The 230,686-nt window shown below is 29.0% G+C and carries 211 protein-coding genes, 4 tRNA genes and 2 pseudogenes (1 of these 217 cut by a window edge); 154 read left to right on the forward strand and 63 right to left on the reverse strand.

What is annotated here, in order from left to right:
* Nucleotides 1-425 (forward strand): AraC family transcriptional regulator (locus CRV02_RS02200; protein WP_164968950.1); only part of this gene is annotated, 425 nt, incomplete at its 5' end.
* Between the two features lie 24 nt (nucleotides 426-449).
* Here CRV02_RS02200 and mreC read toward each other — a convergent pair.
* From mreC to CRV02_RS02235, 7 genes are read right to left on the reverse strand one after another with little or no spacing between them, the layout of a single operon-like run.
* Complete coding sequence (gene mreC, locus CRV02_RS02205; RefSeq protein ID WP_129084232.1) at nucleotides 450-1,268, reverse strand: rod shape-determining protein MreC; 819 nt, start codon at nucleotides 1,266-1,268, stop codon at nucleotides 450-452.
* Nucleotides 1,261-2,292: a rod shape-determining protein gene (locus CRV02_RS02210; protein WP_114840292.1), complete on the reverse strand. Its 1,032-nt coding sequence runs from the start codon at nucleotides 2,290-2,292 to the stop codon at nucleotides 1,261-1,263. The genes mreC and CRV02_RS02210 overlap by 8 nt, the downstream gene beginning before the upstream one ends.
* A gap of 15 nt (nucleotides 2,293-2,307) precedes the next feature.
* Nucleotides 2,308-3,537: an ATP-dependent Clp protease ATP-binding subunit ClpX gene (gene clpX, locus CRV02_RS02215; RefSeq protein ID WP_129088981.1), complete on the reverse strand. Its 1,230-nt coding sequence runs from the start codon at nucleotides 3,535-3,537 to the stop codon at nucleotides 2,308-2,310.
* 3 nt (nucleotides 3,538-3,540) lie between these two features.
* Entirely contained in the window at nucleotides 3,541-4,332 is a 792-nt protein-coding gene (gene lpxA / locus CRV02_RS02220; RefSeq protein WP_129088982.1) for an acyl-ACP--UDP-N-acetylglucosamine O-acyltransferase, read from the reverse strand.
* Nucleotides 4,333-4,344: 12 nt separating this feature from the next.
* Entirely contained in the window at nucleotides 4,345-4,788 is a 444-nt protein-coding gene (gene fabZ / locus CRV02_RS02225) for a 3-hydroxyacyl-ACP dehydratase FabZ (protein WP_129088983.1), read from the reverse strand.
* 55 nt (nucleotides 4,789-4,843) lie between these two features.
* Nucleotides 4,844-5,887, reverse strand: coding sequence for a lipid-A-disaccharide synthase (gene lpxB, locus CRV02_RS02230; protein ID WP_129088984.1), 1,044 nt, complete (start codon nucleotides 5,885-5,887; stop codon nucleotides 4,844-4,846).
* Nucleotides 5,884-6,957 carry an epoxyqueuosine reductase QueH gene (locus CRV02_RS02235; protein ID WP_129088985.1) on the reverse strand — a complete coding sequence of 358 codons (1,074 nt, stop codon included), beginning with the start codon at nucleotides 6,955-6,957 and terminating at the stop codon, nucleotides 5,884-5,886. The genes lpxB and CRV02_RS02235 overlap by 4 nt, the downstream gene beginning before the upstream one ends.
* A 29-nt stretch (nucleotides 6,958-6,986) precedes the next feature.
* Here CRV02_RS02235 and CRV02_RS02240 point away from each other — a divergent pair, with 29 nt between their 5' ends.
* On the forward strand, nucleotides 6,987-7,409 hold the full coding sequence (locus tag CRV02_RS02240; protein WP_258239022.1) for a hypothetical protein: 423 nt from the start codon (nucleotides 6,987-6,989) through the stop codon (nucleotides 7,407-7,409).
* A 43-nt stretch (nucleotides 7,410-7,452) separates the two neighbouring features.
* Nucleotides 7,453-8,298 (forward strand): deoxyribonuclease IV, encoded by an 846-nt coding sequence (nfo, locus tag CRV02_RS02245; RefSeq protein ID WP_129088986.1) that lies wholly within the window; start codon nucleotides 7,453-7,455, stop codon nucleotides 8,296-8,298.
* A 12-nt stretch (nucleotides 8,299-8,310) separates the two neighbouring features.
* Here the strand turns inward: nfo and CRV02_RS02250 are convergent, their stop codons facing one another.
* Nucleotides 8,311-8,553 carry a hypothetical protein gene (locus CRV02_RS02250; protein ID WP_129088987.1) on the reverse strand — a complete coding sequence of 81 codons (243 nt, stop codon included), beginning with the start codon at nucleotides 8,551-8,553 and terminating at the stop codon, nucleotides 8,311-8,313.
* A 132-nt stretch (nucleotides 8,554-8,685) separates the two neighbouring features.
* On the opposite strand from CRV02_RS02250, the gene CRV02_RS02255 reads away from it, so the two are divergent.
* From CRV02_RS02255 to CRV02_RS02265, 3 genes are all read left to right on the forward strand, one after another.
* Complete coding sequence (locus CRV02_RS02255; protein ID WP_258239209.1) at nucleotides 8,686-8,940, forward strand: helix-turn-helix domain-containing protein; 255 nt, start codon at nucleotides 8,686-8,688, stop codon at nucleotides 8,938-8,940.
* Between the two features lie 121 nt (nucleotides 8,941-9,061).
* Nucleotides 9,062-9,571, forward strand: coding sequence for an NADPH-dependent FMN reductase (locus CRV02_RS02260; RefSeq protein ID WP_129088988.1), 510 nt, complete (start codon nucleotides 9,062-9,064; stop codon nucleotides 9,569-9,571).
* A 66-nt stretch (nucleotides 9,572-9,637) separates the two neighbouring features.
* A complete protein-coding gene (locus tag CRV02_RS02265; RefSeq protein WP_129088989.1) occupies nucleotides 9,638-10,564 on the forward strand; it encodes an AEC family transporter in 927 nt (308 codons plus the stop codon).
* 9 nt (nucleotides 10,565-10,573) lie between these two features.
* Here CRV02_RS02265 and CRV02_RS02270 read toward each other — a convergent pair whose 3' ends face one another.
* The gene (locus CRV02_RS02270; RefSeq protein WP_164968951.1) at nucleotides 10,574-12,985 is read right to left on the reverse strand and encodes a tetratricopeptide repeat protein; all 2,412 of its coding nucleotides are present in this window, start codon (nucleotides 12,983-12,985) and stop codon (nucleotides 10,574-10,576) included.
* Between the two features lie 149 nt (nucleotides 12,986-13,134).
* Between CRV02_RS02270 and CRV02_RS02275 the strand changes: the two genes are divergently transcribed.
* The 16 genes from CRV02_RS02275 (at nucleotide 13,135) to nuoN (ending at nucleotide 29,348) form a co-directional block, all read left to right on the forward strand.
* A complete protein-coding gene (locus CRV02_RS02275) occupies nucleotides 13,135-13,485 on the forward strand; it encodes a hypothetical protein (RefSeq protein ID WP_129084244.1) in 351 nt (116 codons plus the stop codon).
* Nucleotides 13,486-15,216 carry an ATP-binding protein gene (locus tag CRV02_RS02280; RefSeq protein ID WP_129088991.1) on the forward strand — a complete coding sequence of 577 codons (1,731 nt, stop codon included), beginning with the start codon at nucleotides 13,486-13,488 and terminating at the stop codon, nucleotides 15,214-15,216.
* 124 nt (nucleotides 15,217-15,340) lie between these two features.
* On the forward strand, nucleotides 15,341-15,730 hold the full coding sequence (locus CRV02_RS02285) for an NAD(P)H-quinone oxidoreductase subunit 3 (protein WP_129084246.1): 390 nt from the start codon (nucleotides 15,341-15,343) through the stop codon (nucleotides 15,728-15,730).
* Nucleotides 15,712-16,221: an NADH-quinone oxidoreductase subunit B family protein gene (locus CRV02_RS02290; protein ID WP_129007803.1), complete on the forward strand. Its 510-nt coding sequence runs from the start codon at nucleotides 15,712-15,714 to the stop codon at nucleotides 16,219-16,221. Before CRV02_RS02285 ends, CRV02_RS02290 begins: the two co-directional genes overlap by 19 nt.
* On the forward strand, nucleotides 16,221-17,030 hold the full coding sequence (locus CRV02_RS02295; protein ID WP_129088992.1) for an NADH-quinone oxidoreductase subunit C: 810 nt from the start codon (nucleotides 16,221-16,223) through the stop codon (nucleotides 17,028-17,030). Before CRV02_RS02290 ends, CRV02_RS02295 begins: the two co-directional genes overlap by 1 nt.
* A gap of 10 nt (nucleotides 17,031-17,040) precedes the next feature.
* On the forward strand, nucleotides 17,041-18,270 hold the full coding sequence (nuoD, locus tag CRV02_RS02300; RefSeq protein WP_129088993.1) for an NADH dehydrogenase (quinone) subunit D: 1,230 nt from the start codon (nucleotides 17,041-17,043) through the stop codon (nucleotides 18,268-18,270).
* A gap of 10 nt (nucleotides 18,271-18,280) precedes the next feature.
* Nucleotides 18,281-18,562, forward strand: a complete 282-nt coding sequence (locus CRV02_RS02305) for an NADH-ubiquinone oxidoreductase subunit E family protein (protein WP_129088994.1) — start codon at nucleotides 18,281-18,283, stop codon at nucleotides 18,560-18,562.
* On the forward strand, nucleotides 18,562-19,371 hold the full coding sequence (locus CRV02_RS02310) for a hypothetical protein (RefSeq protein WP_129088995.1): 810 nt from the start codon (nucleotides 18,562-18,564) through the stop codon (nucleotides 19,369-19,371). Before CRV02_RS02305 ends, CRV02_RS02310 begins: the two co-directional genes overlap by 1 nt.
* A gap of 2 nt (nucleotides 19,372-19,373) precedes the next feature.
* Nucleotides 19,374-21,854, forward strand: coding sequence for an NADH-quinone oxidoreductase subunit G (locus CRV02_RS02315; protein ID WP_129088996.1), 2,481 nt, complete (start codon nucleotides 19,374-19,376; stop codon nucleotides 21,852-21,854).
* Between the two features lies 1 nt (nucleotide 21,855).
* Nucleotides 21,856-22,848 (forward strand): NADH-quinone oxidoreductase subunit NuoH, encoded by a 993-nt coding sequence (gene nuoH, locus CRV02_RS02320; RefSeq protein WP_129088997.1) that lies wholly within the window; start codon nucleotides 21,856-21,858, stop codon nucleotides 22,846-22,848.
* A gap of 9 nt (nucleotides 22,849-22,857) precedes the next feature.
* Nucleotides 22,858-23,481 carry an NADH-quinone oxidoreductase subunit NuoI gene (gene nuoI, locus CRV02_RS02325; RefSeq protein WP_129084253.1) on the forward strand — a complete coding sequence of 208 codons (624 nt, stop codon included), beginning with the start codon at nucleotides 22,858-22,860 and terminating at the stop codon, nucleotides 23,479-23,481.
* 9 nt (nucleotides 23,482-23,490) lie between these two features.
* Nucleotides 23,491-24,075 (forward strand): NADH-quinone oxidoreductase subunit J, encoded by a 585-nt coding sequence (locus tag CRV02_RS02330; RefSeq protein ID WP_129088998.1) that lies wholly within the window; start codon nucleotides 23,491-23,493, stop codon nucleotides 24,073-24,075.
* Nucleotides 24,076-24,375 carry an NADH-quinone oxidoreductase subunit NuoK gene (gene nuoK / locus CRV02_RS02335; protein WP_129084255.1) on the forward strand — a complete coding sequence of 100 codons (300 nt, stop codon included), beginning with the start codon at nucleotides 24,076-24,078 and terminating at the stop codon, nucleotides 24,373-24,375.
* A gap of 11 nt (nucleotides 24,376-24,386) precedes the next feature.
* Complete coding sequence (nuoL, locus tag CRV02_RS02340; protein ID WP_129088999.1) at nucleotides 24,387-26,330, forward strand: NADH-quinone oxidoreductase subunit L; 1,944 nt, start codon at nucleotides 24,387-24,389, stop codon at nucleotides 26,328-26,330.
* 1 nt (nucleotide 26,331) lies between these two features.
* A complete protein-coding gene (locus tag CRV02_RS02345; protein ID WP_129089000.1) occupies nucleotides 26,332-27,858 on the forward strand; it encodes an NADH-quinone oxidoreductase subunit M in 1,527 nt (508 codons plus the stop codon).
* Entirely contained in the window at nucleotides 27,858-29,348 is a 1,491-nt protein-coding gene (gene nuoN, locus CRV02_RS02350; protein ID WP_129089001.1) for an NADH-quinone oxidoreductase subunit NuoN, read from the forward strand. The genes CRV02_RS02345 and nuoN overlap by 1 nt, the downstream gene beginning before the upstream one ends.
* Before the next feature lie 24 nt (nucleotides 29,349-29,372).
* On the opposite strand, the gene CRV02_RS02355 is transcribed toward nuoN, so the two are convergent.
* Nucleotides 29,373-30,536, reverse strand: coding sequence for an Opr family porin (locus tag CRV02_RS02355; protein ID WP_129089002.1), 1,164 nt, complete (start codon nucleotides 30,534-30,536; stop codon nucleotides 29,373-29,375).
* Nucleotides 30,537-30,740: 204 nt separating this feature from the next.
* On the opposite strand from CRV02_RS02355, the gene CRV02_RS02360 reads away from it, so the two are divergent.
* The gene (locus CRV02_RS02360; RefSeq protein ID WP_129089003.1) at nucleotides 30,741-31,874 is read left to right on the forward strand and encodes an iron-containing alcohol dehydrogenase; all 1,134 of its coding nucleotides are present in this window, start codon (nucleotides 30,741-30,743) and stop codon (nucleotides 31,872-31,874) included.
* A gap of 2 nt (nucleotides 31,875-31,876) precedes the next feature.
* On the opposite strand, the gene CRV02_RS02365 is transcribed toward CRV02_RS02360, so the two are convergent.
* Nucleotides 31,877-32,737, reverse strand: coding sequence for an AraC family transcriptional regulator (locus CRV02_RS02365; RefSeq protein WP_129089004.1), 861 nt, complete (start codon nucleotides 32,735-32,737; stop codon nucleotides 31,877-31,879).
* A 152-nt stretch (nucleotides 32,738-32,889) separates the two neighbouring features.
* Between CRV02_RS02365 and CRV02_RS02370 the strand changes: the two genes are divergently transcribed.
* From CRV02_RS02370 to CRV02_RS02420, 11 genes are all read left to right on the forward strand, one after another.
* Complete coding sequence (locus tag CRV02_RS02370; protein WP_129089005.1) at nucleotides 32,890-35,325, forward strand: molybdopterin-dependent oxidoreductase; 2,436 nt, start codon at nucleotides 32,890-32,892, stop codon at nucleotides 35,323-35,325.
* A gap of 1 nt (nucleotide 35,326) precedes the next feature.
* Nucleotides 35,327-35,884, forward strand: coding sequence for a hypothetical protein (locus CRV02_RS02375; RefSeq protein WP_129089006.1), 558 nt, complete (start codon nucleotides 35,327-35,329; stop codon nucleotides 35,882-35,884).
* A gap of 32 nt (nucleotides 35,885-35,916) precedes the next feature.
* The gene (locus tag CRV02_RS02380; RefSeq protein ID WP_129089007.1) at nucleotides 35,917-36,603 is read left to right on the forward strand and encodes a response regulator transcription factor; all 687 of its coding nucleotides are present in this window, start codon (nucleotides 35,917-35,919) and stop codon (nucleotides 36,601-36,603) included.
* Nucleotides 36,596-38,245 (forward strand): ABC transporter substrate-binding protein, encoded by a 1,650-nt coding sequence (locus tag CRV02_RS02385; protein WP_164968952.1) that lies wholly within the window; start codon nucleotides 36,596-36,598, stop codon nucleotides 38,243-38,245. The genes CRV02_RS02380 and CRV02_RS02385 overlap by 8 nt, the downstream gene beginning before the upstream one ends.
* 4 nt (nucleotides 38,246-38,249) lie before the next feature.
* Nucleotides 38,250-39,923: an ATP-binding protein gene (locus CRV02_RS02390; RefSeq protein ID WP_129089009.1), complete on the forward strand. Its 1,674-nt coding sequence runs from the start codon at nucleotides 38,250-38,252 to the stop codon at nucleotides 39,921-39,923.
* Nucleotides 39,924-40,014: 91 nt separating this feature from the next.
* The gene (locus CRV02_RS02395; RefSeq protein WP_129089010.1) at nucleotides 40,015-40,878 is read left to right on the forward strand and encodes a menaquinone biosynthesis family protein; all 864 of its coding nucleotides are present in this window, start codon (nucleotides 40,015-40,017) and stop codon (nucleotides 40,876-40,878) included.
* Complete coding sequence (locus CRV02_RS02400) at nucleotides 40,878-41,678, forward strand: UDP-N-acetylmuramate dehydrogenase (protein WP_129089011.1); 801 nt, start codon at nucleotides 40,878-40,880, stop codon at nucleotides 41,676-41,678. The genes CRV02_RS02395 and CRV02_RS02400 overlap by 1 nt, the downstream gene beginning before the upstream one ends.
* A 67-nt stretch (nucleotides 41,679-41,745) precedes the next feature.
* Nucleotides 41,746-44,130: a type I DNA topoisomerase gene (topA, locus tag CRV02_RS02405; protein ID WP_129089012.1), complete on the forward strand. Its 2,385-nt coding sequence runs from the start codon at nucleotides 41,746-41,748 to the stop codon at nucleotides 44,128-44,130.
* Entirely contained in the window at nucleotides 44,131-44,649 is a 519-nt protein-coding gene (locus tag CRV02_RS02410) for a metallophosphoesterase (protein ID WP_129084269.1), read from the forward strand.
* Nucleotides 44,636-45,496, forward strand: a complete 861-nt coding sequence (locus CRV02_RS02415; protein WP_129089013.1) for a biotin synthase — start codon at nucleotides 44,636-44,638, stop codon at nucleotides 45,494-45,496. The genes CRV02_RS02410 and CRV02_RS02415 overlap by 14 nt, the downstream gene beginning before the upstream one ends.
* Before the next feature lie 12 nt (nucleotides 45,497-45,508).
* Nucleotides 45,509-46,675, forward strand: a complete 1,167-nt coding sequence (locus CRV02_RS02420; protein ID WP_129089014.1) for a cation:proton antiporter — start codon at nucleotides 45,509-45,511, stop codon at nucleotides 46,673-46,675.
* A gap of 5 nt (nucleotides 46,676-46,680) precedes the next feature.
* On the opposite strand, the gene CRV02_RS02425 is transcribed toward CRV02_RS02420, so the two are convergent.
* The 4 genes from CRV02_RS02425 to recA all read right to left on the reverse strand — a co-directional run bounded on the left by CRV02_RS02425 (nucleotide 46,681) and on the right by recA (nucleotide 50,088).
* A complete protein-coding gene (locus tag CRV02_RS02425; protein ID WP_129089015.1) occupies nucleotides 46,681-47,385 on the reverse strand; it encodes an AMIN domain-containing protein in 705 nt (234 codons plus the stop codon).
* A complete protein-coding gene (locus CRV02_RS02430) occupies nucleotides 47,382-47,624 on the reverse strand; it encodes a septum formation initiator (RefSeq protein ID WP_129084273.1) in 243 nt (80 codons plus the stop codon). The genes CRV02_RS02425 and CRV02_RS02430 overlap by 4 nt, the downstream gene beginning before the upstream one ends.
* Nucleotides 47,625-47,627: 3 nt before the next feature.
* Complete coding sequence (eno, locus tag CRV02_RS02435) at nucleotides 47,628-48,905, reverse strand: phosphopyruvate hydratase (RefSeq protein WP_129089016.1); 1,278 nt, start codon at nucleotides 48,903-48,905, stop codon at nucleotides 47,628-47,630.
* Between the two features lie 151 nt (nucleotides 48,906-49,056).
* Entirely contained in the window at nucleotides 49,057-50,088 is a 1,032-nt protein-coding gene (gene recA, locus CRV02_RS02440; protein WP_129089017.1) for a recombinase RecA, read from the reverse strand.
* Nucleotides 50,089-50,258: 170 nt separating this feature from the next.
* On the opposite strand from recA, the gene pseB reads away from it, so the two are divergent.
* The 16 genes from pseB (at nucleotide 50,259) to CRV02_RS02520 (ending at nucleotide 68,872) form a co-directional block, all read left to right on the forward strand.
* Nucleotides 50,259-51,251 (forward strand): UDP-N-acetylglucosamine 4,6-dehydratase (inverting), encoded by a 993-nt coding sequence (gene pseB, locus CRV02_RS02445; protein WP_129089018.1) that lies wholly within the window; start codon nucleotides 50,259-50,261, stop codon nucleotides 51,249-51,251.
* Nucleotides 51,252-51,253: 2 nt separating this feature from the next.
* Entirely contained in the window at nucleotides 51,254-52,381 is a 1,128-nt protein-coding gene (gene pseC, locus CRV02_RS02450) for a UDP-4-amino-4,6-dideoxy-N-acetyl-beta-L-altrosamine transaminase (RefSeq protein ID WP_129089019.1), read from the forward strand.
* Nucleotides 52,374-53,306 carry a class I SAM-dependent methyltransferase gene (locus tag CRV02_RS02455; protein WP_258239210.1) on the forward strand — a complete coding sequence of 311 codons (933 nt, stop codon included), beginning with the start codon at nucleotides 52,374-52,376 and terminating at the stop codon, nucleotides 53,304-53,306. The genes pseC and CRV02_RS02455 overlap by 8 nt, the downstream gene beginning before the upstream one ends.
* Entirely contained in the window at nucleotides 53,294-54,208 is a 915-nt protein-coding gene (locus tag CRV02_RS02460; protein WP_129089020.1) for an aldo/keto reductase, read from the forward strand. The genes CRV02_RS02455 and CRV02_RS02460 overlap by 13 nt, the downstream gene beginning before the upstream one ends.
* A 10-nt stretch (nucleotides 54,209-54,218) precedes the next feature.
* Entirely contained in the window at nucleotides 54,219-55,523 is a 1,305-nt protein-coding gene (locus CRV02_RS02465; protein ID WP_129089021.1) for an aminotransferase class III-fold pyridoxal phosphate-dependent enzyme, read from the forward strand.
* A 10-nt stretch (nucleotides 55,524-55,533) separates the two neighbouring features.
* Nucleotides 55,534-56,298 (forward strand): cytidylyltransferase domain-containing protein, encoded by a 765-nt coding sequence (locus tag CRV02_RS02470; RefSeq protein ID WP_129089022.1) that lies wholly within the window; start codon nucleotides 55,534-55,536, stop codon nucleotides 56,296-56,298.
* Nucleotides 56,295-57,353 (forward strand): pseudaminic acid synthase, encoded by a 1,059-nt coding sequence (gene pseI, locus CRV02_RS02475; protein ID WP_258239211.1) that lies wholly within the window; start codon nucleotides 56,295-56,297, stop codon nucleotides 57,351-57,353. The genes CRV02_RS02470 and pseI overlap by 4 nt, the downstream gene beginning before the upstream one ends.
* Complete coding sequence (locus CRV02_RS02480) at nucleotides 57,346-58,290, forward strand: hypothetical protein (RefSeq protein WP_129089023.1); 945 nt, start codon at nucleotides 57,346-57,348, stop codon at nucleotides 58,288-58,290. Before pseI ends, CRV02_RS02480 begins: the two co-directional genes overlap by 8 nt.
* Complete coding sequence (locus tag CRV02_RS02485) at nucleotides 58,287-59,456, forward strand: acetyl-CoA carboxylase biotin carboxylase subunit family protein (RefSeq protein WP_129089024.1); 1,170 nt, start codon at nucleotides 58,287-58,289, stop codon at nucleotides 59,454-59,456. Before CRV02_RS02480 ends, CRV02_RS02485 begins: the two co-directional genes overlap by 4 nt.
* Entirely contained in the window at nucleotides 59,446-61,779 is a 2,334-nt protein-coding gene (locus CRV02_RS02490) for a glycosyltransferase (protein WP_129089025.1), read from the forward strand. Before CRV02_RS02485 ends, CRV02_RS02490 begins: the two co-directional genes overlap by 11 nt.
* 148 nt (nucleotides 61,780-61,927) lie before the next feature.
* On the forward strand, nucleotides 61,928-63,022 hold the full coding sequence (locus CRV02_RS02495) for a Gfo/Idh/MocA family protein (protein ID WP_129089026.1): 1,095 nt from the start codon (nucleotides 61,928-61,930) through the stop codon (nucleotides 63,020-63,022).
* 32 nt (nucleotides 63,023-63,054) lie between these two features.
* Nucleotides 63,055-64,116, forward strand: a complete 1,062-nt coding sequence (locus CRV02_RS02500) for a hypothetical protein (protein WP_129089027.1) — start codon at nucleotides 63,055-63,057, stop codon at nucleotides 64,114-64,116.
* On the forward strand, nucleotides 64,109-65,242 hold the full coding sequence (locus tag CRV02_RS02505; RefSeq protein ID WP_129089028.1) for a hypothetical protein: 1,134 nt from the start codon (nucleotides 64,109-64,111) through the stop codon (nucleotides 65,240-65,242). Before CRV02_RS02500 ends, CRV02_RS02505 begins: the two co-directional genes overlap by 8 nt.
* A gap of 3 nt (nucleotides 65,243-65,245) precedes the next feature.
* Nucleotides 65,246-65,956 (forward strand): methyltransferase, encoded by a 711-nt coding sequence (locus CRV02_RS02510; RefSeq protein ID WP_129089029.1) that lies wholly within the window; start codon nucleotides 65,246-65,248, stop codon nucleotides 65,954-65,956.
* A 2-nt stretch (nucleotides 65,957-65,958) separates the two neighbouring features.
* A complete protein-coding gene (locus tag CRV02_RS02515) occupies nucleotides 65,959-66,861 on the forward strand; it encodes a hypothetical protein (protein WP_129089030.1) in 903 nt (300 codons plus the stop codon).
* A 1-nt stretch (nucleotide 66,862) separates the two neighbouring features.
* Nucleotides 66,863-68,872: a 6-hydroxymethylpterin diphosphokinase MptE-like protein gene (locus CRV02_RS02520; RefSeq protein WP_129089031.1), complete on the forward strand. Its 2,010-nt coding sequence runs from the start codon at nucleotides 66,863-66,865 to the stop codon at nucleotides 68,870-68,872.
* Between the two features lie 85 nt (nucleotides 68,873-68,957).
* Here the strand turns inward: CRV02_RS02520 and CRV02_RS15010 are convergent, their stop codons facing one another.
* From CRV02_RS15010 to trmA, 3 genes are all read right to left on the reverse strand, one after another.
* Nucleotides 68,958-71,138, reverse strand: a complete 2,181-nt coding sequence (locus CRV02_RS15010) for a flagellin (RefSeq protein ID WP_258239212.1) — start codon at nucleotides 71,136-71,138, stop codon at nucleotides 68,958-68,960.
* A 165-nt stretch (nucleotides 71,139-71,303) separates the two neighbouring features.
* Entirely contained in the window at nucleotides 71,304-71,504 is a 201-nt protein-coding gene (locus CRV02_RS02535; RefSeq protein ID WP_129089032.1) for a hypothetical protein, read from the reverse strand.
* Nucleotides 71,505-71,527: 23 nt separating this feature from the next.
* Nucleotides 71,528-72,649, reverse strand: a complete 1,122-nt coding sequence (gene trmA / locus CRV02_RS02540) for a tRNA (uridine(54)-C5)-methyltransferase TrmA (protein ID WP_129089033.1) — start codon at nucleotides 72,647-72,649, stop codon at nucleotides 71,528-71,530.
* A gap of 85 nt (nucleotides 72,650-72,734) precedes the next feature.
* Between trmA and CRV02_RS02545 the strand changes: the two genes are divergently transcribed.
* From CRV02_RS02545 to CRV02_RS02590, 10 genes are all read left to right on the forward strand, one after another.
* Nucleotides 72,735-74,294 (forward strand): helicase-related protein, encoded by a 1,560-nt coding sequence (locus CRV02_RS02545; protein WP_129089034.1) that lies wholly within the window; start codon nucleotides 72,735-72,737, stop codon nucleotides 74,292-74,294.
* A 61-nt stretch (nucleotides 74,295-74,355) separates the two neighbouring features.
* Nucleotides 74,356-76,296 carry an ankyrin repeat domain-containing protein gene (locus CRV02_RS02550; protein ID WP_258239213.1) on the forward strand — a complete coding sequence of 647 codons (1,941 nt, stop codon included), beginning with the start codon at nucleotides 74,356-74,358 and terminating at the stop codon, nucleotides 76,294-76,296.
* A 6-nt stretch (nucleotides 76,297-76,302) separates the two neighbouring features.
* Nucleotides 76,303-77,607, forward strand: a complete 1,305-nt coding sequence (gene glmU / locus CRV02_RS02555) for a bifunctional UDP-N-acetylglucosamine diphosphorylase/glucosamine-1-phosphate N-acetyltransferase GlmU (protein WP_129089035.1) — start codon at nucleotides 76,303-76,305, stop codon at nucleotides 77,605-77,607.
* A gap of 4 nt (nucleotides 77,608-77,611) precedes the next feature.
* Entirely contained in the window at nucleotides 77,612-78,850 is a 1,239-nt protein-coding gene (gene coaBC, locus CRV02_RS02560) for a bifunctional phosphopantothenoylcysteine decarboxylase/phosphopantothenate--cysteine ligase CoaBC (RefSeq protein ID WP_129089036.1), read from the forward strand.
* Nucleotides 78,843-79,535, forward strand: a complete 693-nt coding sequence (locus CRV02_RS02565) for a di-trans,poly-cis-decaprenylcistransferase (RefSeq protein WP_129089037.1) — start codon at nucleotides 78,843-78,845, stop codon at nucleotides 79,533-79,535. Before coaBC ends, CRV02_RS02565 begins: the two co-directional genes overlap by 8 nt.
* Nucleotides 79,522-80,280, forward strand: a complete 759-nt coding sequence (locus CRV02_RS02570) for an A24 family peptidase (protein ID WP_129089038.1) — start codon at nucleotides 79,522-79,524, stop codon at nucleotides 80,278-80,280. Before CRV02_RS02565 ends, CRV02_RS02570 begins: the two co-directional genes overlap by 14 nt.
* Nucleotides 80,277-81,293: an LptF/LptG family permease gene (locus CRV02_RS02575; RefSeq protein ID WP_129089039.1), complete on the forward strand. Its 1,017-nt coding sequence runs from the start codon at nucleotides 80,277-80,279 to the stop codon at nucleotides 81,291-81,293. The genes CRV02_RS02570 and CRV02_RS02575 overlap by 4 nt, the downstream gene beginning before the upstream one ends.
* Before the next feature lies 1 nt (nucleotide 81,294).
* Nucleotides 81,295-82,017 carry a tRNA pseudouridine(38-40) synthase TruA gene (truA, locus tag CRV02_RS02580; protein ID WP_129089040.1) on the forward strand — a complete coding sequence of 241 codons (723 nt, stop codon included), beginning with the start codon at nucleotides 81,295-81,297 and terminating at the stop codon, nucleotides 82,015-82,017.
* The gene (locus tag CRV02_RS02585) at nucleotides 82,017-84,596 is read left to right on the forward strand and encodes a PAS domain-containing sensor histidine kinase (protein WP_129089041.1); all 2,580 of its coding nucleotides are present in this window, start codon (nucleotides 82,017-82,019) and stop codon (nucleotides 84,594-84,596) included. Before truA ends, CRV02_RS02585 begins: the two co-directional genes overlap by 1 nt.
* A gap of 37 nt (nucleotides 84,597-84,633) precedes the next feature.
* Nucleotides 84,634-85,353 (forward strand): response regulator transcription factor, encoded by a 720-nt coding sequence (locus CRV02_RS02590; protein ID WP_129084314.1) that lies wholly within the window; start codon nucleotides 84,634-84,636, stop codon nucleotides 85,351-85,353.
* Nucleotides 85,354-85,362: 9 nt separating this feature from the next.
* On the opposite strand, the gene CRV02_RS02595 is transcribed toward CRV02_RS02590, so the two are convergent.
* Nucleotides 85,363-86,313: a TAXI family TRAP transporter solute-binding subunit gene (locus tag CRV02_RS02595; protein WP_129089042.1), complete on the reverse strand. Its 951-nt coding sequence runs from the start codon at nucleotides 86,311-86,313 to the stop codon at nucleotides 85,363-85,365.
* A gap of 194 nt (nucleotides 86,314-86,507) precedes the next feature.
* Between CRV02_RS02595 and CRV02_RS02600 the strand changes: the two genes are divergently transcribed.
* The 5 genes from CRV02_RS02600 (at nucleotide 86,508) to CRV02_RS02620 (ending at nucleotide 91,600) form a co-directional block, all read left to right on the forward strand.
* Complete coding sequence (locus CRV02_RS02600) at nucleotides 86,508-87,299, forward strand: heat-shock protein (RefSeq protein ID WP_129084316.1); 792 nt, start codon at nucleotides 86,508-86,510, stop codon at nucleotides 87,297-87,299.
* Nucleotides 87,300-87,309: 10 nt separating this feature from the next.
* Nucleotides 87,310-87,912, forward strand: coding sequence for a nucleotide exchange factor GrpE (gene grpE, locus CRV02_RS02605; RefSeq protein WP_129089043.1), 603 nt, complete (start codon nucleotides 87,310-87,312; stop codon nucleotides 87,910-87,912).
* Nucleotides 87,913-88,214: 302 nt separating this feature from the next.
* Entirely contained in the window at nucleotides 88,215-90,107 is a 1,893-nt protein-coding gene (gene dnaK / locus CRV02_RS02610; RefSeq protein ID WP_129089044.1) for a molecular chaperone DnaK, read from the forward strand.
* A gap of 10 nt (nucleotides 90,108-90,117) precedes the next feature.
* Entirely contained in the window at nucleotides 90,118-90,420 is a 303-nt protein-coding gene (locus CRV02_RS02615) for a hypothetical protein (protein WP_129084319.1), read from the forward strand.
* 55 nt (nucleotides 90,421-90,475) lie between these two features.
* A complete protein-coding gene (locus CRV02_RS02620) occupies nucleotides 90,476-91,600 on the forward strand; it encodes a murein transglycosylase A (protein ID WP_129089045.1) in 1,125 nt (374 codons plus the stop codon).
* Between the two features lie 14 nt (nucleotides 91,601-91,614).
* Here the strand turns inward: CRV02_RS02620 and CRV02_RS02625 are convergent, their stop codons facing one another.
* On the reverse strand, nucleotides 91,615-91,854 hold the full coding sequence (locus CRV02_RS02625) for a hypothetical protein (RefSeq protein WP_129084321.1): 240 nt from the start codon (nucleotides 91,852-91,854) through the stop codon (nucleotides 91,615-91,617).
* A gap of 143 nt (nucleotides 91,855-91,997) precedes the next feature.
* Between CRV02_RS02625 and CRV02_RS02630 the strand changes: the two genes are divergently transcribed.
* The 3 genes from CRV02_RS02630 to CRV02_RS02640 are packed head-to-tail and all read left to right on the forward strand — an operon-like array spanning nucleotide 91,998 to nucleotide 95,636.
* On the forward strand, nucleotides 91,998-92,804 hold the full coding sequence (locus CRV02_RS02630; RefSeq protein ID WP_129089046.1) for a phosphatidylserine decarboxylase: 807 nt from the start codon (nucleotides 91,998-92,000) through the stop codon (nucleotides 92,802-92,804).
* Nucleotides 92,805-92,843: 39 nt separating this feature from the next.
* A complete protein-coding gene (locus tag CRV02_RS02635) occupies nucleotides 92,844-95,348 on the forward strand; it encodes an EAL domain-containing protein (protein WP_129089047.1) in 2,505 nt (834 codons plus the stop codon).
* Nucleotides 95,349-95,402: 54 nt separating this feature from the next.
* Nucleotides 95,403-95,636 carry a hypothetical protein gene (locus CRV02_RS02640; RefSeq protein ID WP_129084324.1) on the forward strand — a complete coding sequence of 78 codons (234 nt, stop codon included), beginning with the start codon at nucleotides 95,403-95,405 and terminating at the stop codon, nucleotides 95,634-95,636.
* A gap of 19 nt (nucleotides 95,637-95,655) precedes the next feature.
* On the opposite strand, the gene CRV02_RS02645 is transcribed toward CRV02_RS02640, so the two are convergent.
* The gene (locus tag CRV02_RS02645; protein WP_129089048.1) at nucleotides 95,656-96,012 is read right to left on the reverse strand and encodes a rhodanese-like domain-containing protein; all 357 of its coding nucleotides are present in this window, start codon (nucleotides 96,010-96,012) and stop codon (nucleotides 95,656-95,658) included.
* A gap of 170 nt (nucleotides 96,013-96,182) precedes the next feature.
* On the opposite strand from CRV02_RS02645, the gene dsbD reads away from it, so the two are divergent.
* From dsbD to CRV02_RS02680, 7 genes are read left to right on the forward strand one after another with little or no spacing between them, the layout of a single operon-like run.
* On the forward strand, nucleotides 96,183-97,943 hold the full coding sequence (gene dsbD / locus CRV02_RS02650; RefSeq protein ID WP_129089049.1) for a protein-disulfide reductase DsbD: 1,761 nt from the start codon (nucleotides 96,183-96,185) through the stop codon (nucleotides 97,941-97,943).
* A gap of 59 nt (nucleotides 97,944-98,002) precedes the next feature.
* The gene (locus CRV02_RS02655) at nucleotides 98,003-98,602 is read left to right on the forward strand and encodes a MarC family protein (RefSeq protein ID WP_129089050.1); all 600 of its coding nucleotides are present in this window, start codon (nucleotides 98,003-98,005) and stop codon (nucleotides 98,600-98,602) included.
* A complete protein-coding gene (locus tag CRV02_RS02660; RefSeq protein WP_129089051.1) occupies nucleotides 98,603-99,541 on the forward strand; it encodes an aminotransferase class I/II-fold pyridoxal phosphate-dependent enzyme in 939 nt (312 codons plus the stop codon).
* Complete coding sequence (locus CRV02_RS02665; protein ID WP_129089052.1) at nucleotides 99,531-100,136, forward strand: hypothetical protein; 606 nt, start codon at nucleotides 99,531-99,533, stop codon at nucleotides 100,134-100,136. Before CRV02_RS02660 ends, CRV02_RS02665 begins: the two co-directional genes overlap by 11 nt.
* A 9-nt stretch (nucleotides 100,137-100,145) precedes the next feature.
* Nucleotides 100,146-101,360, forward strand: a complete 1,215-nt coding sequence (locus tag CRV02_RS02670; protein ID WP_129089053.1) for a P-loop NTPase fold protein — start codon at nucleotides 100,146-100,148, stop codon at nucleotides 101,358-101,360.
* Entirely contained in the window at nucleotides 101,357-101,806 is a 450-nt protein-coding gene (dtd, locus tag CRV02_RS02675; protein WP_129084330.1) for a D-aminoacyl-tRNA deacylase, read from the forward strand. The genes CRV02_RS02670 and dtd overlap by 4 nt, the downstream gene beginning before the upstream one ends.
* Before the next feature lie 11 nt (nucleotides 101,807-101,817).
* Nucleotides 101,818-102,243: a hypothetical protein gene (locus CRV02_RS02680; RefSeq protein ID WP_129089054.1), complete on the forward strand. Its 426-nt coding sequence runs from the start codon at nucleotides 101,818-101,820 to the stop codon at nucleotides 102,241-102,243.
* Here the strand turns inward: CRV02_RS02680 and CRV02_RS02685 are convergent.
* The 4 genes from CRV02_RS02685 to ilvD form a co-directional block, all read right to left on the reverse strand.
* Nucleotides 102,227-103,447 carry an ArsS family sensor histidine kinase gene (locus CRV02_RS02685; RefSeq protein WP_129089055.1) on the reverse strand — a complete coding sequence of 407 codons (1,221 nt, stop codon included), beginning with the start codon at nucleotides 103,445-103,447 and terminating at the stop codon, nucleotides 102,227-102,229. The genes CRV02_RS02680 and CRV02_RS02685 overlap by 17 nt on opposite strands.
* Nucleotides 103,444-104,118: a response regulator transcription factor gene (locus CRV02_RS02690; protein WP_258239024.1), complete on the reverse strand. Its 675-nt coding sequence runs from the start codon at nucleotides 104,116-104,118 to the stop codon at nucleotides 103,444-103,446. Before CRV02_RS02690 ends, CRV02_RS02685 begins: the two co-directional genes overlap by 4 nt.
* A gap of 10 nt (nucleotides 104,119-104,128) precedes the next feature.
* A complete protein-coding gene (locus tag CRV02_RS02695) occupies nucleotides 104,129-105,547 on the reverse strand; it encodes a Do family serine endopeptidase (protein ID WP_129084334.1) in 1,419 nt (472 codons plus the stop codon).
* 147 nt (nucleotides 105,548-105,694) lie between these two features.
* Nucleotides 105,695-107,383, reverse strand: a complete 1,689-nt coding sequence (gene ilvD / locus CRV02_RS02700) for a dihydroxy-acid dehydratase (RefSeq protein WP_129089056.1) — start codon at nucleotides 107,381-107,383, stop codon at nucleotides 105,695-105,697.
* 191 nt (nucleotides 107,384-107,574) lie between these two features.
* Between ilvD and CRV02_RS02705 the strand changes: the two genes are divergently transcribed.
* The 8 genes from CRV02_RS02705 to CRV02_RS02740 all read left to right on the forward strand — a co-directional run bounded on the left by CRV02_RS02705 (nucleotide 107,575) and on the right by CRV02_RS02740 (nucleotide 113,439).
* Nucleotides 107,575-107,661, forward strand: a tRNA-Leu gene (locus CRV02_RS02705).
* Nucleotides 107,662-107,675: 14 nt separating this feature from the next.
* Nucleotides 107,676-107,764, forward strand: a tRNA-Ser gene (locus CRV02_RS02710).
* Between the two features lie 159 nt (nucleotides 107,765-107,923).
* Entirely contained in the window at nucleotides 107,924-108,421 is a 498-nt protein-coding gene (locus CRV02_RS02715) for a DsrE family protein (protein WP_129084337.1), read from the forward strand.
* Between the two features lie 48 nt (nucleotides 108,422-108,469).
* Nucleotides 108,470-109,324 carry a DMT family transporter gene (locus tag CRV02_RS02720; RefSeq protein ID WP_129089057.1) on the forward strand — a complete coding sequence of 285 codons (855 nt, stop codon included), beginning with the start codon at nucleotides 108,470-108,472 and terminating at the stop codon, nucleotides 109,322-109,324.
* A gap of 43 nt (nucleotides 109,325-109,367) precedes the next feature.
* Nucleotides 109,368-109,443 (forward strand) — tRNA-Cys (locus CRV02_RS02725).
* A gap of 13 nt (nucleotides 109,444-109,456) precedes the next feature.
* Nucleotides 109,457-109,543 (forward strand) — tRNA-Leu (locus CRV02_RS02730).
* 160 nt (nucleotides 109,544-109,703) lie between these two features.
* A complete protein-coding gene (locus CRV02_RS02735) occupies nucleotides 109,704-111,764 on the forward strand; it encodes an EAL domain-containing protein (RefSeq protein ID WP_129089058.1) in 2,061 nt (686 codons plus the stop codon).
* 502 nt (nucleotides 111,765-112,266) lie between these two features.
* On the forward strand, nucleotides 112,267-113,439 hold the full coding sequence (locus CRV02_RS02740) for a sensor histidine kinase (protein WP_164968953.1): 1,173 nt from the start codon (nucleotides 112,267-112,269) through the stop codon (nucleotides 113,437-113,439).
* Here CRV02_RS02740 and CRV02_RS02745 read toward each other — a convergent pair.
* The 4 genes from CRV02_RS02745 to CRV02_RS02760 all read right to left on the reverse strand — a co-directional run bounded on the left by CRV02_RS02745 (nucleotide 113,423) and on the right by CRV02_RS02760 (nucleotide 117,628).
* Nucleotides 113,423-114,553, reverse strand: a complete 1,131-nt coding sequence (locus tag CRV02_RS02745; protein ID WP_129089060.1) for a hybrid sensor histidine kinase/response regulator — start codon at nucleotides 114,551-114,553, stop codon at nucleotides 113,423-113,425. The two genes, CRV02_RS02740 and CRV02_RS02745, sit on opposite strands and share 17 nt — an antisense overlap.
* Nucleotides 114,554-114,560: 7 nt before the next feature.
* Nucleotides 114,561-115,094, reverse strand: coding sequence for a hypothetical protein (locus CRV02_RS02750; RefSeq protein WP_129089061.1), 534 nt, complete (start codon nucleotides 115,092-115,094; stop codon nucleotides 114,561-114,563).
* 236 nt (nucleotides 115,095-115,330) lie between these two features.
* Entirely contained in the window at nucleotides 115,331-115,639 is a 309-nt protein-coding gene (locus CRV02_RS02755) for a hypothetical protein (RefSeq protein ID WP_129089062.1), read from the reverse strand.
* Nucleotides 115,640-115,645: 6 nt separating this feature from the next.
* Nucleotides 115,646-117,628: a transporter substrate-binding domain-containing protein gene (locus CRV02_RS02760; protein ID WP_129089063.1), complete on the reverse strand. Its 1,983-nt coding sequence runs from the start codon at nucleotides 117,626-117,628 to the stop codon at nucleotides 115,646-115,648.
* Nucleotides 117,629-117,800: 172 nt separating this feature from the next.
* On the opposite strand from CRV02_RS02760, the gene CRV02_RS02765 reads away from it, so the two are divergent.
* Nucleotides 117,801-120,344 carry a PAS domain-containing protein gene (locus CRV02_RS02765; protein WP_164968954.1) on the forward strand — a complete coding sequence of 848 codons (2,544 nt, stop codon included), beginning with the start codon at nucleotides 117,801-117,803 and terminating at the stop codon, nucleotides 120,342-120,344.
* Nucleotides 120,337-121,437, forward strand: a complete 1,101-nt coding sequence (locus tag CRV02_RS02770) for a response regulator (RefSeq protein ID WP_129089065.1) — start codon at nucleotides 120,337-120,339, stop codon at nucleotides 121,435-121,437. The genes CRV02_RS02765 and CRV02_RS02770 overlap by 8 nt, the downstream gene beginning before the upstream one ends.
* On the opposite strand, the gene CRV02_RS02775 is transcribed toward CRV02_RS02770, so the two are convergent.
* Complete coding sequence (locus CRV02_RS02775; protein ID WP_129089066.1) at nucleotides 121,434-122,153, reverse strand: response regulator transcription factor; 720 nt, start codon at nucleotides 122,151-122,153, stop codon at nucleotides 121,434-121,436. The two genes, CRV02_RS02770 and CRV02_RS02775, sit on opposite strands and share 4 nt — an antisense overlap.
* A gap of 88 nt (nucleotides 122,154-122,241) precedes the next feature.
* Between CRV02_RS02775 and CRV02_RS02780 the strand changes: the two genes are divergently transcribed.
* The 7 genes from CRV02_RS02780 to tkt all read left to right on the forward strand — a co-directional run bounded on the left by CRV02_RS02780 (nucleotide 122,242) and on the right by tkt (nucleotide 138,611).
* On the forward strand, nucleotides 122,242-124,053 hold the full coding sequence (locus tag CRV02_RS02780) for a TolC family protein (protein WP_129089067.1): 1,812 nt from the start codon (nucleotides 122,242-122,244) through the stop codon (nucleotides 124,051-124,053).
* Between the two features lie 18 nt (nucleotides 124,054-124,071).
* Nucleotides 124,072-126,228 (forward strand): type I secretion system permease/ATPase, encoded by a 2,157-nt coding sequence (locus CRV02_RS02785; protein WP_129089068.1) that lies wholly within the window; start codon nucleotides 124,072-124,074, stop codon nucleotides 126,226-126,228.
* Nucleotides 126,225-127,607, forward strand: coding sequence for an HlyD family type I secretion periplasmic adaptor subunit (locus CRV02_RS02790; RefSeq protein WP_129089069.1), 1,383 nt, complete (start codon nucleotides 126,225-126,227; stop codon nucleotides 127,605-127,607). Before CRV02_RS02785 ends, CRV02_RS02790 begins: the two co-directional genes overlap by 4 nt.
* A gap of 8 nt (nucleotides 127,608-127,615) precedes the next feature.
* Nucleotides 127,616-128,881: an ankyrin repeat domain-containing protein gene (locus CRV02_RS02795; protein WP_129089070.1), complete on the forward strand. Its 1,266-nt coding sequence runs from the start codon at nucleotides 127,616-127,618 to the stop codon at nucleotides 128,879-128,881.
* A 10-nt stretch (nucleotides 128,882-128,891) separates the two neighbouring features.
* Nucleotides 128,892-129,692 (forward strand): sensor histidine kinase, encoded by an 801-nt coding sequence (locus tag CRV02_RS02800; protein ID WP_129089071.1) that lies wholly within the window; start codon nucleotides 128,892-128,894, stop codon nucleotides 129,690-129,692.
* Nucleotides 129,693-129,798: 106 nt separating this feature from the next.
* Entirely contained in the window at nucleotides 129,799-136,572 is a 6,774-nt protein-coding gene (locus CRV02_RS02805) for an immunoglobulin-like domain-containing protein (RefSeq protein WP_129089072.1), read from the forward strand.
* A 128-nt stretch (nucleotides 136,573-136,700) separates the two neighbouring features.
* Nucleotides 136,701-138,611, forward strand: a complete 1,911-nt coding sequence (gene tkt / locus CRV02_RS02810; RefSeq protein ID WP_129089073.1) for a transketolase — start codon at nucleotides 136,701-136,703, stop codon at nucleotides 138,609-138,611.
* A 101-nt stretch (nucleotides 138,612-138,712) separates the two neighbouring features.
* Here the strand turns inward: tkt and CRV02_RS15015 are convergent, their stop codons facing one another.
* Together CRV02_RS15015 and CRV02_RS02815 are read right to left on the reverse strand one after the other, a co-directional pair.
* Nucleotides 138,713-138,835, reverse strand: a complete 123-nt coding sequence (locus CRV02_RS15015; RefSeq protein WP_258239214.1) for a hypothetical protein — start codon at nucleotides 138,833-138,835, stop codon at nucleotides 138,713-138,715.
* Between the two features lie 3 nt (nucleotides 138,836-138,838).
* Nucleotides 138,839-139,387: a pyridoxamine 5'-phosphate oxidase family protein gene (locus tag CRV02_RS02815; RefSeq protein ID WP_129089074.1), complete on the reverse strand. Its 549-nt coding sequence runs from the start codon at nucleotides 139,385-139,387 to the stop codon at nucleotides 138,839-138,841.
* Nucleotides 139,388-139,495: 108 nt separating this feature from the next.
* On the opposite strand from CRV02_RS02815, the gene CRV02_RS02820 reads away from it, so the two are divergent.
* The 9 genes from CRV02_RS02820 (at nucleotide 139,496) to CRV02_RS02860 (ending at nucleotide 148,654) form a co-directional block, all read left to right on the forward strand.
* Nucleotides 139,496-140,176: an MOSC domain-containing protein gene (locus CRV02_RS02820; RefSeq protein WP_129089075.1), complete on the forward strand. Its 681-nt coding sequence runs from the start codon at nucleotides 139,496-139,498 to the stop codon at nucleotides 140,174-140,176.
* A 97-nt stretch (nucleotides 140,177-140,273) separates the two neighbouring features.
* Entirely contained in the window at nucleotides 140,274-140,582 is a 309-nt protein-coding gene (locus tag CRV02_RS02825; protein ID WP_129089076.1) for a metalloregulator ArsR/SmtB family transcription factor, read from the forward strand.
* On the forward strand, nucleotides 140,582-140,938 hold the full coding sequence (locus CRV02_RS02830) for a gamma-glutamylcyclotransferase (protein ID WP_129084991.1): 357 nt from the start codon (nucleotides 140,582-140,584) through the stop codon (nucleotides 140,936-140,938). The genes CRV02_RS02825 and CRV02_RS02830 overlap by 1 nt, the downstream gene beginning before the upstream one ends.
* A 66-nt stretch (nucleotides 140,939-141,004) precedes the next feature.
* Nucleotides 141,005-142,258 carry an arsenic transporter gene (locus CRV02_RS02835; protein ID WP_129089077.1) on the forward strand — a complete coding sequence of 418 codons (1,254 nt, stop codon included), beginning with the start codon at nucleotides 141,005-141,007 and terminating at the stop codon, nucleotides 142,256-142,258.
* A gap of 242 nt (nucleotides 142,259-142,500) precedes the next feature.
* Nucleotides 142,501-142,902, forward strand: a complete 402-nt coding sequence (locus CRV02_RS02840; protein ID WP_258239215.1) for an arsenate reductase ArsC — start codon at nucleotides 142,501-142,503, stop codon at nucleotides 142,900-142,902.
* 1 nt (nucleotide 142,903) lies between these two features.
* Complete coding sequence (locus tag CRV02_RS02845; RefSeq protein ID WP_129089079.1) at nucleotides 142,904-143,866, forward strand: permease; 963 nt, start codon at nucleotides 142,904-142,906, stop codon at nucleotides 143,864-143,866.
* A gap of 89 nt (nucleotides 143,867-143,955) precedes the next feature.
* Nucleotides 143,956-144,186, forward strand: a complete 231-nt coding sequence (locus tag CRV02_RS02850) for a thioredoxin family protein (RefSeq protein ID WP_129089080.1) — start codon at nucleotides 143,956-143,958, stop codon at nucleotides 144,184-144,186.
* A gap of 59 nt (nucleotides 144,187-144,245) precedes the next feature.
* Nucleotides 144,246-145,142 (forward strand): EamA family transporter RarD, encoded by an 897-nt coding sequence (rarD, locus tag CRV02_RS02855; RefSeq protein ID WP_129089081.1) that lies wholly within the window; start codon nucleotides 144,246-144,248, stop codon nucleotides 145,140-145,142.
* A gap of 5 nt (nucleotides 145,143-145,147) precedes the next feature.
* Nucleotides 145,148-148,654 (forward strand): acyl-[ACP]--phospholipid O-acyltransferase, encoded by a 3,507-nt coding sequence (locus tag CRV02_RS02860; RefSeq protein ID WP_258239216.1) that lies wholly within the window; start codon nucleotides 145,148-145,150, stop codon nucleotides 148,652-148,654.
* Nucleotides 148,655-148,662: 8 nt separating this feature from the next.
* On the opposite strand, the gene CRV02_RS02865 is transcribed toward CRV02_RS02860, so the two are convergent.
* From CRV02_RS02865 to CRV02_RS02875, 3 genes are read right to left on the reverse strand one after another with little or no spacing between them, the layout of a single operon-like run.
* Complete coding sequence (locus tag CRV02_RS02865) at nucleotides 148,663-151,203, reverse strand: HD domain-containing protein (RefSeq protein WP_129089082.1); 2,541 nt, start codon at nucleotides 151,201-151,203, stop codon at nucleotides 148,663-148,665.
* Nucleotides 151,196-151,954, reverse strand: coding sequence for a sigma 54-interacting transcriptional regulator (locus CRV02_RS02870; RefSeq protein ID WP_129089083.1), 759 nt, complete (start codon nucleotides 151,952-151,954; stop codon nucleotides 151,196-151,198). The genes CRV02_RS02865 and CRV02_RS02870 overlap by 8 nt, the downstream gene beginning before the upstream one ends.
* A 9-nt stretch (nucleotides 151,955-151,963) precedes the next feature.
* The gene (locus CRV02_RS02875; RefSeq protein WP_129089084.1) at nucleotides 151,964-152,827 is read right to left on the reverse strand and encodes a hypothetical protein; all 864 of its coding nucleotides are present in this window, start codon (nucleotides 152,825-152,827) and stop codon (nucleotides 151,964-151,966) included.
* Between the two features lie 278 nt (nucleotides 152,828-153,105).
* Between CRV02_RS02875 and amt the strand changes: the two genes are divergently transcribed.
* The 5 genes from amt (at nucleotide 153,106) to pyrC (ending at nucleotide 157,431) form a co-directional block, all read left to right on the forward strand.
* Nucleotides 153,106-154,320: an ammonium transporter gene (amt, locus tag CRV02_RS02880; RefSeq protein ID WP_129089085.1), complete on the forward strand. Its 1,215-nt coding sequence runs from the start codon at nucleotides 153,106-153,108 to the stop codon at nucleotides 154,318-154,320.
* 19 nt (nucleotides 154,321-154,339) lie between these two features.
* Nucleotides 154,340-154,678: a P-II family nitrogen regulator gene (locus CRV02_RS02885; RefSeq protein ID WP_129084981.1), complete on the forward strand. Its 339-nt coding sequence runs from the start codon at nucleotides 154,340-154,342 to the stop codon at nucleotides 154,676-154,678.
* 138 nt (nucleotides 154,679-154,816) lie between these two features.
* On the forward strand, nucleotides 154,817-156,004 hold the full coding sequence (locus CRV02_RS02890; protein WP_129089086.1) for an ammonium transporter: 1,188 nt from the start codon (nucleotides 154,817-154,819) through the stop codon (nucleotides 156,002-156,004).
* 61 nt (nucleotides 156,005-156,065) lie between these two features.
* Entirely contained in the window at nucleotides 156,066-156,404 is a 339-nt protein-coding gene (locus CRV02_RS02895; protein WP_129084979.1) for a P-II family nitrogen regulator, read from the forward strand.
* 1 nt (nucleotide 156,405) lies between these two features.
* The gene (pyrC, locus tag CRV02_RS02900) at nucleotides 156,406-157,431 is read left to right on the forward strand and encodes a dihydroorotase (protein ID WP_129089087.1); all 1,026 of its coding nucleotides are present in this window, start codon (nucleotides 156,406-156,408) and stop codon (nucleotides 157,429-157,431) included.
* A 3-nt stretch (nucleotides 157,432-157,434) separates the two neighbouring features.
* Here pyrC and fliM read toward each other — a convergent pair whose 3' ends face one another.
* Together fliM and CRV02_RS02910 are read right to left on the reverse strand one after the other, a co-directional pair.
* Nucleotides 157,435-158,532 carry a flagellar motor switch protein FliM gene (fliM, locus tag CRV02_RS02905; protein ID WP_129084977.1) on the reverse strand — a complete coding sequence of 366 codons (1,098 nt, stop codon included), beginning with the start codon at nucleotides 158,530-158,532 and terminating at the stop codon, nucleotides 157,435-157,437.
* 1 nt (nucleotide 158,533) lies between these two features.
* Nucleotides 158,534-159,589, reverse strand: a complete 1,056-nt coding sequence (locus CRV02_RS02910) for a flagellar basal body P-ring protein FlgI (RefSeq protein WP_258239057.1) — start codon at nucleotides 159,587-159,589, stop codon at nucleotides 158,534-158,536.
* Nucleotides 159,590-159,678: 89 nt separating this feature from the next.
* Here CRV02_RS02910 and CRV02_RS02915 point away from each other — a divergent pair, with 89 nt between their 5' ends.
* The 11 genes from CRV02_RS02915 to CRV02_RS02965 are packed head-to-tail and all read left to right on the forward strand — an operon-like array spanning nucleotide 159,679 to nucleotide 168,916.
* Nucleotides 159,679-160,869, forward strand: a complete 1,191-nt coding sequence (locus tag CRV02_RS02915; RefSeq protein WP_129089088.1) for a hypothetical protein — start codon at nucleotides 159,679-159,681, stop codon at nucleotides 160,867-160,869.
* 1 nt (nucleotide 160,870) lies between these two features.
* Nucleotides 160,871-161,131, forward strand: coding sequence for a flagellar biosynthetic protein FliQ (locus CRV02_RS02920; protein WP_129089089.1), 261 nt, complete (start codon nucleotides 160,871-160,873; stop codon nucleotides 161,129-161,131).
* A gap of 3 nt (nucleotides 161,132-161,134) precedes the next feature.
* Complete coding sequence (locus CRV02_RS02925) at nucleotides 161,135-161,539, forward strand: hypothetical protein (RefSeq protein ID WP_129089090.1); 405 nt, start codon at nucleotides 161,135-161,137, stop codon at nucleotides 161,537-161,539.
* Nucleotides 161,540-161,548: 9 nt separating this feature from the next.
* Entirely contained in the window at nucleotides 161,549-162,046 is a 498-nt protein-coding gene (locus CRV02_RS02930) for a MotE family protein (protein WP_129089091.1), read from the forward strand.
* Between the two features lie 2 nt (nucleotides 162,047-162,048).
* Nucleotides 162,049-162,573, forward strand: a complete 525-nt coding sequence (fliL, locus tag CRV02_RS02935) for a flagellar basal body-associated protein FliL (RefSeq protein ID WP_129089092.1) — start codon at nucleotides 162,049-162,051, stop codon at nucleotides 162,571-162,573.
* A 2-nt stretch (nucleotides 162,574-162,575) separates the two neighbouring features.
* The gene (locus tag CRV02_RS02940) at nucleotides 162,576-163,007 is read left to right on the forward strand and encodes a hypothetical protein (RefSeq protein ID WP_129089093.1); all 432 of its coding nucleotides are present in this window, start codon (nucleotides 162,576-162,578) and stop codon (nucleotides 163,005-163,007) included.
* On the forward strand, nucleotides 162,994-163,704 hold the full coding sequence (locus CRV02_RS02945) for a flagellar basal body L-ring protein FlgH (RefSeq protein ID WP_129089094.1): 711 nt from the start codon (nucleotides 162,994-162,996) through the stop codon (nucleotides 163,702-163,704). The genes CRV02_RS02940 and CRV02_RS02945 overlap by 14 nt, the downstream gene beginning before the upstream one ends.
* 58 nt (nucleotides 163,705-163,762) lie before the next feature.
* Nucleotides 163,763-166,378: a flagellar basal body rod C-terminal domain-containing protein gene (locus CRV02_RS02950; protein ID WP_129089187.1), complete on the forward strand. Its 2,616-nt coding sequence runs from the start codon at nucleotides 163,763-163,765 to the stop codon at nucleotides 166,376-166,378.
* Nucleotides 166,379-166,389: 11 nt separating this feature from the next.
* Nucleotides 166,390-168,258 carry a flagellar filament capping protein FliD gene (gene fliD / locus CRV02_RS02955; protein ID WP_129089095.1) on the forward strand — a complete coding sequence of 623 codons (1,869 nt, stop codon included), beginning with the start codon at nucleotides 166,390-166,392 and terminating at the stop codon, nucleotides 168,256-168,258.
* Between the two features lie 59 nt (nucleotides 168,259-168,317).
* Nucleotides 168,318-168,677: a flagellar export chaperone FliS gene (gene fliS / locus CRV02_RS02960; RefSeq protein WP_129089096.1), complete on the forward strand. Its 360-nt coding sequence runs from the start codon at nucleotides 168,318-168,320 to the stop codon at nucleotides 168,675-168,677.
* Nucleotides 168,653-168,916, forward strand: a complete 264-nt coding sequence (locus CRV02_RS02965) for a hypothetical protein (protein WP_129089097.1) — start codon at nucleotides 168,653-168,655, stop codon at nucleotides 168,914-168,916. The genes fliS and CRV02_RS02965 overlap by 25 nt, the downstream gene beginning before the upstream one ends.
* Here the strand turns inward: CRV02_RS02965 and tilS are convergent.
* Both tilS and rimO read right to left on the reverse strand, forming a co-directional pair.
* The gene (gene tilS, locus CRV02_RS02970; RefSeq protein WP_129089098.1) at nucleotides 168,913-169,905 is read right to left on the reverse strand and encodes a tRNA lysidine(34) synthetase TilS; all 993 of its coding nucleotides are present in this window, start codon (nucleotides 169,903-169,905) and stop codon (nucleotides 168,913-168,915) included. The two genes, CRV02_RS02965 and tilS, sit on opposite strands and share 4 nt — an antisense overlap.
* Complete coding sequence (gene rimO / locus CRV02_RS02975) at nucleotides 169,895-171,259, reverse strand: 30S ribosomal protein S12 methylthiotransferase RimO (protein ID WP_129089099.1); 1,365 nt, start codon at nucleotides 171,257-171,259, stop codon at nucleotides 169,895-169,897. Before rimO ends, tilS begins: the two co-directional genes overlap by 11 nt.
* Nucleotides 171,260-171,413: 154 nt before the next feature.
* On the opposite strand from rimO, the gene CRV02_RS02980 reads away from it, so the two are divergent.
* Nucleotides 171,414-171,851, forward strand: a complete 438-nt coding sequence (locus CRV02_RS02980; protein ID WP_129089100.1) for an META domain-containing protein — start codon at nucleotides 171,414-171,416, stop codon at nucleotides 171,849-171,851.
* Between the two features lie 18 nt (nucleotides 171,852-171,869).
* On the opposite strand, the gene panC is transcribed toward CRV02_RS02980, so the two are convergent.
* Nucleotides 171,870-172,691, reverse strand: coding sequence for a pantoate--beta-alanine ligase (panC, locus tag CRV02_RS02985; protein WP_129089101.1), 822 nt, complete (start codon nucleotides 172,689-172,691; stop codon nucleotides 171,870-171,872).
* A gap of 68 nt (nucleotides 172,692-172,759) precedes the next feature.
* The gene (locus CRV02_RS02990) at nucleotides 172,760-173,719 is read right to left on the reverse strand and encodes an ABC transporter permease (protein ID WP_129089102.1); all 960 of its coding nucleotides are present in this window, start codon (nucleotides 173,717-173,719) and stop codon (nucleotides 172,760-172,762) included.
* A 29-nt stretch (nucleotides 173,720-173,748) separates the two neighbouring features.
* On the opposite strand from CRV02_RS02990, the gene acpS reads away from it, so the two are divergent.
* A complete protein-coding gene (gene acpS / locus CRV02_RS02995) occupies nucleotides 173,749-174,099 on the forward strand; it encodes a holo-ACP synthase (RefSeq protein WP_129089103.1) in 351 nt (116 codons plus the stop codon).
* 5 nt (nucleotides 174,100-174,104) lie between these two features.
* On the opposite strand, the gene ruvX is transcribed toward acpS, so the two are convergent.
* Nucleotides 174,105-174,485, reverse strand: coding sequence for a Holliday junction resolvase RuvX (gene ruvX / locus CRV02_RS03000; RefSeq protein ID WP_129089104.1), 381 nt, complete (start codon nucleotides 174,483-174,485; stop codon nucleotides 174,105-174,107).
* A gap of 66 nt (nucleotides 174,486-174,551) precedes the next feature.
* On the opposite strand from ruvX, the gene serB reads away from it, so the two are divergent.
* From serB to CRV02_RS03015, 3 genes are all read left to right on the forward strand, one after another.
* Nucleotides 174,552-175,172 carry a phosphoserine phosphatase SerB gene (gene serB, locus CRV02_RS03005; protein ID WP_129089105.1) on the forward strand — a complete coding sequence of 207 codons (621 nt, stop codon included), beginning with the start codon at nucleotides 174,552-174,554 and terminating at the stop codon, nucleotides 175,170-175,172.
* Between the two features lie 40 nt (nucleotides 175,173-175,212).
* Nucleotides 175,213-176,214, forward strand: a complete 1,002-nt coding sequence (locus CRV02_RS03010) for a transaldolase (protein ID WP_129089106.1) — start codon at nucleotides 175,213-175,215, stop codon at nucleotides 176,212-176,214.
* Nucleotides 176,215-176,307: 93 nt separating this feature from the next.
* The gene (locus CRV02_RS03015) at nucleotides 176,308-177,663 is read left to right on the forward strand and encodes a class II 3-deoxy-7-phosphoheptulonate synthase (RefSeq protein WP_375137082.1); all 1,356 of its coding nucleotides are present in this window, start codon (nucleotides 176,308-176,310) and stop codon (nucleotides 177,661-177,663) included.
* Nucleotides 177,664-177,680: 17 nt separating this feature from the next.
* Here the strand turns inward: CRV02_RS03015 and CRV02_RS03020 are convergent.
* From CRV02_RS03020 to tgt, 3 genes and pseudogenes are all read right to left on the reverse strand, one after another.
* Nucleotides 177,681-177,974 (reverse strand): annotated as a pseudogene (locus CRV02_RS03020) (arsenate reductase family protein); the annotation flags it as partial.
* Between the two features lie 56 nt (nucleotides 177,975-178,030).
* Complete coding sequence (gatC, locus tag CRV02_RS03025; protein WP_129084953.1) at nucleotides 178,031-178,321, reverse strand: Asp-tRNA(Asn)/Glu-tRNA(Gln) amidotransferase subunit GatC; 291 nt, start codon at nucleotides 178,319-178,321, stop codon at nucleotides 178,031-178,033.
* A 324-nt stretch (nucleotides 178,322-178,645) separates the two neighbouring features.
* A complete protein-coding gene (tgt, locus tag CRV02_RS03030) occupies nucleotides 178,646-179,770 on the reverse strand; it encodes a tRNA guanosine(34) transglycosylase Tgt (RefSeq protein ID WP_129084942.1) in 1,125 nt (374 codons plus the stop codon).
* An 83-nt stretch (nucleotides 179,771-179,853) separates the two neighbouring features.
* Between tgt and CRV02_RS03035 the strand changes: the two genes are divergently transcribed.
* The 6 genes from CRV02_RS03035 to CRV02_RS03060 all read left to right on the forward strand — a co-directional run bounded on the left by CRV02_RS03035 (nucleotide 179,854) and on the right by CRV02_RS03060 (nucleotide 186,573).
* Complete coding sequence (locus CRV02_RS03035) at nucleotides 179,854-181,281, forward strand: COG3400 family protein (RefSeq protein WP_129089109.1); 1,428 nt, start codon at nucleotides 179,854-179,856, stop codon at nucleotides 181,279-181,281.
* Between the two features lie 8 nt (nucleotides 181,282-181,289).
* A complete protein-coding gene (locus CRV02_RS03040; RefSeq protein ID WP_129089110.1) occupies nucleotides 181,290-182,420 on the forward strand; it encodes a succinyldiaminopimelate transaminase in 1,131 nt (376 codons plus the stop codon).
* Complete coding sequence (locus tag CRV02_RS03045) at nucleotides 182,413-182,994, forward strand: hypothetical protein (RefSeq protein ID WP_129089111.1); 582 nt, start codon at nucleotides 182,413-182,415, stop codon at nucleotides 182,992-182,994. Before CRV02_RS03040 ends, CRV02_RS03045 begins: the two co-directional genes overlap by 8 nt.
* On the forward strand, nucleotides 182,994-184,301 hold the full coding sequence (murC, locus tag CRV02_RS03050; protein WP_129089112.1) for a UDP-N-acetylmuramate--L-alanine ligase: 1,308 nt from the start codon (nucleotides 182,994-182,996) through the stop codon (nucleotides 184,299-184,301). The genes CRV02_RS03045 and murC overlap by 1 nt, the downstream gene beginning before the upstream one ends.
* A gap of 85 nt (nucleotides 184,302-184,386) precedes the next feature.
* Nucleotides 184,387-185,574 (forward strand): Na+/H+ antiporter NhaA, encoded by a 1,188-nt coding sequence (gene nhaA, locus CRV02_RS03055; RefSeq protein ID WP_129089113.1) that lies wholly within the window; start codon nucleotides 184,387-184,389, stop codon nucleotides 185,572-185,574.
* 87 nt (nucleotides 185,575-185,661) lie between these two features.
* Nucleotides 185,662-186,573, forward strand: coding sequence for a hypothetical protein (locus tag CRV02_RS03060; protein WP_129089114.1), 912 nt, complete (start codon nucleotides 185,662-185,664; stop codon nucleotides 186,571-186,573).
* 5 nt (nucleotides 186,574-186,578) lie between these two features.
* Here CRV02_RS03060 and CRV02_RS03065 read toward each other — a convergent pair whose 3' ends face one another.
* From CRV02_RS03065 to CRV02_RS03085, 5 genes are all read right to left on the reverse strand, one after another.
* Nucleotides 186,579-187,349 (reverse strand): DNA-processing protein DprA, encoded by a 771-nt coding sequence (locus CRV02_RS03065; RefSeq protein ID WP_129089115.1) that lies wholly within the window; start codon nucleotides 187,347-187,349, stop codon nucleotides 186,579-186,581.
* 61 nt (nucleotides 187,350-187,410) lie between these two features.
* Entirely contained in the window at nucleotides 187,411-188,517 is a 1,107-nt protein-coding gene (locus CRV02_RS03070) for a divergent polysaccharide deacetylase family protein (protein ID WP_129089116.1), read from the reverse strand.
* A 43-nt stretch (nucleotides 188,518-188,560) separates the two neighbouring features.
* The gene (ilvC, locus tag CRV02_RS03075) at nucleotides 188,561-189,583 is read right to left on the reverse strand and encodes a ketol-acid reductoisomerase (RefSeq protein WP_129084933.1); all 1,023 of its coding nucleotides are present in this window, start codon (nucleotides 189,581-189,583) and stop codon (nucleotides 188,561-188,563) included.
* Between the two features lie 48 nt (nucleotides 189,584-189,631).
* Nucleotides 189,632-191,653, reverse strand: a complete 2,022-nt coding sequence (locus CRV02_RS03080) for a sensor histidine kinase (RefSeq protein ID WP_129089117.1) — start codon at nucleotides 191,651-191,653, stop codon at nucleotides 189,632-189,634.
* Nucleotides 191,654-191,661: 8 nt separating this feature from the next.
* Nucleotides 191,662-192,420 (reverse strand): substrate-binding domain-containing protein, encoded by a 759-nt coding sequence (locus tag CRV02_RS03085; protein ID WP_129089118.1) that lies wholly within the window; start codon nucleotides 192,418-192,420, stop codon nucleotides 191,662-191,664.
* 75 nt (nucleotides 192,421-192,495) lie between these two features.
* Here CRV02_RS03085 and CRV02_RS03090 point away from each other — a divergent pair, with 75 nt between their 5' ends.
* The gene (locus CRV02_RS03090; protein ID WP_129089119.1) at nucleotides 192,496-194,352 is read left to right on the forward strand and encodes a ribonuclease R family protein; all 1,857 of its coding nucleotides are present in this window, start codon (nucleotides 192,496-192,498) and stop codon (nucleotides 194,350-194,352) included.
* Nucleotides 194,352-194,954 carry a class I SAM-dependent methyltransferase gene (locus CRV02_RS03095; protein WP_129089120.1) on the forward strand — a complete coding sequence of 201 codons (603 nt, stop codon included), beginning with the start codon at nucleotides 194,352-194,354 and terminating at the stop codon, nucleotides 194,952-194,954. The genes CRV02_RS03090 and CRV02_RS03095 overlap by 1 nt, the downstream gene beginning before the upstream one ends.
* Here CRV02_RS03095 and CRV02_RS03100 read toward each other — a convergent pair.
* Both CRV02_RS03100 and CRV02_RS03105 read right to left on the reverse strand, forming a co-directional pair.
* Nucleotides 194,951-195,289 (reverse strand): DsrE family protein, encoded by a 339-nt coding sequence (locus CRV02_RS03100; RefSeq protein WP_129089121.1) that lies wholly within the window; start codon nucleotides 195,287-195,289, stop codon nucleotides 194,951-194,953. The two genes, CRV02_RS03095 and CRV02_RS03100, sit on opposite strands and share 4 nt — an antisense overlap.
* Before the next feature lie 19 nt (nucleotides 195,290-195,308).
* Complete coding sequence (locus CRV02_RS03105; RefSeq protein WP_129089122.1) at nucleotides 195,309-195,707, reverse strand: DUF2721 domain-containing protein; 399 nt, start codon at nucleotides 195,705-195,707, stop codon at nucleotides 195,309-195,311.
* 91 nt (nucleotides 195,708-195,798) lie between these two features.
* Between CRV02_RS03105 and holA the strand changes: the two genes are divergently transcribed.
* The 7 genes and pseudogenes from holA (at nucleotide 195,799) to CRV02_RS03140 (ending at nucleotide 201,811) form a co-directional block, all read left to right on the forward strand.
* Nucleotides 195,799-196,779: a DNA polymerase III subunit delta gene (gene holA, locus CRV02_RS03110; protein ID WP_129089123.1), complete on the forward strand. Its 981-nt coding sequence runs from the start codon at nucleotides 195,799-195,801 to the stop codon at nucleotides 196,777-196,779.
* Nucleotides 196,780-196,853: 74 nt separating this feature from the next.
* Nucleotides 196,854-197,198, forward strand: a pseudogene (rpsF, locus tag CRV02_RS03115) (30S ribosomal protein S6); the annotation flags it as partial.
* Between the two features lie 31 nt (nucleotides 197,199-197,229).
* Nucleotides 197,230-197,763, forward strand: a complete 534-nt coding sequence (locus CRV02_RS03120; protein ID WP_129089125.1) for a single-stranded DNA-binding protein — start codon at nucleotides 197,230-197,232, stop codon at nucleotides 197,761-197,763.
* Between the two features lie 15 nt (nucleotides 197,764-197,778).
* Complete coding sequence (rpsR, locus tag CRV02_RS03125) at nucleotides 197,779-198,036, forward strand: 30S ribosomal protein S18 (RefSeq protein ID WP_129089126.1); 258 nt, start codon at nucleotides 197,779-197,781, stop codon at nucleotides 198,034-198,036.
* 159 nt (nucleotides 198,037-198,195) lie between these two features.
* On the forward strand, nucleotides 198,196-199,203 hold the full coding sequence (locus CRV02_RS03130; protein ID WP_129089127.1) for a Fe(3+) ABC transporter substrate-binding protein: 1,008 nt from the start codon (nucleotides 198,196-198,198) through the stop codon (nucleotides 199,201-199,203).
* A 16-nt stretch (nucleotides 199,204-199,219) separates the two neighbouring features.
* On the forward strand, nucleotides 199,220-200,800 hold the full coding sequence (locus CRV02_RS03135; protein ID WP_129089128.1) for an iron ABC transporter permease: 1,581 nt from the start codon (nucleotides 199,220-199,222) through the stop codon (nucleotides 200,798-200,800).
* 6 nt (nucleotides 200,801-200,806) lie between these two features.
* Entirely contained in the window at nucleotides 200,807-201,811 is a 1,005-nt protein-coding gene (locus CRV02_RS03140) for an ABC transporter ATP-binding protein (RefSeq protein WP_129089129.1), read from the forward strand.
* A gap of 49 nt (nucleotides 201,812-201,860) precedes the next feature.
* Here the strand turns inward: CRV02_RS03140 and CRV02_RS03145 are convergent, their stop codons facing one another.
* The 3 genes from CRV02_RS03145 to nusA all read right to left on the reverse strand — a co-directional run bounded on the left by CRV02_RS03145 (nucleotide 201,861) and on the right by nusA (nucleotide 206,259).
* Nucleotides 201,861-203,552: an L-lactate permease gene (locus tag CRV02_RS03145; RefSeq protein WP_129084920.1), complete on the reverse strand. Its 1,692-nt coding sequence runs from the start codon at nucleotides 203,550-203,552 to the stop codon at nucleotides 201,861-201,863.
* Nucleotides 203,553-203,692: 140 nt separating this feature from the next.
* Complete coding sequence (cysS, locus tag CRV02_RS03150) at nucleotides 203,693-205,093, reverse strand: cysteine--tRNA ligase (RefSeq protein ID WP_129089130.1); 1,401 nt, start codon at nucleotides 205,091-205,093, stop codon at nucleotides 203,693-203,695.
* Nucleotides 205,093-206,259: a transcription termination factor NusA gene (gene nusA, locus CRV02_RS03155; protein ID WP_129084918.1), complete on the reverse strand. Its 1,167-nt coding sequence runs from the start codon at nucleotides 206,257-206,259 to the stop codon at nucleotides 205,093-205,095. Before nusA ends, cysS begins: the two co-directional genes overlap by 1 nt.
* A gap of 150 nt (nucleotides 206,260-206,409) precedes the next feature.
* On the opposite strand from nusA, the gene CRV02_RS03160 reads away from it, so the two are divergent.
* The 4 genes from CRV02_RS03160 to CRV02_RS03175 are packed head-to-tail and all read left to right on the forward strand — an operon-like array spanning nucleotide 206,410 to nucleotide 210,221.
* The gene (locus CRV02_RS03160; protein WP_129084917.1) at nucleotides 206,410-206,652 is read left to right on the forward strand and encodes an HP0268 family nuclease; all 243 of its coding nucleotides are present in this window, start codon (nucleotides 206,410-206,412) and stop codon (nucleotides 206,650-206,652) included.
* A gap of 21 nt (nucleotides 206,653-206,673) precedes the next feature.
* Nucleotides 206,674-207,987 (forward strand): tRNA (N6-isopentenyl adenosine(37)-C2)-methylthiotransferase MiaB, encoded by a 1,314-nt coding sequence (miaB, locus tag CRV02_RS03165; protein WP_129089131.1) that lies wholly within the window; start codon nucleotides 206,674-206,676, stop codon nucleotides 207,985-207,987.
* Nucleotides 207,987-208,610, forward strand: coding sequence for a lysophospholipid acyltransferase family protein (locus CRV02_RS03170; protein ID WP_129089132.1), 624 nt, complete (start codon nucleotides 207,987-207,989; stop codon nucleotides 208,608-208,610). Before miaB ends, CRV02_RS03170 begins: the two co-directional genes overlap by 1 nt.
* 15 nt (nucleotides 208,611-208,625) lie before the next feature.
* Nucleotides 208,626-210,221, forward strand: coding sequence for a hypothetical protein (locus tag CRV02_RS03175; RefSeq protein WP_129089133.1), 1,596 nt, complete (start codon nucleotides 208,626-208,628; stop codon nucleotides 210,219-210,221).
* A 4-nt stretch (nucleotides 210,222-210,225) separates the two neighbouring features.
* Here the strand turns inward: CRV02_RS03175 and CRV02_RS03180 are convergent, their stop codons facing one another.
* On the reverse strand, nucleotides 210,226-211,329 hold the full coding sequence (locus CRV02_RS03180) for a response regulator (protein ID WP_129089134.1): 1,104 nt from the start codon (nucleotides 211,327-211,329) through the stop codon (nucleotides 210,226-210,228).
* 126 nt (nucleotides 211,330-211,455) lie between these two features.
* Between CRV02_RS03180 and CRV02_RS03185 the strand changes: the two genes are divergently transcribed.
* Both CRV02_RS03185 and CRV02_RS03190 read left to right on the forward strand, forming a co-directional pair.
* A complete protein-coding gene (locus CRV02_RS03185; RefSeq protein ID WP_129089135.1) occupies nucleotides 211,456-213,321 on the forward strand; it encodes a HAMP domain-containing sensor histidine kinase in 1,866 nt (621 codons plus the stop codon).
* Between the two features lie 23 nt (nucleotides 213,322-213,344).
* Nucleotides 213,345-214,622, forward strand: a complete 1,278-nt coding sequence (locus CRV02_RS03190; RefSeq protein ID WP_129089136.1) for a response regulator — start codon at nucleotides 213,345-213,347, stop codon at nucleotides 214,620-214,622.
* 11 nt (nucleotides 214,623-214,633) lie between these two features.
* On the opposite strand, the gene mqnE is transcribed toward CRV02_RS03190, so the two are convergent.
* The 6 genes from mqnE to CRV02_RS03220 form a co-directional block, all read right to left on the reverse strand.
* Complete coding sequence (gene mqnE, locus CRV02_RS03195; RefSeq protein WP_129089137.1) at nucleotides 214,634-215,695, reverse strand: aminofutalosine synthase MqnE; 1,062 nt, start codon at nucleotides 215,693-215,695, stop codon at nucleotides 214,634-214,636.
* 20 nt (nucleotides 215,696-215,715) lie between these two features.
* Nucleotides 215,716-216,039, reverse strand: coding sequence for a hypothetical protein (locus CRV02_RS03200; protein WP_129089138.1), 324 nt, complete (start codon nucleotides 216,037-216,039; stop codon nucleotides 215,716-215,718).
* A complete protein-coding gene (locus CRV02_RS03205; protein WP_129084908.1) occupies nucleotides 216,029-216,679 on the reverse strand; it encodes a carbonic anhydrase in 651 nt (216 codons plus the stop codon). The genes CRV02_RS03200 and CRV02_RS03205 overlap by 11 nt, the downstream gene beginning before the upstream one ends.
* Nucleotide 216,680: 1 nt before the next feature.
* Nucleotides 216,681-216,923: a fibronectin type III domain-containing protein gene (locus CRV02_RS03210; protein WP_129084907.1), complete on the reverse strand. Its 243-nt coding sequence runs from the start codon at nucleotides 216,921-216,923 to the stop codon at nucleotides 216,681-216,683.
* The gene (locus tag CRV02_RS03215) at nucleotides 216,920-218,014 is read right to left on the reverse strand and encodes a pyridoxal phosphate-dependent aminotransferase family protein (protein ID WP_129089139.1); all 1,095 of its coding nucleotides are present in this window, start codon (nucleotides 218,012-218,014) and stop codon (nucleotides 216,920-216,922) included. Before CRV02_RS03215 ends, CRV02_RS03210 begins: the two co-directional genes overlap by 4 nt.
* Before the next feature lie 192 nt (nucleotides 218,015-218,206).
* On the reverse strand, nucleotides 218,207-219,814 hold the full coding sequence (locus CRV02_RS03220) for a cation:proton antiporter (protein ID WP_129089140.1): 1,608 nt from the start codon (nucleotides 219,812-219,814) through the stop codon (nucleotides 218,207-218,209).
* 162 nt (nucleotides 219,815-219,976) lie between these two features.
* On the opposite strand from CRV02_RS03220, the gene CRV02_RS03225 reads away from it, so the two are divergent.
* From CRV02_RS03225 to CRV02_RS03275, 11 genes are all read left to right on the forward strand, one after another.
* The gene (locus CRV02_RS03225) at nucleotides 219,977-220,654 is read left to right on the forward strand and encodes a DUF502 domain-containing protein (RefSeq protein WP_129089141.1); all 678 of its coding nucleotides are present in this window, start codon (nucleotides 219,977-219,979) and stop codon (nucleotides 220,652-220,654) included.
* Nucleotide 220,655: 1 nt separating this feature from the next.
* A complete protein-coding gene (locus CRV02_RS03230; protein WP_129089142.1) occupies nucleotides 220,656-221,693 on the forward strand; it encodes an AI-2E family transporter in 1,038 nt (345 codons plus the stop codon).
* 2 nt (nucleotides 221,694-221,695) lie between these two features.
* Nucleotides 221,696-222,673, forward strand: a complete 978-nt coding sequence (locus tag CRV02_RS03235) for a 6-phosphofructokinase (RefSeq protein ID WP_129089143.1) — start codon at nucleotides 221,696-221,698, stop codon at nucleotides 222,671-222,673.
* Nucleotides 222,674-222,746: 73 nt separating this feature from the next.
* On the forward strand, nucleotides 222,747-223,589 hold the full coding sequence (locus tag CRV02_RS03240) for a class 1 fructose-bisphosphatase (protein ID WP_129089144.1): 843 nt from the start codon (nucleotides 222,747-222,749) through the stop codon (nucleotides 223,587-223,589).
* Between the two features lie 143 nt (nucleotides 223,590-223,732).
* On the forward strand, nucleotides 223,733-224,515 hold the full coding sequence (locus tag CRV02_RS03245; RefSeq protein ID WP_129089145.1) for a TOBE domain-containing protein: 783 nt from the start codon (nucleotides 223,733-223,735) through the stop codon (nucleotides 224,513-224,515).
* Between the two features lies 1 nt (nucleotide 224,516).
* Nucleotides 224,517-225,263, forward strand: coding sequence for a molybdate ABC transporter substrate-binding protein (gene modA / locus CRV02_RS03250; protein WP_129089146.1), 747 nt, complete (start codon nucleotides 224,517-224,519; stop codon nucleotides 225,261-225,263).
* The gene (locus tag CRV02_RS03255) at nucleotides 225,260-225,661 is read left to right on the forward strand and encodes a molybdopterin-binding protein (RefSeq protein ID WP_129089147.1); all 402 of its coding nucleotides are present in this window, start codon (nucleotides 225,260-225,262) and stop codon (nucleotides 225,659-225,661) included. Before modA ends, CRV02_RS03255 begins: the two co-directional genes overlap by 4 nt.
* Nucleotides 225,654-226,355: a molybdate ABC transporter permease subunit gene (gene modB / locus CRV02_RS03260; RefSeq protein ID WP_129084897.1), complete on the forward strand. Its 702-nt coding sequence runs from the start codon at nucleotides 225,654-225,656 to the stop codon at nucleotides 226,353-226,355. The genes CRV02_RS03255 and modB overlap by 8 nt, the downstream gene beginning before the upstream one ends.
* Nucleotides 226,352-227,200 (forward strand): ABC transporter ATP-binding protein, encoded by an 849-nt coding sequence (locus tag CRV02_RS03265; RefSeq protein ID WP_129089148.1) that lies wholly within the window; start codon nucleotides 226,352-226,354, stop codon nucleotides 227,198-227,200. Before modB ends, CRV02_RS03265 begins: the two co-directional genes overlap by 4 nt.
* Before the next feature lie 98 nt (nucleotides 227,201-227,298).
* Complete coding sequence (locus CRV02_RS03270; RefSeq protein WP_129084894.1) at nucleotides 227,299-227,655, forward strand: DUF2237 family protein; 357 nt, start codon at nucleotides 227,299-227,301, stop codon at nucleotides 227,653-227,655.
* 16 nt (nucleotides 227,656-227,671) lie between these two features.
* Nucleotides 227,672-230,455, forward strand: a complete 2,784-nt coding sequence (locus CRV02_RS03275; RefSeq protein WP_129089149.1) for a DUF3427 domain-containing protein — start codon at nucleotides 227,672-227,674, stop codon at nucleotides 230,453-230,455.
* An 8-nt stretch (nucleotides 230,456-230,463) separates the two neighbouring features.
* Here CRV02_RS03275 and CRV02_RS03280 read toward each other — a convergent pair whose 3' ends face one another.
* Nucleotides 230,464-230,686, reverse strand: the end of a protein-coding gene (locus CRV02_RS03280) for a sensor histidine kinase (RefSeq protein WP_129089150.1). The gene runs 1,415 nt beyond the window's last position; only the last 223 of its 1,638 coding nucleotides appear in the window; its start codon lies off the right edge, out of view — the gene reads right to left on this strand; the stop codon is at nucleotides 230,464-230,466.

The raw sequence follows: 230,686 nt of genomic DNA on the forward strand, positions 1-230,686 counted from the left end.
TTGAATTAGAAACATACTGTATCGATGCCTTGTCTTATTTAATTAAAAATTATACAGTAGTTGGAAAACAGTTAGATAGTCACTTCAACAATAATATAGTTATTTCTAAAAGTATAGAATTGATAAATGATACTTTATACAACTCCCCAAGTTTAGATGAACTATCAACTAATATAGGATTGAGTAAATATCATTTTATACGAATATTTAAAGAAGAGATTGGATTAACTCCTCATCAATATATAATAAATAAAAAAGTTGAAAATGCAAGAAAGCTAATTGAGAAAGGGTACAGTATAATTGAGGCATCAATTGAGTCTGGATTTAATGACCAGTCTCACTTTAATAGAAACTTCAAACGAATCTTTGATTTTTCTCCTACATGGATAAACAAAAACCGCAATTTTATATTATATAATAATTAGTGATAATAGATAAGATAGATTCGATTATGGCTTCTTATTAGAAGCTTTCTCTTCTACTTTTTTATCTTCTTCTTGGCTTTGTATTTCTAGTTGTTTTTTCTTATAAACAAAGAAATATTTTTGAGTTAGAACTTTTGCATAAGGTTCTATTTGAACTTCTTGCATATCTTGCATTTTTTTGATACCAACAACTTTCCCTACTTTTAAACCTTCAAAGAAAATATTATCCATACCAGAAGTTACAACTTCATCTCCAACTCTGATTTTATACCAAATAGGAATATATTTTGCTACAAGATTATGTCTATTTTTTGATTTATGAATAATCCCAGGAGCTTTTGTTTCTCCTACAAAAATAGAGTAGTTACATTTATCATTACCATTTAATAAAGCTTTAGACCTTCCATCTTGATTTACTACAATTCCAGCTGCATAGCCATTTGAGATAACACCTAAGATAGAGTCATCTTCTTTTTTATAGTCAATCCAAACCTTTGTAAAATCATCAAATTTTACATAAGATAAAACTTTAGTAAATTTAATATCATCTCTTGTATTTTTTGTTGTATCAATTGATTCTAATACTGAATGTAGTTCATTATTTGAAGCTAGGTATAACTCTTTGTAGTTTTTTAGTGTTGCATTTTCCTCTTGCAGTTTAGCTATTGTAGCTGCTTGATTAAAATATTTTTCAATATTGCTTTGTAGTTTTACAGCATTATTTACATACACTTTTTTAAGTGTTGTAAGAGGATTAAAATTTCTAGCAATTAGCTGGTCTATCTCGAAGATATAACCTAAGCTAACTGCTATAAAAAGAAGAAAGAATAGAAATTTATTCATTAGTTATTAGTTTTAATAATGCAGCCTGATCTAATACATTGCTTGTACCATAAGCAACAGCTAATAATGGCTCTTCCGCAACTTTTACTGGAAGTTTAATAATATCAGCTAGATATTTATCTAAACCTCTAATTAGTGCTCCACCACCTGTTAAAATAACACCATTATCAACAACGTCACCAGCTAAATCAGGTGGCATGTCCTCTAATACAGATCTTACAGCAGATACGATTTCTCTTAGAGGTTCTTTTATAGCAGTGCGTACACCTTCACTACCTAATTCAATAGTAGATAAAAGACCTGAGTTATCTCTACCTTTTACTTTGATTTTTAGTTCGCTATCAAGTTTAATAGCTGTACCAATCTCAATTTTGATATTTTCTGCAGTTCTTTCACCAATATAAAGGTTGTAGTTTTGTCTAACATAATCAATAATAGATTTATCAAACTTATCACCAGCTACTTTAATTGATTTAGAAAGTACTAATCCACCTAATGATGTTACACCAATCTCAGTAGTACCACCACCGATATCAACAACTACATATCCAGATGGGTCAGAAACAGGAATACCAGCACCAATTGCAGCTGCCATTGGCTCTTCTACTAGGAATACTTCTCTAGCTCCTGCACTTAAAGCTGACTCTTTTACGGCTTTTCTCTCAACCTGTGTAATTCCATATGGAATACAAATAATGATTCTTGGTCTGATAAATGATTTTCTAGCATGAGCTTTTTCAATGAAATATCTAATCATTCTTTCAGTCATTTCAAAATCAGCAATAACACCATCTTTCATCGGTCTAACCGCTTGAATATTTAATGGTGTTTTACCAATCATTTGTTTAGCTTCTTGACCAACTGCAAGAATCTTATCTTTTCCGAATCTATCGTTTTGTACTGCAACAACTGAAGGCTCATTAATAATGATACCTTTTCCTTTTACAGAAACAATTGTATTGGCAGTACCAAGGTCAATTGCCATGTCACTTGAAAACAGACCTATTAGTTTATCTAATAACATACTCTTCCTTCTTTCTTAAGCTATTTTTGGTTCTTTTTTACTTGTTACTACATCTTTAGTTATAGTAACTGTTTTATTTTCGTACTCAGGTAAATCATACATGATATCAAGCATGATATCTTCTAAAATTGATCTAAGTCCTCTTGCTCCTGTTTTTCTTTCAATAGCAAGTTTAGCAACTTCTTTTAAAGCAGCTTTTTCAAACTCTAACTTAACATTGTCAAGTTCAAATAGTTTGATATATTGTTTGATAAGTGCATTTTTTGGCTCAGTTAAGATATGAACCATATCATCTTCAGAGATTTCATTTAAAGTTGCAATCATGTGAAGTCTTCCGATTAATTCTGGAATAAGACCATATTTTACTAAGTCGTGAGCTTCTACATTTGAGATTAAATCTTTCTCTTCTTTATTTCCACTTTTCTTTTGGTTAAAGCCAAGTACATTTGCACCTTGTTTTTTCTTTACAATCTCTTCAAGACCATCAAAAGCTCCACCACAAATGAAAAGGATATTTGTAGTATCAACTTGAACTGCATCTTGACCAGGGTGTTTTCTTCCACCTTTTGGTGGAACATTTACAACTGAACCTTCTACGATTTTTAATAAAGCTTGTTGAACACCTTCACCAGATACATCTCTTGTAATTGATCTGTTTTCACTCATACGTGCAACTTTATCAACTTCATCGATAAAGATAATTCCAGTTTCAGCTTTTTTTACATCTCCATTTGCAGATTGTAAAAGTCTTGTGATTACATTTTCAACATCATCACCAACATAACCAGCTTCAGTAAGTGAAGTAGCATCAGCAATTGCTAAAGGTACATCTAGATATTTTGCAATTGTTTGTGCAAGTAAAGTTTTACCAGAACCAGTAGGTCCTATTAATAAAACATTTGATTTGTTGATTTCTGTATCATCACCAATTTCATCTTTTCTAAAGATTCTTTTATAGTGGTTATAAACTGCAACAGATAAAACTTTTTTAGCTCTGTTTTGACCAATGATATAATCATCTAAAATCTCTTTAAGTTGAGCAGGAGTTCTTAGTTTGATTTCTTCTTCAACTGAAACTTCTTCAGTGTAGTTATCATTTTCATCATTTGCAGGAGCATTTCCAGTCATTATTTCATGAGCTGCTGTTACGCAAGCCTTACAAATAAATGCGTTGTCTCCAGCTATTACAGGATTTGTTTCGCTATCTTTTGAACCACAAAAGTCGCATATAATCTCTTTACTCATTAATTACTCTCCTGTCTTTCTATCAAAAGGAATTCCTCTTGTTGTATTTAAAACAAAGTCACACATAACTTTTGCATGCTCATTGTTTGACTCTTCTAAGAACTCTTTTGCAGAGTCTTTTAACGCGTTTGAACTTCTAAATAAAGCTTTATATGCTTTTTTGATTTCGTTGATATCTTCTTTATTTTCAAATCTTCTTCTAAGACCTGTAAGGTTAAGACCTTTTAGCTTAGCTCTATTACCTTCAGCTAAACAATAAGGAGGAATATCTTGAGTTACAACAGAACCCCCAGCAATCATAGAGCCTGTTCCTACTTTACAAAACTGGTGAATTGGAGTCATTCCCCCAACTACAACAAAATCGTCAATCTCAACATGACCTGCTAGAGTTGCGCAGTTAGCAAAAATACAATTACTTCCAATGATACAATCATGTGCAACGTGAACATAACCCATAAATAAGTTATTACTTCCAATTACAGTTTTTGAACCACCACCTTCAGTTCCTGGGTTAAATAGAGTGTATTCTCTAATTTTATTGTTATCCCCAATTATTAATTCTACATCTTCCCCATCAAACTTTAAATCTTGAGGAATTGTTCCTATTGAAGCGTGAGAAAAGATATGATTATTATTACCAATTGTCGTTTTACCTTCAATAAGCGTATGTGAATCAACAACTGTGCCATCCCCAATCTTTACGTCTTTACCAATAATTGTATATGCACCAATAGTTACATTTTTACCTAGTTGTGCACCTTCTTCAATTATTGCTGTTTTGTGAATATTATTCATTTAAATTCCCAACTATTTATCAACTACCATTGCTTTTAATTCTGCTTGAGCAACTAGCTTGTCATCTACGTAAGCTTTTCCATCAAGTACAATTAAAGTACCTTTTAATTTAATAATATCAATTTTATAAACTAATTGATCACCTGGTTTAACAGGACTTCTAAATTTTGCTTTGTCAATACTCATAAAGTAGATTACTTTATTTTTTAATTCTTCATTTGAAAGGTCATTACTCTTAAGTGCAAGTACTCCACCTGCTTGAGCCATACCTTCTAAGATTAATACTCCTGGGTAGATTGGATGTCCAGGAAAGTGACCCATAAATGCAGGCTCACTAATAGAAATATTTTTAAACCCTTCTATGCTTTTACCTTTTTCCATCTCTGTAATTCTGTCTACAAGTAAAAAAGGATATCTGTGTGGTAATATTTCTTGTATTTCGTTTATATCTAGCATTCTTATTCCTATAATTCAAGTTTTTTAAAAATCATTCATTTTATCTAAAAAAATATTAGCTTTGAATTATGTCAGCTACATTTTTAGAACTTCCATGTTTCAAATATTCTCTTAGTACTTTAGAGGTCTCTAAAAAATCATTTTTATTTATATTTTTATATTCATTATAAAGGTTTTGAAAAGTTACTTCATCTTGGAAAAACTCTTTATGAATAGCATCTTTCCCTGATTTGTATAAAAAGATATTTGCTAAACCTATATATGGAAGTTTTACAAATAGTCTTCCTAAAAAGTAGTCAACTTTTTTTGCAACATAACTCATTACAAAAGGTGTTCCAATAAGTGCTGCTTCAAGTGTAGCTGTTCCACTACAAATAAAACCAAATTCTGCTTGTCTTAACTCTTTGTGGGAGTCATTTGAAACAGTAAATAGTGAAATGTCTCCATAATATTTTTTAATAAACTCTTCATCAAACTTTTTTGGAATGATTAAAATGTGTTCTTTATCTTTTATTTTTGAAGCAAGTTGTCTATATACGTTCATATGATTTACAATTTCTGTTTTTCTACTTCCTGGCATATAGATGATTTTATTTGTATTTGTTAGCTCTTCTTTAAATTCATGAATCTCATCAAGTAAAGGGTGACCTACATAAGTTATTTTTTCTTTTTCAGTGTACATTTGAGACTCAAAAGGAATGATAGAACAAAGTTTAGTACAAAACTTTTGTAGTTTGAAAACTCTTTTTTTCTTCCAAGCCCAAGCTTGAGGTAAGATATAGTAAATAATCTCTTTGTTTGGATATCTCTCTTTTAGTTTTTTTGCCAAGGGAAGGTTAAATCCAGAGCTATCCATAAGTAAAACTTTATCACACTCACTTGCAAGTTCAACTAACTCATCACGAAGGCGAAAAAAGAATCTAAGTTTTTTAATGGCATCTGTAAAACCCATGATAGCAAGTGATGTTAAATCATATAAAGGGTTTCCTAAGGAGTTGTCAAAAACTCCTTTTAATTCTACATTGTCATTTAGGTGTTTTTTTAACTCTTTTAAGTGAATATTTGATGAAGCTTCCATTGCACAAACTAGAAGTTTCATATAAGTACTTCCTTCACATCCTCATAAATAACAGAATCAATTTCAATTTCATATTTCCCATCTATTACTTCATCTATAACAACAATAGTAGAAAGCCCATAAGGATTTTGAGTAATAGCATTTCTAATATTTAGTTCTGATTCAAATGTTGGTGGATTGAACATAAGTTTTTGAACATTTCTATAGGTACTATTTCCTATAGAGTTGAACATATCAATACTTAGAACTTTTACTTCATCTCTATTTAAATAAGCTATTTCATCTTTTTCGTAAGCAATTCGTCCATTCATTCTTTTTCTATTTAAAGTTGAATAACATAAAAAGTAAGAAGGTACTACTTTTTTATCAATTTTAACTTTTCCACTTAGAAGTCTGTAGTTTAAAAATCTTTGTTTGATGATTTGATATGGAATACCTTGTTCTTCCATTTCATCTCTTTTTTTATAAAGTTCAAGTCTACTTTCGATTGATTCTGGAAGGATTTGGTGAGAAAGAGGAGAGAACATTTCATCCATAATTTTCTTTTGTTGTTCTCTTTGAGCAGTTAATCCAAATAAACAACCACAATAGTTTTGTCTATATAGGCTATTCTCTTTTACAACTTCACCTTGAATTTGAGTACCATTTCCACTTCTATAGTCTTTGAAAATAAATTCACAACCAAGTTCTTGGGTAAGTTTAGCTCCAATTTTTTCTAGTTTATCTTGAGATTTTTTAGGAGAGATAAGAAGTGAAGTAGTAAATTTATCATGCCCTAACTCTAAAGCTTTTTTTGCACTAACTTCTAATCTATCATCATAACAAACTGTGCATCTATCACCTTTTTCAGGTTCATTTTCTAAACCTTTTACTTTTTTTAGCCACTCTTCTAAGTTATAAGGACCTTCAAGAAGTTCAATACCTAGCTTTTTACATGAGTATTCAACATCAAGATATCGAAGTCTATATTCATTATATGGGTGAATATTGGGGTCATAAAAAAAGCCTACAAGTTTTTCATCTGGAAAATCTTCTTGTAATCTTTCTAAAAAATAGTGTGAATCTACTGCGCAACAAATATGTACTAACAAGGATAACCTTTGATTAATTATAGTTTTTTTTGTATTATAGTGGAAACTTTTATAATAAAGGATTAGGAATTAAAAAGTTATCTTTTCTTATTTTCTTCATAATATTTTTTACAGGATGCTCTTTTAATCAGCCAAAAATTGTTTCAAGTGCCACTATACTTATAAAAACACCAAAACTAAAATTTTATGATAAAGGATTTATTTCTAAATTTCAAAACTTTACTAGAGTTGAGGTATTTTCAGCAGGTGTTACTGTTTTACGCTTAGATATTTATGATAACCAAATTTGTAAAGATACTTTCAAATGCCAAAAAAGCAAGAACTTCAATAATGAATTTTTGCATAGTTCTTATGAAAAAAGTTTTTTAAAAAATCTATTTGAAAAAGATGAAAAAAATATTATTCATAGAGATAAACAAAACTCAATCTTAATAAAAATCAAAAAAGATTAATAGTACAATCCCAAAAAAATGAGACACGTTAAAAGGAATCAAAATGAAATATGTTGGAGCACATGTTAGTGCTAGTGGAGGAGTTTATAATGCTCCAATTAACGCTAGAGAGATAGGTTGTAAAGCTTTTGCACTGTTTGTAAAAAATCAAAGACAATGGAGAGCAAAAGATTTTGAACCAAAGGTTTTAGACAAGTGGTTTGAAGAGATGGAGAAAACAGGTATTGAAGCAAAGCATATCTTACCCCATGACTCATACTTAATTAATTTAGGACACCCAGAAGAAGATAAAAGACAAAAATCTTTAGATGGATTTTTACATGAAATTGAAAGATGTGAGATACTAAAGCTTGATAGACTGAACTTTCACCCAGGAAGTCACTTAAGAAAAATCACTGAAGAAGAGTGTTTAGATAGAATCGCACTATCACTTAATCAAGCGATTGATGCAACAAATGATGTAAAGCTTGTAATTGAAAACACAGCAGGTCAAGGTTCTAACTTAGGATATAAGTTTGAGCATTTAGCTTATTTAATTGATAAAGTTGAAGATAAATCAAGAATTGGTGTATGTATTGATACCTGTCACATGTTTACAGCTGGTTATGATATAAGAACACGTGAAGCATATGATAAAACTTGGAAAGAGTTTGATGAGGTAGTAGGACGAGAATATCTTATGGGTATGCACCTAAATGACTCAAAACCAGAACTTGGAAGTAGAGTAGATAGACACCATTCTTTAGGTATGGGACAAATTGGTTGGGATGCCTTTAAATTTATCATGAATGATGATAGAATGGATGATATCCCAATGGTTCTAGAAACTATTGATGAAACTATCTGGCCTGAAGAGATTCAAGCCTTATATGATTTAGTAGAGAAGTAAAATACTTCTTTGCTAATTTTTTAATAATAACTTTTCTATACATATATCTCCATTCTCAAAAACAGTGAAATTGATATCTTTTTCTTTTGCAAATATTTGATAAAGAGTAATCATCTCTTTTGTTTGAATTGAAGATGAGAACATCTTTTGGGAGTTTTTTATAAGTATGGAGTTCTCTTTTCTTTCATATGTCTTGTAGCATAAATATCTCGACATAAGTTTCTCATTCTCTAACCTAGAGATTATATTGTTCATAATAATAATGCCTTTTAGTACTAAAAACTTTTTGAATTATCCAAAATAAAACTATAAAATATTCCCTATAGGGAGTATTTTAATAATTCTATCTATTATAAACTTACAAAAAACTTCACTATAGGGAACATGTTGTTATTGCATTTAGATATTGATGAGCAAGAAATATTAGATTTTCACAAGATAATTGCAGGAAATGTAAAAAAAATAAGAAAAAAGAAAAAAGTATCTCAAACAGATTTAGCCTTAAGTATAGGGCATAAGTCAGTTAGTATAGTAAGTAAAATAGAAGCAGGGCTAGAAAGTAAACACTACAATATAGAACAGCTATATAAAATATCAAAGGTATTAGAAGTTGATATTAAAGAGTTTTTTAACTTTGAATAAATAATAGTAGGATTAAATTTATATATTTAGCTTTTCAATCTATTCAAAATCCTTAAAGAAATACTAATATTAAAGTTATAGAATTTCATAAAAATTGTAATATTAACTATGAAGGATTAAAATGTCAAAGATAGGAATTCTAGTTGCAAGTGCAAATAACAACCTAAAATTAGGTGAAAGATTAGTAGAACTTGCAGGTGAGTTAAATGTTGAAGCAGCACTTATCAACTTAGTAGATTTAAACTTACCACTATATAGTACAGTTGAAGAAGAAAAAAATGGTCTTCCTGAAACTGTAAAAGAATTAGCTAATAAAATTTTAGGATTAAAAGCATTTATTGTTGTAGCACCTGAATATAATGGAGTTATGCCTCCTGTATTAAACAACGCTATGGCTTGGACTTCAAGAAGTACAAAAGATTGGAGAGATGCATTTAATGAAAAAGTTGTAGGATTAGCAACTCACTCTGGTGGAGGAGGTCAAAAAGGTCTTCAAGCTATGAGAATTCAGTTCCAACACTTAGGAGCAAATATTTTAGCAAGAGAGATTTTAACAAGTTATGATAAACCTCTAAATGAAGATACTGCTAAAAATATGATTCAACAACTGGACAAACTTTCAAGGGTATAATAAACCCTTGAAAAATAATATTTTCTAAACTTTTTGCATAAAAGCAAAAGAAGAGTATAATCTCTTATGCAAAATATTATTGAAGCCTTATTACCAATCTTTTTCCTTATTATTTTAGGATACTTTTTTAAAAGAATTAAATTCCCAAACGAAGAGTTCTGGGCAAGTTCAGATAAATTTACTTACTATGTACTTTTTCCCGCACTATTAATATACAAACTTTCAACTGCCTCTTTAGAAGGAATTGATGGATTTAATTTTATTCTTTCAGCCTTTTTAACAATGATTGTTTTAACCTTAGCTCTTATGCTTTTTAACCGTTTTGTTAAGAAGTTTAAAGGGGATGCTTTTACTTCTATTTATCAAGGTGCAATTAGATTTAATACCTATGTTTTTTTAGCCCTTGTTGATGCTATTTTTGGAGATAGTGGATTAGTATTAGCTGCACTTTTAATGACTTTTATGATTCCACTTATAAATATTTTTTGTATCTCTATTTTCTCTATTTATGCAGCAAGCAATAAAATAACTGTAAAGTCATTTATGCTTTCAATTGTAAAAAACCCACTTATTATGGGATGTGTTGTTGGTGGATTATTAAACTTTTTTGGAATAACTCTTTTTACTCCATTAGAGAAAACACTTGGTATTTTAAGTTCAGCAGCACTTCCTTTAGGACTTTTATCAGTTGGAGTTGGTCTTCATTTATCTCATATAAAAGAAGCAAAATTAGAGTTGATTTTAGCAATTATTGTTAAGCTTATTGTTTATCCTTTAGCTATATATTTTATAGGTCAAGCTTTAGGTATAACTGGTCTTGCGCTTTTAGTCCTTGTAGTTTTTGGTTCTATGCCGACTGCTTCGTCAGCTTATATCTTAGCAAGGCAACTTGGGGGAGATTTAAAGCTAATGTCTGCAACGATTACTATGCAGACACTGCTTTCGATTTTATCTATATCAGTGATTTTGATGTTAATTCAAAATCATATTTAAAGAAGAAACTTACTTCTTCTTAGGTTTTTCTATTTTATAAAACTCAGTTTTAGCTTTATCATGGTTTGATTTTAAGTACCAAGATTTAGCTTTTTTAAGGTCTTTTTTTATGTCACCTTTTCCATAGTGATAGATAAGTCCTATATTATATGCTGCAACATCTTTTTGTGATTTATCTCTATAGTTTTGATATGCATCTTTATAGTAACCTAATGCTTTTCTAACATCTTTTTTAGTTCCTAGTCCTTTTTCATAAAGTACTCCAAGTTCTACTTGAGCTGCTGCATCACCTTTATTTCTAGCATAGCCAAAATATTTAATTGCATTTTCATAATCTTTTTTATCTCTGTAGTATTTTGCAAGATGATTAGCTGCATACTTATCATATAAAGCTGCTTTTTCAAATAGTCTTATGGCTTTCTTCATATCTTTCTTTACACCAAGACCATCTTTATAGAAAACTCCTAATAGATTTATACTAGGATAATTAAAGTGTTTAGCTCCAAGTTCTAAATACTCTTTTGCTTTTTTATAGTCAATTCTAATGATATTTTTATCTTTATTGTCATCATTTCTATAATATAACCAAGCTAAGTTATAGTATGCAGATGTATATCCCTTTTGTGCTGCTTGAAGATAGTATTCTTCTGCTTTTTTAAGGTCTGCTTCAACTCCTTCTCCATAAGCATAAGCCCATCCCATAGATGCATAATCCCTTGGACTTTTTCTTATCTCATAAAGCTTTTTCATATAATAAAAACCAGTTTTTTTATCTCTTTTAGGGTCTTTATTACAAGAGTAACACAAGTGATAAGTAACTAACTCTTGAATAGCTTTTAAATCATTCTTTTTAGCTAAGTCTTCATAAATAGCTAAAGCTTTTTTATCTTCAGGTTTTTTATTTAAAGAGTAAGGTGGATATAGATATAAATGAGCCAGTTTATATGCAGCTTTTTTATCACCTTTGTCTATTAGTGTTTGTAAAACTTCCACTGCTTTATCATATTTATTTACTTTTTTATTTGTATAAAGACTTACAAGTTCAAGAGAACTTTTGATATCTCCTGCATTTGAAGCTTTTTCATACATTTTAATTGCTAAGTCAATATTTGAGTATCTATTTTTATTGGCGTATTTTCTTAGCGTTAAGATATTATCAGATTCTAAAATATCTTGCTCAAGTTTTTTAATAACTTCCGGGAAGGCTTTTTTATAAGTATAGTTTTCTATCACTTCTTTGGTAAATGCATTTTTTAACTTAGTATTAGTACTTGAAAGAATGAACTCTTGCCATTTTTTTGCACTTATATACTCTTCTGGATAGAAGTAGTATCTTGATGGAGTTTTTAAAGCAAGTTCTAAAATCGCTTCATGGTTCTCTTCTTCTGCGAGTTTTTCAAATAGTTCCCTTGCTTTTTCTTTATATCTTTTTTTATTGTAGTAGTTTGCTAAAGCTAAAGTACCTTCATTTGAAGAGATAAGTCTATTTTTTAACTCTAAATACTTATCTAAAGTATCTATACTTCTTCCATAGTTTTCAAGAAGTTTTACAGATGCCTCAATATGATTTAGTGAAGCTGCTTTTTGTAAGTACTCTTGAGATTTTTCTTTATCTTTATTTAGTTTTTGTCTATAGTGACCTTTATCATAGATTATTGATAAACTATAGTAAACATCAGCATTTTTGTCATCTAACTTTATATACTCATTATATAAAGTTAATGATTCTTGATATCTATACTTCTTTTTAAATAGCTCTGCTAGTTCAAGAATCTTTTCACTATCTTTAGAAGCAATAGTTTTTTCTATAAACTTTTCAACTTTTTCTTTAGCACTTGTTCTATACATTGTAGATTTAATATCTTGTAGCTGTAGTTTATATGGAAGGTCTGCACCTCTTTCTGCTAAATATGAGGCAACTTTCTCAGCTTGGTCTCTTTTATATTTATCCATATAAATTGTATAAAGCTTTTGTAACTGTTCAACTGATAGCTTTTCAATAATTTCACTTTCAATCTTTTGGGCTTCATATATTTTGTGATAAGTTATATGGTGTTTGATTAAAGATACTTTTGCATCAAGGCTTCCTTTTTTTGAAGCTTCATTTAAAAGTGTTAAGGCTTTTGTTTCTCCATCTAAAAACATATCACTATAGTCATAATATATATCACCAATAAGTGCTAATTCTTTAGGGTCTTTATTTTTGTCGATATTTTTATACCATTTATCAAAATATTTTAAACCTTCAATTGTTTGAGGAAAATCATAATATTTAGATAGTGCAAGCATGGCATTTATATCACCATTGTTTGCTTTATTGATTAAAGTTTCTTTTGAATATTTACTACCATTTGGAAGATTGTTTGTTGCACAACCTGTTAAAAAGAGAAATACTAAAAGAGCAGACAATATTTGTTTCATTTTTGCTCCTAGAATCATTTATAAATTATAATAAAGTTGCAATCTTATAAAAATAATCTTAATATAGATTTAATAACAAAAATTATGGTTCATAAGTGGTTAAGAGATTTTAATGTAATATGATTAATAAAACATATAATTGGAACAAAATGATTTTTATAATTTTCTTTGGAATTTTAGCCTTAATTTTCATTGGCTTAAACATTTATGACAATTCTAATTTACAAAAAATTGAAAATTATTACTTAAAGAAAAAATGCTTAAATGTCGTCTACTCAAAGGGGGAATACAAGGGATTTTGTCAAGATTCCATAGTAAAAATACCTAACAGTTTTAGTCCAGATTTGCAAAAAGACAAGGAAATTGTAAAATTTAGTGAAATAAATGAAGTAAAAAAAGAAAATTTAATGATAATTATAAATAAAAATTATAAAATACGGTTTCAAAACAAAGAGAACCTCGAAAAATTTTATAATGTAATAGAGGGAAGAAAAAAATAGATGAATGAGATAATAGAATTTATAAAGTCAAAAGATGTTGAGAAGTCAGCATTTTTTAAACAACTAAAATGCTCAAAAGAAGAAGCACAAATTTTACAATACATCACAAGACAATATATCCAAGGAAGAGATACTTCTATGGTTATAGATATTCTAAGTGAATTTTATGATGTAAAAACATACGAGCACTTAAATAAAATTCAATTAATTAAATCATTATTAGAGTTTGGATGGCTTGTTCAAAGTGGCTTTGATCAACTAAAACTTAGTGAAATGTCACAATTAGAACTTTTAAACTCAATGATTACTCTATCTCCTGCATTTTTAAAACTTTTAGAAAAAGGTTCATTAGAGTTTGTTTTACCAGAAGTTAAAAAATATGAAGACCATTTAGAATATTTACAAGACCAGTTTTTTAGAATAGATTTAGCACAACAGTTAAATCTTGTAAAAAACAATTTTGATGAAAACTCACCTAATATAAATAGATTAAGGTCAAAATTAACGCTTCTTGAAAATAGAATCAAAGAGAGAATCAAAGAGACTGATGGTTCTATTATGATGGAAGACTTCTTCAAGCAATATGCTTTAAATGAGCAAGAGCAACTATTGTTTTTAGCTCTTTTAAAAGAGGAGTATTCAGGTGGTGATGGAACTTTAAGAGATATGAACTCTTTAATCACGCTAATTTCAAGTGATGATTATGAGAAAATAAAATATAGGTCACTACTTGAAGAAGGTTCAAAACTTGTTTCAAGCTCATTAGTTGATTATGATGAGGTTTTAACTCCATTTGGGGGAATAAATAGAAACTTCTATATTCCTGATGATATTTTATATAAAATTTCTCATCCAACAAAAAAGACAAGTAGAAGTACAAAGATGAAGCTTGACTCTTTGATAAAAGAGCAAGAGACATTTGAACTTATTACTACAAATAAAACTTTAGAGGATGTTGTTTTAAATGACAAAACAAGAGAAGTTTTAGATTCACTTTTAAAGCAAATGGATAAAAAAGTATTCAATAGACTTAAAGAGTGGGGAATAAAACATAAAAGAAATATCGAAGCAAGAATTATCTTTTATGGATTTGCAGGAACAGGTAAAACTTTAACAGCACTTGCTTTTGCAAAGACTTTAAAAAGACAGGTTCTAAGTTTTGATTGTTCAAAGATTCTTTCTATGTATGTTGGAGAGAGTGAAAAAAATGTTCGAGCAATATTTGACAAATATTATGAACTAAGGGACAAAAGTAAGTCTGAGCCGATTTTATTATTAAATGAAGCAGACCAATTTTTAAGTTCAAGAACAACTTCTAGTGCTAGTGGAAGTGAGAAAATGCATAATCAAATGCAAAATATTTTTTTAGAGCAAATTGAAAGATTTGATGGAGTTTTAATAGCAACAACAAACCTTTTAGAGTCTTTAGATAAAGCATTTTCAAGAAGATTCAATTACAAAATAGAGTTTAAAAAACCAAATTATGAGCAAAGAGTAGAGTTATGGAAAAAGTTACTTCCAGCAACTTTACCTTTAGATAAAGATTTTGATATTGAAGAGCTAGCAAAACATGAATTAACAGGTGGTCAAATAGAGATGGTTATAAAAAATACTGCGTTTAAAATAGCAGTTGATGAGGAACCATTATTTACTAATAAATCTTTTGAAGAACAAATCTCAAAAGAACTAAAAGGTAATTTTGACTCTGAAAATAAAGTCGGTTTTTTCTAAACTAGACTTTATAAATAAAAATTAACTATAATTAATAACTAAAGAAAAAGTATTACTCAATCTTATAGATTAGAGAAAATTAAGAACAAGTTATTATAAAAACTAATAATTTTAAGGATAAAACATGACACATATGGAGTTTGCACATCCGTATTTTGGCGTTTTTGTTATGTTTGTTTTGAGTTTTGGTGTTTTCCTTACAGTAGTTTATATTGCAAGGGTTATTGGTAGAAAAATTGCAAGATTGAATACTGAAAAACTAAAGACTACACTTTATGAGTGTGGACCAGAAGTTACAAAGCAACCAAGTAGTGTATCTGTACAATTTTATTTAATGGCACTACTTTTTATTTTATTTGATATTGAAATTATCTTTATGTTTCCATGGGCTATAAACTTTCAAGTTTTAGGGTGGTTTGGATTTGTTGAAATGATTTTATTTATTTTATTACTTACAATCGGATTTATTTATGCATGGAGAAAAGGAGCTTTAGAATGGCACAGCATAAAGTAGACTATTTTAAAGATGGTGGAGCTCCAATTGCATTAACTACAGTTGATAAGTTAGTAAATTGGGGTAGGTCAAACTCTCTTTGGCCTTTAACATATGGATTAGCATGTTGTGCTATTGAGATGATGGCAACTGGTGCTTCAAGATATGACTTTGATAGATTTGGAACAATTTTTAGAGCAAGTCCAAGACAAGCAGATGTTATTGTAATTGCGGGAACTCTTACAAAAAAACATGCAGAGTTTATGAGAAGACTGTATGACCAAATGCCAGAACCAAAATGGGTTATCTCTATGGGGTCTTGTGCGAATACAGGTGGAATGTTTAATACTTACGCAACTGTTCAAGGTGCAGATAGAATTGTACCAGTTGATATTTATCTTCCAGGTTGTGCTCCTAGACCAGAGACTTTACAGTATGCACTTATGATGCTTCAAAAGAAAATTAGAAAAGAGTCTATTTTTAGAAAAATCAAGAAAAAGAGGCTTGTATAATGAGAAAATATACACCTAAAAATGATGTACAAAAGAAATCATACTTTAGCGATAGATTCTATATTGCCCCTGAAACTTCAAAAAAAGAAGTAACTAGTGATGAAATATATGCTTATGATGTAGAGCTTCTAAGTGGTAAGTTTGAGGTTTTAAATTCATATATTGAAATAGATGAGTTAGTGGTTTTTATAAAGGCTGAAGACAATGTAAATGTACTTACTTTTTTTAAAGAAGCTTTAGACTATGAAATGCTAATGGAACTTTCTGCAATTGATTATATTGCACAAAGAGGTGGCTTTGAGATTTTCTATGAAATGCTTTCATTAACAAAAAGAAAAAGAGTAAGAATTAAAACTTTCATCAAAGAAAAACAAGAGTTAAATTCTGTTTATGAAGTATTTAAAATGGCAAACTGGTCTGAGAGAGAAATGTATGATATGTACGGTGTAAGAGTTGTAAACCATCCAAACTTAAAAAGAATCATTATGCCTGATGATTGGTATGACCATCCATTAAGAAAAACATATCCTTTACAAGGTGATGAAGCTGCATCTTGGTATGAAGTTGACAAAATCTTTGGTAAAGAAGCAAGGGAAGAGATAGGGGCTGAAATAAGAGACTCAGCAGCTATTGATAGATATGACACAAAAAGATTTGCAAGATTAGGGCATGAGGTTCCATATGGAGTTGATATCACAAATGGAAAAGAGCCAGAACACACACCTTTACAGTATCAAGAAGAAGGTGGAGTTCCTATTATCAAAAAATTTGATGAAAACAAAAGTGTTACACTTAAAAAAAGAAGATAAGAGAAGATAAATGCGACAAACAGCAAATAGATTAAAACCTTTCTTTGAAAATATTAACTTTGAGCGTGAAGATAATACTATGATGGTAAACTTTGGGCCTCAACACCCATCTGCCCATGGTCAAATGAGACTTATGCTTGAACTTCAAGGCGAAGAGGTAGTAAAAGCAACACCTGGAATTGGATACCTTCATAGAGGTATGGAAAAGATGGGTGAGAATATGATTTATAATGAATTCTTGCCTACAACAGACAGAATGGATTATATTGCCTCTACTTCAAATAACTATGGCTTTGCCCTTGCAGTTGAGAAGTTATTAGGAATTGAAGCCCCTAGACGTGCAGAAGTTATTAGAACTATGCTTTTAGAACTAAATAGAGTGATGTCTCACCTTTTTTGGCTTGCTACTCACGCACTTGACGTTGGAGCTATGTCAGTATTTTTATATGCCTTTAGAGAAAGAGAATACGCAATGGACTTGATAGAAGATTATTGTGGTGCAAGACTTACTCATAGTGCAGTTAGAATTGGTGGTGTTCCTTTAGATTTACCACAAAGCTGGTGTGAAGACTTAGAAAAATTTATCACTAACTTTGAAAAAGAGATTGATAGATACGAAGGTTTACTTACCGAAAATAGAATCTGGAAAATGAGACTTGAAAATGTAGGTGTGATAAATGAAGAACTTGCAAAATCTTGGGGATGCTCTGGAATTGTTTTAAGAGCAGCTGGAGTGAAATGGGATTTAAGAAAAGAGATGCCTTATGGCCTTTATCCAGAATTAGATTTTAACGTACCAATTGCAAGTACTGGCGATGCTTATGGAAGATATAAATGTTATATCCAAGAGATGAGAGAATCAGCAAAGATTTTAAGACAATTAATTCCTATGTATAAAAGTAGTGACAGCCAATTAATGGCCCATGCTCCTGAATATATCTCAGCACCTAAAGAAGATATTATGACTCAAAACTACTCTTTAATGCAACACTTTGTCCTTGTAACTCAAGGAATGAGACCACCAAAGGGTGAGATTTATGTAGCTACTGAATCACCAAAGGGTGAATTAGGATATATGATAGTTAGTGATGGTAGCCCATATGCATATAAAATGAAATTAAGAGGACCATCTTTTTGGCATACAGGAGTTTTAGAGGACTTGTTACCTGGACATCAATTAGCAGATGTTGTAACTATAATTGGTAACTTAAATGTTGTATTTGGTGAAATAGACAGGTAAGGCAAAGGGTATGAAAAGATTTGATTTAAGACCATTAAAAGAGAATTTTTATGACAGAATGTTAGAGCTTATGGATAAAGATATTTCAAAAGGTGAAAATGCAATTTTTCTTTTTGAAATAGGTGACTTCTCATGTGTTCAAAAAAGTGCTGATGTTATAAAAGATGCAGGATATACACTTATGAATTCAATTAAATTCAATGAAGTTGATTGGACTATTGTTGTGAAAAAAGAGAAGCCTTTAGTTGAAGTAAAAATAGAAGAGAATAAAGAAGAAGATAAAGAGGACTAATGAATACTAAAATAGAAAAAATTTTAAATAGCGATTATATTATCTCATTTGGGTCGTTTTTAGCCCAAGATAATGAGCAGGTTAAAGAAGCAATTATAGAAACTATTGCACAAAAAAATGCAGAGTTTATCTATATGCATCCTATTGATAATGTTGATTTAAAAGTTTATTATTCACAGTTAATTAAGTATGAAGTAGGAAGTGAAGAGGGGATTGCTTCAATGTTACTTGATACTTTTGTAAATGATGCAAGTGAAAAAATCAAAGATTATCTAAATGACTTAGATATGGGATATATTTCTGCTGAGAGTTCTGCTGGTGAAGAAGAGTTTGAAGAAGCATGTGAGAAAGCAGAAGATAAAACTTCAAAAGTTTTATTAGTGGGAAGAGATATTACAACTCATGAAAGAGTAAGAAATATTGTAAAAATCTTAAGTGCTATAAATAAATACTCTGATTTAGATGTAATTTGCCTAGATGAAAAAACACAAGAGCAAGTTGAGTCTTGCAATGATGAAGATATTGAAGAAGTAGAAGAGTTAGACTCATATAATGGAACAGTGGTTTATTCTATTTTTGATGAGCAAGATTGCCAAAAATTAGTAGGAAGCCAATCTTTTGCAAGAATTGCTAAGGTTCAAGATAAAGATGAGGTTTATTTAAATTACAATGGTCAAAAGGTGAAAAAGCAGTTTATTATAAATGATGACCTTTATGGGACAGTTGCATTATGTCCTATTTTAGATAGTAATATTAGCTTTTTAACTGAAAACTATAGATACAAACAAGTTAAGGTAGAGAAGGCTTAATAATGAGTGATACAATCAGCTTAACAATTAACGGAAAAGTTGTTGAAGCTAAAAGTGATGAGACTGTATTAAACACAGCAAGGGCAAATGATATTTTTATCCCTGCTTTATGTTATCTAACAAGATGTTCTCCTACACTAGCTTGTAGACTTTGTCTAGTAGAAGCAGATGGAAAACAAATCTATGCTTGTAATGCTAAAGTAAAAGAGGGGATGAATGTAACAACTTCAACTCCTAATATTGAAAAAGAAAGACGTGCAATAATGGAGGTTTACGATGTAAACCATCCTTTACAGTGTGGAGTTTGTGACCAAAGTGGAGAGTGTGAATTACAAAACTATACTCTTTATATGAAACTTGATTCTCAAAGCTATTCTATCAAAGATGTACCAAGACCAACGCAACACTGGGGAGTTATGAATTATGACCCAGGTCTTTGTATTGTTTGTGAAAAGTGTGTAACTGTTTGTAAAGATATGATTGGTTCAAATGCTTTAAGTACTGTAAAAAGAGGTTCTGAAGCAATTGATAAGATATTCAAAGATGAGATGCCAAAAGATGCATACTCTATGTGGAACAAACTAAACAAATCACTTATTGGTTTTGAAGAAGATAACTGTACTGATTGTGGTGAGTGTATTTCTGTTTGTCCCGTTGGAGCTTTAGTTTCAAATGATTTCCAATATAAATCAAATGCTTGGGAGCTAACAAGAGTTCCAGCTGCAAATCCTCACTCTAGTGATTGTGCCTTTATGTATTATGAAACAAAACACACATCTGTGGATGATGCAAGTTGCAAAATCTATAGAGTTACAAATGAACATCACTATTCAACACTGAATGGTGCGGCAAGATTTGCCTATGATTTTGAAAATAAAACTCAAGGGAAAGATGAAAAAGCATTTAATGAAGCAATAGAAGCTTTCAAAAAAGCTGACTCTATAAAGTTTAATTCATATATTACAAATGAAGAGGCTTTAATCTTACAAAAGCTTGCTTTAAAAACAGGAGCAAAACTAGTAAATAAAGATGCTTTTAGATTTAAAAGATTTATGCAAAATTATAGTTTAACTTCTGGAAAATCTCTTTACTCTTCAAGCTTAAAAGATGTGCATAATTCAAACTTTGTGGTATCTGTTGGAGCATATTTAAAATCTGATTTACCAAGTGCAAGGTATGCCTTTAATAACTCAGTTATTATGAATAAAGGTGCGGGATTATACTTTCATCCTGTGCAAGACCCAGTTATGGAAAAAGTTGGGAAAAAAGGTAAAACAACAGAGTTTATCTATCATAAACCAAATGTTGAAAGCTCAATTTTATATCTTATCTTACATCTATTTGCAAATGACTTACCTCTTGAAGTTCAAGAATTTATTGACTCTAAAAAAGAAACAAGAACTAAGACAGTTGTTGAGTCTAAAAAAGAGCAAGTTATTGAACTTATAAAAGATGAAGAGACAGGTGAAGAAAAAGAGGTAAAAAAACTTGTTACTAAAAAAGAAGAAAAACAAGTAGAGTTTGAATATACAAAGTTTTTAGATGATATCCAAAAAGATGAAACATTCTTGGACTTAATAGATTCAATGCTTGCTAAAAAAGATAAGTTTTCACTAATAGTTGGTGAAGATTTAATTCATAATGAAAACTATGAAGAATTAGCAAAACTTTGTGGTCTGATTGAAAAGTACACCTCTTTTGATGTAGTTGTAATTCCATCTCAAACAAACACTTTAGGTGTTAGTCTTATTTGTGATGAACTAGTGGAAGAAGAAAGAGGTTTTGTTATCGGATACAATGAAAAAGCAGACTTTGAATTAAGTGCTTTAGGAGATGGAAACCTTGATATGCCAGCACTTAATCAACAAGAGGGAACTTTTACGAATATTGATAAGAAAATCATTCCTACAAATGTAGCAATTGATTATAAGGGTTATGTATTAAATGACCTTGCAAATGAGATTTTAGGGTGTGATGTTGATCATACAATAGAATATACAAGTAAACTTCCAGAAGATAAAGGTTATTGTGGTTTAGAGTTTGATGACCTGCCTAATTACTTTGGAAACAACAGAGCTGAGTATAGAGGTTATGATTTAAAAGCCAATGATATTGAAGTAAGTGAAAAGCTTGGTTTAAAAGCTTTAACTCCTTTAGCTTTAGTAACAGAAGAAAATGAAATAGTTATTTATAAAGCAAACCCTATTAATCAGTTTAATGAATTTACAGCAATTGCTCACGAGTTTAAAGATGAGCTTCAAAGTGGGATTTTCTTCTCAAAAGCTTTATTTGAAAAACTTGAACTAGAAGAGAATCAAGAAGTTAATGTTCAAGTAGGTGAAGTGCAAAGAACTTTAAAAGCTTATTGTGAAAATCAAATTGATGGAGAAATTGCTTTAGTTTCTACTTTTGAAAAAGATTTAGATACTAAGGTGTTTTTTGAAGATTCAAGATATGCAGTAGCAAAAGTTATGAAGGTATAAAATGGAAACTTCAATCTTAATAGAAACAGTTGTTAAAGCGGTAGTTGTACTTTCTGTATTTGCAGCACTTGCAGGTTTTACAACATATATTGAAAGAAAGATACTAGCTTTTATGCAAAGAAGACTAGGTCCTACTAATGTAGGTCCTTATGGTCTTTTACAACTTGCAGCAGATGGAATAAAACTTTTTACAAAAGAGGACTTTATCCCTGCAAATGCAGCAAAGCCAGTATTTATGATAGCTCCAATTATTACTGCTTCAACTGCTTTTATAGCAATGACAGCCGTTCCATTTTTCCCAGAGTTTGAACTATTTGGTTATACAGTAAGACCGATTATTGCAGATATAAATGTAGGTGTGTTATTTGTACTTGGAGTAGCTTCTGTAGGTCTTTATGGACCACTATTAGCAGGAATGAGTTCTTCAAATAAGTGGGCACTTTTAGGGGGAGCTAGAACAGCTATTCAACTTTTATCTTATGAAGTTGTTTCAGGACTTGCATTACTTGCACCTTTAATGTTAGTAGGAAGTTTATCTTTAATAGATATAAACAACTACCAAGCAGGTGGTTTTACTGATTGGATTATTTGGTCTCAACCTTTAGCTTTTATTTTGTTTGTAATTGCAGGTTTTGCTGAAACAAATAGAACACCTTTTGACCTTTTAGAGCATGAAGCTGAGATTGTAGCAGGATATGCAACTGAGTATTCAGGACTTAGATGGGGAATGTTTTTTATAGGTGAGTATGCAAACCTATTTACGGTTTGTTTTTTAATTTCACTTATTTTCCTTGGTGGGTTTAATGACCTTTGGTTTATTCCAGGTGGTTTAGCAATTGTACTAAAAGTAATGATGTTAATTTTCTTCTTCCTTTGGACAAGAGCTTCATGGCCTCATATTAGACCAGACCAACTTATGTGGCTTTGCTGGAAAGTTTTAATGCCATTAGCAGTGATAAATATTTTAATCACTGGTTTTGTATTGATGTTTTAGGATTAAATGATGAGTTTAGAAAAACTAAAAAACAGAGACGTTAGCGTTGATGATTATATAAATATATTTGAAGACAATTATCCAAAAACTTCATGGGGACAGTTTAAACAAGTAGTAAAAAGGTCACTAAAGGGTGAACTTTTCAAAGGACTTGGAATTGTTCTAAATATCATGAGACAAGCACTTTTTAAAGGTGAAATGCAAACAGTTCAATATCCCGCTGAAAAGCTTCCAATAGGGCCTAGATATAGAGCAGTACATAAACTACTTGCTCTTTTAGAATCAGGTGAAAATAGATGTATTGGTTGTGGTCTTTGTGAAAAGATTTGTATCGCTGATTGTATTAGAATGGATACTAGAATTGATGAAAATTCTAGAAAAGAAGTACTTGAATATACAATTAACATGGGTAGATGTATCTTTTGTGGTTATTGTGCAGAAGTTTGCCCAGAACTTGCAATTGTTCATGGTGGAAGATATGAAAATGCAAGTGAACAAAGAGCGCATTTTGCTTTAAAAGAGGATTTATTAACACCTCTTGATAAACTATTAGAGCAAAAAGAGTACCCAGGTTTTGGTGCTGTATCTCCTGATGCAGATGAAAAAATTAAAAAAACACCACTTTCATATTAAGGAGTTTGAATGTTTGAAATTGTAGCTTTTTATCTTTTCGCATTTTTAACTGTAACGATGTTTTCAATTACAGTTTTTACAAATAACTCTTTATATGCATTAAGCTCACTAGCAGCTGGAATGATTTTTATTTCAGCCTTCTTTTTCCTTTTAGGAGCAGAGTTTTTAGGTGCTGTACAAATTGTTGTTTATACAGGTGCTGTAATGGCTTTATATGCCTTTGGTATGATGTTCTTTGACTCTTTATCAACAGTAAAAGAGAAAATTAAAAACCCAAGGTTGGTATTTTTATTAATAGGTATTTCTGCTTTAGTTGTAGTTTTAATTTTTACAGCTCCAATTGTAGCAACAAATATCGAAGCACACTATCCAATAAATAGTGAATGGGGAAATTCACAACAAGTGGGAATCGTACTTTTTACTAAATATTTAGTTCCCTTTGAAGTTGCAGCTGTAATGCTTTTAGTTGCTATGATTGGTGGAATTATTTTAGCTGGTAAAAAAATGGATGTATCATATACTGAACTTAGTGAAGAGCAAATTGATGAATTTGAGAAAGAGCAAAAAGAACAAAAAGAAAAGGAGACTAAGTAAATGACTTTAAATGCATACTTAATTTTATCAGCAGTACTTTTCTTTATAGGTATGATTGGAGTATTAAGAAGAAAAAATCTTCTTATGCTTTTTTTCTCAACAGAGATTATGTTAAATGCAGTAAATGTTGGACTTGCTGCTGTATCAAAATTTCATGAAGATATCACAGGTCAGATGTTTGCCTTTTTTATTATTGCAATTGCCGCAAGTGAAGTTGCTATTGGACTTGGACTTCTTATTCTTTGGTACAAGAAAAAAGGTTCAATCAATCTTGATACTCTACAAAGTATGAAAGGCTAAGGGGAATGTTTATGGAAAACTATTTATATATTGCCCTTTTTGCTCCACTTGTAGGCTCACTAATAGCAGCACTATTTGCAAATAGCCCGAAACAGAATTTTATCGGAGTATTAACAACACTTTTAATTGCTGTTTCAATGTTTGCTTCTTTGAAACTTTTATATTTTGTGTATTCAACTGATGTAGTAGTTTCAACAAAACTTTTCTCTTGGATAGAAATAGGTAATTTATCTATTCCTTTTGGTTTTGTAGTTGACCAAGTAAGTGTTGTGATGATGGTTGTTGTAACAGTTGTTTCAACTATGGTTCATATTCACTCAATTGGGTATATGGAGCATGATAAAAGTTTTAATAGATTTTTTGCATGGTTATCAGCCTTTGTATTTTCGATGATGATACTTGTTATGAGTGATAACTTTGCAGGATTGTTTATTGGATGGGAAGGTGTTGGACTTTGTTCTTGGGGATTAATTGGCTTTTGGTATCACAAAAAAGACCAAGAGTTATCAAATGATATTAAGAAATCACCGTTTTCAACGCTTTCACCGTTTTCTTCTATTTCACCTGCCTTTGCAGCAAATGAAGCATTTATTACAAATAGAATTGCAGACTTAGCAATGCTTATAGGAATGTTCTTGATTTTTTGGAACCTTGGAAGTTTACAATATGATGTGGTTTTTGCAAATATAATTACACTAGATAATAGTTTAATTGTAGCTATTGCAGTACTTCTATTTATAGGAGCAATGGGAAAATCAGCACAATTTCCTTTTAATCAATGGCTTGCAAATGCAATGGAAGGACCAACTCCTGTTTCAGCACTAATTCATGCTGCAACAATGGTAACAGCAGGGGTTTACTTAGTAATAAGAGCAAATGAAATTTTTGTAGCAGTTCCAAGTGTAGGAAACTTTATTGCTGCCCTTGGTGCTTTTGTAGCAATTGGGGCTGCACTTATGGCACTAGTAGCTACTAATATTAAAAAAATCATTGCCTTTTCTACTTTATCACAGCTTGGATATATGTTTGTAGCAGCTGGTCTTGGAGCTTATTGGGTAGCACTATTTCATCTTGCAACTCATGCTTTCTTTAAATCAGTTCTATTTTTAGGAGCTGGAAATGTAATGCATGCTCTAAATGATGAAATAAACATCAAAAATATGGGTGGATTATATAAGCATATGAAAGGCACAGCAATTATTATGATAATTGCTTCTTTAGCTCTTGCTGGAATTTTCCCATTAGCAGGTTTCTTCTCAAAAGATCTGATTTTAGAAGTTGCCTTTGGAAGCCATAGTTTTATTATCTGGGCAGTACTATTTGTAACAGCAGGGCTTACGGCATTTTATTCATTTAGACTTATTATGTATGTATTTTTTGGAAAAGAGAACTTCAAAGAGTTTAATTACCATCCTCACGAAGCAAAGAGTTTTGTAATAGCTTCAATGTCTATTTTAGCTCTTCTTTCAATAGTTGCAGGGTGGTTTAAACCTTTATTTGTAGAGTTTGTAACTAAAAAACTTCCAGTTTTAAATGTGCACTTGGATTATTCAACTATTTATTTATTAATAGTTGCTACAAGTGCTATCGTTTTAATCTCTATAGCCTTTGCAGTGTTTAGATTTAGAAAAAAACAAACTTATTTCTCTTCTTCTTTAGAAGGTAAGTTTTTCTATAAACTGTTAGCAAATCAGTTCTATATTCCACATTTTATAGAGAGTATTGTGAATAAGTCATATCTAATTCTTTCAATAATTGCTTTTAGAGTTTTTGATATGAAGATAATAGATTTTATAGTTGATGGAATTGCAAAAGTGATTTATAAAAGTGGTGATAAAGCAAGAGTTTCTCAAAATGGAAACTTATCAAGTTCATTAAGACTAATGGTTTTAGGAATAGTTTTCCTTTTAGTCTCAGGTATTGTTTTAGCAGTAGCAAGTCAAGGGGTTTATTAAGATGGAATATATTTTATCAATATTAATATTTTTTCCAGCATTTGCAGCAATAGTAGGGTTTTTAGTAAAACAAGACTCTATAAAAGCTTATGGAATATGTGTTACTGCTATGCAGTTTGTTTTATCACTTGTTCTTTGGATGAACTTTGATGTAAATGAAGGGCAAATGCAGTTTACACATATAATTCCTATTATTAGTTCATATGGAATAAATTATCATGTGGGAGTTGATGGTATTTCACTATTTTTAGTGATTATGACAACTTTTATGACGATGATTGCTCTTATTGGACTTAGTGAAAAAAGAGATTTAAAGAATCTAGTTATTACTGTACTATTTTTAGAAATGACTATGGTAGGAGTATTTTTAGCCCTTGATGCAATTATTTTCTATGCTTTCTGGGAGTTATCATTAGTACCTATGCTTTATATTATTGGAGCATGGGGTGGAAAGTTAAGAATCTACGCTTCTATAAAGTTCTTCTTATATACTTTCTTAGGTTCTTTAATCATGCTTGTGGGAATGCTTTATTTATCTTATGTTTATTATATAACAACAGGAACTTACAGCTTTAGTTTACAAGATTGGAATATGATGATACTTCCATTTGATATGCAATTTTGGTTATTTATTGCATTCTTTTGTGGTTTTGCTGTTAAGGTTCCAATGTTCCCATTCCATACTTGGCTTCCTTATGCACACGGACAGGCACCAACAATTGGTTCAGTAATTCTTGCAGCTGTTTTACTTAAAATGGGAACATATGGTTTTGTGAGATTCTCATTACCACTTTTCCCTGATGCAAGTGTTTACTTTACAATTCCAATGGCTATCTTAGCTTTAATTGCAATTGTTTATACAGCAATGGTAGCTTATGCTCAAGAAGATATGAAACAGGTTATTGCTTACTCTTCTGTTTCTCATATGGGTGTGATTATCTTAGGAATTTTTGCACTAAATGTTGAAGGAATTGGTGGAGCAATTTTTCTTATGATTTCCCATGGTATTGTTTCAGGAGCTCTGTTTATGTTAGTTGGGGTTGTTTATGATAGAACCCACACTAAGATGATAAAAGATTATGGTGGAATAGCAAGAGTTATGCCAAAGTATGCAACTATATTTGCAATTATGCTTATGGCATCAATTGGACTTCCTCTAACTATAGGATTTGTAGGTGAGTTTTTATCCCTTCTTGGATTCTTTAAAGTAAGTGCAACTTTAACTTTAATAGCTGGACTTACTATTATTTTTGGAGCAGTTTATATGTTAACAATGTATAAAAAAGTTTTCTTTGGTCCAATAAAAAATGAAAAAAACAATGAGTTAAAAGATTTAAATAAAAGAGAGTTAAGTGCTCTAATTCCACTAGTTGCTTTAGTTGTGATTTTAGGTGTTTATCCAAAACCTATTTTAAAGCCTGTAGAAACTTCTGTGAATCATGTAGTTGAGGTTATGAAAATAAAAGCTTTAGAAGATAATACAAGAGTTGAAATATTAAATAGAAACTCAATTGAAGGAGCTAGATAATGAATAGTATCCCACCAATTGCAATTGAGTTTGCAAGTTTAAATTTCCCAACAATTGTTCCTATGATTATAGCTATTGTTGGAGCATTGGTTATTTTAATAATTGATTTAATAAATAAAAACCTTGATAAATCACTTTATGTGATGATTGCAGTTTTATTTTTAATTGTTGATTTAGGGGTAATTATTGGTTTTACTTCCGATGTAAGAGGTTTCTTTGACCTTTTATTAGTTGATGGAATTGCCATATTATCTCAAGGAATTATTGTACTTGCCTCGCTATTTTTTGTTCTTACAGCTATGGGGAAACTAAGATTCCAAGAGTATAGATACCCTGAATACTTTGCATTGTATTTATTTATGGTAGCAGGGTTCCAGTTTATGGTAAGTTCTGATTCTCTTATCTTAATCCTTGTGGGACTTGAAACAGCATCTATGGCACTTTATACAATTATTGCAATGCACAATAGAACAAATGCTTTAGAAGCTGCAATAAAATACTTTACAATGGGTGCTTTATCAACTGCATTTTTTGCCTTTGGTTCATTGATTTTTTATGCTGTAACAGGAACAGTAGAGCTTGGAAAAGTATCTGAAGTTTTAGTTGCTTCAAACTATGAAAACTATCCATTAGTTCTTTTAGGTGTAATATTTATGCTTGGGGCTTTAGGATTTAAATTATCATTGGTTCCTTACCATACTTGGGTAGCTGATGTTTATGAAGGTTCAACGGCAGCTCTTGCAGGTTTTTTATCTATTGTTCCAAAGATGGCTGCTTTTGTAGTAGCTTTAAGATTCTTTGAAATATTTATAGCAAGTGGTGACCCATTTGTTGAGGTGATTTTATATGTAACGGTTGTATTAACAATCACTATTCCAAATATAATTGCCCTTTTACAAAATGATATAAGTAGAATGCTTGCATATTCGTCTATTTCAAATGCAGGTTTTGCAATGACAGCTATTTTAATTGGAAGTACACAAGCAACACAGGCTCTGTTTTTATACTGGCTAATGTTCTTAATTACTAACCTTGGAGCATTTTCAATGTTATGGATAAATAGAAGTAAAGATAGTAGTAGTTTCTCTTCTGACCATGCTATGGAAAAATACTCAGGTCTTATAAAAAAAGAGCCATTTTCTGCTCTTATGATGGGATTATTTTTATTCTCTCTTGCGGGAATACCTCCCTTTGCACTATTTTGGGGAAAACTATATTTAATTGGAAGTGCTGTAAATGGTGGATATTTAATTTTAGCCTTAATTATGGTTTTAAACTCTGCTATTGCAGGTTATTATTACTTAAAGCCAATTGTATTTATGTTCTTAAAAGATGCAAATGAAGAAGTGGAAGTTAAGTTTTTAGCAAACTCAACACCTGTAATAAAAGCAGTTATAGGTCTTTGTGCGGTTTTAGTAGTATTTTCAATTCTTTTAATAGAACCACTATTAGAAATAATCTCTTATTATGTTCAAATCTCAGGATACTAGGAAAATTCCTAGTATCTAAAGCTTTTAAAAAGAGTAAGTTAACGTAAGGTTTACTTGGTCTTGATCTGTTTCATTTAAATCATTACTATCTACATTTACATGAGTAAGCCCAAGGTTTGCATTTAATTCACTTGTTAATTTATATCCAAGCCATAAAGTAGTTTCATCTTGTTCATAAGACTCATCTGCTTTGTCATACTCAGTATTTCCATAAAGCAGTGTAGCACTTAAATCTCCAAAAGATTTACTAAGACCTAAGTAGTAAGTCTTCGCATCTTTTAAATAGATTTGATCTCCTTCTTCAAAAGGATTGATAATCTCTCCTGCAAGGTGAGTAAAACCTTGGTCTTTATCAATTTGGATATATCCTACATAAGGTGTAAATCCAGCAATAGAAGTGCTAATCATTAAGTCAATAATACTTGAATCCTCTTCATTAGAATCATCTGGTTTATTTACAGCATAGTGTGCTCTAAATGAAGTATCACCATATTTTAAATTCACTTTTCCACCAATAATATCTCTGTTATCAGGAGCAATGAAATCATAAGCAGTTGCAGAGATATTTTCATTAAATTTTTGAGTTAAAGCTATTTTATAAACCCCTTTATTTTCATTCATTTTAGTCATAGGTCTATAATCTCTTGAATAGATTCTACCGTGTCTTTGAGACCAAATAGCTTCAATAGAAGTATTATCAAAGTTTGCATCAATTCTTAGGGCATCTTGAGTTTTATTCATCCAATCTGTTGAGATAAACTGTCTACCAGCTTTAACTGAAATTGCTTCATAATTATATGCTAAGAATAACTCTTCTAAATCTACACTTCTTCTACTTCCATCTTTGTACCAGAATCTTTCAGCTGCGTCACCTTTTCCTTGGTAATGGAACTCATCTTCTCCACCTTCAAAGATTGTTTTATAAGCTCTTACTTTTGAAGTTAGACTTAGGTTATTCCAAACGCCACTTTCATATTTTAATGCAAAAGAACCAACAGAGTAATCTGTATCATTATAGTAGTTACCCCATTTTGCTAGTTCATTGTCCATATCTCTTTGTTCATATGTAACTGCAAACTCACCACTTATTTTTCCACTTGTTAATGCTTCTTGTAAAGATGAAGCACTCGAAATAGAAGGAATACCAATTGCTAAGATAGCAATAAGACTTAATTTTGTAGCTTTCATTTTCTTGCCTTTATTTAATATTTTAAATAAAACTAAAAATTATAATCTAGTTTTATTTTTTATGTTTTGGAAGTATAAATAAAAAATGTAGATAAAAAATCGAATAAGTAAATTTGTAGAAAAATAGATACAATTTGTAGGATTTGATATTTGCAAATAGTTTTTATATCTATATAATAATAGAAAAATTTGAAAGGATAATTTATGACATATACATATCATAACCCTACTGTTATTGAGTTTGGACAAAATAAAATAGAGTCAATCACAAATTATATTCCAAAAGATTCAAAGGTATTATTTGTTTATGGTGGTGGTTCTATTAAGAAAAATAGTGTTTATGAACAAGTTGTTAAAGCATTGAATGAGCATACATTTTTAGAGTTTAGTGGAGTTGAACCAAATCCCACAGTTGAGACTATGAATAAAGCAGTTAAACTTGTAAAAGAAGAGAAAATAGATTTTGTTTTAGCAGTTGGTGGAGGTTCTGTAATTGATGGGTGTAAATATCTAGTTGCAGCATCTTTATATGATGGTGATACTTGGGATTTCCTAGATGGAAGTGCTGAACCTAAAGAAGCTTTACCTTTAGGAGCAATTTTGACTCTTCCTGCAACAGGTAGTGAATCAAATAGTGGAACAGTAGTTTCAAGAAAAGAGACAAACGAAAAAAGATTTTTCTTTTCTCCATTTATTTTTCCTAAATTTGCAGTTCTTGACCCAAGTGTAATGAGCTCATTAGATGATAGACAACTTGCAAATGGATTAGTTGATGCTTTTGTTCATACATGTGAACAATATATTACTTGTCCAAATGAGTCATTATTACATGATGGATATAGTGAAACTATTTTAAAAGGTTTAGTTTCTCTTGCAAAAGATTGGGATAAAAGAGAAACTTATAATTGGCAAGAAAATTTAATGCTTTTAGCAAACCAAGCTTTAAATGGATTTATTGGTTCAGGTGTCGCACAAGATTGGGCAACACATATGATAGGACATGAATTAACTGCCTTTTATGGGCTTGACCATGGAAGAAGTTTAGCTGTAGTTCAACCACAACTTTTAAGAGTGATGTTTGAAGATAAAAAAGAGAAACTACTTCAAATGGGACAAAATGTATTTAATATAAATGATGCACAGGAGACTATTATAAAAATTGAAGAGTTATACCACTCTCTTGGTGTATCAACAAATTTAAGTGATTATGGAATTGATGATAAAGTTGTATCAAATGTTACAAGTGCTTTAGAAAAACATGGAATGACTGCCATTGGTGAAAATCAAAATATCACACTTGATAAAGTAAAAGAGATTCTTAACTTAACAATAAAATAGACTTAAAGAGGTTTAGCCTCTTTAGGTGGAAAGCCAAAATAGTTTTTAAAATCCTTGCTAAACTGTGAACTGTTTTCATATCCTACTTCATAAGCACAATCATTTACTAAGTAGTTATTGTTCATTAAAAGCTCTTTAGCTTTATTTAAACGAATACTTTTTATATATTGTAAAGGTGTAAAAGAAGTTGCTTTTTTAAAGTGAGAGTGGAAAGATGCAACACTCATGTCAACTGTTTTTGCAAGCTCTGAAATATCTATTTTATCATGGTAATTATTGTGAATAAATCTAATACTTCTTGCTATCTTTGCTTCAGTTTTATTATTTAAAAACATTTTATATAAGAAGTGAGCATTTTCTGATTTAGCAACTCTATAAAAAAGCTCTTTCAATAAACTTTTTCCTAAGATTTCTGACTCTTCTTTATCTTGTAAAACCTTTAGTAATCTAAAAGTTATATCTTCAATCTCTTCTGTAACCTTATCACTAAAAACTGCTAATTTAGAGTCTGAATAGGGTTTTGGTTCTTTACTTATTAAATCAATCACTTCATACATCAACTCTTTATTGATAGAAATTAGCATGCAAATATAAGGTTCTTCCTTTGAAGCAATAGTTTCACACTCAAAAGGAAGTGTTGTGGGAACTACTAGGTACTCTTTATTGTTGTATTCAAATCTATTTTGATTTAGATAGCCAATTTTTGTTCCTTGAAGAACAAGCACTAAACAAACATCATATATTAAAGGACCTCTAGAACAAAAGCTTTCAGTCTTATAAAGTTTGATGTCTTTTATGTTTGTATTTAATGCTCCATCTTCTTTGATTAGTTTATTTACTTCATTTAAAATTTTTCTATTCATAAATTAATTATATCAATAATATTTTGCTTTTTATATGTTAAATCCTTTAAAAAGCTTGTTTGTTTCTATAAATTCGGAAATATATGTATATTCGATTTTTTTTCGATTTTTTTTTCTTACAATTCTTTTATAAATCAAAAAAAGGATTGAAGATGAACAATTCAAGAAGAGACTTTCTTAAAGTAGGAGCAGCAACTTCAGCTGTGTTAGCAGGAAGTGGAACATTAAGTGGTGCAGTTGCAAAAGAGTTTGCAAATAGAACTAAGAAAATTCCAAGTGCATCTCACTTTGGTGCTTTTTATGCTCACGTAAGAGATGACAAAATTGTTGATATTACTTCACAATTAGATTCTGATGCTAATCCAACAGTGATGGTTAAAGCTTTAGCAGATAGAAACAGTTCTGACTCAAGGGTTAAATATCCAGTGGTTAGAAAAAGTTACCTTGAAGGAAAAGGAAGAGGTGATTTAAGAGGAAAAGAAGAGTTTGTTAGAGTTTCTTGGGATACAGCTATTGATTTAGTTGCAAAAGCTATTCAAAAAGCACAAGAAAAAGGTGGAAATGAAGCACTTTATAATGCCTCTTATGGTGGTTGGGCTCATCCAGGAGCATTTAAACCAAATGCATTAGCTGGAAGATTCTTTAATCAAATTGGTGGAGCTGTTAGAACATCAGGTGAGTATTCAAATGGTGCAGCAGGACAAGTAAACCCATCAATTGTTGGAGATATGGAAGTTTATTCTATTCAAACTGCCCATGAGCAAATCATTGAAAATACAGAAGTGATGGTTTTATGGGGAGCTGATTTATATAAAACAAATAGAGCAGGGTACTCTGTTCATAATCACAGATGTTTTGATGCTTATGAAGAGTATAAAAAAGCAGGAATCAAAGTAATCTCTATTGACCCAATTTATACAATGTCAGCTCAAGAGTTCAAAGCTGATTGGATTAAAATTAGACCAGGCTCTGATGTTGCCTTAATGTTAGGAATGATGAACTACTTATATAAAAGTGGTAAATATGACAAAGAGTTTATTGAAAAATATACTTACGGTTTTGATAAATTCTTACCATACCTTTTAGGAAAAGAAGATGGTGTTGAGAAAACACCTGAGTGGGCAGAAAAATTAACAGAAATTCCAGCTAAAACAATTAGACAATTAGCTGATATTATGATTTCAAAAAGAACATTTATAGCTGGTAACTGGGCTATGCAAAGAGCTCATCATGGTGAGCAAGTTGACTGGTCTATTATTACTTTAGCTTCAATGTTAGGACAAGTTGGATTACCAGGTGGTGGTTTTGGATTCTCTATGCACTATGAAGGTGGAGGAGATGCAAACTCTGGTAAAAATACTGTTGGTGGAATGAGTCAAGGTGGAGGAGATAAAGTAAAAATTGCTATTCCTGCATCAAGAATGAGTGACTTAATTAATAAACCAGGTGAGACTGTAACTTACAAAGGTAAAGTTATTAAATATCCAAAAGTAGAGTTTATGTTAAGTGCAGGTGGTTCACCAATTGGCCACCAACCAGATGTAAATGAACTTATTGAAGCAATGAGAAAACTAGATACTGTAGTAGTTGTTGAGCCATGGTGGACACCAACTGCAAAAATGGCAGATATTGTTTTACCTGCAACAACAACTATGGAAAGAGATGATGTAGCAGGAGCTATGTCTTACTCAGCAGATAGAATCTATGCAATGAAAAAAATTGTTGAGCCAAGATATGAATCAAAAGATGATTATGAAATCTTTACAATGCTTGCAGATAAATTTGGAAAAGGAAGAAGATTCTCAAGAGGAAGAACAGTTCAACAATGGTTAGAAAGACTTTATAAAAGATCTTCAGCTAAAAGAGAAATGGGAATTTCATTTGAAGAGTTCTGGAAAATGGGTGTTATTAAATACGATATTCCAAAAAGTGCAACAAAATTTGTTAGACATGAAGCCTTTAGAAAAGACCCTGTAAACAATGCACTTAAAACAGAAACTGGAAAAATTCAAATCTTCTCAGATAAGTTTGCATCTTATGGATATGAAGACTTTAAAGGTCACGTAATGTGGTTTGAACCAGCAGAGTGGTTAGGTAATGAAGAGTTAGTGAAAAAATATCCACTACACTTAGTGTCTCCTCACCCAACATATAGAATTCACTCACAGTTAGATAATACTTGGGTGCAAAATGTACATAAAGTACAAGGTAGAGAACCTATTAGAATCTCTCCAAATGATGCGAAAAAATTTGGAGTAAAAGATGGTGAGATTGTAGAAGTTTACAATGATAGAGGAAGTTTACTTGCTGGTGTTGTTGTGACAAATACAATTAGAGATGGTGTTGTAGCAATTGAAGAGGGTGCTTGGTACTCTCCTGAAGATGCTGAAGCGGGTGATTCTTTCTTCGGAAATGACCAAAGAAAAGTAAGATGTAATTCTGGTCAAGTGAATGTTTTAACATCATCAAGACCAACATCACAAATGGCGCAAGCAACTACAGCAAATACTGTGCTTGTAAGTATTAAAAAAGCTGGAACTGTAAGTCCAAATGTAGCTTACAACCCACCAAAAATTATAGGAGCATAAGATGAAAACAATTATTAGAAATACAATAGTACTATTAGCTTTACTTGGAGCCTTCTTCCAAGTAAATGCAGAGCAAAACTTTATCTATCAAGATTCTGTTTTAAAAGGTGATAATGGAAAAACTGCAAAGATTTTTGTAGGTGTTCCTGTAACTATCAAAGAAGAGATGGGAAAAAATGTAAAAGTTTCAATTAAAGGTGTTATGTTTGGAGATGAGGTTTACTCTTCTAAAACAAAAGAGCTTTTAGTTGCAAAAGTAGAAAAAGGTTTTGAAGTAAATCAAAAAGATGAAAATGAAGTTGAGTTAGTTGGAACACTAGCTAAAGAGTTAACTTCAAATGACCCACTTGATGTATGGGGTGAACATGAAGAGTTTTATTTTGAAATGTGTACACAATGTCATGCAGGTCCAGAAGTAAATCACCACTCTATGATGGAATGGGAAGCAATCTTTGGAACAATGAAAGGTTTTGCAAAACTTGATGAAGAAGAAGCATCTTATCTTCTTAGATATTTAAAAGCTAATTCATCTGATGGATTTGTTAAAACAGAGCACTAAATTTGTTATAATGTAAATAAAAAGGAGTCTTCATGCAAAAGGAGTTTTTAGAGAAATTAAAGAGTTTAACTGTTCTTTATGCAGAAGACGAAGTGGGCATTAGAGAGAATATCGCTGATAGTCTAGGATATTATGTGAAAGAGGTTTTTCAAGCCTCTAATGGAGCTGAAGCATTAGCGGTTTATGAAGATAAGAACCCTGATATTATCCTAAGTGATATTCATATGCCAGTTTTAAATGGTATTGAGTTTGTAAAAAAAGTTCGCGAGACAAATAGAACAATTCCTATTGTTATGATTACAGCTCATACAGATAAAAAATATTTGCTTGAAGCAGTTGAGCTTCATATGGAAAAATATATCATAAAACCAGTGGAACTAGAGGCTTTATTTGAGGTTTTAGAGAAATGTGTCTCTCTTCTTGAAATTAATAAAAAAGTTTTTCTAAAAGTAGATGAAGACTATAGTTTTGATTATGATAAAAAAGAGTTAAAATACAAAGATGAGGTTATATTTCTAAACAAAAAAGAGATGATGTTCTTTGGGGTTCTCATCTCTAACCAAAACAGAATAACTACATATGAAGAGCTTCAAGATAAGGTTTGGCAAGATGATGTTATGACCGATAGTGCCTTAAGGTCACTAGTTAGGAATTTAAGAAAGAAACTTCCTACGGACATCATCTATAACCTATCAGGAACAGGATATCGTTTTGTTTAAAGTAATAGTTCTAATAAGTTTGATTTCTTGCTCTTTATTTTCTTCTTCACACCTTGTAAAAAAGTTAGAGTTTAGAGAAGATACAAGCTCTTTAAATAAAGCACAAAGATTAGACCCAAACTCTCATATAAATATATTTCTTCCTTCAATTCCTTATTCATATATTGCAAAAGCTACAAATGCAGGACTTATTCGTTCATATGATAATAAAAGAGGTTGGATTTATGACCTTGCAAAATCCCATGAAAGAGTAGATGAGTATACATATATTTTTACTTTAAGGGATAAACTAAAATTTCAAGATGGGAAAGCTTTTACTATAGATGATGTGATTTATAATCTAGAGTATTTTAAAAAAAAGCCATTTTTATATACAAACATAGATAAAGTAGATTTTGACATTATAAAACTTGATAAAAAAAGAATCAAAATTGTTTTAAAACAAAAGTATGAGATGTTTTTAACTGACCTTGCAAGAATCTATTTTTATACAAAAGAGTATATACAAAAATATAATCCTGTAGGAAAAGAGACAGGAACAGCAAATAAAATAGCTGGTGCTTTTGGTATGGGACCATATATTTTACAAGAAGGTTTTGCTTTAGGAAGTGAACAAACAGAGAAGTTAGAACTTGTAGCTAATCCATATTATTGGAATAAAGAGTTTCCTAAAATAAAAAGAATAACGGTATATACACAACTTAATGTAAATGAAGCTATCGAAGATATCACTAAAAAAGAAGGCAAGCTAGACTTAATGCCAATACCTTTTAATAAAAAGTTTGAAGTGATTTTATCAAAATACTCAAAGCTTATTATCTCTAAATCAACGGATAACTTTGTAATATTTTTTAATTTGATAAATGGAAATAAAAAGCTTTTAAGTGATGAAGTTAGAGTTGCTTTAAATCAAGCCCTTGACCAAGAAAGACTATTAAATTTTGTATATAAAAAAGAGGGTAAGGTCTCTCCTTTTACTACCTCAATAAATTATGATATCGTCGAGCAAGTTGCAAAAGAGTTTAAAATTGAAGAAAAAAAGTACTCTAAAAAAGAGTTAACGACTTTATTAAGTGGCTTGGAGTTAAATGTTTTCACCCAAGATAGATTTATGTTTTTATTTAAAGGAATAGAGTTCCAGCTAAAAAAATATGGAGTGAAACTAAACTATACAATAACAAGTAGTGAAAAAGATATCTATAAAGAGTTATTAACAACAAGCTCAAATAAAAATGAAAAAGAGTGGGATCTTTTAATTTGGGGTGATGATGACTGGTATTATCAAAACCCTTGGACGGTATTTTTCATTTATGAAATAGGAAGTGTCTGGTCAACTATTCCAAAAGATGAGCAAATGCAATCTTATATTGAACAGTATTTTCTTACAAACCCTTCTTCAATAGAGTATAAAAAGGTCGTTAAAAATATTTTACATAGGGCACGACAAAAGGCATATACTTTAAGAGTTCCTTCTTTAAATAAAGTTATTGCAGTAAATAAAGAGGTGATATATAAACCCTATGAAGGTGGAATTATACCTTTATGGGAAATAGAAATAAGTAAAAACCACTGGTCTGTTAGAGGAAAAAAAGAGTATAAAAAAGAGCTAGAAGAAGCAATCAAGCCAAAAAGAATAAAGTAATACTATGAAACTAATAAAAAATATGAATATCAAATCAAAGTTAGGGATACTGTTTTTAATTCTTTGTATCTCTATTGCAGTTTTAGGTTATAAGTCAGTACAAGTTAGTGAAGATAATAAAGATACTTTAAAAATAGTACATAGTAAATCCCAAGCGGTATTAGCTTTACAAAATAAAATTATTACTCCTTTATATAGTTTAAGACAGTTAAATCAATCTTTAGTAATGGCTCCTAATAAAGAGATTAGAAGTGAGATAAATAAAGATTTAGTAGAGATTTTTAAAAGATTAGATAAAGATTTTCAAAATGTGAAAATGTATAGTCCTGAGCTTTATGAAATGTGGGAGAGTTATAAAGGACATATTCTTCAAACAAAAGAGTATTTAAATGAAGGCTTTGAAGAGGGTGCATATATAAATGTTACAACTGTTAGTAAAAAGCAATTTGATATCTTAGTTGAGAAACTATTCTCTTTACAAAAAGAGTCTTTAAGTAATGCAACTATTGCATATAGTCAAGCTTCAAAAAAATCTACTGAAGTTAAGATTGAAGTTATAACAAGTATTGCTTTAACTCTATTTTTTGCAATAATTATTGGCTGGTTTATCACTAATAATATTTTAAAATCAATATATAAAGTACAAAATGGTTTAAATGATTTCTTCAAGTATTTAAATGATAAAAAGACAAAAGTGAATAGAATTGATATAGATGGAAAAGATGAGTTTAGGCAAATGGCTAATATCATTAATAAAAATGTATCGTATATTAGAACTAATGTAGACCAAAATGAAGCCTTAATCAAAAATGCAACGAAGGTTTTAGAAAATATTGAAAGTGGGAACTTAGGAACAAGACTTACTCAAAATACAAATAATACTTCACTAAATGAACTTAAAAATATGATTAATAGTGTGATTGGAAACTTAGAAGATAAAATACAAAAAGAGATAAGACAAAGACTTCAACAAGAGCAAATTCTTATTCAACAAAGTAAACTAGCAGCAATGGGTGAGATGATAGGAAATATTGCCCACCAATGGAGACAACCCTTAGCTCAAATCTCTGCAATACATATGAATATGAAGGTGACTTTTGATTTTGAAAAATTTAATAAAGAGTATTTAGATTTAAAAATTAAAGAAGCAAATAAGTTAACTTCATATATGTCTCAAACAATTGATGACTTTCAAAATTTCTTCAAACCTCAAGGTGAAAAAGAGTTATTCTCTGTTGAGAAAGCTTGTAAAGATGCATATTTTATTGTGGAGTCTTCATTAAAATACCATGGTATAGAACTAAGTTTCGATGTAAAAGAAGATAGTGAAGTCTTAGGTTATAAAAATGAATTCTCACAGGTTGTTTTAAATTTAATCAGTAATGCAAAAGATATTCTTCTTGAAAGAAAGGTAGAAGAACCACAAATTAATATAGAGATAAAAGGTGGTGAAAGTTACGCTGTTGTAAAAGTTGAAGATAATGCCGGAGGCGTAAGAGAAGAGATATTAGATAAGATTTTTGACCCATATTTTACTACTAGACATAAAACTCAAGGAACAGGAATAGGTCTATATATGGCAAAAAATATTATTGAAAGAAATATGCATGGATTTATAAATGTTAGAAACAATGACCACGGAGCTATTTTTACAGTGAAGGTTTTAAAAACAGTTTAGTAGAATTTTCTTTCAAACTTTATATTAAATGAAAAAGTAATCCATAACTTGCTACAATCCCCATAGAAAATGAAATAAAGAAGGAATAGTCTTGAAAGAAATAAGTGTTGCACACTCTCCTGATGCTGATGATATTTTTATGTATTATGCGATTAAATTTGGTTGGGTTACTCCAAAAGATGCAAAGTTTACGAATATTGCAGCTGATATTGAAACATTAAACCAAGCAACTTTAAAAGGTGAGTATGACATTTGTGCTATCTCTTTTGCTCTTTATCCTTTTGTTAAAGATGATTATGCACTTTTAAAAACAGCTGTGTCTTTTGGCGAAGGTTATGGTCCTAAGTTAGTAAAGAAAAAAGATGTAAAGTTAAAAAGAAACTTCAAAGTAGCGCTTAGTGGAGAGTATACAACTAATGCATTACTTTTTAAAATAGCTTATCCAGAAGCTAGAATTACATATATGAACTTCTTAGATATCGAACAAGCAGTATTAGATGGAACTGTTGATGCTGGTGTATTAATCCATGAATCAATTCTTACTTTTGATGAGAATTTAGAAGTTGAACGTGAGATGTGGGATATTTGGGAAGAGTTAAGTGGGGGAGGTCTGCCATTACCTCTTGGAGGAATGTGTTTAAGAAGATCACTTCCTTTAACTAATGCAATTGATTATGAAAACACTTTAATCAAAGCTGTTGATGTTGCAAATAAAAATAGAAATGTATTAGCTCCAATGTTACTTGAGAAAGGTCTTATTAGAGTTGATGCTGATACTTTGGATAACTATTTAGACCTTTATGCAAATGATAACTCTGTTCAGTTAAGTGATATCCAATATGAAGCTTTAGATAAGCTATATGAACTAGGATATAAGCATGGTTTTTATAATAGCTTAGTAAAAGCAAAAGAGTTTTTAATTCCAAGTGAATATGAGGAACTAAGAGCTAATTAATGTCAAAAGATAAAGAAGAGTATAAAAACTATTTTAAAGAGATTGATTTCTCAAAATATTCATCAATACATATTGGACCAAAAGCTGAGGTTCTAGTTATAAATGAGATGGGTGATTATAGTAACTATGTTATTTTAGGAAGAGCAAATAATGTTCTTATTTCAAATACTCATCCAAATTTTGCAGTTTTAGGTGAAGCCTTTGATTATATAAGAAAAGAAGATAATCTTTTATATGTAGGCTGTGCTACAAAATCTGGAAAGCTACTTTCATATGCAAAAAAGAATGACTTAGCAAATTTAGAGTTTTTAGGAAAACTTCCAGGAAGTCTAGGTGGCTTAGTGAAAATGAATGCAGGGCTAAAAGAATGGGAAATTTTTAATTATATTCACTCTATTAAAACAAAAGATGGGTATATTAAAAAAGAAGATATAGAGTACTCATATAGAGAAACTAAAATTGATACAATAGTTTATGAAGTTGTATTTAATATAGAGTATGGTTTCTCAAAAGAACAAGCAGAACTTTTTAAACAAATGCGAGATAATCAACCACAAATTCCAAGTGCAGGGAGCTGTTTTAAAAACCCAAAAGGTGATTTTGCAGGAAGATTGATAGAAGCAGTTGGATTAAAAGGTTTTAAAAAAGGTGAGATGGGCTTTAGTGAAAAGCATTCAAACTTTTTAGTTAACTATGGCAAAGGTAGTTTTGAGGATGCACTCTCTTTAATAAACCTAGCAAAACAGAGAATAAATGATGAGTTTAACGTAGAAATAGAAGAAGAAATAATTATATATTAAGCTTAATAGAGTTTTCATTTTTTTATGTTAGAATTCAAAGCTTAAAATTAGTGTAAGGTATGATTTGGTGAAAAATTTAGTAATAGTAGAGTCTCCCGCAAAAGCAAAAACGATATCAAAGTTTTTAGGAAAAGATTTCAAAGTAATGGCTTCAATGGGGCATGTTAGAGATCTTCCAAAGTCAAAGTTAGGATTTGATCCTGAGAATAATTTTGAACCAAAGTATTTGGTTTCAACTGATAAGAAAAAAGTTATTAGTGACTTAAAAAAAGAGATTACTAAAGATACAACAATCTACTTAGCAGCCGATGAAGATAGAGAGGGAGAAGCTATCGCATGGCACTTAATTCCTGCACTAAAAATTGAAAAAAACCCATTAAAAAGAATTGTTTTTCACGAGATTACAAAAGATGCTATTTTAGAAGCTATCAATAATCCAAGGGAAGTAAACCAACACCTTGTAGATGCTCAACAAGCAAGAAGAATCCTTGATAGAGCAGTTGGTTATGAATTATCTCCATTACTTTGGAAAAAAGTAAGATATGGTTTAAGTGCTGGTAGAGTTCAATCAGTTGCAGTAAGAATTATCGTTGATAGAGAGAATGAAATTAGAGCCTTCGAGCCAGAAGAGTTTTGGAAAATAAAGTCAAATTTTGCAAATCCAGAGTTAAAAGCTGAACTTGCAAAAGTTGATGGAAAAGCCAAAAAAATAAGAAATGAACAAGAAGCAAAAGAGATTGAAGCTTCTGCCTTAGCTTCTAACTTCAAATTAGCAGATATTGAAGAGAAAGAATCAAAAAGAAACCCAGCAGCTCCATTTACTACTTCAACACTGCAACAAGAAGCAAGTAGAAAAATAGGACTTTCTGTTAAACAAACAATGGTTATTGCTCAACAGTTATATGAAGGAAATGTTGGAAATATTCCAAATCATACAGGTGGTTTAATCACTTATATGAGAACAGACTCATTAAACCTTTCAAAAGTTGCTACAAGTGCAGCAAAAGAAGTTATTGAAGCTGAATATGGAAAAGAGTATTCATTAGCTAAACCAAGAGCTTATAAGTCAAAAGCTAAAGGAGCACAAGAGGCTCACGAAGCTATCAGACCTGTTAATATGGCTTTAAAACCAAGTGACATCAAAGCATATGTAGAGCCAAGTCAATTTAGACTTTACTCTTTAATTTGGAAAAGAACTCTTGCAACACAAATGGCTCCGGCTGTTATTGCAAATACTACATATAAAATTGAAGCTGGAAAAGATAAAGAGTTAGAGTTCCAAGCAAAGGGACAAAGAATTGTATTTGCTGGATTTATGAAAGCTTATACTGAAGGAAGTGATAATCCAGAAAGTGCTTTAGATAGTAGTGAAAAAATCTTACCAACAATCAAAAAAGACACGATTTTAGATTTAGAAAAATTAGATTTAGAGCAAAACTTTACAAAACCACCTGCAAGGTATACAGAAGCCTCTTTAGTTAAAAAGTTAGAGAGTGAAGGAATTGGAAGACCATCTACTTATGCTCCAACAATTTCAACTATTCAAGCAAGAGAGTATGTAGTTAAAACAGAAGATAAAAAATTAGCACCTACTCCAACTGGTGAAATTGTAAATAGCTTTTTAGTTGACCATTTCCCTGGAATTGTAGATTTAGGTTTTACTGCACGTGTAGAAGAAGAGTTTGATGATATTGCAGAAGGAAAAATTGCTTGGCAACAAGTAATGAATGAGTTCTATGGTGGATTTAAAAAGACTATTGATGAAAAAGAAGAGAGTGTAAATAAAGAAGATTATTTACAAATTAGAGAAATAGGAACTGACCCAGAGTCTGGAAAACCTATTAGTGCGAGAGTTGGAAGATATGGTCCATTTGTTCAAATAGGAACAAAAGATGATGAAGAAAAACCAAAGTTTGTTGCTATTCCTGATCATTTAAATATGGATACAATTACACTTGAAGAAGCACTATTTTTATTTACTCTTCCAAGAGTTGTGGGACAAACAGATGAGGGTGAAGATATTAAAGCAAATATTGGAAGATTTGGTCCATATTTACAAGTTAAGTCAACGTATTACTCACTAAAAGAAGATGACCCTTATACTATTGAAGAAGCAAGAGCTAAAGAGGTTATAAAAGAGATTTCAGAAGCAAAAGCAAAAGCTTTAATTAAAGATTTCCCAGAAGAAAAAATTCAAGTTTTAACTGGAAGATATGGTCCTTATATTAAAAAAGGAAGAAAGAACTTTAAAATTCCAAAGGGTGTTGAAGCTGAAGATTTAACTTTAGAGCAAGTATTAGAGATAATAGAAAAAGACCCTAAATCTAAAACTGCTGCAAAAAAGACAACAGCTAAAAAAGCACCAGCAAAGAAAACAACAACTAGAAAAAAAAGTACAACTACAAAAACAACAGCTAAGAAAACTACGGCAGCTAAAAAAACAACTAAATAGATGAAAATAGGTATATTATCGGATAGTCACCATAAGAGTGACTATACCCAAGAAGTGATTGAGCACCTAAAAGAAAAAGGGTGTGAATATCTTGTTCATGCAGGAGACTTATGTATTGAAGAAAACTTGAAACATCTTCAAGATTCAAACCTTAAATATATATCAGTTTTTGGAAATAATGATTCCTCTTTATTGTCATATGCTAATAAATATAATATAAAACAAGAGCCATATCTTTTTAAGATAAAAGATATAAAGTTCAAGCTAATGCATTTGCCTTTTTATTTAAATGCAGGTGATAGTGATGTGGTGATTTTTGGACATACACATATTTTTGAGTGCCAATATACAAATGGAACTCTTTTCCTAAATCCAGGGGAAGTCTGCGCTAGGGAGAAACCCTTGATAGAGTGTGTGATGTTAGAAATTAATGAAAATGAGTATATAATCAAGTATTACTCAAGAAATATAAATGAAAATAGTTTTTTAGAAAAAGAGATAAAATATGAGCGTAACTAATAAATCAAAAGAGATTTTTTTATGTGCCATTTGTAATATAGAAAGTGGTACATGTAATGAAGATTGTAAGTTTTGTACACAAAGTGTAAAGTATAAAGCTGATATTCAAAGATATAAGAAAAAAGCCATTGAACAAATTGCTGAAGAAGCAAAAAGAGCAAGAGCAAATGGAGCAAATGGTTTTTGTCTTGTAACAGCAGGAAAAGGTTTAAACGACAAAAGATTAGCTTTTGTTTGTGAGGCAGCACGTGCCGTTAAAAAAGAGGAGTTAGGACTTATCCTAATTGCATGTAATGGTACAGCTTCGGTTGAGCAACTACAGACTTTAAAAGAAGCTGGTGTTGATGCATATAACCATAATCTTGAAACAGCAAGAGACTTTTACCCAGAGATTGTTACAACTCATACTTGGGATGAAAGATATCAAACATGTAAAAATGTAAAAGAAGTAGGTCTTAGACTTGTTTGTGGTGGTATTTTTGGTTTAGGTGAAACTCAAGAACAAAGAGTTTCTATGCTTGAATCTATTGCATCATTAGAGCCTATGAATGTACCTTTAAACTTCTTCCATCCAAATGAAGCTTTACCATTAGTAGAAAATACAGTTTCAAGAGAAGAGGCTTTTGAATTAATTGCATTAGCTAGAAAAATGGTTCCAAATGCAATGAAGATAATGGTTGCTGGTGGAAGAGAGTTAATGTTTGGTGATGAACAGTATAAAATCTTTGAAAAAGGTGCAAATGCATTTGTTATTGGTGATTATTTAACAACTGCTGGAAGAACACCTGCTGATGATATTGCTGAGCTTGAAAAGCAAGGTATTAAAGTTATTAGAGAAAGAAACTAATTAGGTAAATTAATGGGTGAAGAAATTTTAATCATAATATCAATCTCTTTGATAATCTTTACTTCACCTTTAATTTCAAAGGTTGTAAAGCTTCCAACTATTACAGTTGAGATAATACTTGGAGCTTTAGCTGCATATTTTGCATTTATTGTTGAGCACTCTATTTTAGAGCTTGTTGCACAACTTGGTTTTCTTTATTTAATGTTCCTAGCCGGACTTGAAGTTGATTTAAAGAAGATTATAAACATCTCTGGAAATCTCTTAAGAAAATCAATTTTTTATAATGTCATTTTATTCTCCCTTGCTGCAATTGGGACGATCTACCTTGAAATAGGCTATATCTTTATTGTAATACTTCCTTTAATCTCTATTGGACTATTAGCTGCACTTAAAAAAGAGTATGGGGATGTTGAGTGGATTAGGTTAGCTATTACTGTTGGTCTAATTGGAGAGATTATTTCTATCTTTGCGCTTACAACTGTAACGGCGGCTTTAGAGTTTGGAATAAACTTTGACTTTTATAGAACAATGACACTATTTGTTCTTTTCCTTATTTTTATGGTTGTTATTTATAAGTTCTTCCATAATTTAATTTGGTGGTATCCAGAAATCAAAGCGGTACTTATGCCAGAGAATGACCATCAAGAACAAGATATTAGACTATCTATGGGGATATTCTTTCTTATGATTGCTGTTATGATGTTATTGAATTTAAAAGTTGCCTTTGGGGCATTTATTGCGGGAACTTTTATTACTACATTTTTTGAAGAACACAATAAACAACTTCCTCATAAATTAGAGCACTTTGGTTTTGGTTGGCTAGTTCCTATTTTCTTTATTTATGTAGGGTCATCTTTTGAGTTAGAGTCTTTATTTGAAGATGGTTTAGTAGAAAAAGCATTCTATATTACACTATCAATGATTGCTATTAGATTTATTGCTTCAATGTTATTTGTTAATGAAATGGGGTGGAATAGATTCTATATGGTAGGTCTTTCTCACTCAATGCCTATCACGCTTTTAATTGCGGTTGCTACAATTGCTTATAATAATCATTCGATTACACAGTTTTATTATTATGCGTTTATTTTAGCTGCTATTATGGAAGTATTGATTGTGATGGTTGCTATTAGGATTTTATCTAATTTTATAAAGCCACCTGAGAAAGTGGCTAAATAAAAGTTTTAGTTTTCGTATAATCTAACGATAGTAACTCTATTATCGTTATATGATACTTCGTAGTTTTCTGGTAATTGTGCTAGTTCAACAACAATTCTAAAGTAACCATCTTTTTTATGGTTTCCTACTGCTACTTTTAAGAAGTTAGTTGATTCTAATTTTTCTCTTACTGTATAGAAGTTTTTCTTAGCAGTATAGTCTAAGATAATTTTCTTTTTCCCTGGAAGTGTTAGTTTTTTAGAAACTTTATAGTCTGAGTGAATATCAATTTTATCATTGTCATATTCAACTTTAACAAAAGGAAGAATCTCTTTTTCATAAGTAACATCAAGTCTTGGTTTTACATATACAACTTGTTCAATCTCTTTTGGCTTTTCATCAACAGCTTTTTTTACAATCTCTTTTGTTTTTTGTTCTGTCTCTTTTTTAGCTTTTTCGATTAGCTTTTTAACTTCTTCTTTTGTTAAAGCTGGTTTTTTTGGCTCTTTTTTCTCTGCTTTCTTTTCTTCAGCAGGGTTATTCATCTTCTCATATACTTCATTTATATAGTGTTGTTCTGCTTGAAATTCAACAGCATAGTTCTCATCCATCTCATTTAATTCAATCATTCTTGCTTGTTCTTCTTCATAAGCAGTAGTTGGTTGAAAAGGATTTTCCCTAGCTATTATCGTTAGGGGTAAAAGTAGTAACAGTGTAAATAAAGTTTTCATTCTTCCGGCTCCAAATTTTTTAGTTCAAAATACTCTTTTTGTAAGTGAGCATTCTCAAGCTGTAATCTTTTAATTTCGCTTTGAAGATACTCTTTTTTATCTTTTAAAGAAGTATATACTTCTAAAGAGTTATCTCCAAAAAGAATATTAGCAACATGATAACTAAGAAGCATCGTAATAGCAATAGAACCTATTGCTATTAACGAAAACTTTTTTAGCTCATGAAGGTTTTCTCTCATGAATTACTTTTTCGAAAAAGGTTGCTTTCCTAAGTATTCAGCATAACCAATTTCTGCACCAATCTCTAATAATCTATTATATTTAGCGATTCTATCAGATCTAGCTGTAGAACCAGTTTTGATTTGACCACAATTTAATGCAACTGCAAAATCAGCGATAAATGCATCTTCTGATTCACCAGATCTGTGAGACATAACGCAGTTGTAGTTATTTCTTTGTGCTAATCTAATAGTTAACATAGTTTCAGATACAGAACCAATTTGGTTTGGCTTAATTAAAATTGCGTTACCAATTCCTTTTTGGATTCCTTCTGCTAAGATATTTGCATTTGTAACGAATAAATCATCACCTACTAATTGAACTTTGTCTCCAATTTTTTCAGTTAAGATTTTCCATCCATCCCAATCATCTTCAGATAAACCATCTTCGATAGATACGATTGGATATTTGTTACAAAGGTCTGCATAGTAGTTTACTAACTCTTCTGAAGTTAATTCTCTATTTTCACCTTTTAAAACATATTTACCATCATCATTGATAAGCTCAGAAGCTGCAACATCTAGTGCGATAGCAATTTGCTCACCAGCTTTATATCCAGCTTTTTCAATAGCTTCCATTATAACTGTAATAGGTTCTTCGTTTGATTTTAAGTTTGGTGCAAAACCACCTTCATCACCAACTGCTGTTGATTCACCCATACCATCAATAACTTTTTTTAAGTGTTGGTAGATTTCAGCAACTGCTCTTAACCCTTCGTTAAAGTCATCAAATCCAACTGGCATAACCATATACTCTTGGAAATCAACAGAGTTATTTGCATGCTCTCCACCATTGATGATATTGAACATTGGAACAGGCATAGTCATTGCATTTGCTCCACCTAAGTATCTGTATAAAGGAATATCTAAAGAAGCTGCTGCTGCTCTTGCAACTGCCATAGATACACCAAGTACTGCATTTGCACCTAGTTTTTCATAGTTGTGTGTACCATCAATATCTTTCATAGTAGCATCAACTTCTGCTTGGTTATATGGACTTAATCCCATTAACTCATCAGCAATAACAGTGTTAACATTATCTACAGCTTTAAGAACGCCTTTTCCTAAAAATCTATCATCACCATCTCTTAATTCTAAGGCTTCTCTTTTACCTGTACTTGCTCCACTTGGAACGATAGCACTTTGCTTAGTACCATCACTTAATACAACTGTTGCTCTTACAGTTGGATTACCTCTTGAGTCTAAAACTTCATCTGCATAAACATTATCAATAAATACCATTTAGGTCTCCTAAATTCATTAAATCTAAATATTATACAAAAAAATTTATTTTGAGTTGCTTTGATAAATAAAAATGATAAAAAAATGTATTTTGTGAGGGGTTGTGTAGAGTAGGGAATGTACTTCAAAAAGTTTTGAAGTACATATTTGATTAATCTTCTTCTGGCTCTGGTTCACCTTGAATGATTTCATCGTTTACACCCATTGCAGTAAGAATCTTACCTTCAATTTCATTTGCAATTTCTGGGTTATCTTTTAAGAATACTTTTGAGTTCTCTTTACCTTGGCCAATTTTTGTATTGTCATAAGAGAACCAAGCTCCTGCTTTATCAACAATATCAAGTTTTACACCATAGTCAATTAGTTCACCTGTTTTAGAGATACCTTCTCCAAACATAATATCAAACTCTGCTTGTTTAAATGGAGGTGCAACTTTATTTTTAACAACTTTTACTTTTACTCTGTTTCCAATAGAGTTTTCTGCTTGTTTAAGTGTTGCAATTCTTCTAATATCTAGTCTTACTGAAGAGTAGAATTTAAGTGCGTTTCCACCAGTAGTTGTTTCTGGGCTTCCATAACCTGTCATACCAATTTTCATTCTAATTTGGTTAATAAAGATTACCGTACAGTGCATTTTATTTAATAAACCAGTGATTTTTCTAAGAGCTTTTGACATAAGTCTAGCTTGAACACCAACTTGTTGGTCATCCATATCTCCATCAATTTCTACTTTTGGAGTAAGTGCAGCAACTGAGTCAACTACTACTAAATCAACAGCACCAGATCTAATAACTGTCTCTAAAATTTCAAGTGCTTGCTCACCATAATCAGGTTGAGAAACAAGTAAGTTATCAATATCAACCCCAAGATTTCTTGCATAAACAGTATCTAAAGCGTGTTCTGCATCAATAAAGGCACAAACTCCACCTGCTTTTTGGCACTCTGCAATTGCGTGAAGAGTAAGAGTTGTTTTACCTGAAGACTCAGGTCCATAAATTTCAATAACTCTACCCTTTGGAAGTCCTCCTACACCTAAAGCTAAATCTAGTCCTAAAGAACCTGTAGAGATAGCTTCAACTGGAACTACTTCTTTGTCCCCAAGTCTGATTAGTGTACCTTTACCAAATGTTTTGTCAATTTGTTTAATTGCTAAATCAAGTGATTTTTTTTGATTTTCATCCATTTTATTTCCTAAATTATTGGTGTGTTTTTTAATTATGTTGGAATTTTAGCACAATTTTTTTAAAGTACTAAATTTTATTGCATTTTGTAATTAAATTTTATTGATATTTAGTTTTAAAACTTAATTAGATAATATTATAAATTAATAAAATTAAGTAAAGGGCATAACTTATGTTCAATAATAAAAGCATTCTAATAACTGGTGGTACAGGAAGTTTCGGTAAAAAATATACTGAAATTATATTAAAAAAGTATAAGCCTTCAAGAATTATAATATTTTCAAGAGATGAATTAAAACAGTATGAAATGGCACAAGAATATACAGATAAATGTATGAGATATTTTATTGGTGATGTAAGAGATTTCCAAAGACTTAAAAAGGCTATGAAAGATGTGGATTATGTAATCCATGCTGCTGCATTAAAGCATGTACCAATAGCTGAATACAATCCGATGGAGTGTATAAAAACAAATATTAATGGAGCTCAAAATGTTATTGATGCTGCAATAGAAAATAAAGTTAAAAAAGTAATTGCTTTATCTACAGACAAAGCTGCAAATCCTGTAAATCTTTATGGAGCAACAAAATTAGCAAGTGATAAACTATTTGTAGCAGCAAATAATCTTGTAGGAAGTCAAGATATACAATTCTCTGTTGTAAGGTATGGAAATGTAGTAGGAAGTAGAGGTTCAGTAATTCCATATTTTAAAAAGCTAATAAAAGAAGGGGCAAAAGAACTGCCAATTACAGATAGAAAAATGACAAGATTTTTTATTACGTTAGAAGATGGTGTTAATTTTGTATTGAAAAACTTTGAAAGAATGCAAGGTGGTGAAATTTTTGTTCCTAAAATACCATCTATGAAAATTACAGATATGGCAAAGGCTTTAGCGCCAAAATTATCTCATAAAATTATTGGTATAAGGCCAGGAGAAAAACTTCATGAAATAATGTGTCCAGCAGATGACAGTCATTTAACTATTGAGTTTGAAGATCACTATGTTATTCAGCCTACTATTGTTTTTGCAGGAAAAAGAAATTTTTTTATTAATAATTTAAAGGAAAAAGGTGTTGCAGTTAAACAAGGTTTTGAATATAATTCTGGTTCTAATATCGAATGGCTTACTGAAGAATTGTTTTTAAATAAATGTGAGTATATATAAAGATGAACTTTATTCCTTATGGAAAACAAACAATTAGTCAAGAGGATATAGATTCTGTTATAAATACATTAAAATCAGATTTTTTAACAACAGGTCCTAAAGTTAAAGAGTTTGAAGATGAATTCTGTAAAAAAATAGGAGTAGAGTATTGTGTTGCTGTATCAAATGGAACAGCTGCACTTCATTTAGCTTCTTTATGCCTTTTGAAAAAAAATGATAAAGTCTTGACAACTCCAAACTCTTTTTTAGCAACTTCAAATTCTATTATTTATGTAGGAGCTAAACCTATTTTTGTAGATATCTGTGAAGATGGAAATATTGATTTAGATGCTTGTGAAAAGATGATAAAAGAAGACTCTTCTATTAAGGCAATATATGCAGTTCATTTTTCAGGAAAGCCTGTAAATCAAGAGAAGTTAAAAGCTTTAAAAGAAAAATATAAAATAAAAATTCTTGAAGATTGTGCACATAGTATTGGTGCAAGCTTCAATGGAACTAATGCAGGTTCTTGTGAAAATAGTGATTGTTCAATTTTTTCTTTTCATCCTGTAAAACATATGACGACAGGTGAGGGTGGAGCTATTACTACTAACTCAAAAGAAATATTTGAAAAGCTTCTTTCTTTGAGAAATCATGGCATGATTAAAAATTCTTCAATGAAGCCTTGGGAATATGAAATGCAAGAGTTAGGATTTAATTATAGAATTACGGATATTGCATGTGCTTTAGGTCTATCTCAATTAAAAAAATTAGATAGTTTTGTAACTAGAAGAAAAGAACTTGCAAAAAACTATGAGAAAGCTTTTTTTAATACAAAAATTAAGCCTTTATACCCTTTTGATGAGAATTCTTCTTATCATTTATATGTAGTACGAGTAGATTTTGAAAGTTTAAATATATCAAAAGAAGAACTGTTTTTAAAAATGAGAGAAAAAAACATTGGATTACAGTATCACTATATACCAATAAATAAACAGCCTTATTATAAACAACTAGGCTATGGAAATGAAATTATTCCTATGATGGATAAATACTATGATGAGACACTTTCTCTTCCTTTATATCCAAGTTTAAGCAATGAGGAACAAGTTTATATTATCAAAACAATTAAGGAAGTATTAAGTGAATAAGTCTGCAAAATATTGGTATGAAAAGTATAAAAATGGAGAAAATATTTCTCAGAATATGAGAAAAGAAAGTAATTCAAAATATAACTCTAGTGAAATAATAGAAATGTCATATGAATTACAAGCTAGTACATATATTGAAAGCATGAAAGATAAGAAGGCTAGAGAGGAAAAAGTAAAGTACTGTAATAGTCTTTATAACACTATAATAGAACTTTGTAACCCAAAGTCTATACTAGAGGCAGGAATTGGGGAGGGAACAACTTTATTAGAATTAATAAGGTGTTTTTCAGAGAATATTTCATCTTATGGTTTTGATTTAAGTTTGTCAAGAGTTGCATATGCAAATAGATTGCTACACCAACAAGGTATTAAAAATTTTAATTTGTGTACTGGTAACTTACTAGATATTCCATTTTTAGAAAATTCAATTGATATAGTTTATACCTCTCATTCAATAGAACCAAATAGAGGAAAGGAAAAAGAGATATTACAAGAACTATATAGAGTTACTAAGAAGTATCTTATTTTACTAGAACCAGCATATGAGTTAACAAATCAAGAAAATAGAAAAAGAATGGATTATCATGGATATTGTAGAAACCTTAAGGCTTCCGCTGAAGAATTAGGTTATTCTGTGATTAAATATGAACTTTTTAAATATTGTTCTAATGAAGTAAATCCAACAGCACTTATTATTATTGAAAAAAATAAAAATAAAGAAGATTATATTAATAGAGAAGTTTTTGCTGATCCTATACATAAAACAAAATTACAAAGAAGTGATACCTGTTTTTACAGTTCTGAGTCGATGAGTGTTTTTCCAATAGTAAATAATATTCCTTGTTTGAGAATAGAAAATAAGATACTTGCAGTTAAGTTTGAAGAACTTAATAAAAATAATGAGTTATTTGAATGGAATATATAAAATATAATAAAAATATTCTATCCAAGTTATCATTGGGGACAGTACAATTTGGACTTAACTATGGTATTTCTAATAAGACAGGTAAGCCTGCTCAAGAAGAAGTAAATGAGATAATTAACTTTTTAGAGATTAATGGCATTAATTCTTTTGATACAGCAAAAGGTTACGGAGATAGTGAAATAGTTTTAGGCAACTATTTTAAAAATAAACAAAATATACAAAAATATATAGTATCAAAATTTGAATCACAACATTTGCAATTAGAAGAAAAAGATTTTCTAATCTTTATTAAGGATTCATTAAAAAAATTGAATATTAATTCTCTCTTTGGTTTATTAATGCACAATAGTGACTTTTTAGACAAATGGGAAAAATATTATTCTTGTAAGGTATCAGTCTTAAAAGATCAAGGAATAATTAAATATTTTGGAGTATCAATTTATTCAAACAAAGAATTTGAACTGGCATTAAACAATAAAGATATAGATATTATACAAGTTCCTTTTAATATAATGGATCAGCGTGCTCATTCTAGAAGTTGGCTAAAAAAGGCCAAAGAAAACAATAAATTAATATTTATAAGAAGTATATACTTACAAGGTTTATTATTAATGAATATTGAGGATATTCCAAAAAAATTAGAAGATGCAAAAGAGGATATTAAATATATTGATAATATTGCAAACTCATTGGGAATTTCACGAAATGAATTATGTTTATCTTTTGTTAATACAATAGCTAGAGATGCAGTTATTCTTTTTGGATGTGAAACTTTAGAGCAAGCAAAAGAAAATATAAAAGTTTTTAATAGTATTAAAAAGTTAGATAAGAATATAATTGATAAGTTGATTAATAGATTTATTGATTTAGATGAAAAAATATATAATCCAACAAAATGGTAAGGAATTAAAAATGGGAAAGTCACAGAAATTATATAAAGAAGCAAAAAAAATAATCCCAGGGGGAAATCAACTTTTATCAAAGAGGCCAGAGATGTTTTTACCAGATCTGTGGCCTTCCTATTATTCTAAATCAAAAGGTTGTGAAGTATGGGATTTAGATAATAAACATTATTATGATATGGGGATTATGGGAATTGGTACTTCTGTTCTTGGCTATGCAAACCCAAAAATAAATAAGGCTGTAAAAAAAGCAATTGATAATGGTAATATGTCAACTTTAAATGCACCAGAAGAAGTCTTACTCACTAAAAAATTGCTTAAATTACACCCCTGGGCTGATATGGCTAGATATGGAAGAACAGGAGGGGAGTCTAATGCAATTGCAATTAGAATTGCAAGAGCGTATGCAAAAAAAGATAAAATAGCATTTTGTGGTTATCATGGTTGGCATGATTGGTATTTATCTGCAAATTTAAATGATGCGTCAAATTTAGATAATCAACTACTCCCAGGGCTTAGTACAAAAGGTGTTCCTAATGCTTTAAAAAATACAGTATTTCCTTTTGAATATGGAAACATAGAACAATTTAAAAAGATAGTAAAAGCAAATAGTGGTGAGCTAGGTGTTATTATTATGGAGGTTCAAAGAAGTGAAAGAATAGATATTCCTTTTTTAAAAGAGATTAAAAAAATTGCTAAAAAGATTAATGCAGTTTTAATTTTTGATGAAATATCATCTGGGTTTAGGCAAAATATAGGTGGAGTCCATCTTTTACATGATATTACACCAGATATAGTTGTTTATGGAAAAGCATTAAGCAATGGTTTCCCAATTGGGGCAGTTCTTGGTAAAGCAAAAATAATGCAATTCGCTCAAGATACTTTTATAAGTAGTAGTTATTGGACTGAGAGAACAGGTTATGTATCAGCATTGGAAACTTTAAATTATTATGAAAAGTATAATGTAGTGGAAAAAATTTCTAAAAAAGGAAAATATCTTCAAAAAAATTTGAATAAGCTTTTTAAAAAGTATAACTTAAAAATAAAAGCTGCTGGTATACCGTCCGTTATTACTTTTAATATACTTGAAGATAATCCTCAATTATTAAAAACAATTTATATTCAAGAGTTACTAAAAAGAGGCTTTTTAACAACAACATTAATTTACGTATCAATTGCGCATACTAAAAAAATAATTAATCATTATTTAGAAAATGTAGAAGAAGTTTTATCTTTAATTTCAAAGAATAAATATAATTTAGAAAGAATTCTAGATAATGAAGTTTGTCATTCAGGTTTTTATAGGTTAACATAAAGGATATTTTATGATAGTTGCTATCATCCAAGCAAGAATGGGGTCAACAAGATTACCAAATAAAGTAATGAAAAAGATTTTAGGTAAACCACTAATTAGTTATTTATTAGATAATGTTAAAAAATCAAAATTTGTAGATAAAATTATTTTAGCAACAACAACAAATAAAGAAGATGACGAGTTAGTAAAATACGTACATGACTTAGGATATGATGTTTATAGAGGTAGTGAAAATGATGTACTTTGTAGGTACTACGAAGCATTTAAAGACTTAGAAGATATAGAACAGATAAATGGTATAGTTAGACTTACTGGTGATTGTCCATTATTACAATCAAAGTTAATTGATAAAGTAATAGATACTTTTTTAAACAGTGATTATGATCATGTTTGTTTAAGTCCCCATTATGCAGAAGGCCTTGATACTGAAATATTTAAACCAAAACTATTAGTTGATGCATATAATAATGCAATAAAAGCTTCTCAAAGAGAACATGTAATGTTATATATTACAGATAATAGAGATAAATACAATATGTTTCAATTGGAAAATTCAAGCGATGATAGTAAATATAGAATAACAGTAGATGAGGAAAAAGACTTTGAATTGGTTAAGATAATTATTGAAGAGTTTGAAAAATCAAAAAAAGAACTGAATATCAAAAATATTAAAAAGTTTTTGGATCAAAATCAAAATATATTTTCTTTAAATTCCAATATTCTAAGAAACGAAGGTTTGCTTAAATCTTTAAAAAATGATAAGGATATAAAATGATCACTTTTAATAAAAGTTTTGAAATAGATGGAAGAATGATTGGTGATGAATATGAACCTTATATAATAGCTGAAATGTCAGCAAATCATGGTAATAATTTAGAAAAAGCATGTAATATTGTAAGAAAAGCTAAAGAGTGTGGTGCGGATGCTTTAAAAATACAAACTTATACGGCAGATACATTAACTTTAGATTCTAAAGAAGGGCATTTTGAAGCAATAGGCGCATGGGAAGGTCAAAGTTTGTATACTTTGTATGAAAATGCATCAATGCCTTGGGAATGGACTCCTAAACTTCAAGAAGTAGCACAAGAAGTTGGTATTACTCTTTTTTCTTCTCCTTTTGATTTTTCATCAATTGAATTTTTAGAAAAACTTAATATGCCAGCTTATAAAATTGCTTCTCCTGAAATAGTGGATCTTCCTTTTGTTAGAAGGGTAGCTCAAACAAAAAAGCCAATTATATTATCGACTGGTAATGCCACTATTTCTCAAATAAATGATGCAATTGAGGTTTTAATTGAAGAAAAAGTAACAGATTTAGCAATTTTAAAGTGTACTAGTGAATATCCAGCAAGTCCTAAAGATATAAATTTAAAAAGTATAGAGTATCTAAAAGAACTATATAATTGTCCTGTTGGTTTATCTGATCATACCTTAGGTAGTGCTATTCCGATTGGATCAGTTGCTTTGGGCTCTAGTATTATAGAAAAACATTTTATAGTAGATAAAACAGATACTACTGCAGATAGTTTTTTTTCTGCAACTCCAGATGAATTAAAAGCAATAGTTGAAGGGACTAAACTTGTTCATCAGGCTATAGGAAAAGTGTCTTTCCCTTTACAAAAAAAGAAAGATCAAAGAAGTTTAATTGCAATAAAAGACATTAAAAAAGGAGAGGTCTTTGTTAGAGATAAAAACTTTAAAAGTTTAAGACCAGGAGGAGGAATTGAATCAAAATTCTTAGATAAAGTGGATAAAAGACTTGCTTCTAAAGATATAAAAAGAGGAAGTTTACTATCTTGGGAGATGCTTGGTAAACTATCTAATGAATAAATTAAAAATTGCTTTTTTTACAGAAGCAGGTTCTAAGAGAGGAATGGGTCATTTAGTTAGATGTTATACCCTTTTTCAAAAATTAAAGAAAAATAATACGAGGGTAAGATTTTTTTTAGATAGTGATATAAATTTTGATTATAAATTTAAAAACTTAGAATATTTTGTATGGGATAATTTTATTTTAACTGAAGATTATGATGTGATAATTATTGATAGCTATGAGGCACCATTAAAAATTTATGAAGAGGCTACAAAAAAGTCTAAATTAGCAGTTTATATTGATGATTTTTCAAGAATAAATTATCCTAAAGGACTAATAATAAATTTTCTTCCTGAGTCAAAAAAACAACTAGCAAACCAAAAAAACAAAGATGAACATGTATACTTATTAGGTTTAGATTATGTTTTAATTAGAGAAGAGTTTTTATCTTGTAAAATAAAAAAAGATAAACAGATATTTGTAATGTTAGGTGGTGCAGATACAGCAAACTTGTCATATGAAATTTTAGATGCTTTGGAGGATATAAACATAAAAAAAGTTATTGTCTTAAATAATAAAGGTATGATAGAAAAAATTCAGCTATTTAAGAATGTTAAAGTTTTATATAAACCAAGTGATAAAGAACTTATTGAAAATATGGCTAAGTCTTTTATTTCTATTTCAACTGCAAGTATGACATTGTATGAGTTATCCTTCTTAAAAGTCTCTTCTATAGTTATAGCAGTAAGTCAGAACCAAATAATTGGTGCAAAACAGTTTATTTCAAATAAAATAGCTAATAACTATATTGATATAGAAAATATAAATTGGAAAGAAAAACTAAAAAAGGCAGTAAGCATTTTAGAAGATATAAGTTTAGAAAATAAGAGTATTATAGATGGAAAAGGTACTATAAGAATAATAGAAAAAATTTTAGAATTGGTAGAATTATGAAAAAAATATTAATACTAGGAGGTAGCCATAGAGACATTCCATTAATAAAGGCATCGCAAAATTTAGGCTTTTATGTAATTACACTTGGAAATAAAGATTATTATTTAGGACATAGGTATTCAGACAAAGCTTATAAAATAAATTTTAATGATTTATCTGAAGTGAGAAGAATAATCATTAAAGAAAAAGTAAACTTTTTACTTCCTGGTTGTGGAGAAGAATCTTATTTAAATACAGTTACCTTATCAAACGAATTGAAAATTGGTAATTTTGATAGTTTAGAGGTTGCGAAATTAATTCATAATAAATGGAGATTTAAAGAATTTTGTTTAAAACATAATATTTCAACGCCAAAAGGTTTCTTTTATGATAAAAATGCAAAATTAGATATTTTGAAATTTCCGATAGTTGTAAAGCCAACAAATTTATCAGGTGGAAGGGGAGTAGAAGTTGTAAGCTCTTTTAAAGATTTAACTAAGGCTTTGGAAGAAGCAAAATCTTTGTCAAATGAGATTTTTTTAGAAGAGTTTATTGATGGAAAGCTAATCGCTTATTCTATTTTTATCGAAAATCAAAAAGTAAAATATGAGTTTTTTGCTGAAGATAAAGTTTATTTAAATAAATATTTGATTTCAACAGCATATCCTACTGATGTTTCAGCGGCTGTTAAAAATAGATTAAAAAGTGATTTAGAAAAGTTAGCAAGTGAACTAAAATTAGTAAATGGGATGTTTCATTTACAAGTCTTGATAAAAGATAATATTCCTTATATTATTGATGTAACAAGGAGAATTCCAGGAGACTTATTTCCATATTTAATACAGTTTAATGATAATGTTGATTATTCAAAAGCAGTTGTAAATGCTTATACTATAGGGAATATTACAGACGAGTTTCAAGACATTAAAAGAGATTCTTTTGTAATAAGACATTGTGTGATGCCTAATAAAAATGGAGTTTATCAAGATTTATATTTTGATCCAATGTTAAAAGATAAAATTATAAATAGATTTGATTTAGTTAAGGAAGGGTATATTATAGAGGATTTTTTACATACACAAGTATCTATAGTGTTTATAAAACTTGAAAAACATGATAATATGGTGTTGAATAATATAAATGAATTAATATTCCCAATAATTAAAGAGAGTTTAGATGCAAAATAAAAAAAGAGAACAAATAAAATTTTCAATAATTATTCCAGTATATAATAATTTAAAATATATTGAAAAATGTATTCAAAGTATCATTAAACAAGAAAATAGTTTTTATACTTATGAAATATTAATTATTGATGATTGCTCTACTGATGAAACATTTAAGTTACTAAAAAAATTATCATCTACATTTAAAAAAATAAAATTATTTCAGACGTCAGTAAATAGTGGCCCTGGTGCTGCAAGAAATATAGGTATTAAAAATTCTACAGGAGAGTGGCTACTTTTTTTAGATTCAGATGATAGTCTTGCACATAATGCTTTAGAAATTTTATCTCTTCATATAAATAAAAATGATACAAGTGATATTGTTTCATACAATTGGACTTATGATAAAGAATCTACTGCCTCAGCGAATAAGTTAGGGGGTAGATATGATTTATATATGTTATCTAATAATAAAATGCAAATAATATATGATTATTTATCTTTAGGAATGGATGGCTCAGTTATATATACATTAATTAAAAGAGAATTGTTAACAAAGAATAGTATCTATTTTTCTGATGGCTATCACGAAGATGTTGATTTTATTTTTAAAGTATATTTTACAAGTAAAAAAAATTCTATTCTTGATAAGGCTATTTATATAAAAAATAATCGTAAAGATTCTATTGTAAATACAATATCGAGAAAACATATAAAAGGTTTTTTCCGTGCATATCAGGAAATATTTAGTTTTTTAGAAAAAAATAATAAAATAAATAACAAAACTTTAGAAAGACTTTATATTGGTATAGTTGGTATTGTTGCTAGTAGATTAAGAGAAATTTGGTTTCATAAAAATAGCAATGAGTATAAAAAAGACTTATATAAAGTCCTTAATAAAGAACTATTACTGTATCAAAAAGCTTATTTAAATGATACAAAAATACCAGATTTAAATACTAGATTTTTTATAATATTTAATTATTTTACATCTTTAATGAAAGGAAAAACAAATAGTTTAGTAGAAAAAATGGATGAATTTCTTTCCAGTATTACGAAAAAAAGTTGGAGTTGTTATGATATTCATAATTCAATATTTCTAGGTCCTAGTGAAATTAGGGCTTGTTGTAAAAGATTTTTTGATGATGGAAAAATTAAAGGAGATGTAGTTCTTTTAAAGAAGGATTTTAGTATTAAAAATATTTTAAAAGCAAAAAAAGATTTATATACAAGTATTAATAAAGGTCAGTCTGAAGAATGTAGAAATTGTCCATTTTTAGAGTTTAAAGAATGGGGATATATAGATAATCTAAAGATAGAACACATTTCCTTTGAGTATCATTCTCTTTGTAATATGAGATGTATTTATTGTAGTGAAAAGTATTTTGGAGGAAAAAGGCCTTCTTATAATGTACCTTTATTGATAGATGAACTTATCAATAATTCTTGTTTAGATGAATGTAAATCAATTGTTTGGGGTGGAGGAGAGCCTACAATTGAAAAAGATTTTACTTTATTACTTGAAAAAACAGCAAATAACTTTCCACATATAAAACAAAGGGTTATAACAAACTCTGTAATATTTCAAGAAAAAGTTTATCAATATATAAATGAAGATAAAGTTACTATTACTACAAGTCTTGACGCAGGAACAGAAGATACTTTTTCTCTTGTTCGAAATAATAAAAAATTTATAGAAGTTTTTAGTAATTTAAAAAAATATTCTTTAAAAAAACCTGAAAATGTAACCTTGAAGTATATTTTTATGGATGAGAATAAAAGTATAAATGAGATAAAAAACTTTGTAAAATTAGTAAAAGAATATAACCTTTCCTCTTGTAATTTTCAGATCAGTTTTGATTTCAAGAAAGATGCTATAGATGTGAGTTCTGCTGTATCTATGGTAGTTCTTTATGGTTTATTAAATGAAATTGATGCAAGGTTGATTTTCTTTGATGATTTACTTCTTCAAAGATTAAATGATATTTCAAAAAAAGATTATGAATTAATTTGTAAAAAATTGGATCTTTTAGGCTATAGCTCATTTTTAATTAACAAAGACACTTATAAAAAGTTAGTTATTTGGGGTGCAGGGCATCAAACAAGACAGCTTTTAGAAACCTCAAGGGCTTTAAAAGAAATAGATATTATGTACCTTGTAGATAATGATAAGGTCAAGATAAATAATTTATTTAATGACTATATGGTTTATAACCCCACAATATTGAAAAATGACAATTACCCAATCTATATTTCAGCTGTTCAAAATAGTCCTAAAATATTAGAACAATATGAAAAATTAGGATTGGATAAAGATCGATTAATAAAAGGGTTATTACTATAATATAGTTTTAAATTAAGGAAAAATAGTGTTGCTCAAATAAATTATTTTACAAAAATAGTTTATATGTTTCTAATTAAAGTTCTTATAAAATATTAATATATTTTTAAGAATTGGTTAATAAAAATGTAAATATTCATAAGGAGATATTATGTATAAACTAGCTTTTATAGGAGGTAGTATAGACTCTATTGCAGGCTACCCCCATTTTATAGCTTCTCAAATGGATAAAAAGTTTAAAGTAGTAACTGGTGTTTTCAGTACAAATCCAGATATTAATAAAAAAACAGCAACTACATGGAATGTAAATAAATACTATGATGATATAGAAAAAATGTTAGAAGTTGAGAAGAATAACATAGATGCTGTTGTAGTATTAGTTCCCACACCTTTACATTTTGAGGTGATTAAGAAGTTAATAAATTTAAAAATACCTATTATTTGTGAAAAGCCAGTAGTTTCTTCTTATGAAGATGCTTTATTCCTCAAGGATATAGTTAAAGATAATTTTTTGGTAGTTACTAATAATTATAGTGGTTATCCAATGTTAAGAGAATTAAAAGAGAAAATAAAGAGAAAAGAGTTAGGAGATATTTTACATATAAGATTAAAAATGCCTCAAGAAAGTTTTCTAAGACCACCAAAGAGTGTTAAGTATCCTCAAAAATGGAGACTTAATGACATGTATATTCCTATGATAAGTTTGGATTTAGGCTCTCATCTACATCACCTCGCAAATTTTCTAATTGATGAAGAACCTTCCGATATATTTGCGACTTATGATAGCTTTTCAAAGTATGGTGTAATTGATGATGTGAATATGTCTTTAAAATATAAGAGTGGAATTAGAGGAAATATGTGGCTAAGTAAAACAGCACTTGGAAATAGAAATGGTTTACATCTGGAAGTATATGGAAGTATTGGAAGTGCTTCTTGGCATCAAGAAAATCCTGAAAAGTTAGAGTTTTCATTTAATACAGGACAAAAAACTATAATTGATAGAGGTAGTGATATTGAAATGTTACCAAACTCTTTGTATAATAGAATGACTCCTGGACATCCTGCTGGTTTTATTGAGGCTTTTGCAAACCTTTATAATGATATTGCAAATTGTTTAGAACAATATAAACAAAATAAGAAAATAAGTAGTACATATGTTTTTGGTCTGGATCATGCACTTAGTGGATTAAAGTTACTTTATAAAGCAAGTCAGTCAAATGAAGAAATGAAATGGAAGAGCTTATAACGTGAAAAATAATATTTGAAAATGGCTTAGTAATGGAAATACTTTATAAAAAAAAAGATTCACAACGCTTTTTTAAATATTGGAAGTCTTATTTAGATTCTTACTTGTCAAGTTATAAATATCTATTATTAAATATAGATTATTTTTTATTATATTCAAAGTATTTAATTGATGATAAAAGCTTTGTTGTCTTAGAAAATCAAAAGTGTGTAGGTATTTGCTTTTTACCTATAGAGGAAATAAATGATATTCGTTCAATTTCTATCTCCAATGGATATGTTTTTTCACCACTTTCAATATCTAATCGAATTGAAAAAATTATTTTTAGAGAAATAGACATAATAAGTTCAAGACTAAATGTTCAAAAGATTAATTTTGCAATAGATCCATTAATTTTAGAATATAAAGAGAAGTTTAATAATTTATTAAAATATGGATATATAGATACCTCTACTAGTGACTGTTTGGTAGATTTAAAAGTTCCAAAGGCCGAACTATGGAAGAATCTTCAGAAAAGTTATAAATCATTGATTAACAAGGTACTAAAGGATAACGCTTTTGATATAGTTATAATAGATGCTAGTAATCCAGAGTATATAACTCATGAAAAATATAGAGAACTACATCACAAATGTGCTGGTATGGTAACAAGAAATAAGAAAACTTTTGATAAACAATTTGAAATGTTAGAAAATGATTGTGCAAGTCTAATAGGTCTTAAGTATAATGATGAATTCATTGGTTTTAATTATTTTTTTCATTTTCAGAAAACAGTTATTTATGCTAGTGGCTCAGATGATCCAGAATATGAAAAGTCTAAAATACCAATCTATCATGTAATACTTTGGAATGCAATTAAATATTACAAAAGAAGAAATTTTGAATTCATCCAGTTTTCTCAACCTTGTGGATACAGTAAAGTACAAGGATTTAATGATTACTTAGATAAAAAACAATTAAATATAAGTCATTTTAAGCGAGGAATGGGAGCTAAGATGGTTACCTCATATAGAGGTATAAAATATATTAATAAAGATTTATTATTAGAAGATATAGAACTTTTTAAAAAGTTTGGAGAAGATGAATATGAATGAGTTTTACGATGTTGTATCTATAGGAAGTAGTCCTAAAATCTTTATGAAGCTTTTTGAATATGCTAAAGAAGGTAAGAAAATATTAATTCTAGATAGTGATTCAAACTTAGGAGGAAATTGGAAAACAACAGACTTTGCATCTTGTAAAGGTGTTGAGTACGGTTGTTTTGTTATCCCTAACAATAAAGTAGATTATGATTTTCTAATAAACGAAATGAAAATTGATATGCCTATTTCAGAATATCAACCTTTTACTTTCTATAGAAATAAGAAGTATCCTTTAAATAGTGAATTACTTTATGCCTTATTGGATTACAGAAAGAATAAAAGCTTTAAAAATTCATTCAATATCTTTATATCCTATTTTAAAGAAAAATATAAATCTTATAAAGGGGATTATGTAACAAGATATTTCAAGAAAGGTATTCCTGGCTTAATTGAAAAGTATAATGAAATTATTAAAGATTATAATATTGATGTATATTATAAAGAGAAAGTAAATAATATATTTGTAAATTTTAAAGAAGAAATTGTATATTTAGAATCTGAAAAATTTAAAATTAAAACACCTCAAGTATTAATTGGTTCTGGAATTAATATTGAAAAAATACAAAGTGATAAATTTGACTTTTTTATTTCTAGAAATCAGAATGTACTTAACCTTTTTACTTTTGTTCATTTAAAGATTAAATCAAATAAAAAAGCAGAATATTCATATGTAGATTTAACTCATATATATGGGAATGAGTTAGAAGGTAAACTTTTAGAGAAAGTTGATTTTTTTCAGGAAACAAGAACAAGCTATGATAAGTTTAAAGTAATTTGGAGATTAACAAATATTTCTGATTTTGCAACAAATCTTAAAGAAGATGAGATCTTACTCTCAGTAGATACAAATGGCTGGTTACCAAAAAAGGACCAAGAGATCGAGATGGTGAACATTATACTTGATATTTTAAAGAAGCAGGGCTTATTATTAAGTGATGTGGAATTATTAGAGTTTAACTGGAATAAAAATGAAGCAAGAACTATAGGGGGACTTGAAAAACTTATAACAGATTATTATAGCCCTTATTTACTATCAACAAACTCTTTATTTTTTACAAGAAATCCGAGGGGGAAATAACTTATGGGACAATTTGAAACTTATGAAGAATTAGCAAAAAGTAATAAAAGTACTACTGAAATTGTTGGAAGATACAAAGAACAAGAAAAGGCAGAAAAGTTTATCTTCCCTGATTTACTTAATAAATTAAATAATTTATCAAAAGAAGGTGTCTCTATTTGTGACATTGGATGTGGATGTGGATCTTTAGTAGATAATCTAATAGCTCATGCAGAGAAAAAAAGTAGTAGTTTATTATTAATTGATAGTCAGAGTATGTTAGATAGAATAACAGATAAACCTTTTATTAACAAGGTTTCAGGGAAATTTCCCAGTAATATCAGTAATGTAGATAAAAAGTTTGATGTTATTATTGTTTATAGTGTTTTACAATGTGTTTTCTTAGATGGCAATGTTTTTAATTTTCTAGATAATTGTGTAGATTTGCTTGAAAAAGGAGGGGAACTACTTATTGGTGATATCCCTAATGCTTCAAAAAAGAAAAGATTTTTAAAAACAGAATTTGGATTAAATCTTCATAAAAAAACTTCTACGGTTCCTGTAGATAGGTTAATAAAAGATGACTTTAATAAAATGGCCTTAGATGATAGTTTTCTTCTTATGATTTTGTCTAGATATAGAAATATGGGGTTTGAAACATATATTTTATCCCAAGATAAAGACTTACCATTCTCTTTTACTAGAGAAGATATTCTAATTAGAAAAAATACTTAACTATGAAAAAATATTTTTTATGGAATGAACCAAACTTTTCTAATGTAATATTGACAGATAGCTCTTCTTATATAGAGGACTTTTTCTCAGATATCTTTTATCCTTTTAAAGTAATTTATTTATCACGAGCAAGACATTTTATTCCTTTACTTTTGGATGTAAATAATTTGGGACGAAATAATATAGTATTTACTCAGCCTTACTCTTCACATTGCGTATTATCAAATATTTCTTTACAGTCCACTCCTAGTATTATAAATGGTGATTTTGTAAATGCAAGTATTATATACCATCAGTATGGATACAAAACAGTAGTAAATGAAAAGAATAAATATAATAATATATTATTTGAAGATGCTGTAGATACGATATTTTTAGATACAACTGAAAAAGAGTTATTTCCAAATAATGGTCTTATTTCTATTATTTCATTACCAAAAATAATGAAAATACCTTTTGGTTCAATAGGAGTATTTAAAGATGAAGAAATATATAAAAAAGTTAAATTAAGAATTGAATCAAATGTAAATGATAGTTTTTTAACGAATAGTTTTTATGAGAAGGCTTTAAAAAACCCTTCACATAGAGAAGTATTGCTTAGCCAATATAAGATTCTTTCTCCAAGAGTTGATAATATTGAAAGTTTGTATATTTCCTCAATTAATAGAGTTAAAGAAAATGTAAATTTAATTAAAGATTATTTCTCTATAGAAGAAGACTTTTCTAAAAGGCTGCCATCAAATATCATAATGGATAATCCTTGTCAAGAACAAAGAATCAGTAAATTAATAGACGAACCTTTTCGGAATATATATAATTATAACACTGGTGAAATAATAAAGAAACAACTAATTCCTGTACACTGTGGAGTAGACTGGAAGTTACATTTAAATAAAAGAAGGTAGTATGCAAGAAGTACAAAATAAAGCGATTAAAACATATAATACAAATATGGACTTTTTTAAAACTCATAATCCTGAGTTATATGAACAGATTAAGTTATTTGATTTAGCTTTAAATCTAGAAGAAATAAAGAGTAATTTAGAATTAGAGTATAAAGATAATAAATATTTTGATATTTTGGATGTAAATAATAGTGAATATTTTTATAATGAAAATTCAATTGAATATTCTAAAAGAATTATCAAGAATACTAATAATGACTTAACGATAAGTAGTTTTAAGTCATTTATGGAGTATTCTTTTAGTCAAGATATTGTGGAAAAATCAAAACTATATTCTCCTTTATCTTCTCCATTATTATATAACTCTTCAATAATAAATTATGTAGATGAGAACAGTCCTAAAGATAGATTTTGTAAAGATATTTATTGTTATATGATATTTGGTGTAGGATTGGGATTACATATACCTTTAATAGCTAATAAGCTAAAACCAAAGTTATTATATATAGTTGAACCTTCTTTAGAAACCTTTAGATTATCATTATTTGTAACAGAATATTTTAAGTTAAATGATAATTGTAGGTTAATATTTTCTATTGCTGAGAATAAAAAAATATTTTATGAGAAATTTGCAAGTTTTTTTAGACAAGCTTATATGTATAATCATTATCTAAAATTCTTTTTATTTTCAAATAATTGTAATGTCTATTTAGAGAGTATACAAGTTGCATTAACTTCACAGCCTCATATGTTATTTACCTATGATAGAAAGCTTAAGAGTTTTATGAGAACAATAACGTATTTAAAACAAAATTACAAGTTTTTTGATGTTAAGGAAAATTATCAAAAATCATCATTAGAAGATAAACCTGTACTTATATTAGCAGCGGGTCCTTCTTTGCATAAGAATTTAAACTTTATAAGAGAAAATCAAGGTAAGTTTATTATTATGGCATTATTCTCAATGTGTCCTATGCTTGAAAAGGAAGGAATTGCTCCTGACATCATTACTAACTATGATGAAGCAAGAGATGTTTTTATTAATACTTATAATGAAATAAAAGATAAAAAATATTTTGATAATAAAATTCTTCTTTTTGGTTCTCATGTAAACGAAGAATTAGTTTCTTTACTACCTAAAGATAATGTATATTTCTTTCAAGCAATGTCAGAAATAAAAAAAGGATATAGTTTCTTGTCTTCTCCCTCAATCGGAGAAATGACTTATGCTTTAGCTTTGATTTTTAATCCCAAAGAAATTTATTTGATTGGTTTAGATTTTGCATTTGATCAAGATACAGGGAAGTCTCACTCAGAAGGTTATTTTGACTCTGGACAATTTGAAGCAGATAAAGAGGCTAGTTTAGAAAAGTTTTCTTTTAGAAAAAATGTAATAAAAGTAAAGGGCAACTTTAGAGAGATAGTCGAAACAATGCCAGTATTTAATATTTCAATTAAAGCCTTTAATGGTTTGACAAAAACATTTAATAAAGATAATCATATTCCTGTATATAACTTATCAGATGGAGCTTATTTTGAAAATACTACACCCATAAATGGAAAAGATGTAGATGTTAAATCATTGGTGGATATTAATAAATCTTTTATTTCTCAATATTTAAAAGACTTTCTGAAAAGTCACTCTTCGAGTAGTCTTGATTCTTATGATACAGATATATTAGCAAAAGAGCTTGAAAGCTGCAAAGTATTAAAAGAAGATTTAACTCAACTTCTTTCTAATCAAAAACATTCTTCAGTTGTTAAATATCATCAATCAATTAATCAATATAATATTACATTATCTTTAACTAAATATGAATGTAAGGATTTAATAAAAATTCTTTTTGATTATAATCGATATACATTACCTTATATAATCTATTTATTGAATATGAAAGGTTTAAATAATCCGAAAGCTCATATCAAAAAACTGAACAAGCTATTTGTTGAAAAAGTTATTAAAATAATAGATTTATACTCTACTCAACTAGAAGAACTACTTAAAAAATAAAAAAGGAACAAGGGTTTCTTGTTCCTTTACATTAATGTTTAGAAAGTAAAGTAGTGATTTAAATCACTACTTTACTGATTACTTATTATTGAAGTAATCTAAGAACATTTTGTTGAGTTGCGTTAGCTTGACTCATTGCATATGAACCAGCTTGCGAGATAATATTTTGTTTGTTGAAGTTTGCAGATTCTTGTGCATAATCAACATCTCTAATAATAGACTCAGCAGCTTTTACATTTGTAGCTTGTGTCATTAAGTTTCTAACGGCAGATTCAACTTGGTTTTGAGTCGAACCGATGTCCCCTCTATATCCATTCAGGTCAGTAATTGCATCATCAACTACTTTTTGGAAATCATCAGCTAATTGTTTTGTTAATTCACCTTCTTTTAAGTCAGCAAGTGCACTTAATTGAAGTTCTCCATTAGTAATTCCAGTTCCTTCTATAGAAAGTTTATTACCAGCAGTAGTATCATTATTTGTTACATCAACTTTTCCACCAGTAGTGAAAGTAATATCTGCATCAGCACTTCCTGCTCCTGTTTCTGTAGTACTTCCATTTCCTGTAACAGTAGTTTCAGTACCTGAACCAAATCTTTTTTCTACTGTTAATGAATCTCCTCCAGTAAGGTGTAAATCAACACTTTCTGTAGCTTGGTATTTGTCTCCACCTAAGTATAAGAATTTACCACTCTCTAGAATATCTCTTGACAGTTCATTTGCTGTAGCTCCGTCAGCTGCATCAGCATCACTAAATGTGATAATATCATCTTTTGCAACATTGAATACACCTGTTGCATTTGCAGCAACATCAAATGTTAAAACTGAATCTGGGCCAGCAAAAACATCACTACCACTACCTGCTGCAACTACTTCTTCTGGTGCTCCAGTTGATGCAATTACACTTACACCTCCTATTGTTCCATTAGAAATAGTGAAGTCTCCAGAAGTTAAGTTTGTAGTAGTAAAGTTTGGAGTAGTACCTTCTGTTATCTTAATTGATTCATCATCCATTAAAATAAGGTTACCTGCAGTAAAGTCAGCTTTAACTGAGTATGTACCATCACCATTATCGTTAAACATAGCACTATTATTTAATGCATTGTCTAGCATACTACCTGTAGTAACATTTACAGCTTCAATTGTGTCACCAGCTTCAAAAGCAAGTCCTGTACCACCAGCAACATCTTTAGGTGTTTCAGTAATTTTTACAGAATCTCCTGTATCAATAGCTAAATCTGAGATTGATGTATTTGCAACATAGATTCCAGAACCAGTAGATGTTTCTGTAAATTTACTTGCATCTTTTAATGCTGTATCTAAATCACTACCGTTTGTAACACCTGCTGTAGTATTAGTATCAATTATTTGCCCTGAAGTAATATCAAATGTAGTACCACCATTCCCTGATGTTGAAATTTCAACTGTAGCTGATACATCATCTACACTTGATAAATCTAAAGATTGATTTCTACCTGCATCAGTTACTGTATATGTTCCTGATGCTTCAGTTAAGTTACCAGCAGTAACTGCAGCATCTAAAACTGCTTTAGTATCAGCATTTGCTCCAGAAATAGTCATACCTGCAGTTAATGTTAATGAATCAACATCTCCAGATAGAGTTACATTTTCAATACTATTTGCATCAGCTGAATCAGTACCTTTTAAAGTAATTGCACTTGAAGAAGTAAGTGTAGCTGTTTCACCTTGAGCAAGTTCTGAACCATTTTCATATGTAATTTGAGAACCTAAACCATCAGTATTAGATTGTACTGCTGTATTTGAAATGATATCTCTTTTAGACTCTCCAATTTGGAAAGAAAGTTCACTTGAAACTCCAGTATCTTCTGCACTTTTTTGTAAAAGTACATTACCATTATAGTTAGTTTGCTCAGCAATGTTATCTAATTGCTCAAGTAACTTAACAATATCTTTTCTAATTGATTCTCTACCATCAGCTGATGTAGTATCAGTATTAGCTTGAATTAGTTTAGATTTTACAGTATCAAGAATATTTGATTGCTCTGCCATTGATTTATCAGCAATTTGAAGTAAAGTAACTGCTGAATTACCATTTGCAACACCTTGATTAATAGAAGTAGCTTGAGTTCTTAATTTATCAGCAATTGCAAGACCAGATGCATCATCTGAAGCTTTGTTGATTCTAAGACCTGAAGATAATTTTTCTAATGAATTTTTGATGTTTTTACCAGTATTAACTGCAGATTCTTGTGCAGTAATAGATGATACGTTAGTATTAATTCTCATAATAAATCCTTTTAATTATGACACATTGTAAAATAAGTATTTTACAGCCTTATGTACATTCTTGGATAAACAAGCATAGGATTGAGTCCTTTGGAATCCATTGATCCCTATATAACTTATGGTAAAATTATCACATACCAATTCTTAAAATTAGATTAAAAAATGTTAAGACTTTGATTTTTTCTCAATTTTTTTAATCGCTTCTATAGTTTTGATATTACTAAGAACTCTTTTTTTCATAGCATGCTTTTTTAGATGCTTATTAAGTATCTTTGTATATTTGATATAGTTTCTAGAACCTTTTTCATAACAACAAAGTTTTTTTTGAATTTTTATAATATCTTTTGGTATTGAATTATTTTCCATATTAAATTTTATCCTTTGGCATTTTAAAGCCTCTTTAAGATAACACCACTTTCAATGTGTTCTGTGTATGAAAACTGGTCAAAAAGTGCGAAATTAATTATTTTATGTGTTTTTGTTAACTCTTCCAAGTCACGGTGTAGTGTTTCAGGATTACATGAAATATAAATAATAGTATCAAACTCTTTACTTAAAGCTCTCGTTGTATCATCAAGACCTGCTCTTGGAGGATCAACAAATATTGTTTCAAAATTATATGATTTTAAATCAATATCTTTAAGTCTATTAAACTCTCTTTTTTCTTCTAAGGCTTCAACAAACTCTTCAGCACTCATTCTTATGAAGTCAATATTTGAGATACTGTTTAAAGAACAGTTTGTAAGAGCAGATTTTATAGAGGTTTTTGAAATCTCTGTTGCAAGTACTTTATTAAACTTTTGACTTAAAGGAATTGTGAAGTTTCCACCGCCACAGTATAGTTCACAAAGGTCTTTATCACTTTTTTCAATTTGCCCTAAAACCCACTCAATCATTTTAATATTTACTTTTGTATTTGGTTGAGTAAAGCCACCTTCTTTATATTGGAAGCGAAACTTTTTTTCTTCTATTTCTAAAGTCTCTTCTATAAAGTCTTTACTTAAAATCTCTTTTTGTTTTCTACTTCTTCCAATGATTTTAATTCCAAACTCTTTTTCTATGCTCTTAGCTTTCTCTATCCAATTCTCTTCAAGTTTTCTATGATAGATTAAAGTTACAAGCATATCATTTGTAGTTGAGTTTAAAAATTCACAGGCAAAAAGTTTGAATTTTAGTTCTTCATCATTTTGTATTTTTTCTAAAAGTTTAGGCATTAAACAGGCAATGTCTTTTGAAACAATTTGACAAGATTCTATTTCTAAAGCATTTTTATTAAAGTCATTCATTGCATATGAAATAGTTGGATTATTTTCATTATCAAAGTTTTTCCAGATTCTAAACTCTGCTCTTGTACGGAAGTTTTGTTCTTCACTTTTTATAATATCTATATTTGGAATATCAAATTGTGAAAACTTTTGTTTTTCTCTTTGAACTTTATACTCTAGTTGTTCTTCATAGTTTTTATCATAAAGCGTACAGCTTCCACATTTTCCAAAATATTCACAATTCATTTGTTGTTCTACCTATTTTTAAATTTAATTTATACTATTTTATTTTTTTAATCTGATATTATATTCTATTTACTATAATACGCCCATGAAAGAAACTTTCCAACAACAATTACAAACACTTTTAAAGTGTGATTTAAAACAGCTTTTTCCCCTTGCAAGATCTATGAATAGAAAACTAAAGTTTTTTGTAGGACCAACAAATTCAGGGAAAACATATAATGCAATGAAAGAGTTAAAAGAAGCTAATTCAGGTCTTTATTTAGCTCCTTTAAGGCTACTTGCCCTAGAAGGCCACGAAGAGCTAAAAGAAGCAGGAATTGAAAACTCACTTATAACAGGTGAAGAACAACAAATAAACGAAGATGCAGCTCATGTTTGTTCAACTATTGAGATGCTTGATTTTAATCTTGACGTAGATGTAGCAATTATCGATGAAGTTCAGATGTTAGATGATATAGATAGAGGTTGGGCTTGGGTAAATGCAATCATTGGATGTCCAGCAAAAACTGTTATTATGACAGGATCTGTAAATGCTTTAGATGCTGTTAAAAAAATAGCTTCTTATTTAGGAGAAGAGCTTGAAATTGTAAAGCACAAAAGAAAAACTCCACTACAAGTTATGGAAAGGCACACTTCTTTAGATAACCTAGAACCTGCAACTGCTCTTATTGCATTTTCAAGAATGGATGTTTTAAAACTAAAACAAAAATTACAAAAGAAATACAGAGTTTCTGTTATCTATGGAAATTTATCACCAGAAGTTAGACGGGATGAAGCAAGAAGATTTAGAGAAAGAAAAAGTGATATTTTAATTGCAACAGATGCAATTGCGATGGGATTAAATCTTCCAATTAAAAATATACTTTTTACTACTGATACAAAGTTTGATGGAGTAAGTAGAAGAAAAATATCTGTAAATGAGATAGTTCAAATAGCAGGTCGTGCAGGAAGATATAAACTTTTTGATGCAGGTTTTTTAGGGGCTACTAGAAGAGATGTTTTGTCTTATATCAAAGAAGAGTTTGAGCAACCAGTTGCAACAATTAAACCTCCTTATAAAGTTAAAATTTCAACGGAACAATTACTAGAATTAAGTAATCATATAAAAACAAAATCATTGGTTAAAATTTTAAAGTTTTTTAAAACAAATATGAAATTTGATGGTCCTTTTATAGCTTCAAATATTTCATCTTTGATTGAGGCTTCAACTATTGTAGATAAAAGAGAAAAATTAGATTTGGAAGAGAAGTATTTATTAGCACAAGCTCCTATTACAACTAAGTCAAATATTATTCTACAAGCCTATGAAGCTTATATCGCAGCAGTTATTAAAAACAAAATTTGTAGGTACAAACCTTCTATTACATTACCTAAGAAAGCAATAACTCAAAAAGATTTACTACTTGTAGAAGATGAAGTAAAAAAGATATCTTTATACCTTTGGCTTTCTTATAAGTTCCCAAATATTTTTGTTGACTACGAAAAAGCTTTAATTTTAAGAAACTCTTTTAATTCATTTATTGAAAAATCATTAAAAAGTAACCTAAAAGTAGAAAGAAGGGATGATAAGAAAAAGTTCTTCAATCCACGAAGAGATAATCAAAAAAAACCACGTAGAAATTCACGAAGAGAAAGAAGAAGATAATTAATAAATTTTTTGGTAAAATAAATCCTTTAGGTAAAAGGCAAAACTTGAGGAAACTTATATGTTAGGTATGTTCAAAGGTGACAATACAGAAGCACTCCATAAGGAGCTTCTTAAGAACTATATTGATGAAAAGAAAGTACAATCTTTAATAAATAGTGGCGTAGATATCAATAAAAAAGATGCGAAAGGTAGAACTTTATTATTTGAATTAGCTGCAAAAAGAAGAATTGAATCAATAAAAATATTAATCAAAAATGGTATAGATATTAATGCTGAAGATAATTATGGAAAAACAGTATTAAGTGAAGCTGCTGATAAGATGGATGGAATGATGATTAGATTCCTTCTTGATAATGGATCTTCTGTAAACCATATAAATTCATCAGGAAGAACTGTACTACAAGATGCTGCCTTAGAAGAGAATGATAAAGTATTTAAAATTTTGATGGCTCACGAACCGGATCTTTCTTTAACTGACCATTATGGAAGAACTGTTCTTTTTGATGCGGTTGAAGGTGGAAACCTAGAGATTATAAAAGAAGTTGTAAATAATATAGATGATATAAATATTACAGATAATAACGGACAAACAGTACTTTTTCACTCTGTATTAAAAGATAATGATAAAATCACAAAATACTTAATCTCAAACGAAATAGATGTAAATGTTTTAGATAAAAAAAGACAAAATGCTTTATTTAATGCAATAGTTTTAGGTTCTCAAGCTATTTCTACAATTGAAGCTTTACTTGAAGCTGGTGTAAAACTTAATATTAAAGACCATGCTGATAAAACTCTTTTAGATGAAATTTTAAAAATACTTGCAATCTCAAAACTTGATGATATCAAAGTTGAAGGTAAATATAGATTTGTATCTGCTGATAGAAACTATTTAAAACTAACAGGGTTTTTAATTGATAATGGACTTGCTATTAATAGAACAGATTCAGAAGGAAAAACTGTTTTATACAAAGAGGTTGAAAGAGAAAATTATGATACTATAGATTTCCTTTTAGCTTCAGGAGCTGATATTAATGCTCAAGATAATGAAGGAAGAACTGTTCTTTTTGATGCTGTTTTAAAAGGTCCTTCAAATATGAATATGATTGATCATTTAATAGAAAATGGAGTAGATATTGATCATAGAGATTATTCAGAAAGAACTATTATTGATGATTTATGTGAAGCAATTTTAATCACTCAAAGTAATAAAAAGCCTACTTTAAAAAGATTTTTAGAATTAAAAGAAACAGAAGACTATTTTGTTTTACTAAAGAAAATGCTTTTATTTAAACCAAAAATAAATCAACCAAAAGCAAATGGTAGAACACTTATTTTTGAATTAGTAAATGAAAATAACTTAGAACTTATTAAACTAATAGTTAATGCAGGAGCTGATTTAAATGTTGAAGATTATGATGGGGCAACACCTTTATCATATATGATTGACAATGGTCTTAAAATCACAAGACAAAGAGAAAAAGAGCTATTTTTAGAAAGACTTGTTTTTTTACTTAAGTTTAGAGTAGAAATAAATACTGTTGATAAAGATGGAAGAACTATTTTCCATAAAGCAGTAATGGCTGATGATATTGAAGTAGTAGAAAAACTATTAAGTAAAAAAACAAATCTTGATATTAGAGATAAGCAAGGAAGAACAGCACTTCATCATACGCAATGGAAAGGTAATTATAAAATTGCAAGACTATTGATTTCTGCGGGAGCTGATATAAATGCAGCAGATTATGCAGGTTTTACAATTCTTAATTATGCTGCAATTTTAGGACACACAAGATTAGTTGTAGTATTGATTGCCTCTGGTATTTTAATGTATAACCATAGAAAAAAGAGTAAATCAGTAGCTAAGTTCTTTAAAGAAAGAGAAGCAAATTTAGATAAATTAATCAATGCAAATTTAACTGATGAAAAGATGAAAAGAGCTTTACAAGAAGTTGTAGATAATCTAAAAAAAGAAATTAACGACGCATTAGAGGGATAATAATAAATGTCAAATAAATCAATTATAATTTTAGCAGCTGGAGCTGGAACTAGAATGAAATCAACAACACCAAAGGTTTTACATAAAATCTCTGGTAAACCTATGTTATATTATTCGATAAAAGAGGCTTTAACAATTAGTGATGATGTGACAGTTGTACTTTACCACCAAGCACAAAGAGTACAAGAAGAGATGGAAAAGTATTTTACAAATATTAATTTTGTAATTCAAGACCATGAAAACTATCCAGGTACTGGTGGAGCAGTTATGAATATAACTCCTAAGTATGAACAAACACTAGTTTTAAATGGAGATATGCCTTTAATTCAAGCTAGCGAATTAGAAAAATTTGATATAGATGCAACTATTGTTATGTCAGTACTTGAGTTAGAAGATGCAAATGGATATGGTAGAGTTGTAATTGAAAATGATAGTGTTCAAAAAATAGTTGAACAAAAAGATGCAAATGAAGCTGAACTTAAAATTACAACAGCAAATGCGGGAATTTACCAATTTGATACAAAGTTTTTATTAGAAAATCTACCAAAACTTTCAAATGATAATGCTCAAAAAGAGTACTATATTACTGATTTAATAGAAATGGCAATCTCTCAAGGAAAAGTTTTAAAACCAATTGTAGTAAGCGAAGAGAACTTTAAAGGGGTTAACTCTAAAGTTGAATTAGCTGATGCAGAAGTAATTCACCAAAATAGAATAAAAAAAGCTTTTATGGCCCAAGGTGTGATTATGAGATTGCCTGATACTATTTATATAGAAGAGGGTGTTCAAATTGAAGGTGAATCTATCTTGGAAAATGGAGTTACTCTTCTTGGAAACTCTAAAATTGTAAATTCTCATATTAAAACAAATACAGTAATTGAAGACTCTATTTTAGTAGATTCTGATGCTGGACCAATGGCAAGAATTAGACCAGGAAGTGAACTTGATTCAACTCATATTGGAAATTTTGTAGAGACAAAAAAAGCAAAATTAAATGGTGTAAAAGCAGGACACTTAGCATATCTTGGTGATTGTGAAATTGATGAGGGTACAAATATAGGTTGTGGAACAATTACTTGTAATTATGATGGCATCAATAAGTATAAAACAATTATTGGTAAAAATGTATTTGTAGGAAGTGATACACAATTTGTAGCTCCAATAACTGTAGAAGATGATGTTCTTATTGGTGCTGGAAGTACTGTAACAAGTGATTTAAAAAAAGGACAACTTTATACAACTAGAGCTAAAAAAAGAGTTGTAGAAAGTTATTTTTATAAACATTTTAATCAAGAAAAGACAGAAAAGTAGAGCCATGCTTTTAAAAAATAAAAACATTTTACTTTGTATTACAGGTTCTATTGCTGTATATAAAGCTTTAGAGTTAGTAAGACTTTATATAAAAAGTGGTGCAAATGTAAAAGTTCTTATGACTGAAGCTTCTCAAAGATTTGTAACAAAACTATCTTTTGAAGCAATCTCTCAAAACAAAGTTTTAGATGAATCTTCTGAGTCATGGGAGAAAAATCAAGACTATAATCATATTGATATTGGAAAGTGGGCTGATATTTTAGTAGTAGCTCCTTGTAGTGCAAATACAATAAATAAATTAGCAAATGGAATCGCTGATAATCTATTAACACAAACTGTTCTAGCATATAAGGGCAAAAAAGTTATAGCCCCAGCAGCAAATACAAATATGATTGAAAATCAAATTACAGTAAAAAGTATAAAAAAGCTAAGAAAATTTGGCTTTGAGCTTATAAACTCACAAGTAAAAGAGTTAGCTTGTAAAGATGTGGGAAATGGAGCTTTAGCAGAGCCTGAGACTATTTTTTATAAAACAGCAAGAGAACTTTTAAAAGAAAAGTATTGGCAAAGTAGATCTGTTATTTTAAGTGGTGGTGGAACTGTTGAAAAGATTGATGATGTAAGGTATATCTCAAACTATTCATCTGGAAAGATGGCTTCTTCATTAGCCCTTGCTTTATATTTAAAGGGTGCAGATGTAAATCTAGTTACTACAAGAGGTCATGAAAACTTACAAAATCTTAATACAGAGATTAATACTCTTGCAGTTCAAAGCTCATATCAAATGTATGAAGATTTAGAAATCTTAATAAAAAAAGCAAAAAAAGATAATAAAAAAGCTAAAAAACCATATCTTTTTATGGTTGCAGCAGTAAGTGATTATGTACCAAGTGAAGACTTTGAGGGTAAACTAAAAAAAGAGATGGTAGGACAAGCTTGGAATTTGAAGCTAAAACAAAATATTGATATCTTAAACTCTTTAGATAAAAAAGCTTTAATTTCAATTGGTTTTAAAGCAGAAATGGATGAAGTTGTAGCAAATGAAAATGCAATAAAAATGCTTGAAAAGAAAAACCTTGATGCTGTTTGCCTAAATATTTTAAAAGATAAGAACTCTTTTGGAACAAGTGATAATGCAATAGAGCTTATATTTGAGAATGAAAGCTTCTCTTATGAAGGTCAAAAAGATGAAATCTCATTTGATATAATAGAAAAGTTAGCCCAAAAGTTTGCCAATGAGTAAATCAAAAAAACAAAATCCTGTACATATTGCTATGATAATGGATGGTAATGGTAGATGGGCAGAAGAAAAAGGCTTAAAAAGAACAGCTGGACATGAAGAAGGTGCAAAAACAGTTAGAAGAATAACTAAGCATTGTTCAGAACTTGGAGTAAAGTATTTAACTCTTTATGCTTTTTCCACTGAAAATTGGGCTAGACCAAAACTTGAAGTTGAATTTTTAATGAAGCTTTTAGAGAAGTATTTAAAAAGTGAACTTCAAGTTTATTTAGAAAATTCTATTAGATTTAAAGCAATTGGAGACTTATCAAAGTTTTCAAAATCTTTACAAAAGATTATTAAGCAAACAGAAGAAAAAACGGCAAATGGAAAAAATCTTACTCAAGTTTTAGCCCTAAATTATGGTTCTCAAGATGAAATCTTAAGAGCAATAAAGAAGTTAAATGAAAAGCAATTAGAAGTTACAAAAGAGAATTTTGAATCTTGCCTTGATACAGCTAATATTCCAGATGTAGATATGCTAATTCGTACAAGTGGTGAAATTAGATTATCTAACTACCTTCTTTGGCAAAATGCCTATGCTGAACTATTTTTTACAAATACATATTGGCCAGAGTTTTCAACGTCAGAATTAGATGATATGGTAAGTGATTTTGTAAATAGAGAACGAAGATTTGGAGCTATTTAGTTTTATAATTGGAGCTATATTTGGCTCTTTTTTAAATGTTCTTATATTAAGGTTACCACAAGGACAATCCTTACTTACAAGAAGTACTTGCCCAAACTGTAATGAAAAAATTGCTTGGTATAATAATATTCCTATAATATCTTTTTTAATGCTAAAAGCAAAAAGCTCATGTTGTAATAAAAAAATATCTTTTCAGTATTTTACGGTAGAAGTTTTAACTGCATTAATAACTTTTGCTCTTTTTATAAAATTTGATTTTACTTTGGAGCTATTTTTCGCTGCTATCTTTTTTTATACATTAATTGTTTTATCTTTTATAGATTTTAAATACAAAGCAGTTCCTGATTACTTATTAATTATCTTATTTATTTTTTCTTTTTTTATAAAAGAGGGAAGTTTCATTGATGCTTTAAAAGCTGCATGTATTTTAAGTGGAGCTTTTGTTTTATTAAATTTTTTAGTGACTTTTTATATTCAAAATATAAAAGCAAGACTTTTTAAAGATGATTCACTAAAAATACAAGAGGCGTTAGGAGAAGGAGATATTCCTGTGATTGCTAGTTTTGCAATTATTCTTGGAACTTTAGGTTCCTTTGTTGCTATATTTTTTGCTTCAATTTTTGCTATAATAGCAAGTTTATATTATAGGTACAAAAATAAAGAGTTAGAAATACCATTTATACCATTTTTATCATTAGGCTTTTTATTTGAATACTTTTTTGAGATTACAAAGGTTATTTTTTGAAATTAAAACACTATTTACTTAATCAATTTGCACATACTTTTTTACCTATTTTTTTAGGTCTTTATTTTATTACATCAATTATTTTCTTAGTGAAAATTGCTGCTTTAACATCAGTAATTACAATGAATGTCTTAGAACTACTTAGATTATACATGTATGTTATTCCAACGATTATTTTTTATACTCTTCCTATATCATTTTTTGTTTCTTTAGTTATTACTCTAGGAAAACTATCTAGTGAGTATGAACTTATTGTTATTACTTCTTTTGGACTAAATCCATTGAGAATTTTAAGAATATTTTTACCAATAACATTAATTCTATCTATTTCTTTAATATTTGTTTCTGTTGGTCTTATTCCTAAAGCGAAGTTTTTAAATGAAAGATTTCTAGACCAAAAACAAAAAGAAGCAAACTTTAATATCAAAGCTTCAGAGTTTGGGCAGAAATTTGGTAACTGGTTAATTTATATTGATGAAAAAAATGATAAAACATATAAAGAAGTAAAACTATTTAAAACTGAAAATAATAAAGACCAATTTATTATTTCAAAAAGTGCGAAGCTTGTAAATGAAGAGGGTGAACTTAGTTTTAAACTTTATAATGGAAAATCATTTTTAATTGATCAAGAAGAGTTAAATCAAATTGATTATAAAAGGCTTGATATTAATGATTCAGTTTCAAAAAACAATCAAAGTTTTTTTACTGATAGTTATAATTTCTGGGTTAAAGAACTTAATGCAAATGAGCAAGAAGATAAGTTCTCTTTTTATATTCTAACTTCTCTTTTCCCTTTAATGTCACTATTTTTAGTTGTTGCTTTTGGGTATTTTAATCCAAGGTATGATAAGAATAAAGCTGTATCTTATGCAATGGTTTCTGTTGTAGTTTTTTATATTCTTTTAGAACTTTTAACAGATAAATTTTTATTAAATTCACTATTTATATTACCAATAATTTGGATTATAGGTACGTATTTAGTATATACAAGAACAGTAAAACAACAATATTAAAATGAATGCGAAATTTGTAATATCCTATGATGGAACAAAGTTTCAAGGAAGTCAAACTCAACCAAATGGATTAAGTGTAGAAGATGCACTACTAAAAGCTTTTAAGCAAATAAATATAGAAACAAAAATTGTTCTTAGTGGTAGAACTGATAAAGATGTTCATGCTACAGGACAAGTTTTTAATTGTAATATTCCATCTTTTTGGTTTGATTTAAAAAAGCTAAAAAAAGTACTTAATCATCAGCTTCCTTCTTCTATTTCTATAAAGTCTATTCATCAAACAAGTGAAGAGTTTCACTCAAGGTTTCATGCTAAAAAAAGAGTTTACAGATATTTAGTTACAACAAAAAAACCTACAGTTTTTAGTGCTGATTATATCTCTTACCATAAAAATATTGATGAAGGAAAAATAAAAGAGGCTATCAAACTTTTTGAAGGAGTTCATGACTTTGAATACTTTCATAAAAAGGGAAGTGATAAGGATAATACAGTAAGAGAAGTATTTTCTACAAAGTTTTATAAATATAAAGATATTTATGTTTTTAATTTTTGTGCAAACTCTTATTTAAGGTCTCAAATTAGACTTATGGTTGGCATACTTCTTAAAATATCTGATGGGAAACTCACCCTTGAAGATTTAAAAAAACAACTTGATAAAAAACAACACAAGTTTAAAACTCCTGCTAGTCCATATGGACTCTATTTAGCTAAGGTATACTACTAATGCTTACTAAAAGGAAGTTTTATACCCTTAGTGATATAAAAAAACACCTTGTATATACTCCTTTAATTTTTGTATTTGTTACAGCTATTATCTCAATGGTAGTTATTGTTTCTGTTTTAGAAGTAAAACAAAAAAATGAAGAGAAACTACTAACTCAAAAAGAACAATTTGAAAAAAGAAATATTTTAAATCAGTATATAAATGACATAAAATTTAAAGCAAACTCCTCTTTTGATGGAGAAGAAGTTGCTCTAAATGATGCGGTTACTTCTTTAAGTGGGTTTCTAAAGTATTCAAAAAATCAAGCTGGATTAAATGATATTAAAAGTTTTATTCAAGACCTTGAAAAAAACAGTAACTTTGAGTTTGTAATTTTTGATAAAAAGAAATTAAATATTATCTATGGAGAAGATGTAATTAACTATCTGCAAGTTATTACTGATTCTAAGATTGAGATAACAAGATTCCAAAAACATATGTTAGAAAATATCCTTTATATTGGAGATGATAATCTAATTTATTGGATTGATAAAACTAACCATAAGATTAGACTTAGTTATTTTAAAGATATAGAAAATAAAAACTGGTATCTTGGAGCTTTTTCAAAAATAGATGATATGGAAGACTCTATTAGAAAAGTTATTATTAACTCAATAGTTCAAAAAAGTAAATACTATTCAGATAGCTACTTTTGGTTTTATGATTATAATCAAGGTTATGTATATAACTACTATAATAAGGGACAAAAATTAAATGCTAAGTATATTTTAGAGCAAGATAGATTTGATAGTTCAAGTCAGATTTTAAGAAAATATATAACTGACAATGAAGTAAATAAAAGCCACAAAACATATAATTTTACAAAATATAATTTTTTAGTTTCTATTAAAAGTTATACTCTTCCAAGTAAACTATCAAACTTAGATTATAAATACAATTCTAAACTATCTGTCTCAATTGCCATTGTTATTTTAATATCACTTTTTTTAATTTTAGCATCAACTGTATTTACAAAGTTTATTAACTCTATTTTCCACAGATACAATAAAAGATTAGAGACTAGAAATAAGATGTATAAAAAATGGAAAGATAGATATGAGCTTGCTATTATTGCATCAAATGATGGTCTTTGGGATATTGATTTAGAGACTGATAATATCTTCTTCTCTAAAAAATGGCTTGAGATGTTTGGTTATAAGAAAGGTGAAATAAAAAGTTTACAAGAGTGGCTAAACATAATTCATCAAGAAGATAGACCAATTGTTGAAAATAGATTAAAAACTCATTTAGATGGTAAAACAGAGCATTTTATTAGTGAGTATAGAATCAAAAACAAGTGGAATGAATATAAATGGGTACTAGTTAGAGGTAAAGCCTTTAGGGATAAAGAGAAGAACCCAAAACGTATGCTTATGATGTCAATGGATATAGAAAGAAGAAAAAGACTTTCTAAAGAGCTTCAATATGTTGATTTATTAGTTGAGTATGGAAGAATTGTAATCTTTAAATGGAAAAATGATGATTTCTTAACTCCTGAATATGTATCTAAATCAATTAGTTCCTTTGGATATTCAACAAAAGGCTTTGAAAATAAAAAAGATAGCTTCTTAAATTTTGTTCATAAAGATGATGCAAAAGAGTTAAAAGTAGAGTTAAAAGAGGCTATAAAAAAAGATTCAAAATCTTTTACCAAAGTCTTTAGGGTGATTGAGAAAGATGGAACTATACGATGGGTATTTAATAGAACTATCTTCTTAAAAGATGACTTTGGAAATGTAACTCACCTTTATGGATATATCACTGATATTACACAAATGAAGTTAACAGAAGAAGAGCTAAAATCTAAAGTTGAAGAAGAGTTAGCTAAAAATATAGAAAAGGATAGGTTATTAGTTCATCAAAGTAAATTAGCAGCCATGGGTGAGATGCTTGGAAATATTGCTCATCAGTGGAGACAGCCTTTAAATAATATTAATTTATTAACTCACTTTATTAGAGATAACTTTGAAAATCTAAAAAAAGAAGATATTGAAGACATTACATCAGATACAAAACTACAAATTGATTATATGTCTCAAACAATTGATGACTTTAGAAACTTCTATCAACCAACAAAAGATAAGGCTAGTTTTAATATAAAAGAGTCAATAAACTCTTGTGTAAAGATAGTTGAAACTCAACTAGAAAAAACAGATATGAAAGTTGAAGTTTTAGGTGAAAGTATAGATATTATAAGTTATAAAAATGAGTTCCAACAAGTTATTTTAAATATTCTAAATAATGCAAATGATGCAGCAGAGATAAAAAATAGTGAAGAAAAATTTTTAGCAAAAACAAAAATTGAAATAATAAAAGAAAAAAATAATGTAAAGATTTTATTAGAAAATAACTGCGGTGAAGTTCAAGAAGAGATTATGGAGAGAATGTTTGAACCATATTTTACTACTAAGTTTGAAGACCAAGGAACGGGGATAGGTCTATATATGGCAAAGACAATTATTGAAAAGAATATGAATGGTAGCATTACTGCTAAAAATATTGAAGGTGGAGTAGTATTTACTATTATTTTACCACTTTAAGGATATAATAAAATAATTAATTGCGGTGGGAAGAGTAATGAAAGATTATAAAACAAGAGTGTTATTAGTAGAAGATGAAGATGTAGCAAGAAAAACCTTATCTTTTTATCTTAATACTATTTTTGATGAGGTTGTTGTTGCCTGTGATGGACAAGAAGCAAGTAAAGTTTTCAAAAAAGACTTTGATGAAGATAGAACTTTTGATTTAGTTTTAACTGATTTAAAAATGCCTAATAAAGATGGAATCTCTATGATTGATGATATCAGAGAGTTAGTTCCAAACCAAAGATTTATTATAGTAAGTGCACACAAAAATGAAGATGACTTACTAAAGTTAATCAACCTAAGAGTTCTAGGATATTTTGTAAAACCATTAAATATTGATAATATGATGGAAATGCTAAAAAAAGCGAAAGAAGAAGTTTTAGCAGATAATGCAGTTACTGATGTTCAAGAAACACTAATTACTTTAAATAGAAGATATACATATGATATAAAAACAGATAAACTATATAATCAAGAGTCAATAGTAAAACTTTCTAAAAAAGAGTTAGATATCTTAAAAGTTTTAATTGATAATCTAGGTGAAGTAGTTCCTGTTGAGAAGTTCAAGCAAGATGTTTGGAATGATATAAATACAAATGACTCTGCTTTTAGAACAGTAATGAAAAGATTAAAAGATAAAGTTAAAGAAGATGACTTTATTATCTCTCATAAAGGTTATGGATACATAATCGAAAAACAACTAAAAAAATAGAAGAATAACTTATTTAATAAAGTTATTCTCTTTATAATACTTAACTGCTCCGTCATGTAATGGAGCACTTAGGCCTTCAAGTAAAGACTCTTTTGTTATATATTTATATACAGGATGAAGATTCTTAAACTTTTCAAAGTTTTCTAATATTGCTTTAACTAAAGTATAAACAGCTTTATTACTTACATCAGAGCTTGTTATTAAAACTGCCTTTGAACCAAAAGTAGGAGTTGCTGAAGGAACTCCATTATATATTGCAGCTGGAATTTCACCTTTTACATAAAAAGGATTCTTTTCAATAAATTTATCAATCTCTTTTCCAGATATAGGAACAAGCTTTATATTAGAAGAGCTTGATGCATCTTTGATATTTGCAGTTGGATGACCTACCATATAAAAATAGCCATCAATTTTGTCTTCTCTTAGTGCGTCAGGAGCTTCTCCTACTTTTAACTTTCCCACATATCCTAAGTCAGATTTTTTGATATTTAAATGATTTAATAAATAAGAAACAGTGGTTTCATTTCCACTTCCTAAATTTCCTATATTAATTCTTTTATCTTTTATATCATAGATAGAGTCTATATTTGAATCAGTTTTTACAACTAAAGAAAGAAGCTCAGGATAAATAGACATCACTGATCTTAGTTTTTTCATAGGATTCTTTTTAAAACTCTTTTTGCCATTGATTGCATGATAAACAGCATCTGATTGAGCAATACCAAAATCTAAATCACCCATACTGATTGCATTGATATTGTAAACTGAACCACCAGTTGATTCAACAGAACATCTAATTCTAGTCTCTTTTTTATATTTATTTACTAATCTACAAATTGCACCACCTGTTGGATAATATGTTCCTGTTACACTTCCTGTTCCAATAGTTACAAATTCTGCAGCAGCAAATAGTGATACTTTCACTGATAAAAGGGCAAAGATAGCAATTAATTTCTTCATTCAAACTCTTTAAATATATTTTATTTATTATAGTTACTTTCTCATTATATCAAACTAAAGCACTAAAAAAAGGGCTTTGTATAAAAATTAGCACTTTTATGAATCTTTTGCTAAAAAGAACTTGACATTTACTCACTCATATAGTATAATATTTTTAGCAGTTTGAGAATTCAAGTGCTAAAAGTGAGTAAATTATGATTGATAAAAAAGAGTATTTATTACATTCCATAATCAAAGCATATATTGAACACTTAGAACCTATTGGTTCTACACAACTAAAATCAATGTATGATATTGCTTACTCTCCTGCAACTATTAGAGGGTACTTTAAAAAGTTAGGAGAAGAAGGCTTTTTAGCTCAAGAGCATGTGAGTTCAGGTAGAACTCCTACAACTGAAGCTTTAAAACAGTATTGGAGTAATAAATTAAATTTTAAACTTGATTTTGTAGACGAAAAAGCTATAGAGTATTTTTCTAAAGAGCTTGGAGTTGCAGTATTTGTTCAAGAGCAAAAGTCAGATACTCTAAATGACATTTTAAATGTTGAAAATAGATATATGATTTTAGAGTTTAGCTCTTTTGCAATTACAGTTAAATATTCTGACGCGCTTTATAGATTTTTAAATGATATGCAAGGTTTAGAGTTAGTTCACATTGTGAATATCTCAAAACAAGTTGGTGCTTATGAAATCTATGAAAAAGTAAGTCAGCATTTACAAAACAAAAATTTTCATATTTATAATACTAAAGAGTTTTTTTCTTTAGCATTGAAATACAACTATGATGAAAAAAGCATTAATGGGTTTTTAAAAGGAAGAATTCTTGATTCATTAGAAGAGGGAATTTATTTTGAAAACATTATTCCAGAAGGTTATATAGCTATTTGCCATAATTGTAAAATTGAAAATAAAAATATAAAAATGCTAGTAGTTGGTGAATTATCAAAGGACTACGAATATTTCTATAATAAAATAAATATGAGTTAGGAGATATATTTTGAGTGAAAATAAAGAAGAATTAAACCAAGAACAAATAAACCAAGAACAAATAAATCAAGAAGAAGTTGAGCAAACTGTTGAAGAACAAGCTTGTGAAAACAATGAAGAGTCTTGTGAAACAAAAGAGTTAACAGCAGAAGAAAAAATTGCTGAACTAGAAGCAAAATTAAAAGAATCAGAAGATAAATATTTTAGAGTTCACGCAGATTTTGAAAATATTAAGAAAAGATTAGAAAAAGAGAAATATCAAGCAATTGATTATGCATCTGAAAAGTTTGCAAAAGATTTATTAATGCCAATTGATACTTTAGAAATGGCATTAGCAGCAGAAGAAGCAGCAAATGAGCTTTCTGCAGAAGAATTACTTGCAAAATTAAAAGAGGGTGTAGAGTTAACAATTAAAAACTTCTATACAGCATTTGAAAAGCATGATATTTCAATAATTGAAACAGATGGTGAGTTTGATCCAAACTTCCATGATGCAGTGATGCAAGTAGATAGTGAAAACCATAAAACAGGTGAAATTGTTCAAGTGATGCAAAAAGGTTATAAGTTTAAAGATAGACTTCTAAGAGCATCAATGGTTTCAATCGCAAATTAGTCATATTTTGACTATTTTGTTGTTCGACTACGAAATTTCAAAGAGTCACTTACAGAAGTAAGCTCCTCCTTAAAATTTCTTGTCTGCCTATAACTAGTCTAAAATCTGACTAATTTAGGTAATGACCGTAATGTCTCTAAACTAAAAGATAAATTAGATAAAAGATAAAAAATTTTGAAGGAAACCAAAGCAAACTTCAGTTTGCTCTTTAGATTGGTTCTTAGCTTGAATTTATTTCAAGCGCTAAAGAACATCAAAAGATTAGGTTCCTTCATTTTATAAAATAAAATTAAGGATTTAATATGAGTAAAGTAATTGGTATTGACTTAGGTACAACAAACTCTTGTATGGCAGTTTATGAAGGTGGTGAAGCTAAAGTTATTCCTAATAAAGAAGGAAAAAATACAACTCCATCAATTGTTGCATTCACTGATAAAGGTGAAGTATTAGTTGGTGACCCAGCAAAAAGACAAGCTATTACAAACCCGGAAAAGACTATCTATTCTGTAAAAAGAATTATGGGTCTTATGATGGACGAAGAAAATGCTAAAGAAGCACAAGAAAAAGTAGGATATAAAATCGTTAATAGAAACGGTGCAGCAGCAGTTGAAATTGCTGATAAAGTTTATACTCCTCAAGAAATTTCTGCAAAAATTTTAGGAAAATTAAAAGCAGACGCTGAAGAGTATTTAGGTGCTCCTGTAACTGACGCAGTTATTACAGTTCCTGCATACTTCAATGATGCACAAAGAAAAGCAACTCAAGAAGCTGGTACTATTGCTGGTCTTAACGTATTAAGAATTATCAATGAGCCAACAGCTGCTTCATTAGCATATGGACTTGATAAAAAAGGTGAAGAGAAAGTATTAGTATACGATTTAGGTGGTGGTACATTTGACGTTACTGTTCTTGAAATTGGTGATGGAACATTTGAAGTACTTTCAACAGATGGTAATGCATTCTTAGGTGGAGATGACTTTGATAACGCAATTATTGATTGGTTAGCAAAAGAGTTCGAAGCTGAAAATGGTTTTGATATTAAAAATGACAAAATGGCATTACAAAGATTAAAAGATGCTGCTGAAAATGCTAAGAAAGAGTTATCTTCTGCTGAATCAACAGAGATTAACTTACCATTTATCTCTATGGGTAACGCAGGACCAGTTCACTTAGTTAAATCATTAACAAGAGCTAAATTTGAGTCTATGACTGAGCATTTAATCTCTGAAACTTTAGAGCACATCAAAGTTGCTATGAGAGATGCTGGATTAGATAAAGATGAAATCGAAGAAGTAATCATGGTTGGTGGTTCAACAAGATTACCAAAAGCTAACCAAGTAGTTAAAGATTACTTTGGAAAAGATTTAAATAAAGGTGTTAACCCTGATGAAGTAGTTGCTGCTGGTGCTGCTGTTCAAGCTGGTGTATTAAGAGGTGATGTTAAAGATGTATTATTATTAGACGTTACTCCATTATCACTTGGAATTGAAACTCTTGGTGGAGTTATGACTAAACTGATTGAAAAAGGAACTACAATTCCTGTTAAAAAATCACAAGTATTCTCTACAGCAGAAGACAATCAACCAGCTGTATCAATTCACGTTGGTCAAGGTGAAAGAGAATTTGCAAAAGATAACAAATCTTTAGGTATGTTTGAATTATCTGACATTCCAGCAGCTCCAAGAGGTGTTCCTCAAATTGAAGTAACATTTGACATTGATGCAAATGGTGTTTTAAATGTATCCGCTAAAGATAAAGGTACTGGAAAAGAGAATAAGATTACTATTTCTGGTTCGTCTGGATTATCTGATGAAGAAATCGAAAAAATGGTAAATGAAGCAGAAGCAAATAAAGAAGCTGATGAAAAAAGAAAAGAAGTAATCGAAGTAAGAAACCAAGCAGACGCTTTATTACACTCAACTAAGAAAACATTAGAAGAGAATGAAGATGCAGTTTCTGAAGAAGAAAAAACTAAAATCGTAGACGCAGCTGCAGCTTTAGAGGAAACTTTAAAAGATGAAAATGCTACTAAAGAGCAAATTGAAGAAAAAGTAAAAGCTTTAACTGAAGTTTCTCACAAGTTAGCAGAAGCTATGTATAAAAAAGAAGGTGGTGACCAAGCAGGTGCTGGTGCACAACCAAACCAAAAAGCTAAAAAAGACGATGACGATGTTATCGATGCTGAAGTAGAGTAATCTCTACTTCATGCAAACTCTAATCTTCTTACTATTAACTTTTTTAATAGTAATCTTTTCTATTCTACTTTATGTTAAAAATAAACACTCACGAGTTGATAAACTAAATAAAGGCATTTGTCCTTCATGTGGAGACAAAGCTAAAACTTTTTATGATGATAGAACACGAAGTACGTTTAAAGTAGATGTTATTTCTGCAAGAGTATTAAAAAATCATGGTTGCTCTGGACTAAATGATATTGAGTACACTTGTAAAACTTGTGGTTTAAAAGAGGTCTATTCTCAAAGCGGTTCATCTAATTGTTCTGTGTAATCTTTTATTAACTTTTAGATGTTAGAATTCCAAAAACTAAGAAGGACTTCTACTCATGAAAACTTTACTACTTTCTATTACTTTCCTAATTCTTTTTTTTACTGGATGTTCTCAAAAAGAGCCTTTACAACTTGAAAAATTAAATAAAATATCTAAAGCTAAGGTTTTAAAAGTAAACCTAAATACTATTGAAGGTTTTTATGAAGATGATTTAAATTATGCCTTGGATGTATTTAAAAAAGATTGTAAAAGAGCAAAAAGATATGAGCTATTTAAAGAGGCTTGTTCTAAAGCAAATGATTATGATAATGGCTCAAAATTCTTTACTGAAAACTTTGTTGCCTATGAATTATATAATAACAATAAAACAAATACAGGTGTGATTACAGGTTATTATGAACCTTTATTAAGAGGTAGTCTAACAAAAAGTGAAAAATACAAGTATCCAATTTATAAAACACCAAAAGATATGTATATCGTTGACTTATCATCTGTTTACCCAGAACTTAAAAAATATAGACTAAGAGGTAAGCTAAAAGGTAATAAAATCATTCCTTATGATGATAGAGAAGCTATTAATGAAAGAGATGATTTAGAAGCAATCTGTTATGTTGATGATAGGTTTGATTTATTCTTTTTACATATTCAAGGTTCTGGAAAAGTTCAATTAGAGACTGGTGAAGTTCTAAATGTAGGTTATGCAAACCAAAATGGGCATAAATACAAAGGAATAGGTGGTATGCTATTACAAGAGGGTGTATTGCAAGGTTATGGAGCTTCAATGCAAGGTATTAAAGCTTACTTACAAGATAACCCTGAAAGAGTAGATGAAATATTACATGCAAATGAAAGCTATATTTTCTTCTCAAAAAGAAGCCAAGGTGCAACAGGTGCTTTAGGAACAGAATTAACTGCTGGAAGAAACTTAGCAGTAGATAGAAGATATATTCCTCTAGGAATGCCAGTATTTATAAATACAAAAAATTCAGTAACACAAGAAAAAATAAATAGACTTATGGTTGCAGCTGATGTTGGTGGAGCAATTAAAGGTGAAATAAGAGCAGACTTCTTCTATGGAAACGGAAAAGATGCTGAATTGCATGCAGGTGGAATGAAAGAACAAGGAAAGCTTACAATCCTTGTTCCTAAAGAGTTTGTGCCAAGTAGTAATAAAAACTAATTACAGCTCTTGGCCTAGCTACAGCATCCTGTTCCACAACATGAAGATGGAGCTTCTTGTCTGAAATCAATAACAAAATTGTTTCCATGTTCTACTAAATCAAATTCATGTTTTTTACAGAATTCTAAGTTCATTTGATTTTTCATTTGAATTGCTTTACTTAAAGCGTCATCTTTTGAGTTAAATTCTAGATTATTTTGTAAATCACTTCTTCTAAAACAACCACACTCTGTTTCTACTATAACTTTATGCATTAAAAGTTCTCCTATAATAATTTTTTTCGAAGATTATCAAAAAAAAATTTAAATAGACTTATAATAATAATTTATGAAATTGCTTTAAAAAAATCAAGTAAAATTTAGATAAAATATCTATATTACACTAAACAAGGGCAAAAATGCATATTACAAATATTATCTCTCAATACTTTGGAAAATTCGCTAAAACTGAGTTTCCATCATTTATTCAAAAGATTATAAATAAAGTATATGTAAAAAGTATGAAGTTAGACATGAGTGAATTTAGAAACGAAAAGTTTTATAAATCACTAAATGATCTTTTTACAAGAGAATTAGCAATTGCAAGACAAATCAATGAAGATGAAAAGGTATTTATTTCTCCAACAGATAGTTTAATTACACAAGCAGGAGATGTAAAGGGTGATTTAGCTTTACAAATCAAAGGGATGGAATACTCTTTTGAAGAGCTATTAACTTACAATTGTGCAAATAACTTTGAAAAGTTAGTAGATGGTAAATATATGAACTTTTACCTTTCTCCAAGGGATTATCATAGATATCACTCTCCTTGTGATTTTGAAGTAAAAAGATTACTACATGTTCCAGGGAAACTTTATCCAGTAAATTTAAAATATCTAAATAAACAAATTGATTTATTTGCTGAGAATGAAAGAGTTATTTTAGAGTGTGTTCATGAAGATAAACTATTTTACATGGTATTTGTTGGAGCATTAAATGTTGGTCAAATGGTATTTGAGTTTGAGCCAAAAGTTGAAACAAATACAGATGTTAGATATATTCAAATTTATGAATATGAAGATAAAAAAGTTAAAAAAGGTGACTGTTTAGGTTACTTTAAAATGGGTTCTACTGTTGTAATGTTCTGGGAAAAAGGATTTGTTGAACTTGAAGAGTTAACAGGTCAATCAGTGAAATATGGACAAAGTATTTGCCAAAAAAGTTAAGCATAAATACAAGAGTCTTTAAAAGCAGGTTTAATAAATATGAAAAATAAAATCTTTTTAAAGATAGGAGCAATTTTTGTTTTTATTGTTTCTGCATATTTATTTTTCATAATATTTATTATTTCTCCAAAGATTACTAAATATTTTATTGATTTTGAAACAAACCAAGTAAAACTACAACTTGAAAAGATATCTCATATAGTTGACTCAAAAAAAGAGCAAATAAATGAGTTTGAAACCTTCAAAGAAAAAGAGTATAGACAAAAGATAAGAGAGACCTCTTATCTTGCATATAATACTCTTCAAAGCTACTATAAAGAGTATGAAAAAGGAAATTACACTAAAGATGAAGCTGTAAAAAAAGCTTTAGTGATTATTTCAAATATTACATATAATGACAAAGGCTATTTGTATCTTATAGATACAAAAGGAAATACTTTATATCACCCTACAAAAACTAATATCGGAAGAAATATCTATGATTTAAAAGATGCAAAGGGTAAAGTCTTTGCTCCAACAATTATTAAAGATGTGATAGAACAAAAAGAGACTTATAGTTCATACTTTTGGAAAAAGTTAAACTCAAATACTGTATCAAAAAAGCTTGTTCATAGTATTTATTTTGAGCCTTTTGATATTATTGTATCTTCTACAACTTATGAATCAAATATTCAAGTAGAAATTGATGCCCAAAAAGAAAAAGCTATCCAAAAACTAATGCCTTTGATTGATACTCTTTTTTCAAAGGAACATGGGCATATTTTTATTTTAGATGAAGAGTTTAGGATTATTGCCCACCCTTCAAAATCTCTTATGGGGGAATCTTTAGCCATAGGAAAATATAGTAAATACGTTGATGTGCTTTCTTTATCAAAGGAGCTTATTGACTCTTCTTCGAACCAAAAAATGTTAAAGTATATTTGGAACACAAAAGAAGACCCTGAAAACTTTACATATGAAAAATTTGCTTGGGTTGAATACAATGACTTCTTTGGCTGGTATATAATCTCATCTATCTATAAAAAAGATTTAGAAAAGAAAGTAGAAGAGATTGATTCTATGTTGATAAATCTTTCTATCATTCTTCTTTTAGTTTTAATGTTTATAGCAATTTTATTTGTTCAAAAACTTTTAAAACCTATTCAAGACTTATCTGAAAATGCAAGATTGGTTGAAGCTGGAAACTTAGAAGTAAGAACAATAGTTGAAAGTAATGATGAATTAGGTGTTCTAGCAAATCATTTTAATAAAATGCTAGATGCAATTCAAGAAAACACAAAGAACTTAGAAGAAAAAATCCAAGAAAGAACTTTAGAGATAAGAAAGAAACTTTATTATGATGAGTTAACAGGCTTAGAAAATAGAGAATCTCTAATTGAAAGTATCAAAGAAGAAGAGTTTGTTGCAGTAAACTTTATTGATATAAATAACTTCGATGATATAAATGAACTTTATGGTTTCCAAATAGGAAATGAATTATTAATCAAAATAACTAAAAGACTACAAGAGTTTTCAGATGAGCATGACTTAAAGCTTTATAGAGTAAATGGAGATATATTTGCTTTAAAAGATACAAATATTGTAAGATTTTTAGCCTATGAAAAAATGATAGATAAAATCCATGAGCTTTTTGTAAAAGAGTTTAAAATAGAAGGTCTAGGAGTTGATTTATACTTATCTGTTACTGTAGGTTCATCAATCTCTCAAAACCAACCTGTAAAGTGTGCAAATACTGCTTTAAATAAAGCAAAACATACGTCTCAAAGAACAGTTGTTTATAATAAAAATATTGATGTAAAAGAGAACATCAAAAAAATGATGCATTGGAAAGATAAGATTAAAAATGCAATAGAAAATGATAACGTAGTTCCATTTTTCCAACCAATTTTTGATAAAGATGAGAAGCTTATTAAATATGAAACCCTAATGAGAATAAAAGATAATGTAGATGGAAAAGAACACTTCTTATCTCCTGGAAATTTCTTTGATGTTGCAATTAAAACAAAACAGTATTTTAAACTAAATCAAATAGTTATAAAAAAAGCCTTTGATAATATTGATAAAATAGGAAAAATGGTATCAGTGAATATCAGTTTTTCAGATATTTTGAACTTAGACTTTATGGAGTTTATAGAAAAAGAAGTAAAACTTCTAAGTAAAGAACAAAGAGAAAAAGTTGTTTTTGAAATCCTTGAGAGTGATTTTATTTCTGACCACAAAGTATTAGATGACTTTATCTTAACATACCGAGAAAAAGGCATTAAGTTTGCAATTGATGACTTTGGAACAGGTTATTCAAACTTTACTCACGTTTTAAATATAAAACCAGAATATATAAAAATTGATGGTTCATTAATTAAAGATATAGATAAAGACCAAACAGCATTTGAGATGGTAAAATCTATTATTGATTTTTCTAAATCATTAAAAATAATTGTTGTTGTAGAGTTTATTCATAATGAAACAGTATATAAAATACTTCAAGATTTAGGTGCTGATGAGTATCAAGGCTTTTATTTAGGTGAGCCTGCACCTCTTTTTTAACTAAATAAAAGTTATTTTTAGTAAAATTTATACAAACTAAAAAAAGGATTACACATGGCAACTACAGAATTAGGAACACTTCCTTTAAACGGAACAAAAAAAGGTATTATCTCTGTTTCAAATGTTTCAGAACCATATGGTAAAGGAACGCCAGATGTTGTAAGTATTGGAATTTCATTAAATGGAAAAGATATTGAGTGGAAGTCACACATTCCATATGCAAACTTAGATGATGTAATTGCAATTTTACAAGAAGCAAGTGCAAAGAAAAAAGAAGAGCAAGAATAAGCTCTTCTTTAGGCAAACTTTAGTTAAAAAGGGTTTCTCTACCTTCATCTAGCCAGTTTGCTATACCACCTTCAAGATGTGCGATATTAGTATATCCATGGTTTTGAATTAAGAAGTCTGCAATAGTTCTTGTTCTATTTGCATGGGCACAAATTAAAACAATAAGTTGGTCTTTTGACTTTACAAGCTTTTCAAATTTTGATAACCATGTTGGTACATCACAGTTTCCAAACATATCAAAGAAAGTCATCTTATGAGAATTTTTGATGATTCCTGTGTGTTTAAATTCATCTTCTCTTCGAACATCAATCATTACAACATCATCATTTATTAATTTTTCAACTTCACTTGGTGATAAATCGACAACTTTACTCATTAGTTACCCTTATAATTAATTATATGAAATAATAACTAAATTTTATCAATTTTTTTATAACTATTAATTATAATTCTGAAATCTAAGAAATTTATAATTCTTATATAAACAAAGACTTCACATAAATTGATTATAATGTCAATAATATTTTAAATAAGGTAATACTATAGATGAAAAAAATACTATTATTAATGCTTATGGTTGTATATGCTTTTTCTATTCAAAGGTCATTTTTAGAGCCACATGAAGCATTTCAAGCAAAACTAGAACAACAAGAAGATAAGATTGTTGCAAGTATTAAACTTGGTAAAGATATTTATCTTTATGATAAACAACTTAAAATTTTAATTACAAAACCAGAAAAAAAAGAGATTACTTCAAAACTTTTAATGCCAAAACCAGAACAATATGATGAATTTATTGTTCACTTTAATGAAGTTTCAATAGATATTCCATTCTCTTTATTAAAAGAAGAAGTAAACTCAGATAGCTACGAAGTTCAATTACTTTTCCAAGGGTGTTCAAAAGCAGGACTTTGCTATGCACCTATGAGCGAGACAATCTCTGTAAATCTAGCTTCAAACTTAGAAGCTTCAAAAGCTACTGAAACTAAAAAAGAAGTAACTACAAATGAAACAGTAGCTAGTGAAAATATTTCAGAGAGTGATTCAATTGTAAATACTCTTAAAGACAAAAGTGCAATCTTAGTATTAGCAACTTTCTTTGGCTTCGGACTTTTATTATCTTTAACTCCATGTGTTTTCCCTATGATTCCAATTCTTTCATCTATTATTGTAAAAGCAGGAGATAATGAAAAGCTAACAGCTTCAAAAGGTTTCTTTTTATCTTTAGTTTATGTTTTAGCAATGGCTTTAGCATATACAATAGCAGGAGTTATTGCAGGATTATTTGGAGCTAATTTACAAGTAGCTTTACAAAATCCATATGTATTAGTGACCTTTGCATTTATCTTTGTAGTATTGGCTTTCTCTATGTTTGGATACTTTAAATTAGAGTTACCACAAAGTCTACAAACAAAACTAAACAAAACAACAGAAGGAAAAGAGAAACAAGGTGTATTTGGAGTTGCTGTAATGGGATTCCTATCAGCACTTGTTGTTGGTCCTTGTGTTGCACCACCACTTGCAGGAGCTTTAGTTTATATTGGACAAACAGGTGATGCAGTATTAGGTGGAGCAGCATTATTTGTGATGAGTTTAGGCATGGGTGTTCCTTTACTTCTTATTGGACTTGGTGCTGGTAAATTTATGCCAAAACCTGGTGGTTGGATGGAGCAAGTTACAAAAGTATTTGGTATTGTGATGCTTGCAATTGCAGTTTGGATGTTAGATAGAGTATTAGACCCTACCTTAATCATGTATTTATGGGCTTTATTATTCTTAGGAGCTGGACTGTTTATCAAAAACTTTGAAAATATTTTAGTAAAACTTCTTGCAACAGTTCTTTTAATCTATGGAACAGCAACATTTATTGGAGCTATAAGTGGAGCAACAAATGTACTAAAACCACTTGAAAAGTTCACTTCTTCAAAAGTTGTATCTACAAGCTCTAGTGATGTAAAGTTTATAAAGGTTAAAAATCTTGAAGAGTTAGACCAAGCAATTAAAACTTCAACTAAACCTGTTATGCTTGATTTTTGGGCTGAGTGGTGTGTGTCTTGTAAAGAGTTAGATAATATTACTTTCCAAGATGAGGAAGTAAAAAAAGTACTTGAAAAGTTCACTTTAATCAAAGCTGATGTTACAAAAAATACAGATGATGACAAAGCTTTAATGAAAAAATTCCAAGTATTTGGACCACCAGCTTTAATCTTCTTTGACGAAAACAATCAAGAAATGAAAGCAGCTAAAATAATTGGATATAAAAATCCACAAGAGTTTTTAGAAGTTATAAATAAAAACTTTAAATAATTCTAAAATAAATAAAACTATATTTTGTTATACTTCCTTAATAATTTTTAGGAAGTATAATGGAATTATTCTTTTCGACATTTTTAAAAATGTTCTTCATCATGACACCCTTTTTCGTGTTATCAGTTTTTTTAACAGTTACAAGTGATGCTACTCCAGCTCAAAAAAGAGCATTGGCTATAAAAGTAACTACTTCAGTGATTGTGATTAGTTTGATATTACTATATTTTGGAAAGCATATTTTTGCAGTATTTGGTATAACTTTAGATGCCTTTAGAATTGGAGCAGGGGCTTTATTATTTCTTTCAGCAGTTGAGTTAATCAAAGGAAATAAAGACACTCAAAAAGTAGAGCAAAAAGATATTTCAGAACTTGCTGTTGTACCTCTTTCTATTCCTATTACAATAGGCCCTGGTACTATTGGGGTTTTACTTGTAATGGGTGCAGGTTTTGATTCAAATGGTTCTATGGTTTTAGGAAGTTTAGCTCTTGTATGTGCAATTGTAGTGATTGGTATTATGCTTTACTCTTCTTCTATTATTGAAAGATTAGTAGGAAAACAAGGACTACTTGTAATCTCAAAAATCACGGGACTTTTTTTAGCAGCTTTATCTGCTCAAATTGTATTTACGGGAATAAAAAACTTTTTAGGTCTGTAGATGTTTGATTTTAGAAGTGAGGTTAACTTTTTAAAGCCAGATATACAAATTGATTTTAATGAAGTATGTGATGAAAGTACTTGTTATCAATCTCTTTTATCACAACTTGAACAACGATACAAAATCAAACAAACAAATATCGAGCTTTTTAATGGTTTCTCTTCTTCTATTTATTCACTTCTAAAATATTTAAACTCTAAATTTTGTTATATCTATTCTCCATGTAATTTGGAGTATAAACAAGCTTCAAATAACTTAGGTTATGAAACAAGACTAATCAATAGATTTGAAAATATATTTTTACCAATCAAAGATGATAGTGTTGTGGTTTTTATGAACCCTTCTTTTTTAGATGGTACTTTTTATGAGCTTGATAAACTTTTTGAGTATTGGGCAAGTAAAAATGCAAAAGTTATTATAGATGAAACACTAATTGATTTTTGTGGAAAAACTTCATGTATAAAATACCTAACAGCGTATGAAAACTTATTTATCGTAAAAGATTTAAGTAAATTCTACGCAAGAAAAAATCTAAATATCGCAACAGTTTTTGCTAGTGAAAAGAGTATAAAGAGTTTACGAAAATATGAACCCCAAAACAAGATATCAAGTTTTGAGATAAAGTATTTAGAAGAGGCTTTAAAGGACAAAAAATTCTCAACTATTACAAACTCAATATATATCAAAAATAGAATAGAACTAGAAAAAATACTTCAAGAACACAAGTTTGTAGATTCTATGTTTCAAAGTAATTCTAACTCACTTTTAATCCGGCTTAAAAATATTGACTCAAATGAGTTTAAAAAGAAGCTTTCAAAAAATGGTGTTATTATAAACACTTGTTTAGAGTATGATTTCATAGATGAGTATTTTGTGAGTTTCTATGTGGGTTCATTAAACAATATAAAGGGGCTAAAAAAGGCTTTAAATGCTTTTTGACAGCAAGATAGTAAATAGAATTGCACTTACTGTTACAGTGGTGTTTTTTGCTATTTTGATAACCTTTTTATTTAAATCATTTTTTATCGTTAAAAATCAGTTTATAAATATAGATGGTGCAACTTATGTGAATCAAGTTAGACAAGATTACTATACACAAAGACTTTCAAATTTTCTTACAAAAAATTGTATTGGAAATGAGCTTTGTGAAGTACAATCAATGCTTGATTTTGTTACAAGAATTCCATATAAAGTAAATAAAAGTGTTGCAAGAAGTCCAAAACACGTAGTAGAGCAAAACTTTGGTGACTGTGATGATAAGTCAAACTTACTTATCTCTCTACTTAAAACAAAAGGGTATGAGGCATATTTTGTATTTGTGCCTAAGCATGTTTTTGTGATAGTAAAATTAAAAGAAAAGCTAGCAAATAAAAAAGCTCTTTATGTAAATGGACAAGCTTATTATAAACTAGAAAGTACAGCAAAGAACTCTAGGATAGGTTTTCCTTTGAAGTATAAGTTAGAAGAGATAGAAGCAATAATTGACCCATTTAAAAATAAGAAGTTAATAGTTGAGAGTTTAGAATACAAATAAAGAGTATATATGGCAAATCAAAAAGTTTTAAAAGAGTATTTAGTAGGTAGTGAGAATAGTTATTTAAGAAGTGATGATAACAATGGCAAGGTAATCATGCTATCAGGAAAGTGGGGAAGTGGTAAAACTCATTTTTGGCAAGATAAAATTGCAACTGATGAATTAAAAGAAGAGTTAAAGAAAGAAGAAAAGTGTTACTCTTATGTAAGTCTTTATGGAAAAAGCTCAATTGAAGAGATTGAGAATGATATTTTTTCACAAGTTTATTTTGACTCTGTAGGTGGTGAAAATTTAGTTACTAAAACAGCTTCTACTTTTACAAAACTTACAAAAAGGTATGGAAAGTTTTCATCTTTATTAGATTTTTCTAAACTTGCAGAAGCGAGTGAAGAACAAAAAGATGAGTTCATAGAAAATAGTGCAACTAAAAGATTGGAAAAAGGTGGAATAATCTGTTTTGATGATTTTGAAAGAAAATCAAAAGAGATAGACCTAAATGACCTTTTTGGTTTTATCACACAATTATCTTTAAACTTTGAGTGCAAAATAGTGATAATACTAAATGACGATGTATTTGAAGGAAAAGAGAAAAATATATTCTCAAATGTAAAAGAAAAGACAGTATCTAAATACTTGTATTATAAGCCAAGTATAAGAGAACTATTTGATTTGATATTTGATGACGAAAAATATAAGAGATTAGAAAGTCATAAAGAATTAATACTTAAAACAATAGAGGAAACAGAAGAGTTAAATGCAAGAATATACATACAAGTATTAGATAATCTTTTAGAATGGATAGAAAATACAAATGAAGATGGGCATAGTGATGAAGTGTTAAGATGTTTAATTTTGGTTAATATAAATTTTATTTTATATCATACAATATCAGAAAAAAAAGAAGAATATTATATTGCTAGAGGGTTTTATAATCATGGTTTTGATTATAACTCTAATAGACTGGCAGGAATTTCAGGATATGAAAACTTTAGTAATTTTGAAGAGTATATAAATTTTGCAATTGCGAACATAGTAAGTGATGGAAAATCTCAATCAGAATTTAGAAAGAAATATCAAGACTTTATTGAAGAAAATATTAATATGTTTAAAAGTGAATTTTTTATTAATAAATGGGATGTTTCTAGAGGAATATATACTGACACTTTAGATAAAGTTAACAACTTCATAGAAACAGGTATTTTAATCAAGGATGAAAACAAATGATAGCAGTTATTCAAAGAGTAAAATCTTCATCAGTAAAAGTAGATAGTAAGATAGTAGGACAAATAGGACAAGGTCTAAACATCTTACTTGGTGTTAAAAAAGGTGATACAAAAGAGGATATTCAAAAGTTAGTAAACAAAATAGTAAATCTTAGAATCTTTCAAGATGAAAATGACAAGATGAATCTATCTCTTATAGATGTAGGAGGGGAGGCTTTGATTATCTCACAATTTACCCTTGCTGGAAATATCAAAAAAGGAAGACGTCCTAGTTTTGATGCAAGTGAAAACCCTCAAATAGCAAATGAGTATTATGAAGAGTTTAAAGCTTTTGTAGCAAGTCATGATATTCATGTTCAAAGTGGAGTATTTGGAGCACATATGGAAGTAGATATTCAAAATGATGGTCCAGTTACTTTTATAGTAGATAGTAAAGAATTAAATTAAAAAGAAGAGTTATGTCGTATATAAAATGGTATGAAGCCCACGGAAAAAAACACGCAAAGATAATGGAAAAACTAAAAGACAAAAGTGATGCTGAGGTTATAGAGTATTTTAGGTTTGATAATATGGTAGAAAAAGAGCCTGACTTTTGTCCTTTATATGAAGAGAACAAAAAGTGCCATGATTATGAAGAGTTAAACTGCTACTTCTGTGCCTGTCCAAACTTTAGGTTTGATGATGATGGTGTAAAAAAACAAGATGATAAGACTCTTTATTCTTATTGTAGTATTGACTCAAAAGATGGAGCACAATTTGAAGGGGAAGATTATATTCACCAAAACTGTGCAGGGTGTTTAGTCCCACACAAAGAGAGATATATTAAAAAGCATTTTAATAGAAATTGGTTTGAGGCAATGAAAAACGTTAATCTATCAAAATAGAGAAGATGTTTTTGCCTTTGTTGTGATTGTAAACTAGTTTAAATCCATGAAGATTTGCAATAGTTTTTACAATATATAAACCTAAACCAAAACCATCACTTCTTTTCTCTTCTTGAGAGAAGGGTTCTGTGTAGTATTCAAGATTTTCTTTTAGTGGCTCACCTTCTGAGATAATATCTATTCTATGTTTGTTTGCATTTAAAATTGCATGTGAGTTTGGTGAAAATTTTATTGCATTGTCTATCAGGTTTTTAAGTGCCACAGAAAGCATTGCTGTATCTGCATTTAGATTAAAGTCTTTTATCTTTGAACTTATCTTATCTGGACTTAAAAGAGCTATATCTAAAGTCTTTGTATAGATTTTGAAAAATGAAGTTAGTTCTTTATAAACAAAAGTGTTGCTTGAAGTTAGTTTTTCAACCATTGCAAGCTCTTTGATAATATCATCCATACGATGAAAAGCTTTTTGAAGCATATCTCTTTTTTTCTCATCATCTAAAGTCTCAGCAATAAACATCGCCTTTGTAATAGGTGTTTTTAGTTCATGCATCATATTACGCATGAATAAATCTTTTGATTTTCTTTGATTGTTTATATGTGTTAAGGCTTCATCAAAAGTTTTTGCAATAGTTCCTATTTCATCTGTACTATTTGATTTGATTTTTACGTTGAAGTCACCTTCTGAGAACTTTTTAATCTCTTTGTTTAGTTGTCTAAGAGGTTTTAGTTTTCTTTTTAAAATATAGTATAGTGAGAAAAGTACCCCAAGGGAAATAGCAATAGCAAGGGATATAATCATAAGATTGTGGGTATAACTTTGAGTATCTTTTAACATCAGGTTATAACCGTCTCTTTGCACATAGATATATAAAATATCATCTAAGATGATAATTCTATATACACCATCAAGAGTATCTCTTAAAATTAGTGGTTTACCATTGCTTATGATTTGTAGTTTCTGCTCTTGTTTATCAACTTGAATCATTTTAAACTGGTCAACTATAAACTTTACTCCGGCGTTATTAGGTTTACTTTCCAGTGATTTAAGTATGTTTTCGGCTACAAGTTCATACTTTTTTTGCATAGTGATATTGTATCTTTGCTTATCAAGCTTTATAAAAATTGCAAAGGTAATAGAAACAGCAATTAAAGCTAAAATAAAAATAGTATTAATAAAAGCAGAGATAGAAATATTACGAATCATACTAGTTGATAACCAATCCCACGTACTGATTTTATGTATGTTTTTTCATTGTCTATTTTAGATATTTTTGTTCTTATTCTTGAAATCATTACATCGATATTTTTTAAACTACTATCATCTTCGATGTGGTCACTTGCATAGATAAAGTCTTCTCTAGCTATAACTGCACCATTTCTTTGGATAAGTAGTTTTAAAATATCATATTCAGCTAGAGTTAGGTTAAGTGTTTCCCCTTTAAAGATGATTTGCATATCATCTTCTTTTAGAATGAAATCACTCTTTTTCTCTTCCTCTTTTTTCTTTTCACTTCCACCAGTTCTTTTTAAAATAGCTTTGATTCTAGCTTGAAGTTCTCTAGGGTTGTATGGTTTAGGAAGGTAGTCATCAGCACCTCTTTCAAGTCCCATAACTTTGTCAAGAATATCATCTCTTGCACTTGAAATAATAATAGGGATATCTGATTTTTCTCTGATTTTAGGAATAACTTCAAGACCATCTATCTCAGGTAGAGTAAGGTCTAGAATTACCAGTTCATATTTTTTTAGGTTTAGCATTGATAGCCCATTGTATGGGCTATCTGTATTTGTTACTTCAATATCTTGTGAGGCTAAATACTCTGTGATGATTTGAGCTAATTCTAAATCATCTTCTATCATTAATACTTGTATTATAGGAGATCCTTTATTTTATAGCTAGAATGATTGTTTGACCATATCTATTTATATAAATTCTTTTTAGTTTATTATTATACTTTCTAATTGCTTGTTGCATATCAGGGAAGCTTTTTACTTCAATATCTTCTATTTGAATAATAACATCTCCTGGTTCAAATCCAACTTTTTCTGCATCAGAATTTGGCTCAACATTTACTACTAAAACACCTTTTGTATTTGAGCTTAGTCTAAATCTTTTGATAACTTTTGAGTTAAGTTCTGATAATAAAAGTCCACCTAAGAACTTTCCATTATTTGCATCAGAAGTTACAAGTCCAGCTCTATTTCCTAGAGTTACATTGATTTTTACATCTTTTTTATTTCTTTCAAGTTTTACAGAAATCGTTTGATTTGGTTTAAATGATGCAATAACATTTTGTAAATCTTTTCTATCTTTGATTGGAATATTATTGATAGAGTAGATTAGGTCACCTCTTGTTAATCCTGCTTTTGAAGCTGGTGTATCACTTGCTACATCTAAAATAAGTGCACCACTTGATCTTTTATATAGTTTTGAAACTCTTTGGTCAAGCTCTCCAATAACAACTCCAAGGTATCCTCTTGTAACTTTTCCATCTTCAATAAGTTTTTTAACAACATCTTTTACCATAGAAACAGGAATTGCAAAACCAATACCGTTGTTACCACCAGATTTAGAGATAATTGCACTATTAATACCAATTAAAGCACCTCTACTATCAACTAAAGCACCACCAGAGTTTCCTGGGTTAATAGAAGCATCTGTTTGAATAAAGTTTTCATATCTATTGATACCTACATGGTCTTTATTTAGTGCTGAGATAATACCTTGAGTTACTGTTGTACCTATACCAAATGGGTTACCAATAGCAAAGATTAAATCACCAACTTGTAGGTTTTCAGAGTATCCAAATTTAACTGCATTGAAGTTGTTTCCTTCAATTTTAATAACTGCTAAGTCACTATCTGAATCTTTTCCTATAACTCTTGCATTGTACTCTTTAGGATTGTCTGCAATAGTAATGATAATCTCATCTGCATTTTCAATAACATGATTGTTTGTTACGATATATCCATCTTTTGAGATGATAACACCAGAACCAAGTGATCTTTGAATTCTATTTTGTCCAAATTGTTCATTAAATTGGTCACCAAAAAATCTTCTTAAAAATGGGTCATTAAACATTTGAAATGGAATATTTCCTGCATTTGAAGATACTCTTCTTTTCGCTGCAATATTTACGACCGATTTCATTGGGTCTTTGATGCTCTCATTAAATGATAAAATTTGATTTGGGTTACTTGGAGCTACTCTTTTTATGTCTTTGTCTGCCATTTGAAAGTCAACTGACTGAGCAAATGAACATGTAGCTATAAATATTACTGTGAAAAATAGTTTCTTTAACATTTTCATTTATCCTTTTAATATTATTTATTAAAGAATTATAATAGCAAAATGTAAACTATTTTTGAATAAATTGTAAATAAAAGATTAATACAAAGTGTAGAAATTGTGAAAATAAAGTATGAGAATTCTCATACTTTATTTAGTAGATTAAAGGTCAGTTTTAAGAACTGCACCAGAACTTGCATTTGTTACAAGTGCTCTATATTGTCCTAACCAAGAAGAGTTAAGAGGTTTTTTAAGAGGTGTGAACTCTGCTTTTCTTTTTGCAATCTCTTCATCTGTTAAGTTTACAGATAAGATATATTGGTCAACATCAATGTGAATTTCGTCACCATCTTTTAATAAACCAATCATACCACCTTCTGCTGCTTCAGGCGATACGTGACCAATACTTGCACCTCTTGTAGCTCCTGAGAATCTACCATCAGTGATTAAAGCAACTTTATCTCCAAGTCCCATTCCCATGATAAGTGAAGTAGGTGCTAACATCTCTTGCATACCTGGACCACCTTTTGGACCTTCATATCTAATAACAACTACGTTACCAGCTTGAACTTTACCTTCTACAATACCTTTTATTGCTTCTGGTTGCCCATCAAAACATACAGCTTTCCCTGTGAAAACTCTATCTCCTGTGATACCAGCAGTTTTGATAACAGCACCTTGTTCTGCTAAGTTACCATAAAGAATCGCTAATCCACCAACTTCTGAATAAGGATTATCAATAGTGTGAATAATATTTGTATCTTTAATCTCAGCATCTTTGATTTTTTCTAAAGTTGAAATTCCACCAATAGTTGGATTATCAATTAAAATATCATCACCTCTTTTTGACATCTCTTTCATAACTGCATTTACACCACCAGCTTTGTTGATGTCTTCCATATGTACAGTAGATAAAGATGGAGAAATCTTAGCAATATGAGAAACTCTTTTAGAAATAGAGTTAATATCTTCTAAGTTGAAGTTAACACCAGCTTCTTTTGCAATTGCTAACATATGTAATACCGTATTTGAGCTTCCACCCATAGCCATATCAACAGCAAAGGCATTTCTTACAGCATTTTCATTTAAGATATTTCTTAATTTGTAATATTCTCTTGCTTTTTCATCTTTTGCAATTTCACAGATTCTTCTTGCTGCTTGTCTATATAACTCTTCTCTTTCAGGAGTAAGGGCTAAGATTGTACCATTTCCTGGAAGTGCAATTCCCATAGCTTCCATTAAAGTATTCATTGAGTTAGCTGTAAACATACCAGAGCATGAACCACCACTTGGACAGGCATTACACTCGATATCTTTTAACTCTTCTTCATTCATGTCACCTTTTTCAAACTTACCTACAGCTTCAAATGCAGTTGCTAAATCAATAGGATCACCATCTTTAGTATGACCTTTTTGCATTGGTCCACCAGAAACAAATACAGTTGGAACATCAACTCTTAATGCACCCATAATCATACCTGGAACGATTTTATCACAGTTTGGAATAGCAATCATTGCATCTAGTTTGTGTGCATTCATTACTGTTTCAATAGAGTTTGCAATTAATTCTCTTGATGGAAGTGAGAATAACATCCCATCATGTCCCATTGCAATACCATCATCAACACCAATTGTATTAAACTCAAAAGGAACACACCCATTTGCTTTAATCTCTTCTTTTATGATTGCTGAAACTTTATCTAAAAAGAAATGTCCTGGAATAAGTTCAATGAAAGAGTTTGCTACTCCAATAAATGGTTTATCAAAATCTTCGTCTTTTAGTCCCGTAGCTCTTAATAGTGACCTATGAGGCGTTCTGTCGTACCCTTTTTTTATCTCATTACTTCTCAATTAATATCCTTTAATAGCGCTATTATTATATGTCGGATATTATACTTTTTTTGCTGTTCAAAAATGATTAAATAATTAAATTTTGAAATTTTTTCAACTTTTTTTGAAAAACTCTTGACAAATAAAAAAAAAGCTATTATAATTCCAGTCCAATTTAAGAAACAACATGTTTTTTAAATCTACCAATAAGTGCGAGTGTGGCGGAATAGGTAGACGCGTGGGACTTAAAATCCCATTCCGGTTTCGGAGTGTGAGTTCGATTCTCACCATTCGCACCACTTATTAATGTTGTAGTGAGTTGACTGAGTTGGTCGAAAGTACCGGTTTTGAAAACCGGCGAGGTTCACGCCTCCGAGGGTTCGAATCCCTCACTCACTGCCACTTTTCTATTATCAATTATCCGTTATTTTTTACTATAAATAATAAATATGTTTCATTTATAAACTTCAAAATCTAATATTAACTTTTCTCTATCTCAATAAGAACTTTTTTCATAAATAAATATTATAGTTAAAATAAATACTTTAATAAGGAATAGTTATGAAAAATAGATTTAAAATCATAGCCTTACTATTGACTTTTTTCTGTGCAGTTAGTTTTGTAAATGCAAAAGAGATAAATGATAGTGTTGCTCTAAATGGAGTAAAAGAGACAAAAAGTGTATTCTTAATAGACTTTACAAACGTAAATAAAACAGCTTTTTATTTACAAATAATCGAAGGTACACATAAAGGACTAGTTTCTCAAGGTGTAAAACCAAATATGGTTTTAGTATTTATTGGTGAAACAGTGAAGTTTTTAAGTACAAAACAAGATGAAGCTTTTGAGATGGAAAATGAAGAGAAACTTCAAGAGATTCAAGATTCAATTAAAAGGTTAGCAAAACTTGGTGTTAGAATGGAAGTATGTGCTGTTGCTACAAAGGTTTTTAAAGTAGATAACAGTAGTATTCCAAAAGAAATGCATATCATTGCTGATGGCTTTATATCACTTATTGGATGGCAAACACAAGGACATAAGTTAGTTCCAATATTTTAACAGGAGAATATTATTTTAAATAGTGCTAGAAAGGATACTCAAAAAGGAATGATTTTAATGCTTCTTGCAGTGTTGATTATTCCTTTTTCTGATGCAATAGGTAAGTGGCTTTCTAGTACCTATTCTCCAATGCAAATTACTTTTTTCAGATTTTTATTACAAGCAATCTTGATATATTTTGTGGCAAGAGTTTTACGAAAAAAAATTGGAGCTTTTAAAACTATATATTTGTATTTGGCCTTTTTTATCTCTTCTTGTATGTTTTTACTCTTTTGGGGCTTGATGTATTTGCCTTTAGCAAATAATATTGCACTATTTTTTATAGAACCTTTAGTTTTAACTGTTTTATCAATAGTCTTTTTAAAAGAGAAAGTTACAAGAGCTTTACTTATTGTATTATTTGTTGGGCTACTTGGGACAATGATTATTATAAGACCTAATTGGTCAGCTTATGGAACAGCTGCAATACTGCCTATTCTTGCAGCAATTTTTTATGCTCTTTATCTTATGACAATACGAGTATCAAAAGATATAAAAGATGTTTTAACCATGCAGTTTTGGATAGGAATTATAGCTTCAGTTTTTACTTCTATACTTTTTTTAATAGCTCAGCCTTTTGATTTAGAGGTTTTATCTTTTAATAAAATAGACCACTCTTTATGGTGGTTGGTTTTTCTTTTAGCTGTAGTTACTATAGTAAGTCAGTTGTTGATTTCAAATGCCTTATATTATGCAAATGCAAGTTTACTAGCCTCTTTTCAGTATTTAGAGATAATAAGTGCAACTTTATTAGGGTGGATTATTTTTAATGATATCCCAGATAGATTGACCATGTTAGGGGCTATTATAGTGATTTTTTCTGGTGTTTATTTAATAAAGGTAGAAAGAAACTCTAAAGATTAAAAAAAAATTAAGGTAGTTTTGATATAATTTCGTTCCAATTTGTGGAGGTATAGCAAAGTTGGTAATGCCCGGGATTGCAAATCCTGTATGCGCTGGTTCGAGTCCGGCTACCTCCTCCATTTTTTAACATGTGCGAGTGTGGCGGAATAGGTAGACGCGTGGGACTTAAAATCCCATTCCGGTTTCGGAGTGTGAGTTCGATTCTCACCATTCGCACCACTGTTACTTTCTAAATTTAAATCAAAATAATCACTAAGTACAATTTAAAAATTATTAAAACCTTACATTAATTAAATTAAATATTTAATCAATACTTTAATGATAGCCTGATAATATATAATAATTATATTATTTATTCTCTCTAAAAGGAATATCATTTATGTCTAGTGTTAAGCAAACAAATATAAAATTATTATATATAGAAGATGACTTGACTGTACAAGAATCTGTTTGTAATATTTTAAGTATGGTAGTAGAAAATATTTTTTTAGCTTCTAATGGGGAGGAAGCTTTAAATATTTTAGAAAAAGAAAATTATCTCATAGATATTATTATTACAGATATAAGAATGCCTAAATTAAATGGATTAGAATTAGTTGAAATAATAAGAGAAAAAAGTAAAGATATTCCAGTAATCATAACCACAGCATTTAACGAGATTAATTATTTGCAAAAAGCAATTGATTTAAAAGTAGATAAATTTATTCAAAAACCAGTTAATCTAAAAGATTTGATTGATGAAGTACAAAAACTAATCAATATAATTTCTACAAAAAGAGAATTAGAAAGAAAAAAAATCCAGCTATTAAACTACAAAACAGTTATAAATCTAACCAACTATGTAATAGAAATAGACCCTATTGGAAATATAAAATATATATCAGACAACTTGAAAACTTTTTTTAAAGAGAATTTAGGCTTTGAATTAGAGTTTAAAAACCTATTTCATATTGGTGAGCATTATGATTATAAAACTGAGGAGTTAGACTCTAAAAATAAAATTAGAAAAGTTATGTTTAAAAAAGTTTTAGATTTAGAGATATTTTCTAAACATATTGTATTTAATATAAATGAAAATGTATTTACTTTTAATATGACATCCTTCGCTTCATATATAGAGAATGATGAAGTAAAAACTATAAGTATTATTTTAAAAGATATTTCTGAAGTTGTAAGAAAAAAAGATAAACAAATTGAAGAATTATATAAGGATTTAGTAACTGAACTACCAAATAGACATGCTTTAGTTAAGGATTTAAATAAAACAAATGAAGATAAGTCTCTACTTCTTTTGAATATTGATAACTTTAGAAAATATAAGCATACATATGGGTTTGATATTTCAGATAAAATTTTAAATTGTGTAGCAGATGAATTAAAATCTTATTTTCAAGCCAAAGAGACTATAGAAGATATATATAAACTAGAAAATGCTTTATTTGCAATAACAACTAAAAAAGAAAAAGATTTTGATATTGAAAAGTCAAAAAAAATAGCAGATAAATTAATAGAACATTTTGACAAGTTCATTGTTCCTGTTGATACCTTATCAATTGATATAAGCATAACATTAGGGACTAGTTGTTTAGGTAATACGGACTTATTGTTGGAAGCTTATATTGCTTTAGATTCAGCATATTTAACTAAAAAGCACTTTACGTGCTATACAGAGTTAAATAATCCACAAAATAGATATGTTCAAAATATAAATATGCAAAGAAAAGTTAAAAAGGCTTTATCCCAAGATTTGATGATGCCTTATTTTCAGCCTATTGTTGATAAAGATAAAAATATTATAAAGTATGAAGCTTTAGCAAGGGTAATTGACCCAGAAGATAGAAATAATATTTTAACTCCAAACTTTTTTTTAGACGTAGTACAAGATTCAAAGATATATGAAAAATTCACAATAACTATAATAAAAAAAGCAATAGAGTCTTCTTTGAAGCTAAAAAAATCTGTAGGTATCAATCTTTCTTTTGAAGATATAACAAATCCAACAATTATAAATTATCTTGAGGGCATTTTAAAAAAAGGACATCCTTATCCTATAGTATTAGAATTTCTGGAATCTGAAGGATTGCAAGATATTGATAAGACTATCTATTTTTGTAATATAATGAAAAGTTATGGGGCTATAATAGCAATTGATGACTTTGGTGCGGGATATTCAAACTATGATTACTTTTTCAATATCTCTTTTGATATATTAAAGTTAGATGGTTCATTAGTAAAAAGAGTTGAAGATTACAGGGGTTTTTTATTATTAGAATCTATTATTAATTTAGCAAAAAAATTAAACATTCATGTCGTAGCTGAATTTGTAGAGAGTGAAACAATTTTCGAAAAATTAAAAACTTTAAATGTTGATTTTTTTCAAGGATACTATTTTGATAAAGCAAGATCATTAGAAGAAATTTTAAGTAGTAAGAGTACTTAAAAAAATGCAAAGAGTTGAATATCTTAAAAAGTTTATTTCTTTATTTATTTTAACAGGAGTATCCTTTACTTCACTTGTTTTATTTGTTCTTTTTTATGAGTTAAAAGTTTAGCAATATAAAAGTAATAAAGATAAAGCCATATATGAAGTTAATTTAAAAAAAGAGAAGATTAGAGAGTTTTATAAACATTATAAAAGCTTTTTACTTACTATAGAAAATAATAGTTTTTTTACTTCTTTCTTAAAAAATAATACTCAAGAAGATAAAGAAAATTTAATAACTCTTTTTGAAACACTAGCAACACATGAAAAGTATGTTACTCAATTAAGGTATATAAATGAATTTGGAAAAGAAACTATAAGAGTAGATAGAAAAAAGACAGGTGAAAAAATACTTATAGTTGATGACAAATACTTACAAAATAAAAAACATAGAGATTACTTTATTGAAACAATGAAAAAAAATAAAAGAGAACTCTTTGTTTCAAAGCTAGACTTAAATATGGAACATAAAAAAATTGAAATTCCTTACAAACCTGTTTGGAGATTTGCAATGCCAGTTTTTGAAGACTCAAAAAGAAGAGGAGTCATTATTTTAAATGTTTTTGCTTCTTTTTTATTAGGAGAACTAAAAAAGTCAAACTCTTTTGAGATAGATATTTTTGATCAAGATAATCATACTTTAGTATCTAGTAAAAAAAACGAATGGACTAGGTACTTGAATTTAGAAAAAGAAATAAATAAAAAAGAGTTTATTTATAATAATATTTTATTTAGTGGTACAAGTGATGAAATATTGTATATTGGAGTGGTTCCTAAAGATTCAATAAATAGCTTTATAAAACTAATAAACTTTGAAATAATAACTTTAATACTAATAGTTTTTATTATCTCCTTTTTATTAGCTAAAGCTTTAGCTAATATTCCTAAAAAACTCTTTGATGAGCTAGAAAAACAGCAAAAAATGCTTATTTCTCAATCAAAAATTGCAGCTATGGGTGAAATGACAGCAATGTTGGCTCATCAATGGCGGCAACCTTTAAATGCAATTTCAGTTCTTATTCAAGAGTTAGAGATTAAGTATTCAATGAAGATTATTAATAAACAAGAGTTTGAAAGGATATCTCATAGTGTTAATCAAAAATTAGATTATATGTCAAAAACAATTGATGGTTTTAGAGACTTTTACAAAACACAAGAAAAATCTGAATCTTTTAATTTGGTAGAGACTATTGAAAAATCTTTTAATATTATTCAAATGAAGTTAAAAAAATCAGCTATAAAAAGTAAGATTACTCTCTTATCTGGAAAAAAAGAAGATTATTTTTTCTTTGCAAATGAAAATGAAATAGAACAAGTTTTTATCAATATAATTAATAACGCAATAGATGCAATTGATGAGAATTGTCAAGAAAATGATAAACGATTTATAAATGTAAGTCTTGTATTAGAAGATAAGAAAATAGAAATAAATTTTCAAGATAGTGGAAAAGGTATTTCTAATAAAGTCTTAGACAATTTATTTGAACCATATTCTTCAACTAAACTAGAAAAAAATGGAACAGGACTTGGTTTGTATATGGCAAAAACAATTATTGAGAAAAATATGAAAGGGAAAATCTTTGTAGAAAATAAGGAGCTTGGAGCAAGTTTTAGAATTATTTTAAATAGATAGATTTATTTAATTCAATCTCAAATCTAGCTCCACATTCTACATTTTCTACTGAAAGTTTTCCATTGTTTGATTCTTCGATAATAGCTTTTGCTAAATGAAGTCCAATACCAAGGCCTTCATCAGCTTTTTTAGTTGTAAAGTAAGGTAAGAATACATTATCTAAGTTGTCTTTTTTAATTCCACCTGCATTGTCTGTGATAGCTATTTTGTTTGTAGTTATTTCAATAATAACTTGTGGCTTAGTAATATTATTCTCTTTTAGTGCATCAATTGCATTGTTAAGGATTACAATTAATACTTGAATGATTTCTCCTTCAATACAAGGAACGATAGATTTGTTCTTTTCTATAACCTCACATTCAACGTTGTTTTTTGAAAATTTTGTATGGATAATTGTAAGGGTTTTTCTAACAATTTCTCTTAAATCATTATTTCCTTTATGTTTATGTGGATTTAAAAAATTGCTAAAGTCTTCAATTGTTTTAGACATATATTGAGTTTGAATCTCTATCTCTTCTAATTTTTGATTTATTTCTTCATTTTCAATGTGATTTTTCATCATACATGTATCAATTCCCATAACAGCTGAGTTAATAGAGTTTAGAGGTTGCCGCCATTGATGGGCAATACTATTTGTCATTTCACCAATACTTACAAGTTTTGATTGATGAAACATTATTTTTTCTTTTAGTCTATTTTTTTCAATCTCTTCTTTTACTTTTTCTTCTAAGTTGTTTTTGTAATCTTTTAAAAGAATATGAGTTTTTACTCTTGATAGAATTTCAACTTTTCTAAAAGGCTTTGTAACATAATCTACAGCTCCAAGGTTAAAGCCTCTCTCTATATCATCATCATCACTACTAGCCGTTACAAAAATAATAGGGATATCATACATATCATGCTTTTTATAGACTTTTTCACAAACCTCAAAGCCATCCATATCAGGCATAAAAATATCTAATAATACAAGGTCAATCTCTTCTTCATCAATTATTTCAAGGGCAGATTTACCTGTCATTGATACAACAAGCTCATAATCTTTTGAAAGGAACTCAACAAGAATTTTTATATTTGCTTGATTATCATCTACTATAAGAATTAAAGGTTTAGGCATACTTTTCCTATTTTGAAAGAATATTTACTATATTTTTAAAATTATATACTTTAATTTCTTTATCTAGCTTTGAGATTAAAATTTTTTCATCATCTGTAAGATTTTGAATTTGTTTTAATTTTTCTAAAGGTTCTTCTACCTTTTTGGGACGATTCTTTATGGCACCATTTGAAATTTGTTCGAAAAGTTCTTTTTTTGAATAGTGCTCAACTGGAGTTTTAGTAGTATTGTTTATATCTGTTAATGAAATTTCATTTATTTCACTTAATACATTTTCTAAAGTTTTTTGAAGTAGTGTTTCACTTTTTCTACTCTTGTTTTTATTCATATCTTCGGCTATTTTGAAAAGTTCATTTGCTCCAATATTCTTGCTAATAGATTTTAGTTGATGCACTTCTTTAAAAAATGAGGTATCTTCAAGCTTTAAAAAATTAAGACTGTTGTATTGCTCTTTAAACCCATCAAGGATGTTTTTATATAGCTTTATATCATAGTCTAAATATTTTAGTGCTAACTCTTTGTTGATGTATTTCATGTTCATGAAGATATTATACCAAAATTACATTTCAAATTAATCAAATAGAGGGTTATAATATATAATTATTGTTACAATACAAATAATAAAAATTTTGTTTACAGTTTTTACTATAAGTAAAACTTATTAAAAATTAAGGGTATCTTTAGAAAAAAAGGAGTATTCTTACAAAGATTAATTTCATGCATATCTAAAAAGGAAACCTTGGTATTATAATAATACCTTATAGGGTTTCCTTTTTTTTATTCTAAATTATTTATATAAGTAGTGTAAAAACTTATATATGGACACTTTTCTTCTATTTGTGTTGAGATGTTCTCTGCCTTTGAAACAATATTATTACAGCTTGTTAAGTTCTCTTTTGTAGGGTTTGTAGTTAGTAAACCATTGCATAAAGCATAAATATCTTGAAGCTTTTTCGCCTCTTCATTTAAAACTAGATAAGTAATAAGTTCTTGTTCCATCTTATAATAAAGAAATTTCAAGGTACCATAACTAAAAATAGCACCTAAAATAGCAGCAATTAAAGTTGTTTTAAAAAGTTTTTTCATAAATATCTAACCATTTTTAGGAATTTTGATTTTAAAACAAGCTCCTTTGTATTGAGTTTCTTGATAGTTAAAATCTTCATTTGTAACTTCTATTTTACCTAAAAAATGCTTTTCAATAATTTCCTTAGTCATATATAGTCCAATCCCAGTACCTTGACTTTGATGTTTTGTTGTAAAGTATGGATCAAAAATTCTTTGCATAATTTTTGAATCTATACCTAAAGCACTATCTTTTATTTTAATTATATAGTTGTTAGTAGACTCTTTTACCGTTATAAATATGTATCTTCTGTTTTCTACTTTTTCTAGGGCATCTATTGCATTGCTAAAGATATTTATCAATGCTTGAATAAGCTCATTTTCATAGACACAAAGTTCATTTATTTGAATCTCTTTAAGCACTTCAATCTCTCTATGGTTTATTTTAGATTTTAAAAACTGTAGTGACTTTTCTATTAGATTATCTGTATTTACAACTGTTACTTCTTTATCTAATTTGAAAAAGTTTCTAAAGTCTTCAATTGTTTGTGATAAGTACATACTACTTCTCATAATTTGATCCATGAATTCAAATAGTTGTTCTTGGCTAAGGTCAGAAAGCTCACTTTTAATCTTAACTCCACTTGCTGAAGTAGTTATTATAGAAAGAGGTTGTCTCCATTGGTGAGCAATATTCTCTAGCATCTCACCCATAGCAGCTTGTCTTGATTGTTGAACTATAAATTCATTTTGTTTTTTTAATTCAAGTTCAAGTTCTTTATTCTTTGTTACATCTTGGTGAATTCCTGCCATTATTTCTGGATTGCCTTTTTTATCTTTTTTAACAATACTTCCATTTGATAAAATCCATTTTATTGAGCCGTCTTTTGCTCTCATTCTAAAACAAACCTCATAAGCTTTTTCTCCACTAATATGAGTTTGAATTGCTTTTTCAACTAAATGCTTATCCTCTTCAAGTATAAAAGATAAATGGTTTTTATTTTTTAACTCAGCTTTTGTATAACCAATAATTTCAGCCCATCTTTCGTTTATTATGTTTTTGTCAGCATTCATATACCAAGTCCAAGTACCTAATTTTGCACCTTGAATAACACGACTTAAATGACTCTCTATTTTTTTTCTTTTTTGAACCTCATTTGATAATCTTCTATTTGCATATAAAATTATAGTTAAAACTATAAAAAAGACTAAAATTATTTCAAATAGATATTTATATGTTATCTTTTCATATTTTATTGATAACCATTTATTTAAAATTGCTTGATGGTCTTCATATTTTATATCACTAATTGCTTTATTTAAAATTGATACTAAAATAGGATAATCTTTTCTTACACCAATACCTAAGTTCCATTTTTGGTCAAACTTACCAACTATTTTTAGATTTCCAACATACTCTTTTTGAATATGATAACCAACAGTTGACAAAGTACCAATAAAACCAAACAGTTCATTTTGGTCTACTTTTTTTAGCCCTTCACCAATATTTTCTACGTAGACTAGGTTTAACTCTGGATATTTATTTTTTAAGATTTCAGCATAAGCATATCCTTTTACTATACCCATGGATTTATTTACTTTTGTAATATCATCAATAAAGATTTCATTATCTTTTGTTGCAAGAACAAGGGGAATTTCAAGATATGGCTTTGTAAAGTTTAAAAACTTTCTTCTCTCTTCTGTAGACATAACTAAAGAAAAGATATCACACTTTTTTTCTTTTCCAAGAGTAATGGACTCTACCCATGTTTTTGTAGGAACCATTGTAAATTTAATATCTAGATTTTTTTCTAAAAGTTTTAAATAATCAGCAGTCATACCTATATGTTTGCCATTTTGATTCATTTCTAAAGGCATCCAGTTAGGGTCAATACAAACTTTTATTTCTTTATAATTTACTAAAAAAGAGGTCTCTTCTTTAGTAAGTTTGGTATTTGCTAAAAGAAGTTGTGTAAGTAGAGGAAGAAGTAAATATAGTAATTTTTTCAAAATCTAACTCCTCTTGTATTTATAATTTATTCTAACCAATAAATTATAAATATTATGACTTTTTAAATTATCATATGGTCAAAATTGTGAAAAAAGTATTAACTATTAATAAGATAGAATGTTAATAAAATTATATATAATATATAATATTTTTATTATTGAAAGAGAAATAATGAAACAAACTAGAGCTGTCTTACTTACTATTCTTGTAGTAACCCTTGGATTTTTATTACAAGTTTACTATATAAATTTTTCTATTTCTAATCAAATTAAAATTTTTGAGAACAATATCTTAAAAGAAGCAAGAATGAGCTTTAGTAGTTTTCTTACTATGAAAATGTGGAATATTAAAAATAATGGTATTTATATTAAACAGGACGAAAATTATTCAGAAATAAGTCCTATTGATATGACAAAACAGATTTTTGACCTTTCTAGTGGAAGTAATATTCAAAACTATAAAATTACTAGTTTAAATCCTAACAATGAAGATAATAAACCTAACTATTTTGAAAGAAGAGTTTTAAAAGAGTTTGAGAAAAAAAATATTTCAGAAGTTTTTGAGTTTAATAAAAATAGAAACAAACTAAACTATATGGGGGCTTTAACTGTAACGAGAGCTTGTATGGAGTGCCATACTTCACAAAATTATGATATAGGAGATATAAGAGGTGGAATTAGAGTTACTTTAGATACAAGTGATTATAAAGAGTTTTATGTAAACGCAAATAAAAAAAGAGACTACTATATGTTATTTAGTTTCTTAATCTCTTTAGGAATATTTTTAGTATTAATTTATTTTGTAAATAATATTTATAAAAAACATAGAACTATAATGAAAATTTCAAATAAAAATAGAGTTTTATCTCAAAGATACGAGTATGCGATAAATGGTTCAAATGATGGGCTATGGGATTGGAATTTACGTACAAATGAAGTCTATTTTTCAAAAATATGGAAAGGTATGCTTGGTTATAAAGAGGAAGAAGTTCATAATTCTTTAGAGTCCTGGGAAAAGTTGGTTCATCCTGATGATATTAAAAAAGCTATAAATGATATAAAAGCAAATCATCGAGGAGAAACAACCTATTATGAAAATATACACAGATTAAGACACAAAGATGGACATTGGGTTTGGATTTTAGATAGAGGAAAAACTATCTTTGATGAAAAGGGTAAGGCTACTAGGATGGTTGGTTTCCATACTGATGTAACAAAACAAAAGGAACTTGAAGTAAACTTATTGAGAAGTGAAAAAAATCTTTTAAAAGCAGAAAAGATGTCAAACCTTGGACACTTTAGGTATGACTTTAAAGAGAATATTTTAACTTTATCAAATAATATAAAAGCAGTATTTGGCTTAGATGATGAAACAAAAATCACTTTAGAAGATTTAATAAAAAACTTTAGCCATGAAGAAGATAGAGAAAGTGTTGTGAAAAGGTTTTTTCTAGGGAAACATAAAGGTAGAGGTTATAGAACTGAATATAGAATAATAAGACAGTCTGATAAAGAGATAAGACATGTAAACTGCAATATTGAGTTTAAAAAAAATAAAAATAAAGAAGTAGATTTAGTTATAGGAACTATTCAAGATGTTACTGAGTTTGCATTGATTCAAAATGAACTTTCTATTTTAAGACAAGCTGTAGAACAAGCACCTATTTCTTTTGTGATTACAAATACAAAAGGTGAGGTTGAATATGTGAATTCTCACTTTACAAAAGTAAGTGGATATAGCTTTTCTGAGATTACAGGAAAACATATAGATGTTTTACAAGCTGATACTATGAGTGAAGAAGAGTACAATACTCTATGGCAAACAATCTCTTCAGGTAAAACTTGGAGTGGAATTTTTAAGAATATCAGTAAAAATAAAAAAGAGTTTTGGGAAAGAGCTATTATTTTCCCTATTTTTTCTAAAAAAGACAAAAAAATCATAAACTATATGGCAATCAAGCAAGAGATAACAAAAGAGGTGAAACTACAAGAAGAGTTGAGAGATAAAGAAGAGTTAATGATTGCTCAATCAAGACATGCTGCAATGGGAGAGATGATAAGTATGATTGCTCACCAATGGAGACAACCTATTTCAGTAGTAGCAATGAGTGCTAATAATATCTTAATGGATGTTGACCTCGATATGGTAGATAAAGAAGCACTAAAAGAAAACGCTCAAGACATAATATCTCAAACACAATATCTATCTCAAACAATTGAAGACTTTAGAAACTTCTTTAAGCCTAATAAGCAAAAAGAGAGTTTTTATATAAAAGATGTATTTAAAGATGCCTTTTCTGTTATGGGAAAAACTTTAGAGAATAATAATATTGAAGTGAATCAAGAGTTTACTTCAAATAGAAAAGTTAATAGTTTTGAAAAAGAGTTTTTACAAGTAGTTATAAACATTTTAAAAAATGCAAAAGAGGTTTTAGTTCAAAGAGAAATAGAGCACAAAAAAATAGATGTTTATGAATATTTAGATGGTGAGAACATAGTTATACAAGTTTTGGATAATGCAGGTGGTATTTCTGAGGAGATTAAAGATAAGATTTTCGAGCCATATTTTACTACCAAAGATGAGTTAGAAGGAACAGGTTTAGGACTTTATATGTCAAAGACAATTGTAGAAAAACATTTAGAAGGTAAAATCAAAGCATACAACAAAGATGAGGGTGCTTGTTTTGAAATAGTACTAAGGGGTGAAAGTGTCTGAATTAATAAAGTTAAAAAATAAAGCTAGTGAATATAGTGTTTTAGTTGTTGAAGATAGTAAACATATTCAAAAGCAGATGAAGAACTTTGTGGGGAAACTTTTTAAGGAAGTTTATGTCGCTGATAATGGGCTAATTGGTTTAGAAGTTTTTAAAAAGAATTTACCTGATTTAGTTTTGACAGATTTAACAATGCCTCAAATGAATGGACATGAGTTTATTGAAAAACTGTTAGCGTTTAGTCCAAAGACAAAGATAATAATTATCTCTGCCCATGCTTATGAAGAAAATATTATGAAGTTTAAAAAGCTTGGAATAAATGAGTTTATTCAAAAACCAGTAAATTATGATACTTTAATTTCATCACTCTTAACTTCTATTGAAAAGATTGAAAATAGTGAAGAAGAGAGTGAAGATAATTTATATAAAGATTTATATGAGCTAAAGTTAAATAATAATCAACTTGAGTTGATAAATCATTATAGGGGAGTTCCTTTTATTCATAATGCTTCTATTGTAAATATCGAAAAAGACAAAATACGAGTAAAAGCTGAAAAGATACAAGTAAAAGCAATTAAATATGAAAAAAAGACAACTATTCATTTTGAAGATAAAATTGTAAATGCAAAGTTTGATAGCTATGATGAGGTTAGTAATACTCTTTGTTTAAAAGACTTACATGAAGTATATACAAGTGCTAAAGATAGAAAAACAGTTAGGGTAGACCCTGATGAACTTTTTACAGCTTCTATTTTTGCAAATAGTGAAAGATATAACTACAAAGTAGAATCTCTTGCTTCAAATGCAATCTCTTTTAGAGCAAAAAATATAACAAATAAGTTGCATTCAGGTGATAAGGTAGATATTGTAATAGGTTTCAAAACAGAACATGAAGCCTCTTTTGATAATAAAATAATCCATAAAGAAAGAATTGCCATAAAAGCTTTAGTTTATAAGGTAGAAAAACTTGATAATGACTACAGTAAAATAATCTTTATTTATGAGTTGTCTTTTGGAGATAGGAAAATTTTAGAGCATTATATTTCTCAAAGACAATTAGAGTTAGTCAAAGAGTTTAAAGAGTTAAGGTTTTAATATAACTCTATTTTAAAACCAACACCTGAAATATTTTTGATCGATTCTTTTCCTATTTTTTTTCTTAATTTATTTATTAGGTTTTTAAGTGCAGAATCTGTGATTTCATATGCATCAATCCATAACTTATTTTTTATTTCATCATGGGAAAGTACTCTATTACTGTTTGAAATAAGATACTCAAGTAGTTCTATCTCTTTTGCTGTAATAGTTAACTCCTTATTTGTATCCTTTGATAATAACTTCTTTTGAAGAATATTATAAGAAGTATTATTTTCAAAATCAACGATATAGTTTCCATAGTCAATTAGTTCTTGAGCAGCATCTTCTATAGCTTTATTTAATATTTTGAAGTCAATAGGTTTAACTAAATAGTCAACAAGTTTTAATTTTGTTGCTTCCAATAAATAATTTTTTTCTGTGTATGCTGATAATAGAATTATTGGAATAGTAGCATAAGCTTTTCTTATGTTTTTTATAAAATCAAGTGCACTTTCATCCTTTAAGTTAATGTCTGAAATTATTATATCAATTCGTTTATTTTTTAAAATCAGGTTTGCTTCTTCAGTGTTTTCACAATCATAAACATTCGATACAATAAGTTCTAGTGCCTCTTTTAATTTTTCTCTAATAGCTTTTTCATCTTCTAAATATAGAATATTTAAATGTTCTTTTATAATTTTAAAACTTTTTTCATTATTTGTGTAACTTTTCATGACTTTTCAATCTTTTTATGCTAAAATGTAAAAATAATTATATAATAAAATAATCAGTTTTGCAAGAAATGATTACTAAGGAAAAATAATGAAATCTAATAATATTATAAAAGTAATTCTTTTAAGTTTGTTTTTGTGCCAGTCTGCTACATTACTTTTTGCAACAAGTCTAAGGGATAGTGTAGAGAAAGTATTAAGTACAAATCCAAATGTAATGGCAGAAAGAAAAAATCAAGAAGCCTATAGAATGTATGTAGATGAGAGAAGAGGAAGTTATTTACCTACATTAGATATTGAATCATATTATCAAAGTGGAAGTGAAAGAGAGCAAAGAGATGAAAATGCTACTGCTACAGATGGAGAATGGACTGATCAAGATGGTTATAATGCTGCAATTGTTTTAAGACAGCTTATTTATGATGGTGGATTAACTCCTTCTCAAGTTGCTCAAACAAAATACCAAGATTTAGCAAATAAACATAGAAGTTTTTATGCCATAGAAAATACAATTTTAGAAACAGTAAAATCTTATACAGGTCTTGTTCAATCAGATGAAGTATTGAAATTAACTGAGTCAATGATAAAAATAAACGAAGAAAATTTAGTAATTGCAAAAGAGCAGGAAAATATTAGTGGAGAGGTTTTAGAAACTTATCAAGTATCTTCAAAACTACACTTTATAAGAGATAGATATATTGATGAAGAAGATAAAAAAGATACTACATTAGCTACATATTTTAAGCTAGTAGGTGAAAACCCTAAGGGTAAAACATGTAGACCTGCAATTGATGAAACAAAAATCCCTAGTAATTTAGATGATGCAATAAAAAAAGCAGTTATTAGTAACTATAAAATATTAGAACAAATAGAAAAAATAAAAATGCAAAGAGAAAAAATTGCTCAAGCAAATTCAGCATTTTTACCAAAAATAGATTTAGAACTAAAAGCTTCAATTGATGAAGACTTAGAGTTAGTAGAAAATGGTCAAACTGATGAAAAATATGTTAGATTAAATTTAAACTGGAACTTATTTAATGGAAATAAAGACAGAATATCTTCTACTCAAGAAAAAGTTTTTTTAGCAGAACAAAAGAAAACTTTAGATGATATTACTCAAGAAATTGTTGCTGAAATAAAATCTTTATTTGGGAAACATGATAAATATAAGAGAAGAATAGCTGAATTAAAAAAATATGTAAAAGCAAATGTAAATATTGTAGATGTGTATAGAAGTGAGTTTCAAGCTGGTACAAGAACTTTTGTTGATATCTTAGATGCAGAAAGAGAGCTTTATGAGTCAACTAAAACATTAATTGAAGTAGAGTATGCTTTAATAAATAATTATTATGATTTAATGTTTAATTTATCAAACCTTACTGACTCTGTTGTAAACTCTAAAAATCAAGACTGTGCAAATATTGCTCCAAGAATTATTGATTTTAAACCTAAAAAAAGAGATAACAATATTGAAGCTGAACTTGAGGGATTAATTAGTGATACAGATAGTGAATTGATCAGAAAAGAGTTAAACCTTGATTTAAAAAAAGAGCTAGAATTAGATGGAAAAACAAATGATATTTTAAATAAAAATGATAATTCTACAAATCAACCAAGTAGTTTCTTGAAAGCATCAAAGAACTCATATACAATAAACATTGCAACAATAAAAGGTATGAAAAAAGCAAAAAAGTTCATGGAAGAAAATAGTTTAAAAGAAAATACATTTGCTTTTAAATTTGGACAAGACAATAAACTAGTAAAAATAATTTATGGAGTATATAATTCTATGGAGGAAGCAAAAAAAGGATTAAATAGTTTAAATTCTTCTATTGTATTGTCTAATAAGCCATATATTGATAATATAACTAAACATCAAAAACTTTATTTTAAATATAATTAATATTATCAAGGTTGCAAATTGCAAGAAAAATCTAAGTTAGATCAAAGTCTTAATACCCTTAAAGATAGAAGAACCGTTGATTCTCTTTTAGAGTGTTTAATATTTTTATCAAAATATCATAAAAGAGAAGCTTCTGCTGAATCTTTAAAGTTCAATTTACCTATACATAATAAATCTTTAGACTTAGATATGTTTATTGATGCTGCAAAAAGGATAGGCCTTACAAGTAAAGTTGTTGAAAGAGAAATTACAAAAATCACAAAACTTGCATTACCTGCTGTTCTTTTACTTGAAAAGAATAGATCATGTATCTTACTTGACTATGATGAAAAAAAAGGAATAGCTAAAGTTATTCTTCCTGGACTTAGCTCTGGTGAGACAAAAATGACTTTAGAAAAATTAAACTCTGAATATCTTGGAGAATTAATTATTTTAAAACCAGAGTTTAATTTCAATAATAGAATAGAAAAAGAGATTGAAATAGAAAGTCCAAAACAGTGGTTCTGGGGAACTTTATTTAGAAATAAAAGTATCTATAAACAAGTTGTTTTAGTCTCTTTATTTATAAACTTATTTATTTTGGCAACACCTTTATTTACGATGAATGTTTATGATAGAGTTTTACCAAACAATGCGATTGAGACTATGTGGGCACTATTTATTGGAATTAGTATTGTAATGCTTTTTGATTTTGTACTAAAAGTTTTGCGTTCTTATTTTTTAGGTCTTGCAAGTAAAAGAACAGATACTATTATTTCAAATAAAATTTTTAATCATGTTCTAAACATAAAGATAAACTCGAAACCAGCTTCTACTGGTCAATTTGTAAGTAGATTACAGTCCTTTGAAAGTGTTAGAGAGTTCTTCACTAGTGCAACTATTGCAGCTTTTGTTGACTTCCCTTTTGTTATTATATTTGTAATAGTTGTTTTTTATATCGCTGGACCTTTAGCATATATCACTATTGCCACAGTACTTATCTCAATTCTTGTTTCATGGTATATGCAAAGACCTTTAAAAGAGATTATTGAAAAATCAGTAAAAGAAGAGCAAATAAAACAAACTACAATGATTGAAACAGTTACAGGTTTAGAAATTATTAAAAGTGTAAGAGCTCAAAATAGAATGAGAACAAATTGGGATCATTCAGTAAATAAAACGGTTCATTATGCAGATAAAGGGCACTTTTTATCTCAAAGTATTACTTATTTTACTGCTTTTATTTCACAGTTTTCAAATATTGCTATTGTTGCAGGAGGAGTTTATCTTGCAAGTGAGGGTGATATAACAATGGGTGCAATTATTGCAGCCATGATTTTAAATGGAAGAGTAATTGCTCCTGTTTCTCAATTAGTTGGGCTTATTATTAAGTTTGATAAAACAATGCTTTCACTAAGTAACTTAGATGAAGTTATGAAAATGCCAGTGGAAAAAGAGAATAAAACTTATATTAGTAGACCTATATTAAAGGGTAAAATTGAATTAAAAGATGTAAACTTTGCATACAAAGAACAAAACCACCAAACTCTTAAAAATATAAACTTAAGTATAAAAGCCGGAGAAAAGGTTGCAATTTTAGGAAAAATTGGTTCTGGAAAGTCAACACTTCTTAAACTTATTATGAATCTTTATGAACCAACTACGGGTTCTGTTTTAGTTGATGATTTAGATACAAGACAAATTGACCCTGTTGATTTAAGAAGAGCTATAGGTTGCGTACCCCAAGAGCCTTTTTTATTTATGGGAACTATAAAAGATAATATAACAATTGGAGAACAATATGTATCTGATGAGGAACTTTTAAAAGTTTCGAAGATTGCAGGACTTGATGAATTTTTAGGGAAGCATGAAGCTGGGTTTGATCTAATAGTTGGAGAAAGAGGTGAGGGTTTAAGTGGAGGTGAACGACAATCTGTTACTTTAGCAAGAGCACTTATTTCAAATCCAAATATTATAATGCTTGATGAACCAACAAACTCAATGGATAAACAGACAGAGCAAGCATTTATTAGAAAAATAGAAAAAATTATTCAAGATAAAACAGTAGTAATAGTTACTCATAAAACATCATTACTTCATTTAGTGGATAGAGTTATTATTGTAGAAAATGGACAAATTGCTTATGATGGGCCTAAAGAAGAAGTTTTTAATAAGCCAAGAGGTACAAAAAAATGATAAAAAAGTCGTTTAATAAACTTTATGGACTTGATAAAAATCCTGATGAAGATTTAGAGTTTGTATCTTCAAGTTATTCAAATGCAAATGAGACTCCTAGTAAAGTAGCAAATTTAACTTTTATATTTATTATTTCTTTTTTTACTCTAACAATATTTTGGGCAGCTTTTGCAGAAGTAGATGAACTAGCAAGAGGAAATGGGAAGGTTATTCCTTCTGATAAAATCCAAAGAGTACAATCCCTTGATGGTGGTATAATTTCTGAGATTTTAGTAAAAGATGGTGAGTCTGTAAAAAAAGGCACTCCTTTAATGAAGATTGATACAACAAGATTTCAAGCAACACTAGAAGAGAGTAAGCAAGAGTATATAAGTTTATTAGCTGTTAGACAAAGACTTGAAGCAGAAGCCTCTTTAGATTTAACAAAACCAGTACCTAAATTAGAGTTTCCTCAAGAAGTATTAGAAGATAAATCAGGATATGGTAAATTAGAACAAACACTTTTATCTAATAGATATGAAGAGTTAAAATCTTCAGTTGATGTTTTAGAAACTCAACTTGGACAAAAAAGACAAGAATTAAGAGAAATAAAAAATACTATTAAGAACTTGAAGAAAAGTTTTGCTCTTATAAAAGAACAAAGAGAAACTATTCAAAAACTTGTAAGAAGAGGTGTTAAGTCTAGGTATGACCTTTTAAATATTGAAAAAGAGTATACTGATGTAAGTTCTGAATTAGAAACAGCTTTATTATCTGTAACAAGGTCAGAATTAGCTATTCAAGAAGCAAAAAGTAGAGTAGATGAAAAGTTAAATAATTTTAGAGCAGAAGCTTCAAATACTTTACAAGAAACAGTAGGAATGATTAGTAGATTTGAAGCAAGATTAGTAGGAGATAAGGATAAGGTTGCCAAAACGACTATCTCTTCTCCTGTTGATGGAATAGTAAAACAACTATATTTTAATACAATTGGTGGAGTAATTCAGCCGGGTGTTGATTTAGTTGAAATAGTTCCTCAAAGTGATATTTTATTAGTAGAAGCAAAGATTGACCCAAAAGATATTGCTTTTATTAATCCTAGCCAAAAGGCAATTGTAAAAATCACTGCTTATGATTTTTCTATTTATGGTGGATTAGATGCAAAGATTGTGGAGATTTCTGCTGATAGTATTGTTGATAAAGAATCAAAAGAAGGTAAAAGTTATTATAGAGTAATTGTTAAAACAGAAAAGAATTATTTGGAACGTAATGGTGAAAAATTACCAATTATTCCAGGTATGGTTGCTTCTGTAGATATTATAACAGGAAAAAAGACAATACTTGACTTTATATTAAAACCAATATTAAAAGTAAAGCAAAATGCTTTACATGAAAGATAAGGAAATTGATGAATAAATATTTTTTTAGTTTAGTTTTTATACTAGTAGTTTTTTCAGGATGTGCAACTAAAAATACAGCTTCACTTGTTGAAAAAGATTTACACTATGCTGTTAGAGTAAATGATATGATGCTTTTAAATGAGTTAATCAGTGAAAAAAATATAAATGTAAAAGATGAGTATGGTTATACACCTTTACATATTGCAGCAAGATTTAATCACCTTGATATGGCAAAGGTTCTTGTATCAAAAGGTGCCCAAATAAATACTCAAGATAACTATTTTGATACACCCTTAATTGACTCAATTAAAAAAGGACATACCTTTATGTCTGAACTTTTAATTTGTAATGGTGCAAAAGTAAATGCAAAAGATGAAAAAGGTGTTTCTCTTTATGAGTATGCAAGACAATTAAATGATAATAGAACAGCAAAGCTACTTAGCTCTAAGAATATTCAACAAAGATGTATTGGTAAAGTAATAACTCCTAAAAAGCCTAAAGCAACTCAGTTTTACAACCAAATTTCAATTGATGAATATGGTGTTTTAACTGATAATACTCCCAATATTTGTGGAGACATACATGATGAAGATGTAAGAAGAATTCAAATTTCTTTTGATTCAGGAGAGAGTGTAGTTGAAGCAAATATTTTAGGTAAAAGATGGTGCGCACAAGTAAAAGAAAAGCTATTAAATGGTTATTATAGAGTAGATGCAATTTCTGTAAACTCTATAAATGAAAAAGGTCTTACTTCTGAAGAGTTAGAGATAAAAGCAATTAACACTTTACCTGCACTTCTTAAAAAAGAGTTTGAAAAAGATTTATCAAAATGGAATGCTTCATTTGATGAAAATACTTTAGTTTTTAAATTTAATAATCCTTCATTAATGTTTGAAAGAGGAAGTAACACTTTAAAACAAGAATATAAAAGTATCTTATCTGATTTCTTCCCTAGATATGTGGATGCCTTAGCTCAGTACAAAAACTCAATAAAGAAAGTCTATGTAGAAGGACATACTTCATCGTCATACAGTAGTGTAAAGTCTGTAGAAGAGAAGTTTAAAAAGAACATGGTTTTATCTCAAGAAAGAGCAGATGCTGTTTTAGAGTATTTAAAAGCTATATTAGATTCAACAGTAATTGAAAATGAAAGCTTTATAAATAATAGTTTTGAATCAAGAGGAAAATCGTCAAGTGAGTTAATTCTTAATAGTGATGGTTCTGAAAATAAAGAATTATCAAGAAGAGTTGAGTTTAAAATAGAAATTAGATAAAGGTTAGAAAATGAAGCAAACTAGTTTAGCAGATTTTATGGAGTTAGAAGAACAAAATAAAGAGTTAGAAAAACTAGTTGCTATTGAAGTTGAAAAGAATAGACAAAAAGATGAAATAATATTTCAACAAAATAAATTAGCAGCAATGGGAGAAATGTTAGAAAACATTGCTCACCAGTGGAGGCAACCATTAATGGAACTATCTGCTTTATTTATTCCTATTGAAGCTAAAATTAATTTTAATAAAAATATTAATAATGATGAACTACTAGACTCAATAAATAAACTAAATCATATAACTAAGTATATGTCAAATACAATAGATGATTTTAAAAATTTTTTTGCTACAAATAAAGAAAAAACCGAATTTAAACTTTCTGACCAGATCAACTCTTCTTTAGGACTTATTATTACAGGACTTCGTAAGAATGGGATATTTGTTGATATTGTTATCAAAAAAAACCCTACTATTTTTGGATATAAAAATGAGTATACACAAGTTTTGATAAATATATTAAATAATGCAAAAGATGCATTAATTTATAGAAAAGTAAAAGAACCTAAAATTATAATAACTTTAGACTCAAATAACAAAAACTCTATTCTAAGTGTAGAAGATAATGCAGGTGGAGTTCAAGTGAAACCAATTGATAATATCTTTAAGCCTTTTTTTACATATGGTAAGAAAGAAGGTACTGGAATAGGGCTTTTTATGTCAAAATTAATCATCGAAAAAAATATGAATGGTAAGCTTCTTGTGTCAAATGAAAAAGCTGGAGCAAGCTTTAGAATAATCTCACCACTAAAATAATAATAAAACTAACAATAAAAATATTTATAAATACTATAAAAGTGTCTCATAAGAGACTTTTTTAAATTATAATGGTAGTAGACAATTCTAATAAAAGGATACTGCTATGATTAAGTTAATAATTAAAAACCCAAATGGAATTACAGAAGTTAAAGAATTAACTGAAGGAATGGTTATTAAGCCAGAACCAGGACAACAATTCTACTTTGATAATCTTGATTCAAAAAAACATGTGATGAATTTAACAGATGGAGAATCATCTATTGAACTAATATTTAATGCAGCTGGACAAAAATATGTTTTTAATTTTCAAGGAATGGCTGACTTAATCAAAGAATCAAACCTATCTTCTGAAAATAAATCTGTACTTGGAATAATAAATGACCAAGAAGGAATGGCTGAACTTAATCAAACAGTATTAAACCCTGATTTTAAAAGTGATAATATTATTAGAGAATTAAAAGACTTACTTTCAAAAGGAGCAGATGGCGAAGAAATCCAAAATGGTATTATCATCGACGATTTTGGAGCTTTAGCTGAGCAATTAGATGCAGCAGCAGCTGGAGGAGCAACATCAAATGGTTCTTCTCCGTTCTATACAGCAGATGCACTAAGTGGAAATACTTATGGAGCTGACGCAAGAGGAACGGGACTAGAGTTTAATGATCCAGATGGAAACCTAATTGGTGTTGAAGGAGCGAATAATACTGATAATAATCCTTTAGATCCTGATTCAGCAGCTGAACCATATAATGGTGTAGTTACTTTAGGAGATCTAAATATTCTTGAAGGTACTACAGATGCAGTAATTACAGCTACGGTTAGTAATCCTCCTTTATCTGATTTAATTATTACACTTGATAATGGTGCAATAATCACAATTTCAGCTGGTACAACAACAGGAACATCAACACCTTTTAGTGTACAGGATGATGATGTGTACAAAGATGCTGGAACAGAAACTATTACTATTACTGGAACGACTGGTGGTGGTTATGATGACTTAGATGTTTCAGATGAATCTATACTTAATGTAAAAGATACAATTGATGAAGTAAATGTAAGCTTATCAGCACCATCAGAAGTAGATGAGGGAACTGGAACAGTAACTTATACAGTAACAGTAGATAAAGTATTAGAAGATGATTTAGTTGTAACATTAGATAATGGAGATACAGTAACAATAACTGCAGGTGATACAACAGCAACATTTACAAGAGCTGTAGATGGTGAAGATGTATATGTTGATCAAAATGGAGCAACTCCAGAAATAAGTGCTAATTTAGTATCTGCAGAAGTAGCTGGAAAAACATTTGAGGATTTAAATGTTGATACAAATCCTGTAACAGTAGATGTAAAAGATACAATTGATGAAGTAAATGTAAGCTTATCAGCACCATCAGAAGTAGATGAGGGAACTGGAACAGTAACTTATACAGTAACAGTAGATAAAGTATTAGAAGATGATTTAGTTGTAACATTAGATAATGGAGATACAGTAACAATAACTGCAGGTGATACAACAGCAACATTTACAAGAGCTGTAGATGGTGAAGATGTATATGTTGATCAAAATGGAGCAACTCCAGAAATAAGTGCTAATTTAGTATCTGCAGAAGTAGCTGGAAAAACATTTGAGGATTTAAATGTTGATACAAATCCTGTAACAGTAGATGTAAAAGATACAATTGATCCAACAACAGTAGATTTAAGTGCAGAAGTAAAAACTGAAGTTGTAAATGTTATTGCATTAATAAAAGGAATCTCTCATGTAAACTATACTTTATCAGATGGAACTAGAGTTAAAGTAGAGTATAGTGGAGATATTAAAGACCCAACTGATCCAACTAAGTATATTGAAGCTATTGAGTCTTCAACGGGACAAAAGGTTACTGGTTATGAAATAAAAGGTGGTCAATATATCTTTGATGAGTATGGAACACAATTAAGAGAATTCGACAAGGATTATGATAATAATTTACCTGAATATACAGGACCTTTAACTGAAAATGATACTTATATCTTTGATTCAGAAAAAAGTGTTACATTAACAATAGAACTATCAAATCCAACTGATACAAATTCTCCAGCCGTTATTACTATGTTAGTTGATGGTAAAGAGTATACTATAAATATTCCAGCAGGAGAAACAACAGGAACACTTACTTTTACTCCTGAAAATGATACTTTTAATGCAAAAGTTACAAATGTTACAGGGGGTAACTTTGAAGCAGTAGATTTTGATGATGCAGACATAAATATTAATGTTGACTCTCCTTCTATTAATTTAAAAGTAGGTATAACTGGTGAATATACAAATGTTTATTTTGATAGTGATCATGCTGGATTTAGTAATAGTTTATTAACTTATGAATTAGATGAAAATGGAAAACCTACAAATCCAAAACTAATTATGTTAAATTCAGACGATGGATTAAGTACAGGAGATTTATTAGCATCCTTTGGAAATCCAGATATTAAGTTTTTATTAATAGCTGATGGTGCAGATAAAGTTACAGATTTATTAGGTGCAAGTCTATCTTTTGATAATACAACAGATTATCCAAAACTAATAGTAGATGGTCAAGAAATTGATCAGGCTATTACTATTTTCCAAGATAAAGAGTTCAATATTGATGGAAAAGAACATTTTGTTATTGAAGATAATAATGATGGAACTCAAACAATAAAAATTGAAGACCTTCCTAATAATGGTGACAAAGATTTTGATGATTTAATTATTACTACAGAAAGAGTTGTTAATAATGATATTGATGTTACAGAAGGTTTTGATGGTTATTATGTAATTGATCTAAAAGATGAAAATGGAAATGTAATAATTGCTCAAGAAGATATAGAAGTTACTTTAACATATACTGGAACTGCAATAGATGGGCAGGACTATTCTAAAGAAGTTACTGTAACTATTCCTAAAGGAAGTGGACAAATAAATTTTGATGTATCAACAATTGATGATAACTTCTATGAAAATAAAGAGAACTTTGAGATAGAGATTACATCAATATCTCCAGATATAGATACTATCTCAATTGATGAAGATAGAGATACTGTAAATACAGATATTATAGATGATGACTCTCATAATAAAGATGTATTAATTACATTAGATTCACCGGATAATGTAGATGAAAATGCAACAAAAGTAACATATACAGTAAATGTAACTATTGCTCCGCAAAGTGACCTAAAAGTAGTAGTTAATGTAAACGATGAACCTAGAGAGGTTACTATTAAAGCAGGAGAAACTTCTGCTACTTTTGATTTAGATGTAAGAGAAGATGATAAGTATAAAGATGATGATGATACATTTAATGCTGAAATAGTAAGTCATTCAGGTGGTAATTATGAAGGAAATGTTTCATATAACAATGATGATAATACTTTTAAAGTAATAGATGATGTAGATCCTATTGATGTAACAGTTACAGCAGTAGCTACTTCTCCAAAAGTTATCGATGTAGATACAGAGTTTGGCGAATCAACAGGTATTAATGTAACTGCTTATGATGTATATGGCAATGAAGGTACTTTATCTGTTGTAAAAGGAACAAATCATGATGGATTTGGTGTTCAAGGTAATACTTCAGGTTCAGGTGCAAGTTCAGAGTTAGGTTATGGAAATAATGGGGTTAGTGAAAAAATAGTTTTTGATTTTACTAATGATGCTAATTCATTAGATGTAGCTTTTGCTTGGAGACACAATGGAGAGACAGCAAGAGTTACATTTTTTAATGATACAGAAGAGTTAGGGTATGCAGAAGTTACTGGAGGTGGTTCTAGTATGGATGCGACTGTTAATTATTATGATGTAAATGGTAATTTATTAAAATCAGTTCAAGCTCAAGGTGGAACAGATAGAGTTGATTTATCTTATACTTTTGAATTTCCAGATGCAAATGGTGAACCAACTGCTTTTGATAAAGTAGAGTTTAGTGCACCAGGGCATGATGATGATTATTTAATAAATGAAATCTCATATACAGAAGTTATTGATCCAGAGATTACAAATATTAATACATCTGAAGGTAAAGTTACATTTAATATTCAAGTAGATGAAAACTATCCACCTCAAGGTCAAGCAAAAGCTATTGTTGAAGTGAATGGACAAGAGTATGAGGTTGATTTAAATGCTACTGGAAGAGGTACATTAACTGTTGATGCAAAAGATTTCGATGATTTATCTGATATTAATATTGTTGTAAAAGAGATTGTTGGCGGAAATTATGAAAAAGTAAATGGAACTGATAGTTCATTTGATTTAAGTGACTCTTTCAAAGATGATTTAAGTTCAACAAATGATAATATTGTTGTTACAGAAGATACAACGTATGTATTAACAGAGACAGATTTTGGTGAACTTGGAATAGATGTAAAAGAAATAAAAATTACAGATTTACCTGAAAATGGTACGTTATATTATAAAGTAAAAGAAGGTCAAATTGTAATTGATAAAGAAGGAAATACTTATGAAGCTACAGAAGATTCAGTAGTAGAACTTTCTGAAAATCAAATAATATCTCTTGCTGATATAGCTGTAGGAAATATTACTTTTACACCAAATTCTGACAGTGATATTGATGGTAACTTTAAATTTGAAATATCTGATGGAAATGTATGGGATGATACTACTTATACAACAACAATTGAAGTGAAAGCTATTGCTGATGCTCCAAGTGCATCAATTTCAGTTAGTGGTGCAACAATGAAAGTTGTAGATTCAATTTTTGATTACGATAGTTATGTACAAGCTTTAAAAGATAATACAAGTAATACTATTGATGGCACAGAAACACATGCAGATTTACTAATAGCTAGCCCATTAAATAATACTAATGATTATATTGATGGTAAAGATTTTTCTGATAATATGATAGGTTTTAATGGAAATGATGTATTCTTAGGACAAGAAGGTGATGACTCTATTTATGGAGGACATGAAAGTGCAGTAGCATCTATTTTAGATGGAACTGATACCGCAATTTATAGAGGAAACTTTAAAGACTATGATATTAACTTTATACTAGAAGGTTTAAATGTTAGAATCAATATTATTGATACCAGATATGATGCATCAAAAGGTTGGACTCATCCTGATAATCAAGGTTTAGATACTTATGAAACAGGAGATAACTTATATAGCATTGAAAAATTAGTATTCAAAGATGGTGTATATGAAGTAGTAGATGGTAAATTAGAAAAAGTAGAAACAAAAGTACTTGAATATGATGTTGATATCAGTGCAGCTTTAGCAGATGTTGATGGAAGTGAAACATTAACAGTAAAAATTGATGGTGTTCCAAATGATGCAACCCTTGAAAGTATAAATGACACTTACAATATCACAAAAAATAATGATGGTTCATATAGTGTAGAAGTTCCAGCTAATACTACATCAATAACTGATAATTTAAAACTTACTGTTCCTGAAAATAGTGCAACTGATTTTAGTTTATCTATTACAGCAAGAGCAACAGAAACAAATGAAAATGAAGATGGTACAAACTATAAAGAAACAACAGATAGTACTAGTGCTTCATCAATTATTGCAGTTGGAGAACTTCAAACTTTAGAGTTTGACCCTAAATTAGATAATAATGAAAATGTTGTAATTGTACTAGACATTTCTGGAAGTATGAATGATAAAGTAGATAATACAACTAGAATGAATTTAGCAAAAGAAGCTTTAGCAAATATGATAAATACTTATGACGATTTATCTAATGTAAATGTTAAATTAACTACTTTCTCTACAAGTGCAAATGCAACAGGCTGGATGAATGCACAGGATGCAATTGAGATGATTAATAAGCTAGATGCCAAAGGGTGGACAAATTATGAAGATGCTTTATTTGAAACTTATCATAACTATTCTGCTCCAAATAATGGTGAAACAACAGTATACTTTATTTCTGATGGAAAACCTAATAAAGAAAATAAAGGTGCAAGTGGAACAGCAAATGAAACAGATGTTATTAGTAAATCAGGTACTATTATAGATACTGGATATATAAATAAATGGAATAACTTCTTATCTAATAATGTAAATACTTTAAATGTAATTGGTATTGGAAGTGGAATCTCAGCAAATGACCCTGATTTATTAAAAGTTGCACAAAATGTTGGTAATGTAAAAACCAATGTAACAGTAATTGAAGATGAAACTCAGTTAAAAGATAAATTAGTAGAAGGCTTAGAAAGTTCTGTAGAAGGAAACTTATTTGAAGGAAATATTTCAGGTCATACAGGTGATCTTGATATTGTATCTATCCAAATAGACAATAAGTCATATAATATAAGTGATACAACTAATAATAAACTAGAAATAGACACAGATGCTGGTGGAAAACTTGAAGTTGATTTTGAAACAGGGGATTATAAATATAGTGGAATAAATAGTGATTATTCTCAAAGTAAAACAGAGAAAATTTCAGTTATTTCTGCTGATGAAAATAGTAATCAAGTTTCTTATGATTTAGTAATTAGTGTAGATAAAGATTCAGCAACAGAAACTACTCCAGAGATTTTATATCTAGATGGAGATATTGACTTAGGTTCATTAACTAAAGATTTAGTAACTGAAGATGTAGACCATATAGAGTTAACAAATACTACTATAGATGAATTAATAATTGATGAAGAAAGTATCGAGGATTTAACTGATAATGAAAATATCTTAAAAATCTTTGGTGATAGCGGTGATAAAGTTAAACTTGAAGGTGGAGCTAATAATTGGGAAAGTAAAGGTACTGAAACAGATTCAGATGGTAATACATTTAATGTATATCAAGGAACAAGCTCAACAACGGCAAATGTAAAAGTACTTATAGACGAAGATGTTTCAATAGAATCAGACATCTAAAAAAGAAAAGGAAATTTTCCTTTTCTTTTAACTCTTTTACTTTAAAATTCACTTCAAATACCATTTAACTTTTTTTAGGTATAATCGCACAAAATTAATCAACAAAACACACAATAATTAGGATAATTATGTCAAAACAACTACTTCAAAAACAAGCAGATACGATTAGGTTCTTAGCAGCTGATATGGTTCAAAAAGCAAACTCAGGACACCCAGGTGCACCAATGGGTATGGCTGATATTGCTACAGTTTTAAGTTCTCACTTAAATTTAAACCCATCAAATGACAAATGGCTAAACAGAGATAGATTAGTTTTCTCAGGTGGTCATGCTACAGGTTTAGTTTACTCTTTATTACATCTTTGGGGATTTGATGTAAGTTTATCAGATATGAAAGAGTTTAGACAACATAACTCTAAAACTCCAGGTCATCCTGAATATGGACATACTCATGGTGTTGAAATTACAACTGGTCCATTAGGTCAAGGGATTGCAAATGCAGTTGGTTTTGCAATGGCTTCAAAATATGCACAAAATGTTTTAGGAAAAGATGTTATCAACCACAATGTATATTGCCTTTGTGGTGATGGAGATTTACAAGAAGGTATCTCTTACGAAGCATGTGCTACAGCAGGACACTTAAACTTAGACAACTTAGTTATTATCTATGATTCAAATGAAATCACAATTGAAGGTGATACTTCAATTGCATGGTCTGAAAATGTTAAGAAAAGATTCCAAGCAATTAATTTTGAAGTATTAGAAGTAGATGGACATAACTTTGACCAAATTGACAAAGCAATCATTGCTGCAAAAGCTTCTGATAAACCAGCACTTATTATTGCAAATACTGCGATTGGTAAAGGTGCAGCAACAATGGAAGGAAGCCATCATACACATGGTGCTCCATTAGGTGAAGATGAGATTAAAGCATCTAAAGTAAAAGCTGGTTTTGACCCAGATGAAACTTTTGTAGTTCCTTATGATATCAAAGGTGCATTTGATAAATTAATCAAAGGTGTTGAAGCTGAAAATGCTTGGACTGAGTCATTATCAGATGAAGTAAAAGCAAAAATTGATGAGTTACAAAATCCTAATTTTGATGCAATTAATTACCCTGAATTTGAAGCTGGTGCATCAGTTGCAACAAGAGGTTCAAATCATAAAATCTTAAATGCAATTGCAGATGCTGTTCCTGGTTTCTTAGGTGGTTCAGCTGACCTTGCTCCATCAAATAAAACTGAGCTTTCAGGAAAAGGTGATTTCCCTGAAGGTAGAAATATTCACTTTGGTATTAAAGAACATGCAATGGCAGCAATGACAAATGCAATGAACCTTTATGGACTGTTTAGAGTATTCTCTGCTACATTCTTTGTATTCTCAGATTACTTAAAGCCAAGTGCAAGAATTGCAGCATTAGCTTCAATTCCACAACACTTTGTATGGACTCATGATTCTATTGGTGTTGGAGAAGATGGACCAACTCACCAACCAATTGAACACTTATCTCAATTTAGAGCATTACCAAACTTCTATACATTTAGACCTGCTGATGCAAATGAAAATGTTGATTCATGGAAAATTGCACTTAAAATGAATGCTCCAACTGCATTTGTTTGTTCAAGACAAAATCTAGAAGTACTAAAAAAAGAGAAAGCTTATGGTGATGTATCAAATGGTGGATACTTATTAAAAGAAAGAGAAGATGCAACAGTTACTATCATGGCTTCTGGTTCTGAAGTTTCTTTAGCACTTAAAACAGCTTGCGAATTAGATAAAGAAGGTATTAAAGCAAATATTGTTTCTGTTCCTTGTTTTGACCTTTTAGTTGAGCAAGACAAAGAGTATATCTCAAAAATTATCAAGCCTTCTACAAAAGTATTTGCAGTTGAAGCAGCAAGAGGAATGGAATACTATAGATTTGCAGATGTAGTTTATGGTATGGATACATTTGGTGCTTCAGGACCAGCTGGTGATCTATTCAAAGAGTTTGGATTCACTGTTGAATCTTTAGTAGAAAGAATAAAACAAGACTCTTAATTTTAAAAACAAATAAGGCTTTTGCCTTGTTTGTTAAATTTTCCCTTTAAGATATTTTTGTCTAAGGGGGGGTACATCTAATTCATTAAATCTTAAATTAGCTAATATTTTTCACTAGCTCTAATAGTTAGAGCAGTTATTACTAAAAAAATGTTTGTTTTTTTAGCTTGAGTTTCACTTTTAAGTTTTTTAAATTCTTGTTCAATATCTAATGTAATTGACATTTTCTAATCTTCAAATAGTTTAGTATCTTTTCCATCAAAACTTGTTTGATTGTTTTTTTTCATATATTCTATATGCTCTCCTTTTGTAGAATTATCATAGTAATCACTTAGCTCTTTTCTTTGTGATACAAAATCATAAAGAGGGACACCCATTCCACAAGAGTTATTTACTTTTAAAATCTCTATATCAAAAATTTGTCTAGCAGCTCTTATTAGAGAAAACTCTTTTATATATTCATTCCAAGCCTCGTCTTTTTCTTGAATAGCTTTTGCTTTACAGTACAGTCTTAATATATTTGCATCACCTTCAAAGGCACAAAACATAATAGTCATTCTATCATCTTCAAGCAAATGTGCAGCAGTTTCATTTCCACTTCCAAAGTAGTTAAGCCAAAGTACTCTGTTTTTATTTATTATTTTAAAAGTATTATCCAAGCCCTTTGGAGAAAGATTTATTTTACCTTCTTTAGGAGCAGTAGAAACAAAAAACATTTTTTGGTTTTTGATAAATTGAATATCATATTCATTTAAAGAGTCACACATATCTGCCATGTTTTATCCTTTTAAAGGATATAATATAACATATTTCTAAAATATATTCAAAAGAAAATTTAAAATAATAGTAGTATAATCTTTTTTAGAAAATAAGGATACAAAACTATGAATTACAAAATAAAAGAGATTTATGTAGGAAGTGAAAGAGAGCTTAAAAACAAGAATAAAACCTATAAAACTTCGTATAGAAAACTGCCAATCACTGGTTCTCAATATGTAAACAAAGAGGGCTTAGAAGAAGATAATCAAAGTGATAAATCTTGTCATGGTGGAGAGCAAAGAGCCCTTTGTGTTTTTACTCAAGGTTCATATGATTTTTTTAAACAAAAACATAATATTGAGCTTCCAACTTGTGCTTTAGGGGAGAATATTACACTTTTAAATTGTGATGATAAAGATATTTGTTTAGGAGATAGGTTCTCTTGTGGGAAAGCTATTTTTGAAGTATCACAACCAAGGCAGCCTTGTTGGATTATCTCTTCAATTTTAGGAATCAAGAATCTTACAGCACTAATAGTAAAAGAAGGAAGAAGTGGCTTTTATCTAAGGGTTATAAAAGAAGGTAAAATATCAAAAAATGATGTTTTTACACTTATTAGCAGAAAGTATGAGAACTTAAATATTGAACACATAAATAAGTGCTACTATAATGCAAAGCAAAATCAAGAAAATATAAAAGAGATACTTGAAGTTCCTGAGCTTTCACCTTTTTATAAAGAGGACTTACAAAAAAGATATAAGAACCTGGAAGTTGGTTTAGAAGGTTTTCAAAAAGATAAAGAATAAAAATTTAGAACAATATATCAAGATATATTGATATGTTAAGTTTTTTTTGCTATACTTTTAAAATCGAAGAAGTAAAATACTAAAAGGAACATTTTTTATGGATATTTTTTTAAAGTCTGCATCAGCATTAAATGATGAGACAAGAGTAAAATTGCTAAAATTTTTAAATATCCATGGAAAATGTTGCGTATGTGACTTAGAAAACTCTTTTGATATGATTCAATCAAGACTATCAAGACACTTAAAAATACTAAAAGAAGCAGGATTTTTAAGAGTAGATAGAGAAGGGCGATGGGCTTATTATTCAGTTAGAACTCCCCTTGATGAGTTTAGACAAGCTTCAATAAAAGAGATTATGACTCTAGATATTGAGCTTCCAATTTTAACAAAGGCTTGTAATTTATAATGACAGAAACACTATTTGTTTATGGAACACTTATGCCAAACTGTCCAAATGGACATGTTTTGGAAAACATTGTAGGTAAATTTGTACCTGCAACAGTAAAAGGAAGACTTATTGATGCTGGCTGGTCAGCTTCAATGGGATATCCAGGAATAAGATTAGATGCAGGTGATGATACAATTCATGGGTATTTATTCTATTCATCAAATTTGATAGATAACTGGGATTATTTAGATGAGTTTGAAGGACAAGAGTTTCAAAGAACTCCTGTAACTGTTGAGAGATATGATGAGTTAGAAGTGGATACTTTTATTTATACTCTTAAGCAAGAAGTATTAGATATGGAAGAGGACTCTTAGGAGTTCTTTTTTTTACTAAAATACATCAAGATATCTTGATGTATTGATTTTAAAATAGGAAAATTTATGATATTAGCAAGTTCAATTTTTTTGATCACTTTAATATTTGTTATTTGGCAACCAAAGGGTTTACAAATAGGAACAACAGCTGTTATAGGAGCAATAGTTGCACTAATAGCAGGGGTTGTTAGTTTTGAGGATGTGTTAGTTGTAAGTGATATTGTTTGGGATGCAACTTTAGCATTTATTGGAATTATCATTCTTTCAATGGTTTTAGATGAGATTGGTTTCTTTGAGTGGTGTGCAATTAAAATGGCAAAACTCTCACGTGGAAATGGGCATTTAATGTTTGTATATGCTTTACTTCTTGGAAGTTTTGTTTCTGCACTTTTTGCAAATGATGGGGCAGCATTAATTCTAACACCAATTTTATTAGCAAAAATGAGAATACTAAAACTAAATGCAAAAACTATTTTAGCCTTTTTACTTGCAGGTGGTTTTATTAGTGATTCTGCTTCTTTACCTTTTGTATTTTCAAACCTTACAAATATAGTTACAGCTAACTATTTTGATATAGGATTCTTAGAGTATTTATCAAAAATGTTTGTTCCTTATGTAGTAAGTACAGTAGTTACTATTACTTTTTTATGGGTGTTTTTACGAAAAGATATTCCAAGAGAAATAGATGTGAGTTTACTAAAAAATCCAGATGAAGTATTAAAAAATAAAACTCTATTTAAATTTTCTTGGGTTTTTCTAGCCTTACTTTTACTTGGATATTTTGTTGGAGATAACTACGATTTACCAGTTTCTGTATTTGCTTTAGGTGGTGGATTGATTTTCTTAGCAATTGCAAGTTACACAAAAAGTGCCAGAGCTTGGCTTACAATTAAAACTGCACCTTGGCAAGTTGTGTGGTTTAGTATTGGTTTATATATAGTAGTTTATGGTTTAAAAAATGCTGGTCTTACTGATTATTTAGCATCTATTTTACAAGATTTAGTTCAAAGAGGTGATGTAATTGCTATTTTAGGTACTGGTTTTATCTCTGCATTTTTAAGTGCTATTATGAATAATATGCCAACGGTTATGATTATGGATATTGCTTTAACTGATATTCCAAATGAAACATTAGCTTATGCAAATATTATTGGATGTAACTTAGGTCCTAAAATGACACCATTTGGTTCTTTAGCAACTTTACTATGGCTTCATGTTTTATCTCAAAAGGGTGTGAAAATTGGTTTTTGGCAATATAGTAAATTTGGGTTAATAGTAACACCACCTATTTTATTTGTGGTGTTGTTAACTTTAGTATAGAGTAGTTTAGTTTTATATTATTTTGTTTGCACTAAGGCTTCATGGTGGGTACCCAGAAATCAAAGATTTCTACCCTTCCATTGCAGAATTGTTTAAACAAAATATATAAAACTCTATTCCAAAATGATTTACACTAGTTGTTAGAATGCTTCTGCAACCATTAGGTCAAAACTTTAGTTTTGGGCACCAATGGTGAAGCCCTAATGAAAACAATTAGTGTAAATTATTAATTAGGAGTTTTGATGAAAAAAGTATTAATTTTATGTACAGGAAATTCTTGTAGAAGTATTATAGCTGAAGCACTTATAAATGCAAAGTTAGATGGTGTAAGTTCAGATTCATCTGGGGTAAAAGCAAGTGGAAGAGTTAATCCAAATGCACAAAAACTATTAGAGCAAAAAGGTATCTGGAAAGAGGAGTATCATTCAAAAACTATTGATAAGGTTTTAGATAATGAGTACGATTTAGTAGTAACTGTTTGTGACCATGCAAATGAGACATGTCCAATGTTTCCTAAGGTAACTAAAATTATCCATGTTGGTTTTGAAGATCCAGATGGAAAAGATTTTTCTGCATTTGAAAAGACATATGAAGAGATAGAATCTGTTTTATTACCAAAAGTTAAAGAGGCTTTAGGTTTATAAGATGTTTTTCTATTGGGAAAAATTTGTAGACTTTTTGGTTTATGACTCATTGGGTCTTACAAAGGGTGAGCATTTAGCTGATGCACTTCACTTTTTTATTTATGATACAGTTAAGATATTTATTCTTTTAGTGACTATTATTTATATAGTTAGCTTTTTAAGAAGTTATTTCCCTGTTGAGAAAATAAGAGATTATTTAAGTGGAAAACATAAACTAATAGGTCATGTTTTTGCTTCATTTTTTGGGATGTTAACTCCTTTTTGTTCTTGTAGTGCAATCCCACTTTTTCTAGGGTTTTTACAAGCAAGAATACCTCTAGGAGTAACTTTTTCTTATCTTATCTCAGCACCACTTAGTGATGCGGTTGTTATTGCACTTCTATTTTCTCTTTTTGGAGTTAAGATTACTCTTCTTTATATTGGAACAGTAATTCTATTAGCAATAATTGCTGGACTTATAATAGGAAGTTTAAATCTAGAAAAAGAGGTTTTAATAGATGTAAAACCAGTTGAGTCTTGTTGTGGAAATCAAAATAAAGAGAGTCAAAGTTTACAAAGTAGAGCAAAAGAGGCTTGGGCAGCTAGTATGGATATCTTTAAAAAAATTTATATTTATGCAATAATAGGTATAGGAATTGGTGCCTTTATCCATGGATATGTTCCAGCAGAAACTATTGTAAAGTATGCAGGTGGAGATGCTTGGTGGGCACCACTTATGGGTGTAATAATGGGAATACCTATGTATTCTAGTGCAGCAGGAATGTTACCACTTATTGAAGTTCTTACTTCAAAGGGAATGTTACTTGGGACTGCTCTTTCATTTATGATGGCAGTTGTTGCACTTAGTCTTCCAGAAGCATTGATTTTAAAAAGAGTATTGTCAATGAAGCTTATTTCAATATTTTTTGGAACTGTAGGTGTGGCAATATTTATAGTTGGAGTTGTTTTCAACTCTATTTTATAAGGAACAACTCGTTGTTCCCTTTAGAGTTTGCTACTTTAGCGGTTTTTTATAAACTGTGTTAAAAGTAGTTATTATAAGAAGGAGAAAAAGTGAAAATTGAAATTTTAGGTACAGGTTGTACAAAGTGTGAAGCATTACTTCAAAATGTAAAACAAGCAGTTGCAGATGAAAAAATATTTGCACAAATAGAAAAAGTAGATGATCCAATCAAAATTATGGAATATCAAGTTTTATCAACACCAGCATTAGTTGTAAATGGAGTTGTTAAAAGTAGTGGTAAATTATTAAATAAAGAAGAAGTAAAAGAGTTTTTAAAATAGTAATTGTAACTTTCACTAAAGTTTAGCTATAGTTTCATAAAAATTATAAAGATAATATATTGAGTGAAAGTAGATTAGGGCAGATTTATGCCATATTAGCATTTTTATTTTGGGGTGGTTTAGCCCCAATATATTTTAAACAAGTATCAAATGTAGATGCCTTTGAAATTCTTATTTATAGGATACTTTTTTCATGTGTAACACTTCTTCCTTTTTTTCTTTTTAAAAAGGAACTTCAAGCTTTAATAGCCGCTGTAAAAGATTTTAAGACTATTAAATATCTATTTTTCTCAACTTTTGTTATCTCTTTAAACTGGCTAACTTTTATTTGGGCAATTGCAAATGATAGAATACTAGAGGCTTCTTTGGGGTATTATATTAATCCTTTAGTAAATGTAGGACTTGGTTTTTTAATCTTTAGTGAAAGGATGACAAGAAATCAATATATAGCAATTTTTATTGGTGTAATAGCTGTTTTATATCAGCTTTTTTCCCTTGGTTATTTACCAATGGTTTCTTTGATATTAGCTTTTTCTTTTGGTTTTTATGGAATGCTTAGAAAAAAAGCAAATGTTGGTTCTATAGCAGGGCTTTTCATAGAAGTAGTTATTCTTTTACCTTTTGCTTTAGCATATTTATTTTATTTGTATCACTATGAAGTGGTAGCCTTTTTTGAATCAACTTCTTTTTATACTTCATTTATGCTTGCTCTTAGTGGATTAGTTACTGTTATTCCTCTTTTATTATTTAATGGAGCAGCTACAAGAATGAAGTTAACAACTATTGGTTTCTTCCAATATATAGGACCTACTGTTGCATTTTTTATAGCAATTTTTGTTTATAATGAAGAGTTTAACTTTGATAAGCTAGTAACCTTTATACTTATTTGGATAGCACTTTTTGTGTTCTCTTTAGATACAATAAATAAATTAAGAAAAGGTACAAATAAGAAGTAACCATTTTGTTTCTTAATTTTTGTAATATCACAAAAAATAAAGGAATAAAAATAGCTAATTTAAGAGTTGTTAAACTAGCTTTTTTGCTAGTGGTTTTTTGTAATGTAGCAGTTGATATTTCCCACAAGATACTTTTACAAAATATTGCATTTAAAGTATTTGATGGAAGTGAACAAGTTGTTTGGATATCTATTATAAATCTTCTTATAATAGTTCCTTTTTTACTTCTGTTTTCTCTTAGTGGTTTTTTAAGTGATAAATATCATAAAAAAGATGTTCTAATTTATGGTGCTTTATCCTCTTTTTCTTTATCTGTTTTAATGTTAATTGCCTATTTTCTAGGCTCTTTTTATCTAGCAATGGCAACACTGTTTTTACTTGCTATTCAAAGTACTATTTATTCTCCTGCAAAGTTTGGAATAATAATTGATATCTATGGAAAAAGTGAGCTATCAAAAGGAAACTCTAGCTTACAAGCAGTTTCTATAATCGCTATCTTAGTATCTATGGCAACTTTTTCTTTTATCTTTGAAAGCTTTTTTCAGTTTAATAATTTAGAAAGTTTAAATACAAAAGAAGAATTACTAAAAGCTTTACTTCCATTATCTTTATATATTTTACCTATAGCTATTTTAGAAATGCTTGTCTCTTTTGTTGTATTAAAAAATATAAAAACAAAAGTAAAAAGAAACAAAGACTTAAAACTTGATTTACAAGCTATGTTTTTAGGTAAGTTATTTAAAAACAATGTTCAAGATATCTTTAGTAGAAAAATCATTTTCTTATGTGTTTTAGGACTTGGATTGTTTTGGGGAATTTCCCAAGGGATGATTGCAACTTTTCCTTCTTATGCAAAGATGTATTTAGGTATAGATGACGTGTTTGTTATAAATGGTGTAATTGCAGCTTCAGGAATAGGTATTGCTTTAGGAAGTTTCTTTTACTCAAGATATTCAAAACATTATATTGAAGTTGGTACTATACCTTTTGCAGCTCTTGGAATGAGTATTATGATTTTTATTTCAACTATAGTTGAAAGTGCATCTTTTTTAGCATTGAGCTTTTTGATTTTTGGTTTCTTTGGAGGGCTGTTTGTTGTACCTTTAAATGCACTAATTCAGTTTAATGCACCAAAGAAGAAATTAGGTACTATCTTAGCAGGGAATAATTGGTTTCATTCTTTATTTATGTTTTTTATTTTAGTTCTTACAACAACAGTATCTTTATATAACCTTGACCCTCTTAATACAATTTATCTAATTTTATTTTTGATGTGTCTTGGAAGTTTATTTGTAGTTGTATCTTTACCCCAATCTATGATTATCTTCTTTTTAAAATGGCTTGTTGGCTTAAAGTATAAGCTTGAAATACAAGGAGTAAAATATATACCTTCTTCAAGTGGAGCTTTACTTTTAGGGAATCATGTCTCTTGGTTAGATTGGGCAGTTATATATCTAGCAACTCCAAGAGAAATAAAGTTTGTCATGGATAAAACTATTTATTCAAAGTGGTATTTAAATTGGTTAATGAAACTGTTTAAAATCATTCCTATTAGTACTAAAGGGAGTAAAAAGACAATAGAGATTGTAGCAAAAGAGTTAGATGAAGGAAATATTATAGTTTTATTTCCAGAAGGAAGTATAACTAGAAACGGTCATTTAGGAGAGTTTAAAAAAGGCTTTGAAAAGATTTTAGAAAGAACAAGCTCTGATGTACCTGTTATTGCTTTTTATATTAGAGGTTTATGGCAAAGTATGTTTAGTAGAGCTAATAACAAATATAAAAAGTCATATAGAACAAATACAATCACTGTATCTTTTTCAAAGCCAATAAAAAAGCATAAAGCAAATACTATAAATATAAAAAATGAAATCAAAGCCTTATCTACTAAGTCTTGGCAGAGTCATACTAAAGAGTTAGGTTTAGTAAGTGAGACTATTTTTGATAGATTAAAACAGATGAAAAGAAATATTGTATTTGCTGATTCAACAGGAATTGAACTTTCTGGATATAAATTTTTAACAGCTTCTATTCTTTTTAAAAATCTTTTGAAATATAGAATAAAAAAGAAAAATATTGGAATACTACTTCCTTCAACAGCCGCTGGGGCTTTTATAAATAACTCTGTTTTAATGTTAGGAAAGACTGCTGTAAATTTGAACTTTACAGCCTCAATGGCTTCTTTAAAACTATCAGTTAAAAATGCAGATATAAAAACAATAATCACTTCAAAAAAGTTTGTGGACAAACTTCAAGAAAAAGGTATTCAAATAAACGAGGTCTTAAGTATTTGTGATGTGGTTTATTTAGAAGACTTAAAAGAGCTTATTAGCAAAGCAGTTGGATTAACGACATTTATTAGTGTAATAGCCTTACCAAGCTTTATTTTAAAAGCAATGCATATAAAAAAGGTTCCTAGAAAATCAACTGCTTTAATTATGTTTAGTAGTGGAAGTGAAGGGGTTCCTAAAGGAATAGAGTTAAGTCATAAAAATGTTTTAGGAAATTGTCAACAAATAGCTTCCATACTAAATGTAGATGATAAAGATGTTATTGTTGGTTCACTTCCATTATTTCATGCTTTTGGAACAGTTGTGACTAACTTTTTACCTTTAATTGAAGGTATAAAATGTGTAGCTCATCCAGATCCAACAGATGGATATGAAATAGGAAAACTTGTTTCAAAACATAAAGCAACAGTTATGCTTGGAACATCAACATTTTTCAGACTATACACAAAAAACAAAAAGCTAAAAAAAGAGATGTTTACATCTTTAAGACTTGTAGTTGCAGGAGCAGAAAAACTTTCTTCTAAAGTTAGACAAGAGTTTTATGAGAAGTTTGATAAAGAGATTTTAGAAGGCTATGGAACAACTGAAACTACACCTGTTGCTTGTTGTAATTTACCGAATATAAAAACTCCCGAAGGTATTCAAGTAGGAAATAAAATTGGCAGTGTAGGAATGCCAATTCCTGGAACAAAAATCAAAATAGTAGACCCAGGTAGTTTTGAGGAACTAAAAGTAGGTGAAGCTGGTATGGTATTAATTTCTGGGGTTCAAGTTATGAAAGGCTATTTAAAAGATAAGAAAAAAACTAAAGAGGTAATAGTTAAACTTGAGGGAAGAAAGTATTATCTTACAGGAGATAAAGGTTATTTAGATAAAGATGGTTTCTTGTTTTTAATTGATAGATATTCAAGGTTTGCAAAGCTTGGTGGAGAGATGATTAGTCTTGGAGCAGTTGAGCAAAATATAGAAAAGCTAATTGCAAGCGATGAAATAGAGTTTGTAGCTACTTCAAAAGAGGATGAGAAAAAGGGTGAAAAGATTATTCTTTTACTTTCAAATATCAAAGAAGATGAACTAGAAAAACTAAAAAAAGATGTGAAAGAGAAGTTTGATAATAATCTTATGATTCCTAGCCTTTATAAAATAGTAGATGAGGTTCCAAAACTTGGAAGTGGGAAATTAGATTTTAAAAGGGCTAAAAAAATGGTTGAAGATTTATAGTAAAGAGATTAACTCTCTTTACTATGGTGGCATAACTCTTTTATAATATCATCTTGCTGACCACAAAAGTTTCCATTTTTTTCAATTAGGAATAAATCTTTTGCCATTCCCTTGATTGAGCTAAGTTTTGCTGTTTCAATCTCTATACCAAACTCATCAAAAATATTTGCAATATAAGCAAAAAGACCCTTTTGGTCTTTTGCAGTAACTTGCATTGAAGCTAAATAAGTAGTGTGATTACAGTTTATATGAATACCTTTTTCTTCAATCTTTGGAGTTAAAAGCCTTGTTTTTTTACTCATGTCAAAAGAGTTTTCAATCATTTGCTCAATATATGGAATATCCTCATCATCAACTCTTTCAGAGAAGTTTATTTCAAAGAATTTCTTTTCATCAAAAAGTTTAAAGATATTCATTGTAGAGATATTTAAAAACTCTAACTTACCAAGTAAGAAACCAAGATTTAAAGGAATAGCTCTAATGATTTTAATAGATAGTTGGTCTTCATTTATAACTTTATATGTAAAATCTTTTACATCATAAGCTCTAACTGCAATATCAATTATTTCATTTGATTTACATTTTAAGAACATTTGATTTGAAGAGATATAAGTAATCTTTTTCTTCATGATATTTGATAAGTTTTTATACTTCTCAAGTTTTTTGATTCTTTCTTGTTTTGCATTTCTTCTTGCATTTTCACTTAATAAAGAAGTGTTATTAAAAGCAGGTAATGCTTGTAAGTATAACTGTTTTAAAAGTGAAGCAGTAGAGCTTTTATACACAGATTCTCCAACTGCTGAAATATCTGCATAAGTTACTACATAAAGCATTTTTAGAGCTAATTTAGTTTGTAATAAAGCAGTAAAAGACAGAATAACTTTTTCTGAATAAATATCTTCACTTGAAGCAACTTTACTCATCATATTATGATGTCTTACTAGAAGAGCCCCTAATTGAATATGATTCTTATCTAAATCAAAAGATGTCATCATATTTTTAAACAGTTTTTCCCCTGCAATATGATGGTCTGTAATTCTTCCTTTTCCTACATCATGGAATAAACAAGCAAGTCTTACTAATGTTTTTTCTTTTGCATCAAAACTATTAAAGATATCTTTTATATAGTCGTCTTTTATATTTGTTAGTTTTTTTAGAGTTTTTATTGAGTGAATATCAACTGGATGTTGATGGTATCCATCAAATTGTGGTTGGTGAACTATTTTTTTAGTTACAGGTAAAACAGATTGGAACAATCTTGCATTATATAAAAGCTTAATGATTGGATAAAGGTTTTGTTTATACAGAAGTTGTTTAATTGTTTTTTTCAACTCTTTAGTTTGTTTATTTGGTAACTTAGTTTTACTAGCATACTCAACATATGACCTATCAAAATGCTTTACATCCCTTGGAAGTGAGATTAGCTCTTTTAATAGATTGTTTAATGTTTTTGGTTTAGCATTAAATGAAGTATAAAGTTTATTTTCATAAACATAAAGGTTTTTCTTAATTCTATACTCTTTAAGTCTTGAAATATTTTTTGCATCAAAAAGAACTTTTCTAGTGAACTTTTTAACCATGATAGTTGAGAAGAAGTGAACATTATGCAAACACTCAATAAGTTTTGACATACATTGTCTCTCTTTTGTAAGTCGTGGTCTATTTTTAAAGCCCATCTTAGAACTTAACTCAGGTAGAATATCAAAGTTTACAACATCAAGTTTCTTTTTTGAGATACTATGAAGGTAGTTTCTAACTCTAAAAATGTACTCTAAAGAGCTTCTATATCTTTTGTACTCTTCTTCTGAGAACTCTTTTCCCATTAGTTGTTTTATATCACTAACCCCATAAGCAATAGTAGCAGTCCAGAAAATCATATTTGATTCTCTCATTCCACCGTAACCATCTTTGATGTTTGGCTCCATTTTTAGTGGATATTTTAAAAGTCTTTTTTTATGTTCATCTAGTTTTTCTAATACAAAATCTTTTTGGTAGGTATTTCTTATTTTCTTTAAAACATTTTGATATGAAAACCAAAGGTGCTTAGAACCATAAATCATTCTTGATTCTAAGATTGAAGATTTAATAGTAATATCTTCTTGAACTGATAGTTCAATCTCTTTTATTTCATGAACTCTAGAACCAAGTTTAAGTCCACAGTCCCATGCTAAAGTTACAAGCTCTTCCATAATAGCTTTTAGGTTATAGCCTTTTATATCTTCATAAAGAATCATTAAATCAACATCAGAGTAGATACATAGTTGTTCTCGTCCATAACTTCCTAAGGCTATAAGAGAGATAGGAATAGAAGTACTCATTGGTTGATAATCACCAAAATGTTTTCGTAGGATATATTTGTATAGAAGAATTATAAATTTATCAGTATGTTTAGTATGTTTTACAAAGAAGTCTTTTCCACCAGTTGTTTCCAAAACTTCATCAATTGAATTTACATAAGATTTAAAATATGTTCTAAAAACCTTTGAAATTTCAAAGTCTTCAGCCCCTTTTGTTATTAATTCTTCAACTTGTATGTTTAATTCAGTCATCTAAAAAACCCTTATGAATATCAAGTTTTTTCCTTAGAGTAATTCTATTTAGACCTAAATGTTTTGCCATTTGTACTTGTGATTTATATTTCTTTTTTGCAGCTTTTAATAAAGGAACTTCAAAAAGATATACAAAATCTTTATATGAATTCTCCCCTTGTAGGTTTGAGAACATATAGTTTTCCATAAACATTAAAATCTCATCTTCTCCTATGGTTTCAAATAGATAAGAGAAGTAAATAGATTTTCTAAGGCTATGTGCATTGTTTGATAAGTTTATCATAAGTTTAGAAGGAAGTACAGGCTCTAAATCCAAAGTTTTACTAGCTTCTTTTGAAAACTTAGTAATAAGCTGTTTAACATCTTCTTCCCTGTCTTTTAAAGCAGGAAGTTCAATAGTAATCGAAAATAAATCAGCTAGTTTTGAGTTTAACTCATGTTTTAGTGTTGTTGCGATTACTCTGATATTGTTGTCATTTAGCCAGTTTATTACTAAATCTATATTTGTAATATTTTCTATTTTATCTAGGATTATTGCTTCATTTTGCAAGGAGATTATATTATCACTAATATCTCGTTGTAGAGACTTTGCTTTATACTCTTTTACATTGGGTAAAATATATCTTGCTAAAGATTTTTTACCAACACCTGCCTCCCCTGTAATTAAAGCATTAACTTCTACACTTTGAAGAAGTTGAGCTGAGTTTAATATCTCTTTTGAGTTTTTTGATTTTGCAATATATTCTTCCATTTTTTAGTCCTAGTTCTTTTTCTTTGTTAAAAATATAAATACTGAAAGGGCAATTAATATCATAGAAATACCTGTAATTAGGTATAAAGCATTAATCATCTTATCATAATCAGTAAGGGCAATTTTAAATACAACCATTAGTGCTTCAATAGATAAAGCTATAGTAATGGCAATAAGAAACTTTGTGATAATTTTTGTTTCTACTTTTGAGTTTTTTGAATAACTCTTAAAATAAACTTCTTGTTCTAGTATTGTTTTTGCAAGGTCAAAGATTGCAATACCTAAGGTTAAAGCAATTACAGGTTTGAATATTGCATCTAAATCAAAAATTCCTTTAATTAAAAAAGAGTGTGCAAAATCATAAATTGAATAACAAACTATAAATAAAGCCAATAAAAACATTGAATATCCAGCTATTAGATAAAAGGTTTTTGTTAGGGTATGAAAGGGTTTGTTTAATTCAATTAGATTTAGTCTTTCAAGAAGCGTCTCAATCTTAAAATCAAAAAAGATAATATCATCACCTTCTTTTATAGAAACAGTAATACAATTATGTCTAGTAGCACTACTTATATAAGGTGAACTAAAAGCTGTTTTACAGTTCTCTTTAAAATGAAGCTTAGATATTAGATATTCCCTTGAGATATCTTTTTCTTTTGAATCTTCTTTGAATCTATGATAGTTAGGAGAAGTTTGAACTTTAGTATCTTTGTTTACAATATAAACAAGCTCTAAAGATGGAAAAATTTTAAAAAGAGTTTTAAATTTACTTGATTTGTGTTTCTTAACTTCACCAAATTTATTTAAACTCTCTTCTATAAACTCTTCAATTTTGTCTTGATTTTGAATATATACTTCAAAGTACTCTTTCATGAACCACTCCTATATTCGTATGTGTAGTTAATTATAACATATAAAGAAAAAACTAAGTGTATAAAAAATAAACAATTATTTAAAAACTATTTATTTGTAAAAAAAATTAATTTTTTGTAAATTTTTTAAATATATGTTAGCAACCAAAGAATAGGAATTTTTTGAATAAAATTCATTAAATTTACTTTTTATATGTATAAATTATATACAACAAAAATGTTTATTTGCTTTTTGAAATCTGTTACAATTTCTGCATATTTACTTTGAAAAGGAAGAATATGGAAAATTTTAACGACTTAAAATACATACTAGATGGTTTTCTATTTGTATTTTCAGGTGTATTAGTAATGTGGATGGCTGCAGGTTTTGCAATGCTAGAATCTGGTCTAACAAGATCAAAAAATAATGCAACAGTATTAACAAAGAATATTGCACTATTTGCAATCTCTTGTATTATGTATTATTTTGTAGGATATAACTTAATGTATGGTGATGGTTCAGCTTTCATGGGAAGCTTCTCAACAATTAGTATGGAAAACGGTGCTGAAGCTACTTATCCAGCTGCAGCAGACTTTTTCTTCCAAGTTATGTTCGTAGCAACTGCAGCTTCAGTTATTTCAGGTACTGTGGCTGAAAGAATGAAATTATGGCCATTTTTAATCTTTGTTGTAATTTTAAGTGGTGTAATTTATCCAATTCAAGGTCACTGGACATGGGGTGGGTCTGAACTTGGTGGTTTAATTGCTGGCTTCTCTGATTTCGCTGGTTCAACTATTGTTCACTCTGTTGGTGGATGGGCTGCTTTAGCTGGTGTATTAATTCTTGGTGCTAGAAAAGGAAAATATACTAAAGATGGTAAAGTAAGACCAATCCCTGGTTCAAACTTAACTCTTGCAACTTTAGGTACATTCATTTTATGGATGGGATGGTTTGGATTTAATGGTGGTTCTCAATTAGCATTAGGTTCAAAAGCTGATATTGATGGTATTGCATTAGTAGTTGCAGATACAAATATGGCAGCTTGTGCAGGTGCAATTATGGCGGCTTTATTAACTCAACTACTTTATAAGAAAGTTGATTTAACTATGGTATTAAATGGTGCTTTAGCTGGTTTAGTTTCAGTTACTGCAGGTCCTGATTTAGGAATGTTAGTTTCATTTATTGAAGGTATTGTTGGTGGTGCTTTAGTTGTATTTGCAGTTCCATTCTTTGATAAGTTAAGAATTGATGATCCTGTTGGTGCTTTATCTGTTCACTTAGTAGCAGGTATCTGGGGAACATTAGCTGTTGGTATTTTCAATCCAGAAGTTACAATCCTAGCACAAATTAAAGGTATCGTAGTAATTGGAGCATTTGTATTCATTGTTTCATTTATTGTTTGGAAAATCTTAGACTTAGTTGTTGGACTAAGAGTAGATGAAGAGACTGAAATTACAGGTTTAGATATTCATGAGACTGGTCTTGAGTGTTACCCTGAATTCAAAAAAGCTTAATATATAAAAGGAAGATACAATGAAAAAAGTTGAAGCAATTATAAAACCTTTTAAACTAGAAGATGTAAAAGAGGCATTAGTTGAAAATGGTATCTCTGGTATGACAGTATCAGATGTAAAAGGATACGGTAGACAACAAGGACACTCAGAACTTTATAGAGGGGCTGAGTATGTTGTTGATTTTTTAGCAAAAATTAAAGTAGAAGTTATTGTAAATGACGAAGATGTAGATTCAACAATAGGTGTTATTGTTGAAGCAGCTAAAACTGGAAAAATTGGTGATGGAAAGATTTTTGTTACTTCTATTGATGAGGTAGTTAGAATTAGAACAGAACAAAGAGGTAGTGAAGCTGTTTAATATATAAAATCAAAGAAGAGCTTTTCTTCTTTGATTTAAATCTTATACTCCCTGTATATTTTTTATACACATACTATCTATATAAACTTATTAAAAAAATATATAATGTTTCTTAAGAAAACTTAGGAAGGGTTAAATATGGACTTACAATCAGTTAGTTATGTACTTGATACATTTTTTGCAATCTTTGCAATGACGCTTATTATCTTTATGGTTCCAGGTTTTGCTATGCTTGAAGCAGGGCTTGTAAGAACTAAAAACGTTTCAGCAGTATTAATGGTTAATACAATGATTTATGCAGTTGCTTCATTGGCATTTTTACTTCTTGGTTACTCAATCGCTTTTGGAGACTTTGGAAGTGATTCAATGTCAAAATGGGCAGCTTTTCTTTTTCAAATGGCATTTGTTGGTAAAGTAATCAATATTATGTCTGGTGGAGTTAGTGAAAGAGCAAAAGTATTACCACTAGCTTTATTTACTGTAATTATGGGTGGATTTATTTATCCTGTTGTTGTTAACTGGTCTTGGGGAAGCGATATGTTAGCAGGAACATTTTTAGATTTATCTATGTATGACTTAGCTGGTTCAACAGTTATTCACTCGACTGGTGGATGGGCATTATTAGCTGCAATTTTGATTATTGGAGCAAGACGTGGAAGATATCCTAAAGAAGGTGGAGTAAGAGTAATTCCAGCATCAAATATCCCACTTGTAACATTAGGTGCATTTCTTTTATGGATTGGATGGTTTGGATTTAATGGTGGTTCAGTAGGTTCAATTGCTTCAAAAGAGAGTGCTGATGCAGTTGCTTTAACTATTATGAATACAAATACAGCTGGTTTGTCAGGTGCAATTATTGTTGGTGCATTTATGTACTTTAGATATAAAAAGCTTGATATTACTATGGTGTTAAATGGTGCTTTAGGTGGTTTAGTTGCAATTACAGCAGGACCTGATCTTTATAATATTTATACTCCAATTTTAATTGGTGCTATTGGTGGAGTACTTGTTGTATTTGGTGTATCTTTCTTTGATAAGTTAAAACTTGATGACCCTGTGGGGGCTTTATCAGTTCACTTATTAAATGGTATTTGGGGAACATTAGCTGTTGGTATCTTTGCAAGCAATGGTGATGATATTACATTCTTAGGTCAACTAAAAGGTGTAGTAGTTGTTGCAGTATTTGCCTTTGTTGTTTCATATATTGTTTTATTTATTATTAATAAAATAGCTCCATTAAGAGCCCACAATGATGAAGAAATGCAAGGACTAGATGTAGAAGAGTGTGGTTTAGAAGCTTACCCTGAGTTTAAAAGAGCATTTTAGAATATAATTTGATTTTAAAAATATTTTGTTAAAATAGAAAGATTAATAAAAAGGATTAATAGTGAAAAAAATTGAAGCAGTGATTAAGCCGTTTAAATTAGAGGATGTAAAAGATGCTTTAACTGAAGCAGGTATTACTGGTATGACTGTATCTGATGTAAAAGGATATGGAAGACAGCAAGGACACTCTGAGCTATATAGAGGTGCTGAGTATGTTGTTGATTTCTTACCAAAAATTAAAATCGAACTAATTGTTGCGGAAGATAGTGTTGATAGTACAATTGATATTATTATCAATGCAGCTAAAACTGGTAAAATCGGTGATGGTAAAATCTTTGTTTCACCAATTGAAAAAACAATCAGAATAAGAACTGGTGAAGAAGACGAGGACGCTATTTAGTATGGAAACTTTTGAAATAGACTCTGCTTTAGATATGCACCTTCACTTACGTGACGGTGAAATGTTAAAACTAGTTGGTCCTTTAACATCTGAAACTTTTAGTGGGGCATTAATTATGCCTAACTTAGTTCCTCCTGTTACAACTAAAGAAGCTATGCTTGAATATAAGCAAAGAATTAATGAAGCATGTAGTGAAGATAAGTTTGAGCCACATTTAACACTATTTTTTCAAAATGATTACTCGTATGAGTTTTTAGAAGATATCAAGGATGATATCATTGGTATCAAACTTTATCCTGCAGGAATTACAACAAATTCTGAAACAGGTGTTGCTTCAATGGATGTTGAAGTATTAAGACCTACATTAGAGTCTATGAGTAAATTAGGTATTCCTCTTTGTATCCATGGTGAAACAAATGGTTTTGTAATGGATAGAGAAAAAGAGTTTATGCCTATTTATGAATCAATAGCAAAAGCTTTTCCTGATTTAAAAATTATTATGGAGCATATTACTACAAAGGATGCTGTAGAGCTTCTTGATAAATATGATAACCTTTATGCAACAGTAACATTACATCACTTATTAATTACACTTGATGATGTTGCTGGTGGAATGTTAAATCCACACCTTTTCTGTAAGCCAATTGCAAAAAGACCTGAAGATAGAGATGCCTTATTAGATGCCGCATTAAAAGCACATCCAAAATTAATGTTTGGAAGTGATTCAGCTCCTCATCCAAAACATAAAAAAGAGTGTTGTGGTTGTGCAGCAGGTGTATTTACATCTCCAATTGCATTACAAGTATTAACTCAACTATTTGAAGAGAATGATTCTTTAGATAATTTAAATGCTTTTGTAAGTTTAAATGCAAGAAAAATTTATAATTTAAACCCTATAAAAAAGACTATCAAGTTAGTGAAGAAGAACTTTGTTGTTCCAGCTTCATATAATTATAAGGGTGAAAATGTTGTACCAATGTATGCTGGTGAAGTATTAAATTGGTCAATTCAAACTATAGAAGACTAAGGGTTAACGCCCATGTCTTTCTTGTAAAAGACGTTTGATATTCTCAGATGACTCTTTTGCTTTTTTAATTCTCTCTTCTCTCATCTCTCTTAATGTATCAAGTGTCTCTTGTTTCTCATGGTCAATATTAGACTCAATTTGAATGGCTTTTCTATTATTTTGAATTCCTGATACGGCAGCAAATTTCTCAGTACTATTAATATATACTTTTGCTGATGGAGAAGTTGCATTTTTATTGAAAACTATTACATCATCTGCTTTTAATCCAAGTAGTTCTGAAACTGTCATCTCTGTCTCAGCCATAATAGCTTCAATTCCCATTTTAGCACCAGAAATAAGCGTAGTAATATCTTTTTTTCTACTTGCTTTTTTATTTCTTCCTTCTGAGAAGATTTTTTCAACAATTTTATTTAGAAGTGTTTCAATATATGAAATAGGGTAACAAATAGATAAGAAACCAGATTCTTCATCAATAGTGATTTCAAGTACAACTAGTAGAACAATTTCGTGGTCAGAGATAATCTGAATTGCATTTGCATTTGTATCCCTTGACTCAATTTTAAAGTTTAAAGTTGTAACTTCATCCCATGCTTTATACATATGTTTAACAAACATTTTATAGAAGTGTTCAAAAATATTTACTTCAATCTCAGTAAGTTCTCTATCTAAATTATCACTTGCAGCTACTGCTCCACTTCCTAATAATTCAGCAATAATCTTGTGAGAAATCCCAGGGTTGCACTCAATTACAATTCTTCCTTCTAAAGGTTTGATTGAAAGAGTGTTTAGAGATGTTAATTGTGGAATAGAAAGAATAAACTCTCCATATGTCATTTGCTCAATAGAGTAAAGTTTGATATCAACTATTTTTCTAAGCATTGCAGATAGGTCTGTAATTAAATCCCTTAACATCTTGTCATGTAGAGTTGAAAAGGCTTTAAACTGCTCATTTGAGATTCTATTTGGCTTTTTAAAGTCATAAATAGAATAGTTTTTCTCTTTTGATACTATTTGTTCTTCGGCTGCTGTTTCAATCTCTTCACCGGCATCGGCAATATCTAAAAGTGCATCAATCTCATCTTGACTTAAAAACTCAGCCATACTATCCTCTTATCTCTAATTCAACGTCTAAAGCACCAAGCTCTTTGATCATTTTTAGGGTATCAATTATTTCAGTAATTGGTAATTTCATTACCTTCATTGCTCTTACTAAATCTGAAACAGTTGGTTGTTTTTTTGTGTTCATTAAAGTATTGTCAATATTAACAGCAACTGGCTTGTTTTCAAGTCTTACATCATCACCAATATCTTGACCTTTATTAATCTTTTTGTCATCCCATTGAACATCACTAAGTTCTGATTTTTTAATTCTAATTGTAAAATCATTTTTAGCTACTGTAACAGGACCAATTGGAATATCAAGTCCTGCAATAATAGTCTCTCTAGCAACATCTATGATAATTTTTTTCTTAAATGTAGAGTCTAACTGAATACTTTGAACATCAGAAAGAAACTTAACAATTGAACTATCTAAAGGTTTTTTTACATAGATAGTTCTTGTGTCAAGGGCAACTGCTAGAGGTTTATTAAAAAATTCATTAATCTTTTTTTCTACTAGGTATGCTTGTTTTGCATCATTTTTTAATAAACTTAGTTTGATGCTATCTTCATTTTTAAGTGAGTATTCTACTTCATTTTCAACTGTTGCACCCTCATAAATAAAACCTGTAGTTTCATTTTGATTGTCTGCAACAATAGAACCTTGTGCAAGTGCATAAACTTGACCATCAACAGCTTTTAATTGAGTTAGTAGAAGTTCCCCATTATCAATAGACTTTGCATCACCTATTGCAGAGATTTTTACTTTAATCTTATCCCCTTGTCTTGCAAAAGGAGGAAGTTCTGCTGTTACCATAACGGCTGCAATGTTTTTTGATTTAATTGATGAGGCTGGTATTTTAATATATGAGTTTCTAAGAAGGTTTTGTAAACTTTGCATAGTGAATTGTGATTTGTCTCCAGAACCTGCAAGTCCCACAACAAGACCATATCCAATAAGTTGGTTATCTCTAATTCCTACAACATTTGAAATATCTTTAATAGTTACAGCATAAATACTTTGTAAAAAAAATAATAAAACTATAAAAAACTTCAACACTACACCTCTTTGATAATTGAGAATATTTTATCTAAAATTTTATAAAAACAAGGTATAATTTTCTTTAAAAATAATTTTAGGGCAATCTTTTGACTATATATATCTACGGTAGTGAAAGTTTTAAAAGTGAAATAAACGCTGTTTTAAGACATTCTAATATAAAGTTTAGACTCGATGACAAGGGCGAAGTAAAAGAGTTGAAAACTTTAGAGGAATTAAAGGCAGCAATAGAAGAAAACCCTAATAATATATACTTAATTGATGACTCAAAGATTATAAAAAAGAATATACTTACAGATAAAATAAAATTTTTAAAGCCTAAAGATGGGATTGATCAAGACTATCTTTTAGACCATGGAATAGGTGATGTTTCAGTTGACTCTATTGATGAACTTTCTAAACACATAATTAGAAGATTAGATTCAGTTATTGATAAAGAAGATGATATTGAAGATATTCAAGACTCAATTATAGAAATAGTTGAAGGTGCTTATGAAGAGGATTCTGAAAATAAAACTTCTGATGATTATGTTGTAGAGCAAATAGAAGATATTGAAGAAGTTACTTTAGATGATGAATTAAGTGCACTTCTTTCCTCTTCTAAAGAGGAAGATGAATCTTTCTTTGAAGAAGAAAATGAGTATTCACATATGAGTGATGAAGATGCATTAGCTGATATTTTAAATCAAGTTGAAGAGGTTGAAATCCCAGAATCACAAGCTAACAAAGAAGAAATAGAAGGAAATGAATTTGATCCATCTTCTAATTTGGATGATCTTTTAGTACAATTAGAAGAGAGTCATAATGAGCAATTAGATTCAAATTTGGAAGAAAATAGTGAAACTAGAAGTTCTGAAGACTTAGAGGATTTACAAGATGTTTTAAATCAAATAGAAGAAACTTCAATTTCTGAAATAAAAGAAGAAGAGAACACTGTAGATCCACTTATGGATTTGAGTTTTGATGATAATTTAGATAATATAGAAAATAATGAAAAGAGTATTGAACTTAAAGAAGTTCCAAATACTCAAGGAGAAAACATGTCAGATGATTTTTCAGAGTTTGATACTCTAAGTGAGAATGATATTCTTGCTGCTTTAAATAATGTAGACAATGTAACTGTTACAAAAGAAGATAAATCGCAAGAAAGTATTGCACAAGCTAGTAGTCCATCAAATTCAGTTGATGTTAATTCAGCAAATACAGATGACATTGCCAAATTAATTACACAATTATTGAATAATAAAACTTTAGAAATAACAATTAAAGTTAAAGAGTAGCATGGACCTAATAGCTATTGCGGAAAATACGGTAAAGATTATTTTAATCTTAGGTTTACCGTCATTGATTGTAAGTATGATAATTGGACTTGTAATCTCAATTTTTCAAGCAGTAACACAGGTTTCTGATGCATCATTAACTTTTGTACCTAAAGTTATAGTAGTATCAATTTTTATATTGATTACTTTACCTTGGGTTGGTGATCATATCTCAACATATACTAAGGATCTTTGGGATTTAATGTTGATTTTTGGAGAGTAATTTATGATTGATCAGTTATACAATTTAAAAAAAATTCAAGCAGATCAGAAGTTTATGGAAAAAGCTCAATTACAATCAAAAATAAATCAATTAGATGCTGAAATCATGCTTACTCACAATCAAATTAGTAGTGCTTGTGTTCAAAAGTTTGGTGCAATCTCTGACTTTGCAGTTTTAGAAATGCATAAGAATACAATGAAAGAGCATATAAAAAAACTTGAGGCTGAAAAACTTGTTGTTGCTGCTAAAATGGAAAAAGTAGTTGAGGAAATAGTTGAATTGCAAAAAGAGACAGAACAATTTGAATATATTCTTGATGAGATGAAGCAAGAAAAACAGTTACAAATACTAAAAGCAGAAGTTGAAGCTGCTGAAGAATATGTTCAAAGTAAATATATAAGTCAATAAGGAGAGTATTTGTTAAGAGTAGTAATTTTATTTTTAATATCAACTATAGTTTTAAATGCTCAAGAAGAGAGAGTAACTAGTGCTGCTTTAATTAAACAAAAAATTGAAGTAAAAGAGTTAAAAAAAGAGCTTAATATCTTTTATAATAAAAAAGAGAAAGAGTATCAAGAACGAAAAAAAGAGTTATTAGATTTAATAAAAAAAGTAGAAAATGAAAAAAAAGCAATTGCAAAGATAAGAGATGAAAATCTTCAATTGTTAAAAGATATTAATGGTGAAGTAGAAAGTAAGACATCAAAAATATATAATAAAATGAAACCAAAGATTGCAGCTTCAATATTTAATGAAATGATAAATAATGGAAAAGTTGAAGATGTTTTTGATATAATCTTAAGATTAAAAGAGAATAATGTAACATCATTAATGAAATTTTTAAGCCCAAAAAATGCAGCAATGCTGACAATAATGTTAAAAGACTATAGGGCTAAAAATCAAGACGAAGGGTAATTATGGCAGAAGAAAATGGCGGAACAACTAAAGCTGGTGGTGGAAAAGGATTAATGATTGTGCTTATTGCACTAATTGTTATTTTATTACTTGCAGTAGGTGTTGGTGGATATTTACTAGTTAGTAGTGGTGTATTAAATGGTCAACAAGCTCAGCAACAAGTACAAAAAGAGGAGTCAGGAGACTCTAATGAAATGTACAAAACAGCAATTAATGACTTAGTACTTAATATTACTAACGCAAAGGGTAGAGAAAAATTAATGAAACTATCTTTTCATTTAAAAAGTACAGAACCATCAATTGAAAAAATTGTAGAAGAGTATAAACCAGAAATAGTTGATGCTGTGATTGCACAAATTAGTTCAAGAAGTTCAGAAGAGTTATTAACAGTTGGTGGTAAAGCACTTTTAAAAGAAGAGCTTTTAGAAGATATAAATAACATTATTAATGAAGTAACATCAAGCAATGATGATATTAAAAGAAATAATGTTAAAAATATTTTATTCACTACTTTTGTAATTAAATAAAAATGATAGTTGCAGTTAAAACCAACAATAAAAAAAGACTTTTAATAAAAGTAGCTTCTTCAGTTGCTGTTATTGTAATGTTTATTGCTTATTATTTTCATATGAGCAATGAATTTGCAATGCAACAAAAAAAAGAGCAAGAGCAAAAATTAAAAGCAATAGAAATAGATAATAAAAAAGTAATGCAAAAAAAGCTAGAAAGAATTATCTATAGAGAAGTTGAAACTGCAGTTGATTTAATAGGACAAAGAAATATTCAAGATGTAAAAATAATTTCTGATAGAGTTTTAATTCTTACAGATGTTGGAACAAATCTTGACGCATTAAAAGTTAGATATGGAAGTACAGCTTTAATAAAAAAAGATTTAAAAAATATTAAAATTGCTATTGATTTAAAATATGTTGTTGAAAGTAAAATGAATGAAATTAAGTAAGTATTTATTACTAATAGCTTTACCTTTTTTATTAGTTGGGTGTGTTGAACAACCAGAAATTAAATTTGAAAAGCCAACACTTCAAGTTCCAAAAGTAAAACCAAAAGTACAAAAGAAAAAAGGTTCTTTATATTCAATGAGAGGACCTTCTTTATTTGCTGATAAAAAAGATTTACAAGTTGGAGATATAATTCAAGTTAGAATTAGTGAGTCTTTAAACTCTAAAACTAATACAAAAAGAGAAATTAGTTCAGATAGAAGTTCTAATTTAGGTGGTGGACTTATTTCTCAAATGGATGCAAATATTCCTTTATCTTCATCTGTTCAAAAAGCTGCAGATAAATTTAATTCATATGCAGGTATTAATTTTGGAACTGAAAGTACAAGTGAAAACAGTGGTGAAGTAAAAACTAATCTTAGTGAAACATTTAGTACAAGTGTTTCTGCTATAATAGAAGAAACATACCAGAATGGGAATTATTTAATTCGAGCACAAAAAGAGATGCTAATTGATGGGCAGAAACAGTCATTAGTTTTAACAGGAGTAATTAGACCATATGATATAACTCCTGAAAACTCTGTAACTTCATCACAAGTAGCAAATCTTAAAATTTTATATATAAAAGATGGTGAAGAACAGGATGTTATGAGAACCCCTTGGGCAACAAGGATAATACAAACCTTCTGGCCCTTTTAATCTAATTTTAAGAAATGTAATGTGATAATTGGTAAAAATTATCATAAAAGGAGTAATTATGCTAAAGTCATTAAATGTGGCACAAAGTGGTTTAACTGCCTCGAAATATGCAATTGAAAATATATCAAATAACCTAGCAAATGAAAATACTCCTGGATATAAAAAAAGAGTTGTACAGTTAAGTGAATTAGAGTTAATAGATTCTAGGTTTACTGGACGTGGAGTAAGGGCTGATAGTGCTTACAGAATTACTTCTCAATATATGTATGATAATATGATGAATGAAAACACTAAATCAAATTATTATAGTACAATATCAAGAATAACTGGTAGTATTGAAGTTATGTTTTCGGAAACTGATGAAAGTGGTTTCTCTAGTGATTTAGATAGATATTTCCAATCAATTGAAAACTTAAGAACAAATCCAAATTCAGAAATTTATAGAACAACTTACAAAACCCAAGGTACAGTATTAGTTGAATCTTTACAAAATTTATACTCAAATATTGAAAAAGAAGAAGAGTTAACGAAATTTTCATTAGAAGCAAATGTAAAAAAAGTTAACAATCTTATTAATGAAATAGGGGAAGTAAATCAACAATTAGGTCAGCATGTAGAAGCTTCAAACGATTTACTTGATAAAAGAGATCAACTTGAGAGAGAGTTATCTCAATATGTTGATATTGAAGTAGATAGAAGTAATAATGAGTATAGCTTAAAAGTTGGTGGTGAGATTGCTGTTAGATATAACACAAATATTCGTGAAATTAATTTGGTAGAAGAGTTTGAACCTCAAATTGATAGATTTTCGACAAATCCACCAACAGGTAAAGCTGGTGATGCTATTGCAGAAAACTATGATATAGGTCCTGGAGATAAAATATCGTATAAATTCAATAATGAGTTTGAAGTTTCTGTTGAGATTGGAAGCAATACATATAAAGATGGCAATGGAAACGAATATGAAATTGACTTAGATGGTGATGGAAATCCAGATACTATTGATGAAACAAACTATATTAGAGCCTTAAGTTTTGCAATAAATAGTAATAAAGATATCTCAGAACATGTTACTGCATATAATGGAGATTATTCTATTGATGAACAAGGTAACATTGTAGATAATACGGATCAAGATGAGTTTTTACGTGTTCAAGCAAATGTAGATGGAGAAGATGGTAAATTTCAAGGTAGAATAGTAGTTGAAGAAGCCTACAACCCTACTTATGAAGCAGAAAAAATAGTATCACCTACTGATAAAGTGGATAGTAATTTAACTGTTCCTATTGATGATGGATTAAATCATATTGTAATTGATGGAGAAGCTTTTACTATACAAGGGGAAGACTTTTCTGTTTTAGCAAGTGCAATAGATGGAAGTCCTACTTTATCTCCTGCAAGTTATAACTCTACTTCTGAAACATTGACTATTAACGGAGTTTCTTTTTCAACTGCAGGAAAAACATATAATGATTTGATTGCAGATATAAATGCAGAAGGAACATATACCGCAGCTGAAGGTAATGCAATTTTTATTAATAATAAAAAGTTTATTACTGCAGGAGAAGATTTTGCAGCTTTAGCAACTGAAATAAATTCAGACCCTAATTTTGTTGCATCTTATAATGCAGGTACAAATCAACTTTCAATTAATGGCCATAACTTTTCAACTGCTGCACCGGCTACGTATGCAGATGTTGCAACTGTAATTAATAATAATACTTCATTTACTGCTTCAACAGAAATTAGAGGTTCCATTAGTGTTACTGTTGATGGTGAAGAAAAAGAATTTACAATAACAGATACTACTACTTATGCACAGCTTGTTGATAAAATAAATGCTGACCCAGATTTAAATGCTTCTGTTACAGATGATGGTAAATTTACTATTTCAAATTTAAAGAATAGAAATGAGCCTTTAGAAATAACTGAAGACTTACCAACTCCTCTTGGAATTGAACAAGCTGAAAAAAGAAATGGTTCAATATTTAAAAATGAACAGCAAAGCCAAGTAGCAGAAGACAAAGTTTATTTATCTGTGTATGACAAAGAAATAACACTTAAATCAGGAATTTTAAAAGCTGAAACTGAAAACTTAACAACAATGTCTCCAAACAATAAAATTATTGATTATAAAGAAAAACTAGATAATTTTGCTAGATCGTTAAGTGATTTATATGATAAGTTTGTAAAAACAAGTCCTGATGGAGATTATATTTATGGACATGTTGCATCAGATAATTATTCTGGTGATAGAGAAGTGAGTAATTTAAATTTATTTAGTGGTATGGATGTTATGTCACTAAAATTTAATGAAGAAGCGGTAAATGATTTAAGTCAAGTTGATTTAGATTATATGGCAACAATGCAGTGGAAAAAAGATATTGAATTTGATGGATTTGCACAAGATGGTTCAAATTTAAATAATACTTCACTTTCTGAATTTTTTCAAGAAATAAAAGTAAACATTTCTTCTGATAAAGAAAATAACGATTTTTTATTAGAGACTCAACAGACTGTTTTTCAATCAATTCAGTTTAAGTTTGAGCAATTAACAAAAGTAGATCCAGATGAAGAAATGATTAATTTAATGCAATTTCAAGCAGCATATACAGCAAATGCAAAGATTATTACTGCTGTAGATGAGATGATTCAAACTCTTCTTGGAATGTAAAGGAGGCAATTATGGCTGAAGGAATTTTAGGATTAGGAAGTTCACAGTTAAATCAAGAGCTTTTAGATAAATTAAAAGATGCAGAAAGAGTAGCAAGAGTAAAACCTATTGAAGACCAGCTTAATTCTATTACAGAAGAAGGTGGAGAGAGTGACACTCTAAAGAGCATTACAGATCAAGTAAATCAATTTTTAGAAAGTGTAAAACCTTTTGATCTTTTTGTTAAAGGTGGTGTGAATGCCTTTGATCAAAAAGTTGCAAATGTTACAGGTACTTCAGCAGTTTTTGATGCTGTTGATGTTGGACAAATTAGTGAAGGTACAACAGAAGTATTTATTGAGCAATTAGCAAAAAAAGATGTTTACCAAACAAATACCTTTGCAGATAAAAAAGCAGTTGTAGCTACTAGTTCAAGTATAGATATTAATGGAAAAACTTTTACTACGCAAGGTGAAGATTTTGAAAGCTTAGCTCAAGTAATTAATGATGAAGGTTCAATAACAGCGACATATGATTCAGTAGCAAATACTTTAACAATCAACGATGGAGTAAATGGAGATGTTGTTTTTTCAACTGATGGAAAAACATATAGTGATTTAGCTACTGATATTGATGCTGATGTTAACTTTAGTTCTTCTATTCCTGCAAAACCTATATCTGGAGATATGTTGACGTTAAATCAACCAGGTAAGCCAGTTTATCAAAGTGATATTAAAGTATCTAATGATGATATAGTTGATGCTACAGGCGGAACAATAACTATAAATGTAGATGGTGTTGATAAGGAATTTACTATTAATGCTGACACTACTTATGGGGACTTAATTGCAGAGATTAATTTAGATGAAGAGTTAGATGCTAAACTTTCTTCAGAAGGAAGATTATCTATTTCTCATAAAGATAAAGAAACAGATATTACAGTAACTGAATCTCTTACTACCGAAACATTAGGAATGTCAAGAGGAGAAAAGTTCTCTACAGAGGGTTTAACTTATGAAGAGTTAGCAAAAAAAATAAACAACAATAGTAGTTATACTGCAAATGTAGAGAGTGTAGGAGAAAATCAAAATAGACTTGTTATTAAAAGTAGTGAGTCAGGACTTGAAAATGCTATTACAATTACACAAACAGGAGTTGATTTAGGGCTTAATGAAGCTTCTAATCATACTGTTTCTGCACAAAATATGAAAGCTACAGTAGATGGTATTGATTATGATGTTTCTTCAAATGTTATAGTTGTTGATGGTGGATTAAAAATCACGGCTGTAGAAAAGAATGAACCTGGAGAGTTTTCTTCAATTTCTATTGAGAAAGATGTTTCAACAGTTGAACCTCTTTTACAAGATTTTGTGTCACAATATAATGCGTTAATTTCAGTGATAGATGATGAGTTGTACTCATCAGAAAGTTCAATTGAAGATAAGTCAACACTTAGAACAGTTGTTGAAGGAATTAAAGATAAACTTTTTGGTTCATATGGTGATGATAAGCTAAGTATTTTTAATTTTGGTTTTGAAGTTGACAAAAATGGTGTGCTAAGTTTAGATAGTACAAAATTTAATGAAGCAATGGAAGATGATATTAGTGCTTTAAAAGATTTATTTATTGGTGCAGCAGAAAGTCCTGGCTTAGGAACAGACTTAAAAGAGTATGTAGACTCTTTAGATTCATTTGATGGACTTTTAACAAAGTATGAAGAGAACATGAATTCTCGAAAAGAGTCTTTACAAGAAGATGTAGATAGTGCACAAGAATCTTTAGATAGTAGATATGCATTATTGGCACAGCAATTTGCATCTTATGGTGCAGTTATTGCACAGTTTGAAAATCAATTCGCAGGCTTAAAAATGATGATTGAACAATCAATATCTGGGAACTAAAATTAGTTCAACTTAAGTAAAGTTATAATATACTTTTCGAATATTAATTGGAGAATTTAATGGGAATTGAAGCATATCAGCAACAAGGTGCAGTATCAAATGACCCTTACATGCTTGTATTAAAGTTATATGAAGGAACTTTAAAATATTTATCTTTTGTAAAGCATGCAATGGAAACAGGTGACGTAGAGATGAAGTTCACTAATATTAATAAAACTGTAGCTATTTTTGATGAACTAAGAAATGTTCTTGATTTTGATAATGGTGGAGATGTTTCTTACTATTTAGATGGGCTATATTTATATCAAATTGAAACACTATTTACTGCAGGTGTTGATGATAATGTTAATGCAGTAGAACAAGTAATGAAAGTTGTTCAAGGTTTAATTGACGCATGGAAAGAAGAGACAGGTCTTTAAAGGCTTTAGAAGAGTTAATATATATTGACTCTTTAGACTCTTACCAAAGAGCAGATGCTCTTGTAAATTGGTATGAGAAATATTTAAGTGATGGAGATATCACTAGCTTTGATTTAGAACTTGAAGATTTAAAAAAACTTCAAGAACTTTTTTATAAAAGTGTAGATTTTTTAAAAACTCACAAAGAAACTACAAGAAAAGAGATTGTTGAAAATAGAAAAGTAAGAAAATTTCTTTAATCTATTTTCTCTAACAGTTTTTCAATCTCTACGTATTCAAAAATATAAAATCTAACCTTATTAGGGATTTTATTTATCCTACAAACTTCTTTAAACTCTTTTGTTAAAATAGTGTCTTTAAGATATGGACAAATATAAATATAAGTATCCAAAATTGAAATAACTATTTTATGTGAAACTACTAACTCTTTTTGAATTAAAATCTCATCTCTTTGTTTTTTTGTAAGAAGTATTCCTCTTTTTTTCAAACTTTCGTCAATGATTTTGATATTTAGATTATCATCATTTGTATTTTTATATACTTCTAAATCTTTATCTTTAAAGATTAGTGATATTGAGTTTTTTAAAGATTTTAAATCTTCTTCTAGGTATTCAAAACTATTACTAATTCCTTCTTCAAACTCATTTATAAGTGCATTTGAAAAGTGTTTTCTAAAATAGTTTCTTTTAAAGTTTTCATCTTCATTTGAGCTATCTATAAAGTATTTGATATTATTTTCATTTAGATAGTTTTCAAGAGTTTGTCTAGAAATATTAATTAGAGGTTTAAAAACTTTGTAATCTTTTCTACTAGATTCTAATTCAAAGGATAGTATTTCATTTAGTCCTGCACCTTTAGTAAACTGCATCAAAAACCACTCTAGCTTATCGTTTAGTTGGTGCGCGGTAATTAGTGCTTCATAAGAGTTGTCTTCAATTATTTCATCAAAGAAGTTATATCTAACATCCCTTGCTTTTTTTTCAAAGTTTGAAGTATTATTTAAAACAACTTCTTTTAGATAGATTTTTTTATTGTATTTTTTACCTAGTTCTTTTGCATATGCAACTTCTTCTTTAGACTCTTTTCTAAAGTTATAGTCAACAATTGCAATATCAAAGGGAATCTTTTTTTCAAGTAAAAGAAAAAAAAGAGCAGAAGAATCAACACCACCTGAAAAACCTAAGAGATTTCTCTTTGTGTTGATTACTTCAAAATTTTTAGTTTGCATATTCTTTAGTAACAGTTGCTAATAGTTTATCTCCAACTAGTTCTGTGATTTTAACTCTGTATTTACCACCAAACTCAATCTGTTTTCCTTCGCCATCTTCATTTAGTAGCTGATTATCATTGATATATACTTCTCCGTCAATTTCAGGAGCCCAAGCAGTTTTTCTAGCACTTAATAAGTACTCATGCTCATCACTTTCTCCATCAACATAAACATCAAACTCATTTCCAATCTCTTGTGCTAGTGATTCAAGAGTTGTCTCTTTTATGATTTCACCTAAAACTTCTGCTCTTTCATCAATAATCTCTTGAGGAACCTTATCTAACATATCATATGCACTTGTTCCATCTTCATCAGAATATGAGAATACATTAGCTCTGTCAAATTTATAGTCTCTAACAAAATCACATAACTCTTCAAAATCTTCTTGAGATTCTCCAGGATGTCCTACAATAAATGTTGTTCTTACAAAAGAGTTTGGAACTGCTTTCATTGAGTTCATTAGCTCTTTTAGTTTTTCAACACCTTTTCCTCTTTTCATAATTTTTAAGATATTAGATGAGATATGTTGTAAGGGCATATCAAAATAGTTTTCAAATACTTTTGAGTCTTTGATTTTTTCAATTAAATTTAGGCTTGTTGTACTCGGATAAAGATAAAGAATTCTTGCACTATGAACACCTTCAATTTTTTCAACTTCTTCAATTAACTTTTCAAGTCCATCTTTAATATTTAAATCTCTTAAATATGAAGAAGAGTCTTGTGAAACAAAAGAAAAGTCTTTATATCCATTTGAAACAAGATTTTTAACCTCTTTTACAAGTGACTCTAAAGTTCTAGAATGAAGTTTTCCTTTAAAGCTAGGGATTGCACAGAATGAACAGGTTTGATTACATCCTTCACTTAATTTGATATAGGCATGATATGAAGAAGCAGTAATAACTCTATCATCTGATTCATCTAATAAAAATACTTCATCCGTAAAAGCAGATCTTTTTTCATTTACAAGTTTATCAATCTTGTCATAATCCCCAACCCCTGTAAAAATATCAATTTCTGGAAGCTCTTTTTGTAGTTCTTCTTGATATCTTTGTGTTAAGCATCCTGCCATTACAAGAACTGATTCTTCTTTTCTTTCATCATGCAGATTTAAAATAGTATTAATACTCTCTTCTTTTGCACTATCAATAAATCCACATGTATTTACGATGATTACATCAGCAATAGTAGGTTCGTTGGTAATTTCATACTCTTTTAGTTTTCCTAACATGATTTCTGAATCAACAAGGTTTTTTGTACATCCAAGACTAACTAAATGTAAAGTTTTTGTAGGTTTTGTTTCGCTAAATCTCATTCTTTTTTATCTTTTTAAATTTTTTGCGAATTTTAGCATAATATCAGATTTTTGTAAATTATATTAGCTGAAAATTTTACATTAATTTTATATTAAAATCATTTTGATATGTTATCTTTGCAAAATTAATAAATGATTATTTACAGGAGCAGTTATGATTAAAAATATTAATCTTTCAGTATTAGGCTTTTTGAGCCTTTTTTTTGTTGCATGTTCGAGTAATACAAATGTTCAAAAAGAGCAACTAAAACCAAATGTGTCATTGACAAATACTTATTGGAAAGCAATATTTTTTTTTGATAAAGAAGTAAAAGTTTTCAGAAAAGAAGCCTATATCAAGTTTCAAAAAGATGGAAGAGTTATTGGAAATTTAGGATGTAATAACTTTTTTGGACAGTTTACTCAAAATAGTGAAAACATAGAGTTTAGCAAAGTAGCTAGTACAAAAATGATGTGTCCAAATATAAAAACTGAAGATGCTTTTGCAAAGGTTTTATCAGGTGCAAAAACTTTTAAAACCAAAGGTGAGAGTATGAGTTTATTTGATAAAGAGAATAAAGAAATAGCAAGCTTTAAAGCGGTGTACTTTTAATAGTACACCTTTATTATCTTAAAGCCAGATATTATCAAGTAGTCTTGTATCTCCAAATCTTGCAACTACAAGGATAATAGAGTTCTTTAATTCAATCTTCTCAATCTCATTAAAGTTTCTATCAACAACAGCAATATACTCTACATCTAAAGTTTGCATTACTTCTTGCATTTTTTCCTTTAAAGCAGATGCTTTTAATTCACTTTTTCCTACAAGTGAAGCAGCAGAATATAAAGCTTTAGAGATTAAAAGAGCATCTTTTCTTTGAGTTTCATCTAAATAAACATTTCTAGAACTAAGTGCTAAACCATCTTTTTCTCTTACTATTTCACAAGGAACTATTTCAATTGGTAAAAATAGATTTTTAACCATTTGTTGTATAAGAGTTAATTGCTGAGCATCTTTTTTTCCAAAGTAAGCACGTGTTGGTTGAACTAAATTAAATAGTTTAAGTACAACTTGTAAAACCCCATCAAAATGTCCTGGTCTAGTTTTTCCTTCTAAAACATAACTATTATTAGGGGCTTTTATTAGTACCTCTTCTTCTGTATACATAGTAGAAATATCAGGCATAAATAGATAATCAACTTTGCACATTTCACATATTTTCTTATCTGCTTCGTCACGTCTTGGATAAGCATCTAAATCTTCACCTGGAAGAAATTGTGTTGGATTTACAAAGATAGAAACTACAACTACTTCATTTTCATTTCTCGCTTGTTTTATTAAAGAGATATGTCCATCATGTAGTGCTCCCATTGTTGGAACAAAACCTGTAGTTTTAGTTTTGTTAGAAGAAGTTACTTCTTGAAGTTCTTCTATTGTTTTTAAAATTTTCAAGACTTTCCTTATCAAGTTTCTTTTTGGCAAGTGTATAAAAAAATTGCTAAATACCTAAGAAATCCTAACTATTTTGCATCATAATTTGGATTTAGTTTTAGTAAGATTAAATCAGCAATCATATTTCCAAGAAGCGTAAGTAAAGCTCCAATAATAAGTATTCCCATAATAACTGGGTAATCATGACTTAAAGCACTTTGGAAAAATAGTAATCCCATTCCATTTATAGAAAAAATTGATTCTAAGATAACACTTCCTCCAATTATCCCTGGAAGAGATAACCCAAGTAATGTTATAACTGGTGGATAAAGATTAGGTAAAATATAGTATCTAAGAATTTGATTTTTAGTAAGACCTCTTGCTTTTGCAAAGAAGATATAATCAGATTTTAAAATCTCAATTACAAGTGATCTTACATATAAAGTCAAACTTCCAATTCCTGCAAAAGTGATTATAGATATTGGTAAAATTAAATGCCATGCATAATCTAAATAGTAAGTTAAACTTCCATCATCGGCAACTGAGTGAAGTCCAGCAATAGGAAGTATTTCTAAGTGAATAGAAAAAACCATTATTGCAATTAGTGCCAAATAAAATGAAGGCATAGAGAAACTTACCAAAGAAAGTTGACTAGCAAACTTGTCAAATAAAGAGTTTTTATTTAATGCTGCTTTGATGCCTAAGTAAAGTGAAATAATAAAGATTAAAAACATTGAAATAATATTTAGTGTTAAAGTTACTGGAAGTCTTTGTAAAATCTCATTTTTCACAAGCTCTCCACTTGCAAAAGATATTCCAAAATCAAGTTGTATAATTGCAAGAACCCAAGAGAAATATTGTACATAAAGAGGTTTGTCTAAACCATAGATAGCCTTTAGTTGTTCAATAGACTCTTTTGTTATATTTGGATTTAGTTCTCCACTTGCAAAAAAAGAGTTTGGAGCTAGATTTATAGCTACAAATGATATTAAACTTATAATAAAAAGCATAATGATAAGATATAATAATTTACGTAAAAATATTTTCATAAAGAATTATACAAAGAGATAGGTTAAAAATGATAGGTATTGATATAGCTTCAATTGATAGAATAAAAAATATGTATGAAAAGTTCGGAAGAAGAGCTTATGAAAGATTTCTTAATGATGAAGAGATTGAACTAATTAAAAGGTTTGAAACAGCAGCTGGTTTTTGGGCAGCAAAAGAAGCTGCAAGTAAAGCAATAGGTACAGGTATTGGAAAAGAGTGTTCTTTTCATGATTTAAAAATAAAAAAAGATAAAAATGGTGCACCAAAACTAAAGTATTCTAAAGCCTTAAGAAAGAAATATAAGATTAAAAAAACATCTCTTTCAATAACACATGATAAAGGCGTTGCAATAGCAGTGGTTCATAACTTAACTAAATAAAGGGATTAGTTCTTACTAAGATATCTTTCTAATATAATTTTAGCAGCAAGGGAGTCAACTCTTCCATCTCTTTTATATTTGATGTCACCTTTCATCAAATCTTCTGCTTCTATTGAACTCATATTCTCTTCTTGAAAGATAACTTCTTTGTCAAAATCAAGTAGATTTACAAAGTGCTTAATTCTTTTTTGCATATCTTCACTTGCACTTGGATATCCAACAATTAAAGTATCAATTTCCCACTCATTTAAAGTTTTTAAAACGTCATTTGAAGCTTGATTTCTATTCTTTCTTAATATTGCGGGAAGAGGTGTAACAATGTCCCCTTGTAGGCAAATTGCAAGTCCTATTCTTTTAAGTCCAATATCAATACAACAAAGCTTCAATCAGTTTCCTTTAGTAAAATTTGGATAATATTATAGCCTTAAAAGAATAAAACTAGGAAAATGTATATGAAATTAGCTGTATTTGATTTCGATTCAACTTTAATGGATGGAGAAACAATTGACTTTTTAGCTAAGCCTTTAGGTTTAGAGGAAAAAGTTGCAAGTATTACTGAAAAAGCAATGGCAGGAGATCTTGACTTTTTTGAATCTTTAGTAGAAAGAGTATCTTTACTAAAAGGTTTAGAGTATGCAAAAGCTGTAGAGATTTGTAAAAATTTACCTCTTATGCCAGGTGCTTTTGAATTAATTACGGAGCTTAAAAAACAAGACTATAAAGTAGTTTGTTTCTCTGGAGGTTTTAGAATAGGAACAGGGCCAGCTAAAGAAAAACTAGGAATAGATGCAGACTTTTCAAACATACTACACGAAAAAGATGGAGTTTTAACTGGTCTTGTTGGTGGAGATATGATGTTTGGTTTTTCTAAAGGTGATATGATTCAAAGAGTTCAAGCTATGCTTGGAGTTTCACAAGAAGATACTTTAGTAGCAGGGGATGGAGCAAATGATGTTTCTATGTTCCCTTATGCAGCAAAAAAAGTTGCATTTTGTGCGAAAGATATATTAAAAAAAGAAGCTAATATTATTGTTGATGAAAAAGATTTAACAAAAATATTAGACCATATATAACAAGTAACAAAGCGTTCTACGTAAAATAAAAGGATAATGAATGAGTTTAAAAGAAGATATTAATTACTCTTTATGGTGTGATTTTATAGAAAGAGATTTTTTAGAGAATAGATTTCAAGATATTATTAAAGATGAAGTAATCCATGGAGCTACTTCAAACCCAGCAATTTTTGAATCTTCTATTACAAATTCAGCAGCATATGACCAACAACTTCAAATGCTAAAAGCAAATGAAGCAAAAACTATTTATGAAGAGTTAGCAGTTTCTGATATTAGAAGAGCAGCAGAACTTTTACATGATTTACATTTAGAAGATAACAATGATGGGTTTATTTCAATTGAAGTTGACCCAACACTTTGCGATGATGCAAAGGGAACAGTTGAAGAGGGAATGAGATTAAACTCTTTAATTGGAGCAGATAATGTTATGATTAAAGTTCCTGCAACTGAGGCTGGATATGAAGCAATGAAAGAACTTACAAGTGCCGGAATTCATGTAAATGCAACTTTAATCTTCTCACCAGAACAAGCTATTAAATGTGCACAAGCTTTAGATGAAGGTATTAAAGCTTCAAACAAAGATATCAAAGCTGTTATCTCTGTATTTGTTTCAAGACTTGATAGAATGTGTGATAACAAAATGGTTTCAAAAGGTTTAGAGACTGCTAAACTTGGAATTATCAATGCAGCTAAGTGTTACCACGAAGTTGAAAAGTTTGAAAACAAAAATATTAGAACACTTTTTGCAAGTACAGGAGTAAAAGGTGATGAGTTAAGAGCAAGTTATTATATTGATACTTTAATTTATCCACACTCTGTAAATACAGCACCATTAGCTACTATTGAAGATTGGTTAGAAAATGGTCAAAAAACTCCTACAAAAGTTATTAGTGAAGAAGAGTGTAATAAGTATTTTAAATTATTAGAATCAAAAGACATTGATGTAAATGAAGTTTATACTAAGCTTTTAAATGATGGTTTAGAAGCATTTAAAGACTCTTTTGCAGACCTATTAAACAAACTAGCAAGAAAAGCAGATTAAAGTAGTTTTACTACTTTAATCACTCCTATTTTCCAGTCAACTTAAAGTTCTTTTTGGATAAAATTTTTCCAATTTCATATTAATAAAGGTTATATAATGAAAGCTTGGAGTCCAAATAGCTGGAGAGATTTCCCTATTAAGCAACAACCAACATATAAAGATTTAGAAAAATTAAAAAAAGTAGAGAATGAATTAGCTTCTTATCCTCCTTTAATTTTTGCGGAGGAAGCAAGAAACTTAAAATCTCAATTAGCTGAGGTAGTAAATGGTAAGTCATTTTTACTACAAGGTGGAGACTGTGCTGAGTCATTTAATGCATTTAATGCAAATAATATAAAAGATTTATTTAAAGTAATGATGCAAATGGCAGTTGTTTTAACTTTTTCAGGTGGATGCCCAGTTGTAAAAGTAGGAAGAATTGCAGGTCAGTTTGCAAAACCAAGAAGTGCAGACTTTGAAGAAGTAAATGGAATAGCTTTACCTTCATATAGAGGTGATATTGTAAATAATATGGGCTTTAATGAAAAAGATAGAGCACCAAAAGCTAAGAAATTATTAAAAGCATACAATCAAAGTGCATCAACTCTTAACTTATTAAGAGCGTTTGCAAGAGGTGGTATGGCTGATTTAAATAAAGTTCATTCTTGGAACCTTGATTTCGTAAAAGATAATAGACTAGGTGGGATGTATGAAAACTTAGCAAATAAGATTTCTGAAACACTAGATTTTATGCAATCATGTGGAATCACTGCTGAAAATACAGCACAGTTAAAAGAGACTGTTTTATATACTTCTCATGAAGCATTATTATTAAACTATGAAGAAGCATTAACAAGAAAAGATTCATTAACTGGTGATTGGTATGACTGTTCTGCTCATATGCTATGGATAGGTGATAGAACAAGAGAACTTGATGGAGCGCACTTAGAGTACTTTAGAGGTATTAAAAACCCTATTGGATGTAAAGTTGGTCCTTCTATGCAAGAAGATGAATTAATCAAACTAATTGATGCTTTAAACCCAGAAAATGAAGCAGGAAGATTAAATCTTATTGTTAGAATGGGTAATGAAAAGATTGCTGATAAATTCCCGAATTTACTAAAAAGAGTAAAAGAAGAAGGAAGAAATGTATTATGGTCATCAGACCCAATGCATGGGAATACTATCAAAACTGATAATGGATACAAAACAAGAGATTTTGAATCTATTTTAGGTGAAGTAAAACAGTTCTTCCAAATCCATAAAGCAGAAGGTACTTATGCAGGTGGTATTCACTTAGAAATGACAGGACAAAATGTAACTGAATGTACAGGAAGTTCAAGTTCTGCTATTACAGCTGAAGGTCTTTCTAGCAGATATCACACTCAATGTGACCCAAGATTAAATGCTGACCAAGCATTAGAATTATCATTTATGATTGCTGAAACTTTAAAAGAAGCAAGAAAGTAAATAAAACTATAAAGAGACTAGAAAGTCTCTTTATATGTCTCTTCATTGAAACCTACTAAAACATTATTATCATATTCTACAATAGGTCTTTTTAAAAGCATTGGCTCTTTAATAAGCCATTCAAGTTTTCCAGAGTCATCTAAGTTTAACTCTTTTAATTTTAGTGTTCTATATTTAGTTCCTCTTGAATTAAAAACTAAATCAATTCCTGCGTTTTGAACCCAGAACTCTATAGAAGTTGAAGTAGGAGTGTCTTTTTTCAAATTGAAAAACTCTACTTCTATGTTGTTGTCCTTAAAAAACCTTAAGGCTGATCTAACAGAGTTTCAGGTTTTTATTCCATAAACCTTAACTGCCATTTTTTTTCCTATTCTATAATTTTTGGTACTATAAAGTATCCATCTTCGCTTTTTGGAGCGTTTTCTAAGATTTGATTTGATAGTTCTAAATCTTGCTTAGCAGTGTCTTCTCTTAATGGAGTTCCACCTTCAACTGTATTGAATGTAGCTTCAATATTTGATACATCAATCTCATTTAGATTTTCTACGAAGTTGATAATATCTGCAAGTTCTGATTTTAGATTCTCTTTTCTTGAATCTTCAATCTCTAAGCTTGATAACTTTGATAGTTTATCAATTAATTTATCATCTACAGTCATAATTTTCCTTAACTAGTAAAGTATTTGGATTATAGCTAAAAAGAGTTTTAGAATTATTAAATATGAAGGAGATATTAGGTTCTATATCTTTATTAGACTTTTTAAAAATAAAAAGTATATTTAAAGTGAAAACAACATTTACTAAGTATGTTGATGATAAACTTAAAAGATATTTAAAAAGAAAAAGGAATTAATAGTGAAGAAAATAAAGAAGGAGAAACAGTTCAAGAAAGCAGCAATTGATAAAACTTTAGTTGTACTGATTGTTTTAGTATTGTTTTTTTCTTATTTGGTAATCAAAAATTTTATGATGTAAAAGAGGAATTATTTTCCTCTTTTTGCATAGAACTCTTTTTTAAATTCTACCCAGTTATCAGCTAAAATAGCCTCTCTTGCTTGAGTCATTAGATTTAAATAGTATCTAATATTGTGCATTGAAGCAAGTCTGAAATATGTAATTTCATTTGCACGGAATAGGTGATTTAAATATGCTTTTGTAAAGTTTTGACAAGTATAACAATCACACTCTTCATCAATAGGGCTTGGGTCTTCTTTGTACATTGCTTTTTTGATATTTACTCTACCAGTACTTGCAAATAGTGTTCCATTTCTTGCATTTCTTGTTGGCATAACACAGTCAAACATATCAACACCACGTTCAATATTTTCAATTAAATCCTCAGGTGTTCCAACTCCCATAAGGTATCTTGGTTTATCCAGTGGCATAAAATCTGTTGTCCATTCAACTGTATCATACATATCTTGATTTGGTTCTCCAACAGACAATCCACCAATAGCAAAACCATCAAAATCAGTCATAGCACAAAGTTGTTCTGCACTCATTTTTCTAAACTCTTTATCCGTACCACCTTGGATAATTGCAAAGATGTTTTGATTTACTCCAATACCTTTTGCTTGTTGTTCTTTATGGTAAGTGATTGCTTCACCTGCCCATTTAGTAGTTCTTTCAATTGATTTTTGAATTCTCTCTTTTGTATTTGGTAATGCAACTAAATCATCTAAAATCATCATAATATCACTACCTAAATCATACTGTGTATCAAGTACACTTTGAGGAGTGAAGTAGTGTTTACTTCCATCAATATGTGATTTAAAAGTAATTCCATTTTCATCTGGTTTTGAGTTATCACTTAAAGAGAAAGCTTGGAAGCCTCCTGAATCTGTTAAAAAAGAGTTTGGAAACTTTGAAAAGCCATGAAGTCCACCAAACTTTTTAACAAGTTTACTTCCTGGTCTTAAATATAAATGGTATGTGTTTCCTAGTATAATTTTAGCACCCATTGATAATAAATCATTTGCATCAAGTGCTTTTACTGTTGCTTGAGTCCCCACAGGCATAAAAACAGGAGTTTTAATCTCACTGTGTGCAGTTTTAATCGTACACGCTCTTGCTTTATGGTGTGAGGTTGCATCAATTTTAAATTCCATAAAAAATATTCCTTTTGTTATTAAAAACATGATTATATCTAAACAAAAGTAAATGATTAGAGATAAAAAGATATAATCTTACTATGAAAAAGATATTAGTTATTCTTGATGGTATTGTTGCAAAAAAATTGATGCGTAGGATTGTTGAGTCTAATACAACAGAAAACAACTATGACGTAGTTTATATGAACGATGCAATTGTTCCAGAACAAAAACCTTCAAATTTTACATTTTATAAGTTTGACCCTACATCTGAGTCTAAGTTAGCAATGGTACTTGACAAGGATATTCATATCCAAGCATTAGTAGCTCTTAACTCAAAAGATGAGATGTTAAATGTTATTAAAAATATTAAGACACGAAAAAATACTTTACATATTTCTATTTTAGATTATTGGGGAATTGAGATTGAAGACCCTTACTTAAATATCTACAAAGGAATTGAAGTATTAGCTAATGGTATGGTTGAAAGACTTCCAAATATCCCTGTAATGGCTCAAAATATTGGGTTAAAACAAGGTGAAATTATGGAGATTAAAATTCCATTTGGTAGTTCTTATGCCTATAGATATATTGGTTCAATTGAACAAAATGAGTGGAAAATATTTGGATTATATAGAAATGAAAAACTAATCAATATAAAACCATCACTTATTTTAAAACCAAATGACATAATTCTTGTAATTGGAAAACCAACGGTATTAATGCAAGTATATAATGCAATAGGAAAATCACAAGGACAATTTCCTATGCCTTTTGGGCATCATTTGTATTTTTATTTGGATATGTATATTCAAACAAAACAAAGAATATTAGATGTAATCAAAGAAGTTAAGTACTTAAATAATATGTTTAAAAGTACAAAGATGATTATTAGAATAACAAGACCTACAAATGTGGGAATATTAGACTTAATCAAAGAGAGCTTCAAAGATGATGATACCGTTTTAATTAGAATGGATTATCACTATGAACCCATGAAAAAGCAACTTAAAAATGATATGAAAAAGTATGATATTGGAATGGTTATTCTAACTCATGAAATGTTCAAAATCAAAGAGTATGCAAAAGAGATAAAAGCTCTTACTGTTCCTATTTATAAGTTAGGGGAAGAGTTAACAGGAAGTATTAAAAAGACAACTGTTTTAGTAAATGATGTAAACTCTTATGAGCAAATATCACCTGTAATCTTTGATGTTGCAAGTCAACTAAAAACAAAAACAAAGATTTTTGATATGGACCCAATTGGTGAAGAAGTTGATAAAACTACTTTATTAAACCACTTTGAGAATTTAGCGAAGATATTTAATCAAAAAGTTGAGGTTATTTCAAATGATAATAATCCAATTAGAGAGCTTAAAAAGCAAACAAATACTTTACAAATTTTACCATTAAAAAATGAGATGTTTAAACAAAGATTCTCTTGGAAGTTTTTATATACAAACCCAGATTTAATCTCTTTTGATATGAAAAAATATAGTCAATTATTAATACCAGTTATTGAGGAATAAGGAAAAAAATGAAATTTGAAAAATACCCTTTTGAAAAGTTAAATGAGCTTTTAAAAGATATTACACCAAATGATAACTATGAGCTATCGGCTTTAACAATTGGTGAACCAAAGTTTGAAACACCAAAGTTTATTCAAGATGAGTTAAAAAATACAACTTCTTTTTTACAAAAATATCCAGCAAGTGCAGGCTTACCAGAGTTAAAAGAAGCAATGCTTACTTTTGTAAAAAACAGATTTAATGTAGAACTTGAAATGAGTGAGATAATACCGACTTTTGGTACAAGAGAAGTGTTATTTAACTTCCCTCAATTTGCACTTTTTGATAAAAAAGACCCAGTAATTGCATTTACAAACCCTTTTTACCAAATTTATGAAGGTGCTGCAATTGCTAGTAGGGCTGAGATTATTCATATTGATTTAACTAAAGGGAATAACTTTAAAGCAACACTTAGTGATGAAGAACTTAAAAGATGTGACTTAGTAATTTTAAACTATCCAAATAATCCAACATCAGCTGAAATGACAAAAGAAGAGTTAGGAGAGTGGGTTAAAAAGGCATTAGAGTTTGATTTTATTTTAGTAAATGATGAGTGTTATTCTGAAATATATTTTGATGAAAATGATAAGCCAGTATCACTACTTGAAGCAAGTGTTGAGGTTGGAAATAGTTCTTTTAAAAATGTACTTGTTATGAACTCTATTTCAAAAAGAAGTTCTGCTCCAGGTCTTAGAAGTGGATTTATTGCTGGAGACAAAGAGATTTTAGAAGAGTATATGAAGTATAGAACTTATGTTGGTTGTGCAAGTCCAGTTCCATTACAAAAAACAGCAGCTTTAGCTTGGAGTGAAACATCTCATGTAGATGGATTTAGAAAAATCTATAAAAGAAATTTTGAACTTGCACAAGAGATTTTAGGGATAAAACCTCCTCAAGCAACTTTTTATATTTGGTTAGAAGTTGAAGATGAGTTAGAGTTTACAAAAAATCTTTTCAAAGAGAAGCATATCAAAGTATTACCAGGAAGTTTCCTTGGAAGAAATGGCATTGGAAAAGGTTATGTAAGAATTGCCTTAGTTGAAAATGAAGAGAAGACAAAAGAAGTATTAAAAAGATTAAAGGATTTTATTGATGGATAAACAAGAGTTACAAGAAGCTAGAACTAATCCAGAGTTCTTAGATTATTTAGAAACAACAAGAATCAATGCAATTGCAGCAAAAGATATTGCAGCACTTTATGAAGTATTAGATTCTATGTTAATTTTAGATTTAGATGAAGAAAAAATAAACTCTGTTTACCAAACAATTTTAGAAACATCATTTGAAAAAGTAGAAGTGATTGTAAACAATAATCAAAAACTATCTTTAGATGATGAAAAACTTTTTTATGTAAGAGCACTTTATGAGCACGGTATTGAAAAGTGGAGTTATGATAACTTTGATGGGGCAAAGGATTTACTGTTTGTACTTTCAAATATTGTTGAAGATGAAACTTTAGCTGATGCTTTACAAGTACATATTATAGCTTTAGCAAATAACATTACACTTGATGATTTCTATGAAAAAGAAGTAAATCTAAATGCTTGTAATAGTGAAGAAAAGTATGGATACTTTATCACTAGTTTTAACAATGATGTAAAAGCTTTATTAGAAGATAATAGTGAACTTCTAAAAAAAGAGTTTGAAAATTTAAAACATTTACTGGACGCTTAATGAAGGTACATTTTATTGGTATTGGTGGAATAGGGCTTTCAGCTCTTGCAAGATTTTTAAAAAATGATGGACATGAAGTTTGTGGTTCAGATATAAAAAGTTCTCCTATAACTAAAGACTTAGAGAGTGAAGGCATTAAAGTTTTTTGTCCTCAAGATGCAAAAAATATTAGTGATGATTTAGATATTGTTATCTATTCTGCTGCTGTTACAGATGAAAATCCTGAGTTAATAGAAGCAAGATTAAAACAAATAAGAACTATTTCTAGAAAAGAAGCTTTACCTATTATTTTAGGTGATAAGAAAAACTATTGTGTTGCAGGAGCTCATGGTAAATCAACAACAACAGCTATCTTAGCTTCTATCTTAGAAAGTTCTGCATTAATTGGAGCTATCTCTAAAGATTTTGGTTCTAATTTTAGATATGTAAATGATTTAGTATCTTTTGAAGCTGATGAATCAGATGCAAGCTTTTTACTTTCTAATCCTTATTGTTCTATAGTTACAAATGCAGAACCAGAACATATGGAATACTACCAATACGACTATGAAAAGTTTTTTGAAGCCTATAAAAAGTTTATTAATTTAGGTGAAAAAAGAGTTTTAAATGGCGAAGATGAATACATCAAAAAACTTGAAATCAAAGAGGCTACTTACCTTTATCCAAGTAGTGATATTAAAAACCTATCATATCTTTTAAAAGATGGTGAACCACATACAAAATTTGATTTAAAAGAGCTTGGTTCTTTTGAAGTTTGGGGCTTTGGATATCATATTGCAATTGATGCATCATTAGCTATATTAGCAGCACTTGAAGAGCTTGATGTGGAGCAGATTAGAAAAAATATTCAAAACTATAAGGGTATTAAAAAAAGATTTGATATTGTTCAAAAAAATAAAGACCTTGTAGTTGTTGATGATTATGCACATCACCCAACAGAAATAGAAGCAACAATGAAGTCTGTAGAAGTATATGATAACTTAACAAATATGAATAAAAGAGTTGTAATTTGGCAACCACATAAATACAGCAGAACTAATGACAATCTAGAAGGTTTTAAAAAGTGTTTTAGAAGATGTGATGAGTTAGTTATCTTACCAATCTGGACAATTCCAGGTGAACAAAAAATTGAAATAGATTTTGAAAAAGAGTTCTCTTCTTATAATCCTACTTTTGCAGATAGTTTAAAAACTACTGATGGAAAAATTGAACTTATAAAAGATGGAGAAGTTATTGAAGAGATAACTGATGGAATAGTTTTAGGTGTAGGAGCAGGGGATATTACTTATCAATTAAGACATAATTAGACACTAAAAAAATATAATAATTTAATTTTTTGTAAAGCTTTTAATAATAAAATAGAATTATTATCTTTAAAGTTAAGGCAAAAAAATGAAAATATTAGTTAAAAAATTCATGAAAAGTGAGTCTACATCTGGACTTATTTTGATATTTGTAACAATTATAGCTTTAGCCTTACGAAACTCTGATTATTCCGGGTTTTATACTACTTTTTTACATACACCAATTACTTTTAAAATTGGTAATATTTTAGATATTGATAAACCATTAATTTTGTGGATAAATGATGGGTTAATGGCTATTTTTTTCTTACTTATTGGTTTAGAAATAAAAAGAGAACTAATAGCTGGACATCTTTCTAGCCCCTCCAAAATAGCACTTCCTGCAATAGCTGCACTTGGAGGAATGGTTGTTCCAGCAGTAATATTTGTAATATTTAACTATGGAGATGATTTTGCATTAAGAGGTTGGGCAATACCAACTGCAACAGATATAGCTTTTGCCTTAGGTATTTTATCTCTTTTAGGTAAAAGAGTGCCAACAACTTTAAAAATCTTTTTAATGGCACTTGCTATATTTGATGACTTAGGCGCAATCTTAATTATCGCAGTTTTTTATACTTCAGACTTATCATTTCATGCAATTTCAATGGCTGCAATTTGTATCTTGCTTTTAATCATTTTTAATAGATTTCATGTAACCAAACTTGGTTTTTATTGGATTGTAGGTGCAATATTATGGATTTTTGTATTAAAATCAGGGGTACATGCAACCTTGGCTGGTATTATAGTTGCATTTACTATTCCATTAAATGCAATAAATGAACAAAGAAAAAGAGTTTCTCCTGCAAAAACAGTTGAGCATCAACTTCATTATTGGGTTGCCTTTTATATTTTACCTCTGTTTGCTTTTGTAAACGCAGGTGTAGATTTAAGGGATATGTCTTTGGAAAAGGTGACAACAGGGGTTTCATTAGGTGTAATAATAGGACTTTTTGTAGGTAAGCAAGTAGGTGTATTCTTATTTACTTATTTTGCTGTTAAATACAAATTGGCAAAACTTCCTAAGGGGGCAAACTGGCAACAAATTTATGGAGTGGCAGTTTTAACTGGTATAGGTTTTACTATGAGTTTGTTTATTAATTCTTTAGCTTATAATGAATCAGATGTATTTTTTTATACTGACAAGCTTGCTATTTTAATTGGTTCTTTTCTTTCTGGTATTTTGGGTTATTTAATTTTACGTTTCTCAAAATCTAAAAAAATATGTAATATCTAATCAATATTTACTGTGTATTTCTTCTTTTAAGTATTAATAACTTAATGATGTTATATAATCAATATAATTATATGAGTAGGAAGAAATATGCAAATTACTTTATCTGGAACAGCATTTAAATCATATGAAGTAAATATAAAAAATAGGACAAAAGAAGAACTATCAAAAGAAAATCTTTCTTTTGATAATACTTTAACAAAAACAAATGAATCAGATAATATCACTTATCAAACAACTAATGAAAATGAAAATACTACAAATATAGTATTTACTGACCCTACTAATGGTAACCATGTTCAAGTTGCTTTAGATAATTCAATAATCGATAGACTTAAAAGAAATTTTTCTGAAGATGATTTTTTTCAAAGAGAAAATGGTGATATAAGACTTAATGCCAAAGCAGAAGCTTTTGTATCTGGTTGGTTTGCAGATATTGCATACAAAAGAGAATTCTTATCATCTGATGTAAATAATGATGGAAAACTTACCGAAGAAGAATATCTTAATACATATAATGCTTTTGGAATAAAAGGAACCATCACTTATAATTCTGATGATATATCTATTAATGAAAAAGTTGACAACTTAGGTTATGGGAATTATGCTAGTATTGATGAAACAATATATAGAACAGGTATTCATGTAAAATCTTTAGATGATGAACTAAACTATACACTAAATGCAGATAAAGATTTTGATGGAGAAATCTCTTTAGAAGAAGCTTACACTAGTGAAAGTACAATTGAGAATAAGGTAAAAGCTAATATAGGAGATTTTTTCTCTCTTCCTGCAAACCAAGAAAAAGGTGAGCTTGCAAGTTTTTTCAATGATGCAATTAATTTTGTATTAGATATTCTTGAAAAAAATAAAAAAGATAAAAATAAAAATATCGAAATAGATAAAAAGCAGTGGGAACAAATACAGCAAAGACATAATATTTTGATTACTGAAAGTTTGAAACAAGTTTTCGAAAGTGAATATAAAAAAGAAAAAACTTAAGAGCACTAAAAAGTGGGCTTTATAAGTCCATTTTCAACTATAATTGTTCCATCAAGTTCTAACTCAAATATTTTACTAGCATACTTTGATATCGCATCTTCATATTTTGGATAAGTTTTTAGATAGTTTGTAAGCTCATCATCTTTTTTCTCAATACTGCAAAAAGAGTTTAAAAATGTTTCAATACAATATATTGGTTCAATTAGACCTTTTTCTAAAAGTTTTTGTGTTCCAATACTTTCATCTAATCTATGGGGAATAGTATATACCTTTTTACCCATTTTAAGTGCATAGTTTATGGAACTTAATGTACCACTTTTTTCATCCGCATAAGTAACTATTAAAATTTCTCCAAGTGATACAACTATTTCATTTCTTTGTACAAAACTATAGTTTCTAGCTTTCTCTCCTTTTTTATAAGAGCTAAGCATTAAACCACTTTGTTCAATCTCTTCAATAAGTTTTTTATTAATAGCTGGATATCTTATATCTAAACCATTTGCAACTACTGCAATTGTATTCTCTGCCTTAGCTGCTTTATGAGCAATACTATCAACGCCAATAGCAGCGCCACTTACAACTACCATATCTCTTTGAGAAAAGCCTTGTGAAAGAAGGTGTGTCATTTTCTGAGAATATAAATTTGGTCTTCTACTTCCTACTATAGAAACCTTTCTTTTGCTTAGAAGATTTTTGTTCCCAATACAAAAAAGTTCCTTGGGGTATTTTTTCATTGAGTCTAATTCATTTATATGAAAATTAATTTTGTCTATCATTTTAAAACCTTAGATTTTAAAAGATAATATAGGAATTAAACTTTATAAATAATAAATAAAGTTATAAAATAGGAAGTTGATTTACATAAATAAGTTCTAAATCTTTTAATAAAGGTTTAGATTCTCTAAGAACTTTTATAGTGATATCGTGTGGGTGACCAATGGCAATAGCATAACCTCTTTTTTTAGCAATTGATATTGCTTTTTTTAATTGATTTTGTATATAGCTAAACTCTTGTTCATTGTCTAAGAAAATATTTCTTGCAATATATGGCATATCATATTTATCTGCCATGATTTTACCTTTACTTTTACTTGTCGTTCTACTATCCATAAAAGTAAAGTTATATTTTGTTAAAGCTTTAAATAGTCTATCCATAGCTTCAGTATCTTGAGTAAACTTACTACCTGTATGGTTATTTGTAAATTGTGCATTTGGATACCAGTCTCTTATTTGAGCAACTCTTTTTTCAATCTTTTCATAAGAGTCTTTTATATGAAGTGTGCCTTGCTCTTCACCTTTGAAATATTTTGCTTCCATAGGAAAGTGAATCATATAAAAAGGTAGACCATTTACCATTTCAATTGTACTTCCGTTTCTTGATGTAGGAGGTAGGATTGACATTGTAGTTTTATAGCCTATATTATTAATTTTATTGATTTGGTATTGTGTTGTAACATCATCAATAACAATTGCAAGTTTAGGTTTATTTGTTTGTATTGGAAGTGGTTTATGAAATACAGATACCTCTTCTGTCTGAATATCTGTTGTTTCTTCTGTTTTAGGTTTTGTGTCTGGCTTTTTTTCTTTTATAATATTTGTTGTTTTGTCTTCAGTTTTTTCATGAATATACTCTTTATATAAGTCTTCAGTATACTCTTCAAATTTGTCTTTTTTTACTTCAATATTTTTTACGTATTTATTTAGTTTATCTTCACTAGTTTCTTGTATTTTAGTAATATCTTCTTTGATTTTCTTTTCAATTTTAGAAATATCTTTTTTAGATTCTTCTACTTTTTTATTATCAATTAAATAGATTAAAATTCCAATTGCAATAATTAGGGCAAGGATTATTAATAGTAGTATATTAATTAGTTTAAAATTAATATTTTGTGATTTTCTATGTTTTGTGTTAGTAGATTTTCGTTTAGTTTTTCTTTTAGCCATATAAAAAAAGAAGCAAGAGAGTTAAACTCTCTTACTTAGATAATTAGTTTTTGTCTTGATCTACGATTTTGTTAGATGCAATCCATGGCATCATTGATCTTAACTGAGAACCAGTTTGCTCAATTAAAGAAGCTCTTGAGTTCTTTCTTTCAGCATTCATTCTTGGGTATCCAGCTTGACCTTCTAAGATAAAGTCTTTAGCAAATCTTCCATCTTGAATTTCAGTTAATAATTCTCTCATAGCTTGTTTAGACTCGTCATTGATGATTCTTTTTCCAGCAATATAATCACCGTATTCAGCAGTATTTGAAATAGAATATCTCATATCTGCAATACCACCTTCATACATTAAGTCAACGATTAATTTTAATTCGTGTAAACACTCAAAGTATGCCATCATTGGATCATATCCAGCGTTAGTTAATGTTTCAAAACCAGCTTGAACTAATGCAGTAGCTCCACCACATAATACAGCTTGCTCACCGAATAAGTCAGTTTCAGTTTCGTCTTTGAAAGTAGTTTCGATAATTCCAGTTCTACCACCACCAATTGCAGAAGCATATGCTAATGCTACATCTTTAGTGTCACCAGATGCATCTTGGTGAATAGCGATTAAGTCAGGAATTCCCCCACCTTTAGTAAACTCAGATCTTACAGTATGACCTGGAGCTTTTGGAGCAACCATCATTACATTGATGTTAGCTGCTGGAGCAATTCTTCCATAGTGGATGTTGAAACCATGTCCAAATGAAACGTAAGCACCTTCTTTTAAGTTATCTTTGATTTCATTTTCCCAGATATCAGCTTGGTTTTCGTCTGGTAATAAAATTACAACAACGTCTGAAGCTGCAGTTGCTTCAGCAACAGTTTTAACTTCAAAACCTTTAGCTTCAGCTTTAGCCCATGAAGAACCATTTTTTCTTAATCCAACAATAACTTCAACACCAGAGTCTCTTAAGTTTTCTGCGTGCGCGTGACCTTGTGATCCAAATCCAATCATTGCAACTTTTTTTGATTTAATTAATTCAATATTACAATCTTTATCGTAGTAAACATTTAATGCCATTACTGTGTACCTCTTCTCAAAATTTTGAGGGATTATACCTAAAAAAAACTAAAGTTTGGGTAATTCTATTTTAAAGCAAGCACCAAAATAATGATATTGTTCAATAAAAAAGTCTGAATTTATGGCTGTTAAAGAACCTTTCATGTGTTTTTCAATAATATCTTTACTCATATAAAGACCAATACCTGTACCTTGTGATTTGTGTTTAGTCGTGAAGTAAGGGTCAAAGACTTTATCTTTTGCATGGACAGGAATTCCTCCTGCACTATCGAAAATCTCAATAACGTTATTTATTTTTGTACTGTAAGCTTTTATATAAACATGTCTTTTTTCAAATTTTTTCTCTTTTAGAACATCTTTTGCATTATTTAATATATTTAAAAATACTTGTGAAAGCTCATTTGGAAAGCCTTTTGAAATTAGTTGTTCTTCTTTTATATCTAATGTTAGGATAATCTCATTGTCTTTATATACGGCACTTGTGATAGATAAAGAGTTGTTTAAAACTTCTATAATATTGAATTTTATTTGCTCTTTGTCTTTTCTAAAGAAGCTTCTAAAGTCTTCAATTGTTTGATTTAAAAACTGAACATACTTCATAATCGATTCATAAGAGCTATCAATATCTTTATCACTTGCAATTGCTAATTGTCTTTGAATTTGCATTGAAGAAACAGTTGAAGAAATTGCAGATAATGGTTGTCTCCATTGATGGGCAATATTTCCTATCATTTCACCTAAAGCTGCAAATCGTCCTTGCTGAATTAGAGTTTTATCTTTTTCTCTATTTTTTTCAACTTCTTCTTTGATTCTTAGTTCAAGGGTTTCATTTAGGTCTTGAAGTTCTTTTGTTTTATGGTTTACTATATTTTCAAGGTTATCATTTAAAGCTTTTAACTTTTTTTGTGTTTGAATTTCTGTTGTAATATTATTTAATGCAACAATAACAATAAAGTTTTGAGAGTCTAATATTTTTTTGGTAGCAGTGATTGTAAAATAGTTTAAACTTTTTTGTTTATACATTGCAACTTTATGGAGTTTATTTGGGTTATCAAGAATATACTCAAACCACATTCTTCCATCATAATCTTTATCAACTATATAATCATCATCTTTGATATCAATAAAAAAGTCACAAATACAAATATGATCTTTTTTAAAGTCATTAAAATTATTGTAGCCATCAAAAAACTCAACCAGTGCTTGGTTTGCATCAATCATATAATCGCCATTACTTACTACAACTATATTTTTTTGAGCATCTAAAATACCTCTAGTTGAACGTTCTTGTATTTGAAGGTTTTTAGTATTTTTATTTATTTGAATAGCAATTAAGAACCCTAGAATTAAAACTGTCAAAATAATCATTAAAATTAAAAGTAGTTCTAGCTGTGTATATTGTTTCTTTTGCTTTTTAATCTCATCTTGTAGTTTTTTTAGCTCAATAGTTCCTTCATATAAAAGTCTATTTGCATTTTCCGTAACCCTTACAAAAAATGCAGGAGTACTTTTATAAAATCTTTTGATTGTTTTGTTTTGTTTTAAAAAACCTTCTAAGTTATTCTCTCTTTTAAGAGAAAACTGTTTTTTTAAAAGCTCATTTAAAGTTTGAAGCATCTCTTCAAATTGAATAATCTTTGGGCTTAAGTCAATTACTTCAAGGGAAATATTATTGTTATCTTTTTTATAGGAAATTATCTTTTTTGTGTCATTGTGTCCTACGATATTTAATCTAATAGTTCTCTCTAATCTTCCCCCATTTTCTAAAATATTTAGGCTATCTTCTATCTCTTCAACTTTATTTTCAATTCTTTGATTTATAAGTTTCATTCCTCTAACATTTGTAGTAGAAGTTGCTAATTCATAAAAGTCAGAACGTATTTTATGTAGGTCATTTACAATTAATTCCCCAATTTCCATCTTTGCTTTTAGATTCTCTGTTTTTTTATCTAAGTTCTCAATTAGATTTAGAAAAAATAGATGTAAAGAAATAAGAAAAATTAGTCCAAATACAAAAACTAAAAGTAATAAAATTAAATTTTTAAGATTATAAGATATATTTTTAAACAAAAATCATCCTATAAAAAACCATACTTTTTCATAATTTTTTGTCCTTCTTTAGAAACTGCAAACTCCATAAAAGATTTTGCAATCTCTTTATTTTGTGAAAACTTGAGTAGTGATATTTTAAGTGGCTCTTTTTTAGCAAATTTTTCATCTATTTCTATTATATCTATATATTTATTATTTTCTTGCCAAAAAGCTGTTGAACGCCAGTTTATAGTTATATCTGCTCTTTTATCTATTAAGGCTCTATTAAGGTTTCTTGAATCTGTTCCAATTTCAACAGAATTGTCGTAAGCCTCATAAAAGAAATCTTCACCTTTGTAGTTTTCAAATATTTTTTTAGTTTCTCTTCCTATGCTTCCTGATTTTGGATTACATAAAATTGAAGATAAAGATGTTTTTATAAAATCTTCTAAATCAATATTTTCTTTGTTTTTATCTTTTCTAACAAAAATTGCTGCTTTGTTATAGCCTATTTCAACTGCTTCTAGTAAATATCCATCTTTTAGATTATTTGTTCTATAGGAGTTACTTCCAGGAAGAAATAAATCACCTACTTTTGAGTACCTCAATGAGTCATAAAGGTCTTTTGAACCACCTTGAGAGATTTTAATAGTACAGTTATATTTATCTTCAATAATTTTAGCCATCTCTTTGATAGGTTTAACCATTGTAATTCCACAATAAAATATAAGTGTAGGTTTGATACTATTTGCTATAAGTGAAGTACTTAATAATAGAGTGAGAGAAATAATTATTTTGAAAAACATTCAAACATCCTTTGAATAAACTTAAGAATAAAATTATATCAAACAAATAACAAAATATTAATTAAAGGATAAGTCTTGTTAAAAAAGATTTTTACAAAGATTGAAAAAGGTATAAATGACTTTTCAAATGAGGAACTAGCGCGATTAGAACCTTTTTTAAATGAAAAGATAATCATAAGAAAAGATAATAATATATTTGAAATAAATTCTAAATATAAAATTGCTACAGTAAAAATCAATAAAAATACAGCAACTTTAAAAGACTTATCAAATGAATACAAAGATATAAGAATAGATTTTGAAAATCTAGAAGGTGCATATGATAATGATTTAGTATTAGCAAAAAGAGTTTTTAATCCAAGAAGTAGAACAAAAGCAAAAATTATAAGAATCCTAGAAGGAACTAGAAAAGAAATTTTAGTATATAAAAGAGACAATAAGTTTTATACTATAAAAGAGAATATTGAACTTCAAATAAAAAAAGAGCTTAAAGCAAATGAGAATGATGTTTTATTAATAGATGACAAAAAGTTTGAAATTATAAAAAACCTAGGAAATATTTCAGACGCAAAAATAGATGAACAAATATCATTACATCTATATAATGAAGAGTTTAGATTACAAAAACCATTAAATGTAGAAGCCAAAATGGATGATACTAATAAGAGAGTTGATTTAACACATTTAGCTTTTACTACAATTGACCCTGCAAGTGCAAAAGACCATGACGATGCAATCTATTATGATGAAGAAGGAGAAATCCTTTATGTAGCTATTGCTGATGTTTCTTATTTTGTAAAAGAGGGTAGTGAGCTTGATAAATTAGCCTTTCAAAAAAGTACATCTGCTTATTTACCAGGAAAAGTTTTACCAATGCTTCCAAATGAGCTTAGTGAGGATATGTGTTCATTAAAAGAAGGCGTAGAAAGATACTCTTATGTATTTAAAATCTATTTAGATATAGAAAATAAAGCAATATTAAAATCAGAAGTATTTGAAGCAATCATAAAATCAAGAAGAAAATTCTCATATGGAAGAATTGACAGAATCTTAGATGGTAAGTTTGATACTTTCACACAAGAAGAAAAAGCTATTTTTGATACTTTAGTCTCTTTATACGAGGTTACAAAATCTTTTAGACATGAAAGACTAAAGAAAGGTTATGACTTTAGAAGTGTTGAGTATAGACTAAAGTTAAATAGACAAAGTGAGTTAGAAGGTATTGATATTGAAACTTCTTCACCTTCTCACCAGTTAGTTGAAGAGTGTATGCTTTTAGCAAATATTGAAGCAAGTAAAAAAGTAAACTCTGTTGGGATTTTTAGAATACATGAAGAACCAGCGTTTAAAGCAATATCAAAACTAGTTGATGATGTAAATGCCTTAGGAATAAAAGCAAAACTACAAAATGATGTACATGATACAATTACTCATATTCAAAAGAAAGCTAAACATTCAGTAATCAAAGATGAAATTGATGAACTGATTATTCATGCTCAAACACAAGCTAAGTACTCTTCTAAAAACTTAGGACACTTTGGTTTAGGGTTCTCTTCTTATTCACACTTTACAAGTCCAATTAGAAGATACTCTGATTTAGTCTTACACCGTATGTTAAAAACAAAACAAACACCTAAAAATATTGATGAAATATGTGACCATATCTCTATTCAAGAAAGAAAGATAGATCAAATGGTTTGGGATTTTGAAGATAGAAAATATGCAAGATGGGCAGCAAAAAATCTTGGTGCTGAAATAAAAGTAAAAATAACTGATGATGAAAAGGGTGTTTGTGTTGCTTATGGAGTAGTTCCTGGTATGAAAGTATATTTAGATAACTATAAGGGGCAAGTGTTGTTCTCTAAGCAAAAGATAGTAATAAAATCAAGTGATATAATTACTAAAAAAATTGTGGGGTCATTAAAATACTAATGGAAAAGCAAGAACACTGGGATAATATCTTTAATACTCAATGTGAGGAAGTTTTAGGTTGGTTTGAAAAAGATTTTTCTCAAACACAAAAGTATTTAGAAAAAATTGAAAACTTAAGTGATAAAGATATCTTTGTAAGTGGAGTAGGTACTTCTAAAATAGCAGATATTTTATCTTCAAGAAAAGGAAAAACAGTTTTAAATGATATAAGCCAAGAAGCTTTAGATATTTTAAAACAAAGAATAGAAAATAAAAATGTAGAGTTTTTTCACCATGATATTTCAAAGCATTTTAAAAAAGAGTGTGATGTTTGGATAGATAGGGCAGTACTACATTTTTTGATTGATGAAGAAGATATCAAAAACTATTTTGAAAGTTTAAAACAAAGTCTTAGAAAAGATGGTATTATTCTTTTTGCACAATATACAAAAGGTAGTGCAAAAAAGTGTGCAAACCTACCTTTAAAGCAGTATGATTTAGAAGAGTTTCAATTTTATCTTGGGAAAAGTTTCAAACTATTAGAGTCTGAAACTTTTGAGTTTACTACGCCAAGTTTAAATACAAGAAATTTTATATATGCTTTATATAAAAAAGAAGATTAAACAGTAATAATTGTATCCCCTGATTTAATCCATTGACTTAAAAGTTCACCTGTATAATAAACATTAATATCACAAGATTCTAGTGTTGATGTGATACTTAAGTTATCTGAACATTTTAAACAAGCAATAAATTTAACACCATCTTTTGACATCTGTTTTATTTTTTCTTGAATCTTTTTATCTTCATGGATTAGTTTTTGACTTGCTCCCCAAACTAAAACTGTCACTTCTTCCATCCATGATTTTAATTTTGCATTATGAGCATATAAAAGTACCATGTTTTCAACTGTTTCTTTATTATCACTAGTCCATAAAATCTTTGCTTCTGTTTGCATAATAGCTCCTATTAATTTATTAGTTACATTTTTCCATTAAATCTTTTAGTTCAAGGTTTAATGCATTTGATGAGATATAAACTTCCCAAATAGAAATACCTAATGATAAGCACATAGAGATTAAACTTAATCCAAAAATTTGTTTACCAAAAGTATAAAACCCTAAAAAAAGACAAAACATAGAGATTGTACACATTAAAAGTGATAAAGCTCCAAAAAACTGCATCCATTTTGTTAATTCAAGTCTTTTTTTCAAGTTATCAATTTGACCTTTGTATTCCCCAATCTCTCCTTTTCTTGCTTGTGAACTTAAAGCTCTAATTAATTGACCCGTTGTAAGAAATCTGTTTGTATAAGCTAATAGTAGTAAAGAGACTGCTGGAAATAGTAATGCAGGAGTAGAAATTTCAATATCCATAAATTAAACCTTTTGTTTCTGATATTGTAACAAATTGTTTTCATAAAAAAAGAAAAGTACAAAAAAAGCTAATTTTAGTTATTATTTCAACATGTATAGAAACGAATTTGATAATAAGTTAAGACAAAATGAAATCTTTAATGCTTATATGTTTTATGGGCAGTCATCTTTTTTAATAGACTATTACACTAATTTAGTGGCTGATAGTTTAGGTTCTAAAGATGAGATAGAAAAACTATATTATGATGATTATAACTTTAAATATGCAAAAGATAAACTTCTTCAGTCTTCACTTTTTGCATCAAATAATATACTTATTATCAAAATAGAAAAAAAACTTCCAAAAAAAGAAGTTGTAGAACTAATAGAAGCTTGTAGTATAAATCCTGATTCTAAAGTTATTTTCGCTTGTATGGGAGATAGTGATTTTAAAGCAATGGGCGGATACTTTACTACAAAACTAAAATCTGTTAGTGTTAGACTTTTTTCACCCTTTGCAAATGAAGCAGTAAAGCTTATAGAAAATCATGCAAGAAGTTTAAATTTAAATTATGAGATGTCAGCATTAAATCATCTTTATTTTATGCATAGACAAGATTTATCTTTATGTGTAAATGATTTAGAGAAACTTGCAATTTTAAATGAAAAAATTACAACTGATAAAATAAATGCTCACTGCTTTGGAATTGGAGCAATTAATTTTGAAGATTTTTTACATAATTTACTATCTACACAAGATATAAGTGAAGAATTAGAGTTATTACTTGAAGAGGGAATGAATGAAATTTATTTATTAACTCAAGTAACTTCTTTTGTGCAACAACTATTTATGATAAGCTCTTATGCAAGAGTTCATGGGGCACCAAATGCAAAAGAGATATTAGGTTTTGTTCCTCCTAAAAATGTATGGGAAAAGAAAACAAGATTAGCAATTAATATCAAACCAGAGAAATTCTTAGAAATACTTACTTACCTTTTAAATATTGAGTTAGAATTAAAATCTTCAAAAATTCACGATTCAAATCTATATCTACAAGCTTGTCTTAGAAAAATTTCAGTTTTAATTAGATAAAATCAGCAACTTTACAAAAAAAGTCCTTGCTGATATTTGTAAAGATACCGGCACAAACTAAAAGGAGAAATTAGATGTCAAAATTAAAACATTATGAAACAATGTTTATTGTTAAGCCAACTCTTACAGAAGAAGAGACTGCGGCACAAATCGAAGCGGTGAAAACTTTAATCACTAAAAATGGTGGAGAAATCGTTGCTTGTGATGATATGGGTTCAAGACCATTAGCATATGAAATTGAAAAGCAAAAAAGAGGTTACTACTTTGTTGCATATTTCAAAGGTGAACCATCTTCATTAAAAGAAATCGAAAGAAACTATAGAATTAACGAAAATATCATTAGATTCATTTTCATTAAATACGAAAGCAAAAAAGAAATCGCTGCATGGACTAAAATGAGCGATGAGGCAGCAAAGAAAGCTAACTAACAAAGCAAAATAGGACAGTCTTATGTATAATAAAGTAGTAATGGTAGGAAATCTTACAAGAGATATTGAGTTAAGATATATGCCTAATGGAGCAGCACTAGCAAAAGGTGCAATTGCTACAAGTCATAGATATAAAACTCAAACTGGTGAACAAAAAGACGAAGTTTGTTTTTTAGATTTTAATATCTTTGGGAGATCTGCAGAAGTTGCTAATCAGTACTTAAGAAAAGGTTCAAAAGTTTTATTAGAAGGTAGATTAGTATTTGAACAGTGGACTGCACAAGATGGTTCTAACAGAAGTAAACACGCTCTAAGAGTTGATAGTATGAAAATGTTAGATTCAAAAGCTGATTCACAAAATATGGGGCAAGATAACCAAGTAGGATATAACAATCCTCAAAATAGTTATAATCAACCACAACAAAATCAATACAATCAACCACAGCAGAATGCTGGGCAAAATAGTTATGGTGGTATGAACAGTCAGGCAATGCAAAAAGCACCTGAGCAAAACATACCTGAGATCGATATCGATGACGATGAAATACCATTCTAGGAATAAGGAATAAAAATGGCTGAAAGAAGAAAATACGGAAAAAAATTTTGTAAATATACTGAGATGAAAGTTGATTTCATTGATTATAAAAACACTGATTTATTAAAACTATCTATGAGTGAGAGAGGTAAGATCATGCCAAGAAGACTTACTGGTAACTCTAAAAACTCTCAAGAAATGGTAGAGAAAGCAATTAAAAGAGCTAGACACATGGCATTAGTTCCATATATTGTAAATACTCAAGATGTTACTGACGCAGCATACGCAAAGTAATTAAAAAGTATTAATACTAAAAAGGGAGGAGGCTTTATGCTTCTTCCCTTTTTTTATGCCTGTATTATATTATGATAATCGTTCTTAGTATTAAGGAAGAACTAAGAGTCAATACAATATTATTTCAATAACTATTATCATTAATAAAAAAGGACAGATATGTTAAAGAAATTAGCCTTAGGAACTCTTGTGTTAGCAAGTTCTTTATTTGCAGCAAATGAAGTAAACGTTTACTCACACAGACACTATGATACAGATAAACAACTGTTTAAAATGTTTGAAGAAAAAACAGGAATTAAAGTAAATGTTGTAAAAGCAAAAGCAAGTGCTTTAATCAAAAGAATTGAAAGTGAAGGTAAAAACTCACCAGCAGACGTTTTAATCACTGTTGATGCAGGAAGATTATACCAAGCAACTGAAAAAGATTTATTACAATCAATTGATTCAGATTACTTAACAAAAAATATCCCAGCACAATTAAGAGACAAAGATAACAAATGGTTCGCTCTTACAAAAAGATCAAGAGTTGCAGTATATAAACTTGGAACAGGAATTGAAAAAGAGTTATCAACTTATGAAGACTTAGCAGACCCTAAATTTAAAGGGAAAATCATGGTTAGATCTTCAAATAATATTTATAACCAATCTTTAATGGCAGCAATGATTGCTCATCACGGTGAAGAGAAAGCTTTAGAATGGGCAAAAGGTGTTGTTGCGAATATGGCTAAAAAACCAAAAGGTAATGATAGATACCAAGTTAAAGCTGTAGCAAATGGAATTGGTGAAATTGCAATTGCAAACACTTATTATATTGGTAAAATGGTAGATAACAAAGAAGTTGCACAAGCAGAAGCTGTTAAAAAAGTTAAAATCTTCTTCCCTAAATTTGAAAATGGTGGGACTCACATCAATGTTTCAGGTGCAGGTGTAGCTAAATATGCTCCAAATAAAGAGAATGCAATTAAATTTGTTGAGTTCTTAGCAAGTCCAGATGCTCAAGAATTATTCGCAAAAGGTAACTTTGAATATCCAGTATTAAAGGGTGTTAAGCCTTCAAAACTAGTTTCTTCATGGGGAACTTTTGAAGATGATACAATCTCTATCAACACTTTAGGTGAAAATAATGCAAAAGCTGTTAAAATCTTCGACCAAGCAGGATGGAGATAAGAGGCTTTAGACAAATTTGAAATATATTAATAAACTTACAATAAGTAGTGTTTTTATAACACTACTTATTTCAATACCAGCAATTATTTTATTTACAAATATATTTACAGGCGGTGAAAACTGGAAACATCTAGTAGATACTGTACTATTTGAATATATTTTTAACTCATTATATATTATGGTAGGTGTAGCAGTAATAACTGCAATACTAGGCTTTGCAACAGCATATTTAACTTCACTATTTACCTTTACAGGGTCTTCATTTTTTCATTATGCATTGATTTTACCCTTTGCAATTCCTACATATATTGTTGCATATATTTATGGTGGAATGTTTGATATTACTGGAAGTGTAACAACTTTTATTTTAGAATTATTAGGAAAAGATTTATCAGAAGTATACTTCTTTGATATTATGTCAATTGAAGGTGCTATTATTGTAATGTCTTTAGTTTTATATCCATATGTTTATTTAATATGTAAGACATATTTAAGAGCAGAGTCTTCGTCTATTATTGATGCTTCAAAGACTATGGGATTAAACAATTTTCAAATTTTTTATAAAGTAGTAATTCCTATTTCAAGACCAGCAATTGTAGCTGGAGTTATTTTAGCTGTAATGGAAGCAGTTGCAGATTTTGGGGTTATGGATTATTATGGTGTTGCAACTTTTGTAACTGGTATTTTTAGAACTTGGTTTGGAATGGGAAGTGTTGAAGATGCTTCAAAATTAGCTTCTATGTTAATGCTATTTATTTTTATTTTAATCTTTTTAGAGAAATATCAAAGAAGAAATAAAAGATACAAAAGTAGTGGAAAAGATTTTAAACCTATTGCAAAACAAAAGCTAACTGGCTTTAGTAATATTTTTGCATTTGTTGCATGTTTTATTCCTTTCTTTTTTGGGTTTTTATTACCATTTTCTCAAATGACAGTATGGTTTTATAGATCATATGAAGAAGTAATTGATGAAGACTTTTTAACTGTACTTTATCAGACTTTATCCCTTGGTATTTTTTCTGCAATATTTATTACGGCATTAGCTTTTATTTTAGTTTATAATGTAAGACTTCATAAAAGTAAACTAGCAGACTATTTAATGCAAATATCAAAATTAGGATACTCTATTCCTGGAGCTGTTGTTGCAGTTGGAATACTTAGTTTCTTTTCTATTATAGATAGAAGTTTTGATATTTTACTTAGTGGAACAGTTATTGCAGTAATCTTTGGTTATACAGTTAGATTTATTGCTATTTCAATAAACAACTATGAATCAGGATTTGCAAAAATACCTCAAAGCTATGATGATGCTTGTAAAACTATGGGTACAGGAACTTTCCAAACTTTTTATAAAGTAATGTTGCCTTTAATTAAAAACTCTGCCTTAGCTAGTTTTATTGTCATCTTTATTGAAGTAATTAAAGAGTTGCCTCTTACAATGATTCTAAGGCCATTTAACTATGATACTTTAGCAGTATTATCCCATGAACTTGTAACTCAAGCACAGGTTGTTGAGTCAAGTGTACCAGCAATGTTTATTGTTGGTTTAGGAATAATCTCTGTTTTAATATTACTTAAAAATATGATTAAGGATTAATGATTCATGATAGGAATTAGTGTAAAAGATTTAGCAGTTTCTTTTGGTGAAACAAAGATTTTAGAGGATATCTCTTTTAGTGTTGAAGCAGGGGAAATTGTAACTATTCTAGGTCCTAGTGGATGTGGGAAAAGTACAATCTTAAGATGTATTGCTTCTTTACATGATGATTATAAGGGTGAAATATTTTTAAATGAAACTTGTTTAGTAAATGATGGAAGAAATCAATGTAATAAAGATATTGGATATATTTTCCAAGACTATGCTTTATTCCCACATTTAAATGTAAGAGAAAACATTGAGTTTGCGCTTTATAAACTTAAACAAGATGAAAAGCAAAGAAGAATTGATATTTTACTAAAGCAGTTTGATTTATTTGACCACAGACATAAGCAAATTCATGAGTTAAGTGGTGGACAGCAACAAAGGGTTTCAATAGCAAGAGTTTTAGCCTATGAGCCTAAAGTATTGCTTTTAGATGAGCCTTTTTCAAACCTAGATACAATTTTAAGAAATAAAACAAAAGTTTGGCTAAAGAAGATGATTAAAGAGTTAGGTCTTAGTGCTATTTTAGTTACACATGACCAAAAAGAGGCTCTAAGTATGTCTGATAAAATTGCAATTATCAATGATAAAAAAATTGAGCAGTTTGGAACAGCTAAAGAGCTTTTTGAAAAACCAAAATCATACTATATAGCAAACTTTTTAAATAGAATTAATAAACTTCCAACAAAACTTATAGAGGATTTAGGTTCAAGTATCACTCCTGAGAACTTAGCTGTAATTCCTATTGATAAGATTGAAGTAACAGCAGATAGCTCTAAGATTAAAGCTTCTATTTTAGATATCTCTTATTGCGGTGATTATTATGAACTAGAAGTATCTTTAGATAATTATGATAATTTAGAACTTACAGTAAAATCATTTTGTATCGATTGTTTAACTAGCAGGGATAAATGTTATTTAGATATTGATTTAAAAGATATTCAAATAGTAAGAGAAAAAGTTTAATTCTTTTCTCTTTTTATATAAAACTATAAAGGCTTAAAAGCCTTTATAGTTACTTCATTAATGGATCTGCTAATCCTAGCACATACATTCCAACTAAACCTAAAATACCAGCAACTAAACAATAATAAATTGTAGGGATAACTGTTCTTCTTAGTGTTTCACCTTCTTGGTCAAGTAAACCAACAGTAGCACTTGCTGCAACTACATTGTGAATTGCAATCATATTACCAGCTGCTGCTCCAACTGCTTGAAGTGCAATCATAAATGCAGTTGAAATTCCAAGGGCATCTGCAACACCAAATTGGAATTGTGATAACATCATATTTGAAACTGTATTACTTCCAGCAATAAATGCACCTAATGCACCAACCATAGGAGCAAATAATGGATAAATATCACCAACTGATGTAGCAACAAAGTTTGCCATAGCAACAGGCATAGAATCAAATCCAGATTCATTAATTCCTGAGTTAATTAAAATTCTAACTAATGGAATAGTAAATACAAGAACGAAACCAGCCCCAATCATTACTTGTGAAGACTCTCCAATTGCAGCTTTCATCTCTTTGAATTCCATTTTGTGTAAGAAGTAAGTTGTAAGTGCAACAAATACTAAAATACCACCTGGTAAATATAATGGAGTAATTGAGTATCCTAAACCTTCTCCTAAAATATCTTTAAATGGAATAACCCATGATGTAACAAATGCTTTAGCTTCAGCTGAAACTCTTGTAATAACAAGAATAATAGCAACTAATACATATGGAATCCAAGCTTTTGTTAATGACATATTTGCTTTTGTACTCATAGAGTCTAGTTTGATTTCTAGTTTACTTACCCAGTGAACTGGCCACTCTTCTTTTGGAGCAAAATCCCAGCTTGTTTTTGGTAAAAGGAAACCTTTTTTTGCAGCAAATACAACAATAGGTAAACCAATTAATGCACCAATTAATGATGGGAATTCAGCCCCTAAGAATACACCAGTTAATGCGTAAGGAATTGTAAATGCTAATCCACCAAAAATAGCAAATGGAATAATATTTAAACCTTCAGTCCATGATTTGTTTCTACCAAAGAATCTAGTTAACATCATTACCATAAATAGTGGAATAAGTGTTCCTGTAATTGCATGAACAATAGCAACTTCACTTGTAATGATTTGTAAATAAGTTTCCCAGTTTGAACCTAGACCTTCTAGTGTTGTTCCAATAGATGCACTATCTAAACCTTTGTTTACACCAATTAAAATTGGAGTTCCTACTGCTCCAAAAGATACAGGAGTACTTTGAATCATCATACCTACCATAACAGCTGCCATAGCAGGGAAACCAATTGCAACTAATAAAGGTGCTGCAATAGCCGCTGGTGTACCAAATCCTGATGCACCTTCAATGAATGACCCAAATAACCAAGCAATAATAACAACTTGAACTCTTCTATCTGGACTAATGTTGTTAAATCCTTGTCTAATTACTGCAATTGCACCAGAGTGCTTAAGTGTATTTAATAGTAAAATAGCACCAAAGATAATCCATAAAACCGCAACTGTAATAAGTAGACCTTGGATAGTAGAAGCTAAGATTCTGTTGAATGTAACTTCCCAAACTAAATATGCAACTGCTGTAGTTGCAAGATAAACAATAGGCATTGCTTTTTTTGCAGGTAATCTAAAACCTACAAGTAAAATACCAGCAATGAATATTGGTAATGCAGCAAATAATGCTTGTATTCCAATTCCCATAGTGACTCCTTCTATAATATATAGTTAATGATAAAAAGAAGTTGTGACATTTGTATGATATTCAATCGTAGCAATAAAATAGCAATGTAAAAATGTTTAGTTTTGTAGCAGTAATGTAATTTTAAGTTTATGGAAAAAGCTTAATGCTTTTCCCATACAGTACCATTAGGAGTATCCATAATAGACACATCTAATGAAGAAATCTCTTCTCTGATTTTATCAGCAGTTTCGAAATCTTTATTTTTTTTAGCTTCAGTTCTTTGTGAGATTAATTGTTCAATTTTTTCAATATCTTCTTGTGACACACCAAATTGGAAATATGTATATGCATCATTAAATCCAATTCCTAATACGTCATTTATAAATTCAAAACTTGAAACTAGTTCTTTTTTGATATTTTTATTTTTTGGTTCTTTGTCTAAAGTCTCATTTGCTGAATTAATATATTCATCAATTACTGAGATTGCTTTTGGAGTATTTAAATCATCATTTAAAGCTTTTAGAATATTCTCTTTAAGCTCTTTATTTACAGCAGATTTTCCTAAACCATAAACTCTTTTTTTAACTCTATAGAACTTGTCAAGTCTTTTTTTAGAGGCAATTAAATCCTCTTCATTGAAGTTGAAGTTTGTTCTATATTGAGCTGTTAAAAGATAGAATCTTATAACTTCTCCTGAGTATGATTTAACAATATCTTTTAAGAAAAATGAGTTACCTAATGATTTACTCATCTTCTCTCCATCAATTGTCACAAAACCATTGTGCATCCAATATTTTGCTAAAGAAGCTTTTGATGAACATCTTGTTTGTGCAGCTTCATTTTCATGGTGAGGGAATAGAAGGTCAGCTCCTCCACCGTGAATATCAATTTGGAAAGGCTCATTTTTATATGCAAGATGTTTATTAATCATAGCAGAACACTCAATGTGCCAACCAGGTCTTCCTTTTCCAAATGCAGCTTCAAAACTTACATCATTTTCTTTTTCAAATTTCCAAAGGGCAAAATCACTTGGATTTCTTTTTTCAGTATTTGCTTCAACTCTTGCTTGTGAGTTCTCATCACTTGCTCTTTTTGATAAAGAACCATAATTTTTATCTTTTGAAACATCAAAATATACCCCATCGCTAGTAGAATAGGCTATGTCTTTTGAGATTAAGTTCTCAATCATTTCAATCATCACATCAAGATTTTGTGTTGCTTTTGGTTCTAAAGTATTATCTAAAATATTTAAAATTTGCATATCATTTTTGTATGCATCTATATAGTGGTTTGTAACTTCTTCTAATGACTTATTTGTATCATTCATTTTTTTGATGATTTTATCGTCAATATCAGTGAAGTTTTTTGTCATGATAACATTGTAGTTATTTGCTTTTAGTGTTCTGTGTAGTATATCAAAGGCAATTGCAGATCTTGCGTGACCTAAGTGTGAATCATCATACACTGTAGGTCCGCAAACGTAAACTTTTACGTCATTGTTTTTTATTGGTTGAAACTCAATTTTCTCTTTTTTTACTGAGTCATAAACAAATAGTGCCATTACTTAAATAGTGCCTCTAAGCTTGCAGTATCTGTTGTTTTTTCAACTTCTTGGTTATCTGAACTTGATGTCGCAGTAGTTGAACCACCAACTTCTACAAGCTCAATTTCATATCTAGTTAACATTGATGCAAGTCTGATATTTAAACCAGCTTTACCAATTGCTTTTGATTTTTGGTCACTTGGAATTGTAACTACTGCTTTACCTTTGTCATTTCCATCTGCAGGTTTTTCAATTTTTACACTTTGAATAATAGCAGGAGATAATGCTCTTGAAATAAACATTTCAGGAATTGCTGAATACTCAACACAATCAATATTTTCTCCATGTAATTGTGCAGAAACAGCAGAAATTCTAACACCTTTTACCCCAACAATTGAACCAATTGGGTCAACAGATGGATCAGTTGTAGTTAAAGCGATTTTAGCTCTACTTCCTGGAATTCTAGCACTTGCTTCAATAGAGATGATTTCATCTTTTAATTCAGGAACTTCTGCTCTTAAAAGTGATTCTAAGAATTTAGGTGCCGTTCTTGATAGTTCAATGATTAAACCATTTGCTTTATCAATATTTACAGCTTTTACTACAGCTTTAACTGTATCTCCAACTTTAAAGAACTCACCTTTAATTCTAGATTTTCTTGGAAGCATACCTTTTACTTCACCAATCTCAACAAAAGTATTTTCTTGTCTGTCAACTCTAGTTACTGTACCGTTAATAGTTTTTCCAATTTTATTTTTATATTTACTAACTAAAGTCTCTTCTAAATATCTTTGAACTTTGTATTCAAAGTTACTATGTAAGATTGTTGCAGCATTTCTTCCCATGTTTTCAAACTCTAGGTCATAATCAACTGTATCTCCAACTTCTAAGTCAGGATCAATCTCTTGTGCTTCACTTAACTCAATGAAGTTTTCAGGGTTAATACTGTTTCCTTCTTCGTCAAGTCCTAAAGATCTACTATCTCCATCTGGTACAACTTCTACTTTTTGTGAAAGCTCTAATTTTTTATTTTCTCTATCTATATTTGCATCAAATGTTAACGTCTCATCTACCATTTTTTCGGCAGTTTTGATTAACGCTTCTTTTAAAGCTGTTTCAACTTCTTCTACTTTTAGGCCTTTTTCATAGGCAATAGAATCCAATATATCAATAATTTTATCCATTAAATTACCTTCTTTTTTTAACATTGAAATGTGATGTTTTTTGATTTTCAATGTGGAATAGAACAATATTATATCAAAAAGTTCTTTTATACAAATTAAAGCAACTTTAAGATAAACTATTTAGCTAATTAAAAACAAAAAGGTAATTAAATGGAATTATTATTTGCAAGAAATGAACTTACTGAAAAGCCAAAAAAAGTTCAACTTGATAAGATTAAAGAAGAGTTAAATAAAAGCGGTGAAAAAATATTCTATTTTGATAGAGACAACTCTCACAAAGATATGATGTCTTTAGTTGATGCGTTAGAAGATGAGGGTTATAACGTATATTTCAGAGAAGTTAAATACGGACTTGCTGATGATGAGTACATGTATGAGGTACATGCTTTATAATAATAAAGTGAATAAAAATAAATGAGTAACCAAGAAAAAAAATTATTTATACAAACGCTAGGGTGTCAAATGAATGACACTGATAGCCAACATATAATTGCTGAACTAAAAGAACATAAAAATTATACAACAACAGATCAGATGGAAGATGCTGATTTAATTATTATTAATACCTGTTCAGTAAGAGAGAAACCTGTTCAAAAACTGTTTTCAGAGATTGGACAATTTAATATTAAGAAGAAAAAAGACGCTAAGATTGGAGTATGTGGTTGTACAGCTTCACACTTAGGTCAAGATATTATAAAAAGGGCTCCATATGTAGATTTCGTAGTTGGAGCTAGAAATATTTCAAAAATCAAAGATGTAGTTGATAAAAAAGGTTCAGTTGAGATTGATATTGACTATGATGATTCAACTTACCAGTTTGCACAAAATTCTAATTCCTTATATAAAACATCTGTGAATATTTCTATTGGATGTGATAAAGAGTGTACTTATTGCATCGTTCCTGCAACAAGAGGTGATGAAATCTCTATTCCACCTGAGATGATTGTAGAACAAGTTCAAAAAGATGTGTCAAAGGGTGCAAAAGAAGTAACTTTATTAGGTCAAAATGTAAACTCTTATGGAAGAAGATTCTCTGATGGTAGAGAGAAAATTAACTTTACTAGACTTTTACAAGAAGTTTCTAAAGTAGAAGGTTTAGAGAGAATTAGATTTACTTCTCCACACCCATTACATATGGATGATGAGTTTATTGAAGAGTTTGCAAAAAATCCAAAAATATCTAAATGTATTCATATGCCTTTACAAAGTGGTTCTACTAAAGTATTAAAAGCTATGAAAAGAGGATATACAAAAGAGTGGTTTTTAAATAGAGCTAAGAAAATTAGAGATTTAGTTCCTAATGTTAGAATTACAACAGATATCATTGTAGCTTTCCCTGGTGAGTCTCAAGAAGATTTCGAAGATACAATTGATGTAATCAAACAAGTTCGTTTTGATCAAATCTTTAACTTTAAATACTCTCCAAGACCAAACACTAAAGCTTTAGAATTTAAAGATTTAGAGATTGAAGATGAAATTGGAAGTGCAAGACTTACAGAAGTAATTGAACTTCACAAGTTACATCAAAGTGAACTAATGGATTCAAATGTTGGAAAAACTGTAGAGGTTTTATTTGAATCATTAAAACCAAATGGTGAGATTGCTGGATTTACAGATAACTATTGTCAAGTATTTGTAAAAGGTAGTGATGAGCTATTAGGAAAAATTGTAAAAGTAAAAATAACTGGTGCAACTAGAACTGCACTTAAAGGTGAAATTGTAGAATAATGAAAAGTTTAAAGAACTATTTTCTTACTAAAATAGCACCTTCTTTTTTACAGCTTATAGTTAGATTTATCTATCTAACATCAAAGAAAAACTTTCATTATAGTAAAGTTTCTGAGGATGAGACATTGATAATTGCCATGTGGCATGGGGATTTATTAATGCAACCATTAAACTACAGAAACTTTAGAAAAAATGGAAAAGTAAAAGTTATTGTTAGTGAACACAAAGATGGACTAATAATAAAAAAAGTATGTGAGTATCTAGGAGTAGGTGGTATTCCTGGGTCTTCATCAAAGGGTGGAATTAAAGCTTTAAAAAATGCTCTAAAAGAGTTAAAAGCTGGAACTGATGTTGCAATTACTCCTGATGGACCACGTGGTCCTAGGTTTTCTATCGCAGATGGGATTGTAGCTATTTCAAAGAAAACAAATACTAGAATAGTATCTTTAAATGCTGTTCCAAAATCTTATTGGCAATTAAAATCTTGGGATAGATTTGTTATACCTAAACCTTTTGGTATAATAGATTTTTATGTATCTGAACCATTTTCTGTAAATGATTTAGAAATGGATGAAGCAAAAGAGTATATAAAAGAAAAAATGTTAGTAAATGCCATGAGATAGGGGTTAAAGTTTAAAATGTTTTCTAAAGAGTCATTATATATAAATGCAATAAAATATACTAATCAATTAAAAATCAATTATAAGAAGCTAAACAATAATGATATTATTGAAACAAATAGCTCTACATTTATTGCAAAAGATGATATCTTAGGAAGAGACATTGCCACAAAACTTAATAATCATGCCTCTGAAATAAACAACACTTATATTTCTACACTATTAATTGCAGATGATACTGTATTATTAAAAAAGAAAAGTGCTAAACCAAAAGATTGCGAAGTAACAGTATTAAACAATGACTATAATATTGCTGTTTCTAAAAACAATCTTTTTGAAACAAGAAACTATTTTGAAAAGTGTGGAGTTGATTATATCTTCTCTGCTTATCATGTTTTAAATCTTCATATTGAACAAAACCCTTGCAACAATAATCTAGTAATACTTCTATTTAATGACCAAGCTTTTTGTGTAGTTTTAAATGAAAAAAATGAAATTATATTTAATAAAAAGATTACATTATCTGCCTTTGATGATATAAAACAAAGTAAGTTTTATGAAAATGAAGTATTAGGTCAAAAGCTTTTTGATGAAGTATATGCTTTAGAGCTACATGAGGCTATTCAAAATACAATTGAAGAGTTTTATGCAAATAGTAAAAACATATTTATAGAAAGAATTTCACTATTATATAATATTAAAATCTTAACAAATGAACAGATACAACAAATAAGTGATGAGTTTATGATTGATACAACTTATCATCCAATCTCTGTTGATGAAGAGTTATTTGAGTTATCAAAAGATACACATAGTCATAAAAGTTTTATAAAGCCAAGGTCAAAACCTACAAACACATTTAGAAACTTTGTTTTAGCCCTAGCAGTATTTGCTGTAATTTTTGCAGGAAGTGCTTTTGTTTTACCATATAAAAAATGGCTAGGGATGGAAGATAAGAAGGTAACAACTCCAACTCAAACTGTTTCAAAAAAAGTTGAAGAAGCAAAACCTATCAAACGAGAAATAATACTTCCAAATCATATGGAAATAAACTCTCAGCTAGAGTTTAAAGTATTAAAAGCTTTAGAAGTTATTCCTTATGACATGGTTTTAACTGAATTAACAGTTGATAAAGATAGATTACTATTTGATGTAAATATGTTAAATAAAGACACTTATATCAAAGTTATAAAACCTGAACTGCAAAAAGATTATGAAAAAGTAAATATAACTTTTAAAGAGAGTAAAAAGCCTGTTTTAAAAGCAACTATTGATGTAGAAGGTTTCAAAGATAAAAAAGAGACTGGAACAAAAGAGTATAAAGATGTTTATTTATCAAATGAGTTTATGTCAATTATTACTGTTACAGAGCAGATAAAAATGCTATTTCCTAAAGAAACAAGCATAAACTTTAAATCAAGTTCTAAAGAGACTAATGTAAGCTTTGATTATCTTGTAAATATGTTAATACAATCTCCATTAGAGTTTTTTAAAGTAATAGAAGTATTAAATAATGAGATGTACTCTATAAATATTAATTATCCAGTTAATTTTGTTAAAACGGAAGCTGGTATTGAAGTAGAGTTTATTTTACAGTTTAATCAACCAAAGTAGTTGATTAAAACTGCATTATAAATCTAACACCATTTTCAAAGTTTTCTATCTTTAGATTCCCATTGTAACTATTTTTAATAACTAATTTAACCATATATAATCCTACTCCTGTCCCTTCTTCTTTTGTAGTATAGTATGGATCAAATATTTTTTCTAAATTTTCTTCTTCTATTCCCCCAGCATTATCACTAATGATTAGATATTTTTTTTCATCTTTAGAAAAAGTTATAATTTCAATTTTTCTATTTGCTATCTCTCTTTCTTCAAAAGCTTGCATTGAGTTGGTAATTAAGTTTATTAAAACTTGAGATAACTCCATTTCTATACCATTTAATTGATAGTTTGAAATTATTTGTGTTTCAAGTTCAATATTAGCTTTTTTTATTTGTGAACCAATTAACTCTTTTGTACTTTCAATAACTTTTATTATTTCAAATTGATTCTTATGTTTATCTGGGTTGAAAAAGCTAAGAAAACCATCAATTGTATCTCTCATATAATGAATTTGTTTTTTAGTATTTTGAGAGAATTCATCAACCATTTCATCATTTAACTCATTAAATTGATAGGCAAATTTAATATCATCACAATAAATAGATAATACATTAAGTGGTTGTTTTAGTTGATGTGAAATTACACCTATCATTTCACCTATACTAGCCATTTTTGTGTTATGAACAGCAAGTTTATTTGCTTTTTCAAGGGAAGATTTAATTTGTTTATTTTTATTAAAAAGTTCAATATAGGCTTTTAGTTTAGAGGTTAATAAAACATCATCAATTGGTTTAGATATATATTCAATAGCCCCTAAATCATATCCTTTTTTTTGATATAAATCTTTATCGTAAATACCAGTAATAAATATAACAGGAATATCTTTGAGTTTTTCTATTCTTTTAATATATTCAACAAATTGAAATCCATCAACGTCTGGCATTTGAATATCACAAAGTATTAAATCAACACTCTCTTTCATGAGAATATTAATTGCATCATTTGCATTAAGTGCAGAGTGAATATTGATATCTAAATCTTCAATAAGTAGCTCTAGTGAATATATATTATCTTGAACATCGTCTATAATTAAAACAGAAAATTTATTTTTCATAATATATCCTTTCATTTTATATTATCTAAAATTATATTCTAAAATGATACTATAATAGTATTTTTTATCTATATAATAACTGTAAGGTTATTTTTAAAGGAGTAGAACATTAAAGTTCTTAAAAAAATGCTAAGTATTTTTGATAAATTTAAAAACAGTATCGGCTCAAATTTATTTAATAGAGTGTATCTTACTTATTTTGTTTTTGTATTTTTATTTGTACTTTTTCAAATCTTTACTGAGTATAAAAATGAAAAACGGAAACTTGAAAGAGTATTTACAAAAATAGAGAGTGTATATAAAAATATTTTAATAAAGAATACAAAAGATAAAAATATTAAACAGTTAAATAGTATCTCCCATGCAATAGCACAAACCACTGATATCTCAGGTATTTCTATTATTGAAGAAAAACAACGGTTTATATATTTAAATGGAATGGTTGCTAGTGATATTGAAAATATTAAATCAATAATAAGATTACCTAATTTGAATTATAGATTTTCTAATAGCTTGTTAACCCATGGAATAGAATTTAGTATTGAAAATAGGAATTACTTTATATTTTTATTTATAGATAAAAATGAAATTTATAAAAATATGGAAGAATCAATTTTTTTAATACTTTTAAATATTTTAGCAAGTATGATTATTCTTGGAATTCTATTTTTGATCTTTTCAACAAAATATTTAATTAAGCCACTTAATAAAATAATTGATGCTACAAAAAAGTTTGATGTTGTTGGTCATGAAATTATAGAAATAAAGCTAGATAAAGTAGAAAAAAATGAGTTACATACTCTTGCAAGAACATTTAATAAAATGTCAAAGAGAATCAATGAAGCTTATATCAATATGCAACAGTTAACTATGATTAGAGAGATTCAAAAAGATAAACTCGAATTACAGAAGAAAGAACTAGAAGATGCTAATAAATCAAAAGATGATTTTATGGCAAATATGAGCCATGAGTTAAAAACACCCCTAAACTCTATCAATGTAATTAGTAATGTAATGATGAAAAACAAAAGAGGCGTTTTAAATGAAAAGGATATCAAAAATTTAGAGATAATAAATAAGTGTGGTAAAGATTTACTGTTTTTAATAAATGATGTTTTAGACCTTTCTAAACTTGAAGCTGGTGAGATTATATTAAACAATGATAAACTTGATTTAAGAGAGTTAAGTGATAGTATCTATGATATGTTTAACTTACAAGTAAAAGAGAGAAATATAGAGTTTAAGTATCATATAGATGAATCTTTAGATTTTATCTTTAGTGATAAAGATAGAATTAGCCAAATTATAAAAAATCTTTTAAGTAACGCTGTTAAATTTACTGAGAAAGGTCAAGTAAAATTTTTAGTCTTAGATGAAGAGCCAAATGTAAAAATTATTATTGAAGATGATGGAATAGGGATCTCAAAAGATAAGTTAGAACATATTTTTGATAGGTTTAAACAAGTTGATGGAAGTACAACAAGAAAATATGGTGGAACAGGGCTAGGATTGGCTATCTGCAAGGAATTGAGTAAATTACTAGAAGGTGATGTCTTTGTTGAAAGTGAAATTGATAAAGGTTCAAAGTTTACTTTAGTTATTCCAAAAAATAAACATCTTTTAGAGGGAATAAATTTTTTAGAGATAAGTTCTAACAAAGAAGAATCATTTGAACTAAATAGTATTAAAGAAGAGATTATTGTATTAAATAATGACCCTATAGTCTTTTTTAACTTAGTAATTGAATTAAATAAAAAGTATAAAGTAATACAAGCTTTTACTTTTGATGAATTAAAAAAATTTATTGAAAGAAAAGAGAAAATGATTATTGATATAGATAACTTATCAAAAGATGAAATAGACTTTCTGATAACGAACTTTGAATCTAAGTTAATATTTATATCTGAAAATGATTTAGAAGATGAATATAAAAAGCAAGTATTTGATTTTGCTAAAAAACCACTAACAGAAGAGGTAATTACAAAGATATAACAATCTTGTAAAAAGGATTTATTATGATAGAAAAAAATGAAGAGATTAAAAGTTTAAAAGTTTTATATGTTGAAGATGAAGATTTAGCAAGGGAAAAACTAGGAAAGTTTTTGCAAAGAAAGTTTAATAATGTTGAACTTTGTGCAAATGGTTTAGATGGTTTTTTAACCTTTGAAAAAGCTTTCCATAAGAATGAGAAGTTTGATTTAGTAATCAGTGACATAAACATGCCTAAGATGGATGGTCTTGAAATGTTTGAGAAGATTAAAGAGCTTGATACTAATATTCCTTCAATGTTAATCACTGCTAGGACTGAAATTGAGCAATTATTAAAAGCTATCTCTTTACATATAGATAGTTATATTTTAAAACCAATAGACTTAACTGTAATTGATGAAAAACTAAATAGACTTTGTAGTGATATTTTCTATAAAAAGAATTATGAAAACCAAAAGAAAGAGTTAGAGACTTATTTAGATATTTTAAATCAAGAAGCAATAGTTTCAAAAACTGATTTAAATGGAAACATAACTTATGTAAATGATGGTTTTTGTGTCGTTACAGGTTATGAAGAGAATGAACTAATTGGTAATTCTCATAAATTAATAAAACATCCAGAAGTTCCTAAAGAGTTTTTTAAAAGTCTTTGGGAAACTATACAAGCAGGGAAAATTTGGAGTGGAACTTTTAAAAATTTAGCAAAAGATGGTTCGACATTTTTTGTGAATACAAAAATTATCCCTATTTTTGATTCTTCTAATAAAGAGATTTTAGAGTACATAGCAGTTAGATTTTTAGTTACAGAAGATGAACTTAAAAAAAGAGAGAGTTATAAGAAGTATTTAGAACAAGTATCTCAATATAAAAGAGCTATAAGTGGGCTAAATAAAGAGAAAGAAAATTTAGTTAAGAGAGTTCTTGATTTAACAAATATAAATACTACATTAGAAAGAAAAGCACAGCAAACAGAACTTAAAAGAAAACAACTTTTACGACAGCTTGAAGCATATGAAAAAAATAATTTAGAGTATGACAAAGTAAATCTTATGACCAAACAAGATAAAAGTAAACAGTTTGATCAAATGCATAATGCTTTAAATACTTTAAAGGGTGTAAATATAAGACAAGAAAAAACTATAAAAGATTTAGAAGCTATGCTAGTTTTAAAAAAAGATGACTTAGATCATTTTATAAAAAAAGATTTAGAAAATAAAAAAAGAATAAATGATTTAAAAGATTTAGTTACAAATTTACAAAAAGAGAATGAAGAGTTAAAAACTCATAAGAAAACTCTATTTTAATAAGATAAAAGTTACCAAACTTTTATCTCATTATAAATTGAGTCTCTTTCAACTGGTGTAAAGCCAGAGTTTTTGATTAAATCAACAAACTCTTTAAGTGGCATACCATTTGCACTTTTTGCTCCTGCTGCACTTTGAATAGACTCTTTTTCAATTGTTCCATCTAAATCATTTGCACCAAACTCTTGAGCTAAAAGAGCTAGTTTTACAGTTGATGTTACCCAATAAGCTTTTATGTGAGGAATATTATCTAAAAGGATTCTAGCAATAGCCATAGTTTTTAATATCTCTTGACCAGTTAAAAAATCTTTTACTTTTAGATAGTTATTCTCTTTTTGATAAACAAGGGGAATAAAAGCATTAAAACCATTTGTTTCATCTTGTAGATCTCGTAGTCTTAGCATATGGTCAATTCTGTGTTCTCTTGATTCAACATGTCCAAATAGCATTGTTGCATTACTTTCATGTCCTGCTTTATGCCAAAGTTTATGAATATCAAGCCATTGTTGTGAAGTAACTTTTCCACCACAAATTCTTTTTCTAACCTTTTCATCAAAGATTTCAGCTCCACCACCTGGCATTGAATCAACACCACTTTCAATCATCTTTTCAATGATTTGTTCATAACTTAAATCATACTCTTGTGCTAAAAAGTGTATTTCTGCTGCTGTTAATGCTTTTACATGAATATGAGGAAAATCTTTTTTGATTTTTTTAAAAATATCTAAATACCACTCTAATCCTGTATCTGGGTTATGAGCAGATACAATATGTACTTCTTTAATACCATTTTTAGATGAGTTTTTAACTGTCTCTAAAATTTGTTCGTGGCTCATTGTGTATGGATTAGGATTTTTTCTACTTGCACTATATGCACAGAATTGACATACATCTTTACAGATGTTTGTTGGATTAATATGTCTATTTATATTAAAATAGGTTTTATCTCCATGTTTCTCTCTTCTAATGTCATTTGCTATTGATGCTAATTCAAAAAGGTCTAAATCATATAATTTTATCGCATCTTCGTAGCCAAGTCTTTGGTTATTTTTAATCTTTTCTAAAACACTCATATTCTCTTCTTCATTTTAATTTATTTGCAGTCTATATCTTTACTATATTTTCCATGGTTACTTCTATGTACAAATCCAATACACTCTTTATTTAAAGTTTCATCAAAAAATGTAACTTTGTAAACAGTACTTTTAACTTTTGTTTCTTTATCTTCAACACTCATTCTGTTTACAACTTTGATACTAGAAATTTTTTCATGTCCAAGTGAACTTAGAACTTCCTCCATTTTTAGGTTCTTTGTCATGATAATGAATCCAAAACCTATAATAGTAGCAATAGACATTATTGCAATTATAACAACAGTTTTTTTAGGAAGTCTTCTAACTTCTACATTATGGCTCATATGTAAACTCACTTAAAGGTTTGAATTTGTCATCTTTACTATCATAGTAGTCGATTTTTGCAGTTTGGATGTCATAATACCATCCATGAACTTTAAGTTCACCTTCATCTAATAATCTTTTTACATCAGGATAAGTTAGAAGGTTTTCAAGTTGATATCTAATAGAGTTTCTTTCAGTTGCTCTATACATCTCTTCTTCTGTATTAAATTTTTTATTTTTTAATGTTCTTTCTTTTGCTTTAGCACCTAATTTTAGCCATGTTTTAACATGAACTAGTGAGTCTGTTGCAGGAATATCTTCATATAAAGATTTACACGCTCCACAGTGAGAGTGACCACATACAACAATATGTTTTACTTTTAAAACAGCAACAGCATACTCAATAGCAGCAGCACTTCCGTGGTAATCTTCATCATGTTTATATGGAGGTACAAAATTTCCTACGTTTCTTAAAATAAACATATCTCCTGGTTTTGAATTTAGCATCAAATCAGGAGTAACTCTACTGTCTGAACATCCTATAAACAGAACCTCTGGCTTTTGTCCATGTTCAACTAAGTCTTTTAATTCGTCTTCTAAATCCAAAAATTGTGAATTTCTGAATTTTTCATTTCCTTTGATTAATTCGTTTAAAATCATGCTACCTTCCTAAGTTTTTTATTACAACTTGATTTTCTTTAGTTACTACAGTAACTTTTTTAACAGGGTCTTTTTCTTCATCATCAACAACTCTATACTCAACAAGATAATCCACTTGATGGCAAGATACTATTGATGTAAGTTTTGAAAGTTTTACACTTTCACAGTTTTTCATATTCACGAAGTTATTCTCATTTGCAAAGGCTGCAACACAGAATGTAAGAGTTAAAAGTAGTTTTTTCATCTTGTTTCCTTTAGAAAATTACAAACATACTCTAAGTCATTTTGTTTAATATCAGTTTTTGCAATAAGTCTTATTATTGCACTTTTTACGGTTGGTTGTCTAATTGCTCCAACAAGATAACCCTTTTGTTCTAACTGTTTTTGTAAGTCTAGAACTTTTTTATTATCTGCAATTTGTACAGGAATAATTAAACTTTGAGAATCCATATTTAAAATATTGTTTACAGTGTTCAGATTAGTAGAGATTTTCTCTTTTATTTGAACCTTGTTTTTTTGTATATATTTTAAAGATTCGTGGCCTGAAACTATATCAAATAAAGATGGAGCAGTTGTGTAGATTATAGCTTTAGCTCTATTTACAAGAAAGTCAATAATTGTCTTTGATGCTAAAATATAAGCTCCATAACTTCCATATGCTTTTCCTAGTGTACCCATTTTTATATGATTTTCTCTAGGAGTTATTTTATAAAGGTCAAATATTCCAAGCAAATTCTCTCCTAAAACACCTGAGGAGTGTGCTTCATCAACTATTAGTAAAGCATTTTTTTCATTTGCAAAATCAAAAATCTCTTTAGGAGCTAAATCACCTTCCATAGAATAAACACCTTCTATGGCAATAATCTTTCTTCCTTTAACATTTTGATTTTCAAACTTTTCTTTTAGGTCTTGGCAATCATTGTGATTGAAAATAACAACTTGGTTTTTATTTAAAAGTCTAGTTGCTAACATACCACTTGCATGATAATTCTCGTCTATAAATAAAACATCTCCTTTTCTAACAAGAGCTTCTATCATAGAAATATTTGCTAGAAATCCACTTCCTACAACAACTGCATCTTCAAAACCGTTGTATTTTTTTAAATCATCTTCAAAATCTTTATGTAGTTGAGAATATCCAGTTACAACAATTGAGGCTTTTGGAGAGGTGAATTTTTCATTGTGAAGTTTTTTGTATGTATTTTCAAAAATTTCTTTTTGTGAGGCAAGACCTAAGTAGTCATTAGAGGCTAAGTCAATTAGATTTGTATCGAAAACCTTTCTAGTACGATATCTATTAGCTTTTTTTATTGAGTTCAACTCTTTTTCGTACAATAACTACTCCTAATAATTTCACAATTATATACAAAAATTTTTTAAAAATTGTTAAATTTTTTCATAATGCTACTGTTTTGCTATAGTGAGTAGTTATAATTTCTTCACCTACTAATTAAACGTCCTTCATAGTAGATAAGAAGAGCAGAGATTTATCTCTCGCTCTTTTTTTATTTACTGAAAAATCAAAAGTTAATTACTAATCTCTAAACTTTTTTGAACGATTAAATTTGCAGTCTCTTGTTGAGCATGAATAAAGTTTCTAATACTTAAGTTTTTAAGATATTTTTTCTCGCTAACTGAATCAATCTTTACTATTAAATTTGCATCTTCATCATACTTTAATAGGGCTTCACAAATCAAAGCTTTTTTTGAAAGATTACTAAGGGTAATTATAATACTTGAAGCATCTTCTATTTGTAGTGACTCAATTACAGGAAGTTTTTCTAAGTGTCCAAAATATGCTAGGTAGCCTTTTTTTCTAGCTAATAAAACGTGTTTTAGATTATCTGAAATTATTACAAACTCTTTATTCTCTTTTTCTAAATCCCTTGCAATAATTCTTCCTAAAGTTTCGTATCCACAAATTACAATATGGTTTTTCTTATTAATTGGTGTAATTTTATCTGACTCATAAAATTCCTCAATGATAAGAGAAGATAATTTATAGATATTATTTACTATAAATGGAGTTAGTATCATTGATAAAACTGTAACTAAGATAAGGAAGTTACTTAAGTTCTCTTCTAATAAACCATTTGATGCAGCAAGGGCAAAAACAGCAAAAGAGAACTCTCCAATTTGGCAAAGAGCTAGGGCTGATTTTACAGAGTCACTCTTATTTGAATCTTTTTTAACAATTAAATAGATAACTAAGGCTTTAGTAAACATTACTAAAACTAAAACAATAAGTAGATATAAAATATTCTCTACAAAATATGAGATATCTATTTTAGCACCAACAGAAAAGAAAAAAGTACCAAGTAATAAGTCTTTATAACTTGCAATATCTGACTCTACTTTTATATGGTATTTTGTTTCTGCAATAATCATACCTGCAATAAAGGCTCCAAGCGAATAAGTAAAACCTAACTCATGGGCTAAGATTGAAGCTCCTAAAACAATAGATAAAACTGAAGCTAAAAATAGTTCTTCTAGTCTTGTATTTGAAGATAGTTGTAATAAGTATCCCATTATTTTTTTACCAACAGTAAACATAAAAAGAATAATCAATAGTGCTGAAACAAAAGTTTTTAATAAAATTGCTTCAATTGAACTTCCACTTGTTGATAAAAAAGTAATCAAAAGTAAAATAGGAATAACAGCTAAATCTTGGAAAACCAAAATAGCCGTTGATTTTTCTCCATAAGGTGTATAAATATCCTTTGATTGTTTTAAGTAGCTTAATACAATTGCAGTAGATGAAAGTGAAAATGCTAAGGCAATAATCAAAGATGGGGTAGTATCTAAACCAAAAATATATCTAGTGATTAAAAATATTATAACCGCACTAACTGATACTTGTAAAAAACCATTTGCAAAAAGAAGTTTTTTCATTCTTTTGATTTTTTCTAAAGGCATCTCAAGACCAATAGTGAACATTAGAAAAACAATACCAAACTCTGCTATTAACTCTAAAGTATGAAGGGTGTTTTTCTCATCTAAATTGAATATTGTTGCAACTATAGTTCCTGTTAAGATATATCCAATTATATGGGATATTGATAATTTTTTTAATAGTAAATTTAAAACCGTTGCTAGGGCAAGTGAAACAAATAATATAAATAGTGTATTTTCCATGGTTAAATTTTATCTTAAAAAAATAACAAATTTAATTAACAGCTGTATATTAAATATTCAAATTGTATTATTCTTAATCAAAATATGATAATTGTATATATTTTTTAGTGAAAAAAGTACTCTAAGTAGCTATAATATTCTTTTATTGAAAGAAGGAAAGAGATGTTAAAAAAATATTTTTCCCATGGAAAAGATCATGTAATAACAGTTATTCTAAAAGGACTTTTTTGGTTAGCTCCAATTGCAGCTATTACTATAATCGTAATTTGGATTTATGAAAAGATAAATCAGTTAACTGGAAGTATGTTTGAATTATTTGGTTTTGAACCTGAAAAATTTCCTTTTTTATGGACAATTGTTGGTGTAATTTTAATGGCTTCTTTTGCATATATTCTAGGAGTATTTGTAGAAACAAAATTAGTTAAAATTATTCAAAAGATATATTCTAAAATACCAGGTTTCTCAACTATAAAAGAGTTAGTAAATATTTTTAATACTTCAAAGTCTGGTGAGAAAAAAGTACTTGTTGTTTTAATCTCTGGTTTCTCTAAAGATGATTATAATATCGGATTAATGTATTCAACAAAAGAGTCTGTACTTAAAGACCACTATACGGTTGTTTTATCAATGACACCTATTCCAAATGGTGGATATATGTTTGAAGTACATAAAGACAAAATTAGAGTTATAGAAGAAGCAACCTTTGATTCAAATTTACAGTATCTTTTATCAATGGGAGTTAAGTCTTTAGCTGATATAGTAAATATTGAACCTAAAAATATAGAAGAGTTTAAAACGTTATCACAGGTTCTAGAAGAAAACAACCAAAAGGAACAGTAGTTTGGATGCAATAAATATAAGACACTATTTTTTTTATTTAGCTACCTTGGTAGTAATAATTGCAGGTTTAAAAGTTGCCAGTGAAATTGTAGTTATACTATTTTTAGCAATATTCATTTCTTCAATTTTTTCTACACTTTTAAGGTTTTTAGAGAAAAAGCATATACCAAGAGTAATCTCATATGTTTTAGTAATTTGTATTTTTGTATTGATATCTTTACTTTTAGGTTATATTGTTAATAACTCTTTGAAAAACTTTATTGAAAATATACCTCAATATGAAAAGCAGTTGCAAGGCTTAGTTGTAAACACAATTGCTTTAGGTGAGAGTTATGGAATAGCAGTAGATAAAAAGATGATTTTAGATGCACTTAATTTTAGTTCATTTTTTGGTTTTACAACAAACATAATTGGAAGTATTGGAACTTTCCTTTCTAAGTTTTTACTTATTGTTATTGGGGTTGCCTTTATTCTTGCAGAATCAAAATCCTTTGAAAAAAAGTTAAAAGTTATTTTCAAACAAAAAAGAGAAGAGTTAGAACACTTTAATCAATTTTCACACAATATTCAAAAATACTTTTTAGTAAAAAGTACAACAAGTTTTTTAACAGGATTTATAATAGCTGTAGGACTTATAATCTTTGGTGTTGATTATCCAGTACTTTGGGGTGTAATTGCAATGCTATTTAACTTTGTTCCAGTAGTTGGTTCAATTATTGCAGCAATTCCAGCGGTACTTTTATCCCTAGTTAGTTTAGATTTAAATACAACAATTGCACTAATTGTATTTTATGTTACTATCAATATTTCAATTAGTAATATTATTGAACCTAAGCTTATGGGAAAAGAGTTAGGTTTATCTCCTTTAGTTATCTTCTTCTCACTTATTCTTTGGGGATGGGTTTTAGGAATAGTTGGAATGTTCTTAGCCGTTCCAATTACTATGACTTTAAAAATAGCCTTTAGTTCTAATTCTACTACTCAATGGATAGCTATTTTAATGTCAGATATAACAACTAAAAAAGAGAAAAAAGGTTAAAAATGGCAATTGCAATATTAACTTCAGGTGGAGATTGTGCAGGGATGAATCCTGCAATTAAGCAGTTTGTAGATTATTGTTTTATAAAAGAAATTAAACCTTTTTTAGTATTTGATGGACTAGAAGGTTTGATTGATGGAAATATAAAAGAAGCTACCTTTGATGATGTTGCTGGAATTATGCATGAAGGTGGAACTAAAATAAGGTCTTCAAGGTCAAAAAGATTTTTTGAATTAGAGTATAGAAAACAAGCCTATGAAAACTTACAAAAACATGGAGTTGATAAGCTTATTATTTTAGGTGGAGATGGTTCTTTTAGAGCTTTAAACCAGTTTTATAAAGACTTTGGTGTAAAGTTTGTAGGAATCCCAGCAACTATTGATAATGATATCTTTGGAACAGAGTACTGCTTAGGTGTTGATACAGCACTGAATATTATTAGAGAAGCAACAGATGCCATAAGAGATACTTCTGCTTCATTTAAAAGAGCTTGTGTAATTGAGACTATGGGAAGAGACTGTGGATATTTAGCTTTAGTTTCTGCTATTACTTGTGGGGCTGAGGTTTGTATGATTCCTGAGCTTGATTATGATTTAGATGTTATAGGAAAAAGATTAAAAGAAGAGCTTAAAAACGGAAGAAAATACATAGTTTGTGTTGTTGCAGAAGGTTGTTCAAAAAATAAGTGTACAACTACAAATGAACTTGTTAGATGGCTTGAAGAAGATGTAGGAATTGAAACAAGAGCAACTATTTTAGGTCATATACAAAGGGGTGGAAATCCAACAGTATATGACAGACTTATGGCATCAGAGTTTGTGACTTTTGCGATTGATGAAATCTTTAAAGAAGAGTTTACAAGTAGTGTGATTGTTTATAATAAAGGTGAGTTTGAGTTTGTATCAATTGATTATGTGAACTCTTCAAAGTATGAGATAAAAGAAGAGTTGCTTAACCTAGCAAAGAGATTAGTGAACTAGCCTTATAGGGCTTTAATCAATTACTTGATATTATAAATACTAATTAATTAAAAAATAAAAGAGGCTAAGATTTATGATTGCAGTTTTTAATGCCATTACAAATATTGCAGAAGATATAGAAAAAAACGTATTTGTTGATTGTGAAAAGTTTTTATCAAGTGGACTAAGTGACCAACAAATGCATGATAGTGTTCATGATTATTGTTCAAAGATTATTGAAAGAGAGTTCAAAAGAGTAAAATCAGTTCATGGTTTTATTGGAAAAGACAATAAAGACTACACAACAATAAATGAAAATGGAAAATACAAAATCTCTTATGTAGCTATTGATAATGTAGATTTATTAGATGTTGATTTTTCACTAGGAACTATTTTTGGAATTTATGAGCATCAAATGGATGCTTTCCACTTAAAAGCAGCTATGTATATTACTTATGGACCAACTTTCCAATTAGTATTTGCTTCAAAATCTGAAGGTGTAGTTTACTTCTCTTATGAAGATGGTGAGTTTATAGAACAAGACCCTTTAACTTTAGAGAAAAAAGGAAAAATCAATTCTACTGGTGGAGTTGCTAGTGAATGGACAAAAGAACATAAAGAGTTAATAGAAAGCTTTTTTAATGAAGGATATAGATTAAGATATTCTGATTCTTTAGCTTTAGATACACACCAAATTTTATTTAAAAGAGGTGGTTTATATTCATCTCCTGCAACAAAATCTTTCCCAGATGGAAAACTAGAAGTACTATTTGAGGCTTTCCCTATCTCATATATTATTGAGCAAGCAGGTGGAAGAGCAACTAGTCAAAAAGGTCGTATTTTAGATATGACAAATGTAGAACTACATGATAAAACACCAATTTATTTTGGTTCATCTTCTGAAGTACAAAAAGTAGAAGACTCTTTAAATAACTAGTATGTAGCTTTTAGGCTACATACAAAAATATAAATAATTAGATTCAATATGTATTAAGGTATATAACGCTACGATTTTGATGCATGAATCTTTTTTTATGCAACGCGTTGTTTACTATAGTATATAAAGAAAAAAGGAATGCCTTGGAAATTTCATCAAATTTGACCCTAGAACTATTAGATCAACCCTTTTTGTTAGAGAAAAGGATTGATCTTCTTTTTGCAATACAAAAATGTGGTTCAATAAGTAAAGCTGCAAAAGAAGTGCCTATGAGTTATAAAAAGGCATGGGAAGCAGTTGATACTATGAACAATCTATCTTCACAAGCTGTAGTTACTACAGAAAAAGGTGGAAAAGGTGGAGGTGGTACTTCATTAACTCCTTATGGTGAGAATTTATTGAAGACATATTTATTTTTAAAGCAAGAACAAAAAAGTTTTTTAGATAGATTAAAACAGATGACTGATATAGATACAGGAACACTTAAAACAATAGGGAGACTAGCTATGCAAATTAGTGCCAGAAATCAAATACAAGGTATTGTTGAGTCAATAATACTTTCAGAAGTTAACGCCCAAGTTCTTATTAAGTTAAAAAGTGGAAATACGTTAGTTTCTAATATAACTAAAACTGCTGCTCAAGATTTAGATATAAAAAAAGGTGATGAAGTTACTGCATTTTTTAAATCAAGTAATGTACTTATAAGTACAGATACAAATACTGCTTTAAGTGCTAGAAATAAATTTGATGGAAAAGTTTCAGCTATTACTAAAGATATAATAAATTCTGAACTAGTAGTTGATATTGGAAATGGAGATTCTGTAGTATCTGTAATTACTACAAACTCTATTAAAACATTAGACTTGAAAGAAGAGATGCCAGTGTGTGCAATTATAAAATCAAGTGACATAATGATAGGAAAATAAGATGAAAAAGTTTTTATTTTTGTTGTTTGTTTTGACTTCAAGTTTAGTAGCAAGCACAATAAATATTGCAGTTGCAGCAAATGTAAGTTATGCAATTGATGATTTAATTAAAGAGTTTAATAAACAAAACCCTAATACTAAAGTATTAGTTACTTTAGGAAGTAGTGGTAAGTTAACAGCTCAAATAAAAAATGGAGCTCCATATCAGTTATTTATGGCTGCAAATATGAAGTATCCAATTACTTTAGATAATGATGGGTTAAGTTTAACTAAGCCATTGATTTATGCTCAAGGAAGTCTTGCAATTTTGAGTTCTAAGAAACAAGATTTTTCAAAGGGAATAAATATTGTAAGTGAAGAAAATATTGAAAAAATAGCAATAGCAAATCCTAAAACAGCTCCCTATGGAAAAGCTACTGTTGAAGCTTTAAAAAATGCAAAATTATATAACAGTATTGAAAAGAAGTTTGTATATGGTGAATCTATCTCTCAGACTGTAGCTTATTCGGTTACAGCAGCTGAATTAGGATTTATTGCTAAGTCATCTTTATATAGTGACAAGATGGCAAAGTATAAAGAAAGAGTTAATTGGACTGATGTTGACCCAAAACTATATACACCAATTAATCAAGGAATTATTATTCTAAAAAATGCTGATGGAAATAAAGAAGTAAAAGCTTTTTATGACTTTATTTTAAGCGAGAAAGCAAAAAAAATATTTAAAGAATTTGGATATTTAGTACCATGAATAAACTAGAGGCAATAGTTACAAAAATAAAAAGTAAACAGAGTTTAAATCTAGTCTCTTTTTCATTTAATACAAACTCTCTTACAATGATTAGTTTGGATTTAGATGAGAAGGTGAAAGAAGATAAAAAAGTTCTATTGAGTATAAAACCTACAAATATAACCTTAGCAAAAAATTTTGAAGGACTTTTAAGTTCTTCAAATAAACTCCTTGGAAAGATATCTAATTTAGAAATAGGTGAATTATTAAGTAGTGTAATATGCGATGTAAATGGAACACTAATTGAAGCAGTTATTACAACAAACTCTTTAGAGAAAATGAACTTGTCTTTAAACGAAGATATAGTTTTACTATTTAAAGCAAGTGATTTAGCAATAATGGAGATAAGTAATGATTGAAGCAATTACAAATCTAGATTTAAACCCTTTGCTAATTTCATTTAAATTAGCCCTTATCACTACTATTATACTTTTTATTTTTTCTTTGCCTCTAGCTTGGTATTTGTCTCAAACCAAGTCTAGAGCAAAACCCTTTATAGAAGCAGTGACTGCTTTACCAATTGTATTACCTCCTTCTGTAATAGGCTTTTATATTCTCTGGTCTTTATCTATTAATTCCCCTGTGGGAAGCTTCTTTGATGAAGTATTAGGAATAAAACTTGTATTTAATTTTACGGGTGTTGTAATTGCTAGTTGTTTTTACTCTTTGCCTTTTATGGTTCAACCTTTACAAAGTGGTTTTGAAAGTATAAATAAAAATATGCTTGAAGCAAGTTATGTAGCAGGAAAAAGTAAATTTGAAACTTTAATTAAAGTAGCTTTACCAAATATCAAACCAGCACTTATGACAGCAACTATAGTAACTTTTGCTCATACAGTTGGAGAGTTTGGAGTTGTTTTAATGGTAGGTGGAAGTATTCCTGGGGAAACAAAAGTTGCAGCAGTTGCTATTTATGAGTTTGTAGAAATTATTGATTATAGTTCTGCTCATATTTATAGTGCAATTATGTTGATAATCAGTTTTATAGTTTTACTTTGTGTATATATTTTCAATCAAAAATATAATAAAAAATTTACTGGATTACATAGATGATAGATATAGATATAAAAAAAGAACTTCATGGCTCACAAGGGGCTATGAATCTTGATGTAAATTTAAATATTAATAATAAAGACTTTATAGCCCTAACTGGACTTAGTGGAAGTGGAAAAACAACTCTGCTTAGAAGTTTAGCTGGACTTGAAAAGGCAGAAGGAATTATAAAAGTTGATAATGAAATTTGGCAAGATGAAAAAGAGTTTTTGCCAGTACAAAAAAGAAAAATAGGTTTTGTTTTCCAAGACTATGCACTTTTCCCTAATATGACAGTAATAGAAAATCTGTTTTTTGTAAATAATGATAAAGAGTTAGCAAATCATCTTTTAAAAATAACAGATTTAGAAGCCTTAGCAAATAGGTTACCAAATAGTTTAAGTGGTGGACAAAAACAGCGTGTAAGTCTTTGTAGAGCTATGATGAATAGACCAAAACTTCTTTTAATGGATGAACCTTTATCTGCACTAGACCCAAGCATGAGATTAAAACTTCAAGATGAAATATTACAACTACATAAAGAGTTTGAGACAACTACTATTTTAGTGAGTCATGACCCAAGTGAAATTTATAAACTTAGTAATAGAGTAATTGTTTTAAAAGATGGAAATGTTATAGATGATGGAGATGCGAAAAGTGTGCTACTTAAAACAAGTGGAAGTGCTAAGTTCTCTTTTGAAGGTAAACTTCTTGATATCATCAAAGTAGATGTAATAAATATTGCAATAGTAGCAATTGGCCAACAGTTGGTTGAAGTAACAATAACATCAAATGAAGCAAAAGATTTAGTCGTAGGTCAAGATGTGAGAGTAAGTACTAAAGCCTTTGCTCCTTCTATCAAATAATAAAAATTATAAAAAGATAAATTTATTAATACAGTTTAGAAACTTTTTTTATCCTAAAGTTTAAAACTATAAAATCGTGACAATTAAAAGGATAAAAAATGCAAACAAATATTTTAGGAACAAACTTAAGCGTTTGTTGTACTTCTCCAATGACAGGTTTTTATAGAGACGGAGTTTGTCGAACAAGCCCAGAAGACCATGGAACTCATACAGTATGTGCAATTATGACAAATGAGTTTTTAGAGTTTTCTAAAAAACAAGGCAATGACTTAACAACACCAGTACCACAGTTTGGATTCCCTGGTTTACAAGAGGGTGATAAATGGTGTTTATGTGCTTTAAGATGGAAAGAGGCATATGAAGCAGGATGTGCTCCTAAAATAGATGCCGAGGCAACATCAAATGCCACAACTAAATTTATAAAAAAAGAGATACTTTTAGAGTATAAAATCTAAAAAGGAAATCTCTTTTTTGAAAAATCTTAAATTAATAACAAATTCCCAAGATAGTAATTTTTATAATCAGTTTGTATCCTTGTTAGACTCATGTAAGAGTTTTTATTTTAATGTTGCATTTATAAACTATTCAGGACTTCAATTAATACTTCAAAACTTAAAAAAGTGTGAACAAAGAGGAATTAAAGGGAAAGTTTTAAGTTCTACATATCTTAACTTTACAGATGAAAAAGCCTTAGGAAAAATAAAAGAGTTTGAAAATATCGAGCTTAAGATATTTGATAGTGCAAATAATAAAATAGGCTTTCATCCAAAAGCTTATATCTTTGAGTTTGAAGATGAGTATAAACTATTAATTGGTTCTTCAAACTTAACAGCAAGTGCTTTTAAAGCAAATATAGAGTGGAATATAAAAACAGTTTTAAAAAAAGATGATGTTTTTATAAAAGAGCTTTTTTCTGATTTTAATAAACTTTGGGATAGCTCAATTTTTGTAGATAAAGAGTTTTTAGATGAGTATAAAAGTTTTAAGTTAAAACAAGAGCCAATACAAAGTTTTACACGAAAAGAGTTTAGATTAAACCTTATGCAAAAAGAGGCTTTACAAAGGCTAGATTTTTTAAGAAATAGTGGTGAAAATAAAGCCCTTGCAATTGCATCAACAGGAATAGGAAAAACCTTTTTAAGTGTCTTTGATATAAAACAGTTTGATGCAAAGAAAGTATTATTTATAGTTCATAGAGAAGATATCTTAATTAGTGCTAGAAAAAGTTTTGAAGCTGTAATCAAAGACAAAACTATGGGCTTTTTTACGGGAAATAAAAAAGATACAAAATGTGAGTTTATTTTTGCAACAATTCAAACACTAAGTAAATACTACAAAAAGTTTGAAGCTCAAGAGTTTGATTATATCGTAGTTGATGAGGCTCATCATATAGCAAGTAAAAGTTATGAGTGTGTAAAAAGCTACTTTGAACCAAGATTTTTATTAGGACTTACAGCAACTGCAAATAGAACTGATGAGGTTTCTATTTTTGATTTTTTTGATGATAATTTAGCCTGTGAAGTAACTTTGAATGAAGCTTTAGAAAAAAGCTTAGTAAGTTCTTTTCACTATTTTGGAATTGAAGATATAAAAGAGCTTGATTATGAGAATATTGATTTAACAAATATTAAAAAGCTTTCAAAGTTTTTGATGATAAATAAAAGAGTTGATTTTATCATTGAGAAGATGAACTTTTATGGATTTAGTGGGGATAAAAGAAGAGCCTTAAGCTTTTGTGTTTCTAAAGAGCATGCTAATTTTATGAGTGAAGAGTTTAATAAAAGAGGAATTAAAGCAACAGCCTTAACAAGTGAAGACTCTATTATAAAAAGAGAAAACTCTATTAAAAAACTTCAAAGTAGTACAAATGAACTTGAAGTTATTTTCACTGTGGATATATTTAATGAAGGTGTTGATATTCCAAATGTAAATACTGTTTTGATGCTTCGACCTACAAACTCTTCAATTGTATTTGTACAACAGCTAGGAAGAGGATTAAGAAAAAATAGTGATAAAGAGTTTTTAACAGTACTTGATTTTATTGGAAACCATAATAGAGCTTATCTTATTGCTTTAGCACTTGTAGGTAAAAAACGTTTTGATAAAGATAGTATAAAACTATCTCTAAACAATAACTTTTCTAACTTTCCTAATGCTCATATTATCATGGATGAGATTTCTAAAAAAAGAGTTTTAGAACAAATTGAAAACGAAAACTTCAATAGTTTAAAATATTTAAAAGAGCAGTATTTAGAGTTTAAAACTTCGCAAAATCTAAAGACTATTCCTAGACTTAGTGATTATATTCATTATGATGAATATGTAGATGTATTAGATTTTATTTCATACTCTAAATCTTATGAAGAGTTTATTTGCAAAGTTGAGAAAGATAGTCTTTATAAAAAAGCATGTGAAGATGAAAACTTTGTAAAAGCTCTTAGGTTTATTCAAGGCTTGATGCCAATAAAAAGAGTTTATGAGTTTGCAATTTTAAAGTATCTAATATCAAATAAAGAGATTTCTATTTCTTTTGCACTTAAGTATTTAAAAAAGTATTTAAAAGAAGTTAGTGAAGAAATGCTTATTCATAGTTTTAGATTCTTAGATGAACAGTTTTTTGATTCTGCTCAGAAACAAAGGTTTTTGAAACTTGCTACTTTAAAAAGAGATACCTTATCTAGAACTAAGGAGTTTGATGAATTGTTAGCAAGTGATTTTAAAAGAGATTTACTTTTAGATTCTATAAATTATGCTTTAATAAAATATGAAAAAGAGTTTGGAGTAAAGAATTATGGTTTACCATTTTTAAAACTTTATGAAAAATACAATATGTTAAATATTGCTCAATTATGTAATTTTGACAAAATTCATAGCTCTTTTAGAGGAAGTGGTTTTTTAAAGTTTAAAGATGATTTTTTCCTTTTTATAACTATTGAAAAAGATAAGTTTACAAAGGGTGCCAAGTATGAAAATGCTTTTCTTTCAAAAGAACTTTTTACTTATTCAAGTAAGCCTTCTATGAGTTGCCATAAAGGTGATGGAAAAAGACTTATTGAAAACAAAAAACACGCAGTTAAACTTCATATCTTTGTAAGAAAATTTTCACATGTTGATAAAAAGGTTCAGCCTTTTATTTATTTAGGATTGGCAAATACCAACTCTTATAAAAATGAAAAGCCAATAGATTTAGAACTAAAACTTGAAACTCCTCTTACAAATAATCTTTATGAAGAGTTTACAAAAGTTATTGAGTAAGTAGTTTACTATAAGGGAATAGTTATAGTAAACTTTGCTCCTTTTTTAGTATTTTCAACTTCAAGCTGACCAAAAAGGTGTTTTTCTACAATAATCTTACTCATATATAAACCTAAGCCTGTTCCATGAAACTGATGTTTTGTAGTAAAGTATGGGTCAAATATCTTAGGTAATACATCTTTTTCAATGCCTTTAGCATTATCTTCGATAGTTATTTTGAAGTTTTTATTT

Source organism: Arcobacter sp. CECT 8989, from assembly GCF_004116715.1.
Taxonomy (GTDB): Bacteria; Campylobacterota; Campylobacteria; order Campylobacterales; family Arcobacteraceae; genus Halarcobacter.

Bases quoted from the DNA above. Each gene is read 5' to 3' on its own strand.
- mreC (WP_129084232.1), bottom strand. From the start codon at position 1,268: ATGAATAAATTTCTATTCTTTCTTCTTTTTATAGCAGTTAGCTTAGGT.
- CRV02_RS02210 (WP_114840292.1), bottom strand. From the start codon at position 2,292: ATGTTATTAGATAAACTAATAGGTCTGTTTTCAAGTGACATGGCAATT.
- clpX (WP_129088981.1), bottom strand. From the start codon at position 3,537: ATGAGTAAAGAGATTATATGCGACTTTTGTGGTTCAAAAGATAGCGAA.
- lpxA (WP_129088982.1), bottom strand. From the start codon at position 4,332: ATGAATAATATTCACAAAACAGCAATAATTGAAGAAGGTGCACAACTA.
- fabZ (WP_129088983.1), bottom strand. From the start codon at position 4,788: ATGCTAGATATAAACGAAATACAAGAAATATTACCACACAGATATCCT.
- lpxB (WP_129088984.1), bottom strand. From the start codon at position 5,887: ATGAAACTTCTAGTTTGTGCAATGGAAGCTTCATCAAATATTCACTTA.
- nfo (WP_129088986.1), top strand. From the start codon at position 7,453: ATGAAATATGTTGGAGCACATGTTAGTGCTAGTGGAGGAGTTTATAAT.
- CRV02_RS02250 (WP_129088987.1), bottom strand. From the start codon at position 8,553: ATGAACAATATAATCTCTAGGTTAGAGAATGAGAAACTTATGTCGAGA.
- CRV02_RS02260 (WP_129088988.1), top strand. From the start codon at position 9,062: ATGTCAAAGATAGGAATTCTAGTTGCAAGTGCAAATAACAACCTAAAA.
- CRV02_RS02265 (WP_129088989.1), top strand. From the start codon at position 9,638: ATGCAAAATATTATTGAAGCCTTATTACCAATCTTTTTCCTTATTATT.
- CRV02_RS02270 (WP_164968951.1), bottom strand. From the start codon at position 12,985: ATGAAACAAATATTGTCTGCTCTTTTAGTATTTCTCTTTTTAACAGGT.
- CRV02_RS02275 (WP_129084244.1), top strand. From the start codon at position 13,135: ATGATTTTTATAATTTTCTTTGGAATTTTAGCCTTAATTTTCATTGGC.
- CRV02_RS02280 (WP_129088991.1), top strand. From the start codon at position 13,486: ATGAATGAGATAATAGAATTTATAAAGTCAAAAGATGTTGAGAAGTCA.
- CRV02_RS02285 (WP_129084246.1), top strand. From the start codon at position 15,341: ATGACACATATGGAGTTTGCACATCCGTATTTTGGCGTTTTTGTTATG.
- CRV02_RS02290 (WP_129007803.1), top strand. From the start codon at position 15,712: ATGGCACAGCATAAAGTAGACTATTTTAAAGATGGTGGAGCTCCAATT.
- CRV02_RS02295 (WP_129088992.1), top strand. From the start codon at position 16,221: ATGAGAAAATATACACCTAAAAATGATGTACAAAAGAAATCATACTTT.
- nuoD (WP_129088993.1), top strand. From the start codon at position 17,041: ATGCGACAAACAGCAAATAGATTAAAACCTTTCTTTGAAAATATTAAC.
- CRV02_RS02305 (WP_129088994.1), top strand. From the start codon at position 18,281: ATGAAAAGATTTGATTTAAGACCATTAAAAGAGAATTTTTATGACAGA.
- CRV02_RS02310 (WP_129088995.1), top strand. From the start codon at position 18,562: ATGAATACTAAAATAGAAAAAATTTTAAATAGCGATTATATTATCTCA.
- CRV02_RS02315 (WP_129088996.1), top strand. From the start codon at position 19,374: ATGAGTGATACAATCAGCTTAACAATTAACGGAAAAGTTGTTGAAGCT.
- nuoH (WP_129088997.1), top strand. From the start codon at position 21,856: ATGGAAACTTCAATCTTAATAGAAACAGTTGTTAAAGCGGTAGTTGTA.
- nuoI (WP_129084253.1), top strand. From the start codon at position 22,858: ATGAGTTTAGAAAAACTAAAAAACAGAGACGTTAGCGTTGATGATTAT.
- CRV02_RS02330 (WP_129088998.1), top strand. From the start codon at position 23,491: ATGTTTGAAATTGTAGCTTTTTATCTTTTCGCATTTTTAACTGTAACG.
- nuoK (WP_129084255.1), top strand. From the start codon at position 24,076: ATGACTTTAAATGCATACTTAATTTTATCAGCAGTACTTTTCTTTATA.
- nuoL (WP_129088999.1), top strand. From the start codon at position 24,387: ATGGAAAACTATTTATATATTGCCCTTTTTGCTCCACTTGTAGGCTCA.
- CRV02_RS02345 (WP_129089000.1), top strand. From the start codon at position 26,332: ATGGAATATATTTTATCAATATTAATATTTTTTCCAGCATTTGCAGCA.
- nuoN (WP_129089001.1), top strand. From the start codon at position 27,858: ATGAATAGTATCCCACCAATTGCAATTGAGTTTGCAAGTTTAAATTTC.
- CRV02_RS02355 (WP_129089002.1), bottom strand. From the start codon at position 30,536: ATGAAAGCTACAAAATTAAGTCTTATTGCTATCTTAGCAATTGGTATT.
- CRV02_RS02360 (WP_129089003.1), top strand. From the start codon at position 30,741: ATGACATATACATATCATAACCCTACTGTTATTGAGTTTGGACAAAAT.
- CRV02_RS02365 (WP_129089004.1), bottom strand. From the start codon at position 32,737: ATGAATAGAAAAATTTTAAATGAAGTAAATAAACTAATCAAAGAAGAT.
- CRV02_RS02370 (WP_129089005.1), top strand. From the start codon at position 32,890: ATGAACAATTCAAGAAGAGACTTTCTTAAAGTAGGAGCAGCAACTTCA.
- CRV02_RS02375 (WP_129089006.1), top strand. From the start codon at position 35,327: ATGAAAACAATTATTAGAAATACAATAGTACTATTAGCTTTACTTGGA.
- CRV02_RS02380 (WP_129089007.1), top strand. From the start codon at position 35,917: ATGCAAAAGGAGTTTTTAGAGAAATTAAAGAGTTTAACTGTTCTTTAT.
- CRV02_RS02390 (WP_129089009.1), top strand. From the start codon at position 38,250: ATGAAACTAATAAAAAATATGAATATCAAATCAAAGTTAGGGATACTG.
- CRV02_RS02400 (WP_129089011.1), top strand. From the start codon at position 40,878: ATGTCAAAAGATAAAGAAGAGTATAAAAACTATTTTAAAGAGATTGAT.
- CRV02_RS02410 (WP_129084269.1), top strand. From the start codon at position 44,131: ATGAAAATAGGTATATTATCGGATAGTCACCATAAGAGTGACTATACC.
- CRV02_RS02415 (WP_129089013.1), top strand. From the start codon at position 44,636: ATGAGCGTAACTAATAAATCAAAAGAGATTTTTTTATGTGCCATTTGT.
- CRV02_RS02420 (WP_129089014.1), top strand. From the start codon at position 45,509: ATGGGTGAAGAAATTTTAATCATAATATCAATCTCTTTGATAATCTTT.
- CRV02_RS02425 (WP_129089015.1), bottom strand. From the start codon at position 47,385: ATGAAAACTTTATTTACACTGTTACTACTTTTACCCCTAACGATAATA.
- CRV02_RS02430 (WP_129084273.1), bottom strand. From the start codon at position 47,624: ATGAGAGAAAACCTTCATGAGCTAAAAAAGTTTTCGTTAATAGCAATA.
- eno (WP_129089016.1), bottom strand. From the start codon at position 48,905: ATGGTATTTATTGATAATGTTTATGCAGATGAAGTTTTAGACTCAAGA.
- recA (WP_129089017.1), bottom strand. From the start codon at position 50,088: ATGGATGAAAATCAAAAAAAATCACTTGATTTAGCAATTAAACAAATT.
- pseB (WP_129089018.1), top strand. From the start codon at position 50,259: ATGTTCAATAATAAAAGCATTCTAATAACTGGTGGTACAGGAAGTTTC.
- pseC (WP_129089019.1), top strand. From the start codon at position 51,254: ATGAACTTTATTCCTTATGGAAAACAAACAATTAGTCAAGAGGATATA.
- CRV02_RS02460 (WP_129089020.1), top strand. From the start codon at position 53,294: ATGGAATATATAAAATATAATAAAAATATTCTATCCAAGTTATCATTG.
- CRV02_RS02465 (WP_129089021.1), top strand. From the start codon at position 54,219: ATGGGAAAGTCACAGAAATTATATAAAGAAGCAAAAAAAATAATCCCA.
- CRV02_RS02470 (WP_129089022.1), top strand. From the start codon at position 55,534: ATGATAGTTGCTATCATCCAAGCAAGAATGGGGTCAACAAGATTACCA.
- pseI (WP_258239211.1), top strand. From the start codon at position 56,295: ATGATCACTTTTAATAAAAGTTTTGAAATAGATGGAAGAATGATTGGT.
- CRV02_RS02480 (WP_129089023.1), top strand. From the start codon at position 57,346: ATGAATAAATTAAAAATTGCTTTTTTTACAGAAGCAGGTTCTAAGAGA.
- CRV02_RS02485 (WP_129089024.1), top strand. From the start codon at position 58,287: ATGAAAAAAATATTAATACTAGGAGGTAGCCATAGAGACATTCCATTA.
- CRV02_RS02490 (WP_129089025.1), top strand. From the start codon at position 59,446: ATGCAAAATAAAAAAAGAGAACAAATAAAATTTTCAATAATTATTCCA.
- CRV02_RS02495 (WP_129089026.1), top strand. From the start codon at position 61,928: ATGTATAAACTAGCTTTTATAGGAGGTAGTATAGACTCTATTGCAGGC.
- CRV02_RS02500 (WP_129089027.1), top strand. From the start codon at position 63,055: ATGGAAATACTTTATAAAAAAAAAGATTCACAACGCTTTTTTAAATAT.
- CRV02_RS02505 (WP_129089028.1), top strand. From the start codon at position 64,109: ATGAATGAGTTTTACGATGTTGTATCTATAGGAAGTAGTCCTAAAATC.
- CRV02_RS02510 (WP_129089029.1), top strand. From the start codon at position 65,246: ATGGGACAATTTGAAACTTATGAAGAATTAGCAAAAAGTAATAAAAGT.
- CRV02_RS02515 (WP_129089030.1), top strand. From the start codon at position 65,959: ATGAAAAAATATTTTTTATGGAATGAACCAAACTTTTCTAATGTAATA.
- CRV02_RS02520 (WP_129089031.1), top strand. From the start codon at position 66,863: ATGCAAGAAGTACAAAATAAAGCGATTAAAACATATAATACAAATATG.
- CRV02_RS15010 (WP_258239212.1), bottom strand. From the start codon at position 71,138: ATGAGAATTAATACTAACGTATCATCTATTACTGCACAAGAATCTGCA.
- CRV02_RS02535 (WP_129089032.1), bottom strand. From the start codon at position 71,504: ATGGAAAATAATTCAATACCAAAAGATATTATAAAAATTCAAAAAAAA.
- trmA (WP_129089033.1), bottom strand. From the start codon at position 72,649: ATGAATTGTGAATATTTTGGAAAATGTGGAAGCTGTACGCTTTATGAT.
- CRV02_RS02545 (WP_129089034.1), top strand. From the start codon at position 72,735: ATGAAAGAAACTTTCCAACAACAATTACAAACACTTTTAAAGTGTGAT.
- CRV02_RS02550 (WP_258239213.1), top strand. From the start codon at position 74,356: ATGTTAGGTATGTTCAAAGGTGACAATACAGAAGCACTCCATAAGGAG.
- glmU (WP_129089035.1), top strand. From the start codon at position 76,303: ATGTCAAATAAATCAATTATAATTTTAGCAGCTGGAGCTGGAACTAGA.
- coaBC (WP_129089036.1), top strand. From the start codon at position 77,612: ATGCTTTTAAAAAATAAAAACATTTTACTTTGTATTACAGGTTCTATT.
- CRV02_RS02565 (WP_129089037.1), top strand. From the start codon at position 78,843: ATGAGTAAATCAAAAAAACAAAATCCTGTACATATTGCTATGATAATG.
- truA (WP_129089040.1), top strand. From the start codon at position 81,295: ATGAATGCGAAATTTGTAATATCCTATGATGGAACAAAGTTTCAAGGA.
- CRV02_RS02585 (WP_129089041.1), top strand. From the start codon at position 82,017: ATGCTTACTAAAAGGAAGTTTTATACCCTTAGTGATATAAAAAAACAC.
- CRV02_RS02590 (WP_129084314.1), top strand. From the start codon at position 84,634: ATGAAAGATTATAAAACAAGAGTGTTATTAGTAGAAGATGAAGATGTA.
- CRV02_RS02595 (WP_129089042.1), bottom strand. From the start codon at position 86,313: ATGAAGAAATTAATTGCTATCTTTGCCCTTTTATCAGTGAAAGTATCA.
- CRV02_RS02600 (WP_129084316.1), top strand. From the start codon at position 86,508: ATGATTGATAAAAAAGAGTATTTATTACATTCCATAATCAAAGCATAT.
- dnaK (WP_129089044.1), top strand. From the start codon at position 88,215: ATGAGTAAAGTAATTGGTATTGACTTAGGTACAACAAACTCTTGTATG.
- CRV02_RS02615 (WP_129084319.1), top strand. From the start codon at position 90,118: ATGCAAACTCTAATCTTCTTACTATTAACTTTTTTAATAGTAATCTTT.
- CRV02_RS02620 (WP_129089045.1), top strand. From the start codon at position 90,476: ATGAAAACTTTACTACTTTCTATTACTTTCCTAATTCTTTTTTTTACT.
- CRV02_RS02625 (WP_129084321.1), bottom strand. From the start codon at position 91,854: ATGCATAAAGTTATAGTAGAAACAGAGTGTGGTTGTTTTAGAAGAAGT.
- CRV02_RS02630 (WP_129089046.1), top strand. From the start codon at position 91,998: ATGCATATTACAAATATTATCTCTCAATACTTTGGAAAATTCGCTAAA.
- CRV02_RS02635 (WP_129089047.1), top strand. From the start codon at position 92,844: ATGAAAAATAAAATCTTTTTAAAGATAGGAGCAATTTTTGTTTTTATT.
- CRV02_RS02640 (WP_129084324.1), top strand. From the start codon at position 95,403: ATGGCAACTACAGAATTAGGAACACTTCCTTTAAACGGAACAAAAAAA.
- CRV02_RS02645 (WP_129089048.1), bottom strand. From the start codon at position 96,012: ATGAGTAAAGTTGTCGATTTATCACCAAGTGAAGTTGAAAAATTAATA.
- dsbD (WP_129089049.1), top strand. From the start codon at position 96,183: ATGAAAAAAATACTATTATTAATGCTTATGGTTGTATATGCTTTTTCT.
- CRV02_RS02655 (WP_129089050.1), top strand. From the start codon at position 98,003: ATGGAATTATTCTTTTCGACATTTTTAAAAATGTTCTTCATCATGACA.
- CRV02_RS02660 (WP_129089051.1), top strand. From the start codon at position 98,603: ATGTTTGATTTTAGAAGTGAGGTTAACTTTTTAAAGCCAGATATACAA.
- CRV02_RS02665 (WP_129089052.1), top strand. From the start codon at position 99,531: ATGCTTTTTGACAGCAAGATAGTAAATAGAATTGCACTTACTGTTACA.
- CRV02_RS02670 (WP_129089053.1), top strand. From the start codon at position 100,146: ATGGCAAATCAAAAAGTTTTAAAAGAGTATTTAGTAGGTAGTGAGAAT.
- dtd (WP_129084330.1), top strand. From the start codon at position 101,357: ATGATAGCAGTTATTCAAAGAGTAAAATCTTCATCAGTAAAAGTAGAT.
- CRV02_RS02680 (WP_129089054.1), top strand. From the start codon at position 101,818: ATGTCGTATATAAAATGGTATGAAGCCCACGGAAAAAAACACGCAAAG.
- CRV02_RS02685 (WP_129089055.1), bottom strand. From the start codon at position 103,447: ATGATTCGTAATATTTCTATCTCTGCTTTTATTAATACTATTTTTATT.
- CRV02_RS02695 (WP_129084334.1), bottom strand. From the start codon at position 105,547: ATGTTAAAGAAACTATTTTTCACAGTAATATTTATAGCTACATGTTCA.
- CRV02_RS02715 (WP_129084337.1), top strand. From the start codon at position 107,924: ATGAAAAATAGATTTAAAATCATAGCCTTACTATTGACTTTTTTCTGT.
- CRV02_RS02720 (WP_129089057.1), top strand. From the start codon at position 108,470: ATGATTTTAATGCTTCTTGCAGTGTTGATTATTCCTTTTTCTGATGCA.
- CRV02_RS02735 (WP_129089058.1), top strand. From the start codon at position 109,704: ATGTCTAGTGTTAAGCAAACAAATATAAAATTATTATATATAGAAGAT.
- CRV02_RS02740 (WP_164968953.1), top strand. From the start codon at position 112,267: ATGGAACATAAAAAAATTGAAATTCCTTACAAACCTGTTTGGAGATTT.
- CRV02_RS02745 (WP_129089060.1), bottom strand. From the start codon at position 114,553: ATGCCTAAACCTTTAATTCTTATAGTAGATGATAATCAAGCAAATATA.
- CRV02_RS02750 (WP_129089061.1), bottom strand. From the start codon at position 115,094: ATGAACATGAAATACATCAACAAAGAGTTAGCACTAAAATATTTAGAC.
- CRV02_RS02755 (WP_129089062.1), bottom strand. From the start codon at position 115,639: ATGAAAAAACTTTTTAAAACAACTTTAATTGCTGCTATTTTAGGTGCT.
- CRV02_RS02765 (WP_164968954.1), top strand. From the start codon at position 117,801: ATGAAACAAACTAGAGCTGTCTTACTTACTATTCTTGTAGTAACCCTT.
- CRV02_RS02775 (WP_129089066.1), bottom strand. From the start codon at position 122,153: ATGAAAAGTTACACAAATAATGAAAAAAGTTTTAAAATTATAAAAGAA.
- CRV02_RS02780 (WP_129089067.1), top strand. From the start codon at position 122,242: ATGAAATCTAATAATATTATAAAAGTAATTCTTTTAAGTTTGTTTTTG.
- CRV02_RS02790 (WP_129089069.1), top strand. From the start codon at position 126,225: ATGATAAAAAAGTCGTTTAATAAACTTTATGGACTTGATAAAAATCCT.
- CRV02_RS02795 (WP_129089070.1), top strand. From the start codon at position 127,616: ATGAATAAATATTTTTTTAGTTTAGTTTTTATACTAGTAGTTTTTTCA.
- CRV02_RS02800 (WP_129089071.1), top strand. From the start codon at position 128,892: ATGAAGCAAACTAGTTTAGCAGATTTTATGGAGTTAGAAGAACAAAAT.
- CRV02_RS02805 (WP_129089072.1), top strand. From the start codon at position 129,799: ATGATTAAGTTAATAATTAAAAACCCAAATGGAATTACAGAAGTTAAA.
- tkt (WP_129089073.1), top strand. From the start codon at position 136,701: ATGTCAAAACAACTACTTCAAAAACAAGCAGATACGATTAGGTTCTTA.
- CRV02_RS15015 (WP_258239214.1), bottom strand. From the start codon at position 138,835: ATGTCAATTACATTAGATATTGAACAAGAATTTAAAAAACTTAAAAGT.
- CRV02_RS02815 (WP_129089074.1), bottom strand. From the start codon at position 139,387: ATGGCAGATATGTGTGACTCTTTAAATGAATATGATATTCAATTTATC.
- CRV02_RS02820 (WP_129089075.1), top strand. From the start codon at position 139,496: ATGAATTACAAAATAAAAGAGATTTATGTAGGAAGTGAAAGAGAGCTT.
- CRV02_RS02825 (WP_129089076.1), top strand. From the start codon at position 140,274: ATGGATATTTTTTTAAAGTCTGCATCAGCATTAAATGATGAGACAAGA.
- CRV02_RS02830 (WP_129084991.1), top strand. From the start codon at position 140,582: ATGACAGAAACACTATTTGTTTATGGAACACTTATGCCAAACTGTCCA.
- CRV02_RS02835 (WP_129089077.1), top strand. From the start codon at position 141,005: ATGATATTAGCAAGTTCAATTTTTTTGATCACTTTAATATTTGTTATT.
- CRV02_RS02840 (WP_258239215.1), top strand. From the start codon at position 142,501: ATGAAAAAAGTATTAATTTTATGTACAGGAAATTCTTGTAGAAGTATT.
- CRV02_RS02845 (WP_129089079.1), top strand. From the start codon at position 142,904: ATGTTTTTCTATTGGGAAAAATTTGTAGACTTTTTGGTTTATGACTCA.
- CRV02_RS02865 (WP_129089082.1), bottom strand. From the start codon at position 151,203: ATGACTGAATTAAACATACAAGTTGAAGAATTAATAACAAAAGGGGCT.
- CRV02_RS02870 (WP_129089083.1), bottom strand. From the start codon at position 151,954: ATGGAAGAATATATTGCAAAATCAAAAAACTCAAAAGAGATATTAAAC.
- CRV02_RS02875 (WP_129089084.1), bottom strand. From the start codon at position 152,827: ATGAAAGAGTACTTTGAAGTATATATTCAAAATCAAGACAAAATTGAA.
- amt (WP_129089085.1), top strand. From the start codon at position 153,106: ATGGAAAATTTTAACGACTTAAAATACATACTAGATGGTTTTCTATTT.
- CRV02_RS02885 (WP_129084981.1), top strand. From the start codon at position 154,340: ATGAAAAAAGTTGAAGCAATTATAAAACCTTTTAAACTAGAAGATGTA.
- CRV02_RS02890 (WP_129089086.1), top strand. From the start codon at position 154,817: ATGGACTTACAATCAGTTAGTTATGTACTTGATACATTTTTTGCAATC.
- pyrC (WP_129089087.1), top strand. From the start codon at position 156,406: ATGGAAACTTTTGAAATAGACTCTGCTTTAGATATGCACCTTCACTTA.
- fliM (WP_129084977.1), bottom strand. From the start codon at position 158,532: ATGGCTGAGTTTTTAAGTCAAGATGAGATTGATGCACTTTTAGATATT.
- CRV02_RS02920 (WP_129089089.1), top strand. From the start codon at position 160,871: ATGGACCTAATAGCTATTGCGGAAAATACGGTAAAGATTATTTTAATC.
- CRV02_RS02925 (WP_129089090.1), top strand. From the start codon at position 161,135: ATGATTGATCAGTTATACAATTTAAAAAAAATTCAAGCAGATCAGAAG.
- fliL (WP_129089092.1), top strand. From the start codon at position 162,049: ATGGCAGAAGAAAATGGCGGAACAACTAAAGCTGGTGGTGGAAAAGGA.
- CRV02_RS02940 (WP_129089093.1), top strand. From the start codon at position 162,576: ATGATAGTTGCAGTTAAAACCAACAATAAAAAAAGACTTTTAATAAAA.
- CRV02_RS02945 (WP_129089094.1), top strand. From the start codon at position 162,994: ATGAAATTAAGTAAGTATTTATTACTAATAGCTTTACCTTTTTTATTA.
- CRV02_RS02950 (WP_129089187.1), top strand. From the start codon at position 163,763: ATGCTAAAGTCATTAAATGTGGCACAAAGTGGTTTAACTGCCTCGAAA.
- fliD (WP_129089095.1), top strand. From the start codon at position 166,390: ATGGCTGAAGGAATTTTAGGATTAGGAAGTTCACAGTTAAATCAAGAG.
- fliS (WP_129089096.1), top strand. From the start codon at position 168,318: ATGGGAATTGAAGCATATCAGCAACAAGGTGCAGTATCAAATGACCCT.
- CRV02_RS02965 (WP_129089097.1), top strand. From the start codon at position 168,653: ATGGAAAGAAGAGACAGGTCTTTAAAGGCTTTAGAAGAGTTAATATAT.
- tilS (WP_129089098.1), bottom strand. From the start codon at position 169,905: ATGCAAACTAAAAATTTTGAAGTAATCAACACAAAGAGAAATCTCTTA.
- rimO (WP_129089099.1), bottom strand. From the start codon at position 171,259: ATGAGATTTAGCGAAACAAAACCTACAAAAACTTTACATTTAGTTAGT.
- CRV02_RS02980 (WP_129089100.1), top strand. From the start codon at position 171,414: ATGATTAAAAATATTAATCTTTCAGTATTAGGCTTTTTGAGCCTTTTT.
- CRV02_RS02990 (WP_129089102.1), bottom strand. From the start codon at position 173,719: ATGAAAATATTTTTACGTAAATTATTATATCTTATCATTATGCTTTTT.
- acpS (WP_129089103.1), top strand. From the start codon at position 173,749: ATGATAGGTATTGATATAGCTTCAATTGATAGAATAAAAAATATGTAT.
- serB (WP_129089105.1), top strand. From the start codon at position 174,552: ATGAAATTAGCTGTATTTGATTTCGATTCAACTTTAATGGATGGAGAA.
- CRV02_RS03010 (WP_129089106.1), top strand. From the start codon at position 175,213: ATGAGTTTAAAAGAAGATATTAATTACTCTTTATGGTGTGATTTTATA.
- gatC (WP_129084953.1), bottom strand. From the start codon at position 178,321: ATGACTGTAGATGATAAATTAATTGATAAACTATCAAAGTTATCAAGC.
- tgt (WP_129084942.1), bottom strand. From the start codon at position 179,770: ATGGAATTTAAAATTGATGCAACCTCACACCATAAAGCAAGAGCGTGT.
- CRV02_RS03035 (WP_129089109.1), top strand. From the start codon at position 179,854: ATGAAAAAGATATTAGTTATTCTTGATGGTATTGTTGCAAAAAAATTG.
- CRV02_RS03040 (WP_129089110.1), top strand. From the start codon at position 181,290: ATGAAATTTGAAAAATACCCTTTTGAAAAGTTAAATGAGCTTTTAAAA.
- CRV02_RS03045 (WP_129089111.1), top strand. From the start codon at position 182,413: ATGGATAAACAAGAGTTACAAGAAGCTAGAACTAATCCAGAGTTCTTA.
- murC (WP_129089112.1), top strand. From the start codon at position 182,994: ATGAAGGTACATTTTATTGGTATTGGTGGAATAGGGCTTTCAGCTCTT.
- nhaA (WP_129089113.1), top strand. From the start codon at position 184,387: ATGAAAATATTAGTTAAAAAATTCATGAAAAGTGAGTCTACATCTGGA.
- CRV02_RS03060 (WP_129089114.1), top strand. From the start codon at position 185,662: ATGCAAATTACTTTATCTGGAACAGCATTTAAATCATATGAAGTAAAT.
- CRV02_RS03065 (WP_129089115.1), bottom strand. From the start codon at position 187,349: ATGATAGACAAAATTAATTTTCATATAAATGAATTAGACTCAATGAAA.
- CRV02_RS03070 (WP_129089116.1), bottom strand. From the start codon at position 188,517: ATGGCTAAAAGAAAAACTAAACGAAAATCTACTAACACAAAACATAGA.
- ilvC (WP_129084933.1), bottom strand. From the start codon at position 189,583: ATGGCATTAAATGTTTACTACGATAAAGATTGTAATATTGAATTAATT.
- CRV02_RS03085 (WP_129089118.1), bottom strand. From the start codon at position 192,420: ATGTTTTTCAAAATAATTATTTCTCTCACTCTATTATTAAGTACTTCA.
- CRV02_RS03095 (WP_129089120.1), top strand. From the start codon at position 194,352: ATGGAAAAGCAAGAACACTGGGATAATATCTTTAATACTCAATGTGAG.
- CRV02_RS03100 (WP_129089121.1), bottom strand. From the start codon at position 195,289: ATGCAAACAGAAGCAAAGATTTTATGGACTAGTGATAATAAAGAAACA.
- CRV02_RS03105 (WP_129089122.1), bottom strand. From the start codon at position 195,707: ATGGATATTGAAATTTCTACTCCTGCATTACTATTTCCAGCAGTCTCT.
- holA (WP_129089123.1), top strand. From the start codon at position 195,799: ATGTATAGAAACGAATTTGATAATAAGTTAAGACAAAATGAAATCTTT.
- CRV02_RS03120 (WP_129089125.1), top strand. From the start codon at position 197,230: ATGTATAATAAAGTAGTAATGGTAGGAAATCTTACAAGAGATATTGAG.
- rpsR (WP_129089126.1), top strand. From the start codon at position 197,779: ATGGCTGAAAGAAGAAAATACGGAAAAAAATTTTGTAAATATACTGAG.
- CRV02_RS03130 (WP_129089127.1), top strand. From the start codon at position 198,196: ATGTTAAAGAAATTAGCCTTAGGAACTCTTGTGTTAGCAAGTTCTTTA.
- CRV02_RS03140 (WP_129089129.1), top strand. From the start codon at position 200,807: ATGATAGGAATTAGTGTAAAAGATTTAGCAGTTTCTTTTGGTGAAACA.
- CRV02_RS03145 (WP_129084920.1), bottom strand. From the start codon at position 203,552: ATGGGAATTGGAATACAAGCATTATTTGCTGCATTACCAATATTCATT.
- cysS (WP_129089130.1), bottom strand. From the start codon at position 205,093: ATGGCACTATTTGTTTATGACTCAGTAAAAAAAGAGAAAATTGAGTTT.
- nusA (WP_129084918.1), bottom strand. From the start codon at position 206,259: ATGGATAAAATTATTGATATATTGGATTCTATTGCCTATGAAAAAGGC.
- CRV02_RS03160 (WP_129084917.1), top strand. From the start codon at position 206,410: ATGGAATTATTATTTGCAAGAAATGAACTTACTGAAAAGCCAAAAAAA.
- miaB (WP_129089131.1), top strand. From the start codon at position 206,674: ATGAGTAACCAAGAAAAAAAATTATTTATACAAACGCTAGGGTGTCAA.
- CRV02_RS03170 (WP_129089132.1), top strand. From the start codon at position 207,987: ATGAAAAGTTTAAAGAACTATTTTCTTACTAAAATAGCACCTTCTTTT.
- CRV02_RS03175 (WP_129089133.1), top strand. From the start codon at position 208,626: ATGTTTTCTAAAGAGTCATTATATATAAATGCAATAAAATATACTAAT.
- CRV02_RS03180 (WP_129089134.1), bottom strand. From the start codon at position 211,329: ATGAAAAATAAATTTTCTGTTTTAATTATAGACGATGTTCAAGATAAT.
- CRV02_RS03185 (WP_129089135.1), top strand. From the start codon at position 211,456: ATGCTAAGTATTTTTGATAAATTTAAAAACAGTATCGGCTCAAATTTA.
- CRV02_RS03190 (WP_129089136.1), top strand. From the start codon at position 213,345: ATGATAGAAAAAAATGAAGAGATTAAAAGTTTAAAAGTTTTATATGTT.
- mqnE (WP_129089137.1), bottom strand. From the start codon at position 215,695: ATGAGTGTTTTAGAAAAGATTAAAAATAACCAAAGACTTGGCTACGAA.
- CRV02_RS03200 (WP_129089138.1), bottom strand. From the start codon at position 216,039: ATGAGCCATAATGTAGAAGTTAGAAGACTTCCTAAAAAAACTGTTGTT.
- CRV02_RS03205 (WP_129084908.1), bottom strand. From the start codon at position 216,679: ATGATTTTAAACGAATTAATCAAAGGAAATGAAAAATTCAGAAATTCA.
- CRV02_RS03210 (WP_129084907.1), bottom strand. From the start codon at position 216,923: ATGAAAAAACTACTTTTAACTCTTACATTCTGTGTTGCAGCCTTTGCA.
- CRV02_RS03220 (WP_129089140.1), bottom strand. From the start codon at position 219,814: ATGGAAAATACACTATTTATATTATTTGTTTCACTTGCCCTAGCAACG.
- CRV02_RS03225 (WP_129089141.1), top strand. From the start codon at position 219,977: ATGTTAAAAAAATATTTTTCCCATGGAAAAGATCATGTAATAACAGTT.
- CRV02_RS03235 (WP_129089143.1), top strand. From the start codon at position 221,696: ATGGCAATTGCAATATTAACTTCAGGTGGAGATTGTGCAGGGATGAAT.
- CRV02_RS03240 (WP_129089144.1), top strand. From the start codon at position 222,747: ATGATTGCAGTTTTTAATGCCATTACAAATATTGCAGAAGATATAGAA.
- modA (WP_129089146.1), top strand. From the start codon at position 224,517: ATGAAAAAGTTTTTATTTTTGTTGTTTGTTTTGACTTCAAGTTTAGTA.
- CRV02_RS03255 (WP_129089147.1), top strand. From the start codon at position 225,260: ATGAATAAACTAGAGGCAATAGTTACAAAAATAAAAAGTAAACAGAGT.
- modB (WP_129084897.1), top strand. From the start codon at position 225,654: ATGATTGAAGCAATTACAAATCTAGATTTAAACCCTTTGCTAATTTCA.
- CRV02_RS03265 (WP_129089148.1), top strand. From the start codon at position 226,352: ATGATAGATATAGATATAAAAAAAGAACTTCATGGCTCACAAGGGGCT.
- CRV02_RS03270 (WP_129084894.1), top strand. From the start codon at position 227,299: ATGCAAACAAATATTTTAGGAACAAACTTAAGCGTTTGTTGTACTTCT.